At 69.5% G+C, this 230,686-nt stretch carries 172 protein-coding genes (1 of these 172 cut by a window edge); 103 read left to right on the top strand and 69 right to left on the bottom strand.

Translation table 11 applies throughout. From position 1 onward, the window contains the following. A protein-coding gene (locus LZ199_RS14925) for a hypothetical protein (RefSeq protein ID WP_253994352.1) crosses the window boundary here: on the bottom strand, positions 1-1,179 show its beginning. It extends 2,304 nt beyond the left edge of the window; 1,179 of the gene's 3,483 nt are visible here — the first part of the coding sequence; it begins with the start codon at positions 1,177-1,179; its stop codon lies off the left edge, out of view. Between the two features lie 94 nt (positions 1,180-1,273). Between LZ199_RS14925 and LZ199_RS14920 the strand changes: the two genes are divergently transcribed. Then, entirely contained in the window at positions 1,274-2,590 is a 1,317-nt protein-coding gene (locus tag LZ199_RS14920) for a hypothetical protein (protein WP_253994351.1), read from the top strand. On the opposite strand, the gene LZ199_RS14915 is transcribed toward LZ199_RS14920, so the two are convergent. Next, positions 2,583-3,494 carry a DUF2520 domain-containing protein gene (locus tag LZ199_RS14915; protein WP_253994350.1) on the bottom strand — a complete coding sequence of 304 codons (912 nt, stop codon included), beginning with the start codon at positions 3,492-3,494 and terminating at the stop codon, positions 2,583-2,585. The two genes, LZ199_RS14920 and LZ199_RS14915, sit on opposite strands and share 8 nt — an antisense overlap. Before the next feature lie 113 nt (positions 3,495-3,607). After that, a complete protein-coding gene (locus LZ199_RS14910) occupies positions 3,608-6,166 on the bottom strand; it encodes an AAA family ATPase (protein ID WP_253994349.1) in 2,559 nt (852 codons plus the stop codon). Between the two features lie 231 nt (positions 6,167-6,397). Here LZ199_RS14910 and LZ199_RS14905 point away from each other — a divergent pair, with 231 nt between their 5' ends. The 8 genes from LZ199_RS14905 (at position 6,398) to LZ199_RS14870 (ending at position 15,646) form a co-directional block, all read left to right on the top strand. Then, the gene (locus LZ199_RS14905; RefSeq protein WP_253994348.1) at positions 6,398-7,102 is read left to right on the top strand and encodes a YIP1 family protein; all 705 of its coding nucleotides are present in this window, start codon (positions 6,398-6,400) and stop codon (positions 7,100-7,102) included. Continuing rightward, positions 7,099-8,445: a TolC family protein gene (locus tag LZ199_RS14900; RefSeq protein ID WP_253994347.1), complete on the top strand. Its 1,347-nt coding sequence runs from the start codon at positions 7,099-7,101 to the stop codon at positions 8,443-8,445. Before LZ199_RS14905 ends, LZ199_RS14900 begins: the two co-directional genes overlap by 4 nt. Then, on the top strand, positions 8,442-9,707 hold the full coding sequence (locus LZ199_RS14895; protein WP_253994346.1) for an efflux RND transporter periplasmic adaptor subunit: 1,266 nt from the start codon (positions 8,442-8,444) through the stop codon (positions 9,705-9,707). Before LZ199_RS14900 ends, LZ199_RS14895 begins: the two co-directional genes overlap by 4 nt. After that, positions 9,704-10,456 carry an ABC transporter ATP-binding protein gene (locus LZ199_RS14890; protein ID WP_253994345.1) on the top strand — a complete coding sequence of 251 codons (753 nt, stop codon included), beginning with the start codon at positions 9,704-9,706 and terminating at the stop codon, positions 10,454-10,456. Before LZ199_RS14895 ends, LZ199_RS14890 begins: the two co-directional genes overlap by 4 nt. Then, positions 10,453-11,691, top strand: a complete 1,239-nt coding sequence (locus tag LZ199_RS14885) for an ABC transporter permease (RefSeq protein ID WP_253994344.1) — start codon at positions 10,453-10,455, stop codon at positions 11,689-11,691. Before LZ199_RS14890 ends, LZ199_RS14885 begins: the two co-directional genes overlap by 4 nt. A gap of 4 nt (positions 11,692-11,695) precedes the next feature. Next, the gene (locus LZ199_RS14880) at positions 11,696-12,928 is read left to right on the top strand and encodes an ABC transporter permease (RefSeq protein WP_253994343.1); all 1,233 of its coding nucleotides are present in this window, start codon (positions 11,696-11,698) and stop codon (positions 12,926-12,928) included. Between the two features lie 55 nt (positions 12,929-12,983). Beyond that, positions 12,984-13,988: a cysteine synthase A gene (locus LZ199_RS14875; protein WP_253994342.1), complete on the top strand. Its 1,005-nt coding sequence runs from the start codon at positions 12,984-12,986 to the stop codon at positions 13,986-13,988. A gap of 236 nt (positions 13,989-14,224) precedes the next feature. Then, positions 14,225-15,646 (top strand): RICIN domain-containing protein, encoded by a 1,422-nt coding sequence (locus LZ199_RS14870; RefSeq protein ID WP_253994341.1) that lies wholly within the window; start codon positions 14,225-14,227, stop codon positions 15,644-15,646. 21 nt (positions 15,647-15,667) lie between these two features. Here the strand turns inward: LZ199_RS14870 and LZ199_RS14865 are convergent, their stop codons facing one another. Continuing rightward, positions 15,668-16,336 (bottom strand): hypothetical protein, encoded by a 669-nt coding sequence (locus LZ199_RS14865; protein WP_253994340.1) that lies wholly within the window; start codon positions 16,334-16,336, stop codon positions 15,668-15,670. Between the two features lie 214 nt (positions 16,337-16,550). On the opposite strand from LZ199_RS14865, the gene LZ199_RS14860 reads away from it, so the two are divergent. The 3 genes from LZ199_RS14860 (at position 16,551) to LZ199_RS14850 (ending at position 20,982) form a co-directional block, all read left to right on the top strand. Continuing rightward, positions 16,551-18,350 carry a choice-of-anchor X domain-containing protein gene (locus tag LZ199_RS14860; RefSeq protein WP_253994339.1) on the top strand — a complete coding sequence of 600 codons (1,800 nt, stop codon included), beginning with the start codon at positions 16,551-16,553 and terminating at the stop codon, positions 18,348-18,350. A 121-nt stretch (positions 18,351-18,471) separates the two neighbouring features. Next, positions 18,472-19,782 carry a hypothetical protein gene (locus LZ199_RS14855; protein WP_253994338.1) on the top strand — a complete coding sequence of 437 codons (1,311 nt, stop codon included), beginning with the start codon at positions 18,472-18,474 and terminating at the stop codon, positions 19,780-19,782. Positions 19,783-19,788: 6 nt separating this feature from the next. Beyond that, the gene (locus LZ199_RS14850) at positions 19,789-20,982 is read left to right on the top strand and encodes a hypothetical protein (RefSeq protein WP_253994337.1); all 1,194 of its coding nucleotides are present in this window, start codon (positions 19,789-19,791) and stop codon (positions 20,980-20,982) included. On the opposite strand, the gene LZ199_RS14845 is transcribed toward LZ199_RS14850, so the two are convergent. The 5 genes from LZ199_RS14845 to LZ199_RS14825 form a co-directional block, all read right to left on the bottom strand. Beyond that, positions 20,970-21,338, bottom strand: a complete 369-nt coding sequence (locus LZ199_RS14845; protein ID WP_253994336.1) for a GatB/YqeY domain-containing protein — start codon at positions 21,336-21,338, stop codon at positions 20,970-20,972. The genes LZ199_RS14850 and LZ199_RS14845 overlap by 13 nt on opposite strands. A 13-nt stretch (positions 21,339-21,351) precedes the next feature. After that, positions 21,352-22,989 (bottom strand): sensor histidine kinase, encoded by a 1,638-nt coding sequence (locus tag LZ199_RS14840; RefSeq protein WP_323389668.1) that lies wholly within the window; start codon positions 22,987-22,989, stop codon positions 21,352-21,354. Beyond that, positions 22,958-23,656, bottom strand: a complete 699-nt coding sequence (locus tag LZ199_RS14835) for a response regulator transcription factor (protein WP_253994334.1) — start codon at positions 23,654-23,656, stop codon at positions 22,958-22,960. Before LZ199_RS14835 ends, LZ199_RS14840 begins: the two co-directional genes overlap by 32 nt. A gap of 552 nt (positions 23,657-24,208) precedes the next feature. Beyond that, positions 24,209-24,628: a hypothetical protein gene (locus LZ199_RS14830; RefSeq protein WP_253994333.1), complete on the bottom strand. Its 420-nt coding sequence runs from the start codon at positions 24,626-24,628 to the stop codon at positions 24,209-24,211. A 229-nt stretch (positions 24,629-24,857) separates the two neighbouring features. Then, positions 24,858-25,379 (bottom strand): hypothetical protein, encoded by a 522-nt coding sequence (locus LZ199_RS14825; protein WP_253994332.1) that lies wholly within the window; start codon positions 25,377-25,379, stop codon positions 24,858-24,860. Between the two features lie 334 nt (positions 25,380-25,713). On the opposite strand from LZ199_RS14825, the gene LZ199_RS14820 reads away from it, so the two are divergent. Further along, positions 25,714-26,724, top strand: a complete 1,011-nt coding sequence (locus tag LZ199_RS14820; RefSeq protein WP_253994331.1) for a PKD domain-containing protein — start codon at positions 25,714-25,716, stop codon at positions 26,722-26,724. 272 nt (positions 26,725-26,996) lie between these two features. On the opposite strand, the gene LZ199_RS14815 is transcribed toward LZ199_RS14820, so the two are convergent. Then, on the bottom strand, positions 26,997-27,668 hold the full coding sequence (locus LZ199_RS14815) for a hypothetical protein (RefSeq protein ID WP_253994330.1): 672 nt from the start codon (positions 27,666-27,668) through the stop codon (positions 26,997-26,999). Positions 27,669-27,872: 204 nt separating this feature from the next. Here LZ199_RS14815 and LZ199_RS14810 point away from each other — a divergent pair, with 204 nt between their 5' ends. Further along, entirely contained in the window at positions 27,873-28,721 is an 849-nt protein-coding gene (locus tag LZ199_RS14810; RefSeq protein WP_253994329.1) for a hypothetical protein, read from the top strand. A 202-nt stretch (positions 28,722-28,923) separates the two neighbouring features. Further along, the gene (locus LZ199_RS14805; RefSeq protein ID WP_253994328.1) at positions 28,924-29,316 is read left to right on the top strand and encodes a DUF4288 domain-containing protein; all 393 of its coding nucleotides are present in this window, start codon (positions 28,924-28,926) and stop codon (positions 29,314-29,316) included. A gap of 14 nt (positions 29,317-29,330) precedes the next feature. On the opposite strand, the gene LZ199_RS14800 is transcribed toward LZ199_RS14805, so the two are convergent. From LZ199_RS14800 to LZ199_RS14790, 3 genes are all read right to left on the bottom strand, one after another. Next, complete coding sequence (locus LZ199_RS14800) at positions 29,331-30,155, bottom strand: hypothetical protein (protein WP_253994327.1); 825 nt, start codon at positions 30,153-30,155, stop codon at positions 29,331-29,333. A gap of 78 nt (positions 30,156-30,233) precedes the next feature. After that, positions 30,234-31,820 carry a Dyp-type peroxidase gene (locus LZ199_RS14795; RefSeq protein WP_253994326.1) on the bottom strand — a complete coding sequence of 529 codons (1,587 nt, stop codon included), beginning with the start codon at positions 31,818-31,820 and terminating at the stop codon, positions 30,234-30,236. Next, entirely contained in the window at positions 31,762-33,345 is a 1,584-nt protein-coding gene (locus tag LZ199_RS14790) for a hypothetical protein (RefSeq protein ID WP_253994325.1), read from the bottom strand. Before LZ199_RS14790 ends, LZ199_RS14795 begins: the two co-directional genes overlap by 59 nt. Before the next feature lie 212 nt (positions 33,346-33,557). Here LZ199_RS14790 and LZ199_RS14785 point away from each other — a divergent pair, with 212 nt between their 5' ends. Further along, a complete protein-coding gene (locus LZ199_RS14785; RefSeq protein WP_253994324.1) occupies positions 33,558-37,604 on the top strand; it encodes a protein kinase domain-containing protein in 4,047 nt (1,348 codons plus the stop codon). Between the two features lie 67 nt (positions 37,605-37,671). Continuing rightward, positions 37,672-38,343, top strand: a complete 672-nt coding sequence (locus LZ199_RS14780) for an RNA polymerase sigma factor (RefSeq protein WP_253994323.1) — start codon at positions 37,672-37,674, stop codon at positions 38,341-38,343. 9 nt (positions 38,344-38,352) lie between these two features. On the opposite strand, the gene LZ199_RS14775 is transcribed toward LZ199_RS14780, so the two are convergent. Then, positions 38,353-39,168 carry a GNAT family N-acetyltransferase gene (locus LZ199_RS14775; RefSeq protein WP_253994322.1) on the bottom strand — a complete coding sequence of 272 codons (816 nt, stop codon included), beginning with the start codon at positions 39,166-39,168 and terminating at the stop codon, positions 38,353-38,355. Between the two features lie 89 nt (positions 39,169-39,257). After that, positions 39,258-41,078, bottom strand: coding sequence for a vWA domain-containing protein (locus LZ199_RS14770; RefSeq protein WP_253994321.1), 1,821 nt, complete (start codon positions 41,076-41,078; stop codon positions 39,258-39,260). Between the two features lie 255 nt (positions 41,079-41,333). Between LZ199_RS14770 and LZ199_RS14765 the strand changes: the two genes are divergently transcribed. The 4 genes from LZ199_RS14765 to udk are packed head-to-tail and all read left to right on the top strand — an operon-like array spanning position 41,334 to position 46,659. Further along, positions 41,334-43,391 (top strand): hypothetical protein, encoded by a 2,058-nt coding sequence (locus tag LZ199_RS14765; RefSeq protein ID WP_253994320.1) that lies wholly within the window; start codon positions 41,334-41,336, stop codon positions 43,389-43,391. A 7-nt stretch (positions 43,392-43,398) separates the two neighbouring features. Then, on the top strand, positions 43,399-44,289 hold the full coding sequence (locus tag LZ199_RS14760) for a phosphatase domain-containing protein (RefSeq protein ID WP_253994319.1): 891 nt from the start codon (positions 43,399-43,401) through the stop codon (positions 44,287-44,289). Positions 44,290-44,311: 22 nt separating this feature from the next. Then, a complete protein-coding gene (locus LZ199_RS14755; RefSeq protein ID WP_253994318.1) occupies positions 44,312-46,009 on the top strand; it encodes a DUF692 domain-containing protein in 1,698 nt (565 codons plus the stop codon). 11 nt (positions 46,010-46,020) lie between these two features. After that, complete coding sequence (gene udk / locus LZ199_RS14750; protein ID WP_141643739.1) at positions 46,021-46,659, top strand: uridine kinase; 639 nt, start codon at positions 46,021-46,023, stop codon at positions 46,657-46,659. A gap of 6 nt (positions 46,660-46,665) precedes the next feature. On the opposite strand, the gene LZ199_RS14745 is transcribed toward udk, so the two are convergent. Next, a complete protein-coding gene (locus tag LZ199_RS14745) occupies positions 46,666-47,700 on the bottom strand; it encodes an alpha/beta fold hydrolase (protein WP_253994317.1) in 1,035 nt (344 codons plus the stop codon). Positions 47,701-47,751: 51 nt separating this feature from the next. Here LZ199_RS14745 and LZ199_RS14740 point away from each other — a divergent pair, with 51 nt between their 5' ends. Beyond that, on the top strand, positions 47,752-48,666 hold the full coding sequence (locus LZ199_RS14740) for a hypothetical protein (protein ID WP_253994316.1): 915 nt from the start codon (positions 47,752-47,754) through the stop codon (positions 48,664-48,666). Positions 48,667-48,708: 42 nt separating this feature from the next. On the opposite strand, the gene LZ199_RS14735 is transcribed toward LZ199_RS14740, so the two are convergent. Further along, positions 48,709-50,907 carry an outer membrane protein assembly factor BamB family protein gene (locus LZ199_RS14735; RefSeq protein WP_253994315.1) on the bottom strand — a complete coding sequence of 733 codons (2,199 nt, stop codon included), beginning with the start codon at positions 50,905-50,907 and terminating at the stop codon, positions 48,709-48,711. 98 nt (positions 50,908-51,005) lie between these two features. Here LZ199_RS14735 and LZ199_RS14730 point away from each other — a divergent pair, with 98 nt between their 5' ends. The 6 genes from LZ199_RS14730 to LZ199_RS14705 all read left to right on the top strand — a co-directional run bounded on the left by LZ199_RS14730 (position 51,006) and on the right by LZ199_RS14705 (position 57,917). Beyond that, positions 51,006-53,225 (top strand): HTH domain-containing protein, encoded by a 2,220-nt coding sequence (locus LZ199_RS14730; protein WP_253994314.1) that lies wholly within the window; start codon positions 51,006-51,008, stop codon positions 53,223-53,225. Between the two features lie 67 nt (positions 53,226-53,292). Continuing rightward, the gene (locus LZ199_RS14725) at positions 53,293-54,207 is read left to right on the top strand and encodes a HEAT repeat domain-containing protein (RefSeq protein ID WP_253994313.1); all 915 of its coding nucleotides are present in this window, start codon (positions 53,293-53,295) and stop codon (positions 54,205-54,207) included. Then, positions 54,185-54,835 carry a hypothetical protein gene (locus tag LZ199_RS14720; protein WP_253994312.1) on the top strand — a complete coding sequence of 217 codons (651 nt, stop codon included), beginning with the start codon at positions 54,185-54,187 and terminating at the stop codon, positions 54,833-54,835. Before LZ199_RS14725 ends, LZ199_RS14720 begins: the two co-directional genes overlap by 23 nt. Before the next feature lie 98 nt (positions 54,836-54,933). After that, positions 54,934-55,953 (top strand): biotin--[acetyl-CoA-carboxylase] ligase, encoded by a 1,020-nt coding sequence (locus tag LZ199_RS14715; RefSeq protein ID WP_253994311.1) that lies wholly within the window; start codon positions 54,934-54,936, stop codon positions 55,951-55,953. 54 nt (positions 55,954-56,007) lie between these two features. Beyond that, positions 56,008-56,778: a type III pantothenate kinase gene (locus LZ199_RS14710; protein WP_253994561.1), complete on the top strand. Its 771-nt coding sequence runs from the start codon at positions 56,008-56,010 to the stop codon at positions 56,776-56,778. Next, positions 56,775-57,917: a hypothetical protein gene (locus tag LZ199_RS14705; RefSeq protein ID WP_253994310.1), complete on the top strand. Its 1,143-nt coding sequence runs from the start codon at positions 56,775-56,777 to the stop codon at positions 57,915-57,917. The genes LZ199_RS14710 and LZ199_RS14705 overlap by 4 nt, the downstream gene beginning before the upstream one ends. Before the next feature lie 94 nt (positions 57,918-58,011). On the opposite strand, the gene LZ199_RS14700 is transcribed toward LZ199_RS14705, so the two are convergent. The 4 genes from LZ199_RS14700 to ald all read right to left on the bottom strand — a co-directional run bounded on the left by LZ199_RS14700 (position 58,012) and on the right by ald (position 62,899). Beyond that, complete coding sequence (locus LZ199_RS14700; protein WP_253994309.1) at positions 58,012-59,778, bottom strand: response regulator; 1,767 nt, start codon at positions 59,776-59,778, stop codon at positions 58,012-58,014. Positions 59,779-59,983: 205 nt separating this feature from the next. Continuing rightward, positions 59,984-60,865, bottom strand: coding sequence for an anti-sigma factor family protein (locus tag LZ199_RS14695; protein WP_163864616.1), 882 nt, complete (start codon positions 60,863-60,865; stop codon positions 59,984-59,986). A gap of 23 nt (positions 60,866-60,888) precedes the next feature. After that, positions 60,889-61,530 carry a sigma-70 family RNA polymerase sigma factor gene (locus LZ199_RS14690; RefSeq protein ID WP_163864617.1) on the bottom strand — a complete coding sequence of 214 codons (642 nt, stop codon included), beginning with the start codon at positions 61,528-61,530 and terminating at the stop codon, positions 60,889-60,891. A gap of 244 nt (positions 61,531-61,774) precedes the next feature. Continuing rightward, positions 61,775-62,899: an alanine dehydrogenase gene (ald, locus tag LZ199_RS14685; protein ID WP_253994308.1), complete on the bottom strand. Its 1,125-nt coding sequence runs from the start codon at positions 62,897-62,899 to the stop codon at positions 61,775-61,777. Between the two features lie 201 nt (positions 62,900-63,100). On the opposite strand from ald, the gene LZ199_RS14680 reads away from it, so the two are divergent. After that, positions 63,101-64,402 carry a radical SAM protein gene (locus LZ199_RS14680; RefSeq protein ID WP_253994307.1) on the top strand — a complete coding sequence of 434 codons (1,302 nt, stop codon included), beginning with the start codon at positions 63,101-63,103 and terminating at the stop codon, positions 64,400-64,402. 51 nt (positions 64,403-64,453) lie between these two features. Here the strand turns inward: LZ199_RS14680 and LZ199_RS14675 are convergent, their stop codons facing one another. Further along, the gene (locus tag LZ199_RS14675; RefSeq protein ID WP_253994306.1) at positions 64,454-65,323 is read right to left on the bottom strand and encodes a response regulator; all 870 of its coding nucleotides are present in this window, start codon (positions 65,321-65,323) and stop codon (positions 64,454-64,456) included. A gap of 170 nt (positions 65,324-65,493) precedes the next feature. Here LZ199_RS14675 and LZ199_RS14670 point away from each other — a divergent pair, with 170 nt between their 5' ends. From LZ199_RS14670 to LZ199_RS14645, 6 genes are read left to right on the top strand one after another with little or no spacing between them, the layout of a single operon-like run. Further along, positions 65,494-65,976 (top strand): chemotaxis protein CheW, encoded by a 483-nt coding sequence (locus tag LZ199_RS14670; RefSeq protein WP_253994305.1) that lies wholly within the window; start codon positions 65,494-65,496, stop codon positions 65,974-65,976. Continuing rightward, a complete protein-coding gene (locus LZ199_RS14665; protein WP_253994304.1) occupies positions 65,973-66,359 on the top strand; it encodes a Frizzy aggregation protein FrzB in 387 nt (128 codons plus the stop codon). Before LZ199_RS14670 ends, LZ199_RS14665 begins: the two co-directional genes overlap by 4 nt. Before the next feature lie 5 nt (positions 66,360-66,364). Then, positions 66,365-67,612 carry a methyl-accepting chemotaxis protein gene (locus tag LZ199_RS14660; RefSeq protein ID WP_253994303.1) on the top strand — a complete coding sequence of 416 codons (1,248 nt, stop codon included), beginning with the start codon at positions 66,365-66,367 and terminating at the stop codon, positions 67,610-67,612. Positions 67,613-67,651: 39 nt separating this feature from the next. Continuing rightward, the gene (locus LZ199_RS14655; RefSeq protein ID WP_253994302.1) at positions 67,652-69,928 is read left to right on the top strand and encodes a hybrid sensor histidine kinase/response regulator; all 2,277 of its coding nucleotides are present in this window, start codon (positions 67,652-67,654) and stop codon (positions 69,926-69,928) included. 34 nt (positions 69,929-69,962) lie between these two features. Continuing rightward, positions 69,963-70,961: a chemotaxis protein CheB gene (locus LZ199_RS14650; protein ID WP_253994301.1), complete on the top strand. Its 999-nt coding sequence runs from the start codon at positions 69,963-69,965 to the stop codon at positions 70,959-70,961. Continuing rightward, on the top strand, positions 70,955-72,745 hold the full coding sequence (locus LZ199_RS14645; protein ID WP_253994300.1) for a CheR family methyltransferase: 1,791 nt from the start codon (positions 70,955-70,957) through the stop codon (positions 72,743-72,745). The genes LZ199_RS14650 and LZ199_RS14645 overlap by 7 nt, the downstream gene beginning before the upstream one ends. 12 nt (positions 72,746-72,757) lie before the next feature. Here LZ199_RS14645 and LZ199_RS14640 read toward each other — a convergent pair whose 3' ends face one another. Both LZ199_RS14640 and LZ199_RS14635 read right to left on the bottom strand, forming a co-directional pair. Further along, positions 72,758-73,078, bottom strand: coding sequence for a polyhydroxyalkanoic acid system family protein (locus tag LZ199_RS14640; RefSeq protein ID WP_163864626.1), 321 nt, complete (start codon positions 73,076-73,078; stop codon positions 72,758-72,760). Positions 73,079-73,182: 104 nt separating this feature from the next. After that, a complete protein-coding gene (locus LZ199_RS14635) occupies positions 73,183-74,649 on the bottom strand; it encodes a deoxyribodipyrimidine photo-lyase (protein WP_253994299.1) in 1,467 nt (488 codons plus the stop codon). Between the two features lie 192 nt (positions 74,650-74,841). Here LZ199_RS14635 and LZ199_RS14630 point away from each other — a divergent pair, with 192 nt between their 5' ends. From LZ199_RS14630 to LZ199_RS14620, 3 genes are all read left to right on the top strand, one after another. Then, complete coding sequence (locus LZ199_RS14630; protein WP_253994298.1) at positions 74,842-76,074, top strand: hypothetical protein; 1,233 nt, start codon at positions 74,842-74,844, stop codon at positions 76,072-76,074. A 67-nt stretch (positions 76,075-76,141) separates the two neighbouring features. After that, positions 76,142-77,287, top strand: a complete 1,146-nt coding sequence (locus LZ199_RS14625; RefSeq protein ID WP_253994297.1) for a DUF1015 family protein — start codon at positions 76,142-76,144, stop codon at positions 77,285-77,287. A gap of 6 nt (positions 77,288-77,293) precedes the next feature. Next, complete coding sequence (locus LZ199_RS14620; RefSeq protein ID WP_253994296.1) at positions 77,294-78,088, top strand: tRNA1(Val) (adenine(37)-N6)-methyltransferase; 795 nt, start codon at positions 77,294-77,296, stop codon at positions 78,086-78,088. 72 nt (positions 78,089-78,160) lie between these two features. On the opposite strand, the gene LZ199_RS14615 is transcribed toward LZ199_RS14620, so the two are convergent. The 4 genes from LZ199_RS14615 to LZ199_RS14600 form a co-directional block, all read right to left on the bottom strand. Next, the gene (locus tag LZ199_RS14615; RefSeq protein ID WP_253994295.1) at positions 78,161-81,418 is read right to left on the bottom strand and encodes a fused MFS/spermidine synthase; all 3,258 of its coding nucleotides are present in this window, start codon (positions 81,416-81,418) and stop codon (positions 78,161-78,163) included. A 174-nt stretch (positions 81,419-81,592) separates the two neighbouring features. Continuing rightward, on the bottom strand, positions 81,593-82,768 hold the full coding sequence (locus LZ199_RS14610) for a hypothetical protein (RefSeq protein ID WP_253994294.1): 1,176 nt from the start codon (positions 82,766-82,768) through the stop codon (positions 81,593-81,595). A 1-nt stretch (position 82,769) separates the two neighbouring features. Next, positions 82,770-83,606 (bottom strand): hypothetical protein, encoded by an 837-nt coding sequence (locus LZ199_RS14605; RefSeq protein WP_253994293.1) that lies wholly within the window; start codon positions 83,604-83,606, stop codon positions 82,770-82,772. Further along, positions 83,603-84,556: an ABC transporter ATP-binding protein gene (locus LZ199_RS14600; RefSeq protein ID WP_253994292.1), complete on the bottom strand. Its 954-nt coding sequence runs from the start codon at positions 84,554-84,556 to the stop codon at positions 83,603-83,605. Before LZ199_RS14600 ends, LZ199_RS14605 begins: the two co-directional genes overlap by 4 nt. A gap of 240 nt (positions 84,557-84,796) precedes the next feature. Here LZ199_RS14600 and LZ199_RS14595 point away from each other — a divergent pair, with 240 nt between their 5' ends. The 7 genes from LZ199_RS14595 (at position 84,797) to LZ199_RS14565 (ending at position 91,169) form a co-directional block, all read left to right on the top strand. Next, positions 84,797-85,006 (top strand): hypothetical protein, encoded by a 210-nt coding sequence (locus tag LZ199_RS14595; protein WP_163864757.1) that lies wholly within the window; start codon positions 84,797-84,799, stop codon positions 85,004-85,006. 64 nt (positions 85,007-85,070) lie between these two features. Beyond that, on the top strand, positions 85,071-86,039 hold the full coding sequence (gene hemB / locus LZ199_RS14590) for a porphobilinogen synthase (protein WP_253994291.1): 969 nt from the start codon (positions 85,071-85,073) through the stop codon (positions 86,037-86,039). Between the two features lie 192 nt (positions 86,040-86,231). Next, positions 86,232-86,609 carry a hypothetical protein gene (locus tag LZ199_RS14585; RefSeq protein ID WP_253994290.1) on the top strand — a complete coding sequence of 126 codons (378 nt, stop codon included), beginning with the start codon at positions 86,232-86,234 and terminating at the stop codon, positions 86,607-86,609. A 23-nt stretch (positions 86,610-86,632) separates the two neighbouring features. After that, positions 86,633-87,244, top strand: coding sequence for an RDD family protein (locus tag LZ199_RS14580; protein WP_256569128.1), 612 nt, complete (start codon positions 86,633-86,635; stop codon positions 87,242-87,244). Next, positions 87,229-89,478 carry a D-alanine--D-alanine ligase family protein gene (locus tag LZ199_RS14575; RefSeq protein WP_253994288.1) on the top strand — a complete coding sequence of 750 codons (2,250 nt, stop codon included), beginning with the start codon at positions 87,229-87,231 and terminating at the stop codon, positions 89,476-89,478. Before LZ199_RS14580 ends, LZ199_RS14575 begins: the two co-directional genes overlap by 16 nt. 151 nt (positions 89,479-89,629) lie before the next feature. Further along, positions 89,630-91,009 (top strand): DmpA family aminopeptidase, encoded by a 1,380-nt coding sequence (locus LZ199_RS14570; protein WP_253994287.1) that lies wholly within the window; start codon positions 89,630-89,632, stop codon positions 91,007-91,009. Between the two features lie 43 nt (positions 91,010-91,052). After that, positions 91,053-91,169 carry an aminopeptidase gene (locus LZ199_RS14565; protein WP_141649535.1) on the top strand — a complete coding sequence of 39 codons (117 nt, stop codon included), beginning with the start codon at positions 91,053-91,055 and terminating at the stop codon, positions 91,167-91,169. 30 nt (positions 91,170-91,199) lie between these two features. On the opposite strand, the gene LZ199_RS14560 is transcribed toward LZ199_RS14565, so the two are convergent. Further along, positions 91,200-91,673: a hypothetical protein gene (locus tag LZ199_RS14560; protein WP_253994286.1), complete on the bottom strand. Its 474-nt coding sequence runs from the start codon at positions 91,671-91,673 to the stop codon at positions 91,200-91,202. A gap of 117 nt (positions 91,674-91,790) precedes the next feature. Between LZ199_RS14560 and LZ199_RS14555 the strand changes: the two genes are divergently transcribed. Beyond that, a complete protein-coding gene (locus LZ199_RS14555) occupies positions 91,791-92,942 on the top strand; it encodes an AI-2E family transporter (protein WP_253994285.1) in 1,152 nt (383 codons plus the stop codon). 59 nt (positions 92,943-93,001) lie between these two features. After that, on the top strand, positions 93,002-94,798 hold the full coding sequence (locus tag LZ199_RS14550; protein ID WP_253994572.1) for a hypothetical protein: 1,797 nt from the start codon (positions 93,002-93,004) through the stop codon (positions 94,796-94,798). On the opposite strand, the gene LZ199_RS14545 is transcribed toward LZ199_RS14550, so the two are convergent. The 7 genes from LZ199_RS14545 to LZ199_RS14515 all read right to left on the bottom strand — a co-directional run bounded on the left by LZ199_RS14545 (position 94,782) and on the right by LZ199_RS14515 (position 100,544). Beyond that, complete coding sequence (locus LZ199_RS14545; protein ID WP_253994284.1) at positions 94,782-95,609, bottom strand: nucleotidyl transferase AbiEii/AbiGii toxin family protein; 828 nt, start codon at positions 95,607-95,609, stop codon at positions 94,782-94,784. The genes LZ199_RS14550 and LZ199_RS14545 overlap by 17 nt on opposite strands. Before the next feature lie 85 nt (positions 95,610-95,694). After that, positions 95,695-96,891 carry a non-canonical purine NTP pyrophosphatase gene (locus LZ199_RS14540; protein ID WP_253994283.1) on the bottom strand — a complete coding sequence of 399 codons (1,197 nt, stop codon included), beginning with the start codon at positions 96,889-96,891 and terminating at the stop codon, positions 95,695-95,697. After that, positions 96,888-97,649 carry an RNA ligase family protein gene (locus tag LZ199_RS14535; RefSeq protein WP_253994282.1) on the bottom strand — a complete coding sequence of 254 codons (762 nt, stop codon included), beginning with the start codon at positions 97,647-97,649 and terminating at the stop codon, positions 96,888-96,890. The genes LZ199_RS14540 and LZ199_RS14535 overlap by 4 nt, the downstream gene beginning before the upstream one ends. A 61-nt stretch (positions 97,650-97,710) precedes the next feature. After that, positions 97,711-98,040, bottom strand: coding sequence for a Carotenogenesis protein CarS (locus LZ199_RS14530; protein ID WP_253994281.1), 330 nt, complete (start codon positions 98,038-98,040; stop codon positions 97,711-97,713). Then, positions 98,037-98,702, bottom strand: a complete 666-nt coding sequence (locus LZ199_RS14525; protein ID WP_253994280.1) for a DUF1109 domain-containing protein — start codon at positions 98,700-98,702, stop codon at positions 98,037-98,039. The genes LZ199_RS14530 and LZ199_RS14525 overlap by 4 nt, the downstream gene beginning before the upstream one ends. Next, on the bottom strand, positions 98,702-99,244 hold the full coding sequence (locus tag LZ199_RS14520) for an RNA polymerase sigma factor (protein WP_253994560.1): 543 nt from the start codon (positions 99,242-99,244) through the stop codon (positions 98,702-98,704). The genes LZ199_RS14525 and LZ199_RS14520 overlap by 1 nt, the downstream gene beginning before the upstream one ends. Positions 99,245-99,347: 103 nt before the next feature. Beyond that, on the bottom strand, positions 99,348-100,544 hold the full coding sequence (locus tag LZ199_RS14515) for a metallophosphoesterase (protein ID WP_253994279.1): 1,197 nt from the start codon (positions 100,542-100,544) through the stop codon (positions 99,348-99,350). Between the two features lie 165 nt (positions 100,545-100,709). On the opposite strand from LZ199_RS14515, the gene LZ199_RS14510 reads away from it, so the two are divergent. The 7 genes from LZ199_RS14510 (at position 100,710) to LZ199_RS14480 (ending at position 109,013) form a co-directional block, all read left to right on the top strand. Next, positions 100,710-101,207 (top strand): FKBP-type peptidyl-prolyl cis-trans isomerase, encoded by a 498-nt coding sequence (locus LZ199_RS14510; protein WP_253994278.1) that lies wholly within the window; start codon positions 100,710-100,712, stop codon positions 101,205-101,207. Positions 101,208-101,345: 138 nt separating this feature from the next. Then, the gene (locus tag LZ199_RS14505; RefSeq protein ID WP_253994277.1) at positions 101,346-102,542 is read left to right on the top strand and encodes a cyclic nucleotide-binding domain-containing protein; all 1,197 of its coding nucleotides are present in this window, start codon (positions 101,346-101,348) and stop codon (positions 102,540-102,542) included. 102 nt (positions 102,543-102,644) lie between these two features. Continuing rightward, positions 102,645-103,124: a hypothetical protein gene (locus LZ199_RS14500; RefSeq protein ID WP_253994276.1), complete on the top strand. Its 480-nt coding sequence runs from the start codon at positions 102,645-102,647 to the stop codon at positions 103,122-103,124. Positions 103,125-103,126: 2 nt separating this feature from the next. After that, entirely contained in the window at positions 103,127-103,900 is a 774-nt protein-coding gene (locus tag LZ199_RS14495) for a hypothetical protein (protein WP_253994275.1), read from the top strand. Beyond that, on the top strand, positions 103,897-104,652 hold the full coding sequence (locus tag LZ199_RS14490; protein WP_253994274.1) for a hypothetical protein: 756 nt from the start codon (positions 103,897-103,899) through the stop codon (positions 104,650-104,652). Before LZ199_RS14495 ends, LZ199_RS14490 begins: the two co-directional genes overlap by 4 nt. A 458-nt stretch (positions 104,653-105,110) precedes the next feature. After that, positions 105,111-107,216 (top strand): elongation factor G, encoded by a 2,106-nt coding sequence (gene fusA / locus LZ199_RS14485; protein ID WP_253994273.1) that lies wholly within the window; start codon positions 105,111-105,113, stop codon positions 107,214-107,216. Between the two features lie 300 nt (positions 107,217-107,516). Beyond that, positions 107,517-109,013: a DEAD/DEAH box helicase gene (locus tag LZ199_RS14480; protein ID WP_253994272.1), complete on the top strand. Its 1,497-nt coding sequence runs from the start codon at positions 107,517-107,519 to the stop codon at positions 109,011-109,013. A gap of 87 nt (positions 109,014-109,100) precedes the next feature. On the opposite strand, the gene LZ199_RS14475 is transcribed toward LZ199_RS14480, so the two are convergent. Both LZ199_RS14475 and LZ199_RS14470 read right to left on the bottom strand, forming a co-directional pair. After that, on the bottom strand, positions 109,101-109,640 hold the full coding sequence (locus LZ199_RS14475) for a pyridoxamine 5'-phosphate oxidase family protein (RefSeq protein WP_253994271.1): 540 nt from the start codon (positions 109,638-109,640) through the stop codon (positions 109,101-109,103). Beyond that, complete coding sequence (locus LZ199_RS14470; RefSeq protein WP_253994270.1) at positions 109,637-110,059, bottom strand: PaaI family thioesterase; 423 nt, start codon at positions 110,057-110,059, stop codon at positions 109,637-109,639. The genes LZ199_RS14475 and LZ199_RS14470 overlap by 4 nt, the downstream gene beginning before the upstream one ends. Before the next feature lie 61 nt (positions 110,060-110,120). Between LZ199_RS14470 and LZ199_RS14465 the strand changes: the two genes are divergently transcribed. The 3 genes from LZ199_RS14465 (at position 110,121) to LZ199_RS14455 (ending at position 112,795) form a co-directional block, all read left to right on the top strand. Then, entirely contained in the window at positions 110,121-110,714 is a 594-nt protein-coding gene (locus LZ199_RS14465) for a TetR/AcrR family transcriptional regulator (protein WP_253994269.1), read from the top strand. A 229-nt stretch (positions 110,715-110,943) separates the two neighbouring features. Beyond that, a complete protein-coding gene (locus tag LZ199_RS14460; protein ID WP_253994268.1) occupies positions 110,944-111,780 on the top strand; it encodes a hypothetical protein in 837 nt (278 codons plus the stop codon). Between the two features lie 520 nt (positions 111,781-112,300). Beyond that, entirely contained in the window at positions 112,301-112,795 is a 495-nt protein-coding gene (locus tag LZ199_RS14455) for a hypothetical protein (protein ID WP_253994267.1), read from the top strand. Between the two features lie 47 nt (positions 112,796-112,842). On the opposite strand, the gene LZ199_RS14450 is transcribed toward LZ199_RS14455, so the two are convergent. The 4 genes from LZ199_RS14450 to LZ199_RS14435 form a co-directional block, all read right to left on the bottom strand. Then, complete coding sequence (locus LZ199_RS14450) at positions 112,843-116,310, bottom strand: methylmalonyl-CoA mutase family protein (protein ID WP_253994266.1); 3,468 nt, start codon at positions 116,308-116,310, stop codon at positions 112,843-112,845. Between the two features lie 75 nt (positions 116,311-116,385). Beyond that, complete coding sequence (gene meaB, locus LZ199_RS14445; RefSeq protein WP_253994265.1) at positions 116,386-117,369, bottom strand: methylmalonyl Co-A mutase-associated GTPase MeaB; 984 nt, start codon at positions 117,367-117,369, stop codon at positions 116,386-116,388. Beyond that, positions 117,366-119,555: a methylmalonyl-CoA mutase gene (gene scpA, locus LZ199_RS14440; RefSeq protein WP_253994264.1), complete on the bottom strand. Its 2,190-nt coding sequence runs from the start codon at positions 119,553-119,555 to the stop codon at positions 117,366-117,368. The genes meaB and scpA overlap by 4 nt, the downstream gene beginning before the upstream one ends. Further along, entirely contained in the window at positions 119,555-121,444 is a 1,890-nt protein-coding gene (locus LZ199_RS14435) for a methylmalonyl-CoA mutase subunit beta (RefSeq protein ID WP_253994263.1), read from the bottom strand. The genes scpA and LZ199_RS14435 overlap by 1 nt, the downstream gene beginning before the upstream one ends. Before the next feature lie 179 nt (positions 121,445-121,623). Between LZ199_RS14435 and LZ199_RS14430 the strand changes: the two genes are divergently transcribed. The 4 genes from LZ199_RS14430 (at position 121,624) to LZ199_RS14415 (ending at position 123,965) form a co-directional block, all read left to right on the top strand. Next, positions 121,624-122,496 carry an AraC family transcriptional regulator gene (locus LZ199_RS14430; protein WP_253994262.1) on the top strand — a complete coding sequence of 291 codons (873 nt, stop codon included), beginning with the start codon at positions 121,624-121,626 and terminating at the stop codon, positions 122,494-122,496. A gap of 75 nt (positions 122,497-122,571) precedes the next feature. Then, positions 122,572-122,901 carry an ankyrin repeat domain-containing protein gene (locus LZ199_RS14425; RefSeq protein WP_253994261.1) on the top strand — a complete coding sequence of 110 codons (330 nt, stop codon included), beginning with the start codon at positions 122,572-122,574 and terminating at the stop codon, positions 122,899-122,901. Beyond that, positions 122,898-123,320: a hypothetical protein gene (locus LZ199_RS14420; RefSeq protein ID WP_253994260.1), complete on the top strand. Its 423-nt coding sequence runs from the start codon at positions 122,898-122,900 to the stop codon at positions 123,318-123,320. Before LZ199_RS14425 ends, LZ199_RS14420 begins: the two co-directional genes overlap by 4 nt. Positions 123,321-123,434: 114 nt before the next feature. Beyond that, entirely contained in the window at positions 123,435-123,965 is a 531-nt protein-coding gene (locus tag LZ199_RS14415) for a DUF2378 family protein (protein ID WP_253994259.1), read from the top strand. Between the two features lie 21 nt (positions 123,966-123,986). Here LZ199_RS14415 and LZ199_RS14410 read toward each other — a convergent pair whose 3' ends face one another. Continuing rightward, complete coding sequence (locus LZ199_RS14410; protein ID WP_253994258.1) at positions 123,987-127,592, bottom strand: ABC transporter permease/M1 family aminopeptidase; 3,606 nt, start codon at positions 127,590-127,592, stop codon at positions 123,987-123,989. 13 nt (positions 127,593-127,605) lie between these two features. Continuing rightward, positions 127,606-128,487, bottom strand: a complete 882-nt coding sequence (locus LZ199_RS14405; protein ID WP_253994257.1) for an ABC transporter ATP-binding protein — start codon at positions 128,485-128,487, stop codon at positions 127,606-127,608. Positions 128,488-128,601: 114 nt separating this feature from the next. Here LZ199_RS14405 and LZ199_RS14400 point away from each other — a divergent pair, with 114 nt between their 5' ends. Beyond that, entirely contained in the window at positions 128,602-129,768 is a 1,167-nt protein-coding gene (locus LZ199_RS14400; protein WP_253994256.1) for a cellulase family glycosylhydrolase, read from the top strand. A gap of 66 nt (positions 129,769-129,834) precedes the next feature. Here LZ199_RS14400 and LZ199_RS14395 read toward each other — a convergent pair whose 3' ends face one another. From LZ199_RS14395 to LZ199_RS14380, 4 genes are all read right to left on the bottom strand, one after another. Beyond that, entirely contained in the window at positions 129,835-130,392 is a 558-nt protein-coding gene (locus LZ199_RS14395) for a peptidoglycan-binding domain-containing protein (RefSeq protein ID WP_253994255.1), read from the bottom strand. 134 nt (positions 130,393-130,526) lie between these two features. Next, on the bottom strand, positions 130,527-131,288 hold the full coding sequence (locus tag LZ199_RS14390; protein ID WP_253994254.1) for a response regulator: 762 nt from the start codon (positions 131,286-131,288) through the stop codon (positions 130,527-130,529). Then, positions 131,285-132,571, bottom strand: a complete 1,287-nt coding sequence (locus LZ199_RS14385; protein WP_253994253.1) for a sensor histidine kinase — start codon at positions 132,569-132,571, stop codon at positions 131,285-131,287. Before LZ199_RS14385 ends, LZ199_RS14390 begins: the two co-directional genes overlap by 4 nt. 97 nt (positions 132,572-132,668) lie before the next feature. Then, positions 132,669-133,217 (bottom strand): hypothetical protein, encoded by a 549-nt coding sequence (locus LZ199_RS14380; protein WP_253994252.1) that lies wholly within the window; start codon positions 133,215-133,217, stop codon positions 132,669-132,671. 99 nt (positions 133,218-133,316) lie between these two features. Here LZ199_RS14380 and LZ199_RS14375 point away from each other — a divergent pair, with 99 nt between their 5' ends. The 7 genes from LZ199_RS14375 to larE all read left to right on the top strand — a co-directional run bounded on the left by LZ199_RS14375 (position 133,317) and on the right by larE (position 137,710). Then, on the top strand, positions 133,317-134,084 hold the full coding sequence (locus LZ199_RS14375) for a HesA/MoeB/ThiF family protein (RefSeq protein WP_253994251.1): 768 nt from the start codon (positions 133,317-133,319) through the stop codon (positions 134,082-134,084). Positions 134,085-134,130: 46 nt separating this feature from the next. Then, positions 134,131-134,370: a sulfurtransferase TusA family protein gene (locus tag LZ199_RS14370; protein WP_253994250.1), complete on the top strand. Its 240-nt coding sequence runs from the start codon at positions 134,131-134,133 to the stop codon at positions 134,368-134,370. A gap of 3 nt (positions 134,371-134,373) precedes the next feature. Then, a complete protein-coding gene (locus tag LZ199_RS14365) occupies positions 134,374-134,646 on the top strand; it encodes a MoaD/ThiS family protein (protein WP_253994249.1) in 273 nt (90 codons plus the stop codon). Between the two features lie 6 nt (positions 134,647-134,652). Continuing rightward, entirely contained in the window at positions 134,653-135,294 is a 642-nt protein-coding gene (locus LZ199_RS14360) for a ThiF family adenylyltransferase (protein ID WP_253994248.1), read from the top strand. After that, the gene (locus LZ199_RS14355; protein ID WP_323389646.1) at positions 135,252-135,719 is read left to right on the top strand and encodes a M67 family metallopeptidase; all 468 of its coding nucleotides are present in this window, start codon (positions 135,252-135,254) and stop codon (positions 135,717-135,719) included. The genes LZ199_RS14360 and LZ199_RS14355 overlap by 43 nt, the downstream gene beginning before the upstream one ends. Positions 135,720-135,912: 193 nt before the next feature. Further along, positions 135,913-136,713, top strand: a complete 801-nt coding sequence (cysC, locus tag LZ199_RS14350) for an adenylyl-sulfate kinase (RefSeq protein ID WP_253994247.1) — start codon at positions 135,913-135,915, stop codon at positions 136,711-136,713. 103 nt (positions 136,714-136,816) lie between these two features. Continuing rightward, positions 136,817-137,710: an ATP-dependent sacrificial sulfur transferase LarE gene (gene larE, locus LZ199_RS14345; RefSeq protein ID WP_253994246.1), complete on the top strand. Its 894-nt coding sequence runs from the start codon at positions 136,817-136,819 to the stop codon at positions 137,708-137,710. Here the strand turns inward: larE and LZ199_RS14340 are convergent. After that, positions 137,707-138,663 (bottom strand): hypothetical protein, encoded by a 957-nt coding sequence (locus LZ199_RS14340; protein ID WP_253994245.1) that lies wholly within the window; start codon positions 138,661-138,663, stop codon positions 137,707-137,709. The two genes, larE and LZ199_RS14340, sit on opposite strands and share 4 nt — an antisense overlap. Positions 138,664-138,665: 2 nt before the next feature. Further along, positions 138,666-139,172: a hypothetical protein gene (locus LZ199_RS14335; protein WP_253994244.1), complete on the bottom strand. Its 507-nt coding sequence runs from the start codon at positions 139,170-139,172 to the stop codon at positions 138,666-138,668. Between the two features lie 187 nt (positions 139,173-139,359). On the opposite strand from LZ199_RS14335, the gene LZ199_RS14330 reads away from it, so the two are divergent. Continuing rightward, complete coding sequence (locus LZ199_RS14330) at positions 139,360-139,869, top strand: hypothetical protein (protein ID WP_323389642.1); 510 nt, start codon at positions 139,360-139,362, stop codon at positions 139,867-139,869. 59 nt (positions 139,870-139,928) lie between these two features. Continuing rightward, the gene (locus tag LZ199_RS14325; RefSeq protein WP_141644788.1) at positions 139,929-140,093 is read left to right on the top strand and encodes a ribbon-helix-helix domain-containing protein; all 165 of its coding nucleotides are present in this window, start codon (positions 139,929-139,931) and stop codon (positions 140,091-140,093) included. A gap of 27 nt (positions 140,094-140,120) precedes the next feature. Here LZ199_RS14325 and LZ199_RS14320 read toward each other — a convergent pair whose 3' ends face one another. Next, positions 140,121-140,975: a tRNA pseudouridine synthase A gene (locus LZ199_RS14320; RefSeq protein WP_253994243.1), complete on the bottom strand. Its 855-nt coding sequence runs from the start codon at positions 140,973-140,975 to the stop codon at positions 140,121-140,123. A 44-nt stretch (positions 140,976-141,019) separates the two neighbouring features. Here LZ199_RS14320 and LZ199_RS14315 point away from each other — a divergent pair, with 44 nt between their 5' ends. From LZ199_RS14315 to clpX, 3 genes are all read left to right on the top strand, one after another. Further along, a complete protein-coding gene (locus LZ199_RS14315) occupies positions 141,020-141,943 on the top strand; it encodes an AgmX/PglI C-terminal domain-containing protein (RefSeq protein ID WP_253994242.1) in 924 nt (307 codons plus the stop codon). A 27-nt stretch (positions 141,944-141,970) separates the two neighbouring features. After that, complete coding sequence (locus LZ199_RS14310; RefSeq protein WP_253994241.1) at positions 141,971-142,627, top strand: hypothetical protein; 657 nt, start codon at positions 141,971-141,973, stop codon at positions 142,625-142,627. Positions 142,628-142,850: 223 nt separating this feature from the next. Further along, on the top strand, positions 142,851-144,128 hold the full coding sequence (gene clpX, locus LZ199_RS14305; RefSeq protein WP_163864690.1) for an ATP-dependent Clp protease ATP-binding subunit ClpX: 1,278 nt from the start codon (positions 142,851-142,853) through the stop codon (positions 144,126-144,128). A 75-nt stretch (positions 144,129-144,203) separates the two neighbouring features. Here the strand turns inward: clpX and LZ199_RS14300 are convergent, their stop codons facing one another. Continuing rightward, positions 144,204-149,531: a trifunctional serine/threonine-protein kinase/ATP-binding protein/sensor histidine kinase gene (locus tag LZ199_RS14300; RefSeq protein ID WP_253994240.1), complete on the bottom strand. Its 5,328-nt coding sequence runs from the start codon at positions 149,529-149,531 to the stop codon at positions 144,204-144,206. Between the two features lie 172 nt (positions 149,532-149,703). On the opposite strand from LZ199_RS14300, the gene crtI reads away from it, so the two are divergent. Further along, a complete protein-coding gene (crtI, locus tag LZ199_RS14295; RefSeq protein ID WP_253994557.1) occupies positions 149,704-151,218 on the top strand; it encodes a phytoene desaturase family protein in 1,515 nt (504 codons plus the stop codon). Between the two features lie 82 nt (positions 151,219-151,300). Then, positions 151,301-152,110: a hypothetical protein gene (locus LZ199_RS14290; RefSeq protein WP_253994239.1), complete on the top strand. Its 810-nt coding sequence runs from the start codon at positions 151,301-151,303 to the stop codon at positions 152,108-152,110. Between the two features lie 49 nt (positions 152,111-152,159). Here the strand turns inward: LZ199_RS14290 and LZ199_RS14285 are convergent, their stop codons facing one another. Continuing rightward, complete coding sequence (locus LZ199_RS14285; protein WP_253994238.1) at positions 152,160-152,489, bottom strand: hypothetical protein; 330 nt, start codon at positions 152,487-152,489, stop codon at positions 152,160-152,162. Positions 152,490-152,621: 132 nt separating this feature from the next. Here LZ199_RS14285 and LZ199_RS14280 point away from each other — a divergent pair, with 132 nt between their 5' ends. Continuing rightward, a complete protein-coding gene (locus LZ199_RS14280) occupies positions 152,622-153,668 on the top strand; it encodes a HEAT repeat domain-containing protein (RefSeq protein WP_253994237.1) in 1,047 nt (348 codons plus the stop codon). 3 nt (positions 153,669-153,671) lie between these two features. Here the strand turns inward: LZ199_RS14280 and LZ199_RS14275 are convergent, their stop codons facing one another. Continuing rightward, complete coding sequence (locus tag LZ199_RS14275) at positions 153,672-155,921, bottom strand: carotenoid oxygenase family protein (RefSeq protein ID WP_253994236.1); 2,250 nt, start codon at positions 155,919-155,921, stop codon at positions 153,672-153,674. Positions 155,922-156,115: 194 nt separating this feature from the next. Here LZ199_RS14275 and LZ199_RS14270 point away from each other — a divergent pair, with 194 nt between their 5' ends. Then, positions 156,116-158,119: a protein kinase domain-containing protein gene (locus LZ199_RS14270; RefSeq protein WP_253994235.1), complete on the top strand. Its 2,004-nt coding sequence runs from the start codon at positions 156,116-156,118 to the stop codon at positions 158,117-158,119. Between the two features lie 21 nt (positions 158,120-158,140). Here LZ199_RS14270 and LZ199_RS14265 read toward each other — a convergent pair whose 3' ends face one another. Beyond that, the gene (locus tag LZ199_RS14265) at positions 158,141-159,661 is read right to left on the bottom strand and encodes an Hsp70 family protein (protein WP_253994234.1); all 1,521 of its coding nucleotides are present in this window, start codon (positions 159,659-159,661) and stop codon (positions 158,141-158,143) included. Positions 159,662-159,998: 337 nt separating this feature from the next. Here LZ199_RS14265 and LZ199_RS14260 point away from each other — a divergent pair, with 337 nt between their 5' ends. From LZ199_RS14260 to LZ199_RS14235, 6 genes are all read left to right on the top strand, one after another. Next, complete coding sequence (locus tag LZ199_RS14260) at positions 159,999-162,245, top strand: PrkA family serine protein kinase (RefSeq protein WP_253994233.1); 2,247 nt, start codon at positions 159,999-160,001, stop codon at positions 162,243-162,245. A gap of 125 nt (positions 162,246-162,370) precedes the next feature. Further along, on the top strand, positions 162,371-163,243 hold the full coding sequence (locus LZ199_RS14255) for a S1 family peptidase (protein WP_253994232.1): 873 nt from the start codon (positions 162,371-162,373) through the stop codon (positions 163,241-163,243). A 63-nt stretch (positions 163,244-163,306) separates the two neighbouring features. Continuing rightward, positions 163,307-163,759 (top strand): deoxycytidylate deaminase, encoded by a 453-nt coding sequence (locus tag LZ199_RS14250; RefSeq protein WP_163864698.1) that lies wholly within the window; start codon positions 163,307-163,309, stop codon positions 163,757-163,759. Between the two features lie 262 nt (positions 163,760-164,021). Continuing rightward, a complete protein-coding gene (locus LZ199_RS14245) occupies positions 164,022-164,642 on the top strand; it encodes a sensor histidine kinase (RefSeq protein ID WP_253994231.1) in 621 nt (206 codons plus the stop codon). A gap of 78 nt (positions 164,643-164,720) precedes the next feature. Continuing rightward, the gene (gene nla6 / locus LZ199_RS14240) at positions 164,721-166,166 is read left to right on the top strand and encodes an enhancer binding protein Nla6 (protein ID WP_253994230.1); all 1,446 of its coding nucleotides are present in this window, start codon (positions 164,721-164,723) and stop codon (positions 166,164-166,166) included. Positions 166,167-166,455: 289 nt separating this feature from the next. Beyond that, complete coding sequence (locus LZ199_RS14235; protein WP_253994229.1) at positions 166,456-168,423, top strand: ArsA family ATPase; 1,968 nt, start codon at positions 166,456-166,458, stop codon at positions 168,421-168,423. A gap of 200 nt (positions 168,424-168,623) precedes the next feature. Here LZ199_RS14235 and LZ199_RS14230 read toward each other — a convergent pair whose 3' ends face one another. Further along, positions 168,624-169,319, bottom strand: coding sequence for a tetratricopeptide repeat protein (locus LZ199_RS14230; protein WP_253994228.1), 696 nt, complete (start codon positions 169,317-169,319; stop codon positions 168,624-168,626). Positions 169,320-169,421: 102 nt separating this feature from the next. On the opposite strand from LZ199_RS14230, the gene LZ199_RS14225 reads away from it, so the two are divergent. From LZ199_RS14225 to cmk, 3 genes are read left to right on the top strand one after another with little or no spacing between them, the layout of a single operon-like run. Beyond that, complete coding sequence (locus LZ199_RS14225; RefSeq protein ID WP_253994227.1) at positions 169,422-170,390, top strand: acetyl-CoA carboxylase carboxyltransferase subunit alpha; 969 nt, start codon at positions 169,422-169,424, stop codon at positions 170,388-170,390. Between the two features lie 26 nt (positions 170,391-170,416). Next, positions 170,417-171,508 (top strand): histidinol-phosphate transaminase, encoded by a 1,092-nt coding sequence (hisC, locus tag LZ199_RS14220; protein ID WP_253994226.1) that lies wholly within the window; start codon positions 170,417-170,419, stop codon positions 171,506-171,508. After that, a complete protein-coding gene (gene cmk, locus LZ199_RS14215) occupies positions 171,505-172,197 on the top strand; it encodes a (d)CMP kinase (RefSeq protein WP_253994225.1) in 693 nt (230 codons plus the stop codon). The genes hisC and cmk overlap by 4 nt, the downstream gene beginning before the upstream one ends. 182 nt (positions 172,198-172,379) lie before the next feature. On the opposite strand, the gene LZ199_RS14210 is transcribed toward cmk, so the two are convergent. Next, positions 172,380-174,518, bottom strand: a complete 2,139-nt coding sequence (locus LZ199_RS14210; RefSeq protein WP_253994224.1) for a lytic transglycosylase domain-containing protein — start codon at positions 174,516-174,518, stop codon at positions 172,380-172,382. A 355-nt stretch (positions 174,519-174,873) separates the two neighbouring features. On the opposite strand from LZ199_RS14210, the gene LZ199_RS14205 reads away from it, so the two are divergent. Next, positions 174,874-175,107, top strand: a complete 234-nt coding sequence (locus tag LZ199_RS14205) for a hypothetical protein (protein WP_141648765.1) — start codon at positions 174,874-174,876, stop codon at positions 175,105-175,107. Positions 175,108-175,182: 75 nt separating this feature from the next. Here LZ199_RS14205 and LZ199_RS14200 read toward each other — a convergent pair whose 3' ends face one another. Next, entirely contained in the window at positions 175,183-176,790 is a 1,608-nt protein-coding gene (locus tag LZ199_RS14200; protein ID WP_253994223.1) for a CAP domain-containing protein, read from the bottom strand. Continuing rightward, positions 176,787-177,086, bottom strand: coding sequence for a DciA family protein (locus LZ199_RS14195; RefSeq protein ID WP_253994222.1), 300 nt, complete (start codon positions 177,084-177,086; stop codon positions 176,787-176,789). The genes LZ199_RS14200 and LZ199_RS14195 overlap by 4 nt, the downstream gene beginning before the upstream one ends. A 183-nt stretch (positions 177,087-177,269) precedes the next feature. Between LZ199_RS14195 and LZ199_RS46465 the strand changes: the two genes are divergently transcribed. Together LZ199_RS46465 and LZ199_RS14185 are read left to right on the top strand one after the other, a co-directional pair. Further along, entirely contained in the window at positions 177,270-179,873 is a 2,604-nt protein-coding gene (locus LZ199_RS46465) for a carboxypeptidase regulatory-like domain-containing protein (RefSeq protein WP_267145147.1), read from the top strand. 131 nt (positions 179,874-180,004) lie between these two features. Next, positions 180,005-180,880, top strand: coding sequence for a diguanylate cyclase (locus LZ199_RS14185; RefSeq protein ID WP_253994221.1), 876 nt, complete (start codon positions 180,005-180,007; stop codon positions 180,878-180,880). Between the two features lie 21 nt (positions 180,881-180,901). Here LZ199_RS14185 and LZ199_RS14180 read toward each other — a convergent pair whose 3' ends face one another. Both LZ199_RS14180 and LZ199_RS14175 read right to left on the bottom strand, forming a co-directional pair. After that, entirely contained in the window at positions 180,902-183,076 is a 2,175-nt protein-coding gene (locus tag LZ199_RS14180) for a 1-acyl-sn-glycerol-3-phosphate acyltransferase (RefSeq protein ID WP_253994220.1), read from the bottom strand. Positions 183,077-183,078: 2 nt separating this feature from the next. Further along, positions 183,079-184,044, bottom strand: a complete 966-nt coding sequence (locus LZ199_RS14175; protein ID WP_253994219.1) for an SDR family oxidoreductase — start codon at positions 184,042-184,044, stop codon at positions 183,079-183,081. Positions 184,045-184,146: 102 nt separating this feature from the next. Here LZ199_RS14175 and mutL point away from each other — a divergent pair, with 102 nt between their 5' ends. From mutL to LZ199_RS14150, 5 genes are all read left to right on the top strand, one after another. Continuing rightward, on the top strand, positions 184,147-186,006 hold the full coding sequence (mutL, locus tag LZ199_RS14170) for a DNA mismatch repair endonuclease MutL (RefSeq protein ID WP_253994218.1): 1,860 nt from the start codon (positions 184,147-184,149) through the stop codon (positions 186,004-186,006). Between the two features lie 136 nt (positions 186,007-186,142). Next, complete coding sequence (locus LZ199_RS14165; protein WP_176437590.1) at positions 186,143-186,298, top strand: hypothetical protein; 156 nt, start codon at positions 186,143-186,145, stop codon at positions 186,296-186,298. Positions 186,299-186,323: 25 nt separating this feature from the next. Then, positions 186,324-187,043 (top strand): outer membrane beta-barrel protein, encoded by a 720-nt coding sequence (locus tag LZ199_RS14160; protein ID WP_253994217.1) that lies wholly within the window; start codon positions 186,324-186,326, stop codon positions 187,041-187,043. Positions 187,044-187,161: 118 nt separating this feature from the next. Beyond that, positions 187,162-188,175: a tetratricopeptide repeat protein gene (locus LZ199_RS14155; protein WP_253994216.1), complete on the top strand. Its 1,014-nt coding sequence runs from the start codon at positions 187,162-187,164 to the stop codon at positions 188,173-188,175. Between the two features lie 90 nt (positions 188,176-188,265). Beyond that, positions 188,266-188,784: a hypothetical protein gene (locus LZ199_RS14150; protein ID WP_253994215.1), complete on the top strand. Its 519-nt coding sequence runs from the start codon at positions 188,266-188,268 to the stop codon at positions 188,782-188,784. A 1-nt stretch (position 188,785) separates the two neighbouring features. On the opposite strand, the gene LZ199_RS14145 is transcribed toward LZ199_RS14150, so the two are convergent. From LZ199_RS14145 to LZ199_RS14115, 7 genes are all read right to left on the bottom strand, one after another. Continuing rightward, entirely contained in the window at positions 188,786-190,414 is a 1,629-nt protein-coding gene (locus LZ199_RS14145; protein WP_253994214.1) for a carboxypeptidase-like regulatory domain-containing protein, read from the bottom strand. Beyond that, positions 190,411-190,998, bottom strand: coding sequence for a hypothetical protein (locus LZ199_RS14140; protein ID WP_253994213.1), 588 nt, complete (start codon positions 190,996-190,998; stop codon positions 190,411-190,413). Before LZ199_RS14140 ends, LZ199_RS14145 begins: the two co-directional genes overlap by 4 nt. Positions 190,999-191,020: 22 nt before the next feature. Continuing rightward, complete coding sequence (locus LZ199_RS14135) at positions 191,021-192,913, bottom strand: sigma 54-interacting transcriptional regulator (protein ID WP_253994212.1); 1,893 nt, start codon at positions 192,911-192,913, stop codon at positions 191,021-191,023. A gap of 28 nt (positions 192,914-192,941) precedes the next feature. Continuing rightward, entirely contained in the window at positions 192,942-193,961 is a 1,020-nt protein-coding gene (locus LZ199_RS14130; protein ID WP_253994211.1) for a hypothetical protein, read from the bottom strand. Next, on the bottom strand, positions 193,958-196,051 hold the full coding sequence (locus tag LZ199_RS14125) for a serine/threonine-protein kinase (RefSeq protein WP_253994210.1): 2,094 nt from the start codon (positions 196,049-196,051) through the stop codon (positions 193,958-193,960). The genes LZ199_RS14130 and LZ199_RS14125 overlap by 4 nt, the downstream gene beginning before the upstream one ends. A gap of 30 nt (positions 196,052-196,081) precedes the next feature. Next, a complete protein-coding gene (locus tag LZ199_RS14120; RefSeq protein ID WP_253994209.1) occupies positions 196,082-197,179 on the bottom strand; it encodes a 6-phosphofructokinase in 1,098 nt (365 codons plus the stop codon). Positions 197,180-197,320: 141 nt separating this feature from the next. Further along, a complete protein-coding gene (locus tag LZ199_RS14115) occupies positions 197,321-197,803 on the bottom strand; it encodes a hypothetical protein (RefSeq protein ID WP_253994208.1) in 483 nt (160 codons plus the stop codon). A 149-nt stretch (positions 197,804-197,952) separates the two neighbouring features. Here LZ199_RS14115 and LZ199_RS14110 point away from each other — a divergent pair, with 149 nt between their 5' ends. The 5 genes from LZ199_RS14110 to LZ199_RS14090 all read left to right on the top strand — a co-directional run bounded on the left by LZ199_RS14110 (position 197,953) and on the right by LZ199_RS14090 (position 203,357). Next, a complete protein-coding gene (locus LZ199_RS14110; RefSeq protein WP_256569105.1) occupies positions 197,953-198,636 on the top strand; it encodes a hypothetical protein in 684 nt (227 codons plus the stop codon). Between the two features lie 230 nt (positions 198,637-198,866). Beyond that, positions 198,867-200,207 (top strand): S1C family serine protease, encoded by a 1,341-nt coding sequence (locus tag LZ199_RS14105; protein ID WP_253994207.1) that lies wholly within the window; start codon positions 198,867-198,869, stop codon positions 200,205-200,207. Beyond that, the gene (locus LZ199_RS14100) at positions 200,195-201,160 is read left to right on the top strand and encodes an FHA domain-containing protein (protein WP_253994206.1); all 966 of its coding nucleotides are present in this window, start codon (positions 200,195-200,197) and stop codon (positions 201,158-201,160) included. The genes LZ199_RS14105 and LZ199_RS14100 overlap by 13 nt, the downstream gene beginning before the upstream one ends. Before the next feature lie 102 nt (positions 201,161-201,262). Further along, the gene (locus tag LZ199_RS14095; RefSeq protein WP_253994205.1) at positions 201,263-202,417 is read left to right on the top strand and encodes a DUF4130 domain-containing protein; all 1,155 of its coding nucleotides are present in this window, start codon (positions 201,263-201,265) and stop codon (positions 202,415-202,417) included. 124 nt (positions 202,418-202,541) lie between these two features. Then, positions 202,542-203,357, top strand: coding sequence for a hypothetical protein (locus tag LZ199_RS14090; RefSeq protein ID WP_253994204.1), 816 nt, complete (start codon positions 202,542-202,544; stop codon positions 203,355-203,357). 25 nt (positions 203,358-203,382) lie between these two features. Here LZ199_RS14090 and LZ199_RS14085 read toward each other — a convergent pair whose 3' ends face one another. After that, positions 203,383-204,363, bottom strand: a complete 981-nt coding sequence (locus LZ199_RS14085) for an aldo/keto reductase (RefSeq protein ID WP_253994203.1) — start codon at positions 204,361-204,363, stop codon at positions 203,383-203,385. A gap of 345 nt (positions 204,364-204,708) precedes the next feature. Here LZ199_RS14085 and LZ199_RS14080 point away from each other — a divergent pair, with 345 nt between their 5' ends. The 3 genes from LZ199_RS14080 to LZ199_RS14070 all read left to right on the top strand — a co-directional run. Then, positions 204,709-209,967 carry a non-ribosomal peptide synthetase gene (locus tag LZ199_RS14080; protein WP_253994202.1) on the top strand — a complete coding sequence of 1,753 codons (5,259 nt, stop codon included), beginning with the start codon at positions 204,709-204,711 and terminating at the stop codon, positions 209,965-209,967. Positions 209,968-209,971: 4 nt separating this feature from the next. Beyond that, on the top strand, positions 209,972-221,386 hold the full coding sequence (locus LZ199_RS14075; RefSeq protein WP_253994201.1) for a type I polyketide synthase: 11,415 nt from the start codon (positions 209,972-209,974) through the stop codon (positions 221,384-221,386). Beyond that, positions 221,383-230,686: non-ribosomal peptide synthetase (locus tag LZ199_RS14070; RefSeq protein WP_253994200.1), on the top strand; the 9,304-nt coding region annotated here is incomplete at its 3' end. The genes LZ199_RS14075 and LZ199_RS14070, both read left to right, overlap by 4 nt.

The raw sequence follows: 230,686 nt of genomic DNA, 5'->3' as shown, positions 1-230,686 counted from the left end.
CGCCATCACCAGGTAGAGCCACGCACCGTCCGAGCTGAAGGACATGCCGCTGACCAGCGTCGACGACCCCAGCACCCAGCGGCGGAAGGGCAGCAGCTCCACCAGGGGCCGCTCGAACCGCACGCGCCCGTCCGGCTCCCGCACCGTCAGCCGCGAGTACTGCTCCCGCCCCACGCTGACCAAGGCCGTCACGCCGCTCGACGGATGCGAGGCGAGCCGCGAGAAGTATCCCGCTTCGGGAAGCCAGACGCGCTGCGACTCCGGCCGCTCCCGCACGATGAGCTGCTCGTGCAGGTCCTTGCTGAACTCGGCGAACAGCGAGCCGATGTCTTTTCCATAGACGCTCTTGAAGCGCAGCGTCACCGCGATGGGCGGGATGACGGTGGTGCCCTGCTTGTCCACCAACTGCCACAGCTTCGCCTCGCCATACTTCGTGGCCAGGTACTCCACGAAGTGCATGCCCGTGAGGTAGTTGCCTCCAAACGGATCCAACGCCCGGTTCTCAGGAGACAGGTATCCCGGGTCCAGCTTCCCGTTCTTCGCCTGCACCACCGAATCGAACCAGCCCCGCCACACCGGACTGTGCGGCCGCCCGGTGTCCTTGCCGAAGCGGCCCTCGTAGTACGTGGCCAGTCCTTCCAGGAACCAGGACTCGGTGAAGGTGTTGGGCTGGAACAGGCCCCCCGTGAAGGTGTTGAGGAAGCCCCAGAGGCCGTTGGTCTGCTGGAGCTGGACGTAGTGCACGGCCTCGTGGCAGGCGACGTCGCCGATGTCCACTTCGCCCAACCCGAAGAAGTGGAACAGCTCCAGCGTCACGTGCGCCGGCACCACCATCTGCTGAGGAATGCTCGCGTAGTCCGGCACGACGTACGCGTTGTTGAAGTCCGCGCTCGTCATGTAGACGAGGAGCCTGTCCCGGGGCTCCTTCCGCCACGTCTGGGCGCGCAGTTGCGCCACGCAGCCCTCCAGCCGCGCCGCCATGCGCAGCGCGGGGCCTCGGAGCTGCTCCGGGTAGTAGAGCTCCAGGGACTCCGTCGTCAGCTTGCGCATCGGGTCGCGCGCGAACGACGTCTGGATGTCTTGGGGAAAACGAGGTGTGACGAAAGCACACCCCCAGCTTGTCAGCAGGAAACAGACGGCCACGGCATGCCAGCGCAAGCGCCAGCGGGAAGCAGGCATGCGGGCCATCCTACTGGCCACAAATCGTAGCCACGAACGCGTTTTTCACGGTAAGGGGAGGCCCACCGCTTCCCTTTCGATTTCGGATTCCTTCATGTCCCAACCGGAACCCCAGGCGCATCCTGTCCCCCAGCACGTCCACCAGGCGCAGCTTCAGGTCGCCGCGGCCCTCGAAAAGGCCGAGGGCAAGCCGCTTGACCTGGTCAAGGCCCCCTGGGCGGACGTGGAGAAGGCCGTCGCGAAGGTGCTCGGCGGCCCCTTCCAGGTGAACAAGCCCGAGCACCAGACCATCGCCCTGGGTCTGGCCGGCGCGTTCGCCATGCGCCTCATCCTGGAGCACAACGCGTTCTGGTTCCCCAACCGCGACTCCCCGGAGGGCGCCACCCTGGGCTTCCCGGAGGCCATCATCATGCTGTCGCCCTTCGGCGCGGCGATGGACGCACTGGGTCAAAACAAGCTGGCCCGGCTGGATGACCTGGCGTCGGACATCCGCCGCTCGCTGGGGCAGGCCCGCTTCGGCACCAACCCGGCCCAGGCCCTGGGCGGTCAGGCGCCGAAGCTGACGCCGGTGGACTACCAGCGCCTGTTCGACCCGGGCTTCCTCCAGTTCGTCGTCGTGGACCCGAAGAAGGCGACCACCACGCTGGAGACCAAGCCGGACGTGCTGGCGCGCGACGTGCGCAACGCGCTGGGTCGCGCGCAGGACCTCCCGGCCGAGGCGCGGCAGCAGTTCGAGGGGCAGATCGTCCAGTCCCTCCAGCGCCTGGACCCGAGCAAGACGCTCATCGAGCAGGCCGAGCGCGCCCCGCGACTGGCCGAGCTGATGGTCCACCTGTTCGCCACGGTGAACGGCACGGGCTCCGCGCCCGAGGACTTCTGGCACGACATCGTGCTGCCGCTGCTCTTCATCGGCGCGCCGACCTCCTTCCCGCCGCTGGATGAGGAGGAGATCGAGCTGTACCGCCAGGGCGCTGACGCGCTGCCGCTCTTCGTGGACGTGGTGCCGCACGCGCACCCGGCTCCGGACGAGGGCCTGCTGGGCGCGTTCGAGATGAGCGACATCGGCCTGCTGCACCCGGGCTTCGCTCGGGTGGGCGCGCTGCGGCTCATCCGCATCGACCCCACGCGCATCAAGCCGCTGCTGACCAGCTTCGACGCGGCCAAGCTCGGGGGCACCATCAAGGCGTTCGGCGAGGCGGTGGCGAAGGCCGCCGAGAAGCCGGTCAACGAGACGGCGCAGGGCAAGGAGATGCTCCAGGCCTCGCTCACGCTGCTGTCGGACCTGCAGCGCGGCGTGGCGTCGGGCCAGGGCGAGCTGTGCCTGCGTCGGCTCACGGAGGCGGAGGCCGCTTCGGAGCGCGCGCTCGGCTCGGTGCGCAAGGGCCTTCAGGGTTCGTTGATCATCACCTGAGTCGCAGCTCCAGCGCGGCGCGCGACTCGGGGCGCAGACGCTCCGAGGCCAGCTTCAAGGCGCGCCGCGACAGCAGTCGGTAGATGGGGGCGACGTCGTCGGGGAGGGCCGCGAGGTGAGCGGCCACCACGCCCGCGTCGCCTCGGACGATGGGTCCGGTGAGGCCTCCCGCGAGGCCCCGGGCTTCCATGCCGCGCAGGGCGGAGCGCATCAGCGGCAGCAGGGCCGGCAGGGCGTCCTTCGGGTCGATGCCCGCGGCACCGAGCGCAGCGACGGCGGCATCCGCGAGGGCCACCATGAGGCCCGCGCTCATCACCGCACCCGCGTGATAGGCGGCGCGGTGGCCCTCGGGCACTTCCAGCGTGTCCAGTCCCACGTCGACGGCCATGTGCCGGAGCACGTCGCGCAGAGCGCGCGAGCGGGTGCTGATGGCGGCGGTGTGGCCCGCGAGCGAGTCCCGGGCGGAGGACACCGCGCAGAGTGGGTGGAAGGAACCCAGCGCGCGGCCTCGCGGCGGTCCCAGGGCGTCGAGGGACAATGCGCCTGCGGTGTGCACGAAGGCGACGGAGCGGGGCAGGGTGGGGGCGAGCTCCTCCGCGACGCGTGAGACTTCGGCGTCGGGGACGCAGAGGAGCACGAGGCGCGCGCGCCGCAGGTCCTCGGGCGTCGCGGCCTTCAGGCCGAGGGCTTCGGCGCGAAGGCGTCCCTCTTCTCCGCGTGAATGCATGCGGACGGGCCAGCCGGTTGCGGTGAGTGCCAGGCCCAATGCGCCGCCGAGCCTTCCCGCTCCGATGATGACCACCGGTGGGCGGGTCGTGTGCGGCGAGGCTCTTCCGGCTCGAGCGGAAGCGGGTTTCCCATCTCCCTTTGCAGCACGGTTGCGTGAGGAACTCGTGCCCTGCATGGCAGCGGGTTTCCCAGCTCCCTTTGCAGCACGGTTGCGCGGGGAACTCGTGCCCTTCGCGGGAGCGGGCTTCCCCGCCCCGTTGCCACTCCGCGTCCGTGGGACGTGGGGACTCATCGCACCCGCTGGAACGCGAGCTGACCGGCGAGCAACGCGACGCGCACCTTGTCGCCCGCGCCGAACTCACCGGAGAGGATGCGCTCCGCGAGCGGCCCTTCCACCAGCCGCTGCACCATCTGCCGCATCGGACGCGCGCCAAGCTGCGGGTCGAAGCCGCCCGACTTCAGCAGGTGGCCCACCACGTCCTGGCCCGCGGAGTACTCGATGCCGCGCTCGGTGGAGAGCCGCTTGCTGCTCTCCTCCAGCAACAGCGTGGCGATGCGGGCGACCTCCTCCTCCTCCAGCGGACGGAAGGGGAGTCGCTCGTCGATGCGATTCCACAGCTCCGGGGGCAGGGCCTTGCGTGCCGCCGACGCCGCCAGCTCCAGCGCGTTCGTCGTCGCCGAGCCCTCCGAGCCGAAGCCCAGCGGACGACCCGTGCGGGAGAACGCCTCCGCGCCCAGGTTGGTCGTCATCACGATGACCGTGTTGGAGAAGTCGATGTGCCGACCCTTGCCGTCCGTCAGCCGCCCCTCCTCCAGCACCTGGAGCAGCAGCATCTGCACCTCGCGGTGCGCCTTCTCGATTTCATCCAGCACCACGATGGACGAGGGCCGCCGCCGCACTGGCTCGGTGAGCTGGCCACCCTCGCCGAAGCCCACGTAACCCGCCGGTGAGCCGATGAGGCGCGACACCCCATGCGCCTCCGACATCTCGCTCATGTCCAGCCGCACCAACGCATCGCGGTTGCCGAACAGCACCTCCGCGAGTCCGCGCGCCATCTCCGTCTTGCCCACGCCCGTGGGGCCCAGGAAGAGGAAGCTGCCCATGGGCCGCCGCGACGCGAAGCCCGCGTAGTTGCGACGGATGACCCGGGCGATGCGCGCAATCGCCTCTTCGTGCCCGATGACCCGCTCGCTCAGGTCCTGCTCCAACCGCAGCAGGCGCGCCGAGTCGTTCATCAACAGCCGCTCCTCCGGCACGCCCGCGAGCTTCGCCACCACCCGCGCCACGTCCGAAACCTCCACCACGTCCCGCCCCTCGCGGTGGCACCGGCTGCCCGCCAGGTCCACCACCGAGATGGCCTTGTCCGGCATGAACCGGTCCGTCACGTAGCGACTGGCCAGCGATGCCGCGGCCTCCAGCGCCTCCGGGCGATAGCGCAGCGCGTGGTGCTCTTCGTACCGACCGATGATGCCGCGCAGAATCTCCACCGTCTCCGGCACCGACGGCTCGTGCACCACCACCGGCGTGAAGCGCCGCTCCAGCGCCGGGTCCGCGCTGATGAACTTGCGGTACTCGTCGTGCGTCGTCGCGCCGATGCAGGGGAACTCACCGCGCGCCATCGCCGTCTTCAGCTCGTTCGCCGCGTCCTGCGGCCCGTCGCCCGTGGAGCCCGCGCCCACCAGGGTGTGAATCTCGTCGATGAAGACCATGATGCGGCCTTCCGCGCGGCGGACCTCTTCCTTCAACGTGTTGAGCTTCTCGGAGAAGGAGCCTCGCAGCTGCGTGCCCGCGACCAGCGAGGCCATGTCCAGCTCCACCAACACCTTCTCCGCCAGGCTCCCGCGCAGGCTCAACAGCCGCTGCGCCACGCCTTCGACGACCGCCGTCTTGCCCACGCCCGCCTCACCCAGGAGGCACGGGTTGTTGGTGCGGCGCTTGCCGAGGACGTCGATGACCTCTTCGATTTCCCGCGCGCGGCCGACCACGGGGTCCAACCGACCCTCGCGGGCCAGCTGACTCAGGTTGCGGCCCAGCGACGTCAACATCGGAAACGCCTTGGGGTCCAACGCCAGCGACGCACCTCGGGCCACCGGCGCGGGTGCGGGCGTCGGAGCGGGGCGCGCTACGGGCGCCGGAGGAGGAGGCGTCGGCGCGGGAGGCTGCGCCGCGCGGGCTACGGGAGCGGGCGCGGGCGGTGGCGGAGCGGCCTTGGGCGGGGGCGCTTGCTGGACCTCGTCGTCGTCCACGTCGATGAGGTCCCTCGGAGAGAGGGCGGGGGTGGTGACGCGCGGCGGCGGAGGCGGCAGCGGGGGCGGCGTCGGGAGCGTGCGCGGCAGGCTCACCGCCACGGCCGAGGCGGGCAGGGGAGACGGAGGCGCCCCGAGCGGTCGGGCAGGGACGGCGGGACGCGCGCCGAGCACATGCGTGCGGCCAGGCTGGAGCTTGCGCGGCATCCGCCCACTGACGAAGTAGGAGACCGCCGTGGTCCGCAGGGTCGCCAGATCCAGCCCGGTCTGCGTGAGCAGCTCCTGGGCGACGCAGCGCACCCGCGTCACCGCGATGAGCAGGTGGAGGCAGTCCGCCTCCTGGGAGCCACAGCTGGTGGCGATCTCCCGGGCCTTCTCCCTCAGCTCGCGGACGTGGCCGTCCGCTTCCGCCGGCGCGGCGGTGAGCAGGTGGAGGAGGGCATCCTCGTCCACGCCCCGCTCCTTCAGCAGGAGCTGCGCCCGGTTCTCCACCGTGAAGAGCGCCAACAGCACGTGGGCCGAAGTAATCTTCTGGGCCACGCTCCGGGCGATGTCGTTCGCTTCTTGGAGGACCTGGGCGAGATCCGTGCTTTCGACCATTCGAGCTCCGGCAAGCGTGCAGCCGAGCGGAATACACCCTCTCGATCCCGACGGCAAAATTTCCGCAACAGGTTGCTACAGGTCTGCGGAATCCTTGGGGTAGAAAGCCGCGCCACCTTCCATGAGGATGGAATTAGGTTGGTCGGCTGCCCGTTCACCGCCGCAAAATTACGACTGGCCGAGCAATTGCCTTAGGGGGGCGCCGTACATCCCTCCGAGACCACTCACTCTATGACCTCTCTCGTCCAACCCGTGCGCGTCTTCATCGACCCTGTCGAGGGAACGCCCGCCGCCGTCGAAGCCCGCCGATGGGTCTGGCCCCTGCTCATCCTCGCCCTTTGTGTGTCCGCCTCCGGGACGCTGTTTTCCCTTCGGTGGGACGCGACCCCGGATGTCATCCGTGAGCTGCAGGCGTCCGGGGAGATGGCGACCATCTCCGAGGCCGACCTGAGCGACAAGATCCAGACGACGACCCGCAAGGCGCTCGTCGGCGGCATCGCCAAGGGCGTCTTCGTGATGCCCATGGTCGCGCTGCTGCTGGCCGCCATCCTCTGGGTGGTGTCCTGGCTGTTCGACCGGCCCGCTCACTTCGAGCAGCTCATGTCCGTGGCGGCCCTGGCGCTGCTGCCCATCGCGCTGTACCACGCCGTCCTCGCCATCTGCATCGCCGCGCAGCACAGCATCTCCGTCGCGCGCGTCGCGCAGCTGGTGCCGGCGCACCTGGGCGTCGTCCTCGGGGGCCTCAGCCCGAAGATGGCGCGGGTGGCGTCCACCGTGGACTTCTTCAACCTCTGGAGCACGGGCCTGTTGGGCCTGGGCTTCGCCGCCGCCACGGGCATGTCGCGCAACCGCGCGCTGCTCTTGGCCCTGGCGCTCTACGTCATGTTCGCGGGTGTGATGATGGTCGGTCTTCCCGGTGCGGGAGGTGCGCAATGAACGCGCTCATCGTCGCCGCGCTGCTCACCGCCGCGCCTTCCCCCGCGCCCACGCGCCTCACGCTGGAAGAGGTCCGCACCCAGGGCCGGCAGAGCACCACCGCGCTCCAGGCCGCGCTCGACCTGGCGGTCGCCCAGGAGGACGTCTACGTCACGCGCTCGGCGCTCCTGCCCCAGCTGTCTGTCAACGCGTCGGTCGGCAAGAACTGGTTCGGTCGCCGCAAGTCCTTCAACCTGGTGCCGGACGTCAACAACCCGGGCGAGTTCGTGCAGATCCCCGTCGAGTCGAAGCCCACCAGCACGGGCGACTACGACCTGGGCTTCATCCTCAATCAGGTCATCTACGACCGGGCGCGCTGGAAGCAGCTGGAGCAGAGCGGCGTGCTGCGCGACGCGCAGAAGAGCCAGGCGCAGGAGGAGACGGACACCTCCGAGCTGGAGGCCATCCGGCGCTTCTTCACGCTCTTCCGCTCCCAGGCCACCCGTCAGGTGCTGGAGGCCACCGTCAAGCGCAGCGAGGAGCAGCTGGATCGCGCGCGCTCCCTGTTCCAGGCCGGACGCGTGGGCAAGGTCGAGGAGATCTCCGCGCTGGTGAACCTGGGCAATGACCGCATCAGCTTCGTGCAGTCCTACACGCAGCTGGTGACGGACCAGACGCAGCTCGCGGTGTGGCTCACCCGTCCGGGCACCGAGCCCCTGGAGGCGGTGGACCCGGGCGTGCTCAACGAGGAGCCCGCCCCCGCGCCCACCATCGAGCAGGCCATTGACTCCGCCCGCGAGAAGCGCCCGGTGCTCAAGGCGCTCCAGCTCCAGGTGCGCGCGGCGGAGCTGCAGCGCTCCATCGCCCGCGCGGACTACCTGCCGGTGCTGTCGGCCCGCGGCCTCTACACCCGCCAGGGTCCGGACGCCGAGCAGGTCTTCACCGAGCCGCGCCTGCAGAACAACTTCCTGGGCAGCATCAACCTCGATTGGAACGTCTTCAACGGCTTCATCACGCCCGCCCAGACGCGGCGCGCGGAGGCCACCATCCGCAAGGCCCAGCTCACGCTGGCGCAGTCGGCGCGGGAGATTGAAGGCGAGGTGCGCGCCGCGCACCAGTCGCTGGAGGCGCAGATTGTCGCCGCCCGCCTGTCCGCCGAGAACAAGGAGGCCGCCATCCAGGGCCTCCGGCTGGCGGAGGAGCGCTTCAAGGCCGGTGCGGGCTCCACGCTGGAAGTGCGAGATGCCCAGCTCAGCCTCACGCAGGCGGAGCTCAGCTTGTTGGAAAACAGGATTGATGTCGAAATCGCCCGCTTCAGTTTGTTGCGGGCCATGGGCGCCCTGAGCCCGGGAGAGACGAAATGAAGTGGTGGAAGGGTGCGATTGCCGGTGCGCTGTTCCTCGGTGCCGCGGCCATCACGGCTGGGGGGCTGAAGGAGCGTCCGCCACCGTCCCAGGAAGTGCAGATCGCCAAGGCCCGCAAGGGCACCATCACCCGCACCATCACCGGCGCGGGAAAGGTGCAGGCGGCGACCACGGTGAAGATCTCCTCCAGCCTCTCCGGAGACCTGGTGGAGCTGCTGGTCAAGGACGGCGAGCCGGTGAAGAAGGGCCAGGTGCTCGGGCGCATCGACAAGCGCATCTACGAGGCCGCGATGAAGCAGGCCATGGCGTCGCAGAACGCCGCCCGCGCCGATGCCCAGGTGGCGGAGGTGGAGGTCGGCCGCACCACGTCGGAGCTGGCGCGGGTGGAGGGCCTGGTGACCAAGGGCCTGGCGTCCGGCGCGGAGCTGGACCTGGCCAAGGCGAGCAAGAACACGGCGGAGGCGCGGCTGGCGTCGTCGCGACAGCAGCTGGCGCGCAACGTCGCCATCGTCGAGCAGGCGCAGGCGGACCTGTCGAGGACGACGCTGTCGTCGCCCATCGACGGCAACGTCATCGAGCTGTCGCGCGAGGTGGGTGAGCGCGTGCGTGGCTCGGAGCTGGCCGAGGACGTGGTGATGACCATCGCCGCGCTGAGCGCCATGGAGGTGAAGTTCGAGGTGGGCGAGCACGAGGTGGTGCACCTGAAGCCGGGCCAGCCCGCGGACGTGACGCTGGACGCGCTGGAGGGGCAGACGTTCCAGGGCTCGGTGGTGGAGATCGCCCAGAAGGCGCTCATCAAGAACCCGGGCACGGAGGCGGAGGTGACGAGCTTCCCCGTCACGGTGGCGCTGGACATGCGTCCGCCGGGCGTGCTGCCGGGCATGAGCGCGGAGGCTCGCATCTCCGCGGAGACGCACGATGACGTCATCCTGGTCCCCATCCAGGCGGTGACGGTGCGCGCGGAGCGCTCGCTGCCGGACTACAAGGAGTCGGTGGAGGGCGGCGGGCTGAAGGCGAAGCGCACCGAGACGCTGGCCAAGGTGGTGTTCGTGGTGGACGCGGCGAACAAGGCGCAGGTGCGGCGGGTGCAGACGGGCATCGCCTCCGACACGGAGCTGGAGATCCTCTCCGGGCTGAGCGACGGGGACCGCGTGGTGGAAGGTCCCTACCGCACGCTGTCGAAGGAGCTGAACCACGGAGACAATGTCCAGGGGCCCGACCAGGGCGAGGCTCCTGGCGCGAAGGGCGGTCAGAAGTCGTGAGTGACGGCAGCGGCGCCGGCAACGGCCGGCTCATCCAGGTGGACGACATCACCCGCGTCTTCCATGTCGGTGGCGAGGAGGTGCGTGCCCTGCGCGGCGTCACCTTCGGCATCAGCAGGGGCGAGTGGGTGGCCATCATCGGCCAGTCCGGCTCCGGCAAGAGCACGATGATGAACGTGCTGGGCTGCCTGGATACGCCCACCAGCGGCCGCTACATGCTCAACGGCAAGGACGTGTCGCGCATGAGCGACGACGAGCTGGCCGTCATCCGCAACGTGGAGATCGGCTTCATCTTCCAGACGTTCCAGCTCCTGCCCAAGGAGACGGCGCTGGCGAACGTGGAGCTGCCCCTGGTGTACCGGGGCATGGCGGCGAAGGAGCGGAAGGAGCGGGCGAAGGCGGCGCTGGACAAGGTGCAGCTCACGCACCGCATGCACCACCGGCCCAACGAGCTGTCGGGTGGTCAGCGTCAGCGCGTGGCGATTGCCCGCGCGCTGGTGTCGGAGCCCTCCATGCTCCTGGCGGACGAGCCCACGGGAAACCTGGACTCGGCCACGGGCGAGGAGATCGTCCGGCTGTTCGAGCAGCTCCACAAGGCGGGCCACACGCTGGTGCTCGTCACGCACGAGCCCAAGCTGGCGGCGCGCTGCCCCCGGGCCATCCGCCTGAGCGACGGTTCGATTGTCGCCGACGGCTCCGGGCGTGAAGTGGCCATGGCCGTCGCGGGCCCGATGGTGGCGGGCGTATGAAGAGCGTGACGAGCCTGCGGGTGGACGTCCTGGAGGGGGCGCGCATCGCCCTGTTCTCCCTGCGCGCCAACCGCCTGCGCACGGTGCTGACGACGCTGGGCATCGGCATCGGCGTGGCCACGCTGCTGGCCATCGTCGGCATCATCCAGGGGCTCAACACGTCCTTCCACAAGCAGCTCGCGAGCTTCGGCGCCAACACGCTCTACGTCTCCAAGTTCCCGTGGATGATCAAGGGAGACTGGTGGAAGTACCGCAACCGGAAGAACTTCACCCTGGACCAGCTCCCCCGGCTGCGCGCCATGGCGCCGTTCATCACCGCGCTGTCCCCGTCCGTCTCCCGCATGTCGGACGTGTCGTACGGCGGCGAGCAGATGTCGTCGGTGCGCATCCAGGGCGTCAACCACGAGTACCTGAGCATCGCGGGCTTCGACATCACCGGAGGCCGCTTCATCACGGAGGCGGATGAAGAGGTGACGCGTCCGGTGGCCGTGCTGGGCGCGGACGTGGCGGAGCGGCTGTTCCCCGGCATCAGCCCGGTGGGGCGGACCATCCGCGTGGACAACCGCTCCTTCCAGGTGGTGGGCACGCTCAGCCGGAAGGGGAAGGTGGTCAACGAGAGCATGGACCTGCTCGTGCTCATCCCCTTCAAGACGTTCTACAGCAACTTCGGCAAGGGCCGTCCGTTCGAGATCGCCATGGCGGTGGCGGACGCGTCCCAGGTGCGCATGGCGGAGGACCAGCTCATCGGCATCCTCCGGCGCCTGCGCGCCACGGAGCCGGGCCAGCCCGACGACTTCAACATCAACAAGCCGGAGGCCATGGCGCAGACCTACGCGCAGCTCACCGGCGCGCTGTACGGCGTGGCCGTGGGCGTGGGGCTCATCACCCTGCTCGTGGGCGGCATCGGCATCATGAACATCATGCTGGTGTCCGTGCGGGAGCGGACGCGGGAGATTGGCGTGCGGCGCGCGCTGGGGGCGCGCAAGCGCACCATCGTCGTCCAGTTCCTCATGGAGGCGGCCAGCGTGTCCGCCGTGGGAGGCCTGCTGGGAACGACGGTGGGGTTGGGCACCGCCAAGGTGGTGTCGCTGATTACGCCGCTGGCGGCGGACGTGCAGACGACCACGGTGCTGGGCGGGGTGTTCTTCGCGGCGCTGGTGGGCCTGCTGTTCGGCATCTGGCCGGCGGCGCGCGCGGCGAACCTGGACCCCGTGGAAGCCCTCCGGTACGAGTGAGTCGATGAGAGCCTTCCTGGACAATCTGCGGCTGGCCCTGGGGACGTTCCTGGGCAACCCGCTGCGCTCCCTGCTGACGCTGCTGGGCATCGTCATCGGCGTGGCCACGGTCATCACGATGATGGGGCTCATCGAGGGCCTGCGCACCAAGGTGAACAAGGACCTGGGCCGGCTGGGGGCGCACACCTTCCAGCTCACCAAGTGGCCCTCGGGTGGCTTCGGCCGCTTCAACTGGGCGAAGTTCGCCAAGCGCCCGGACATCGACATGGAGGACGTGCACGCCATCGAGATGTTCTGTCCGTCGGTGGGCATGGTGGCGCCGTCGGATGACGCGGGCGGGCAGAAGATCTCCACGGCCAGCGCGGAGACGCGGCCGTCGGTGCGCATCATCGGCGCGACCACGGCGTATCCGCTGACGAGCGGTGTCTCCGTGCAGTCCGGCCGCTTCTTCAACGACGTGGAGGCGCTGGACGGCCGCGGCGTGGTGCTCCTGGGCGTGGACGTGGCGGACTCGCTCTTTCCCGGCATCGACCCGGTGGGCTTCGAGGTGCGCCTCCAGAACCGGCCGTTCCGGGTGATTGGCGTGCTCCAGCGGCGCGGCAGCTTCCTGGGCATGGTGAGCATGGACAACCAGGCCATCATCCCTCTGCGGATGTACCAGCAGCTCTATGGCAAGGAGTGGTCGCTGGGCGTCGACATCCAGGCGAAGGACCCCGGGCTGTTCCGCAAGGCGCAGGACGAGGTGTCGACGCTGATGCGGCGGCGGCACAGGTTGGACCCGGACCAGCCCAACGACTTCGAGATCCACACCAACGAGTCGGTGACGGCGTCCTTCAACCAGCTCTCCCAGGTCATCACCATCGCCGGCATCGGCGTGTGCCTGCTGTCGCTGGTGGTGGGCGGCATCGGCATCCTGAACATCATGCTGGTGTCGGTGATGGAGCGGACGCGGGAGATTGGCGTGCGCAAGGCGCTGGGTGCCAAGCGGCGGCGCATCCTCGGGCAGTTCGCGACGGAGGCCGTGCTGCTGGCGCTCTTCGGCGGCGGCCTGGGTGTGGGGCTGGGCTTCGGGCTCGTCTTCCTGGGGGACTGGATGGTGGGCTTCCCCATGTCCGTGCCGCCCTGGGCGGTGGGTCTGGCCCTGTCGATGAGCTGCGGGGTGGGGCTGCTGTTCGGCATCTACCCGGCCGCCCGCGCCGCGAAGCTGGACCCCGTCGAGGCGATGCGCAACGAGTAGCGGTTCGGCCCCGTCGTCGGTTGCCTCCCTCCCTGGACTCCATTAGGGGAGGGGGATGGCGCCACGCATCGGTTCGCTCTGGGACTCGGTGGGAAACACTCCGTTGCTTCGCATCGGCTCGCTCAGCCGCCTCACCGGCTGCGAGATTCTGGGCAAGGCGGAGTTCATGAACCCTGGCGGCAGCATCAAGGACCGCGCCGCCAAGGGGATGATTCGCCGCGCGGAGGAGCAGGGCCTCCTGAAGCCGGGCGGCACCATCGTCGAGGGCACCGCGGGCAACACGGGCATCGGCCTGGGGCTGTTGGGCCGCGAGCGCGGTTACCGTGTCGTGGTGACGATGCCGGACAACCAGGCGCGCGAGAAGTATGAGCTCTTGGAGGCCATGGGCGTGGAGGTCCGCAAGGTGCCGGCGGTGCCCTTCGCCAACCCCGGCCACTTCTTCCACCAGGCCCGCGTCCTGTCCGAGCAGCACGGCTGGTTCTGGGCCAACCAGTTCGAGAACACGGCCAACGGCGACTTCCACTACGAGACGACGGGGCCCGAAATCTGGGAGCAGTGCGAGGGCCGCGTGGACGTCGTCGTCGTCTCCGTGGGCAGCGGCGGGACGATGTCCGGCGTCAGCCGCTTCCTCAAGGAGAAGAACCCCGCGGTGCGCGTGGTGCTCGTGGACCCGCCGGGCTCCGGCCTCTACAGCTACGTGCTCGAGGGGAAGCTGGAGTCGACGGGCACCTCCATCACCGAGGGCATCGGCATCATGCGGCTCACCGCCAACTTCCAGGCCTCGCGCGTGGACGAGGCGATGCGCCTGGGCGACGGAGAGATGCTGGACACGCTCTACCACCTGGCCCGCGAGGACGCGCTCGTGGTGGGCACGTCCGCGGCCTTCAACGTGCGCGCCGCGTACGAGGTCGCCCGTCAGCACGCGGGCTCGGGCCTGCGCATCGTCACCCTGCTGTGTGATCACGGCAGCCGCTACGCCTCCAAGGTCTTCAACGCGGAGTTCCTCGCCTCGAAGCAGCTCCAAGTGAGTCCGCTGCCCGGCGTCCCCGCCGCGCGCTGAGTCTTCTCGCACGACGCGGCGCCTGTCCTCGCGCCGCGTCGTGCCGTCTTGCAGTCCGCGCCGAAAATACGGACGGCGGCGCAAGCGCGTGCAGGGGGCTCCCAACTGTCCGACAGGACTGGATAGAGTTCCTTCGATTTCTGGAAAAACTGTTGTTGCGGGTTTAGGGCGACGCTACAGGTGCGCGACCCATCCGCCTCCGTTTTGGGGGCGGGGGCTCACCTCATGGAGTCCGCATGTCGCGCATGGTGTTGCCGTTGAGAGCCCTGGTGTTGGAGGCCGCGCTGGCGGCCCTGGTCCTGGCCTGTTCCGGGGCGCCGGACGTGGAGACAACCGCCGACGAACCGCTGGCGCGGCAGGAGGGAGCGGCGCTGGCGACGCGCGTGGTCGGCTACTTCCCGACGTGGGCGGGTGACGTCAACGCCATCCCCTACGACAGGCTCACGCACATCAACTACGCCTTCGTGGTGCCCACCGCGCAGGGTGGGTTGACGGGCCCCAGCGGGACGGACGCGCGGCTGCGCTCACTCGTCACCGCCGCGCATGCGCGAGGCGTGAAGGTGCTCATCGCCGTGGGCGGGTGGAACGACGGCAACGACAGCGGCTTCGAGTCGCTCGCGGCGAACGCGGGCACGCGCACGGCCTTCGTGAACAACCTGGTCAACTACGTCAACGCGGCGGGGCTGGACGGCGTGGACATCGACTGGGAGTACCCGGACCCGGGCGCCTCCGCGCAGAACTTCGCGGCGCTCATCCGCGAGCTGGGCGCGGCGATGCGCTCGCGCGGCAAGCTGCTCACCGCCGCGGTGGTGGCCAACGGCTACTACGGCGAGGGCGTCCCCACCTCGACGTTCGCCGACTTCGACTTCCTCAACATCATGGCGTACGACGGCGGGCAGCCGCATTCGACGTATGACTACGCCGTCCAGTCGCTCAACTACTGGAAGGGGCGGGGCCTGCCGGCGTCGAAGGCCGTCCTGGGCGTGCCGTTCTACGGGCGCTCGCCGTCGTCGTACGTGGGCTACGCGGACCTGGTCGCGCGCGACTCGCAGGCGCCGTACAAGGACAACGTCGGTGACGTCTATTACAACGGCATCGCCACCATCCAGGCCAAGACGCGGCTGGGGCTCCAGCAGGGCGGCGGGGTGATGATCTGGGAGCTGACCCAGGACACGCGCAATGACACGTCGCTGCTGCTCGCCATCTTCAACGCGGCGCAGGGCGGGAGTGGCGCCACCCGCTACCGCATCATCAACAAGAGCTCCGGCCGCTGCCTGGATATCAACGGGCCCAGCACCGCGGACGGCGCCACCATCCACCAGTGGGCGTGCCACACCGGCGCAAGCCAGCAGTGGGTGCTGGAGCCCACCGACAGCGGCTACGTGCGAATCGTTTCGCAGTACAGCGGCAAGGTGCTGGACGTGCGCGACGTCAGCACCGCGGACGGGGCGGGGCTGCAGCAGTGGTCCTGGTCCAACGGCGGCAACCAGCAGTTCCGCACCGTGGCGACGACCGGCGGGTTCCACCGCATCGAGGCGCGGCACAGCGGCAAGGTGCTGGACGTGACGAGCTGCGGGACGAGCGGCAACGGCACCGTCATCCAGCAGTGGACCTGGTCCAACAACGACTGCCAGCAGTTCCGGCTGGAGGCCCAGTAGCGAGCCGCCTCTTGTGTCGCCTCAGTGAGGGGCGGAGAAGCGTCCGGGCTCCAGCGTCATGGCGCTCGGGCGCGTCTTGCGGAAGAGGTAGTAGTCGGCGGGGCGCTCCCAGTGGGATGCGCCCGCGGTGTCGCGCGCGGCGGGGCCCCGGGGCGGAATCTTCGGGACCAGGTACGAGGAGAGCTCCTGGTCGCTGAAGGTGAACGTCCCCCGCTGCTCCTTCACCACGGCGATGAGCTCCAGGTTCTCCTCGGCGGCCGCCTCCGCCGCGTCGCCATGGTGGTCGTTCGTCACCAGCAGGCCTCCGACCTTCAGGTACTTCCCACACGCGCGGGAGATGCCTCCGGCATACAGCGCCAGCAGCAGGTCGAAGCTCTCCTCCAGCGCGGGGATGGGCTGCAGGTAGTCCTGGGCGACGAAGCGCACGGAGGCCTGCTGCTCATATTGCTGACGGGAGCCGATCTTCCTCAGCACGCCGTCCTTGTTGGCGAAGAAGCCCTGCGCCAGGTCGTTCCGGTCCACGTAGACGACGTTCTGGAAGAAGAACGACGGGGTGATGTGCACGAAGCACCCCGGATACAGCACCGTGTCCACCGCCACGAACCGCTCGCGGAGCAGCTCGAAGAGGCCCGCGCGCTCGAGCTGATGATCAACCACGAAGCCCTGGTAGATCTCCTCGACTCTCTCCATTTCCTGGATTTGAGCCGGTTTCCTGCCTGCCGTACAACTTTGGGCCCCTCTCGCCCGCGGAGAGGCGCTGTAGCGCGGAAAGTCACAGCGCCGCTGCGGCTGTTGCCCGGGGGGACACATCCTCGCGGTGTGTGGGTGGGTTCTCCCTGAGTCCTTTCGTGGCCTGGGGGGTGCACCTGGGGCCTCGCTGTCGAATCCCCTGGAGGCAACATCCATGACGAAGTGGTCCTCGAAAAGGGCCCTGGGCCTGAAGTGGGCTGGGTCCGGTGTGCTCGTACTCTCGCTGTGTCTGACGGGCTGTGGTGGTGGTGAGGCGCTGGAGGCTCCGGCGCCCGTGGAGGCCCAGCCCCAGGCGGCGGCGACCGAGCCGAACCCCGCGAGCCAGCCCTCGCCCGTCATCCAGTCGATGGACGTGGTGGCGCAGGACGACGTGCTGGGTTCCCGGACGCGAAGCCTGGTGCGGGTGCGGCTCGCCCAGAATCAGCAGGGCCTGTTCACCCAGGTCCCCGTGGTGTCCGACACGGGCAAGCCGGTGGTGCTCAGGGACCAGGGCACGGACGGTGACGAGCAGGCGGGTGACGGCGTGTTCTCCGGCTTCGCCGAGGTCGACCTCGACACGCTCCGCGAGACGCAGAACCGAATCACCGCGGCGCAGAACCAGCAGCCCAACGAGCCGCTGACGTTCGCCGTCTTCAACAACCGCGAGCTGGTGGAGGAGCGCCCGGTGGTGGCGCTGTCGTCGTCCGTCTTCCGGCCGCGCGTCCCCATCCCCGTGACGCCCGTGGGCCTGCTCAGCGACGTGAAGCCGGCCAACTCGCTCATCATCACCCATCCGCGCGTCATCAACGACCCGACGCGCACGTATGACCCGTGCTCGAACTCCGGCAACCCGAACGGGGTGTGGACGTTCAACCACCTGATGACGCAGATGGCGAGCACGTTCGTGACGCCGTCGGCCCTCACCGAGCAGTGGCTGCTGAAGTGGAACGCGAACCAGACGCTCAACGGGTGGACCGTCCCGGCGCGCACGCAGGTGGTGCCGCGCATCCTGAACCCGTGGCCGAAGGTCGCCGGCACGCTCGACATGACGAAGTCGGCGTTCAAGCTGGTGGCCATCTTCAACCGGTTGGACCTGGGCAAGGGCGAAGGCCCGGTGGGCTACGGCGGCTCCAGCGGTGGCGGCGAGCTGCGCTTCGTCTTCGCCGCGGTGGACAAGAGCGCCGGCTGCGTCGTCCGGCCGCTGCTGGTCATCTTCGAGTACGGCGTGCCCATCAACGGCTGCCTCAACGTGAAGAGCTGGGCGCAGCAGTGGATGCAGTTGTCGAACCCGCTGATGACGCTGGGCAGCCCCGCCTACAACGCGGCGCTGGAGGCCCTCACGCAGCAGGTCGTCGTCGCGGGCGCGGCGCCCACCAAGCCCAACGGCAACGCCATCAACCAGATTCGCACCAACGACTTCATGCTCGACAGGCCCTGGGAGCTGCGGGAGTTCCACCTCTTCGACACGGGCCCGACGCCGAACTTCCTGTCGGAGACCACGGTGGCATTGACGCCGGGAGACCTGCGCAACAACACCACGCTCTTGCGTGACTTCGTGAACACGAACCAGGCGGCCATCCTGGCCAACACCTACGGCGTTCCCGCCATCTTCGCGGGCGTGAACTTCCTGGGCGCCAACCCCCGCGTCCCGACGCCGGCCACCACGTTCTGGCGTGCCACCGGAATCGTGGACAACACCGCGCGGCACAAGTTCTCGCTCAACACCTGCAACGGCTGCCACGCGCGCGAGACGAACACGTTCTTCACGCACATCAACGAGGCGGGCTCGCTGTCGGGCTTCCTGTCCACGGGCATGGTGAACCCGCTCTTGCCCTTCAACGTGACGGACCCGGTGGACGGCACCACGGTGCGCTCGTTCTTCGAGATTCGGGACCGCGCGCAGCACCTGGACTCCACCGCGAACCAGTCCTGCCTCACCCGCGCGTTCGACAGGCGCATCCACGCGGTGCACTGACGTCGTGAAGCACGGGGCCGGGAGGACATGCCCCGGGCCTGCACGAATTCCGCACAAACATGCCTCATGAAGCGCACGGGCTGGCCATCCGGGTTGCACACCGGGGGGCCAGTCTGTGTCCATGAACCTTCCCGTTTCCGCGCCGCGTCCTCAGAGGACGTCCGATGGTCCCATCCGAGGGGCCTTCCGGTGGCTGGTCGCCCACCACGTCTTCGGCAGTCTCCTCATCGTCGTCTTCGCCACGGCGGTGATTGCCGGCCAGGTGGCGGACCGCACGGACTTCGCCACGTCGGAGCTGGCGGCCGGCGTGGAGGACCGGTGGGGCGCGCCCGTCGTCCAGCCCGCGCCTTCGCTGCGCTACGTGCACAGCGGCACCATCTTCACCGAGCTGAAGCCCCTGGCCTTCGACCGTCAGCACGTGGAGGTGCTGGCGAAGATGAACTACCGCAAGCGCGGCCTGCGCTACTTCTCCGGCTTCGACTTCAACCTGGGCGCCGAGTACGCGGTCGTCAATCGCGAGGGCCACGACATCGACGTGGCGTTCATCTTCCCCATGGAGATGAACAAGTCGCAGGTGCTGCTGTCGGAGCTCCAGTTCCTCGTCGACGGCAAGGAGTCCAGCCTGGACCTGGGCGAGTCCGGCAACCGGCTGGTGTGGACGGGCCGCATCGCGAAGGGCGCCACGGCCCGCTTCGTCATCCGCTACCGCGCGCGGGGGCTCGACTCCTTCGTCTACAAGCTGGACCCGAACCTCTCCGCGCGTGACGTCCGCCTGCACTTCGCCGTGGAGGGGGGCGACAACTTCGACTACCCGTCGGGAGTGCTGTCCGCCTCGTCCGTGCAGACGGGCAGCGACGCTGTCACCCTGGACTGGGCCTTCCAGTCCCTGGAGTCCGGCGTCAACCTGGGCGTCATCCTGCCCTCGGAGAAGACGTTCGACTCCATGGTGTCCCGCATGGCGGGGCGCGCGTGGGTGCCCTTCCTGGCGCTGGTGGCGCTGCTCGCGGCGCTGGGGCTGCGGCACAAGCGACAGCTGGCGCTGCATGAGTCGTATCTGCTGGCCGCCGTGTACGGCTTCTTCTTCGTGCTGCTGGCGTACCTGGCCGCCTTCATGAACTTCTACGTGGCCTATGTCCTCAGCGCGCTGGGGCTCGGCGCGGCCGTGGTGGCCTACGCGCGCTGGCTGTTCCCGAAGGAGCGCACGGTGGTGCTGGCGGGAGTCTGGGCCGCCACGCTGCTGGTGCCCACGGCCGCCGTCATCCTGGATGGCTACACGGGCCTCATCTACACGCTGGAGATCCTCGCCGGCCTGCTCGGGCTGATGGTCCTCTCCACCCGCACCGGTGTGCGGGCCTTCCTCTCGGACTTGTCGCAGAACGGCGGCGCTCCTCGCGCGGCCGTCGCCACCCCTGTCACCCCGGAAGCGAGCTGAGCCACCATGCGGACCCTTTCTCTCGTCGTCGGATTGCTGCTGCTCGCGCCGGAGGCCCTGGCCACGGGCGCCGCTCTGTCCACGCCTTCTCCCTCGGGCACCGCCACCGTGCCGTTGGACCAGCTCATTCCCCTGTACACGCAGCGCCAGGCGTATGTGCCTCCGCCTCCCACCGAGGCGCTGGTGAAGAGCCAGCTCAAGGGCCGACTGTCGACCGACGCCCTCCAGGTGGACGCCAGCTTCCAGGTGGAGGTGCTCGCGGACGGGCGTTGGACGCAGGTGCGACTGCTCCACCTCGACGCGGACACGTACCCCACCGCGCTGCCCACGCTGGAGGACGCCACGGTGGGCGTGGTGGATGGCTTCCTGTGCCTGCTCACGCGCAAGGCGGGGCGCCATGCCTTCGAAGTGGGGCTCACCGTGCGCGCCTCGGGCACGGGGCCTGAGCGCCGCGCGCAACTTCGCTTCGGGCCGGAGGCGTCTTCGGTGCCGCTCCAACTGGATGCCGACACCTCCATCTTCACGCTGATGGAGCCGCTGCCGACCTCGGGTGAGGGCTACGCCGTCTATCCCGTGCAGGGCGTGGTGCGGGTGGGGTGGCGTTCCGCCTCGTCGGTGTCGCAGTCGGCGAAGCCGCAGGTGCGCCCGCCGATGGAGCCGCGCATCGCCGAGGCCACCGCGACTTGGGTGTCCACCCTCGAGGGCCGTGCCTCGCTGCGCGTCAGCTACACGCTGAACCTGGACCGTGAGCAGCCGCTGGAGTTGACGGTGCCGGAAGGACACAAGCTGGAGCGCGTCACGCTCAACGCGGTGCCCGTTCCCGTGGAGGACGCGACGGAGGGTGTGCTGAAGCTGAAGGTCGCTCCGTCGCGACTGGGTGAGACGAGCGGCGCGCTGGAGGTGGTGCTCGCGCGGGAGCTGGGCGTCTTCCACCTGTCGGGTCGGCTGAAGCTGGCGCTGCCTCGTGTGTCGTGGCCGGTGGCCGAGCTGCGGGCCCGCGCGCACTTCCCCGCGGTGTTCAACTACCGCCGCGAGGGTGGAAGCCTGGAGCAGGTGGACGCGGCCGACGCCGTGGCCGCGACGGCGAGCGCGCCCCTGCCGGGCAAGGTGCTGCACTTCCGGCAGTACCTGGTGGCCGCGTCCTCGCCCACGCTGGAGCTGGGCTACTCGGTGGACATCTCCGACAGCTACTTCCGCTGAAGCTCCAGGAGCACGTCCAGTTGGGCCCTCAAGACGTGGGCCTCGTCGTTCTTCCCGAGGCTGACGTAGAGGGCCACCGCGTCCCGCCGTTCTTGCACTTCGCGTTCGATGATGGCGCTCACGGCTTCGGGCGTCAGGGCCAGGCGGGGCACTTCACCGCTCCCCAGGCCCTCGGCGCTTCCGGCGATGGTGCCCTCGACGGGCGGTGGCGCCGCGGTGCTCACGTCGGGAGCCTCCGCGTTGTCGAGGGCCGCCAGCACCTCACGCAGCACGGCCGCGGCGGGGGCACTTCGGGTGCGAAGCGCGTCCTTCAGCGCGGCGCGAAGCGTCGTCTTCCACTCCTGCATGGTTCTCATGGGGCTGCCTACCCTAGCGGCGCACCAACGGGGCCGCCACGGCGAAAGCCGCGCCCGGCTCCGGAGGCCGCGCCGGGAGCAGCTCCAGTCCCGCGCCGAACGTGCGCAGCATCGACTGGGAGATGGTGAGGCCCAGGCCCGTGCCGCCCCGCTCGCGGGCGGTGGTGAAGAAGGCGTCGAAGATGAGCGCCCGGTTCGCCTCGGAGATGCCTCGGCCGGTGTCGCGCACGATGACTCGCGCGGGCCCGGTGCCGCTCGTCTCCACGGACAGGGACACGCGCACGTCCTCGCCGCCGTGCTGCCTCGCGTTGGTGACGAGCTGCCAGAGCACGTCGTCCAGCACCTCGGCGGGCAGGGACACGGTGAGCCCCTCCGGCACGGGGCTCACGTCGACGCGCGCGAGTCCCTCCGAAGCGGCCCGGGTGGCGAGGGCCGTCAGCAGGGGCGCCAGCTCCACCTGCGCGGGCCGGGCCGTCATCGAGTCCGCGCGCGCCAGCTCCATCAGTCGCTGCACCAGCCGGGTGAGGCGCTTCGCGTCGGCGTCGATGTTGGAGAGGAAGCGCGCGCGCTGCTCCGGCGTCATCACCTCGGCGCTGTCGCGCAGCAGCTCCACCGCGCCCTGGATGGAGGCCAGCGGCGTCTTGAACTCGTGCGAGACGTTGGCGGCGAAGGAGCGGATGTACTGGTTCCTGTCGCGCAGCGCGGTGGCCATGCCGGCCAGGGACTCGGACAGCTCGGCCAGCTCCGCGACGACGGGGCGGGCCACGGGCTCGAAGCCCTCGGGGGCGCTCGCCGTGATTGCGCGCGTCTGCTTCACCAGCGCTCGCACGGGCCGGCCCAGCAGCGCGGCGGCGGCGAGCGACATCAACGCCACCGCGCCGAGCGACACCAGCCCGGTGGCCGACAGGTTCCACCGGTCCGCGTACATGGCCTTGGCGAACGTCATGGGCGTGCGCGCCAGCACCACCGCGCCCCAGACGCGCCCGCCCTGGATGACTGGAAGCGCCACGAACACGCGGATGCCGGTGTCGCGGCTGAGCGAGGCCAGCGGCGTGTCCTCCGGCTCGGCGTGGCGGCGGCGCAAGACGCTGGTGGGCATGCCGTGCAGAGCCTGTTGCACCTCGGTCCGGTCGGCCAGCGTGGCGCCCATCAGCTCCGCGCTGCTGCTGGACACCACCACGCCCCCGGCGTCGACGACGCGAATGCCGGCGAGCGTGGCCGCCCTCACGTTCTCCAGCAGCGGCCGAAGCCTCTGGCCCACGTCCTGCGCCAGGGGCTCCCCGGGCACGCGCGAGGGCGGGGGCCGGTCGTCCGGCGGCAGCGGCTCGTCCGAGGCGCGCAGAGAGGGGAGGATGGGCCGAAGCTGGTCGTCGCTCGGAATGGGGAAGGGCCACTTCGCGGTGCGAGGCTTGCCGTAGTCGAGGCCATTCACCCGCTCGGCGAGCATGGACCGGTAGACCTCCGCCACCACCGCGCCCTGGGTGAGCAGCTCCGTCTCCGTCTGGCGGATGAGCTGGTTGTCATAGACGCGCACGAAGGACAGCCCGCCCAGCGTGAGCACGAAGCCCGCCAGCCCCACGGCGACGAACACCATCCACAGCCGGGGCCTCGCCCGGGGCCTAGGGGATGGCGAGCCGATAGCCAAGGCCATGCACCGTCTCGATGACTTCTCCGCCGACCCCGGCGAACTTCTGCCGCACCCGACGCACGTGGCTGTCGATGGTCCGGTCACTCACCACGCCGTCGTCATAGACGCGCGTCATCACCTCGTCGCGGGTGAACACCTTGCCGGGCACGCGCAAGAGCGCGGCGAGCAGGTGGAACTCCGTCACGGTGAGCACCACCTCCTGCTCGCCCCACCAGGCGCGAAAGCGCTCCTCGTCCAGCTTCAACGGGCCCCGCGTGAGCGGCTTGGGCGAAGTCGAGGCGGGCGCGGCCTCCGTGGCGGGTCGGGCGCGGCGCAGCACCGCCTTCACGCGCGCCACCAGCTCGCGCGGGCTGAAGGGCTTGGTGAGGTAGTCGTCGCCGCCCAGCTCCAGGCCGAGGATGCGGTCCACCTCGTCGTCCCGCGAGGACAGGAAGACGATGGGCAGCTCATGCGCGCGGCGGACCTCCCGGCACACCGCCAGCCCGTCCATCTCCGGCATCATGATGTCCAGGACGATGAGCGCCGGAGGGGAGCGCCGCACCTGCTCCACCGCCGCCCGTCCGTCCGCGGCCTCCTCCACCCGGAAGCCGCCTTGCTCCAGCGCGAAGCGGACGATGTCCCGCAGGTGCGGATCATCATCGACGACCAGGACGGTGAGACGCTCGGCCACGGGACGCTCGGAAAAAGGAGAGGGCGAGACGCGGAGTGTAGCCTCGTCACCCCACTTCAGGGACTTGCCGTCGCAGTCGTATTTTTTATTGTCACCGGACGCAACTGGCGGAAGGGGAGGTCGATAACCCCGCATACCGTTTTCGGTTCCCCGCGCCCGCTGACTCGGCTGCTCGTCAATTCATCTACCGCTGGCGTGGGGACCCGTCTCTCTGACCGCTGAAGCGTGACGAAGGGACGAGCGACCTCGGGGGAGGGGCTCGTCCGGGTCGAGCCGGGGTGTCAGTCCGAGCCCCGGCTCACCCAGTCACTTGAGGCGAAGGGTACGGCGGGTACCCTTCGCGAGCCTTGATTCGACGCGTCCTCCGCCGCGGACGCCGGATGGCCGCCGCCGCCACGAGCGCGAGCACCACCGGAACGAACACCAACAACGCTTGAGCCGTCACCGTCTTCCTCCTCTCTGGACTATGGCGAGAGGGTCTGACGTGCCGTTCCAGGAAAACCTGAAAGAGCCTGGACTCCAGGGCCATGGGGAGAGGTGGGAGGGAGCGGCTCAGGAGCAGGGGATGTACGTGCTGTAGGCCGTGGTCACCGAGGCTCCCGTGGCGTCCGTCACCGTGGCCCTCGCCCTGAAGTTCCAGAGGAAGGTCCCCGTGCCGTCAGGCCCGGGACAATTGAAGTCCTGGCTGGCTCCGCCCGCGCCCACAGCCGTCGTGTAGGTCCGGTTGGTGGCGTAGACGTACTGCTGATAGGTCCAGGAGTAGGTGTACGGCGGGACGCCGCTCGAGACAGTCGCCGTGCAGGTGACGTCGCTGAACCCTTGGGTGCAGGCGACCGACGCCGACAGGGCCGCGCTGTGGGTTCCCAGTGTGTCCGGGGCCTCGGTGCCGGGGACTTCGTCGGCGGGGCCACCACAGGCCATCAAGGGCAACCCAGCTCCCATCACCGTCGCTGCCACGAGTTTCGTCGTCATGCGAGTCTCCTGGAACGTGATTCGGGTGAAGGACCGCGCTTCAACCCTATCACTGGCGCGAGCCCGTCAAGTCCAGGAGGCGGGGCGTGAGTCTTTGTTGGTTTTGATTGGAACGAACGTCACGCGAATGAGGTGCGACGGGTGGCCAGGGGTGACGTGGACGTGAAGCCGGGCACGGCCGCCCGCGGGAGCAGCCGTGCCTGGAGGTGCCTCGCCAGGGGCGGGCGGACTACCACTGCTCGACGGAGGTGATGCCCAGCGCGAACGGAGCGCCGATGAAGGAGCCGTCCGACGTGCAGGGGCGGCTGGTGATGTCGTTCAGGTTGGCCGAGTAGTAGCCGTAGGTGGAGCCGTTGCCCTTCTCGTAGAACGTGGTGCCGTTCGGGAGGACGACCTTCCAGACGTAGTCGAAGTGCTCGTACCACTTGGGCGTGGTGCGGGTGGAGATGATGCTCCGGACCGTCACCGTCCAGGTCCACGGGGAGGACGCGGGAACGGCCACCGTCTGCGTGTTGTCCCAGGTGATGGCGACGCCGTTGTCGAGCCCGCCCCAGCCGTGGATGAGAGACACGGACGTGCCCCAGGGCAGCGTGTAGTTCCGGTACGACATCCGGATCTCCGCCTCATAGGAGTGGGCGTAGACACACGCGTGCAGCACCGCGCGCCCGTCCGCCCACTGCTCGATGGCGACAGCGGACGTGGATGCGAAGAACAGGGCGAGGGCGAGGACTTTTCGGAGGGCCGAGGTCATGGAGAGAGACTCCCAGGTGGATGGTTCGGCGGATGTCTCTAGCACGAGGGTGGGTATCGGCGCACTCTCTGTGCGTCTGCCCACTCCGTGTTTCCAGGGGCGGTGAGGGGCTCGTGAAACATCATCGCGTGACAAAACGAGATGGGGGCATCTGGAATGACCCGCCCGCCGTCTCGGGAGACTCGCTCTCGCGAGTCACGTCAGGAACCCGCGTCCCGTGCTCGGGTGTCGAACCTGCCTCAGTTGGATGTGTGGAATGTCTTGTATTTGATGTGAGCCGAAGTCCTCGCGCCACATCAGCGAATCTCCGCTAGCGCGCGAGAGGGGAACATCCATGCACGGTTTGGGTCGTCTTTCCGTCGTCGGGTTGTTGCTGGCGGTCGTCGCCGGCTGTGGTGAGGGATTGCCCTCGGGCTCGGGTGCGGTACAGATGGTCATCGCGGACCAGGAGTTCGCGGCGAGCGAGTCCAGCGTCACGCGCATCCAGGTCGTGGTCTCCGGCCTGGGCCTCACCGACATCGAACAGGATCTGGTGAAGACGGGCAGCACCTGGGGCGGCACCATCGCTGGCATCCCCGCTGGGACGAACCGGGTCATCGTGGTCTCCGCCTATGCGTCGAACAACTCGCTCCTGTTCCGGGGCGAGGCGACCGAGGTCACCATCGTCGAAGGGGAGACGGCGCTCGTGGCCGTGACGCTCCATGACGTGACGCTGCCGCAGTACACGAACAACGACGCGCCCATCATCGACTCGGTGACGCTGTCGGCCACGACGGTGGAGGCCGGTGGACAGCTCACGCTGGGCGCCACGGCGCATGACCCGGTGCCGAACGACCTGGTGTCGTACTCGTGGAGCGCTTCCGCGGGAACGCTGAGCAGCACGACCATCGCCAACCCCACGTGGACAGCGCCGTCGTCCGCGCAGACCGTCACGCTCACGTTGACGGTGCGGGATCAGCGCAACGGCACCAGCCGGGCGCGCGTGACGGTGGAAGTGACGGAGGCGCTGGAGGTGGGCGGCAGTGCCACGATTTCCGTGAGCTTCAACGCGCCGCCGCTCATCCTCCTGGTGACGGCGAGCGAGGGCCGGGTGGTGCTGGGCCAGAGCACGGCGGTGAGCGCCAATGTGCATGACCCGGACCTTGGGACGGTGTTCTATCAGTGGACGTCGTCCTGCGCGGGGACGTTCTCCTCGCCCACGAGCCAGACGTCGAACTTCACGCCGTCCGCGGTTCCCGCGGGCGCCTGCAACAACTGCAGCATCACGATGACGGCGCGCGACCCCAAGGGTGGGACCCGCTCCGGATCGTATTTCCTGTGCGTGGTTTCGACTCCCGCGCCGTAGTGGAGCAAGGGTAGGGATGGCTCAAAGCCAGTCGGCAGGCCCGCATGTGTATCTTCATGCGGGCCTTATCGTTTCTTCCAATCAGCGGGAATTGCCGCTGTGAATCGCTCCGCGCCGAGGTTCTGGCGGGAAACATCGATCCACTGGCTGCACCCGTCCTGCCGCTGTTGTGCATCCTTGCCCTGGGCAATGCTTGCTCAATTTCCCAGGGCACCGGCAAGCCAGGGCCCGTTCTAGACTTCGAGGACGGGCGCCCGTGATCATTCGGGGGGCTATTGGAGGTCGACCGGGGGGGCTCCCTGGGTGAGCCTCTTGGCAACCGCCGCCGCGCTGTCTCGCATGTACTTGAGCCGATCATCGAACGCTCCGTCGCCGCCGCTGCCCGCGCGCTCGGTGTGGAGCAGCTCTCCGCTCTCGTTGATGTAGTGCACGTAGAACAGGGCGGTGCCGTCGGCGATGAAGCGGTCGGTGTCCACGCTCGCGAACGGGGTCCCGTCCTCGGTCCGGAGTTCCCGTTGAATGGGGGAGCGGTAGAGGGTCGCGACCGGGATGATGATTCCCTTGGCGCCCGCTTCCTTCACGTACCGGGCGAGATCCTGCTTCATCCTCGGCGGGACGTTGAACTTGTCGGTGGCGATGTTCGGAAGGGCCTCACACCACTCGCTGTCCCCCTTCAGTTTCTTGACCTTCGCGTTGGCGACGTCCTGGCCGTACGCACTCCAGAGTGCCGGTGCGACGTAGTCCTCGATGTTGCGGATGACCTTGTCGTTGTTGTCCGCCGGCTCGGCACACGCGAGCAGCGGCGTGAGCGCGTAGGGCTTGTCCAGGCCGCTCCACTTCCCTCCGCTGAAGTAGGTGGGGTTGGAGGTCGCGAGGCCGGGGACACAGCCGGAGAGCGTGACGAGCAACAGCGTGGAGAGGAGGGGAGCACGGTGAGCGGGCATGGAGAGTCCTCGAGCGGGGAGATGGGGCTCACGGACATGCGTGAGCGGTTGGTACGTCCCGTACCTCTCCAACGTTCCGCGCTTCGTTCTGTCGCAGAGAGCAGCATCGCGGCCGTGTTATGTGACGTCCGCGCCCCGGACATTCGTCGCGGCGGGCCGTGAAGGAGCACTGCGTTGGCGAGCCTTGGTGTCTCGAAGGAAAACTTGATCTCTCGCGGCGCCGCGCGGTTCAAGGACCTTGTCTATCTGGCGCTGCAGGACAAGAAGCTGCACAAGAAGTCTGCCGCTCACACGCGACTGGGGAGCATCGACGAAGGCGAACTCGCCAACGTCAAGGACCTGAGCTGGACCGAGGCGGGCATGTGCGTCGTGAAGCGGCCGAGCGAAAGACTGGTGGTGGTCTCCGGCGATGGAAAGGTCTTCACCTATGTCGGCGGCAAGGAGACCACCGAGCAGATCCCCAAGCCCTGGGAGCTTCGTGGGTGCGTGAGCATCGCGGGCCATGCCCATGCCTTCGGAATGAACCGAGAGGTCTTCCGGCGCGATGGGGAGGGGCGATGGCGGGACATGCATGGCCCCAAGGCCCAGGGCGAGGAGGTCGTGGGGTTCGAGGCGCTCGACGGCTTCGATGAGCACGACTTCTACGCGGCGGGCTGGGAGGGAGAGCTCTGGCACTGCGACAGGGGTGCCTGGTCGCGGTGTCCGAGCCCGTCCCGCGTCATCCTGTCCGCCCTCTGCTGCGCTGGCGACGGGCAGGTGTATGCCGGCGGTCAGTCGGGGACGCTGCTGCGGGGGCGTGGGACGCGATGGGAGGCCCTGAAGACGGGGCTGACTGAAGACGTCTGGGACCTTCGCTGGTTCATGGGCCGCCTCTACGTGGCGACCCTGACCTCTCTGTACACGCTTGCCGGAGACTCACTTGCCCCCGTCGAGCTCGGTCGCGATGCTCCGAAGACCTTCTACAAGCTCACCGATGCGGAGGGCGTGCTCTGGTCCATAGGACAGAAGAATGTGCTCTCCTTCGACGGTGCCAGATGGCATCGCTGGGAATGAGCTTCGCGGGAAGGTCGATTCGCGGGGGCCCCGCTACCGGATGACTGTCGCCATCCCGCCCATGGAACTGAAGATGCCAAGGCTGTCTTGAATGAGGCAGCGCAGGGGGAGGGCCTCGTTTCCTTCGCGGCCTCCGAGGCATTGAAGCGCTGGGAGGAAGGCACCTGGGCCTTGGATCCAGAGTAGGCAGAGGGGACTGTCCATGAAGCGCCAGAAGAGGCTGTGGTACGCGGCGAGCGTCGTCATGTACATCCAGTTGAAGAAGGGGCGGCAGAGGAGCTTTCCCGTTCACGAGAACGTCTTCCTCATCGCCGCCCGGAGCTTCGACGAAGCCCGGATGCGCGCCGAGGAACTCGGCCGGGCCGAGGAATCGCACAAGGGACTCACGTTGAATGGGCGGCCCGCGGTGATGCTCTTCGGCGGGGTCAGGAAAGTGGTGTCCTGTACCGCAGACCCGGCTGTTCCTGGTCCCTCGGAGGTGACAAAGCTGTACGACGGGGTGGAGGCAACCTACTCAACCTTCCTCGTCAAGAGCCGGAAGGAACTCACGGCCCTCATCGAGGGAAGGCCAGCCGCACTCATCTACGAGGAGTGAGACTGGCGTTGGCTCTACCGAATCACCGTCGTGATCCGCTCGGACCCCGTGCGTGACACGCGCCGCGTCTCGCGCCCGTTGAAGTCCACGGACTCGCCTTCACCCACCAGCGCCCGGATGGTGATGCGCGACAGGCACTGACTGTCATCCACGGCGTGCGTCACCACATAGCGCGGCACCGTGGACGCGGCCTCACCGAGCCGCAGCCGCATCTCTCGGATGGCCTCGATGTAGCCCACCAGCGGCTCCATGCGCGCCAGCGCCCGGCGCAGCACCTTGTCGGAGCGCTTGCTCATCACGCGATCCCAGACCAGGTAGCCCGCGCCCAGGGTGGCGGAGCTGGTGAAGAAGATGACGAAGTTCAGCACTCCCCCCAGGTAGCGGTTGCGCGTGAAGCCCTGCTCGCCCGTCGCCTCCGTGAGGATGTCCTTCAGCGTCTCCGCCGCCGCCTGGTTCGCCATCGCCGTCCACTCCCGGGCGTCCTTCGGATTGCCCAGCAGCAACCGGCACACTCCCAGATGCAAGGAGATCAACGAGACGCGCGCGGTGTCCCGCTCGACGGCCAGCGCCTCCGTGAAGCAGTAGCTCGCGGACTTGAGCAACTCCAGGTGATCTTCCCGCGTGCACTCGGGCCGCGTCGCTTCCTCCAGGTGGAGCCGGCCTTGATGAAAGGCCCCCTCCCTCAAGAGATGTGGTTCCCGATGCAGATGGCCCAGGAGGACCAACTGCTCTCCCTCCGTCCCCAGCAGCGCCTCCAACAGCACCGCCGAACCCTCCTCCAGGAACTTGCCCCCGACCTGCCGGGGCGTCGCCTGGATGAGGTCATTCCACGTCGCCATTTGCAGACTCCCGTGTACCGCGGCGCCTCATGGATCCGTCGAACCCCCGAGGAACAAGTCTGCCACAGCCACGCGGTTTCACGAGCGAGCGACGTCGCTTCCGTCATCCTCCACGCGCTCTTTCATGCCCAGGAACGAGAGCGCTTTCAGGCTCGGCAGAAAAAAGTACCCGCCTCCCCGCGTCGTCACGAATTTCCGCAGGGATGTCGCGCATTGCCGGACTGGTTCCGCGGGGATGATCAGGCGTCCCCCACCGTCTCCCGCCAGTGGGTCCTCGGCGCCCTCAATGCCTCCGAGCTGCTCGAAGTGCACCCAGCTTCTCTGGACAAGTTCGAACTGACGGCCCACGTGCGCGTTGAGCGCGATGAAGAGGAGCCCCTTGCCCTCCGCGTCCTCGTAGTTGAAGCCGCGCCGCAGGAGTCGATGCCGCCGTGTGACATCCGTGGACACGCGAGGCGAGGGCGGCAGCGCATCCCGAGGGTTGCACCGCCGCGTGTGCGCGGTGATGGGGCAGCCATGGCCGTGCGGGTCATCTCGCGCATAGCGGAAGTCGTTGTCGGGATGCGATGGACCTGTCCCGCTCGCGCGCGCGGGCGTGCCGTCCTTCTGGAACAGGAAGGGAAGGAGTCTGCGCAGCAAGCGGTGTCGTCGCGGCGTCGCGAGCGGTGTGCCGTCGCGCTGTCGTCCCACCAGCTTCGCGGCCACCCACTCACGTCGCTCTTCGGGAGTGCCCTCGGGTGCGAGCCCGGCCTGTTCGTCCAGGAAGCCCTCGAAGGCCGCCACGTCCTGCTCCAGCTTGCGCAGGACGAGGAACGTCCCGTTGTGTCCCAGGTCTCTTCTGCCCGGCAGTCCCGGAACGGGTGGCAGTGCGCTCGCTCCCGGCAGGTGCTCCGGAACGTGGGGCGACAGGGGCAACTCGCCGTACTCGTTGGCGTAGCCCAGCAGGAACTCTCCGCGCTTCACGGGCCTGTCGTAGTCCCGTGGATGTGTCGACGGGTCATCGAGCCCCTCCATGCGAGGCTGCGACACGCCATCCAGGAAGCCGAAGTGGTCGCGGAAGTAGCCCGGCGGATCTCCCTCGCGAGCACGTCGCTGGCCGCGCTGGATGAAGACCTCACGCAGCCCGTTCCGGTGCGCTCGCGCCAGGTGCTCGCGGAGCAGGGGCTCCATGTGCGCGGTGTCCGTCGCATACAGCAGCAGCAGGACTTGCAGCGTGTCCTCGTGCCGCGTCCCACCGAGCTTCCAGTGGTCCGGGTCATTCTCGTCCACGTCGCGCAGGTGCTCGCGGGCCCTCAGGGCCATGCCCTCGCGCAGCTCGCGGGGAAAGGTGGCGCGCACGTCCTCCGGCATCCCGAGTGCCATCAGCCCGGCATGGGACAGCGCCAGGTTGACGCGCGTCTGGCTGCGCGCGGAGTCCTGGAGGCGGAGCTGGAACTCAGCCCGGTCGGCGGGGGTGAGTGTCCCGTCGCTCGTCAGCTCGCGCAGCCACTGTCGGCATCCTTCCGCGTCGTCGATGCGCAAGAAGAGCAGAGTGAGCTCGCCCATGTGTCGGTAGCCGTGCAGCAGCAGGCCCTGGACATCGCGGAGGTCCACCTCCGTCGCAGGCTCAGGCGGGGGCGGGCTCCGCGTGGGCGAAGTCGGGAGTCTCGGCTCGGACGTGCGCATGGTGCTTCCTCCGGGGCCCTCGCCATCCCTGTCGGAGCGGGGCGAGCAACGCGGACAATGAGTGGACGACGAGGGCGAGAGGGCGCAGCAGCGGACGACCAGGGTCGCACGCCCCTCGCGACAGGAACGCGGCCAGGGCCTTTCGTGCTCCCCGGTCCTTCAGGAGCTGGTCCATGCGCTCGCGCGTGAGCAGCTCGCGCAGCCGGAGCGCGTTGTGCAACAGGAGGACGGAGTGCCGCTGGCGGGGGGTGCCGTCGAGCGCCGCGCTGTACCAGACGCGCGTAGGGACCTCGTGCGCGCGCAGCCAGTGCTTGAAGGGCTCTACCGGGAGGCGCTTCTTGGGCATCGTCGGGTCGATGCCTCGCGTCTTCGTGGGGAAGCCCTCGGTCCGGCTCCAGATGAGCTCCAGGAAGCCCCGCACGTCCGCGTGGTCGACGAACGCGTCGATGTACGACTCCCAGGTGTCGTCGTAGTTGCTGAAGAAGATGAGGTGGTGCGGTCCCCGTCCGTCCTCGTCGCTGTACACCAGCCACCGCGCGCAGTGGATGGTCTGCACGTGATTGAGGCCCACCACGTAGCGCTTCAAGCGCAGATTCACGCTGCGCAGCGCGAGCTTCGCCAGCGCCAGCGCGCCCGGGTCATCGACGATGCGCGCGACGTGCACCATGGGGTTCTGCACCATGGCGTCGCTCACTTGCGGAATGGCGGGCATGTCGCCCATGCCGTGCGCGGGCCACGACGTCGGACGCGCGTCGGGGTGTTTCCTCGCGTGCAGCCACATCCGTGCCTTGAGCAGGTAGATGCCGGGAAGCGCCCAGACATGGCGATAGACGGCATACGACAGAGTGGACAGCGCCGCCGAGTCACGCGCGGTCGCCAGTCGCTCCTTCCAGCCCGCATCATCCAGGCCCGGCGCGGCGGCTCGCGCGACATCACGCAGCTCGTGATGGAGGTCCGGCATGTCGCGGGGACGTCCCTTCCACGGTGTCTGCGCGAGCAGCGGGGCGCGCGTGTCCAGGTGCTCGTTCACCGCGCGCAGGGCGTTCACGGAGGCGCGCAGGTCCTCGGGCGCCTGGAAGCGGTAGGCGAAGTCCACGTGCCGGGTGACGGCGGTGGCGCGGTGGCGGACGAGGTAGTCCTCCACGGCCTCGGGTTCGGCCAGGCCCGCTTCGGGATATCCCGCGCAGTTCCGATAGAGGGCATCGAACAGATGGGCGGCCTTGGCTCCGCGTTGATGCAGCGTGCCCCACCAGTGCACCAGGGCGCGGAGCACCTCGCGGTCCAGCGCCTTCGCCTTCGTGCTCCGGGTGTCGACGACGGCATCCGCGCCGAAGATGAGTCGCGGGTCCCTGGTGGGCGCCGTCGTGGGGCTCAGGTCGATGACGGTCCATCGCGCGAAGTGCAGTCCTGGCACTCCCGCGAAGAGCTCTCGCCTCGCTTTGGCGACCGAGCTCAGCAAGTCATCCAGTGCCTCGCGCTTGCCTGGAAGGACACGCGTGATGACGGTCGATGTGCCATGGCGCATTCACACCTCCCTCGTTGGGCGCGCGGCTCCCGATGAGGTGGCGCCGGGCCGGGTGGGTGAGAACCAGAGTGGGGCCAGGGGCTTCGCCCGCTCGTCCCACCCGGTGGTTCGTGGACAGGCGGGAGTCGTAGGGGCCTGGGACTTGGGGACGGCCGTTCCTAAGGTGAACCCAGGGGGGAGAACGGACGCGGGGACATCCAGGGGACTCGGTGATGCCTGAGAGCGGCCAGGACGAGGAGCGACGCGACGGTTCCATGCTGGAGCGCGAGCTGGGCGCCGTCGAGGACGACGATTTCGACGACGCCTTCCTCCGCGAGGTGGCTCAGGCTTCGGTGCCTCCTCGCCTGCCTGTGCCCGGGATGCGCGTGGGCGACCGGGACGGGAAGCGCTACGAGGTGCTGGAGGAGCTCGGCGGAGGGGCCATGGGGCAGGTCTTCCGTGCCCTCGACACGGAACTTCAGCGGCCCGTCGCGCTGAAGTTCCTCGTCCCTCATGAGTCGATTGCCGAGGCACCGATGATCTCCCTGCTGCGGCAGGAGGGGCGGGCCATCGCGCAACTGGACCACGAGCACATCGTCCGCATCTTCAACGTGGACCTCTGGAGCAGCGAGCCGAGGGAGCCGCCAGTTCCCTTCCTCGTCATGGAGTGCCTGGAGGGCGAGTCCCTGTCGTCCCTGCTGCGACGAGGGCGGCCGGGGCACCGACGGGCGATGGAGATACTCGACGCGGTGGCCTCGGGGCTGGCGCACGCGCACGAGCGGCACATCGTCCACCGCGACCTCAAGCCCAGCAACGTGTTCATCACGCGCTCGGGTGTCGTGAAGATTCTCGACTTCGGGTTGTCCTGGCTGGTGGCCGCGAGCACCGCACCCGACGTGCTGCTCTCCACCGCGGGAACGCCGCCGTACATGGCGCCCGAGCAGTGGCGGGGTGAGGCGCAGGATGCCCGGACCGACCTCTGGGCGGCCGGCGTGCTGCTGTACGAGATGCTCGCGGGAGAGCCTCCCGTCCTGGGCACGCCGGAGGCGATTCGCGAGCGCGTGACGTCTCCAGGGCCCATGCCCTCGGTCCGCGCGCGCGCGCCCGAGGTGCCCGAGCCGGTGGACGGACTGCTGGCCGAGCTGCTGGCGAAGACACCGGAGACAAGGCTGCGCTCCGCGATGGAGCTGCGTGAGCGGCTGCGCGAGGTGGAAGAGGGGCTGGCTCCACGCCACGCGCCGAGGCGGGGCAGGCCTCCTCAGCGAAGGCAGGTGACGCTGGTCGCCTGTCGGCTGGCGGACCTGGCCGGACTCGCCGGGCGCCTGGACGCAGAGGACCTGGGCGAGCTGGAGGCCGCGTTCCATCGGAGCTGCTCGGACGTGCTGAGACAGCACGGGGGCACGGTCGTCCTGTCCGTCGGCGAAGAGGTGCTCGGTTGCTTCGGTCACCCGGTGGCGAGAGAGGACGACTCCGAGCGGGCCCTGCGCGCCGCGCTGCGACTGGCCACCACCGTGGCACCGACGCTCCATGAGTCGCTCGCATCGCTTCCGGAGCGGAAGCTGACGGTGACGGTGGGCGTGCACACGGACACGGTGGTGTTGGATGACGCCTCCATCCAGGGTGAGGCGCCGCGCGTGGCCGCCTGGCTGGCGCGACAGGCCACGCCGGGCACGGTGTGGCTCAGTGACTCGACGGATGTGCTGACGCGCGGGGCCTTCGTGACACAGGCCCTGCCACCGCTGCGCTTCACGGGCCTGTCGGGCGTGCGAGACGTGACTCCCTACCGCCTGGTGCAGCCACGGCGCGTCACCAGTCGCTTCGACCGGGGGCTCGTGTCGCGCAACCTCACGCCCCTCGTGGGGCGGCGCGCGGAGCTCCGGTTCCTCCTGGAGCAATGGGAGGAGGCGCGCGCGGGGCGGGGGACGTGTGTGCTCGTCACGGGCGAGGCAGGCATCGGCAAGTCCCGGCTGGTTCGCGAGGTGCGCGAGCGCGTGCCTCCCTTCATGGCTCACCTGCTCCGAGGACAGTGCTGGCCTCAGTCGACCACCAGCTCCTTCGCGCCCGCCATCGACCTGCTGCGCCGCATGTTCCAGCTCGACGTCGAGGGCACGCCCAAGGAGCACCGCGCGCGCCTGGAAGCGGCCCTGGGCATGCTCGGACTCGGGGAGACGCGCACGCGGTTGCTGTCGGGCCTGGTGGGGCTCTCCGGCGAGGAGGGCGCGCCACACCTGCGCTACGCCCCCGAGCGACTCATGCAGGAGACGCTGGATGCCCTGGTGCATGTGCTGAAGCGCTTGTCCGAGCAACGCCCCGTGTTGCTGGAGGTCGAGGACCTGCACTGGGCGGACCCGTCCTCGCTGCAGCTGCTGGGCTTCCTCCTGGACCGCTTGCCGAAGCTGCGCGTCTGCCTGTTGCTCACGTCGCGCGGCGCGTTGCCTCCACCCTGGGCCGACGATGCGCGCGTGCAGCGGCTCGGCCTGGAGCGGCTGGCGCCTCCCGTGGCGGGAGAGCTGGTGCGCAAGGCGGCGGGCAACAGGCCGCTCTCGTCGGAGCTGGTCTCCCGGCTGGTGCGCCGCGCGGACGGCATCCCGCTCTTCGCCGAGGAGCTGACGCGGCGGGTGGTGGAGGAGCCTCGAGGGGGCGAGTCCCCGTCGGTGGAGGTGCCTGTGTCGCTGCGCGAGCTGCTCCTCACGCGGCTGGACAGACTGCCTGGCCCGCAGAAGGAGCTGGCGCAGCTCTGCGCGGTGGTGGGACGCAGCTTCTCCCATGCGCTGCTCGCGGCGCTGTCGGGACGGACGGAGACCTCGCTGCGCGCGGACCTCTCCGGCCTGGTGGACGAGGGCCTGTTGCAGCCGGCCGAGACAGTGGAGCCCAGCTACGGGTTCCGGCATGCGCTCATTCAAGACGCCGCGGCGGACTCGCTGCCGCGCAAGTCACGGCGGCAGTACCACCGTCGCGTCGCCCGCGTGCTGGCGGAGCAGTTTCCTGAAATGGCCGAAGCGCAGCCGGAGCTGCTGGCGTGGCACTACACCGAGTCGGGGCAGGCGGAGGCGGCCATCCGGTGGTGGGCGCGAGCGGGGGAGATGGCGAGCCGGCGCATGGCCAACGTGGAGGCCATCAGCCACTTGCGACAGGCCCTGTCGTTGCTGCGCGCGCAGCCGCCCTCCCGCGCGCTCGATGGCGAGGAGCTGAAGCTGCTCCTCGGCCTGGCGCTGCCACTGGTCCAGGTGCAGGGGTACTCCGCGCCGGAGGTCGAGTCCGTCCATGCACGTGTCCGCTTCCTGATGCGAGAGCTGGAGGACGACCTGCCCCGACTGGAGCCGCCGCACTGGGTGGCCTTCGCGCATGCCTTCGCGCGAGCGCACTGGGATGAGGCCCACGAGGTGGCGGAGCGACTGGTGAGACTGGGGCGCCGGAATGGCCAGCGGGAGCTGTTGGCCCTGGGCTACCGGATGCGGGCCACGGACTTCTTCACGTGGGGCCGGCTGGCCTCCGCGCTGGAGAACGTGGAGCTGGCCCTGACGTACTCGGACTTCGAGCTGGAGCAACACCAGGTCCTCGCCGTCAAGCACTGGGTGAATCCTCGCGTGGCGGCGCTGGCGTACGCGGCGGTGTTGCACGCGGTGATGGATGCGCCCGAGGCCTCTCGCGACCACGCACGACAGGCGCTGCGGCTGGCGATGGACATCGGCCATGCGAACACCTCCGCCTTCGCGCTGCTGTACGCGGCCCTGTCCGCCCAGCTTCGTCGCGAGCCTCGCGAGGCGCTGGAGCTGTGTGACAGGAACATCGCGCTCTCCCGCGAGCACCACTTCCGGCTGTGGCTGGGCTGGTCCACGCTCATCCGCGCCTGGGCGCAGGCGCTGTCGGGCAGCCCGAGGGAGGGGCTCGCGTTGATGCAAGCGGCGCTCGTGCACTGGCGACGCTCCGGCTTCAAGGCGGGGTTGCCGCACAACCTGGGGATGCTGGCTGAAATCCACCTGCTGCTCGGTCAGCCGGGCGAGGCACTCTCCGCGCTGCGCGAGGCCCTGGGAGAGGCCGGGACGACGGGCGAGCGCTCCTACGAGGTGATGCTGCGAGGCCTGGAGGCGGAGGCTTTGTCCATGCTGGGGCGCGAGGACGAGTCCCTCTCCGCGCGGATCCTCGCCCTGCGCGTCGCGGAGACCCAGGGTGCGCTGGGCTACGGTCGGCTGGTGCGGGAGCGGAGGCTGGGGCATCCGCTGGTCGAGCTTCCTCTCGTGCAGGACCTTCAAGCAGAGGAGCCCGCGCCTGGACCGTGATGCGAGGGACATCACAGCGCGGAGTGGGTGACTCCTCCAGGCAGGTCCAATGCAGGAGCGTGATGTGATGGTGTCGATGAACGTCGAGCCAGGGGGAGTCTCGGAGGCGGAGGCCCCGGTGCCTCGCGAGCAGGCGGAGCAGGTGCTGCACGCGCTCTGCACGCGTGGCGAGTATGGGGCGGCGGTGGAGCTGGCCATGCGCACCTACGGGCCGGAGCTGCGGAGGTTGATGGCCTCCGTGCTCCATCACCCGGAGCTGGCGAAGGATGCGTTCGGCCTGTTCAGCGAGAACCTGGTCAAGGGGCTTCCGGGCTTCCGGTGGGAGAGCTCCTTCCGGACGTGGGCGTACCGGCTCGCGCGCAACGCCTGCTACCACCAGCTCCACTCGCCAGCCCTGCGAGAACAACCGGTGAGCGAACCCGCGGCGAACGAGCCGCAGCGGCACCGCACGGATACACACCCCTGGCAGCGCACCGCCGTGAAGGAGCGCTTCCGCGCGCTGCGCGAGCAACTGGAGCCTCAAGAGCGGATGCTGTTGATGCTGCGCGTGGACCAGCGTCAGCCGTGGACGGAGATTGCCCGCGTCATGGTGGAGTCCGACGAGCCGCTGACGCGCGAGGCGCTGAACCGACGGGCCGCGGCGCTGCGCCAGCAGTTCCAGCGCGTGAAGGCGCGGCTGCGGGCGCTCGCCATCGAACAGGGCGTCATCTCCGCGGAGAGCGTGGAGTCGGCGGAGTGACGCGCGGGCTCAGGTCGTCCCGGGGGCTGGCGCCTTGTAGACGCGGAAGCGCGCCACGGAGCGGTAGCCCATGCGGGTGTAGAGGGGCTCGCCGGCCTCGGAGGCGTGGAGCACGGTGCGCTGGATGCCCCAAGCGTCCCGGGCCTCCTGGAGCGCGCGCCGCATGATGAACTCCGCCGCGCCGACCCGGCGGTGCTCGGGCGAAGTGGCCACGAGCGAGATGTACGCGACTCCCTCCACGCGGGTGACGACGGTGCTGCTGGCGGGCGCATCACCCCGGCAGGCGACGAAGCCCCGAGTGTCGGCGTCGTAGAGGCTCTCCACGTCGAACGCCTCGCGGCCCGTCTCGCGGGACACGTCGTAGGACCGGGCGTTGATGTCGGCCACGGCCTGCCGGCCCCAGGTGTCCTGGACGGGACGGACCTCCAGGGAGGGCAGGGGGCGCACGGGCTCCGTGAGCGGGTCGCACACCATGCCGGAGAGGACGGCGAGCGGCTTGAGCTTGTACCAGGCGAGGATGGACTCGGCGCGCTCACGCACCTGGGGCGCGAGCCATTCGTCTGAGATGACGAAGGTCCACGCATGCTTGCCCGTGGCGAAGTAGCGCGCGGCGGAGGCGACGGAGGTCGCCAGGGCCTGCTCGGTGTCAGCAGGGGCGCGCAGGAAGGCCGCGTTCATCAGGGCCCACGAGACGTGGCTCGCGGCGATGTAGATTTCGGGGCGCTCGACGACTTCTCCCGAGCGTGCCCCCAACGCCATCCTCCGCCACGCGCCGCGAAATTGCGCATGGGACTCGTCGATCTCTGCCTGCGTCGCGGAGTGCATGGAGGGGCTCCAGGGAAGGGGTGGACCGCCGAGTGTACCCCACGGGCCCCGCATGGAAACGCGGGGCCCCTGAATCCATCCATTTCTGTTCAGCGCGCCGCCACCCCGCGCATCAGCGGCCGGGCCTTCTCCAGCAGCGCGAGGAACTCCTCACGCTCCGCGTTGCCCGCCGGAGTCGCCGCGCGCGCGATTTCTCGCACGGTCTCCAGGCTCCAGTGCTCCGCGTGGGGACTCGCGCGGAGCAGCTCCGCCGCGCCCATCACCGCCGTCGCGAAGCGCAGGTCCACGCTGGCCGCCTTGAACGTGCCCGCGAGCGCGCTGGCCACGAAGGGATAGGCCCGCTCGGAGGCATTCACGCCGCGCGGCTTCTTCGCGCGCACGTGCACCGTGGCCAGTCCCGCGCCCGCGCCGGGTTTGAGCTCCAGCTCGTACAGCGCGGTGACGGTGTGGCCGGAGCCCAGCTCACCCGCATCGACCTTGTCGTCGCGGAAGTCGCGGTCCGCGATGTTGCGGTTCTCGTAGCCGACCAGGCGATAGCGCGCGACCTGCTCGGGGTCGAAGTCCACCTGGAGCTTCACGTCCTGCGCGATGACCTCCAGCGTGCCGCCGAGCTGCTCCTGGAAGATGCGGCGCGCGGCCATCAGCGAGTCCACGTAGAAGTAGTTGCCGTTCCCCTTGTTCGCGAGCTGCTCCATCGTGGTGTCCTTGTAGTTCCCCATGCCGAAGCCCACGGTGGTCAGGGTGATGCCTTCCTTCACGTGGCCCTGGATGGTCTTCAGGATGTCCTCGTGTGACGTCTTGCCCACGTTGGCGTCGCCGTCGGAGAGGACGATGACGCGCGAGTAGGACGCCCCATCCAGCGTCTTCATCGCCTCCTGGTAGGCCAGCTCGATTCCCGAGCCCATCGCGGTGGAGCCTCCGGCGGTGAGGTCCTCAATCGCCGCATGGATGAGGGCCTTGCGCTCCAGGCCCGTGGGGGCGAGCACCCGCCGCACGTTGCCCGCGTAGGTGACGAGCGCCACCGTGTCGCCGTCGCGCAGGTTGTCCACCAGCATGCGCAGTGCACGCTGGGCGAGCGGCAGCCGGTCCGGGGAACCCATGGACCCGGAGACGTCCACGAGGAAGGTGAGGTGCGCGGGCTTGCGCTCGGAGATGCTCAGGCGCTTGCCATGGACGCCCACGCGCAAGAGGTGTCGATTCGGAGTGAAGGGAGAGGGGGCCGCGTCCATGTGCACGGCGAAGGGGCCGTCGCTCGGCGTCGGGTCCGGGTACGTGTAGCGGAAGTAGTTGAGCAACTCCTCCACGCGCACGGCGTCGTGCGGTGGCAGCGCGCCCTCCATCAGGTGGCGCCGCGTCATCGTGTACGAGGCCGTGTCCACGTCCACCGCGAAGGTGGAGAGCCGGTCTTCCGCCGCCGTCACGAAGGGATTCACGTCGGCCTTGCGCGAGGGCTCCGCGTCCGAAGTGGAAGGCTTGTCCTCGAGCGAGGTGTCCTTCTTTCCCGTGAGGCGCGCGACGTTCGGATGCACGCGGACAGAGCCCGTGTATCCCGAAGGGGCCTGGGCCGAGCCGATTCCGGAGCCGTAGTTCATGCTGCTTCCACCGCGGCCCTTCGTGCCGATGGATCCAATGCCAGGGCCAGGGCCCAGCCTGCCTCCAATGCCACCGCCGCCCGCGCCGGTGCCGAACATCCCAAGGCCGACCTGTGCCTTGGTCTCCTTCGCGGAGGGGGCAGGGGCCGGGGTCTTGGGTGCGGCGGCCGCTGGTGCTGGCACCGTCTTCGAGGGCTCGGACTTCATGGCGGGCTGTGCGCTGGCTTCGAGCGCGTGGGTTCCCGCCGTGTCGCCCTGTGCCTTCGCCATCGCGGGGGTGCTGTTGGCGTCCTCGCTCGAACGGCACGCGAACATCATGCTTCCCACCGCGAGTGCACACACGACACCCGTGACGGCCCTGGGGTTCCGCCTCATCTGCTGCCTCCGTGCCTTGGAATCGCCGCCTGCTTCGGACAGCAGGCAGGCGCGAAAGGTTCCGCGCGTTCCTTTCAGACGCAGCCGCGTCACGTTGGGACGCCAGCGCCGTGGTCGTCGGCGACCCTTGCCCGCATGGCGCGTTCCGCGCGCCGGTACGCTCCTTGCTCATGGCGGCGCCCCAGGGGTGACGACACCATGTTGATCTTCTTGCGAACCAACGCCCAGGCCGACGCGGTCATCACGACGGCCAATCCGACCGTCGTCCTCGCGGACTACGCGGCGACCTATCCCAGGGTGGCCAACGGCGCCCGAGTCGTCGTCCCCTGGTACTCCATCGACGCGGACCCCGTGGTGTTCGGAAGGCGCCTGCTCACCGTGGCGGCGGCGGACCCCGTGTGCCGCGCGCTCATCGCACGCGCCACCACGGTCTGGGGCCTGGACTTCTCCATCAACGCGGGAGCGTTCGTCACGGAGGAGGTCCAGAACAAATATCTGAAGCTGCTCAAGGTCTGGCTGAGCCCGCTGTCAGGCAACCTGGGCAGTCGCAACGCGCATCGCTCCACGGTGGATGAGCAGTACGCGCGGCTCTGGAGCCTGCATGGCCTCAATCAGGGCACGCTGCGCAACCTGGTGTTGCTGCCCTTCTTCAGCGAGCTGAACGTCGCCGGCCGGAGAGATCGCATCCAGATCTACCGCAATGTGACGGAAGCGGCCCGAGCGCTCGTGGGTGAGGTGACGACCTGGCCCTCGCGCACCATCGAGAAGATCACGGTGTTGTCGCTGTTGCGCAGCCCGGGGTTGGGCGCGCTCCAGCGGCGGATGCTCTCCATCGTGGCCACCGGCCTGGCCAACGGCGCCATCGCGGCCAACTACACCATGTGGGAGTACCTTCCGTACTACCTGCGGGGCGTCCCGTTGGAGCCCACGGACACGGGGACCGCGCAACCTCGCGTGCTCGGGGCACTCCACGATTGCTTGAATGACGCCCTCGACACCCGGGCGATCGCGGATCAGGGGTTGATTGGTGCGTTCCAGGCCCTGGCGGGCGGCGCGGAGTACCGCCGCTGGCGGATGCTGCCGCCGGTGGCGCGGTATCAGGTGTTGATCAGCGACCTGGCGCGCATCCTTCCAGGAGGCAAGCAGCACAGCCCCCACATCCGCGTGGAGTTCGACCCGCTCACGCTGGGTGGACTGCCCGGCAACATCGCTGGCTACGACGGGTGGCCGGTGTCGATGCGCGTCCATGCGGGCGCGACGCCCCACGACCCGGGACAGGCCTTCCCCTTCTCCACGGGGTGGACGCGCAACGAGTACTGCTCGAACGTCGTCTCGTCGAGGTTGATGCTCGCGCCGCTCTACGCGGGCACGTCCGGCCACAACCAGGGACGCATCAGGGCGTGGCTCTCATTCGTTCCGACCTTGCCCGCGCTCGCCAACATCCCGTTGGGGCTGGTCATCTCCGCCGGCTACTCCGTGCTCTGGCGGCTCTACTACGACAAGCGCGTGAGCGGCTTCCACACGCTGTTCGAGACGTTCCAGGGCTCGCATGCCGACGACACGGTCCGGGACTTGAGTGGCATCGCGCAAGTCGCCGGGGACGACGTGTGGAACGCCGCGCTGAACCGCTCACGCAACGGCAGGACGCAGGTGCGGTCGTTCTGGCGAGACTGCCTGGCGCTCTACGGGCGGCAAGGTCGCAATCTCGGCCGCGAGCTCAAGGTGCAGGCGGCCCAGGCGCGTCAACAGGTCCTCCAGGCCTGCCCGGGCGCGGTCATTCCCCGGTGGAGTACGACGGGCGACGTGGACCGCACGGGAACCGAGGTGGACGTCTGGGCCGGTGACAGGAACGAGGAGGTCCTTCGCGAGTACGCGGTGTGGCGGCGTCTGACGGAGGGCGAGGCCGTGCCCCGGCTCGTGGGCGGCTCGTCGATGAACGCCGTCGTGCTGCACCAGTCGCAGGCGCCCATCCTCCAGCCCGCTCAGCGGTTGACCCTCCAGGCGGATATCGCCGCCGCGATTGGCGCGCAGAACTACCTGGGTGACTCGCAGATGAAGAAGCTCTTCCACAAATGGCTGGTCACGAACGCCTCCGACAAGACGACCGACGAGGAGGAGAAGCGGAAGCGCGACGACGAGGTTCAGAGAATCCGCTCGTTGTTCGATCAGCTCGCCCAGGGGAATGCCGGGCCCACCCTGGCGATTGCCGGCCCGCAGCAGGCTCTTCCTCCCATCACGGACGAAGAGCACGTCTGATTGACCCATGCTCATCCCGTCCCTTGCTCCCGATGCGACGTCCGCTGTGCTCGTGCTCGACGACGGGGGTGAGGAGGCGCGTCTGTTGCGCACGACGACACGCCCGCCGGACCTGGTGGGGCTGGATGCACAAGGGCTCGCGGAGCTGCGGTGCTCGGGGAGCGCGCAGCTCTCCGTGGCGGGCTTTCGTGATCTGGTTCGGCGACTCGAGGGCGTGAGCGCTGAGTCGCTGTACGTGTTCGATTTGCGCCAGGAGTCGCATGGCTTCCTGAATGGCGCCGCGGTGAGCTGGTACGCCGAGTCCAACTGGGGCGCGGCGGGGCTGTCCGACGAGGAGGCCCTGGCGCTGGAGGCCGGACGGCTGCGGCTGCTCGCGCGCTCGCGGATGGTGAGGGTAGGGGATGCCGGCACGGTGAAGCGCCGTGAGCCCCTGGTCTCCACCGAGTGGGAGTGCCGCGACGTCCACGACGAGGCCCGCGCCTTCGAGCTTCCTCCGGAGCGCTACGTGCGGCTGCCCGTCACCGACCACACGCGGCCTCGCGATGAGACGGTGGAGCGCTTCATCCAGAAGGTGCGTTCGCTCGACGAGGGAGCGCACGTGCACCTGCACTGCCGGGGAGGCAAGGGGCGCACCGCCACGTTCATGTGCCTGCTGGACATGCTGCGCAATGCCGAGCGGCTCTCGCTGGACGCGCTGCTTACGCGTCAGGCGCGGCTCGGGGGGTACGACCTTCGCAAGGCGGCGGACCCCACCAGCCGCAAGGCGCCGTACATCGCGGAGCGCCGGGCCTTCATCGAGCAGTTCCACGCGTACGCGCGGGAGAACCCAGGCGGCGCGCCGCTCGGATGGTTGGCGTGGCTTGCTCGGCGGCCCATGAACCCCGAACACAAAGGCTGAGGGGTGGTCTAGGGTCCGCCGCATGACGCAGGCCGTTTCGGACGCATGGACGTTGCCCTGGCGGGGGCTGGGGCTGAGCAGCAACCTGAGCGCGGCGGACGTACCGCAGCCCTACCGGCTGCTGGATGCGTCACCGGGCCTCTTCGACTTCGTCGAGTACAGCGCGCCCTTGTCCCTGGACGAGGCGCGCACCCAGGCGTCGTTGTTCCCCGAGATGTGGAGCCGCCGCGCGGACGTGCCGGTGCTCTTCCATCCCGTGCACCTGAATCTCTGGGGGCCGGAGCTGGAGCCCGCCTCCGTGCTCAAGGAGTTGGACGCGCACGCGCGCGCCGTGGGCAGCCCGTGGGTGGGCAATGACGTGGGCTGGTGGCATGTGGGAGGCCAGCCGTTCCCGGGCTACCTCTACATCACGCCTCCGTTCAACGAGGCGGGGCTCGCGGACTGCGTGGCGCATGCGCTCCATGTCCAGTCGCACCTCTCCATGCCCCTGGTGCTGGAGAACCCCGCGGTGCTCGCGCGACGGGGTGAGTGGCACGTGCTCGACTTCCTCGCGAAGCTGCACGCGCGCACGGGCCTGCCGCTGCTGCTGGATTTGGGGCACCTCTTCAGTCACCAGCTCGCCTCCGGGCTGCCACTGGAGGCGGGGCTGGATGGCTTCCCGCTGGAGCAGGTCGTCGAAATCCACATCGCGGGCGGCGTGGTGACAAGGCGGGGCGCGCGCGGCTTCTACGTCGATGACCACACCCAACCGGTGCGCGAGGAGCTGTTCAAGCTGTTGGAGTCCTTGCTACCGCGTTGTCCCTCGCTGCGCGCCGTCACCTTCGAGGGGGATGGTCATCCTCCCGAGGTGGCCCAGGTGTCGCTGCGTCGGCTGCGGGCGATGATTCCTTCGGGGGAGCGTGCGCCGCTGCGCCTTCGCCCACCCGAGCCGCGCACGACCCCGCCGCTGATGGCGGAGAGCCGGCCGTGGGAGCTGTTCGAGGCGGGCCACGGCGGAGTCCCCACGGGTGTGACGGAGGACCCCGAGGGCACGCTCGCGGACCAGGACTTCCGGCTGGCCGTGGTGGCGGAGACGCTGGACAAGGACTGGCCGCTGTCCCGGCTGCTGCTGGCGGGTACGCGCGAGGACCTGGTGGCCTTCACCAGCTCACGCGAGTACCGGAACCTCTTCGGCGGGGGAGGGCGCTCGCTGGCGCAGACCTTCTCCGCCTGGGCGATGCGGCGGCTGCGCGAGCGGCCCGACGACGGGGCCTCCGCCGCGCTGAGCCTGGAGATGATGGCGCCCACCGCGTTCATGAAGGCGGTGCCCACCCCGGGCCCGGGGCAGGTGGGCCTGGTGGACGAGGTCCGACCCGGGAGCTTTCCGGCGGACCTGTCCGAACTGCTCTTCGCCTCTCGGGCCGTGCGCCGGCACCTCACCGCCCGTGCGTGGGCATGTGGGGAGCTGGAGCTGTCCGGACTGGAGGCGCTGGCGCAGGTGGCTCGGCGCCCGGGGGCGGCGGCCTGGACCTTCGCGGTGCGACGCAAGTCCCCGGGACATGAGCTGTTGAGCGTGTCGCGAGGCCTGGCGGAGCTGCTCCGGGAGCTGGCGTCCCGGCCTCGGGAGGCGGCGTTGGTGGCGCCGGCCCTGCTGGCGGAGGGGCTCCATCACCGGCTGATCCGCCTGGGTGACACCCCAGGAGTGGACCGAACCCTTGCGCCTGACCGTCCGGTAAGGTAGGTCGCGCCGCAATGACGTCGTCACCCCTCGTTATCGGCATCGCGGGTGGCACCGCGTCCGGCAAGACCACCGTCGCGCGAAAGGTCCGTGAGGCGCTTGCCGACTGTCGCGTGGCCTTCATCGATCAGGACTCGTACTACAGGGACTTGAAGGACCTCCCCATCGCGGACCGCCGCGAGGTGAACTTCGACCACCCGGACGCGTTCGACACGGACCTGCTGGTGAAGCACCTCCGGGAGCTGAAGGCCGGACGTCCCATCCAGAAGCCCGTCTATGACTTCGTCACCTCGTCGCGTCAGCCCCGCACCATGGGCGTGGACCCGGGGGACATCATCCTCATCGAGGGCATCCTCGTCCTGCACATGAAGGAAGTGCGCGACGAGATGGACGTGAAGATCTACGTCGACGCGGACGATGACCTGCGCATCCTCCGGCGCCTCACCCGCGACATCAAGGACCGGGGCCGCGACTTCGACCACGTCGTGAGCCAGTACCTGCGCCACGTGCGCCCCATGCACATGGGCTTCGTGGAGCCGTCCAAGCACTTCGCGGACATCATCATCCCGCACGGCGGCAACAACGAGATTGCCATCAGCATGCTGGTGGGTGCCCTGCGCGGGAAGCTCTCCGCGCCGCAGCCCCGCGAGTAGCCGTCTTCAGCCCACGCGCCGGAGGAAGTCTCCCAGCGGCGCGTGCAGTCGCTCCGGCTCCGTCAAGAGCGCCCCATGGTCTCCGGGGCCGGGCAGCTCCACCATCCGCGCGCTCACTCCCGCGGCGGACAGGAGATGATACGTGTCCCGCACCCGGTTCACCGGCGCCAGCACGTCCGAGCTTCCCGCCAGCAGCAGCACCCGCGCGCGAATCTGCGAGAAGCAGTCCGCCACGTCGCAGCCCGCATAGGCCGAGCACAGCGTCGCCCACGACGAGGCATCGAAGGTGTCGGCGAAGGACTCCGCCTCCGCGTCGAGCGCGGCCCGCGCCGCGTCGGCGTCAGCGAAGTGCCGGGAGAGGTACTCCCGTCCATACAGCAGCTTCTGGAAGTCCAGCCGCAGCCGTCGCATCGTCTTGCGAGGCCAGGCGTCCGGCTCGTACAGGCCCTCGCGGAAGTCCGGGTCCGCGCGGAGCAGCTGCCACGCCAGTCCCAGCTTCTCGCGCACGCCCTCCGGGAGCGCCCGAGCCGCGCCGATGGCGACCACCGAGTCCGACAGCTCAGGGAAGAGCGCGGCCAGTCGCAGCGCCACCTGTCCCCCAAGCCCCACGCCCACCAGGCCCCGGACGCGGTTCAGCCCGCGAGCCCGCAGCAGCGCGGACACGCCGCGTGCCATGTCGAGCACCGTGAGTGGTGGCAGGTTCAGCCCCAGGCGCTCGCCCGTCTCCACGTCCACCGTCGCCGGAGACGTGCTCCCGAAGGGGCTGCCCAGCAGGTTCGGGACGATGACGGGCATGATGTCCGGGTCCAACGGCTGCCCCGGGCCCACCAGCTCCCGCGCCCAGCCCGCGTGCTGGTACGCGGAGTCCTCCACGGGGCCCAGCGCCCGGTGCGAGTGAGAGACGTCGTGCAGCAGCACCACCGCTTTGCCGTCACACGGTTCCCCGTAGGCCTCCCAGGCCACCTGGGGGTTGCGCAACAGCTCTCCCTCCTCCAGAGGAAGCAGCGAGTTGAACAGGTGGGTGCCGGTGGCCTGGATCACGTTGGGGAATTTTCATATCACTGCCTGCTCCACCGCACAGGAGACTGCCGCTTGAAGCGCTATTTCGGAGTCATTGTCCTCGTCGCTGGTGTGCTGCTGGGCGCCATCATGAGCTACCGCAGTGCCACAGCCCGCACCAAGGAGGCGCAGCGCGAGGCGGACATCCAGCGCATCCACGCCGACTATCTGGAGCGCGTCTCCTGGATGCGAGTCAATCCTGACGACAACGCGTATCGGGAGGAGCTGAAGCCCTTCTTCAAGAGCTACTTCGAGCAGGTGGATGACCACCTGAAGGCGTTCAACGGAAACAAGAACTTCGACAACTACCTCCAGGAGCTGGAGAAGCGCGCCGAGTCTGGCAAGGACGAGCGCTCCGCGGACCGCAAGGCGTTCTACGACTACACGCGCAAGGTCTTCGACAGCCTGCGTGAGGGGCGCTACCGCCCGGTGTGGACGGCGACGGACAAGGGCATGCGCCTGGATGTCGTGTCGTCGGACGTCATCATGGTGATGGGCAAGCCGCAGGTGCGGTTGCAGCTCGCGCTGTGGGGCGCCCAGCGGTTGCTGAAGGACGAGGGCAAGGTGCGCAAGATGATCACCAGCGCGACCTTCGACACGGTGTGGAAGCTGACCGACGCGAAGGGGAAGCTGCTGGGCGAGATGCGCGGCGCGGACCCGTCGATGAAGATCGACCACCCGGAGCGCTTCATCGCGGAGTTCCCGCCGCAGATGGTGCTGGGCCACTACGACCTGGACCTGATGCCCAGTGAAGTCGCGAAGCTGGACATGACCATCAACATCTCCTCGCGCGCGGCCTCGGGCGGTGACGCCACGGCCACGTACGTGTGGAAGCTGGACGTGCCCTCCGAGTGGAAGCTGGGTGCGGGCGAGACGTGGGAAGGCGCCACGCAGGAAGAGCGCCCCGAGGACGAAATCGACCCGAGCAAGAAGGCCGCGGCGAACTAGCGGCCTTCGTGAGGAGGAGGGGGCGCGGAGGTCTTCGCGCCCTCACTCCACGACGGTGAAGTGGGAGCCCAGTCGGTACGCGGACAGCGTGCCGGTGTCGTCCAGGAAGTAGAGGTTGAGGCGCACGTCGGCCTGGAGCGCGACGAGCCCCAGCCCCGCGCGCACCTCCGCCAGCACCTGGCCCCCGCGAGGGTCCACCGCGCGCACCTTCTCGCCCGCCAGCAGCGTGACGCCGCGCGCGGTGCGTGCCGGCAGCGCGCCGATGAGCGGCTCTCCAGCGGCACCCACTCGCCAGTCCACCGTGCCGGACGAGGCCACCCGCGCCGCCGCGCCCGAGGCGCTCGTCACCACCACCGCGCGCGGCATGGGCGCCAGCGCATAGGGGCCCGGGCCCAGGTTCAGCGGCCGTTCCCACACCCGCTGCCCCTTCGCGTCCAGGCACAACAACATGCCCTCGCGCTCGCGCTCTCCAGCGATGAACACCCGAGAGCCCACCGGCAGCGGCGCCGAGGGGTGGGTGAGGTTGGGCTCGTGCGTCCACGCCGCCTCGCCCGTGTGCGCGTCCGCCAGGAGCAGGGCCCAGTGCGAGCCGCGCCCGAGGAGCGCCAGGAAGCGCCGTCCCCACGGCACGGGGGCGCCATGGAAGGGCATGGGCGCGCGCATTCGGTAGCGCACCTGTCCGTCTTCCAAATCCAACCCGTAGACGTAGCCGGAGTCCGTCGTCACCAGGGCCCGGTGTCCCTGCGTCGTCAGCCAGCTTCGCTGCGTGCGCGGAGGCGCGAGCCGCCACACCTCGCGGCCCGTGGCCTCCGCGAAGGCGACGACGGTGCGGTCCTCGGAGAGGGTGAGGAGCAGCCCGTCCTTGCGCAGGAGCAGCGGCCCCAGGGGAATGCCGTCGTGGTCATGCAGCCAGCGCGCGCCCGCGCCCCGGCCCGTGAAGCCGTACACGCGCGACAGGTCCGCCGCCACCGCGTGCCCGTCCGCGGACGCCGCCACGCCCAGCGCCGCCGCGCGCTTCCACAGCCTGGAGCCGTCCTTGCGAGAGAAGGCCACCGTCGCCTGGGGCGAGCAGCACACCGGGCCATGGCGCCCCAGCAGCAGCCGGGACTCCTCCGCGTCCTCCAGCCCGCGCTGCTCCCACAGCCGGTCGAACCGCAGCCGCCGCAGCCGCCCGGGCACCTTGAGGGGCTTCGACACCCCGAGGGGCGTCCGCGTGCGCTTCTCCCGCGCCGCGCCGGTCTGCTCCGGGGGCGCCACCGCGCCGCGCAAGTGGGACAGGCCCTCGCGGCACCGGTCCGCCAGCTCCACCAGATAGGGGTTGCTCACCTGCGCGCGGTCTTCCTCCGCGAAGGTGGCGGCGAGCGCCTCGCCCAGGTGGAAGAGGGCCGTGGCCAACGTGGTGCCCGTCAAGGAGAAGGGCGTGCCCGTGCGCCCCGTCCGGGCCTTGCCCGTCTTGAGGTCCAGCAGCAGGGGAGTCCGGGCGCCCGCGGGCTCCAGCTCGAAGCGCGCCTCGCCCAACTCGACGGCCCGCGTCAGCTCCACCGCCTGCCGCGACAGCTCCAGCACGGTGAGGAAGGGCGGGGCCTGCACCTTCCATGCATCGGGACGGCCAGGCAGCGCCAGCCACACCTCGCCCGCGCCCAGCAGGGGGGCCAGGGTCCCGGACGCGCCGCGCTTCGCGCCTTCACGACCCGCTCGGGCACCGGAGTCCTTCAGCTCGAAGCCGAAGCCGGGGGTATCAGGCGGCTCCACCCGCTTCACGGACGGGCGGGCGGGCTCTTCATCCGGGGGCCTCGCCGGGCGACCGAGCTGTTTCAGGGGCTCCGCCAGGGCCTGGGCCAGGGGGCCGGAGACGGATTTGGGCGCCACGCGGGAGACGTCCGACAGGAAGCGGGTGCCGGTGCCCCGGACGGCCTCGGTCAGCTCTTCCGCGTCCACCCTCACAGGGGGCCGCATCAACCGGGCGGGTCGGGCGAGGCTCGCCACCAGCAGCTCCACCTGGGGGCCCACCCTGCGGAGCACCAGCTCCAGGTGGGCCTCCGCCAGGGAAACCTGGGCCATCCCACGCCCCCCCGTGTGCAAGGAGGCCACGGCGCGCACCAAAGCGGGAACGACTTCTGCTAAGGACTCCTCCACCGCGCCGGACAGCAGGTCCACTCCATCCAGTTCCAGTGCGATGGAATCCAGCGGGGAGGCCGAGGGTTCGCGTTTCCAACGCTGTCCGATGCGTATGCGGGTCATCTTCGGTTCGTTGACAAGCCAGTTTACCGATGGCTAGCATCCGCCGCCCATACGGACCTACATTTTTGTAACCGTTCGGAATTCTTGGGGAATACTCGATGACATTTTACGAGGCCGCGCTCCGTATCCTGGAGAGCGAAGGTCGTCCCCTCCACTTCCTTGAAATCACCGAGAAGTCCATCCAACAAAGCCTGCTCTCCCACGTCGGCAAGACGCCTGAGGTGACGATGCTCTCGCGTCTCGCCGCCATGGCGCGTCGCACGAGGGACCGCAAGGTGATTGTGACCGCGAAGGACACCTTCGCGCTGGTGGATTGGTCGATTCCCGAGGATGTGGAGGCCCTGGCGCAGACTGGCGTAATCGAGCCGAATCCGGAAGAGGACCTGCCACCGCTGCGTCCCGCGGAGCGGCATCCGGAGCCGCGTACGGACAATGTGCGTGCGGCGGGCAGAGGCAGCGAGCGCAAGCGTCGGAGGGATGAGGACGAGGAGCGGGGTGGAAAGCGCAAGCGCTTCCCGCCGCTGCCCGAGGTGGTGTTCGAAATCCTCAGCGACGCCGAAGCCGGGCTGCGCACGGAGGTCATCATCGAGCGCGCTCGGAGCAAGGAGCTGTGCGCCGAGGACCTCACGGTGGAGGCGGTGCTCACGGCGCTGTTGGAGGACAACCAGCGTCGCATCGACGCGGGTCGCCGTCCGCAGTACGCGTTCAACAAGGACTCCGGAGAGGTGACGCTGGAGCGCGCGGGTTCGCCGAGCGAGGCTCCGTCGCTGGAGCTGCAGGCCGCGTTCGCGCAGGCGCTGGGCATTCCGCTGGAGGCCGGGCGGCCGGTGCTGGCCCGGACGGCGGCCACGGCGGTGGCGGGCGAGCCGGTGGTGGACGCCGCGCTGCTGGCCACGCTGCGCACGTCGCTCAAGGACGCGCGCCGGGCCGTGGCGCGCGGGCTGCGCAAGCGCCTGGGCGAAGCGGACGTGGGCACGTTCGAGAAGTCCGTCGTCAAGATGATGCACGGGCTGGGCTTCCGCGAGCTGAAGGTGGCCAAGCGCTCCAAGGAAGGCCCCCTGCTCACCGCGCGCAAGCGCGAGGGCAGCGTGGAGCTGCGCTACGCGGTGCGCATGCTGAAGGGCGCGCCGGCCATCGACCGCAAGTCGGTGCAGGAGCTGCGCAGGGACTTGAGCCACTACTCGGCGCAGGTGGGCCTGCTGGTGAGCGCGGGTGATGTGCGCGGAGACGCGCGCACCGAGGCGCAGGCCAGCGGCTCGCTGGTGATGCTGTGGTGCGGCGACGCCCTGGGAGAGAAGTTCCTGGAGGCCGAGACGGCCGTCACCGTCACCCGGGTGGAGCTGTACGAGGTGGACGAGCGCTTCTTCGAAGCCGCGAAGCTGGACGCCGAGGAGGCCCAGAAGCGCCGCGAGGAGCGTCAGCGCGAGAAGCAGAAGGGCGAGGACGAGTCTCCGGAGGTCGCCGCCGCCGCCGCTTCGTCGGAGCGGCCTGAGCGTCCGGAGCGTCCGCCCCGGGAGAAGCGTCGCCGGGAGAGGGACCGCGACAAGCGCGAGGCCCGCTCGGGTGACGAGGTCGAGGTGTCCTCCGAGGGCGCCGAGGCGCGCGCGGGTGGTGAGTCCGCCTCCGAGGCTCGTGAGAGCTTCCCCGCCGCACCCGTGTCCCCGCCGCAGTCCTCGGGCTCCGAGGACGACGAGGGCGAGGACGGGGACGACGACGAGGATGATGACCTCGAGGCCGCCAGCGCCTTCGTGGGAGCCCGTCCGGAGGGCGGAGCCGCCGAGGGTGGCGATGCCGCGCAGGGTGACCGCAAGCGTCGCCGCCGTCGTCGTCGCGGTCGCCGCGGGCGTGGCAACCGGGCCACCGAGGGGGGCGCCGCTGCTCCAGGTGAGGCGGGTGCCGCGCCTTCGGGCGAGGGTGCCGCCGCGGCTCCGGGTGAGGCCGGTGCCCTGCCTTCGGGCGAGGGTGCCACCGCGACTCCGTCCGAAGCGGGCGCCGCGCCTTCGAGCGAGGGTGCCACGCCTTCAGGCGAGGCTGGTGCCACATCCCAGGGTGAGGCCAGCGCCGCTCCTTCGGGAGATGCGGATGGCGCTCCGGTCAGTACCTCCGAGAGCGGGGCTCCCGCCCTTCCTCCGGAGGTCGCCGAGTCCACGGATGAGAGGCGCGCCGCGCCTGTCGCCGAGGCCGCGCCCACCGAGTCGCACCAGGACATCGCTCCGCCTCCGCCGGCCACCGAGTCGACGCAGGCAGGTGAGGCGCACGAGGTGCGAGAGGCCGCGCCTCCGTCGACTCGCAGCCCGTCCGAAGGGGGAGAGGGCTGACACGGTTCGTCGCGGAGGGTGGGATTGGCCGGCACGGGCTGTCTCCGGGTGTTAGCCTGGGGGAGCGATGAAGCCGGCCCTGATTCTCGCCCTCTGCGTCGTCCTCGTTGGCGCCTGCCGGTCGCAGGCGCCACGCTACCCGGTGGCGCCAGTGGACGTGTCCGGCGCCACGGTGCGGGACAACGCCCTGCTGGGCCTGGCGCCGGAGAGCGTCGCCACGCTGTTCACGCAGGCGTTGAAGTCCTCCCGTCGCTTCGAGCTGAAGGCCGAGGATGCTCCGCGCGAGGTGCGTCCCTGGCGGCTGACGCTGGACGTCCCCTTCACGCGCGAGGTGCTGAAGGACGGAGACCCGCGCAGCTTCGCCGAGGTGGGCGCCAACCTCGTGCTGGAGCGCTTCGGCGGTGAGCTGCCCCAGCACTACGAAGTCGTCGGCCTGGGCGAGGCGCCGGTGCTGGAGGACACTCCCGCCGGGCGACAGGCCGCCATGCGCACCGCGCTGGAGGCCGTGCTGCGGCAGGTGACGGACTCGGCGGCGCTGCAGCTCGGCGCGCTGGAGCGCACCGACGAGGTCCTGGTGCAGGAGCTTCGCGCCGACGACACGCGCATCCGCGAGTTCGCCCTGCGCACGCTGGCCGAACGCCAGCACCCCGCGGCGGCCCCGCTGCTCATCGAGCGGTTGAAGGAGTCCTCCGACGGGGACGTCCTGCGCAAGACGATTGGCGCGCTGGTGGAGATGAAGGCGCGCGTCGCGGTGCCCGCGCTGATTGACCTGGCGCGCGGGCGCGACAACGGCTTCGTGCAGGAGCTGGTCTTCGCCGTGGGGGAGATTGGTGGCCCCGAGGCGGAGGCCTATCTGTATACGGTGGCTCAGGGGCATGACGCGCCCGCCGTGCAGGCCGCGGCGCAGCAGGCCCTGGAGACGCTCTACGCATCACGCAAGCACATCACCGCGGAGGCGCGTGGCCGGGACCACGCGGACTGACATCGAGATGACGCGTTCGTTCGCAGTGGGTGGCGCCGTCCTTCTGGGCGCCCTGGTGCTGGGCAGTGGCTGCGCGAAGCGCGTGGAGGCGGAGCCGGAGAAGCAGGCCGCGTCCGGCAGCGTCTCGGACTACTACCCGCTCGCGGTGGGCAACCGGTGGACGTATCGGGTCAACGGCCGCGCCGACAAGCTTGTCACCGTCGAAATCCTCAAGCAGGAGGAGGGCTACTTCCATGACAACCAGGGCGGCCAGCTCTCCGTGGACGCCTACGGCCTGAGAGACCCCAAGCGCTACCTGCTGCGCGGCCCCCTGGAAACGGGCCACTCGTGGACCAACGTGGTGTCCGTGTCCTCCACGGAGCGCTACCAGATTGTCCAGGCGGGGGCCTCGTGTGACACGCCCGCGGGCAGCTTCCCGTCCTGTGTGCAGGTGGAGGGCCGCAACCGGGTGGATGCCCAGGCCACGCTCATCAACACCATGACGTTCGCCCCGGGGGTGGGGATGGTGCTGCTGGAGACGGCGCTGGAGACGGCCAACCAGCGCATCCCCCAGACGCGCCTGGAGCTGACGAAGTACGAACTGGAGGGCAGCCGTCCCCCCGGCCCGAGCACCCCTCCCGCCGGCTGACCGCCGGGTCGGTGAACAGGGAAGGGAAGGCATTCGGGTGGGCGAGTTGAAAGCCCGTTTGCCGCTTCGTACCCTTGCGCCTCGTGCGAGGTGCCGCCGTGCCCATTGAAACGACTGACCAGACGCAAGAGGAACTCATCCTGGGGTTCCTCTCCGAGAGTGGTGACGACTACACCTCCGGCGAGGCCCTGTCCGGCAAGCTGGGCCTTTCCCGCACGGCCGTCTGGAAGCGCGTGGAGGCGCTGCGGACCAAGGGCTACCGCATCGAGGCCATCCCCGCCCGGGGCTACCGGCTGGTGGAGGTGCCGGACCGGCTCACCTCACTGGAGGTGGCTCCGCTGCTAGACACTCATGACCTGGGGCGCACCCTTCACCACCACGCGGTGCTGGGCTCCACCAACGAGGTGGCCTTCCGGCTGGCGCAGGACGGCGCCGAGCACGGCGAAATCGTGGTCGCCGAGCAGCAGACCTCCGGCAAGGGCCGCCGGGGACGGGTGTGGGTGTCTCCGCCGGGGCTCAACCTGTACTTCTCCGCCATCCTCCGCCCGGAGCTGCCGCCCCAGCGCGCCCCGGAGCTGACGCTGGTGGCCGCCGTGGCGCTGGCGGAGACGCTGCGCGAGTTCGGCACCGACGCCGCCATCAAATGGCCCAACGACGTCCAGATTGAGGGGCGCAAGGTGGCGGGCATCCTCACCGAGCTGTCGGCCGAGCCCGAGCGCGTCCACTTCGTCATCGTCGGGGTGGGGGTCAATCTCAACTGCCAGGCGGAGCACTTCCCGGAGGAGCTGCGGGAGGTGGCCACCTCGGTGTCGCTGGCCCGGGGCGAGCGCGTGCACCGCGCCCAGTTCGCCGCCCAGCTCTGGACCCGGCTGGAGGAGTGGCTGGATTTGTACCTGGAGACGGGCTTCGACGCGGTGCGCACCCGCTGGAAGGAGCTGTCCTCCACCCTGGGGCAGGACGTGCTGGTTCGTACGGACCGCAACGAGCTGCGGGGGCTGGCGGTGGACATCGACCCTTCGGGGGCGCTGCTGGTGCGCACGGAGTCCGGGCAGGTGGAGCGCGTGCTGGCGGGAGACGTGGAGCAGCTGCGGCCCAGGCAGGCGCCGCGCACGCGGTAGGCGAAGGGCAAGTCGGCCCGCGACGAGGCACCTTCGGGGTAGAGTGCGGGTGTGATGCTCCTGGCCATCGACGTTGGTAACACCAACACCGTCCTCGGCGTGTTCGACGGCCGCAAGCTGCTCGACCACTGGCGGGTGGAGACCAGCACGCGGCGCACCTCGGACGAGTACGGCATCCTGGTGCGCCAGCTCTTCTCCCACAGCGGCATCGACGCGGCGAAGGTCGGCGCGGTGGCCGTGTCCAGCGTGGTGCCGCCGCTCCAGTTCAGCATGGAGAAGATGAGCGAGCGCTACTTCCGGCTGCGCCCCATGTTCGTCGGCCCGGGCGTGAAGACGGGCATGCCCATCCTCTACGACAACCCGCGAGAGGTGGGCGCGGACCGCATCGTCAACGCGGTGGCCGCGTACGAGAAGCACCGCTCCGCCATCATCGTCGTGGACTTCGGCACCGCCACCACGTTCGACGCGGTGTCCGCCCGGGGCGAGTACCTGGGCGGCTGCATCTGCCCCGGCATCAACATCTCCATGGAGGCCCTGTTCCAGAACGCCTCCAAGCTGCCGCGCGTGGAGTTCGCCCGGCCGCCGCACGTCATCGGCCGCAACACGGTGCACTCCATGCAGTCGGGCCTCGTGTACGGCTACGTGGGGCTGGTGGACGGCATCTGCGCGCGCATGCAGGTGGACCTGGGCCAGCCCGCGAAAGTCGTGGCCACCGGAGGCCTGGCCTCGCTGGTGGCCAGTGAATCCAAGGCCATCCACGAAGTGGACGAGCTCCTCACGCTCGAGGGCCTGCGCATCATCTACGGAAGGAACCACGCGACATGACCACCGCCGCCCCCAACACCATTCCGGCGCCGCCCCCGGGCTGCCCCTTCAACGCGGAGTTCCTGCCGCCCAACCTGCGCAAGCACGTGGACCCGGCCGCGCCGGTGCCGCTGCGGATGATGGCGGCCAAGTCGCTGGTGCCGCTCAGCCCGTCGGACATGCTGGGCGCGCTGTACATGCTGACGTTCGACCCGGACGCGGCCGTGCGCGAGACGGCGGCGAAGACGTCCGCGGGCCTGCCGGACCGGATTCTCGGCTCCGCGCTGCGGGACGAGGACGTGCAGCCCCAGGTGCTGGGCTTCTTCCTGGGCATCCTGAAGGAGAAGGACGCCTACGCGGAGATGCTCATCCTCAACTCCAACACGCCCGACGATGCCGTCGCGGCGGTGGCGCGTGACTGCAGTGCGAAGCTGGCGGAGACCATCGGCCAGAACCAGCTGCGTCTGTTGCGTCACGAGGACATCCTTCGCAACCTCTGCTCCAACGCGCAGGCGCAGGTGTCGCTCATCGACAGCGTCTGTGACTTCGCGGTGCGCAGCGGCCTGGTGCTGGCGGACGTGCCGCAGATGAAGGCCGCGCGCGTGCGCCTGTTCGGCCCGGAGGCCGCCGAGGCCCCGCCGGACCCGGGCCCCACCGCGGATCAGGTCCTCCAGGAGATGGGCGGCGCGGTGGCGGATGAGAACGCCGCGCCGCTGGAGGAGGGCAAGCGGCTGACGCTGGCGCAGCGGCTGATGAAGATGTCCATCGCGGAGAAGATCAAGCTGGCGACGCTGGGCAACAAGGAGGCCCGCACGGCGCTCATCCGCGAGACGAACAAGCTGGTGGCCGTGGCCGTCATCCGCAGCCCGCGAATCACCGACGGCGAGGTGCTGTCCTTCGCGGCCAACCGCGCGATGATGGATGACGTCCTGCGCGTCATCTACAGCAACCGCGAGTGGACGAAGAACATCAAGGTGAAGCTGGCCCTGGTGAAGAACCCCAAGATTCCGCTCACCGTCACCATGAAGTTCCTCAACTCGCTGCGCGACAACGACATCAAGGACCTCAGTCGCGACAAGAACGTGCCCGCGGCCGTGCAGGGGTTCGCCAAGAAGATGTTGGAGAAGAAGAGCACGCCCAAGAAGACCGACGACAAGTAGGCGCGGGGTGGGGGAGCCTTCCTGAGCGGGAGGCTCGACCCCGGTGTCACTCCGCCCCGGGCACCAGGTGCTCCCGGGGCGTGCTGAAGGTGCTTCAGGCCGCGGCTTCGTCCGCGTCGGCCACGGCGGAGGCGGGCTCCTCCAGGAGCTGCTGGGCGATGACGAGCGCCTTCTTCGTCTTCTCGCGCAGCTTCTCGTCGTTCTTGATGCGCGCGTAGAGCTTCGTCACGCGCTCCTCGTTGCGCACCGCGGTGGCCTCGAGCTCGGAGATGCGCTTGCGCAGCTCGTCCGCCTCCTCCGCCGCGCGGGTGCCCTGCTCGGACAGCTCCGACTGGGTCTGCTCCAACTGGCCGCGCAGCTCCTCGGCCTCGCGCTGCGCCGTGTCCACCTGGGCGCGCAGGCCCTCGGCCTCCTCGTGCGCGGCCTGCACGTCCGCCTCCAGCTGCCCGGTGCGGTTGCGCAGCTCCTCCAGCTCGGCGTTGAGCCCGGCGACCTGCGCCGTCTGCTGATCCAACTCCTCCTGGAGGGTGGAGAGCCTGGCGGTGGCGCCGCGCGCCTCTTCCTTCGAGGTGGCGAGCTGCTGGTCCACGCGCTTGCGCTCCGAGGCGAGCGTGTCCGCGCGCGTGGTGAGCGTCTTGATTTGCGCGTCGCGCCGGGCCATCTCCGACTCGGCGGTGCTGGACTTCTGCTCCAGCTCCAGGTGCTGGTCCTTCAGCTCGACAATCTCCTGGTCCTTCTGGTTCAGCTCCGTCTTCAGGCGCAGGATTTCCTTGTCGCGCTTGTTGACGGCGTCGCGCAGCGCGAAGGTGTCCTTGTCGTTCTTCCCGACGGACGCGCGCGCGGTCTCCAGCTCGGTGGCCTTGCCCTCCAGCTCCGACTCCAGCTCGCGGACCCGGTCCTCGGCCTGGGCGGCCACGCCACGCGAGTCCTCGAGCGACGCCTGCAGCTCGGCGACCTTGGCGCGCAGGTTGCGCAGCTCGGAGGCGTCAGCGGCGGACGTGACGGGCGCGGCCGGGGTGGCGGCTACGGGCGCGGCGGTGGGACGCGAAGGCGCGGGCGGCGGCGTGCGCGCGGGCGGCGGGGTGGTGGGCTTCGCCGGCTCGATGACCCTCAGCGGCGGCGGAGGCGTGGCGGCGGGCACGGGCATGAAGCCCACCACCGTCTTCTCCGAGTCATCCAGCGCGTCCAGGGCGTCATCCGCGTCCGAGCCGAGCGCGTCCAGGCTGGAGAAGTCCTCCTCCACGCCCTCCACGACGGCGTCGGGCGGCGCCTCGACGGGCTCCTCGTCCACGAGCGCGACGGGCTCCTCCGGCTCGGGCGAGGACATGTCGTTGAAGGCCGCGTCCAAATCCAGCTCTTCTCCGGCGACCGCGGGCTCCTCGCCCGTGTCCACGGAGATCTCCTCGCCGAAGTCCGCCGTCATCGGCTCATCGCCGAGCGCGTCCAGGGTGAGGCTCTCGTCGACGAGGTCCTCGGAGACGGGCTGCTCCGGGAAGCCAATCAGCGCGCCCACGCGCTCCGTCAGGAGCTGGCCGTCCACCGGCATGGCCACGTATTCGTCCGCGTGCGCCTTCAGCTTGCGGTGCTGCGCGAAACCATCCGGGTTGCCGACGATGACGATGGGGACGTTCTTGAGGTCATCGTCCTTCTTCAGCTTGCCGCAGATGAGGTAGCCGTTCTGTCCCGCGGACAGCTCCACCGCCAGCACGACGAGGTCGGGGCGATCCCTGCGAATCTGCTCCACGCTGCCCTTGCCGTCGGCGGTGTCGTCCACCGTGAAGCCGCGTCCTTCCAGGACGGGCCGCAGCGTGGCGGCGAGGGCGGTGTCGCTCTTTTCGACGATCAGGATTTTCTTGGACATGTAGGAACGGCCCGACCTGGGTGCGGCGCGCGCGGGCGCCACGAGTGACGGTGGCACGCGAGGAAAGAAGTGCCATCGAGGCTATCGGCCATGTCAGGGACCGTCAAATGTTCGGGCCGCACGAAAATCCGCCCGCCAAGCAGCCGGGCAGCCGCGATCAGCGCGCTACATGAAGGGCCCTGCGAGCATGCAAGGCACGACGTGTTCAGGGATACGAAGCGGGCTCGGCGGAGACGGCGGGGCGCGAGCGCTGCGGCCTCGGGAGTGTTTGATACGAGTAATTCCCGTCAGCCGACTCCAGCGTGCGCGGAGTGCTCGCCACGGTGGTGCCGTGCTCACGCTCATCCAGCATGCGGAGGATGTCGCGCTCGTCCATGTCGGTGACCATTTCGTAGACGACCTCGTGGTCCCGCCAGGTGACGATGTTGAAGCCCTGCGCGGAGTCCACTTCCACCGCGGGCAGCGCCTGGGGCCTGGCGCCGTCCTCATCGGGGAGGACGAAGACGCCGAGCCGGCGCGTGGGCTCACCCTCGTCGGGGAGCGTCTCGTAGCTGATGTACGCGACCTCACGCCCGTTGAGGATGGAGATGCGGCCACCCAGGGGCTTGGCCTTGGGCAGCTGGGGCAGGGCGACGCGCGCGTCCACCTTGCCCTTGAACCAAGTCTCCAGCTGCTCCGGCGCGGACGAGGCGATTTCGAAGGGGAGCCCGCGCGAGTGGCGCTTGATGATCTCCTCCCGCGCCCGCCGCTGCCGCTCTCCGGCTTGATACGTGTACCAGCCCCCCGTCACCGTCACCACGACGAGGGCGACGGCGCCGGCGCGCAGCCACACGCCATACTGCGCGCGGCGGTGCTCCTGATGGAGGCCTCGGGTGATTCCCGCGCGCAGGGAGTCCGGCGCGCGCATCTGCCTCACGGAGTCACGTGCGGCCCTGCGAAGGGCCAACTGCATGTTCCGCTCGTCCTCCACGCGCCCCTGACAAGCGGCGCACGTGGCGAGGTGGGATTCGAGGTCGACCCGCTCCTCCGGCTGAAATTCGCCGTCGAGATACGGGTACAAAAGCCGTTCGAGTTCCTGGCAGGTCATGGGCGCGCGGTAGGAACCTGTTTCTACCCCGTCTTCTTCCTTTGACGATACTCTTCGAGATTCGCCGGAGTATCGGCCCCGTCACCCTCGTGACGGAAGACCCCCTGGCCCACCGCGTATTCGCGCAGCGTCTTCTGCAAGAGTTTGCGCCCGCGGAACAGGCGGCTCATCACCGTGCCCACGGGGCACTCGAGAATCTCGGCGATCTCCTTGTAGGAGAACTCCTGCAGGTCCGCGAGGATGACCACCAGTCGGAAGTCGATGGGCAGCGAGTCGATGGCGCGCAGCACGTCATCCGACAGGAGCCTGTCGAAGAAGTACTGCTCCGGGTTGGCCGCGAAGTCCGTCGCGTCCCGGCTGACGAAGCGCTCGTGGACCGCCTCGCGCTCCACGCCCTCCACCACCGTGCGCTCCTTCACCTTCCGCCGGTAGCGGTTGATGAACGTGTTCGTGAGGATCTTGAAGAGCCAGGCCTTGATGTTGGTGCCCCGCTCGAACTTGTCGAAGAACCGGTAGGCCCTCATGCAGGTGTCCTGCACCAGGTCCTCCGCGTCTCTCTCGTTCTTCGTCAGGCGCAGGGCCGCCGAGTACAGCGGGTCCAGGTGGGCCAGCGCCAGTTCCTCGAATTCCTGCTTCGTCCGGTTGGGTTGTCTGAAATCCAACATGTCCCGCCTTCCAAAGGCCCGAAACAATTGGGGAATGAGTTGTCGCCTGCCCATCAATGTATGCACGGGAACAGAAGTAGCAACAACGGCTTCCCAGTCACACCCGCCCGTCCGGTCGCTTCGGGTACGGCAGACTCGCGACGGGAGACTTTATTCCCCACTTTCAATAACGAAGGGGAGACGGGATGTCGCCATCCGCGTCTCCCCTCCGGGTGGGGCCTCGGCTGTCAGGCCGCTCTACAGGCTACTTGCCGCTGAGCGCGTCCAGGATGGGGCGGTAGTCGTACCCCAGGTCCTTGGCGACGGCCTCGTAGGTGACGTGGCCGTTGTAGGTGTTCATCGCACGGGCCAGGGCGCGGTCGGACTTCACGGCCTCCACCAGGCCCATGTCGGCGATCTTCCGCGAGTAGGGGCGGGTGGTGTTGGTGAGCGCGTACGTGGACGTCTGGGGCACGGCGCCGGGCATGTTGGCGACGCAGTAGTGGACGACGCCGTGCACGACGAACGTGGGGTTGTCGTGGGTGGTGGGCTTGCACGTTTCGATGCAGCCGCCCTGGTCCACCGCGACGTCGACGACGACGGAGCCCGGGGTCATCTCCGCGATGAGGGCCTCGGAGACGAGCTTGGGGGCCTTGCCGCCGGGGATGAGCACGCCGCCGACGACGAGGTCCGCCTCGCGCACGGACGTGGCGATGGACTCCGTGTCGGAGGCCAGCACGCTGACGCGGCCGAGGAACACGTCGTCCAGGTAGGTGAGGCGCTCCAGGTTGACGTCGAGGATGGTGACCTCGGCGCCCATGCCCACCGCCACCTTGGCGGCGCAGAGGCCGACGACGCCACCGCCGATGATGACGACGCGGCCGCGGCGCACGCCGGGCACGCCGCCCAGGAGGATGCCCTTGCCGCCGTGGGCCTTCTCCAGCGAGGCCGCGCCCACCTGGATGGCCATCTTCCCGGCCACTTCGCTCATGGGCTTGAGCAGGGGCAGGCTGCCGTCATCCAACTGCAGCGTCTCGTAGGCGACGGCCGCCGCCTTCTTCTTCACCAGCGTCTTCGTCAGCTCCGGGTCCACGCCGGCCAGATGGAAGTAGGTGTAGATGATCTGCCCGGGCTGGATGCGCTCGTACTCCGGCGCGATGGGCTCCTTCACCTTGACGATCATCTCCGCGCGCTTCCACACCTCGTCCGCGCTGGCGACGAGCTGCGCGCCGACGCGCTGGTACTCCGAGTCGGGGATGCCTGAGCCGACGCCGGCGTTCGTTTCGACCAACACCGTGTGGCCCGCGCTCGTGAGCGCGCGCACGCCCGCAGGCACCATGCCGACGCGGTACTCACGGGTTTTGATCTCCTTGGGAACTCCGACGATCACGACTGCCTCCGAAAGGGACTGAAAAAAGCGCGCGGACCGTAACGAGGCCCCCCGAGGGAATCAAGGCGGCACCCGAAGCAGGACACATGTCTCCGGTGAGCCCTTGTTACCCCTGGGGAATGACGCGAGGCGTTGAATGCAGCGCGTCTCATCGCGCTTCGACGTCGAAAGAGAAGGGGGGCCAGTGGTAGTTAGCGTCCTATGACGTCCGCGCCCAAGCTGCTGTTCGCCGACCCCAAGGGGAAGGTGATGGAGCATCCCTACCTGCTGGCCACGCTGCGCAGCGGCGAGGAGCTCGTGCCTCCGCAGGACAAGCCCATCCCCCTGCCGTCCGCCGGGCGCCTGGTCCACCTGCCGGGCAGGCTGCCGGTGGGGCAGGACCCCAGGACGGGGGAGCTGGAGCTGGTGCGGGAGATGAACATCGGCGGCAAGACGTTCACCCCCAACGCGGTGGGCGCGCTCTTGCCACCGGGCTACACGCGCACGTTCCTGCCGGGCGAGGTGAAGGGCAACGGGCCGGTGCTGCCGCAGTGGGCCTATACGGCGGCGGCGTGGGGCAAGGACGGGCCGGTGGCGTGGGCCATCCACACCGACCGCCGCTCGCATTGGGACCCGGAGCGCTACTCCACGCCGGACATGAAGTCGCTGGTGGACAAGCACCTGGCGCGCTTCCCGGACAACCGCGTGCTCAAGCAGCTCAAGACGTGCGCGATGCTGTACCGGTGCTTCACGTCGCAGAACACCTTCTATGTCCGCGACGAGGCGGCCATCCCCGCGTCCGTCATGTGCAACGCGCGCTGCGTGGGCTGCATCTCCGACCAGCCGGCGGGTGGGCCTCCCGCGTCACACGAGCGGATGGATGACGGGCCCACCGCCGAGGAGATGGGCGCCATTGGCCTGTTCCACCTGGAGAACGCGCAGGGCCGCACCATGGTGAGCTTTGGCCAGGGCTGCGAGGGCGAGCCGCTCACGCGCTGGAAGCAGATCGCCGAATCCATCCGCTACATGCGCGCGCGCACGGACAAGGGCTCCATCAACATCAACACCAACGCGAGCCTCACGCGCGGCTTGGAGGCGCTGCTCGACGCGGGCCTGGACGCCGTGCGCGTGTCGCTCAACGCCGCGTCGAAGGGGCTCTACGAGGCGTACTACAAGCCGGTGAAGTACGGCTGGGAGGACGTGGAGGCGTCGATTGCGCTCGCGCGCGAGCGGGGCGCGTACCTGGCGCTCAACCTGCTCCTGTTCCCCGGCGTCACGGACCGCGAGGGCGAGGTCCGTGCCCTGGAGCGGCTGGTGAAGAAGTACAAGGTGGATCAGGTCCAGACGCGCTCGCTGGCCATCGACCCGCTCCAGTACCTGGAGGCGGCGCGGGACGTGGGCGCGGGCGGAGAGCCGGTGGGCATCCGCGAGCTGCTCCAGCGCATGAAGGCGGCGCGGCCGGGGCTCATCATCGGCAACTTCGCGCGCGGGCTGGAGGAGCGGGAGAACGCCGCGGGGAAGTGAACTTCGGGGCCCGTCGAAGCAGGGCGGGCCACCTGAAGTTGCTCGCCGGGCCTACTCGCCGCCCGGCGGCATCAGCTCCTTGGCGACCAGGTTCCCCATGACGGCGTCCTTGGGGATGTAGCCGTCGGCGCCGGCCTCGCGGCAGATGCGCTGGAGCTCCTCGACGTTCTCGCCGGAGCACAAGAGCACCTTGATGCCCTTGAAGAGGCTGTTGCTCTTGATGAAGCGGCAGAACTGCTCGCCGTTCACATTGGGCATCCGCACGTCGAGCAGCACGAGGTCCGGACGCGTCTGCTTCTTGAGGATGATCTTCGTGGCCTTGTCGGCGGTGTCCGCGACGTGGACCTCGAAGCCCTTGCCCACCAGGTCCGCCTCGATGATGCGGGCGGTCATCTCGCTGTCGTCGACAATGAGGATGCGCGGCTTGCGGCCACCGGTGGTGGGCGCGGCCTTGAGCCCCGTCGAGGCGACAGGGGCGGGCGCCGGGGCGGCCTGGGGTGATTCCGACGCCGGGGCGGACGACGGGGGAGGGGGGACGGCGGCGGGGACCCCGAGGGCCGGAGCCCCGATGAGTCCCATCACTCCGCCCAGCACGGCCTCCAGGCCACCGCTCTTGAGGATGTAGCCGTCCGCGCCGGACGCCTTCGTCTTGCCGGCCAGCTCCGCTTCCGAGATATCGGAGTAGAGGACCAGCTTCGCTGTGACTTTCTTCTGGATCCGCAGGTATTCGACGACATCGTCGCCGAACATCTCCGGCATGTTCACGTCCATGAGGATGAGCGCGAACGGCCCCTCGGAGAGCTTCTTCTCGAGGCTCGCCAGGTCCTGGGCCCCGCTCGCCTGGTAGCCAGCGGCGGTGAGGGCCCGAACGGTGAGCTCCACCAGCACCGGGCTGTCATCAATGACCAGTACGCGCGACATCGTCCTCCTCAAAGGATTCAGGGTGCAACCCTACACCTTTGGTTCAGCGCGGACCATCGAAACGGCGAGCGGGCGGCCTCCATGCGACCTCCTCTTGACCGGTTTTCGTCCCCTCCGGATACTCGGCCGTCTTGACCACGACCACGACTCCCCTCCAGCGAGCACTCCGGATGGCTCCGGACCGTGCCGTGGCCGCCCAGGCCCGGCCGGAGCAGGAGTTCTTCTGCTTCCGGGTGGGAGAGCTGCGCTTCGGGGTGCCCAGCGAGAACGTCCTCGAGGTGTTCCGCGCCGGGCTGCTCACCCCCCTGCCCAGGACTCCTTCCTTCATCATGGGCGTCACCGGCCATCGCGGTGAGGTCCTCCCCGTCGTCGACCTGCTTCGCTTCCTCTCCAAGGGAGAGGCGCGCATCGGTCCCCGCACGCGCCTGTTCATCGGCGTCACGGGCAGCATCGTCGCCGGCGTCGTCGCCGACACGGTGCTGGGCCTGCGCCGCATCCCCGTCTCCGAAATCCTCCCGCCGCCGCTCGGGGGAGACGCCGCCGCCGAGCACCTGCTGGGCGTGGTGCATGGCACCTCCACCCAGGACGGCATCAACCTCCTCAACTTCCACAAGCTGCTGCAGACGGCCCGGCAGCGGGCGGTGGCTCGATGAACGACGAGTCGCTCGTGGAGGAGAAGGTCGAAGAGGTGGACATCCTCTTCTTCGAGATCGGCAGCAAGACCTTCGGCGCGGACGCGTCGCAGGTGCTGCGCATCGACCGCTCGTTGCCGGAGGACATCACCCTGCCGGAGCTGGGGCTGCTGCAGCGAGGCCACCGGGCGATCGTCTTCGACACTCCGGAAGGAGAAGGCCACCTGAAGGTGGACATCGTCCGGGGCGTGCGCCCCATCCCCGTGACGCAGCTTCGCCGCATGCCCCCCGCCGCGGGCGCGGCCTCTTATGCCGTCGGTGTGTGCCTGGAAGAAGCCCGCACCGTTTTGCTGATTGACCTGGTGGAGACCGCCAGGACCCAAGATTCTCAAGGAAGGCACTGACCGCAATGTCCCTGGACACCCCCAACGAGAAGCCCACGTCCAAGGCCCGCTCCGCGCGCAAGGCTCCCGCCAACAAGGCGAGTGCCGCCGCGCCGCCGGCGCCCCTCAAGGCCTTCACCGACACGCTGTTGACGGTGCTGGCCGGCAACCTCCAGGCCCGCGTCCCCAAGGAGCTGGTCGGCGCCGGCGGCGAGGAGATGGCCCACCTGCTCAACCAGGTGCTGGACAACTTCGCCAGCTCCGAGCACCGCAAGCACGTGGCGGCGCAGGAGATCGACCAGGCGCTCGACGCGCTCATCAGCCTGGTGCGCGAAGGCGACCTGTCCCGGTGGAACACCACCACCGAGGACCCCCAGCTCGGGCCCCTGCTGGAGGGCTTCGGCAAGGTCATTGAAACGCTGCGTACGTTCGTGCGGGAGATCAACGAGGCGGCGCTGCGGCTGTCCTCGTCCGCCAACCAGGTGCTGGCGGCGTCCACCCAGCACGAGACGTCCTCCACGGAGCAGGCGGCGGCCATCCACGAGACGACCGCCACCATGGAGGAGTTGAAGCACGCCTCCGCTCAAATCGCGGAGAACGCCGGCAGCGTGGCGCGCGTGGCGGAAGAGACGCTCGGCGCGGCGCGCGCGGGCCGTGGCGCCATTGGCGAGTTCATCCAGGCCATGCAGCAGATCCGCAGCGACGGCGTCGCCGTGGCGGACTCCATCGCGAAGCTGTCCAAGCGCGTGGAGCGCATCGGCACCGTCGTCGAGGTCATCGATGAGATCGCCGACCGCTCCGACCTGCTCGCGCTGAACGCGGCGCTGGAAGGCAGCCGCGCGGGTGAGGCGGGCAAGGGCTTCTCCATCGTCGCGGCGGAGATGCGCCGGCTGGCGGAGAACGTCCTGGACTCCACCAAGGAGATCAAGAACCTCATCACGGAGATTCGCGAGGCCACCGCGGCCGCCGCGGGCGCCGCCGAGGCGTCCAAGTCCGCCACCGAGTCCGGTGAGAAGCTGGGCGCCGTCGCGGCCCAGGCCGTGGAAGGCATCCTCGCCGGCGTGCAGGAGACGAGCGACGCGGCCCGCGTCATCAACCTCGCCACCCAGCAGCAGCGCACGGCCACCGAGCAGGTGGTGGCGTCCATGGCGGAGATTGAAGATGTGACGCGTCAGACGACCCAGGCGTCGAAGCAGGCGACGGGGGCGGCGGCGGAGCTCACGCAGCTGGCCGCACGGCTGGCGGAGCTCATCAAACGCTTCAAGGCCGACTAGCTCTTTTGGGAAGGGGAGGGTGCGCAGCGCTCACCGCCCATGGATACCGAGGCACTCAAGAAATCCCTCCTGAAGAAGTTCCAGGAGGTCACCGCCGACCGCCTCCAGAAGATCCAACTGGGTGTGTTGGACCTGGAGAAGGAGACCGCGGATCAGGCCGCGGACGACGTCGCGCGCGAGCTGCACACGATGAAGGGAGAGGCCCGCATGCTGGGCCTCGCCGCCATCGGTCAGCTCGCCCACGCGGCGGAGGACGTCCTGCGCGCCGAGCGCGAGGGACGCACGGCCACGGAGATCGCCACGGACGTCATGCTCCGTGCCTGCGACGTCCTGTCCGACCTCATCGAGGACCTGTCCGGTGCGAACACCGGCACGTCCGCGAGCGAGGACATCGTGCGCGCGATGGCGGAGGTCTCCGGCCAGGCCGCGCCCGTCATTCATGGCTCGAAGCCCAAGCCGCCTCCGCCGGTGGCGGCGCCCGTCGTCACGGCGCCGCCCCCCGTGGCAGCCGCCCCCGTGGCGGCTCCCAGGCCGGCGCCCGCGGAGGCTCCGGCCTCGGCGCACGCTCCGGCCCGAGGTGGGGAGGAGGAGGCTCCGAGCGCGGCGAAGTCGGCCATCGCCGACCGCACGATTCGCGTGAACGTGGAGGTGCTGGACTCGCTGGGCCTGCTCGCGGGTGACCTCTTGGTGGAGAGCGCCCGGGGTCGGCTGCGCAGCTCGGAGACGGAGGCGCTGTTCGAGCGCTTCAGCCGCCTGGGAGACCGCTTCCTGCGGCTGGCCGAGCAGGTGGAGATCCCCAACGAGGTGCGCACGGTGTTGGACCGCGTGGAGAGCGACCTCCACATGCTGCGCGACGACGCGTTCCGCTTCGTGCGGCGCAACGACGACGGCATCAACATCCTGCACGGCAACCTGGCGAAGATGGCGGACCACGTGGCGGAGGCCCGCCTGGTGCCGCTGTCCACGGTGTTCGACGCCTTCCCGCGCGCGGTGCGGGACATGGCGCGCACGCAGAACAAGGAAGTGGACCTGGTCATCGAGAACGCCGACATCGGCGTGGACCGGTCCATGCTGGCCGACGTGCGCGACGCGCTGGTGCACCTGTTGCGCAACGCGGTGGACCACGGCCTGGAGTCGCCTGACACGCGCCAGCAGCTCGGCAAGCCGCTCACCGGCCGCGTCCGCATCCGCGTCCGCGTGGACGGCGACATGCTCCACATCGAGGTGGAGGACGACGGGCGCGGCATCGACCCCGAGCGTCTGCGCCAGGTGGCCGTCAACAAGCGCCTCATCAACGCGGTGCAGGCCGCCGCCCTGTCCGAGCGCGAGGCCATCGAGCTCATCTTCCGTCCCGGCTTCTCCACCCGCGAGCAGGTCAGCGAGCTGTCCGGCCGCGGCGTGGGCATGGACGTGGTGAAGCGCAAGGTGGAGACGCTCGGCGGCTCCGTGGGCGTCAACAGCCGCATCGGCCGTGGCACCACCATCACCCTGCGGCTGCCGCAGTCGCTCGCGTTGATGAAGGTGCTGCTGGTGCGCCTGGGCGATGACGTCTACGGCATGCCCGCCGCCGACGTCGAGGCGGTGATGCGCGTCAAGCCGGATGACCGGCTGGAAATCTTCGGCACCCTCGCCGTGCGGCACCGGGGCAAGCCCACCGCGCTCGTGGCGCTGGGGCCGCTCTTGGGCCTCAACGGTGGCAACCGCTTCGACCGCCCGCCGGCCGTCGTCGTCCGTCACGGCGAGGACCACGCGGCCCTCGTGGTGGACGGCTTCGTGGACGAGCGCGAGGTCGCCGTGAAGCCCTGCGGCGGCGAGTTCCTCAAGGGCGCGCCCTTCATCGCCGGCACCGCCGCGCTGGAGGACGGCCGCATCGCCGTGCTGCTGCACGTCCCCGACATCATGACGGAGGTGCGTCGCATGGCGCGGCCCGTCACCCAGGCGCCGGCGGCCAAGCGGCTCCGGGTGCTGCTTGTGGACGACTCCCCCATTGCCCGTGCGACGGAGGGCGCGCTCGTCAAGGCGCTGGGCCACATGGTGGAGGAGGCCCAGGACGGCGAGGAGGCCTACGTCAAGGTGCAGAACAACACCTACGACCTCATCCTCACCGACGTGCAGATGCCGAAGATGGACGGCTTCTCGCTCGCGCGGCGGCTGAAGTCGACGCCCGCGGTGGCGCGCATCCCCGTCATCATCCTGTCGTCGCTCGCCTCTCCCGAGGACAAGCGGCGCGGCCTGGACGCGGGCGCGGATGCCTATCTCGTCAAGGGAGAGCTGGGCGTGGAAGTGCTCGCGCAGGCAATCGACAGGCTGACCTGAGGAGCCACGTTTGGGCGGCACGGCTGCGGCGGGGATGGCATTCAGGGTGCTCATGGTGGGCAAGGGGCTGCGCGCGCTCGCGGCCCGGGGCCTGTTCGACGGCGAGTCGCTCGTCCCGGTGGGGCCCGCCGAAGTCGACTTCCCCGGCGCGCTCGTCGCCGTGCAGCGTCACTTCCCGGACGTGGTGCTGGTGGACCTGACGGGCATCGAATCCCTGGAGGCCATCGACGACGTCATGGTGGGCCGGCCCGTGCCCGTGCTGGCGCTGCACCCCGGCGCCCTGTCCGGCCAGGACGCGTTCCAGGCCATGGCCCTGGGCGCCCTGGACGTGGTGGAGCGCCCGGCCGTCCCCGGCGCGGACTTCTGGGCCCACATCGCGCGCAAGCTGGTGCTGCTGGCCCAGGTGAAGGCCGTGCGCCAGACGCGCTCCGTCACCCGGGCCCCCAAGGAGGAACTGCCCCCGCCGCCCTTTCCCCTGGTGGCCATCGCCGCGTCCCTGGGCGGCCCGAAGGCCGTTGCACAGGTACTGCGGAAGATTCCACGAGACTTTCCCGCGCCCATCGCCTACTGCCAGCACATCAGCGAGGGTTTCACGGAGGGCCTCGCGCACTGGCTGACGATGGAGACGGCGCTGGGAGTGACGGAGGCGGAGCACGGCATGGTGATGGTGCCCGGGACGGTCTACATCGCACCGTCGGGCAGCCACCTCTTGGTGCGACCGGAGGGCAGGCTGGAGCTGGACTCGGGACCGGCTCTCCGAGGATTCCGGCCTTCGTGTGACATGCTGCTCACTTCGGCGGCGGAGACCTTCGGCTCGAGCTGCGTTGGGGTCATCCTGACGGGGATGGGGCGGGACGGTGCGCGGGGGATGAAGGAGATCCGGGAGCGGGGAGGGCGGACCATCGCTCAGGATGAAGGGACGTCCGCGGTATGGGGCATGCCTCGCGAGGCGGTGCTGCTCGGGGCGGCGCAGGAAGTGCTGCCGCTGGAGCGCATTGGCCCCACGTTGGTGCAGTGGGTGGAAGCGTGCTGAATGTGAGCAACAAAGTGCTTCAGCAGCTGGCGGCGCTCCTCCTGGAGCGCGCGGGGCTGAAGATCACCCCGGATGGGTTCCACAGCTTGCGGCTGGCCTTGTCCACCCGCATGCCCGCGCTGGGCGTGGAGGAGCCGGAGCGCTACCTCCAGCGACTGGCGGGGCCCGGTGGTGAGGAGGAGCTGCGCTCCCTCCTGCCGCTGGTGACGGTGGGGCACACGGAGTTCTTCCGCGACGGCAAGCAGTTCCGCGCGCTGGAGAAGAGCGTGCTGCCGGACCTGCTGGCGCGCGCGCGGCGGGAGATGCGCCGCGTGTCCGTCTGGTCCGCCGGCTGCGCCACGGGCGAGGAGCCCTACAGCGTGGCCATGGTGCTGGCGGAGCTGGGCGCGCTGTCCTCCGAGGTGGACCTGTGGGCCACGGACCTGAACCTGGCCGCGGTGGAGGCTGCCCGGCAGGGCCGCTTCTCCCTGCGCCGGAGCATCAGCATCCAGCAGGAGCGGCTGTCCCGGTTCTTCCGTCCCGTCGAGGACGGCTTCGAGGCGCTGCCCGCGCTGCGTGAGTACATCCGCTTCGACGGGCAGAACCTGGCCGTGCCCGTCTTCGACAAGGTGGCCCTGAACTCGCTGGACCTCATCCTCTGTCGCAACGTCATCATCTACTTCGACCTGCCCACCATCCGCGGGTTGATGGACCGCTTCCTCAGCGCGCTGCGGCCCGGAGGACTGCTCTTCCTCGGGTACTCGGAGAGCCTCTTCAAGGTCTATGACCGCTTCGAGATGATCGAAGTCGACGGCGCCTTCGTGTACCGGCGCCCTCCGAGCGACAAGGGTTACCGTCCGCCGCCCCTGCGCATCCATCCGTACCCCGGCACCGCCGAGCAGGCCCAGCGCGCCCCGGAGCCGGAGCCGTTCTCTCCCGCCGTGTACGCGCGGCCCCCCATCGAAGGGGCCTTCGGCGCCCGTCCTCGCGGGGCCTCGTCGGACGCGTCCTCCGCCCGGGGACCCGGTTCGCTCACCGGCTCCTTCCCCGCCGTGGGGCCGCTGCCCGCCGCCTCGCCCGTGCCCGGAGCGGCCCCGGCGTCGACGTCCTCGACGACGACGCGGGTCAATGACCTGGGCCGCCCGCGCATCACCATGGAGCTGCCCGCCGTGGGCACCCCCGACGCCTCGCGCATGCGGCCCACCGTGGAGATTCCGGCGGTGTCCGCGCCCGCGCGCACCGTCACCGGAGAGCTGGCGGTGCCCTCCGCGTGGCCCAAGCTGCTGCCGCCCGCGGAGCGGCTGGCCATGGCCGTGCGGAAGATGACGCAGGGGGATTTCCCGGGCGCCATCTCCGGCGTGCAGCGCCTGCTGGTGGACGAGCCCAGTGACTTGGACGCGCTGTTGACGCTGGGCAACCTCTTCTCGCTCACCGGGCGCATCCCCGAGGCGCGCGAGGCCTTCGCCCAGGCCATCCAGCGCGAGCCGCTGTGCGTGGAGGCCCGCATTTTCGGAGGCGTGGCGGCGCTGCAGGCCGGAGAGCTGAAGGAGGCGCGCTCCGAACTGGGCAAGGCGCTGTTCCTGGAGCCCACGCTGGCCATCGGCCACTACCTGCTGGCGCAGGTGCAGGAGCGCAGCCACGACTCGGAGGCCGCGCGTCGCAGCTACCGCAACGCGATTGCCCAGCTGCGCTTCCCGCAGCGCACGCTGGCGGGGCACTACCCGGAGATGCCGGACTCGGCGGAGGCCATCTCCCGCGCGGCGCGCTACGCCCTCGCCGCGCTGGAAGAACAGCCTCCGCACTGAAGGCCGGCGCCCTCAGTCCAGGGTGCTCTTCACCTGGTCCAGCGACTTGCTCGGGTCCAGCACGGACCCGAACTTCTTCTGGAGATAGGACTTGGCCTGACCGCGCAGCAGCATGCCGGGGTCCGTGCCCTCGCCCTCGACGGCCTTGTCGGTGATTTTGAAGGACGCGTCCAACTGGATGCCCATCACCTTGCCGACAATCTTGGCGCCCTCGCCCTGCCAGTCCGCCTTCACTCCGTACTTGCCTCCCCAGTACTGAAGAAGCTGCTCCACGCGCTTCTTCACCTCGTCCTTCGGAAGGGAGTGGGGAATATCGAACTTCATCATGCCCATGGCACGGCTCCTGGCGTCGGTGTCCCACCCTTGCGTTTAGTGGCGGTGGGACGAGAAGGGAATTGCCGTGTCACTTTTGGAGGCGCGGATGTCAACAGCCTTGCTCACGGGGCGGGCACTCGCCGGGAGCGCTTGAGCTTCACCGGCGGGTCTCCGGGCTGCCCCCAGCGCTCCATGTACGGCGCCAGGTCGTACTTCTCCGCGGTGCGCGGCGAGCTCATGGGCCGCACCTTCCCCAGCACCTTGCGCTCCTGGAAGGGCCTGTCGTGCAGCCCCAGGACCCACATGAAGTTGGCCACGCTCGCCGGGTCTCTGCCGTCCACCGCGTACTTGTCGTTGAGGTGGGCGATGCGCTGCAGGCCCTCGTCCGGCGTGCGGCTCCACTCCAGGATTTTCTTGCCCCACAGCATGCGCAGGTAGTTGTGGATGCGGCCCCGCTCCACCAGCTCGCGCTGGGCCGCGTTCCACAGGCCGTCCCCGGTGCGCGCGTGCTCCAGTTGCTCCATCGAGTACAGGTGCTCGCGCGGGTCCTTCTGGTGCGTGGACAGCGTCTCGCGCGCCCAGCCGGGCAGCGACTCCACGGAGAGCTGCTTCGCCTCCGGGGTGTGGAAGCAGAAGTTGAAGCCCAGCTCGCGCCGCACCAGCAGCTCCTCCAGGAAGCCGCGCACGTTCGGGTCATCGGTGCCGCGCGCGCGGATGGCGGCGCGGGCCGCCTCGCCCGGGAAGAGGTTGCCCCAGTGGAAGAAGGGAGACAGGCCCGACTGGTGCGAGCGGCCCGGGTCATTGCGCCCGTCGTCGTAGCCCTCCAGCTTCTCGTGCAGGAAGGCGTCGAGCGCCTTGAGGCCCGCCTTGCGCCCGCCGCGCTCCGCCAGCGGCGTCACCGCGTGGTCGATGTGGAAGCTCGCCAGGGACTGCCGGGCCTCGCGCGGGTCGGCCACGTCGAAGTCCGGCGTCAGCTCGCGCCCGGCCGCCGCGGCCTTGACGGGACGCGAGCGCAGGGTGCGTCCCAGGTACTCCGGCCACAGCTTCTGCAGCTTCGGACGCAGGGTGTACGCGCCCGCTTGAAGCGTGGGGATGCGCTGCATGGGCACCACGCAGGATGAATCCACCGCGAACAGCGGCACGTGGAGCGCCTTGGCCGCGCCGCGCAGGTGTCCGGGGATGATGTACGTGGGGAAGTAGTCCGCCACCACGGCGGCGGCGCGCTTGCCCAGCTCCGCCAGGCGCGGGTGGTGCTCACGCGCGTGGCGTGGCAGCTCCACCCAGTACGGCAGCCCGCGCGACGCGAAGGCGGACGTCATGTCCGCCATGCCCTCCATCGCCCACGCGTGGAGCCGGTCCGAGGCATGGGGATAGTCCGGCCGCAGCGCGTGATACACGACGACGGGCAGGTTCAGGTGGTTGCCCAGGGCGATGGCCGTGTCGAGCGCGTGGTTCTCTTCCGCGCGATGGTTCACCATGCACCAGTACAGGACGAAGTCGCGACCGGAGTCAGGGAGGGGGACGTCCTTGATGACCACGAGGCGCGCGGAGTCGACGTCGAGCTCGGACCACGAAAACCCGTTGGGCATGATGCGCACCGATGCCTGAGCGCGTTCCGCGTCGCGAAAGAATTGAAGCAGGCGCGCAAGGAGTGCCGTGCGCGTGACGCTTCGCCCACTCCGGGCGCCTCCGTCGTGGCGAGTGGGCCCGGGTGCATGCAAAAACCACCACGGCGGCGCGGGTTGTGGTCTTGTGGCGCACGGACCCAAGGAGTTGCTTGCGTGTCACCTCTGAGAAACTGGATCTGCCTCCCCGCCGTCCTCGCGCTCGTGCTCGCTTCTCCCGGAGCCGCGCGCGCCCAGACGGGCTCCTCGTATCCGTACACGGAGCCGTCCCAGGCGCAGCCCTCGTACCCCTCACAGGAGGCCGCGCCTTCGCAGCCGACGTCTCCCGCGTATCAGGAGCAGCAGCCCGGCGACTCCCAAGCACAGCCGGGCTACGAACAGCCCGGCTCCGCGCAGCCACAGCAGCAGGCCGCGCCGCCCGTGGATGGCGAGGTCCCCACCCGGGACGCGCCGCTGGCCCAGGAGCCGGACACGTCGCGCACCTCGCCCCTGGCGCCGGTGACGCAGGACGGCCTGCGTCCCACCCTGTCCCCGGCGTCGACGCCCGTGCAGGCCGACTACGTGGACAGCGGCGCCGTGCTGGACGGCCGCCAGCGCCTGGGGCCCTTCCTGTCCGGGCCGGGCAGCTTCAAGTTCATCGCCCACCACACCACGCTCGGCGCGCTGGGTGGCTTCTTCACGCAGGCGTTCGCCAATGACTTCAGCTTCGACCAGAGCTCGCGCGAGGCGATGCTGGCCGGCACGCTGATTGGCGCGGGCCTGGGCTTCGGTGCCTCGGCGTGGTGGCAATTCAACAATTGGGTGGACCGGCCGATGTCGACCTTCGGCATGGGCAACTCCGTGGTGGGCGGCATGTTCATGGCCGGCTTCATGGACCTCTTCACCCAGGACGCGGGCGTGCTGACCTGGTCCGCGTTCCTCGGGGCGGAGCTGGGCGCGTGGCTCACCGCGGGGCTCGGGGGCGGACAGCTGCCGCTGAACGACGGCCTGCTGATGGCCTCCGGCGCGGGCTGGGGCGCGGCCTATGCGGCGCTGCTGATGGCCGTCATCCACTTCTCCGGCACGGACATCTCCTCGAAGACGTGGCGGGACGCGCTGCTCCTGGCTCCCGGCATTGGCGCGGGTGCGCTGGCGCTGGCCACCATGCGGTATGACCCGACGCCCTCGCAGATTCTCCGGGCGGACTTCTTCGGCGCGGGCGTGGGCGCGGCGGTGCTGCTCATCTCCGGCCTGGTGCTGGGCGGGTTCGACCAGTCCACGCCCTACGTGCTGTCCTTCCTCGGCTCGGCGGGCGCCATCACCACCGTGAGCCTGCTGTGGGAGGAGAGCGTGGACCGCTCGTCCCTGAAGCACGCGAAGGACCGGCCTTACCGCAACGTCTGGTGGTAGACGGGCCCCCAGGCGGGCAAGCACGTGCCGTGGCAACGGGGGAGGGCAGACACCACCTTCCGTCGACATGGCGCGCGTCCATCCCTTCACGGCCCTGCTGACCCCGCTGGCTCGGACCCTCGAGCCCAGCGGCTACGTGCCGCGCAGCAACGCGGTGCCCCAGCCTTCCCACGTCCGGCCCCTCCTGGAGGCCGCCAACCCGTCCGCGGAGCTGCGGCGGCAGCGCGACTCCGGCGTCCTGCTGAGGGATGCGCGGCCCGCGCTGTACCTGGTGGAGGTGCACAGCCAGGCGGGCAAGCTGGGCGGCCCCCCGGTGCGCTACCTCCTGTGTGCGCTGCGTCAGGACGCGGGCACTCCGCTGGAGCATGACCCGTATCGCCCCCGCTCCTGGGAGGCCGAGCCCGCCGTCACCCTCACCGCGGATGACCATGGCGTGTTCCGAGGGCTGCTCGCCGAGGCGGCCGAGCGCTCCAGCCTGGTGTGGGAAGGCGACTACGACGGCCGCACGATTGCGCTGCGGCGCATCGAGCCGTCCCCCGTGTCCAAGCGCATCCAGGCCGTGCTGGACGAGGCGCCCATGCGCCCGCTCACCGCGCTGGCCGAGAGCGGGCCGACGCTGGCCGCCGTGGTGCCCCTGTCGGACCCGGGCCTGGAGCTGCTGCCCATCCACCGCGCGCTCAAGGGCGTGGCGACCTTCAAGGAAGAGACGTTCCTCACGCTGGTGACGGCCTACGCGCGCGTGTACGAGCTGGACGAGCCGCTCGACACGCCTCGTGGGCTCGTGGCCGCGCGCGAGCGCCTGGCGACGCTGATTTCAGGCCACCACGCCGTGCTGCTGGTGCTGCCCGGGGGACGGGGGCGCATCCTCCGGTTCCGTCAGGGGTTGGACCTGGCCCACCTGAAGGGCGCGCCGCGCAACCCGACGCTGCGCAGCCTGGACCTGGCGCTGCTCAACGCGTTGGTGCTGAGGACGGTGCTGGGCATCCAGGACCCCGAGGCGGCGGGGCATCCCCACGTCTTCCCGGTGCAGGGGCTGGAGTCGCTGGTGAAGGGCGTGGAGGCGGGGACGTTCCAGGTGGGCTTCGCGCTCAATCCGCCCCCTGTCTGGGAGGTCCGCGCGGTGATGGAGGCGCAGGCCACGTTGCCCTCGGGGACGCTGCGGGTGGACCCGCTGCCGCCCGCCGGCCTCCTGTTCCTCGACACCGACGCGTAGCCGCGCGTGAGGGTGCTGACGCCAGGCTCGTCGGAGGCGCTTCGGGGCTCTCCGCTGGAGCTCCAGGCGGGCCCCGGCGAGACGCTCGACGCCATCTGCGGAGGCGCGGTGCGGGTGCTCCAGCGTCGGCTGGGATATCGCTTCACGTTGGACCCGCTGCTCCTGGCGCACTTCGCGGCGGGGGAGGGCGGCGCGGCGAGAGGCCGGCTGATGGACCTGGGCACGGGCTGCGGCATCATCCCGCTGGTGCTCGCGTGCAGGCTGGGACGCACGGACATCACCGCGCTGGAGCTTCAGCCCGGCCTGTTCTCCCTCGCGCGGCGCAACGTGTTCCTCAACCGCTGCGAGCGGGAGGTGACACTGGTGCAGGGCGACTTGCGCCGGGCTCACGAGCAGTTCCCCGCGGGCAGCTACGCGCAGGTGCTGTGCAATCCGCCGTACCGGGCTCGCGCCACGGGGCGGAGCAGCCTGTCCATGGAGAAGGCGCTCGCCCGGCATGAGCTGGCGTGTGAGCTGAAGGATGTGTCGAGGGCCGCCGCGCACCTGCTGGAGCCTCGGGGAAGGCTGTGCATGGTGTATCCGGCGTCGCGCTTCAGTGAGCTGGTGCTGGCATTGAAAGCCCGGGGCCTGGAGCCGCGCACGGTGCGGTGGATTCATCCGCGCGCGGACCGTCCCGCGAAGCTGGTGCTGCTGCATGCGGTGAAGGGGGGCCGCACCGACCTGGTGGTGCTGCCGCCCCTGGTCGTCCATGCCGATGACGCGCACGCCTTCACGGCGGAGGTGCGGTCGATGGTGGTGTGAGGAGCGCCGCGCCGACAGCGCGCCCAGGAGGACCTCCCTGGACGCGTGCGCGGCGCGGAGTGCCTCAGGACCTCACGGCGCGGACTCGCCCGCCTGGGGCGGAGCGGGCGTCGTGGACGGAGCGGGCTCCGAGGGAGGCGCCTCCGTCCCCGGAATCTGGAGGGTCTGGACCATGAACACCGTGGGGGCCTGGGAGAGCAGCCGCTCCAGGTCCGCCGCGGCCACGGCCGCCATCGGGTGCCCGTGGTGCTCGTAGCAGCGGCGACGGTCATCCAGTTGCTTGCTGTCCCAGACCGACAGCGGCTCGACGGGCGCGAGCACCTCCACGCACAGCCCCATCCAGTCCACCACCTGGGCCATTTCGATACGCGTCTCCTCGCGTGCCACCGTCAGGGACTCCGCCGCGAAGGGCTTGGCGAGCACGTCGATGAGCCGCTTGCCCAGCTTCTTGTCGGCGCGGGCGATGTGGATGAGCTCGGGGAGGATGGAGGAGGTGACTTCCCGTGCCGGCCACGGGTTCTCCCGCAGGGCGATGAACGCGCGCTCGAACAGGGTGGTGGCTTCTTCCAGCCGCTTCTGGCGCAGGTGCAGCAGGCCCTCCAGCATGTCCGCTTCCACGGGCATCGTCGCGCGCATGGGCACGGTGTACTTCAAGGTCTCTTCCTCACCCGCGTTCGCGAACACCCGGGCCACCGCCAGCAACTCGCGAGGGCCCTTGGGCTCGAAGCGCTCGTGCAGCCAGCGCGCGCGGGCGACGGGCGCCTGGTTCCGGTTGTACGCCTCGATGAAGGGGGCGTACTTCCTCACGGCGGGACTGGCGGCCTCCGCGCGGGAGAGGGGCGTGCTGTTCCAGAGGCGGTGCTGCGCCACGCGGTCCCAGTCCACCTCGCCCGCGACTTGCGGCCGGCCCGTGCCCAGGTTGTGCGTCGTCGTCCAGAGGGAGCTCATGGAGAAGCCCGCGTCGCGCCCCAGGCTGCGCGCGAAGGCGAACTCCATGAAGGACACGTCGTCCGTGTTGATGAGGGACTGGCTCTCCTCCGCCACGCGCGTGGTGAAGGCCGGGCTGGCCACGAAGCGCGCGAGCACGCCTTCGACCTCGTCCGTGCGCCAGGTGGCGCGCAGCGCGGTGCGGTAGGGCTCCTCGGCGATGCGGGCGCGCAGCCGCGCGATGTCGTGCACCATCGGCTTGCGAGTCGCCACGAGCAGCAGGTCGCCGGAGTGCACCTGCCACGTCTCCACGGACTCGAACTCCGAGGACAGCGTCGCGTAGGCGCTCTGCACCGTGAGCGAGTCCACCTCGTAGGCCTGCAGCCACTGCACGAAGATGCCGCCTTCGGCCAGGCGCTCCTTCACGGCCTGGTAGAAGTCGCGGGTGAAGAGGCTGGAGATGCCCGCGCGGTACGGGTTGGAGGGCTCCGAGAAGATGATGTCGTAGCGCTGCCGCGTGGTGAGCAGCACCTCGCGCGCGTCGCCGATGAAGTGGTGGACCTTCGGGTTGTCCATCACGTTCGCGTTGACCGCGTGGCAGCGACGGGCGACCTCGAGGATGGCCGGTTCAATCTCCACCGCGTCCACCCGCTCCATGTGGGGGATGGCGCCCAGCCAGCCCGCGGTGCTGCCCGTGCCCAGGCCGATGACGAGCGAGTTCTTCGCGTCCGCGTGCAGCAGCGCGCCGAGCAGGCCGCTCATCACCTGGGTGGGCGCGTCGCCGATGGTGTTGCCGTCCGTCTTGCCGTTGACGACGAAGGAGAGGCCGTTGGTGGAGCTGAGCGCGACGCTGCTCTCCACGCCGTCCTTCTCCCAGACGATGCCGCGAGCCTTGGCGCGCATCCACGCGTCGATGTGATTGATGGTCGGGTTGTTCAAACCCGCGCGGCCCGCGCCGACGCTGCCATGCCGCCACGCCGCGGAAGGACCCTGCGCGGACAACATCACCAGTGCGAGCGCGGCCACGGAGACGGGCAGCCACATGGCCACCCGGAGTCGCTCGACCCGGAAGGAGAGCGCGACGGAGGCGAGGCCCAGCACCGCGAGGATTCCCGCGACGAGCTGCCACGTCACCGGCGCCGTCAGGAGGGGAATCACGCCGAAGCCGCCCGCCAGCGAGCCCACGATGGAGCCCACCGTGTTCCACGCGTAGACCTGGCCCACCTGCTTGCCGACGTCGTGGCTGCCCTTGCCCACGAGCGCCAGGAGCAGCGGGAACTGGATGCCGGAGATGAACGCGGCGGGCAGGATGACCACCGCGGCCACCAGCGCCCAGCCCATCATCATCCCCGCGAAGCCGATGCCGCCCAGCGGGCGCAGCAGCGCGGCGACGACGGCCAGTCTGTCTCCCAGCGCGAAGGGCAGGGCGATGAACAGCGCCTCCGCCGCGCAGGTGAGGGCGAACCCGGCCAGCGTCGCGGGGCGGTGCCGGAAGACGATGGAGTAGGCCGCGCCGCCCAGGCCGATGCCCAACAGCGCCATGGCGAGGATGAGGCCGAAGGTGAACGTCGTCCCGCCGAGAATCGGGCCGAGCATCCGGTACCAGACCAGCTCCATCAGCAGGAAGGCGAAGCCCACCAGCATCGCGGCCACGAGCGCGAACTTGGGCGAGTGGCGCGCGGCGGAGAGGGGAACCGAGAGCGGCGCGGCGGGGCTGGCGGCCACGGGGGCGGCGACCTCGGCGGGCTGGGTCTCCGGCTTGGGCGGCGTCGCGCCCTCGGGCTCCATGGACCGGCTCACGCTGCGCGCGGTGATGGCGACGGCGGCGTTGAGGAGGCAGGCGATCCACAGGGTGGTGCGGTTGCCGTAGACCTCCAGCAGGAAGAAGGTGGAGAGCGTGGCGCCCGTGACGGCGCCGAGCGTGTTCACTCCATAGAGGACGGCGAGGTGGCGGCGGGCCGGGTCGTCATCCGACTGCACCGCGCGCGCGGCGGCCGGGAGGGTGCCGCCCATCAGCACCGTGGGCACCGACAGCACGAGCACGGAGAGGATCATCCGGGCCACCGTGCCACCGGCGATGCCGAGGACGGGGGTGCCACCGACGCCGATGTACACGGCGCGCGCCAGCTCGACGAGGAAGGGGCTCAGGGCCGCGGTGGCGGCGATGAGCAGCTCCAGGTTGGCGTAGAAGTTCAGGGGACGCGGCTGGCGGTCCGCGCGAGCGCCGAGGAGGACACCCCCCAGGCCCAGGCCCGCCATGAAGATGGCCAGGACGGCCGCCGACGCCGCCGTGCTGGCACCGAAGATGAGACGAAACTCCCGCAGCCACACCGTCTGGTAGACAAGGGCACACAGCCCCGAGCCGAACAGCAGCGGGGCCACCCTCGACACACGCGAAATCATCAAGCCGTTCTCTCGTCGGACTGGGCTGCCTCGAGAAGTGGGGCAGGCCGGGCGCGGCGAAGTCTCGCAGAGATCGCCGCGCCTTGGCCACCGAACGTGCCCCCTCGTTCGCTCGGGGGGCATCCGCTCGGAGGCTCCGGGGCCGAGGAGGGCTCGCCGTGGGCCGGCGCCCGTCTACCGCACGGGCACCGGGGCCTGCTCGACCCCCGCTTCCTGGGGCGCTTCCTTGGCGTCGAGGGCGTTCTCGGCGTCTTGTCGATTCTCGCGGCAGATGGCCAGGCGCTCCCGGATGACCTCCAGGGGAACGGCCATCTCCAGCGTGAAGGAGTCACCGTCGGGCTTCACCTTGGCGAAGTCGAGCAACTGGGCCAGGTCCTTGTCCTCGCCGGCCTGGGCCTTGATGCGCGCGAGCGACAGCGCGGCGCCCAGGGACTTGCCCAGGTCCGTCACGTCGTCCGCGCTGGGGCCGCGCACCTCCGCCACCAGCGCCACGTCGGAGCTTGCGTCCAGGTGCAGCTCCACGTTCTTCGCCACGTCGCGCAGTCGCTGGGCCAGCGCGGCCTGCTCCGGCGGAATCAGCCGGGAGAGCATCTCCACCGAGAGCACGCCGTACATCTCTCCATACGTGCTGCTCTCGGAGATGGCCGGGGGCTCGTCCGGCCCGCGTCCCTCCACGCGGTCGATGGCGGCCTTCACCTCGTCCGGCGACTTGCCCACCACGAGCAGCTGGTTGTTCCATGTCGCGATCGCCGAGGTGTCCCGCCGCTTCACGGTGGTGCCATCCGGGCGCGTGACGCTGTTCTCGCCCGCTTCGTACACCCGCGCGCCCTCGCCGTAGTCCGCGGACACGCGCTCGCCCAAAAGCTCCTTGAACCGCGCGTTCTCGAAGTTGCCCGACAGCATCATCCCTTCGTCCGTGATGACCAGCCGGTCCAGGTCCTGGAGCGGGTCCACGCCGCTCTTCTCGCGGAACTCCTTGAGCTGCTTGCCGCCGTCCCGCATCAGGCAGTCCATCAGCAGCCCGCCGATGGGCGAGTGCCTCAGCGCGTTCGCCTCGATGATGACCGCCGTCTTGCCCTCACCGCGAGGCAGCGCGGCGAGGAGCGGGTCTCTGGGACGCGGGCGCTCGGCCACCGTGCCGGAGTCCGCGGACACGGGCGTGGGGAGCACCTGCGTCCTGCGGCGCTCCGCGCGCTCGCGGTCCGGCTGGCGCATCCGCCGGGGGAACTCCACTTCGAGCGGTGGAGGCGCGGGCTCTTCTCCCTGGCCCGCGAACATCAGCACGGCCGCCGCGACGAACAGCAGCGCCGCCATCACCAACCACACCCGCCGCTTCTGGCGCTTCTCCATGTCAGTAATCCTTTCCCTCGAACCGCCAGAACCCCACCACGAGCGCCGCCAGCCCGAACACGAACACCCCCACGAGCAGCGTCCCCAGCGAGCGCACCTCCAGGGGCAGCGACGCGGCCATGTCTCCCGCGGCCTCCGCCAGCGCGGACAGGCGCGGCAGCACCAGCGTCACCGCCTGGAACAGGCTCCGGCTCAAGCCCTCCTCGAAGGCCTTCGCGATGTCCTGCCGGTGTCCGGCGATGATGCCGCCCACGAGCACCGCGAAGCCCGCCGCCGCGCACAAGGCCGCGCTGCGCACCAGCGTCGCCATGGTCAGCATCACCGCATACACCGCGGCGAACCCCACGCACGCCATCAGCCCCGCCACCAGCGGCCCCACCGTCCAGTACCCCGTCTTCACGCCGAAGATGAGCACCAGCCCCGTGGTGCCATACAGCGTCCCGCCCAGGGCCAGCGTCATCACCCCGAGGAACGTCCCCGCCAGCAGGTGCCAGCGTTGAATCGGCAGCGCGAGCAGGTGCTCGATTCGCCCCGGCGACATCAACGACGGCGCGAAGTCCGAGCACGCGACGATTCCAAACAGGATGCCACCGTAGAACACGATGAACGCCGACGCCTGGTACACGGGCCGCAGCGCCACGTCGACGGATTGGATGGTCGCGCGGACCTCCTGGCCGAACAGGCGCGAGGCCGCGAGCGCGCCGTCGATGACGTCGATGCGCATTCCCAGCGCCACCACCGCCAGCACCAGGGTGAGGCCGACCATGAAGGCCATGATGAACTTGCGCGACGCCGCTTCCCGCAGCACGTACCCCGCGATACCGAGCACCGGACTCACGCCGCCACCTCCGCCGCTCGCATCGCCTGCGCGCTCACCGTCCCCAGCAACACCGCCTCCAAATCCATTCCGTCGCGCCGCAGCTCCACCAGCAACGCCCCCGCCGCCCGCGCCCGGTCCAACGCCGCGTTGAGCACCGTCGCGTCCGGTGCCTCGACGTGGAACACGCCGTCCGCACGGGCCGGCACGAAGCCCGCGCTCCCCAGCGCCTCCACGCTCACCCCGGGCGCGAAGCGCGCCACCCACCGCGACTCGCCGCGCACCAGGTCCTCCAGCTTCCCCTCGCGCACCACCCGCCCGTCCGCGAGGATGGCCACCCTGTCACACACCCGCTCCGTCTCCGCCAGCAGGTGCGAGTTCAGGAAGAGCGTGGTGCCTCGCTGGACCTCCTCCTGGAGGATGCGCCGGACCTCCATGCGGCCCATCGGGTCGATTCCGTCCGTGGGCTCGTCCAACACCAACAGGTCCGGCTTCCCGATGAGCGCCGCCGCCAGGCCCAGCCGCTGCCGCATTCCCTTGGAGTACCCACCAATCTTCCGGCCCACGGCGTCCGCGAGGCCCACGCGCTCCAGCAGGCTCAAGTGTCCGGCGGCGTCCGGCGGCAGGCCCTTGAGTCGGCCCACCGTGGCGAGGAACGCGGTGGGCGTCCACGAGCCCGGCAGGTGCAGGCGCTCGGGCAGGTATCCGATGCGCGCGCGGATGCGGGGGTCCTCGGGAGAGCCCCCCAGCACGCGCACGGTGCCCTCCGTCGGCTGGACGATGCCGAGGATGCTCTTGATGAAGGTGGTTTTACCGGCGCCGTTGGGGCCGATGAGCCCGAAGGCGCTTCCTCGGGGAACCGACAGGTCCATGCCCCGGAGGGCGATGTTCCCCGTCTTCCGGAAGGCGCGGTTGTACGTCTTGCGCAGGTTCGTCACTTCGATGGCGGGTGTGCTGGCTGTCACGGTCACCACTGTAGACGAGCGGGTTGGACAGCGATTGCTTCCGCGCGGACGGTCGGAAGGGGCGGCCGAGCGGGCGCACGCCGCGGGTGTTCCGCGACGGTGTTTTCGCGGCCCTGGGAAATGGGTTTCGCACGCCTGCTGTCCCTGCCGCGCCGCGACACCTCGTCGTTTCGCCCCCTTGCGGTGGGGGCTTGGGTGGTCCGTCGCATGCAGTCCCCCGCCGCACACCCCAAGGCAGGAGGAATGATGACGTACGGAGATCGCGTCGAGCAGCAGCGTGAGGAAGCCCGGAGGGAGCTGGCGGCCGCCGAGCAGGGCCTGGCCGCGGGCACCGAAGCGGCGCGGGTGCGCTACGCGCGGGCTCTGCACGAGGCGGACATCGCGGAGGTGCGGGCCCAGCGCCACGCCCGGGAGCGGCTGCGCCATCAGCACAGCTGGCGGCTCGCCGCAGGGTGAGCGGCCGGGCGACCCCACGGAAACGATGAAGGCCGGGCGTCGTCGGTTTATATCGGCGTCCACCATGGCCCATCCCGTCCATCGCCCCCGCCGCCTGCGCCGTTCGCCCGTCCTGCGTGAGATGGTCCGCGAGACGCGCCTGGACCCGGGGGACTTCATCTACCCCCTCTTCGTCGTGGAAGGCCGGGACGTGCGCCGTCCCATCGCCTCCATGCCGGGCATCTTCAACCTGTCGCTGGAGCACGCCGTCGCCGAGGCGCGCCTGGCGAAGTCGCTGGGCGTGCCCTCCGTCATCCTCTTCGGCATCCCCGACCACAAGGACGCCCAGGGCTCCCAGGCCTACGCGCGCGACGGAATCGTCCAGCGCGCCATCCGTGAAATCAAGGCCGCCGAGCCCGACCTCCAGGTCATCGCCGACGTGTGCCTGTGCGAGTTCACCGACCACGGCCACTGCGGCGTGCTGGAGGGCGGCCACGTCGTCAACGACGCCACGCTGCCGCTGCTCGCGCAGATGGCCGTCACCTGCGCCCAGGCCGGCGCTGACATCATCGCGCCCTCGGACATGATGGACGGCCGCGTGGGCGCCATCCGCCGCGCGCTGGACGAGGTGCGCCTGACGGACATCCCCATCCTCTCCTACGCGGCCAAGTACGCCTCCGGCTACTACGGCCCCTTCCGCGAGGCCGCCCAGAGCGCGCCCAAGGCCGGCGACCGCAAGGGCTACCAGATGGACCCGGGCAACGTGCGCGAGGCCCTGCGCGAAGTCGCCCTGGACGTGGAGGAGGGCGCCGACATGCTCATGGTCAAGCCCGCGCTGGCCTACCTGGACGTCATCCGCGCCGTGCGCGAGCGGTTCGATTTGCCGCTGGCCGCCTACAACGTCTCCGGCGAGTACGCGATGCTCAAGGCCGCCGGGCAGAACGGCTGGATTGACTACGAGCGCGTCATGCTGGAGACGCTCACCGGCATCAAACGTGCCGGCGCGGACCTCATCATCACCTACCACGCGCTGGAAGCCGCGAAGCTCCTGTAGGCAACATCCGCCAGCCCCGCGTGCGGGTTGCCGCTTGATCCGCCGCGGGTGTTGCGCCCAAATAGCCCGCGCACGATGCCCACCAAGAAGCGTCCCAGACGCAAGTCGGAGAAGCCCCCGCCCCAACGCCGGCGCGGCAAGGCTCAGCGCCCCGGCACCGGGCGCTCCCCCGTGGTTCGTACCTCCGTATCCTTGCAGTACAAAGTGGTGGAGCTGTCCACGGTGGACGAGGGAGCGCTGGAGCGCACCCTGAACGAGTGGACGGCGAAGGGCTGGAACCTGGACGGCGTGCAGTTCGCGATGCGCGAGTCCTCCAAGCGGCCCGCCATGGCGTTCCTCTTCTTCACGCGTGAAGGTGTGGCCGTCGAGCCGGACGTGGACGCGGCGCGCTCGAAGCTCCTGCGCCTGTCCGAGTCGGGACCGACGGCGGCGGGGAATGACTGGGCGCCCGGCTCGGGTTCCCAGGCACCGTTCCATCCGTTGAGCGCGCATGAGCGGCTGGCGCGGCTGGCGGGACTGGACGAGCCGGAACCCCACGAGGAGGGTCTCACCTTGGAGCCCGAGGAGTGAGCGCGCAACGCGAGCGGCTCTTCATGACCTCCAGCCGGGGTGGGCGCGCGCTGAGGCTGGTGGTGGAGGACTCCGCCCCGGGCTCTCCGTACCCCAAGGCGTCGCTGTGGCTGCGGCTGGGCGCGCGCGTGGTGGACGTGGGCGTGGCGTGGGGCCTGTACGTGGTGTGTGGCGCCGCGGGCGCCGTCGTCGCGCTGCTGTTCCTCTTGCTCGCCGACGGGATGATTCAGGGCCAGAGCGTGGGCAAGCGCATCTTCGGCGTGAAGGTGATGCACCTGCCCACGCGCTCGGCGGCGCGGCACCGCGACAGCACGCTTCGCAACGCGCCGCTGGCGCTCATCGTCCTCCTGGGAATGATGCCGGAGCCGTTGGGTCCGGTGGCGGCGGCGGCGGGGCTCGTGGCGATTGGCGGCATCGAGGCGTGGCGCGTGGTGAGGGATCCGCTCGGCTGGCGGCTCGGTGACACCTGGGCGCAGACGCAAGTGGTGGATGGGAAGGTTGTGGCGGGCGCAACCGTTGCAGCCCGCGACCCCGTGGCGCATCAGCGTGCACCGGGGAGACTCATGTCCGCGGCGAAGGTGCGCCGCGGTCGCTCGCTGAAGAAGAGAAGGGGGCTCCCGTGCGCATCGCGCTGACCCACAACCTGCGGCTGTCTGATTCGGAAGAAGAAGCGGAGTTCGATACCCAGGAGACGGTCAACGCGCTGGCCTCGGCAATCGAGCGGCTGGGGCATCGACTGGAGCGCTTCGAGGTGAGCGGCCCGGCCTCTCGCACCGTGGCGCGGCTGGAGGCCTACAGCCCCGACCTCATCTTCAACACCGCGGAAGGGCGCCGGGGCCGCTTCCGCGAGGCGTTCTATCCCGCGCTCTTCGACGAGCTGGGCTTCCCGTACACGGGCTCGGACGCGTACGCGCTGGCGGTGACGCTGGACAAGCAGCTCACCAAGCTCGTCCTGGCCAAGCAGGGCATCCGCACTCCGGGCTGGCAGTACGTGGAGAAGCTCAGCGAGCTGACGGCGGAGAACCTGCGCTTCCCCGTCATCGTGAAGCCCAACTTCGAGGGCTCCTCCAAGGGCATCACCCAGGACTCCATCGCGGAGACGCTGGACGAGGTGCGCGCCAAGGTGGCCATCGCGCTGGAGAAGTACCCCGCGGGCGTGCTGGTGGAGGAGTACATCTCCGGCCGCGACTTGACGGTGCCCTTCCTGGCGGCGTTGGACAACGACTACGACGGCGTGCTCACGCCGGTGGAGTACGTGGTGGACCCGGCCGTGACGGCGGGCCGCCGGTACGCCATCTACGACTACGAGCTGAAGACGAAGAAGGAGAGCGCCGTCAGCGTGCGCGCCCCCGCCCAGATTCCGCTGCGCACCGCGGAGGACGTCCGGAAGATGGCGCAGAAGATCTACCAGGCGCTCGACTGCCGCGACCTGGGCCGCATCGACTTCCGGCTCAGCGACGCGGGCGTGCCGTACTTCCTGGAGATCAACGCGCTGCCCAGCCTGGAGCCGGGCGCGGGCATCTACGCGTCGGCGGAGCTGGACGGCCTGCACCTGGACGGGGTCATCAACTCCATCATCCAGAGCGCGGCCAAGCGCTACAAAATCAAGGACTCCGCGCGGCGGCAGGGCAAGCCCGCTCGCAAGACGGGGCCCCTGCGCGTGGGCTTCACCTACAACGTCAAGCGCGTGAAGCCCATGGCCAACGCGGAGGCGGTGGAGGACAGCGAGGCGGAGTACGACTCGCCCAACACGCTGCAGGCCATCCGCGAGGCGATTGCGTCCTGGGGCCACGAGGTCATCGACCTGGAGGCCACCGCGGAGCTGCCCACGGTGCTGTCCAGCACGCCGCTCGACATCGTCTTCAACATCGCCGAGGGCTTCAAGGGCCGCAACCGCGAGAGCCAGGTGCCCGCGATGCTGGAGCTCCTGGACATCCCGTACACGGGAAGCGACCCCGCCACGCTCTCCATTGCCTTGGACAAGGCGCTGGCGAAGAAGATTGTCCGCCAGGCCGGCATCCTCACGCCCAACTTCCAGCTGATGGCCACGGGCAAGGAGCGGCTCAACAAGGAGTTCACCACCTTCCCGCTCATCGTGAAGCCGGTGGCGGAGGGCAGCTCCAAGGGTGTCGTCACCAAGAGCGTCTGCCACAGCGAGGCGGAGCTGCGCGAAGTGGTGCGCGAAATCGCCAGCAAGTACCAGCAGCCCGCGCTCATCGAGGAGTACATCGGCGGGCGTGAGTTCACCGTGGGCCTGCTCGGCGAGCGCCGTCCGCGCGTGCTGCCGCCCATGGAGATCGTCTTCCTGGACAAGGGCGAGAAGAACCCCGTCTACAGCTTCCAGCACAAGCTCGATTGGACGGACCGCATCCGCTACGACGCGCCCGCCAAGCTGGAGCCCGCGCTGCTGGAGAAGCTGCGCACGGCGGCGCGAAGCTCGTTCATGGCGCTGGGGTGCCGCGACGTCGCGCGCATCGACTTCCGCATGGACGACAAGGGGCGCATCTACTTCATCGAGTGCAACCCGCTGCCGGGCCTCACGCCGGGCTGGAGCGATTTGGTGCTCATCGCCCAGGGCGCGGGCATGGACTACCGCGCGCTCATCGGCGAAATCATGGCCCCCGCCATCCGCCGCTACAAGGAGCGCGAGGCGCGCCGCGCCGCCACCGAGCACGCCTCCACCGTGTCTCACCACCACCACAAGGGCCCCTCGCTCGACGAGGCCGGCGCGCTCGTCCCGGCGACCGTCACGCCCGCTCCCGCCACCACGGCGGCGCCTGGTGGCAACGGTGGCAACGGCAACGGCACGGGTGGCAACGACGCGTCGGCGCACGGTGACGTGCCCCCGCGCATCGAAGCCAAGGCCTGACGACAAGCCCCGACGCTCGGGGCCTTGCTCCTTCACACGCGGCCCGCTCCCGTTCTCACGTGGAGCGAGGCCGCGTTCTCATTCGCGAGCCTGAAGATATTACGCGTTCGGAGTGGTTGACGGTGGGTGATGGTCCGCTAGTGTGCCCGGCATGGTGCACATCCCCGAGTACAAGGGACCGCGGGTTCGCGCTCGCGAGCTGGGTCTTCCGCTGGGCCGCTTCAAGCCCGGGAAATACAACGCCATCACCGACGTGGAGGGCGTGCTCGTAGGCCACTGCACGCTCATCCAGGGCGACGGCCCGCTGAGACCGGGCCACGGCCCGGTGCGCACGGGCGTGACGGCCATCATGCCCAACAAGGGCAACATCTTCATGGAGCGGATGACGGGCGGAGGCTTCGTGCTCAACGGCGCGGGCGAGGTCTCCGGCATGACGCAGCTCATGGAGTGGGGCCTCATCGAGACGCCCATTCTTCTCACCAACACCATGGCGGTGGGCGCGGTGTCGGACGGCGTGGCGCGCCACCTCGTCGAGCGCTACCCGGGCATCGGCGACGAGCATGACGTCATCATCCCTGTCGTCGGCGAGTGCGACGACTCCTGGCTCAACGACATCTCCGGCCGGCACGTGCGCGAGGAGCACGTCTTCGAGGCCATCCGCAACGCCGCCTCCGGCCCGGTGGCCGAGGGCAACGTGGGCGGCGGCACCGGCATGGTGACGTGCGACTTCAAGGGCGGCATTGGCACGTCCTCGCGCAAGCTGCCGGAAGTCCTGGGCGGCTACACGCTGGGCGTGCTGGTGATGTCCAACTTCGGGAAGATGCACAACCTTCGCGTGGGCGGCCTGCCCGTGGGCGAGGTGCTGGCGGAGAAGTTCAAGGGCGCGCCCACCCGGGGCAAGACGTACGGCTCCATCATCGCGGTGGTGGCCACGGACGCGCCGCTGCTCAGTCATCAAATCAACCGCCTGTGCAAGCGGGTGGGGCTGGGCATTGGCCGGGTGGGCAGCTACGCGGCGCACGGCTCGGGGGAGATTGTCGTCGGCTTCTCCACCGCGAACATCATCCCGCGGCGCACGCAGAAGATGGTCTACAAGCTCAAGCTCCTGTTGGATCAGCGGTTGGATCCGCTCTACGAGGCGGTGATGGAGGCCACCGAGGAGGCCATCCTCAACGCCATCTGCATGGCCACGTCCATGACAGGGGCCAACGGGAACCACTGCCCGGCGCTCCCCCTGGACGAGGTCCGCCGCTTCGTGGACGCCTGCAAGCCCATCTTCGCCTCGGTGAAGAAGCGGCCCCAGCAGAGCAGCGCCCCCGCCTCCCGGGAGCGGCCCACCGACGAGGACCGGGAGGGGGAGGTGACGGTGTCCACCGCCAGACCCACCCAGGTCCGGGGGGCGGAGGGGATTCCCTTCCCGACGCGGCCCGCCCCGGACGTGGAACCCGGGGGGGGGCCTGGGGCCGAGCAGGCCCCTTCAGGCCCTTCTGAGGGTTCCTCTTCCGGCAGCCCCTCGGGTTCTGATAGTTAAGCGCCTCTTTTCACGTCTCCATACCGGAGCACAGGAGTCAACGATGGCCCGCAGCAAGAGCAAGCACCGCCGCGTGCAGATGAAGATCAAGCAGGCCTGGAAGAAGCGGGCCAAGAAGAACAAGGCCGAAGCGAAGGCCGCCGAGAGCAAGAAGAAGTAGTCCCGTCGCCTCCGTTGGCGGCCCGTGGCGCTATTCCCGGGTCGCCGAAAACGGAGTGATGAGGCTGCACCGCTGGGGCGCCGTTCCGCTCGGGCGAGAGTAGTTGCCGGTATACGTCCCATCGAGTCGCGCCGTGCCGCCGTCCCCCTCGAAGGACGTGTAGCGACCGGCGAGGCTCAGGGTGTCCATCCTCCCGCCATCCATGGCTCCGCCCAGTGAGCCGGCGAGGGTGAACGAGCCCTCCGCGGACACGTTCCCCAGCAGCCCCACGCCCTCCAGATTGCCGATGAGGCGGTCTCCGGAGCGGGTGATGTCCAGCGGCCTGCCCCGGGGCAGCTCCACGCCCAGCAGGATGCAGTCGGCCGGGACGCCGCCGTCGCCGAAGTTCATCCGGTAGCGGCCTTCCAGGGGCGGACAATCGGTGCAGGGCGAGGCGCCATCTCCACAGCCCGGGGCGCCCAGTCCCAGGGCGAGGGCCAGCGCGGCGACGCCGGTGAGAGTCAAACGTCCAGTATTCAGAGCGGGTGTTTTCATGTGGGGGGTGTCGGACTTCCCGGCGGGAAGCGCGATTCCTAGGTTGGGGGTGGGCAGTGGGCTCGTCGGGCGGGGTGGGGTGGGGCGGTGGCTGATTCGCGGCGGTGGTCGAACTACGTGTTCGCGGCGCTGTTTGCGCTCGCGCTGATTCTTTTCTCCAGGATTCTGTTGCCGTTCTTGATGCCCGTGTTGTTGGGCGGCTTCCTGGTGGTCCTGTTCATGCCGGTCCAGGACTACCTGTGCCAGAAGCTGCGGGGCCGCAAGCCCCTCTGCGCCGGGTTGTCCACCCTCACGGTGTTCTTCCTCATCCTCGCGCCGCTGGCGCTGGTGGGGTGGATGGTGGCGCGCGAGGTGTTCCAGTTCGTGGGGCAGGCGCAGGACCTGCTGGAGCGGGTGGACCTGCGTCACCAGTTCGCGTCCAGTCTGCCCCGGGGCCTGAGCCGCTACATCCGCCTGGACTTGGAGAGCGCGGAGACGGAGCGCTCGCTGATGGCGGCGGTGACGGGCGGCGCGGCGCTGCTGAAGGACCTGGTGGGCGCGGGCACGGAGCTGGTCATCAACATGTTCCTGATGACGGTGGCCATGTACTACTTCTTCCTGGATGGTCGCCGGCTGGTGGCGGAAGTCACGCGGTTGATTCCGTTGGATCGCCGCTACTTCGAGGCCTTCTCGCGCGAGTTCACCGACGTCGCCTACGCGATTGTCTACGGCAACACCATCACCGCCATCGTCCAGGGCGCGGTGGGCTTCGTGGGCCTGCTCATCGCCGGGGTGCCGCACGCCGGGGTATGGGGCGCGGCCATGGTGTTGGTGGCGCTGGTGCCGGTGGGCGGTACGGCGCTGGTGTGGGGTCCCATCGGCGCGGTGCTCATCGCGGTGGGCCAGGTGAGCGAGGGCGTCTTCCTGCTGGCCTGGGGAGCGTTCCTCGTGGGGAGCATCGACAACGTCATCCGTCCCCGGCTGTGTGGCTCGCGCATGGCCCTGCACCCGCTGCTCGTCTTCCTGTCGATGTTCGGCGGGCTGGCGGTGTTCGGGATGATGGGCCTCTTGGTGGGGCCGCTCATCGCCTCCATCTTCATGGCGATGGTGCGCATCTACCGGCGAGACTTCCTGGGCATCGGCCGCGCGCAGTACGTCGCGGAGGTGGACCGCTCGGAGGAGGAGCGTGGGATGGACTCGGAGTCGTCCCCCGTGCCTGGCCAGACGGTGGTGGGGGCTCCGGCGCACCTCAACGCCTGACCGGACAGCCGGGCAAGCCTGGACTTCGCATGCGGGGTGGGTGAACCTTCCACTCCTGAATGATGAACACCCAACACGCGATGGTTCGCTGGGGCCTGGTGCTCTTCGTGGCGGTGGCGCTGGCCTCTCCGGATGCGCTGGCGCAGGTCGTCAAGAGGAAGCGCGCGGCCCCGGCCCAGGTGGTGGCGCCCAAGGCGAAGCCCAAGGCCAAGGCCGTCAAGACTCGGAAGGCGGCCGCGCCCAAGGGGGCGACTTCCCCCAAGGGGGCAACTCCCAAGGAGGAGCCCAAGCGCCTCGTCGTGCTGACGCTGGAGGGTGATCGCGGCGGGAAGGTGCGCGGACAGCTCGAGTCCGCCTTGCGCCGTTCGAAGCAGGTGAAGGTCCAATCGCTCAAGCAGTACGCGACGCTGGCGAAGAAGGACGGGCTGAAGGGCGCCGCCCTCTTCACGGACCAGGGTCTGGCCGCCGTGGCGCCGAGGATGAAGCTGGACGCGGCCGTCACCGGCACGGTGGGTCCGTCGGGCCTGACGGTGCGCGTGCTGGACGCGAGCGGCGCCGTGCTGGGTGAGCAGGACGTGAAGCTGACGAAGGGCAAGCTGTCCTCGGCCGATGCGAAGGGCGCGGTGCTCGCCGTCGTCGAGTCGCTGTCGGCTCCGACGCGCGCCTTCGAGCCTCCCGCGGGCGTCACGCCCACCGAGCCGATGAAGCCCGCGGAGCCGGTGGCACCTCCGCCCGTCGTCGCCGAGGCCCCGCCGCCGAAGCCGCCCGCGAAGGTCGAGGAAGCTCCGATGGAGGCCCCCAGGCCGGTGGAGCCCGCGCCCGTGGCGGAGCGGCCCATCGAGTCGCCGAAGCCGCTTCCCCCCGCGAAGGTGCCCGAGACGAAGACGCCGGAGGCCCTGGCCATCGCCCCGCAGCCGACGGACGGGCCGCCTCCCATGGAGGAGGACCCCGAGTCCCACACCTCCACGGATCCGTTCCTGGAGGTGGCGCTGGATACGGGCTCGGGTGGCACCGTGGGCAAGGAGCCCGTGCGTCCGCCGCTGGCCCGGCTCACGTTGGGCGGCACGACGACGTGGCGCAAGTACTGCGCGCGCCCGGGCGTGAAGTCGTGTGACGAGTTTGATCGCAAGAGCGAGGACGAGCAGCTCGGAGATCGCTCAGACTACGAGTCATCGGTGCCGTACCTGGGCATCTCCGCGGAGCTGGAGCTGCTGCCGCTGGCGCGACACACCTCTCCGCTGCGAGGCCTGGGTGCGGTGCTGGGCTATCGGCGCGGGTATGCGTCCACGAACGTGACGCTGTTCAACGACGCGGGGCAGTCCGTCACGCGCGAAGTCGTGGCCACCGACTCGGTGCTCACCGCGCAGGCGATGTACCGCTACTACTTCGGCCTGGGCTCGGCACATGAGCAGCTCGGCTACGCGGGCGCGCGCGCGGGCCTGCTGACGCGCTCCTTCGACGTGGACGAGTCCGCCGCCAGCCCGCTCTCCGGCACGCACCGCCTGTACCCCGCCGTGGGCCTGGAGGTGTCGGTGCCGCTGATTCGTCAGGTGCGCCTGGAGGCCGCGGGACAGCTCTTCATCAGCCCGAAGCCGGGGCAGGGCTTCGACGACGAGGGCGGCGCGTTGGATTTGGAAGTGAGTGACTACGGTACCTCGGTGTCGACGTTCGGCTGGGAGGCGGAGCTGGGCGTGGCCGGCGAGCTGTGGGGCCCGTTCGGCTACCAGGTGCGCTTCAAGGTGTCGCGCTACAAGGACACCTTCAGCGGCCTCGGCACGCGGACGGGCTGGGACAACGGAGGCGTGGCCGAGGACACGTACTCCAGCATCCACTGGGGCCTCACCGCGTCGTACTGACGCGGCGGGCTTCAAGGCGCGAGGGCGGAAGTTCTCGCGCCGCTTCCCAGATGGGACGCAGCGCCTGGGCGACGGCCGTCACCACGTCGGCGAGCTGCTCGGGGCGCCCCTCCGGCTCACTGGCCCGGTAGCGTGCCCACTTCTCCAGGCTCCACGGGCTGCGGCCGAACTCGCCACCGATGAGCCGCTCCATCACCTCCAGCGAGTCTCCGCGCGCGGCGAAGGCGAGCCGCAGCGCGTGAGGCAGCAGCTCCGCCTCCAGCGGCGCGTACCGCGTGAGGAGGTACGTGTCGAAGAGGTCCTTCGGGCGGAACCGGCCCTTGCCGCGCTCGAAGAGGCCGTGCACCTTCCACGCGAGCAGCGTCTCCGGACGACAGGCGAGGACGCGCGCGGGCGCGGCGTCGGAGGACTCGTAGTCAATCCACGAGGGCGGAGGGTCCATCGGGTCGCCGAAGCCCAGGTCGATGCGCAGCTCGAAGGCCGACTCCACCCCGGGCAGCCGCGTCTCCACGTGGATGCGCACGCCGGGAAACTCCGTCTCCTCCCAGATGACCTCGGAGCGCAGGGCGCCGAAGGTGAAGCCATCTCCCGCGTCGTCGCGCAGCAGTCGCTCCATCCGGTCGACGCTCGCGTGCTTGTCGAAGGGGAAGCTCGCGAGGAAGTCCAGGTCCTCGACGGGACGAGGCACCGGGCCGCTCCACCGGCGCATCATCAGCCCGCCCCGGAGGATGAGCGTGGAGACCTCTGGTGAGCGCGCGAGGCGGCGCAGGACGGCGACGCTCGCGCGCAGGGGCAGCGAGTGCGCACTCACGGCGAGGTCTCCAGCGAGCCCCGGTCCAGCCCGAGGTTGGAGCACAGGACGGCGATGCCCGCGCGCAGGGAGAGTGAATGCGCGCTCACGGCGAGGCCTCCAGCCAGCCCCTGTCCAGCCCGAGGTTGGAGTCGTAGACGGTGAACTCCCGCAGTCGCTGCGTCAGCGTCAGGCCCAGCCCGGACAGGTCCTCCAGCAGCGCGTTGAAGCGCGCATCCGCGTTCGCCTTGCCCAGGTGATAGACGCGCAGCGTGACGAAGCGCTCGCTGGCGCCGTCCTCGCGAATCTTCCGCGCGTTGCGAGACAGGTGGGCGCCATGCCGCGTGCAGCGGGCTTGTAGGGCATCCAGGCCCTCGCCGCTGGTGGGAATCAATGCCTTCACATGGAACTCGAAGTAGTTGGCGGGCTGGGCGCACGCTGTCTCGTCGTCCTCGGGCATGTCGCGGTTCTTCCCGAGCGCCTCCAGCTTCATGCGCGTCACGTCGAAGCCCTGGCTCGCGAGCGCGCGCGCCATGCCCCTCACTTCCTCCAGGGCCTGTCGGAGCGTGCCGTGGTGGTAGGAGGCCGTCATGGGCTGGAAGGGCTCGGCACCCCGGCCCAGCTCGATGAAGATGCACTTCGCCGAGGCCGCGTCGCAGAACGCGCGGAAGCGCTGGAGGTCCTCCTCGGTGCGGGCGGAGACGGTGAGGTGGGCCTCGTAGGCGCCACCGGGAGACGCGACGCGCAGTCGGTCCGCCAGCTCCAGGTAGGGACGGTGCCGCATGTTGAGGAAGAACTTGTTGCGGGCCATCTCCCCAAGCGTGCGCTGGTAGCCGTCCGGTAGCCACGCGCCGTCCCAGCCATAGCCACCGTCGCCCCGGGGCTCGGTGAGCAGCATGCCTTCGATGGAGTCCTCGAAGAGGGCGACGCGGTCCGGGTGCCCATCCTCGGAGAAGGCCACGGCCACGCGGGTGCGGCCCCGACGGCCGCCGTTCTTCGCGAGGAAGGCGCGCTCACCGAGCCCCAGCAGCTCCTTCTTGAAGCGGGCACCGGTGAAGGCCTCGCCGTCGTCCAGCTCCAGCGCGGTGGTCTCCACGAAGCACGGCACGCCAAGCTGCGCGTGGGCGGCCAGCACCTTGCGCTTCGCGATGGTGGCGAGGTCCAGCGGCGCGGAAGTCCCATCCTCCGCCGCGGTGAGCCCAGGCAGGGCCCGCTTCTGCCAGATGATGTCGAGGCCCGCGAGCAGCCGGGAGACCTCGTCGGCCTTGTGTTGGTTGCCGGTAACGAAGATGGCCCGAGTCACGGGAGCACGTCCTTGGGTGGGCGCGCCGAGGGGCGCCAGTTCCAGATGGCGGGCCGCCCCGTATTCTCTGGCAGGAGGCTCCCGTCCACCTTGTCGCGACGGACATACTTGGTCAGCAGCTCCACCCTGACACCCTCGCCGTCCTGGCGCTCGAGTCGCCACACCGCCCCTTCGACGGAGTCCAGCGCGTGGTGGAACCCGCCTGCTGGCAGGCGTGCCATGGCGGTGTCGATGTCCAGCGCTCCGCCCTTGTGGATGACGCCCGGGGTGATGAACCCGCCTGCCTGGACGCGGGAGGTGAGCTGGGCCCAGGGCAGGCGCGTGCCCTGGTGCATCAGGTCGAAGGCGACGAAGGGCTCATGGGTCAGCGCATAGCGGGTGCCGTGCGCGAGCGCGAGCCACTCTCCCACCAGCCACTCGCCAGGTTGGAGCACGGCAAGGAAGCGCTCCGTGTGGGTGGCGACCCAGGCGGACCAGAGCTGGCGGGCTTCATTGGGAGAGTGGGCGGCGAGCCGGCCCTCGCGGCCCAGGGCGACGATATCGTCTCCCAGCCGAGCGGCGGCGACACAGGAGCCGTCCAGCTTCTCCAGGACGACGACGTGGTCTTTCTCGTCGCGAAGACGCTCGGTGCAGATGCGCGCCAGCGCCAACGACAGGTGCTTGTCCGCGGGCCCCGTGCGGGAGCCGGGCAGGTGCGGAATCGAACCGTAGGCCTTGCGACCCAGGGGGCGCGGAGTGTCGTCCAGGGAGGTCACCACCGCTGGACTATGCCCGCTGCTTCAGACGAATGCTGGCGCGTCGCCGCGAGTACGACGGGTGCTACTGCACGCGGTGCAGGCGGGGCTCGGCGTGCTCCCGGTCCTCACCGCGCTGGCGGGGGACGCGCTGCCTCACCCAGGGGGCCTCCAGCTCGTCCGGGAAGAAGAGGTCTTCACCCAGCCCCTCCACTCGGACCTGGATGAGCGGATCCGCGGGGTACTGGCGGCTGGGGTCGTCGTAGACGAGCGCCACGACGGTGCCGGTGCGACCGAGGAACCCCGGGCTGATGGTGCCGTCCGAGGAAGTGCTGACGACCGTGACGTGCTCTCCGATTCGCACCGGTGCTCCGTCCACGTCCGTGCTCACGATGAGAGAGGGGTCCAGGGTCATGGGGCGTAGGAGCGGGGCTTGAGGGAGCGAGACATGACGAGGGCCACCCCACAGATGAGCGCCCACGCGAACAGGTGGTAGGTGGCCACGTGACGCCAGTCCTGTTCGCACGCCAGCTCACCGACGAAGGCTCCCGTCGTGCCGACGGACAACCCGGCGCACAGGGCGCGCAGGGGTTGGAAGGCCGCGCCGCGCAGCATCCACAGCGCCACCACGAGCGGCGCCGCGCCCACGGCCAGGTGGCTCACCGTGCACACCCAGGCAGGCAGGGACGGCGTCGTGCTGGGCGAGCCCCGCGCGAGCACCAACGTCGCCGCGCAGGCCATGGCCAACCCCACGCCGGCTCGACGCAGACCCCGTCCACGCGGGGACAGCGCGCCCCAGGCACAGACGGCGCTGGTCAGGAGCAACAGCAGCAGCAGGGGAACGCGCGCCAGCAGGGCCGGGGGGGTGAGCGCGCCAATGGCCAACATGACGCAGGCCACCAGCACGGCGAGCCCACCGGAGGACGCCATCATCCAGACGGCCTGCGTGCGCCAGGGCCGCACCGGCTCGCGCAGGGCCAGCTCTCCGCGTGCGCTCGCGAGGGCGCGTTCGAGCGCGCTGCTCCGCGCGGGGGGCGCTTCCTTGAGAAGGGCGTCGATGTCGATGGGCGGCTTCATCACGCCTCTCCCAGCCCGCTGAGCAGCTCACGGAGCTTCTCGTAGCCACGGTGTGCCCGCAGTCGCGCGGCGCCCGCGCTGATGCCCCGGAGCGAGGCAATCTCCTCGAACGACCAGCCTTCCACCTTGCTGAGCACCACCGCCTCGCGATGGTCCGGCGGAAGACTCTGCAGCGCGTCCAGGAGGTGGCGGCGGAGGGCGGGGTCCCCGGAGGGTGGGGGCACGGATGTGGGGGCGCCTGTGCCCTCGCCCGAGGAGTAGGACTCCACATGCTGACGATGACGCAGCGAATCGCGCGCGGCGTTGGCGGCGATGGTCATCAGCCAGGGGACGAAGCGGGTGCCGGGCTCATAGCGACCCCGGGCGCGGATGACGGACAGGAAGGTGGTCTGCAAGAGGTCCTCGGCGAGCGAGCCGTCGCGAACCATGCGCGTCAGAAAGCCCTGCACGCGGCCGGAGTGGCGCGCGAAGAGGGCCTCGAAGGCGTCTGGTGCTCCATCGCAGAACCGTTCCATGAGCTCTTCGTCCGAGGGACTCCCCATCACCCGGCTCATGGACGGCCCGCCCTGAAATATGTTTCCAGCCTGGAACCCGCGTGCTCCACGCCACCCAACCCGTCGTAATCACGGACGATGCCGGGCGTGCTCACCCGGGCTGAAGCACCAGCCGCGCGATTTCCGGCGGCGCGGCCACGCGCATCGGCGGCCCGACGAAACCACATCCCCGGCTGACGTAGATCTGCGAGTCGCCCGTGCGGCTGAGTCCCGCGTTGCGTTGTCCCCAGATGGCGTCGGCCATGAGGTTGCCAGGGAACATCTGCCCCCCGTGGGTATGGCCGGAGACCTGGAGGCCCACCCCGCGCCGGGCGACCTCGTCGAAGTTGGACGGCTGGTGTGCCAGGAGGACGGAGGCCCGGTCCGGATTCACGCCTCGCAGCGCCGCGTCCAGGTCGTACCCGGGCTCGCCCATCCGGGCCGCGCTCCAGTCGTCGACTCCGGCCAGGGTGAAGGACGCACCCGTCTCGCCGATGTCCACGGCGCGGTTGCGCAGCACGGTGATGCCCAGTCGCTCCAGGTAGGCCACCCATGACGATGCGCCAGAATAGTAGTCATGGTTGCCGGTGACGAAGAACACGCCGTGCCGGGCGCGCAGCGCGCCGAAGCCCGCGACGTAGGCACCCAGACGCTCCACGCTCCCATCCACCAGGTCCCCGGTGATGGCGATGACGTCCGGCTTCAGGGCGTTGGTGCGCGCCACCAGCTCGTCCACGAAGTGTCGCTGGAGCACGTCTCCGATGTGGATGTCGGTGAGCTGCACCAGGGAGAACCCATCCAGGGCCCGCGGCAGCCGGGGCAGGCGCACCGGGATGTCGCGCACGTCGGGAGGGTGGAATGCGCGCCACGCGCCAAAGGTGCTCACTCCAGCACCCGCGAGCCCCGCGCCCACGGCCAGTCCTCCGGTGAGGATGGCCCGGCGCTCGGGGGAGGGCGGTTGTGAGCGAAGCTCGGGAGCGAGTGCGGTGCGTCGCGCGCGCCACCGTGAGACGGCGCGCTGGCCGAGCTCCACGGCGAGCGTGAAGAGGAGCAGGTACAGCACCAGCCCCATCCACACGAGCAGGCCGATTCCGATGATGCGCCCGAACTCGGAGGGGAACAGGCCGCCGAGGAGCCTGAAGCCGACGGCCCCCAGGAAGCCGACGCCGAACAGGACCTGGGCGCCGAGCCGCAGCCCGCGTCGCGCCGTCTGGTCGCGCACCAGCCGGCGGTAGAGGTAGACGTGCGCGGTCGCCATCACCGCGAGGACCGGGACGAGGAACAAGAGGAGGCTGAGCCAGCGTGGCATCGTGCTCCTGCATAGCGGAAGCGTGCCGGGGGCGCCCGTGCAATTCGCTCCGGGGGCCCTGTCGGCAGGCAGGCGGTCACGCTTCTGCTTTCGTGAGGAGGCGCTCCGGGGCAGGCTGGGGGTCCGTTCAGCGCCGGACTCCGGCACACTCCTTCCGAGGCCCCCATGTTTCGCTCCCTGCTGCTCTGCGCCGCCCTGATGCTCCCCCTCGCGGGCTGCGACAGCGATGAAGTGGACACGCCGACGCCGGACACGGGCAACCCGGACAATGGCGACCCCACCAAGGTGACGTACGCGGAGAGCCTGAACGTGGACCTGGCGGCGATGACGCTCAGCTCCAGCGGCCTCTACACCCAGGACCTGGGAGCGCCGGGCGAGGGTGACGTGGCCACCTCGGGCAAGCGCGTCTACGTGCACTACACGGGCTGGCTGCCGGACGGGAAGAAGTTCGACTCGTCCGCGGGCAAGTCCCCCATCGACTTCACCCTGGGCCAGGGGGCCGTCATCAAGGGGTGGGACCAGGGCATCGCCGGCATGCGCGTGGGAGGCAAGCGCCGCCTCGTCATCCCGTCCTCGCTCGGGTACGGGTCGCAGGGCAGCTCGGGCGCCATTCCGCCGTACTCGGTGCTCGTCTTCGACACGGAGCTCATCCTCGTCCGCTGACGAGAGGCTCCTCGCCGGCCTGGATTCTTCGGGAGCCGGCGAGGGGTGATATAGGCGGCGCACGTCTGCCGGGACGTCGGGGCCCTCGGGTAGGGTTGCCGATGTGGGGGTCTCATCTCCCGGCCAGGGGGACGCGCAATGTCAGGGTCCGAGGCGGAAGTGCCCGAGTCGAACGGGGAACGAGCCAGTGCGGAAGGCACGCTCCAGGCGCTGCAATCCCTGATGGGGCTGGAGTCGGCCGCGACGGCGGCCAGGCTCTACGAGGAGCTGGGCTCCGCGCAGCGCGAGCGGCTGCTGCGCGACGCGGCGGCGACGCCTCCGGAGGTGCGCAAGCAGCTGGCGGAGGTGCTGCGGTGGGCGCGGGACTTCTCCGGCGCCGCGCGGCTCCTGGTGGGCTGCGGCGAGGACTCGCGGATGGCGGCGCTCTACGTCCAGGGCGGCCAGTACGTGGACGCGGCGGAGGCCTGGCTGCGCGCGGGTGAAGCGGACCGTGCCGCCGCCGCCTTCGAGCGTGGTGGCGCGCTGGAGCGGGCGCTGGATGTCTACCGGGGCCTGGGCGCGCGAGAGCCGGTGGCGCAGTGCCTGGTCCGCCTGGGCCGTCCCTTCGAGGCGGCGCTCATCTACCGCGAGCTGGGTCAGCCCCACGCGGAGGTGGAGGCGCTGGGCAGCGTGCCGGCGGGCGATGGACGGCACGTGGAGTCGGTGCTGCGCATGTGCATGTTGCTGGACGCGGAGGGCTTCACGCGCAGGGCGCTGGCGCTGCTCGCGGACACGATGCGGGGCTCGGAGGTCGCTCGGGGCGACCCCGCGCTGGCCGCGGAGAAGGCGCGCCTCTTGCGCCGCATGGGCATGGACGCGGAGGCGGAGGCCGTCATCGCGCGGCTGCCTTCCCAGCGCGCGTCGCCCGAGGCGAACGGCTACGGGTATCTCAAGGCGATTCCCATCTTCGGCGAGCTGTCGCTGGACGACATGAAGGACCTGTATCGCGTGGCGCGACAGGTGCTCATCCCCGCGGGCGCGGTGGTGCTGGAGAAGGGCGCCGCGGGCGTGGGCCTCTTCGTGTTGCTGGAGGGCACCGTGGATGTCTTCAGCGGCACGGAGGACGACGCGCGCCGGCTCAACACGCTCGGGCCCGGGGCCTATCTGGGAGAAATCTCGCTGGTCCAGGACGCGCCCGTGTCCGCCCGCGTCAAAGCGCGCACCGCCGTCCGCGCGCTGCGCATCACCCGCGCGGGCTTCCAGCACTACCTGGACACGCATGAGGCCGCCGCGCTGCGCATCTACCGGCTCTTCACCCAGAACCTCGCCGCACGCGTTCGGGCTCTCAGCGCCTGAGAGAAACACCTCCGCCGGTAGGGTTGAGCTGGGACAATCTTGCGTCAGGAGCAGGACACTTCGAAACTCGCGGATGTCGTTATCTCCAAGGAGAAGCTCCGCATGTCTTCGAAGCTCGTGTTCGCCGTCGTGACCCTGCTGTCGATGTCCGCTTTCGCCGAAGAGGACCTGAAGCCCGCGCAGGAGGAGGCCAAGGCTTCCTTCGAGGAGGCGACCGCCGAGGCGCTGAAGGCCGCCAACGAAAAGTGCGGCACGAAGCTCGCCGTGAAGACGGACTTCCAGAACTTCAAGCCGGAGGACTGGTCGGGCACGAGCTTCAGCTCGTACTGTGAAGCGGCGATCAACGGGGTGACGAGCCTGTGTGAGCGCCCGGCGTACAAGAAGTCGATCGCGAAGAAGGTCACCAGCTTGTCGTGCCTGTTCAGTGGCGTGAAGCCCGCGGACAAGAAGGACACCAGCGTCAACGGGGCGACGCAGGCGAACATCTCGCTCGACAAGGGCACCCTCACGTACCGCATGGGGAAGGACCACACGAACATCGAGGACAACACCAAGGCCGTGCTCGAGAAGGCGCTGAACTGACCATGGCGCGGAGGCTGGCGGTGATGTTCGCGCTGCTCGTGGCCCAGGCGGCCGTGGAGGCGGAGTCCCTGGAGGCCCTGTCGCTCAAGGTCTACCGGGGCAAGGACGGACAGACGTTGGAGGTCGTCATGCTGGCTCCTCGCGAGTCGGCGGCGGCGGTGCTCCAGCTTCGCGGTGCCGACTCCGAACATGATGGCCTCGCGGTGCGCTGCAAGGCGCGGAGCACCCGGGCCGGTGTCGACTACGTGGCCCGTCATCGCGGTGCGGACTGGGTGTTGGCGTCCGAGCGTGAGAGCGGTGTCTTCGAGGTCTATGTGCCGGGCAAGCCCGCCTTCCGCGTGCGGTTCAATCAAGAGGCGACGGATGCCGCGTCCGCCTCCGAGGTCCTCACCGCGCACACCCTGCAACGTGAGTCCGGGAGGGTCGCCGCCTTCGAGAAGAAGGCGTGGCCCCATTTGGAGAAGAAGTACACCGCGCGCGCCGCCGAGTCCCTGACGGCGCTGCGTGGTGCTTGTGGCACGTCGGCGAGCTTCAGCTTCGACTGGAAGACCTTCGATGACACGGTGATGGCCGACGTGGATGTCTGGGCCGCCTGCGCACCGCTGCTCACCCAGGCGCGGACCCGCTGTGCCGCGCTGAAGGACGTCACTGTGCTGTCGTGTCGCTTCGGGCCGGCGCTCGCGCTGGAGCGCAGCGGCTCCACGCTCATCTTCACCACGGTCCGCGAGGGCGCGGCCACCGGGGCGGCGTTTCTCGGCGGGAGGCTTGGACGATGAAGCGACACGCGGTGGTGATGGCTTGTCTGATGTCCACGGTGGCGGTGGCGAAGCCTCCGGCGACGCTCGCGGACCTCCAGGCGTTGTCCTCCCAGCAGGCCTGGGCGGAGCTGCTGGAGCGCGCGGAGGAGGTTCCCCCCGCGACGCGCACGGAGGCCTGGCGAGGCCTGGTCACCGAGGCCGCGACGGCGGAGGTCGAGGCCGTCACGCCCACGGACAAGGAGCCGTTCGCAGCGGCGCGGAAGGCGCACACCCTGGGCCAGCGGTATGCCTTCCTCACCAAGGCCCCGGCCTATACCGCCGTGCGTGACGCGAGCGCGGTGAAGGGGCTGGAGCGCTGCCTCGCGAAGGAGGGGCGCGACTGTGTCGAGACGTATCAACAGCTCGCGGTGGGCACCGGGCCGGAGTCCGCGCTGAAGGCCGCCCGGCTCGTGAGGCAGGGCCGCTTCGCGTATGTGGCGATGCCGCTCTTCGCCCTGGCGGTGGGGGAGCGCAAGGACTCCGAAGCCTGCAAGGACGAGGCGCTCGGGGAGACGGTGCTCGCGGCGCTGGACCTGCCCAAGGACGACGCTCGCGCGGCGGAGGCGAGGAAGGTGGCCTTCGAGCGGTGCTGGGCGGCGCTGGGCGCGAAGCTCAAGGCGGCCACGGTGGGCGCCTCCTCCTCCTTCCTGGCGAACACCTGCCAGCCCATGCGCACCCGCAAGGCGCTCACGGAGCTGCAGGACGACCTGTGCAAGGACGCGGAACTCTGAGCCGGACCGGGCCGATGCGCATCGCTCACCCGCGTTGCGCACGCGGTTGCGCCGAGCATCCAGGGGCGTGAGTTGACAATGGCTGTCGTCTGTCTTAACTCATACGCATCATGAGGCCCGTCTCCTTCACTGCCCTGCTGATTGCGCGCTTCCCCGCGCCGGCGGCGGACGTGTGCCTTTCCCCCCGTCACGAGGTTCTGCTCGACATTTGAGCAGGCGGGCCGGAGTCCTTCCGGTGCGCGGGTCGCTGGTTCCCGCGTGTCGTGAAGCCCGGTTCCGCCATGGCTCCGTCTGAGCCGTCGTGTGTCCTCACGCGTCCCTGAGCGGGCCCTTCGAGCCCCTCCGGCAAGTCGCGCGTGCGTGCGCCTGACGACTCCACGCCCGTCGTGTCTCCAACCGGCTCCTCAATCATTTTCCAACCCGCGGGCCTCGCTGCCCGACGGGAACAGGAGTCCTTTATGTCCCGCAGCACTCGCATCGAGCGGTATCGCAACATCGGCATCATGGCGCACATCGACGCGGGCAAGACGACGCTCACCGAGCGCGTCCTGTTCTTCACCGGTCGCATCCACTCCACGGGCGAAGTCCATGACGGCTCCACGGAGATGGACTGGCTGCCGCAGGAGAAGCAGCGCGGCATCACCATCACCTCCGCGGCCACCACCGCGTTCTGGTCTCCTCGTCACGGGCCCTCCACGGGCACGCCCCATCGCATCAACATCCTGGACACGCCGGGACACGTGGACTTCACCATCGAGGTGGAGCGCTCCCTGCGCGTGCTGGACGGCGCGGTGGCCGTGTTCGACGGAAGCCAGGGCGTGGAGCCCCAGTCGGAGGCGGTGTGGCGTCAGGCGGACCGCTACGGCGTCCCGCGCATCGCCTTCATCAACAAGATGGACAAGGTGGGCGCGGACTTCGCCATGAGCCTGGAGTCCATCCGTGAGCGCCTGGGCGCTCGCGCCGTGGCGGTGCAGTGGCCGCTCGGCAGTGAGTCGGAGTTCCAGGGCCTCGTGGACCTGGTGCGCATGAAGACGCTCCGCTTCGACGGCGAGGGCGGCGAGTACCACGAGGAGCAGTCCGTGCCGGAGGAGGTCCGGAAGCAGGTGGAGACGCTGCGCCTGCGGCTCATTGAAGCGGCGGCGGACGTGGACGACGGCGTCATGGAGAAGTTCGTGGACGGGCGGCTGGAAGACATCACGGAAGCGGACCTGGTGCGGGCGGTGCGCGCGGGGACGTTGTCGCGCACGCTGGTGCCGGTGCTCGCCGGCTCGGCGTTCAAGAAGAAGGGAGTGCAGATGCTGCTGGACGCCGTCGTCGACTACCTGCCCGCGCCCTCGGACCTTCCGGCGGTGGAGGGACTGGTGCCGGGCACGGAGCAACGTGCCTCGCGTGAACCGGCGGACGACAGTCCTCCGGCCGCGCTGGTGTTCAAGATGATGAGTGACAAGAACGTGGGCAACATCGTCTTCCTGCGTGTCTATTCGGGCACGCTGCGCGCGGGCACCGTCCTGCTCAATCCCGCCACGGGCAAGCGGGAGCGCGTGGGTCGGCTGATGTTCATGCATGCCAATCGCAGGGAGGAGGTCTCGGAAGTCCATGCGGGAGATATCGCGGCGGCGCTCGGCCTGAAGAACGTGCGCACGGGAGACACGCTGAGCGACCCCGAGGCACCGGTGGTGCTGGAGTCGCTCGGCTTCCCGGAGCCCGTGGTGCACCTCGCCGTGGAGGCGAAGTCGCCCGCGGAGCTGCCGAAGCTGGAAGAGGGCCTGCATCGACTGGCGGCGGAGGACCCGTCGCTGCGCGTGGGCGTGGACCCGGAGAGCGGCCAGGTGCTGCTGTCCGGAATGGGTGAGCTTCACCTGGAGGTGGTCGTGGACCGACTGAGGACGGAGTACGGCGTGGAGGCTCGCGTGGGACAGCCCAAGGTGGCCTACCGCGACACGCTCAAGCGCGCCGTGCGTCAGGAGTACCGGCACGTCCGTCAGACGGGCGGGCCCGGACAGTATGCGCGCGTGGTGCTGGACGTGGCTCCGGCGGCGCGAGGCGCGGGGCTCGTCTTCGTGGACGACACGAAGGGCGGCAGCATTCCGAGGGAGCTGGTGCCCGCCATCCAGAAGGGTGTCGCGGGGGCCATGGAGCGCGGCGTGCGGGACGGCGTGGCGCTCGTCGACGTGGAGGTCCGACTGGTGGATGGAGACACGCACGTGCGCGACTCCACCCCGCAGGCGTTCGCCATGGCGGGCTCCCTGGCGCTCCAGGAGGCGGTGCGGCGGGTGGGCGTGCAGGTGCTGGAGCCGGTGATGGACGTGGAGGTCACCACGCCCGAGGAGTACGTGGGCGAGGTGTTGGGAGACCTGGCCTCGCGGCGAGGTCGGGTGCTGGGGATGGAGACGCGGGGCAATGCCCGCGTGGTGTCCGCGCGGGTGCCCATGGCCAGCCTCTTCGGCTACGTGACGGGCTTGCGGGGCAGGACGCAGGGCCGGGCCCAGGCGAGCATGCGACTGGGGACGTATGAGCCCCTGCCAGACGTGCTCCAGGCGTCACTGTCCGAAGCGCGGGCGTGACGGAGGGTGAAGAGGGCCCCGAGGTGGATGACTCGGGGCCCTCTTTTTTCGCCCGCCATTCCACAAACCGGCTGTCAAGGGCTCGATTTCACGGGACATCCGACCCGGGAGAGGGCAGGGTCCGCGGCCGAATGCGTGGAATGGGAGGGAGGACCCCCCTGTTCTCCGACATTCTCAAGCGGGTCGGCCGGCCGGGCCGGACCGCGCACCGCCAGGTGCCCTCGATATTGAACTCGATTGGGCTCGCTGCGCGGGCTTCCTTGCCTTGCGAGGAAGCAGACTCACTTCGACTAGGAATCCATGACTTTCGACGAACTGCAGCTTCACGACACCCTCCTGCGCGCGGTCAAGGCGGAGGGGTACACCACTCCTACGCCCATCCAGATGAAGGCGATTCCTCACGCCCTGGCTGGGAAGGACGTGCTCGGCGTGGCCCAGACGGGCACGGGAAAGACGGCGGCCTTCGCGCTGCCGATTCTCCAGCGTCTGTCCGCCAAGGCGCCGACCGGGGGCGCGCGTCCCGTGCGTTGCCTGGTGCTCACTCCCACGCGAGAGCTCGCGGGGCAGGTGAGCGAGAGCTTCGCGACGTACGGCAAGAACCTTCCGCTGCGCCACGCGGTGATTTTCGGCGGCGTGGGCCAGGGCGCGCAGGTGCAGGCGCTCAAGAGTGGCGTGGATGTGCTGGTGGCGACGCCTGGCCGCCTGCTCGACCTGATGGACCAGGGCTACGTGTCGCTGCGCTCGCTCGAGGTGTTCGTGCTCGACGAGGCGGACCGCATGCTCGACATGGGCTTCATCCATGACGTGCGCAAGGTCATCAAGGCGCTGCCCTCGAAGCGGCAGACGCTCTTCTTCAGCGCGACGATGCCGCCGGAGATTGTCGACCTGTCTCGCAACATCCTCACGGACCCCATCCGCGTGGAGGTGACGCCGGTCTCCAGCACGGCGGAGACTGTCGCTCAGCAGGTGTACTTCGTGGAGCGCGAGCAGAAGCGCGGCTTGCTCACGCACCTCTTGAAGGACGGCAAGATTGAGCGGGCGCTGGTCTTCACGCGCACCAAGCATGGCGCCAACCGGGTGGCCAAGCAGCTCGAGGGCTCCGGAGTCACGGCCGCCGCGATTCACGGCAACAAGAGCCAGAACGCGCGCGAGCGTGCGCTGGACGACTTCCGCAACGGCTCGCTCCGGGTACTGGTGGCCACGGACATCGCGGCGCGCGGCATCGACATCGACGGGCTGAGCTTCGTCGTCAACTACGACCTGCCCAACGTGCCGGAGCAGTACGTGCACCGCATCGGCCGCACGGGCCGCGCGGGCGCCACGGGCACCGCGGTGTCCTTCTGCGACGGTGAGGAGCGCGCGTACCTTCGCGACATCGAGCGGACCATCCGCCGCAGCGTGCCGGTGGTGGAGGAGCATCCGTACCGCTCGGGCCTCGCGGCGCCGCGTCCTGGGGCCTCGGCCTCGGTGGACGAGCCTGTCGCGCGCAGCTCGAACGGCGGTGGGCAGTCGCGGGGCGGGCAGGGCGGTGGTGGCGGTGGCCGTGGCAATCAGCCCGGCAACTCGTCGCGTCGTCGCCGGGGTGGTGGCGGAGGCCAGGGACGTGCCGAAGGGGGCCGTTCCGCGCGGGGTGGTGGCGGCTCCGCGGGTTCGGGTCGTGGCGGTGGACAGCAGTCGCGCGGTGGCAATGCTCCATCTCGTGGGGGCAGCGCTCCGTCGCGCTCTTCGGGTCCGGCGCCGGCTCCCGCGAAGGTCGCCGAGCCGCCCGCGCGTCGTCAGACGTCGAAGTGGCTGTGAGCTGAAAGTCCCCTTGAGGGCCCGTGATGCGCGCTCGACGTGCTCACGGGGCCCCGAAGGTGATTGTTGGCGGTGACGGGTGGGCCGTTACCACAGGCCCGCCGTCATGGCCCCGAGGTGGACGGACTCGATTCGTTCGACCTCGAAATCCCGCACATGGTCGAGCTGGCTCCAGAGTCGCGCGTGGCCCTTGAGCCACCGGAGCCGCCGCACACGTCGCGCGAAGCGCTGTTGCTCCTCGGGTGTGGCGCGTCGGGGTGGGCCGAGCACGTGCCCCACGAGTCTCAGTGCGGGTGGGCGAGCAAAGCGCCCCGCGAAGAGTGAGCGGAGCCAGAACAGCTTGCCGCTGTCCACGGCGAGGATGCTCACCCGGGAGTCCTTCGTGAGGTTCGTCGGGAGCTGTCGCGCGAAGACCTCGAAGAAGATGCCCCGTCCGGGTTCACCCAGTAGCACCGAGCCGATGGGCGTCACGTGCGGTGCTCCGCGCGCATCGACGCTGGCGATGGCGAAGTGCAGGGAGCTGGCGAAGGCCCTGGAGAACAACTGACGAACCTGGCGCCACTGCTCGTGCAGCGCTGGGGTTGTGCTCGGTGGGCCTTTGGGCGCGGGCTGCGTGGCGGAGTTCATGACTCCTCGCGAGGTGCCATGGCCGCGATGGTGCCCTGGGCCACGGCGACCAGCGTCTCTCCCTTCTCGGTGACGACGAAGACGTCGCAGTGGCAGACGGACTGCCTGCGTCCGGCGTGCAGCGCGCGAGCCCTGGCGATGAGCATGGAGCCCTGGGCGGGGCGCACGTAGTTGATCTTGAACTCCGACGTGACGACGGGCGCAGCCATCGCCGAGCCTCCCGCGAAGGTGAGCGCGTTGTCGGCCATGTAGCTGAGCACGCCCCCGTGCACGAAGCCGTGCTGCTGGCCCAGTTCCGCGCGCAGCGGAAGTTCCAGAACGGCCTCGCCCTTCGTCAGATGCACCAGCCGGGTCCCCATCAGCGTGCTGAACGCCTGCTGCTTGAGCACCTGCTGACCCATCTCCATCAGTGACTCCACGGCGACCTCCTCGCTGTTTGGAATATCGTTCTAGAATGATGTTCTAAAGTAAGGTGGAGGGATGCGCAACCCGGGTCACCGGCGAGAAGAGGTCCTCAAGGCGGCGCTGGAGTGCTTCCTGGAGCGGGGCGTCGAGGGGACGACCCTGGCGGCCATCCGCGAGCGCTCGGGGGCCAGCACGGGGAGCATCTACCACCTGTTCGAGAGCAAGGACGCGATTGCCGCGGCGCTCTACCTGGAGGTCCTGGGCGAGTACCAGTCAGGAGTGGTGGAGGTGCTCAAGTCACAGCCAGGAGCCCGTGAGGGCGTCGAGGCGCTCGTGCGGCATCACCTGGAGTGGACGCTGGCGCGGCCGGATGCGACGCGCTTCCTCATGGGCGCGCGAGGCGTCGAAGCGGTCGTCGCGGCCGAGGCGAGCATCCGCGAGCAGAACAAGGGTTTCTTCCGGCAGCTGAAGGAGTGGTGGCAGGCGCGCGTCCGGGACGGCGCATTCGAGGAGATGCCCTTCGAGCTCTTCCTCGCCATCCTTCGCGGGCCGGCACAAGAACTGGTGCGCGACTGGCTCGCGGGACGGACGAAGACGGACTTGCGTGCGGCCATTCCGGTGCTTGCGCGCGCCGCGTGGCAGTCCGTGGAGAAGCGGTCACGATCGTGAAGTCGCCTGGACGATGAGCGTCGGCAGTGATGCCTGTCACAGGAGGTGCAGACGCTCGTGAGTTTGCACTCGCTGGCGTTCGGCGTTCCCTTCGTTGATCGGGCTGGATGTATGCGTTTAATTGGCTGGGTGGGAAATGACAGGGGTCGGGTTTACCCGGAGGTGCGGGTATGGACATGATTTGGCGTGGGCGTGATACTCATGCGTCAGCGCATGTCATGGGGGTGTGATGCACTATCGAGCCAAAGTCCTGCTGAGCCTGGGTGTCTCGGTTGCGTGTGTTGGCTGCTCTTGGTTCCAGAGCATTCATGGGCCATTCCCGAACTTTGTTCCAGTGATTGATTCTCCGACTCCAGATGAGCGACAGCTGGCAGCGCGTTACTTTGCGCTCTATCCGGATGGCGTTGATGCGGACGGTGGGGATGTGCTCCTGGATGCGGGAACTGTCGTTGTCGTGGGGGGCTTGGATGGCGGTGTTGATGGTGGGGTTGTCTATGACTCCAAGCGGATTCGGTACCCGATGCGCGATGGCTGGGCGTACTGTCGAAACATCGAACAGCATGCCGCGCGTACATCGAATGCGTGGGCTGCTGAGGGGATTGTCTTTCTGGGGGCAGGGTTGGCTGGTTCGGTGGCGGGAACCAAGATGATGACGGAGGGCAAGGCTACATTCGAAGATTTCGCGACACTGGGAGGTAGCCTCGTTGCCCTGGGTATCGGGATTTTCGGTCTGGAGAGAAGCTCTTCCGCCGCCAAGGCCTCGTCTACCGCTTCGCTGGGTATGGCCAGTCAGTCTTCTGATGCGGCCTTTGCAATCTGCATGGCGGCACGAAGTCAATGGATTTCAGATCGGCAGGAGGCAAACACCCAGGCTCGATTGATGATGATCAAGTATGCCGAAGGGGCGTTCAAGTCATCTGCCGCGACAGACGCCGGACCGGGTGATGCTGGAGCGGATGATGCAGGATCTGGCACAGGTGATTCCGCTGACGCAGCAGCGGGCGATGCGGGTACGGGCAATTCTGGAAGGGCTGACGCAGGAGTTGCTGACGCGGGCACGCGGTAGGTGGGATCCTTCGATGCGGGAGCGAGCAGTGCTCGGTGAGTGGGCTTACGTGAGACCTGCTTCAAGACTCGATGGATCGAGGAGGAATTCTGGTGACACATCCGACGACATCGGAATGTCGGGCCCAGTTGCTGAGTCTGCCCAGCGCGTTGCCGATGAGGACCCGGTCCGGCGTGGCTTCCTTTACGAGGTGGAGAAGGGCGCCGCCCTTTTTCATCGTCTCCCCTGGTTCGTTTGACTGGGCGGCGACGAGGCGCCGGTGGGCTGACACTGCGGGCGTGTCCGTGCGACGTTAGTGAAGCCGATGGCTCCTGGTGCATTGACCGAGACCGCTGTTACTACGCTCGTTGACCGCGTACTTCGCCCAGAGCGCTCCCAGTTGGCTGAGGCGAGCAGGCTCGTGCGAGGACTGGCGGATGTGCATGCCGCGTGGAGCGCACTCGTCGCATGCGGACTGGCCCAGCCAATGGGAAAGGACCGGGTCTTCAAGGTTCAAGGGGGAGAGGCCTTCGAGCACCCCATGACGGTGGACGAGTGCCTCGCCCTAGCGGGAGACCCCATTGGGATTGCCCAGGCGGAAGTTCATGCGGCGGAAGTGGCTCGACGGCTGGCGCCCTGGGGTGCTCCGATTCCGATGAGGATCGCCTGGCGAGTCATTGACCCTTCGCGAATCGGCCCCGCGAAGGACCCCGCGCGCAGCTTGATTCAGCGCACGCTGTTCGCGGATGCCGTGGCCTCGGCGGAGTACAATCGCGCTTTCACCCAGTCCCGCACGGCGTTCAAATCGAGGTTCAATGTCCGCGCGGAGGCTCGTGTCGACTTCGCCTTGGATGCCGCCTGGCGTGCCGTGGGCGGAAGGCTCGCTCTTCCTGATGGCCTCGTCCCGGGGCCTCTGCCGAATCCGTTCGAGCCGCTCCTGGCCATTTGGACCTTGGGCTACGCGCTCTATGCAATCCGACGCCAGGGACTCACATTGCTCGCGCCTGCCATCGAAGGGGAGCTTCGCCGCGAATGAGTCCGTCCGCAGTGCAGGGGCCCCGATTCGCGCGGGGCCCCTGAGCACTACATGTTGCGCCGGTACTGCCCGCCCACCTCGTACAGCGCGCGGGAGAGCTGGCCGAGCGTGCAGACCTTACAGGCGTCCATCAGCGCGGCGAAGATGTTGCCGTTGTCGAGCGCCGCGCGCTTCACCGCCTCCAGCGCCTCCGGAGCCGTGGCCGCGTTGCGCTTCCAGAAGGCGTCCCTCGCGGTGATGGAGTAGTCCTTCTCCTCCTTCGTCGCGCGAATCACCTCCGGCGGCGTCACCGTCGGAGAGCCCTTCGGGTCCAGGAACGTGTTCACCCCGATGATGGGCAGCGTCCCGTCGTGCTTCTGCATCTCGTAGTACAGCGACTCCTCTTGAATCTTGGACCGCTGGTACATGCGCTCCATCGCGCCCAGCACGCCGCCGCGCTCGGAGATGGCGCGGAACTCCGTGAGCACCGCCGCCTCCACCAGGTCCGTCAGCTCATCGATGATGAACGCGCCCTGGTTGGGGTTCTCATTCTTGGAGAGCCCGAACTCCTTGTTGATGATGAGCTGGATGGCGAGCGCGCGCCGCACGCTCTCCTCCGTGGGCGTGGTGATGGCCTCGTCGTACGCGTTGGTGTGCAACGAATTGCAGTTGTCGTTGAGCGCCAGCAAGGCCTGGAGCGTGGTCCGGATGTCATTGAAGGCGATCTCCTGCGCGTGCAGGGAACGGCCCGACGTCTGGATGTGGTACTTCAGCTTCTGCGAGCGGTCATTGCCGCCGTACTTGTCGCGGATGGCCTTCGCCCAGATGCGGCGCGCCACGCGGCCCAGCACCGCGTACTCCGGGTCCATTCCGTTCGAGAAGAAGAACGAGAGGTTGGGCGCGAAGTCGTCGATGTGCATCCCGCGCGACAGGTAGTACTCGACGAAGGTGAAGCCGTTGGCCAGCGTGAAGGCCAGCTGGGAGATGGGGTTCGCCCCGGCCTCCGCGATGTGGTAGCCGGAGATGGACACCGAGTAGAAGTTCCTCACCTTCTTGTCGGTGAAGTACTGCTGGATGTCGCCCATCACCCGCAGCGCGAACTCCGTGGAGAAGATGCAGGTGTTCTGCGCCTGGTCCTCCTTGAGGATGTCCGCCTGCACCGTGCCGCGCACCTGCTGAAGCGTCGCCGCGCGAATCTTCTCGTAGACGTCGCGGGGCAGCACCTCGTCGCCCGACACGCCGAGCAGCAGCAGGCCCAGCCCGTCATTCCCCTGAGGCAGGTCGCCCTGGTACCGGGGCCGGGGCACGCCACGCTCCCGGTAGAGCGCGTCGATCTTCTGCTCGACTTCGTCGACCTTGTTGTTGGCGCGAATCCACTTCTCGCACTGCTGGTCCACCGCCGCGTTCAGGAAGAACCCGAGCAGCATCGGCGCGGGGCCGTTGATGGTCATCGACACCGACGTCGCCGGGTCCGCCAGGTCGAAGCCCGAGTAGAGCTTCTTCGCGTCGTCCACGTTGGCGATGGACACGCCGGAGTTGCCCACCTTGCCGTAGATGTCCGGCCGGTGGTCCGGGTCCTCGCCGTACAGCGTGACGGAGTCGAACGCCGTGGACAGTCGCTTCGCGGGCAGTCCACGCGACACGTAGTGGAAGCGCTTGTTGGTGCGCTCCGGGCCGCCTTCACCCGCGAACATGCGCGCCGGGTCCTCACCCTCGCGCTTGAGCGGGAAGACGCCCGCGGTGAACGGGTATGCGCCCGGCGCGTTCTCCCTCAGCAGCCAGATGAGGATGTCGCCCCAGTCCTCGTAGCGGGGCAGGGCGATCTTCGGGATGCGCAGGTGTGACAGCGACTCGGTGAACAGGTCCAGCTCGATGACCTTGTCGCGCACCTGGTACTGGTACTTGGACGCCGCGTAGCGCCGCTTCGTCGCGGGCCACTCACTCAGGAGCCGGCGGCAGTCCGGATCCAGCCGGGACTCCAGGTCCTTGTACAGCTCCACCAGCTCGCTCAGGTACGCGGGCTCGCCCTCGACGCGCTCGGTGACGTGCACCACGTCGGAGGTGTCCTTCGGCTCGACGATTTCGAGGCGCTTCTTGCCGACGTTCTGTCGCAGCGCCTCGATGGTGCCGTGGAGCTGATACATCCGCCGCGCCACCGCCGCCTGCGAGCGCGCGAACTTGTCGTACGCCTCGCACGTCTCGACAATCTCCGCGAGGTAGCGGGTGCGCTCGGGCGGGATGATCCACTTCTTCTCGCTCATGCCCGGCGTCGCTTCCTGGTGCGACTGGAGCGGAGCGCCCGTCTTGCGGACCACCGTGTCGACGATGGCCCGGTAGAGCTGGTTCATCCCTGGGTCATTGAACTGCGAGGCGATGGTGCCGTACACGGGCACCGAGTCATCCGCCGTGGTGAACGCGTTGTGGTTGCGCTTCCACTGCTTGCGCACGTCGCGCAGCGCATCCAGCGAGCCGCGCTTGTCGAACTTGTTGATGGCGATGACGTCCGCGAAGTCGAGCATGTCGATCTTCTCGAGCTGCGTCGCCGCACCGTACTCGGCCGTCATCACGTACAGCGACACGTCCGAGTGCTCGATGATCTCCGTGTCGGACTGACCGATGCCGGAGGTCTCCACCACGATGAGGTCGAAGCCCGCGGCCTTGCACACCTCGATGGAGTCGCCCACGTGCTTGGACAGCGCGAGGTTGCTCTGCCGCGTCGCCATGGAGCGCATGTACACGCGCGGGTTGTCGATGGCGTTCATCCGGATGCGGTCGCCCAGCAGCGCGCCGCCCGACTTGCGCTTCGACGGGTCCACGGACAGCACCGCCAGCGTCTTGTCCGGGAAGTCGGTGAGGAAGCGGCGCACCAACTCGTCCACGAGGCTGGACTTGCCCGCGCCACCGGTGCCGGTGATGCCCAGCACGGGCACGCGCGGCTGCTTCGCGCTCAGCTTCGTCATCGCGTCGCGCAGCGCATCACCCGCGCTCGCGAAGTTCTCCGCGATGGTGATGAGCGAGGCGATCTTCATCGAGTCGCGCACCGGCATGGCGGCGACGGCCGGCCCGTAATCCGCGGGGCGCTTCTCGAAGTCACACTCCTGGATGAGGTGGTCGATCATCCCCTGCAGGCCCATGGAGCGGCCGTCGTCCGGGGAGTAGATGCGCGTCACGCCATAGGCATGCAGTTCATCGATTTCGGAGGGGAGGATGGTGCCGCCACCGCCGCCGAAGACCTTGATGTTCGCCCCGCGCTGCTTCAGCAGGTCGATCATGTACTTGAAGAACTCGACATGGCCTCCCTGGTAGGAGGTGATGGCGATGCCCTGGACGTCCTCCTGGATGGCGCAGTCGACAATCTCGGAGACCGAGCGGTTGTGTCCCAGGTGGATGATTTCGGCGCCCGAGGCCTGCATCAGCCGGCGCATGACATTGATGGCCGCGTCATGCCCGTCGAACAGGGAGGCGGCCGTCACGATTCGCACATGGAATCGCGGCTTGTAGGGCCCGGGAACCGGGGTCAACTGAACGTTTCTCACGCCGCGTACAGTAGGAGCGCGGTGGGTGTCGGGCAAGCGATTGAAGCGGGGCCCGCCGAGGCTCGACGCGGACTGTCAAGCCCTCGATTCTGGGAGGAATGCCCCCAGGACGCGCAGTGCGGCGGAGGTCGCCGTGGCGCGGCCCTCGCGCACGTCGTTCTCCAGCTGCGGCACCAGGGCGGCCACCATGGGGTTCGCATGCAGGGCCGCCCGCAGGCCGTCCTGCACCATGGACCACATCCAGCCCACCTGCTGCGCGTGCCGGCGCTGCTCCATTGCTCCCGATGCCACGCGTCTGGCCACCTGGGCCTCCAGCGAGGTCCACAGCGCATCGATGCCCGTGCCCTCCATCGCGCTGCACGTCGTCACCACGGGCTCGTTGCCCGGGCGCATCAGGTGCAGCGCGGCGCGGTACTCGGCGCGGGCGCGCTCGGCCCGGGGCTTGTTGTCCCCGTCCGCCTTGTTGATGGCGAGCATGTCCGCCACCTCCAGGATGCCGCGCTTGATGCCCTGGAGCTCATCGCCCGCGCCCGCGAGCATCAGCACCAGGTAGAAGTCCACCATGTCGGCGACCACCGTCTCCGACTGGCCCACGCCCACCGTCTCCACCAGCACCACGTCGAAGCCCGCGGCCTCGCACAGGAGCAGCGTCTCGCGCGTCTTGCGGGCCACGCCGCCCAGCGTGCCGCTGGAAGGACTGGGACGGATATAGGCGGCCGTCTCGCGCGACAGGCGGGCCATGCGCGTCTTGTCGCCGAGGATGCTGCCTCCGGAGATGGTGCTCGACGGGTCGATGGCGAGCACCGCGACCCGGTGCCCCGCGCCCACCAGGTGCATGCCCAGCGCGTCGATGAACGTGCTCTTGCCCACGCCGGGTACGCCGCTGATGCCCACGCGTCGGCTGCCCCCCGTGTGAGGGAGCAGACGCGTGAGCACTTCCTGGGCGAGCGACTGGTGGCGCGGATGCCCGCTCTCCACCAGGGTGATGGCGCGAGCCAGCACGGCCCGGTCGCCCGAGCGGACGCCTTCCACATAGGCCTCCGCCGTCAGCAGCTTCACGCCTCCTCCTGCGCCGCCGAGAGCTTCTCCAGCAGCTCCACCGCGGCCTTCGAGATGACGGTGCCCGGGCCGAAGATGGCGGCGGCGCCCGCGGCCCGCAGCTCGTCGTAGTCCTGCGCCGGGATGACGCCACCGACGACGACCATGATGTCCTCGCGGCCCAGGTCGGCCAGGGCGCGCTTGAGCTGCGGCACCAGCGTGAGGTGGCCGGCGGCCAGGGAGCTGGCGCCCACCACGTGCACGTCATTCTCCACGGCCTGGCGCGCGGACTCCTCCGGCGTCTGGAACAGCGGGCCGATGTCCACGTCGAAGCCCAGGTCCGCGAAGGCCGTGGCGATGACCTTCTGTCCCCGGTCATGCCCGTCCTGCCCCATCTTCGCGATGAGGATGCGCGGCCGACGGCCGAACCGCGCGAGGAACGCGTCCGCCGCGGCGCGCGCCTGGAGGATGCCCTGGGAGTCCTTGCCTGCCTCGCTCGAATACACGCCGGACACGCTTCGCACCGTGGCCTCGTAGCGCCCGAAGACCTTCTCGAGCGAGTCGCTGATTTCCCCCACCGTGGCCTTCGCCCGCGCCGCGTCGATGGCCAGCGCCAGCAGATTCCCCTCGTTGCGCCGGCCCGCCTCCGTCAGCGCGTCCAGCCGCCGCCGCACTTCCTCCGCGTTGCGCTCCGCGCGCAGTTCCTTGAGCCGGGCAATCTGCGCCTCGCGCACCGCGGAGTTGTCCACCTTGAGGATCTCGATGTTGTCCGGACGCTCGGGCGGGTACTTGTTCACGCCGATGATGGCCTGACGGCCGGAGTCGATGCGCGCCTGCGTGCGGGCCGCGGCCTCCTCGATGCGCAGCTTGGGCAGGCCTGCTTCAATCGCCTTCGTCATGCCACCCAGCGCCTCGACCTCCTGGATGTGGCCCCAGGCCTTCTGCGCCAGCTCGTGGGTGAGCCGCTCCACGTAGTAGCTGCCGCCCCACGGGTCGATGACGCGCGTCGTCCCGCTCTCCAACTGGAGATAGAGCTGGGTGTTGCGAGCGATGCGCGCGCTGAAGTCGGTGGGAAGAGCAATCGCCTCGTCGAGCGAGTTGGTGTGCAGGCTCTGCGTGTGGCCCTGGGTGGCGGCCATGGCCTCCACGCACGTGCGCACCACGTTGTTGTAGACGTCCTGCGCGGTGAGGCTCCAGCCGGAGGTCTGCGAGTGGGTGCGCAGCGCCAGGCTCTTGTCGCTCTTGGGGCTGAAGCCCTTGATGAGCTTGGCCCAGATCATCCGGGCCGCGCGCATCTTCGCCACCTCCATGAAGAAGTTCATGCCGATGGCCCAGAAGAACGACAGCCGGGGCGCGAAGGCATCCACTCCCAGGCCCGCCGCCAGACCCGCGCGCACGTACTCCACGCCGTCCGCGAGCGTGTAGCCCAGCTCCAGGTCCTGCGTCGCTCCCGCCTCCTGCATGTGGTAGCCGCTGATGCTGATGCTGTTGAAGCGCGGCATCTTCTCGGCGGTGAAGCGGAAGATGTCGCCGATGATGCGCATCGACGGGCCCGGCGGGTAGATGTACGTGTTGCGGACCATGAACTCCTTGAGGATGTCGTTCTGGATGGTCCCGCTGAGTTGCTCGGGCTTGACGCCCTGCTCCTCGGCCGCGACGACGTAGAGCGCGAGGATGGGCAGCACCGCGCCGTTCATCGTCATCGACACGCTCATCTGGTCGAGCGGGATGCGGTCGAACAGGATGCGCATGTCCTTGATGGAGTCGATGGCCACGCCCGCCATGCCCACGTCGCCCGCGACGCGCGGATGGTCGCTGTCGTAGCCCCGGTGCGTCGCGAGGTCGAAAGCAATCGACAGACCCTTCTGACCGGCCGCGAGGTTGCGTCGGTAGAAGGCGTTGGACGCCTCGGCCGTGGAGAAGCCCGCGTACTGGCGCACCGTCCACGGCTGCTGCACGTACATGGTGGAGTAGGGACCGCGCACGAAGGGCGGCAGGCCCGGCAGTGAGCCCAGGTGCTCGACGTCCGCCAGGTCCTCGCGCGTGTACACGGGCTTGACGGGGATGCCCTCGGGCGTGTCCCAGCGTTCGGCATCGCGCCGGCTGGTGTCCGCCTGGCTGCCCTGCGCGTCGAGCGCGGGAGCAGGAGGCTGCGTCTCGGGAGCGTCGAAGTCGATGCCGGAGAAGTTCGGGACGTGGGTGCGCATCAGGCCACTCCGAGCTGCGCGTGCAGCGAGGACAGGAGCGAGAACAGGTCCGCTCCCGCGTAGATGAAGAGGTCCACACCAGCCGCGCGGAACGCGGCCTCGTTGTCACCAGGACGACCCGCCACGGCGACCACTCGCGCGCCCTTGGCCTTGAGCTGGCGGGTCAGCGCGGGCACCCACTCCGGATACATCGCGTCGGGTCCGGAGATGACCGCGAGGGATGTGCCGGACTCGACGAAGGCGGCCACGGCGGCGGCCGGGTCGGCGAAGCCGTGCTTCTCTCTCGACTCGATGCCTCCCGCGGCCAGCGCGTTGACCACCCACATGGACCGCGTCGTGTGCTCCGCCACCGCGCCCAGGCTCGCGAGGAACGCGGCGGGGCGCTGGCCCTTCGCCGCGAGCGTGCGATCACTCGCGTCGCGCAGCAGCTCGAAGGGCTCCGAGAGGCGAGAGGGCTTGAGGCCCACGCTCTTGCTCGCCTCCGCGCTCGCCTGGGTGCCAGGGGCCTTGCGGGCCTCGCGCTTCACGGGCGTCTCCCCCAGGAAGGGGAACTCACTCACGCCGACGATGGGCTGCTTGCGCGTGCGCACGGCCTTGTCCCGCGCCGCGCGCGTCTCCGTGAGCACGCGGGCGATATCGCCTTGAGCAAGCGCCTTCTCCATGCCGCCCAGTCCCTCGATTCGCTGCAGCTCCGTCCAGGCCGCGCGCGCGATTTCGGTGGTGAGCTGCTCCAGGTAGTAGCTGCCGCCCGCGGGGTCCGCGACGCGGTTGAGGCTGGACTCGTCGCGCAGGATGAGCTGCGTGTTGCGCGCCAGCCTGCGCGCGCCCTCGTCGGGAGGACCCAGGGGCTCGTCGAAGGGCGACGTGCTGATGCTGTCCGCGCCCGCGACGACGGCGGCGAAGGACTCGGCCGTGCCGCGCAGGATGTTCACCCAGGGGTCGCGCTGCGTCTTCGTGGCGCTCGCGGTGCGCGCGTGCAGCCGCATGGCCTGCGCCTCGGGGGAACCGCCTGACGCGGCGACGACCTTGGCCCAGAGCAGCCGCGCGGCGCGCAGCTTTGCAATCTCCGGGAAGAACTGTCCGCCGACGGACAGCGCGAACTGCACCGAGCGCGCCGCGACGTCCGGAGACACGCCCGCGCGCTCCATCCCGCGCAGGTACTCGACGCCCGTGGCGATGGCCCATGCCAGCTCATGCACCGACGTGGCGCCCGCGTCCGAGTACGCCCGCGTCGAGACGAGCAGCGCGCGCAGCTCCGGTGCGCTCTCGCGCAGCGACGTGACGAGCGGCGCGGCCTCGGTGAACGTCCCGTCGACGCCACCCGGCAGCGCGCCGGTGCGAGCGAGGATGCCCAGCGGGTCGATGCCCAGCGAGCCGCTCAGCGCCTGGTGCGAAACACCGGCCTTCGTGGCGACGCCCAGCAGCAGGGACGCCATGGAGACGGGCGCCGACTCGGACTCCATGTGTACGGGAGTGCGGGCCAGGAGCACGGAGGACAAGAGCCGCTCCATCGTGGCCTCGTCCTTCACGGGGATGCCGCGAGTGGGGCCCAGGCAGAGCCAGACCGCCAGCGTGCCGCGCTCCAGGTCATTGCGGATGGCCTCGGCGGCGATGGCGATGTCGGGCTCGGCGTACTCCTGGCACACCAGCCATCCACCCTCGGTGTGGCCCAGGGCCTGCGTGCCTCGCACGTACGGCGCGACGCCCGGGGGCGGCGGCGGCGCGGCATCCTGGGAAGCGTAGAGGGGCTGAAGCGTCAGTCCGCCATCCAGCGGTGACTGGAGCGACGTGAAGGGCTTTCCCTTCAGGTCCTTGTCCACCAACCGGCGCCACTCTTCGAGCGAGCGAGCCGGGAACTCGGTGGCGATGTGAAGAGGCACTTGCGACATGCTGTGTCCTCGCAGGGGAGTGGCACCGTGGGACGGGCCGTTCCCGTCCCATAGGCGCAAAAACGGGCCGCGGCAATGGCGAGGTGAGCCCGGGTCTTGTTGGCGGGCACCTGAAGTCCCTTATTGGCACCGGAGGCCATGCTAAGGCGTCAACAAGGCGTGTCTTCGGAGGGTGCCGCATGACCACGCAAAGCCCCCATGCTCGAGTGGTCCGGCAGGCCTCCGAGCAGGGCGGTTGGGAGCTGGTGGACGGCACGCCCGACGCCCGACTGCGCGAGCACGTCCACAACTACTGCGGCTATCGCGAGTCCACCCCTGGCCCGGTGCGTCGTCGCGAGCTCCCCGCGCCGCAAGTCGTGCTCATCATCGACTTCGGACCTCCGCTGCGCATCGTCGACCCTCGAACAGGGCGGCCCCTCGGGCGACATCCGGTTGGCTTCGTCGCGGGACTGGATGACACGTACTCCGTCACCGAGACGTCGGGTTCGATGAACGGCATGCAGGTGAACTTCACGCCCGTGGGGGCGCGCCTGTTCTTCGGAATGCCGCTGCATCACCTCGCGCGGCAGGTCGTCGGACTGGAGTCGGTGCTCGGCGCGGAGGCGCCGTTGTTGACGGAGCGACTGGTGGAGGCTCCGTCCTGGGAGGCCCGCTTCGCGCTGGTGGATCAGCTCCTCCTCTCGCGCATCCTCGCGGCGCGCGAGGTGTCGCCCGTCATCACCTGGACGTGGCAGCGGCTGCGCGCCAGTGGCGGTCAGGTGGAGATTGGCGAGCTGGCCCGGGAGCTGGGCTTCAGTCAGAAGCACGTCATCGCGCGCTGCGGTCAGGAGCTGGGCCTGACGCCCAAGCTGCTCGCGCGGCTCATCCGCTTCGACCGCGTCATCCAGGTGCTGAAGTCGGGCGCGGCGGAGAGCTGGGCCCGCCTCGCGTTGGAGCAGGGCTACTTCGACCAGGCCCACCTCATCCGCGACTTCCGGCAATTCACCGGAGGCCCTCCTGGCGAGTTCCTCCGTCGGCAACTGCCCTCGCTGGGTGGAACGCGCGCGGACTGAGGCGCGAGCCGTGTCCGGGGTTGCATTCGCGCTCGGGTCACGCGATGGATTCGCGAAGCTTCGAGGCCACGCACCATGACGGAACAGCAGTACGCGCTGACCAAACTCATCAGGCAAGTCCAGAGCCATAAACACCTCGAGGACCATGTCCAGGTCTACGAAGCGGACAGCTTCGATGAGCGCTTGGGCAAGGAGCGCGCGGAGAACGAGGTGACGCTCGGGAAGATTCGCCAGATGCTCGCCGCGGGCGTGAGCCTGGACTTCGTCGACCAGAACCACCACACGCCGGTGCTGCTCGCCGTCACCCAGAACAACGTAGAACTCCTCCAGCTCCTGCGAGAGTATGGCGCCGACCTCCTCGCGCCATACCACTACGACACGCCGCTGCACCGCAGGCCGCGATGAACCCGGACCTCGTCTTCGCGGGCATCGGGCTCATCCAGGCGGCCGTCGCGGAAGCCCCCAAGGACAAGAAGGTGAAGAAGGTCTCCAAGGCGAGCTACGTCCACCACGGCAACCTGGAGGTCGAAGGCAAGCTGCCGGTGAACTCGCTGATGGTGACGGGAAACCTGACGGTGAGGGGCCCCGTCGAGAACCTCCAGGGCCGCTCGCTCTTCGTCGGCGGTGACTTCACCTGCGAGTCACTCAAGTCCCAGGGCCCGGTCATCATCGGCGGCAACCTGGAGGCCATGCACGTCCAGGTGCAGGCCAACGATTACGCACTGGAGGTCCGAGGGACGTTGCGCGCCGCGAAGCTCGTGGTGGAGGACAAGCACGTCGTCACCGCGGGGGGCTTCGAGGTCCAGGAGCGCGTGGACTCGTAGTGCGGCTGCGGGGGGCCTCGCTGTCATCGGACGCGGGTAGGGCGGAGCTCCAACCCCTTCTTGGATCACCGCGTCATGACCGGATGACGCAGCTCCCCTAGGGTGTCGTCCCACATGCCGACCGAGGTCAAAGTCCAGTCCACGTTGTTCGAGTCGCTGGTCCGCTGCGCGAATCCCGATGCGGCCATGCGCGCCGAGTTCCTCGCCGCCGGCTACGACGTGGACAAGCCTCGGGCCAGCTACCCCAGCTCCGTGTTCATCGCCTGCCAGGGGGTGGTGTTGCGCACGACGTACGGGGGACTCCCGCTGCAGCAGGCGCAGCGGACGTTGGGACGGGACTTGCTCCGCCAGTACTTCGAAACGCTGGTGGGCCGCGTGGTGGGCATGGCCCTCAAGGTGGCCGGCCCGGAGCGGGCGATGAGGCGCGTGGCGCTCAGCTTCAGCTCCGTGTTCGAGCCGGTGGACATCCAGACCCAGCTGCTGGCGCCCCAGGACTATCGGGTGAAATTCCGCGGGTACCCGTTCCCCGCGGAGGCCGCCGCCGGCACGTGCGAGGGCGCCCTGAAGCAGGCGGGCGCCCTGAGCGTCACGGTGAATGTCGAGCGGTATGAGAACGAGGGCTTCGACCTGCGCATCCGCTGGTGAAGCCCTCGTCAGACGGGTTGCTCAGGGCTGGGTGGGGCTCCCCATCGCGACCGCCGCGCCCACCTTGGGCTCCGTCACGTTGTCCTGTGACTGGCGGTCGATGAGCTTGTTGAGGGGATCCACGCCGACCTCCGCCGGCTGCACCGGCACGGTGAAGGTGAGCTCCGATTCCCCCTTGCCCACCTTGCGCTTCTCCAGGAACAGCGCCTCGCCGTTGCTGTCGAGCGCGCCCACGTCCATCCAGTCGGAGAACTCCAGCTCCGTCTGGTTGCCCTTGTCGTCGCTGCGGAACTTCTTCGCGATGACCTTGAGCGTGACGTCCCACGTCCCCTGGGCGTTCTGCCGCATCGTCGCGGACACCGCGCGGTTGTCGTAGAGGGTGATGGTCTCGAAGAGGTCTTCCAGGAGGTACTGATACTCCGGCGGCGTCTCCTCGCGCAGGAAGCCCACCAGCTCCGTGGAGCCCGTGTACGGTGGTCCCTGGAAGCGGACCTTCTCCACGTAGCGCTTCATGGCGCGGTTGACGCGCTCCTCGCCGATGAAGTCCTGCAGCGCGTACATGGCGAGGCTGCCCTTCTGGTAGTGGATGTACAGCTGGTTCTCCACCCGGGACAGCGGCAGCTCCTTCTTCCGCTCCAGCGCGCGGCCCATCAGGTAGCCGTCCAGCTCGAACTTGAGGAAGCGCTTCATCTTCGTCGCGCCGAAGCGGTGCTTCATCACCATCAGCGCGGTGTACTGGGACATCGTCTCCGACGTCATCGTGCTGCCCTGCGCGCGCGCGCCCACCACCTGATGGGCCCACCATTGGTGGGCAATCTCGTGCGCGGTGACGTAGTACGGATAGTCCACGTCATCGGGGCTGCCGTCGCGCACGCGGGCGATGAAGCCAATCGATTCCGAGTACGGAATCGTGTTGGGGAAGGACTGCGCGAAGGCCCCGTAGCGGGGGAACTCCAGGATGCGAGCCTGCCGGTGCTGGTACGGCCCGAAGTTCTCCGTGCAGTACTCCAGCGCGTCCTTCATCCCCCGCATCATCCGGTCCAGGTTATAGACGTGCTTGGGGTGGTGGTAGATCTCCAGCGCCACGTTCTTCCACGTGTCCCGCGCCACCGCGTAGCGCGCGGACAGCACCGAGTAGAACTTGAGGATGGGCTGGTCCATCTTGTAGCGGAAGAAGCGACGACCTCCCTCGGTCCACTCCTTCTCCAGGTAGCCGGGAGCGATGGCGAGCTGATCCGGCGAGGTGCTCACCGTCGCCTGGAAGCTGACGAAGTCCGCGTCCGGGGTGATGTAGTTGTTCGCCTTGGCCTTCGGGTCATCCCGGTCCGGCAGGCGCTCCTTCGTCGCGAGCCCGTACTCCTTGCGGTCACCGTCCTCCACCAGCTCCGCGTCTTCCTGGTAGCCAAGGGTGGGGAGGTTGTCGCTGTTGAAGAACGTGCCGTTCTCGACGATGTCCGTGCGTGTCGCGCCATGCTTCATGCCGCTCGGCGCGAACTCCAGGTCGAAGACGAGGTCCGCCTCGTTGCCGGGCGTCAGCGGCGTGGGCAGCTCGAAGACGAAGAGGCCGAGCGGCTCGTCGTGGCTCGCGGGCCGGTCGACGCCCGCCAGGGACAGCTTGCGCACGCGTGCGTCACGGGGCAGCGACAGGAGCACCTTGGAGATGGGCTGCTCCGTCTTGTTGCGCACGCGATAGGTGCCCAGCGCCTCCATGCGTCGCTCTTCCGGGTGGATGTGGAAGGTGACGTCCACCGCGGTGACGCGCGGGTGGGGCAGGGCGGCGAAGGACTTGTACTCCTTCTCGTAGCGGGCCGTCGCGCGCTCGCTGTCCTTCGCGGTGACGTAGGGGTTGAGGAAGCGCGTGTTGTAGGTGATGAACGCGCCGGTCCCCACGAACACGAGCACGGCGACAGTGGCCGTCACCGTCCATGCCCGGGTGCGGCGGGCCCGCGCCTCGGCGAGCCGCTCCTTCCAGGCCGTCCCGCGTCCCCGGACGACGAGCAGCGCGCCCGCGGCCACCATGAGCGTGGCCAGGCCGTACCAGTACAGGCGGTGCCACGCGACGGCGGCCAGGAAGTGGCCATAGCCGTTCAGGTCCGAGTAGGGCGCGGACGGCTCCGCGCCATAGCGCACCAGCGGCTCCTCGATGCCGAAGAGCCCCAGCGCGGCCTGCGAGGCGAAGTAGAGCACCATCACCAGGTACGCCACGTACTTCTGGTGGATGAGCACCTGCGCGAAGAAGGCCAGCACGCACAGGAGGATGTTGTGCGTGAAGTCGAGCAGCAGGATGTCCGTGAAGTACAGCCACCACTCGATGTCGAAGAAGCCCCGGCTCACCTGGGAGATGACCGTCGCGAGCGCGACGACGGCCTTGAGTGACAGCACCACCAGCAGCAGCGCCCCGAACTTCGAGGAGTAGCCGACCCACGTCGGGGCCCGCGTCGCGTCGACGATGTCGCCCAGGCCGGCGTCCCGCTCCTTCCACACCAGCTCCCCCGCGTAGAACGTCAGGGTGATGAGCACGAAGGGGTGGAAGGCGGACGTGGTCGTCTCCAGCGCCTGCCACGTCACGGGCAGGGTGGCGGTGCCGAAGAGCTGCTTGGAGATGAGCGAGGCGATGGTCACGAAGGCCAGGCCCGCGACGACGAAGGACCAGTACACCGGAGAGCGCAGCACGTCGCGGAACGCCAGCCACGCGGAGGACAGCGCGGTGCGCACCCAGCTTCCAAACGTGGGCTCGGCCCGCGTGGTGGGGATGGCCACGGCCACGGACGGGGCCTCTTCACGCGCCGCGGGGCGAGCGCCGCTGTGCTCCTCCACGGTGGTCCGGAAGCGCGCCACGGTGACGCCCAGCAGCGCCGCGCCCACGGCGCTCCACAAGAGCCGGTTGATGAGCAGCCAGCCGGAAAACGGAATCAAGTCCTGGTTGCGCTCCGCGGGCGTCCAGTACCGCGTCACGGTCTCGATGGTGGTGAACCCGAACGGGTCCAGAATCGAGCCGAGCTCCTGGTTGGCCACGTCCGACATGGCGGAGCTGATGACCAGGTAGCCCAACACCAGCACCACCATGCCCACGTACACCGGGGCCATGCGGCGCGTGAGCGCGGCCAGCGAGAAGAACACCGTCCCCGCGAAGAACAGCGTGGGCCACACGCCCACCAGGTACGGCCACACGTACGCCATCGTCTGGTGTGGCACGAGCTGCGTCTTGTCGACCAGCCACACGACGCCCGCGCCCACGAGCAGGCCCGGAACGATGGCCAGCATCAGCGTGGCGCTGAAGAGGTACGCGCCCAGGAAGCGGCCGAGCAGGTACGGCGCCTTCTTCACGTTCTTCGTGAAGATGAGCATCCACGTCCCGTGGCCGAAGTCCTGGTGCGCGGCCTGGCCGAAGATGGCCGCGACCATGAAGAGGCCGAAGAGGGCGATGGTGGTGGTGTAGCCCAGGAGGTTGTGCGGGCTGTTGGCCAGGACCCGCTCGGAGCCGGAGCTGGCGGAGACGCTGCGGAAGACTCCGCCGCTGGCCATCATCAACAGGCCGCCGGCGCCCGCCAGCACGGCGGCGTAGACCCAGGTCGAGATCATCTTGACCCGGCGCCGCAATTCGAAAGTCACGAGAGCGCTGAACATGGGGTGTCCTCGCTCACGCCTTCTTCGACGCGCGTGACAGCGCGTGGAAGTAGACGTCCTCCAGGTCGGGAGTCGCCGGCTCGAAGCCGGCCGGTGCGCTCTCCGCGTGGACGTGCACCAGCCGCTGGCCCGCCACACGCCGGACGGCGATGACCTCCAGCTCCTTGGCCAGCGCGTCCAGCTCCTCCTGCTTCGTGACGAAGCGCTTCCACACGCGCCCCTGCAGCGCGTCCACCAGCCGGAGCGGGTGGCCGCTCGTGACGACGTTGCCCTGGGCGAGGATGGCCATGTTCTGGCAGAGGTCCGCCACGTCCGAGACGATGTGCGTGGACAGGAGCACCACGACGTCCGCGCTGATTTCGGCCAGCAGGTTGTGGAAGCGGAAGCGCTCGGCCGGGTCCAGGCCCGCGGTGGGCTCGTCGACGATGAGCAGCTTGGGGTCTCCCAGCAGCGCCTGGGCGATGCCGAAGCGCTGCTTCATGCCGCCGGAGAAGCCGCCGAGGCGCCTGTCGCGGTGCTCCCAGAGGTTCGTCTTGGTGAGCAGCGCCTTCACCGCGTCATGGCGCGGGCCGCGCTGCGACAGGCCCTTGAGCTGCGCCAGGTGGTCCAGCATGTCCCAGGCCGTCACCTTGGGGTACACGCCGAAGTCCTGGGGCAGGAAGCCCAGCACGTCGCGCAGCTTGTCCTTGTCGCGGCGCACGTCGATGCCGTCGAACGTCATCGTCCCGCCGTCCACGTCCTGCAGCGTGGCGATGCTGCGCATGAGCGTCGACTTTCCGGCACCGTTGGGGCCGAGCAGTCCGAACATGCCGCGCGGAATGGTGAGGGTGACGTCGTGCAACGCCCGCGTTCCATTGGGATACGTCTTGGACACGCCTTCGAGTCGGAGCTCCATGTCGGGCATCAACCTAGCCCATCCGTTACCATGCGCTCCATGTTCTCGCCGCGCTGGAGTCCCTGTCTCGCGCCCGTCCTCCTGGTGTGCGCGTGTGGTGAGGGAGAGCCCGTCATGTTGGAAGCCACGGCGGCCGACTGTGGGAGCGCCGAGCCCCTTCGCCTGGAGCGTCTGCCGGTGGGAAGCATGGTGCTCAACTCCTATTTCCTGCAGGAGGAAGCCGCGCGCGACGTGCGCCGCGGGCTGCATGAGTCGCCCGTCGTCGAGGAGGTGCTGGCCAAGGCGGCGGCGCTCGGCGCGGTGGCGCTGCGGACCAACGGCCACAACGAAGCACCGGAGAAGGTGGGCGACAGCACCATCCAGGTGGGGCCGCTTCAGTACGACGAGGTCGCCTTTCGAGGGCTGGACCGGGTGCTCGCCCGCGCGCGCGTGCATGGCGTCAGGCTGGTGCTCACGCTCGGCAACTACTGGGATGCCTACGGTGGTACGCGCCAGTACGTGACGTGGGCGGGGCTGCCTTCTCCCATCCAGGGCGACCCGCGCTTCTTCACCGACCCCGGCGTCGTGGCGCTCTACAAGGAGCACATCGCGCGGATGCTGGAGCGGGTGAACACGGAGGATGGCATCCGCTATGGCGACCATCCCGCGGTGCTCGCGTGGGAGCTGCTCAATGAGCCGCGCGGCCGGGGCCTGGACGCGGAGGGCGCGCGCATGCGGGCGTGGGTGGATGAGGTGGCGCGCGAGGTGAAGTCCCGCGCGCCGGGCCACCAGGTGGGCACGGGAGAGGAGGGCTTCGAGCCGTCGTCGGAGGGTTACGACGGCGCCTTCTGGGCTCGCGCGGGCACGACGCTGCTGCGCACGCCCGGCTCCAGCTTCACGCGCAACACCGCGTCGCCGTACATCGACTTCGCGTCGGTGCACTTCTATCCGGAGTCGTGGGGCCTGGACGACGCGGACATGGCCGAGGCGGGCGCGCGGTGGATTCGCGAGCACGCGGCCATCGCCCGGGGGCTGGGCAAGCCGCTGTTCGTGGGCGAGCTGGGCCTGCGCAACGAAGGGGCCCTGGATTTGTCTCAGCGCCGCGCGCTGTATCGCGGCTGGCTGGAGTGCATGCGCAAGTCAGGCGTGGGCGCCGGCGCGCTGTGGATGTTCGCCAACGACGCCCGGCCCGACGCGTGGGACGAACACACGTTCTACTTCCGCGACGGCACGCGGCCGGAGGACCCGGCCAACCGCTACGCGGACCTGGTTGTCGAGGCCGCAGGCGCGGCGAAGCCCTGATGCACGAAGGCCCGGTCGGGAGTCGTCCTCCCACCGGGCCTGAAGTGTCCTGCGTGGGGCCGGGACTCAGTACGCGACGTGCACGTGGTCGCCGTGGCCACCGATGGCGCCGATGGGCGTGCCGTTCTTGATGCCGCCCTTCGGGTCATAGAAGAGCTCGGTGGGCTTCGTGCCCGCCAGGCGCGTGTAGTACTCGGCCATCTTCGCCGGGCTGCCCGCCACGTCGATGGCGCGGCCCTTGTAGTGGTACGAGCCCGGCGTGTGCTTGCCGCCCGTCGTCGAGGTGATGGTGAGCCCCATCTGCCGGGCCAGGTTCGACGCGAAGTCGAGCTTCTGGCGGTTGGTGCCGTTCACCGGGAAGCTGCCGGGGACGCCGCCGGGGCCCTTCGCGCCATCCGGCTTGCCGTCCCACATGTCCTGGTTGCGCGACTTGAAGAGCGAGCGGCCCGTGTTGTTGCCCACGATTCCGTCCGCCTCCAGCCCGTGCTTGCGCTGGTACGCCGCCACCGCCGCCTTCGTCTTCGCACCGAAGATTCCGTCCGCCGTGCCGGGGTTGTAACCGGCCTTGGCCAGGGTCTTCTGCAGCCGCGTCACATCCGAACCGCGCGTACCGACCTGGAGCATGGAGGGCCTCTTTCTCTCGCCGAAGGCGGAAGGCTTCGTACAAGAGGGTTATCGGCGCCCATGTCCGCGAGTTGCGGCTTTGGTGGGATAAAGCGGGGAATGTCGGGTTTTGGAGCTTGCTTGAAAAACTCGCGTCACACCGAAATGAGGCCCTTGCGGATGCCCTCGGTGACGGCCTCGACGCGGTTGGTCACCTCCAGCTTCCGGTAGATGTGCTCCAGGTGGGTGCGGATGGTGGCCTTGCTGAGGGTGAGGAGCCGGGCGGCCTCGCTGTTGGAGACGCCCTTGGCGATGAGCTGGAGGATTTCGCGCTCGCGGTCCGACAGCGGCTTGAGAGGGGGCTCCTCGGGAGAGGGGTTCATCGCGGGCGCGGGCGCGGGCGGGGGGGAGGCGGGCTCGGAAGGGACGGGGGCGGCGTCCGGGTCGACGCGGAAGTGACGCAAGAGCCTGCGCGCGAGGTTGGGCTGGATGACGGTGCCGCCGGCGCGGACTTCCTTGATGGCCTCGATGATCTTGTCGACCGGCGAGCCCTTGAGCATGTAACCGGATGCCCCGGCCTTCACGGCCTCGAGGACTTTGTCCTCCTCGTCGAAGATGGTGAAGATGAGGATCTCCATCTTCGGGTAGACGGCCTTGATTTCGCGCGTCACGTCGATGCCGCTCATGCGCGGCAGGCCCAGGTCCAACAGGAGGACGTCGGGCATGAGGCGCGGGACTTCCTCCAGCGCGGCCTCGCCGGACAGCGCGGTGCCGACGATGTCGATCTCCGGGTGACCCTCGAAGAGGCGGAGCTGGTTCTTGAGGATCTTTGTCTGGTCTTCCACGACGAAGACGCGGATGGGCGGCTGCGCGGGGGTGGAAGGAGGCTGCGGGGCATCCACGGGGGCTCCGGTCATGTCGGGGGGCAGGGGAGGGAGAAGGCCACCTGGGCGCCCGAGCCCGGTGACGAATCCACGATGAGCTGACCGCCGAGCTTCATGGCGCGCTCGCGCATGTTCAGCAGGCCGTAGTGTCCGCGCGGCGTGCGCTGAGGGTCGAAGCCCTTGCCGTTGTCGTGGACGATGAGGTGCACGCGGTCCTCCGCGTAGTCGAGCTTCACCTGCACGAGCTTCGCCTCGGCGTGCTTTACCGCGTTGGAGAGGCACTCCTGGAGGATTCGGAACAGGGCGAGCTGCGCGTCGGGGGACAGCTTGCGCTGCAGGCCCGTGCGCTCGAACTGGATGGACATGCCCGTGCGCTCCTGGAACGTCTTGGCGTAGTCCTCCAGGCCCTGCGACAGCTCGAAGTCCTCGTGCATCATCCGCAGGCTGCGGCGCAGCTCCTCGATGGACTCCTCGGCGGTGGTCTTCAGCTCGCGAATCTCCTCGCGCAGGCCGTCCTCGCGCGCGAGGTTCAGGATGTACTCCGCCTGGATGATCATCGACGAGAGCGAAGCGCCCAGGCCGTCGTGAATCTCGCGCGCCAGCCGGTTGCGCTCCTCCACCACGGCCAGCTCCTTGAGGTCGCCCTGGAGGGCGACGACTTCGCGGTGCGCGGCGGCCTCGCGCTCGTTCAGGTACACGAGCACGTAGACGATGATGAAGTTGAGCGCCAGGTACCAGAGCAGCGTGAGCAACTCCACCGCCGTCACGGAGCGGTTGAGCAGCAGGTCCAGGCGCGTCGTTATCGGCAGCGCCAGCAGCGGCGGCAGGATGGCGAGCGGCTTGGGGTAGAGGATGGAGAAGAGGGTGGTGAAGAGCAGCTGCGTGGCGAGCAGCGGGCTCTGCAGACCGCCGCCCACCGCGGGCTTGGCGATGAGGACCACGAGGATGAGGAGGTCCAGGCACAGCGTGGTGTACGTCACCCACCGGCCGGCCTTGGGGTGGTCGATGACGAGCAGGTTCGCGACGCTGTAGAGCAGCATCGTGAAGTAGCCCAGGAAGGAGAAGGCTCCGGTGAGACCGAAGTAGCCGCTCCAGGTGGGCACCGCCAGGATGAGCAGTCCCAGCGTGAGGAACATCATTCGCGCGTAGAAGAGGGCGCGGGCCCGGGCGACGAACCGGTCCTGTTCCCAGGACGCGGTGGCCTGCTCCGTGGAGACGCTGTCCGTCAGCTTGCGGCGCAGGAGGACCTCGCGCACTCGCGCGCGGAGGTCATTGGCCGCCGGGGTCTCCTCGCCGAGGGCGAGATTCGAATTCATTGGGGGGCAGCTTACGGGAGCCGCCGGGTGTGCGGGAATCCCTGGGGTGCTTCGCCCACCTCCCCGGCGGGCGGGGAGGCATGCGGGACCACCGCGTCTACTTCGAGGCCGAGCCCTTCATGCAGACCTTGCGGGCCTCCGGCTTCTGGCTGAACACGTAGGCCATGCGGTCCGTGGACTCGCCGGTGCGCTCGTCGAAGAGGGGCGTGCCGCCCGCATACATGGTGCCCTCGGCGTTGCCGAAGGAGTCCAGGCCGTGCTTCTTGAGCCAGCGGTCCACGCAGGACTCGAGCGCGGCCCGGTGCGCCTCCGGGGTGTTGGTCTCCTTGAGGTTGCCCTGGGAGGACTTGGTGGCGTCGGAGGTGCCGGAGTCCTTGAGGCTGCCCTGGGTGGGAGTGGACGCGTCGGGCGTGTCCGACGCGAGCGTGCCGGAGTCGACGCCGGCCTTCTGGGTCTCCACGGGGGCGCCTTCCTGGAGCGCCTGTCCGCTGTCGGAGGGGAACTGAGCTGCTTCGGGCGGGCTCTGGGGGACGGTGGTGGGAGCCGACGCGTCCGCGGGGCCCTGGGCCTCGCCGGTGTTCTTGTGGCACCCGTGGACGAGCAGCAGGGTGGTGGAAAAGACGAGCACGCCGGTCAGGTTTCTCATATGTCCTGGCTGTGGAAAGGGCGCCTGCGCCCGACTGTTGTCAGGTGCGACGCAGGGTCCCGCACGTTATTCGGATCCGCCCTCGCGGAGCAGCAACCGATGCACGGACCAGAAGAGCACCACCATCCCCGGATTCCTCACGCCTCCCGCATCGAGCGCTCGCGGGTGCTCGTCGTGGGAGCAGGCGGGCTCGGCTGTCCGGCCTCGTTGGCGTTGGCACAGGCGGGTGTCGGCCACCTGACGCTGGCGGATCCGGACCGCGTGGACGTGACGAACCTGCCCCGGCAGCTCTGGCACCGCGCCGAGGACGTGGGGCGCAACAAGGCCGAGTCCGCGGCCGCGGGCCTCCTGCGGGCCTTCCCGGCGTTGACGACGGACGTGCTCGCGGAGCGCGTGGACGCCGACAACGTGGAGGGCCTGTTCCGCGCGCACGACGCCGTCATCGATGCCACGGATGGCGTGGCGACGAAGTTCTTCCTCTCGGATGTGGCGGTGCTCACGGGCGTGCCGCTCGTCTACGGCGGCGTGCTGCGGATGCAGGGGCAGGCGATGCGTGTGGAGCCCCAGGGCCCCTGTCTGCGCTGTCTCTACGAGTCGCCGCCTCCTCCGGACTCGGTGCCCACGTGCGCACAGGCGGGCGTGCTCGGCTCGTTGGCGGGGCTGGTGGGCTCGGTGCAGGCGTTGCTGGTGCTGGAGCTGCTCGCGGGCGCCGCGCGCCGGGTGCCGGGCGAGGCGACGCTGCACGTGCTGGATGGGAACACGCTGCTAGGACGGCGCACGCGTGTCGAGCGAGCGGAGGATTGTCCGGGCTGTCGCATCACCGCCGTTCCGACGTTTCCCGAGGAGGGCGCGGCATGCGCGCGCTGAGGCTCGTCGCGGTGCTCGCAGGCATGGCGAGCGCGGAGACACGGCCATGAGCGAGGTGACAGCGACGTTGGATATCACCCGCGAGGTCTGCCCGATGACCTACGTGCGCACCAAGCTGCGGCTGGAGGTGCTGGAGTCAGGGGCGCTGCTGGAAGTGCTGCTCCGGGGCACCGAGCCGCTGAAGAACGTTCCCCGCAGCGCGCGCGAGGAGGGGCACGAAGTCGTCTCCCTCGAGCCGCGCGAGGATGGAACGCACCGACTGGTACTCCGCAAGCAGGGAAGGTGAGTGATGGCGACGATTCGGATTCCCTCGACGATGCGGACCCTGACGCGCAACCAGGCGGAGGTCAGTGCCTCCGGCGCCACCGTGCGCGAGGTGCTGACGGACCTCGACGCCCGCTACCCCGGCATCGGCGCGCGACTGCTGGACGACCGCGGCGCCGTCCGGCGCTACGTCAACGTCTTCCTCAACGAGGAGGACATCCGCGCCTTGCGGGAGCTGGACACGCCGGTGAAGGACGCGGATCGCCTCACCCTCATCCCCGCGATGGCGGGAGGGTGACGCCGCATGGCCCTGCGTGAAGATCAAATCCTCCGCTACTCCCGGCAGATCCTCCTGCGCGAGGTGGGCGGTCGCGGCCAGGAGTCGCTCCTGTCCGGAGCCGCGCGCGTGGACGCCACCGGCGCTTCGGGGATGACGGCGGCGGCGTACCTGGCGGGAGGCGGAACACCCGTGGCCGGCGTGGGCGCGCTCACCCTGGGCCCCTGGGCCCCTGGCTTCCTCATGGCGGCCACCGACGTCGGCCAGCCCATGGCGGCGACGCTGGCCCGAGAGGTGTCCGCGCTCAACCCGGACGCGGCGAACCCGGAGCGGAGTGGGGGACTGCTGGCGGAGCTGCCCACGGCCTGGAGCGGAGAGGCCCCCTGGGTGGCGCTCTGCGGCGATGGCGCCCGCGCTGGCGTGGTGTTTCGGGGCGCGGAGGGGTGCGTCTGGTGCTTCGGCGAGACGGTGCGGCACCTGGGCCCGCCGCCAGACGGAGCCCTGGGCGTGGCGCTCGGAACGGTGGGCGCCATGGTGTTCCAGCGGCTCCGCCTGGGCCTGGGGCCGACGCTCGGAGGTCGCTGGCTGGTGCCTCCGGGCGGCCTGGAGGAGATGGACGTGCGCCGATGCTCACGATGTGCCGCGCGAGCCGAGCCTCCCGCGCCGTGAACCCCTGGGCTGATCCACGCTGGCCGGAAGCGGTTCGCCGGGAAGTCGTCCAGCACCTGGAGTCCTGCTACCCGCTGGAAGGCTGCGGAGTGATCCTCCACGCCCCAGACATGGGCTCCTGGCGGGTGTGCCCCCTCCGCAACGTGTCGCCGCGCCCCGCGCTCGCCTATGCCTTCGCTCCGGAGGACTGGCTGGCGGTGTGCCTCCAGGCGGATTCACGGGGCGAGCAGGTGAAGGGGGTGTTCCACTCCCATGTAGACGGACCTCCCACTTTTTCGGCGGAAGATCGCTCCCTGGCGGCCCCGGCCGGGCATCCGCTGCTACCGGGAGTTTCCTATCTCATCGCATCCGTACATCGGGGCTGTGTGTCCTGGGTGTCCGAGTATGGGTGGGCCGATGGAGATTTTCAGACGCAACGGGTCTGAAAAGACCATTGCAAGAACGAAAAAGCCCAGTAGGCCCAAGCACTTGACTGCCTGTCACCCCTACCTGCGGAAAGGTGCGCCTGAATTGTCAAGTGCGTGGGTTTTCGTCTATAACGTCGTCCATCTTCTGGATCTGCGGCGTCCACCGCGGCGTGCAAGAAGCGCTCCGGACGCATGGGAGTTGAAAACCCTTATGGCCTCCAACACTGGATTCACCCTCTGGCTGACCGGCATGTCCGGTACCGGTAAGAGCACCACTGCCGCCTACATCGCGGCGCGGCTCCGACAGGTCGGCCGCAATGTGGAGATCCTCGACGAGGGTGAGCTCGCCGACGAACTGTGGGCGGGGTTGGGTGATTCGAAGGATGAGCGCAACACGATCGCCGGTCGGCTCGGCTTCGTGGCGAACGTCCTGACGCGCAATGGTGTCGCCGCCCTGGTGCCCTGCGTGAGCCCCTACAAGGGGAAGCGCGAGGAGAACCGCCGCGCCATCGGCCGCTACGTGGAGGTCTACGTCGACTGCCCCACGGAGAAGCTCATCGAGCGCGACAGCACGGGCCGCTACAAGAAGGCGCTCAACGGGGAGATCCCCAACTTCATCGGCATCACCGAGCCGTACGAGCCGCCCAACTCTCCGGAGGTCACCATCCACTCCGACGTGGAGTCGGTGGAGGACGGCGCCGCGAAGATCTTCCAGTCGCTCCTGGACCTCGGCTACATGACCACCGAGGAGCTGAAGATCATCACTGGCAAGAAGATGAAGGCCAACCCGCTGCCGGCCAAGGGTGAGCGGGCCGAGAAGGCGGAGAAGCCCGAGAAGGGCAACGGCGCCAAGGCCCGTCGGGCGGAGGAGCCGAAGGTGGCCGCCAAGGTGAAGCCGGCCAAGGCCGACAAGGCGGACAAGGGCGCGAAGTCGCGTCCCGCCACGCGCGCCGCCCGGGTCGCCAAGCCGGCTCCCGCGGGGAAGAAGTCCTCGAAGAGCAAGGCCCGCTGAGCAGGGGGCCGGACACGGCCCTTGTTCCACCTCACGTCAAAGGGCTCCAGGTTGCCGCGCGATGCGCGTGCAATCCGGGGCCCTTCCGTTTTAGGAGTGCCCCATGCTGAGCCCCGAGCGAATCCAGGCCCTGTGTGAGTCGTCGCGTCCCAAGCTGGAGGCCATGCGCGCCGCGCTGCGGGCCCATGGCAGTGCGCTGGTGGCGTTCTCCGGCGGCGTGGACTCGACGTTCGTCCTGAAGGTGGCGGTGGAGGAGCTGGGGGAGCGGGCCCTGGCGCTCACGGCGCTGTCGGCTTCGGTGGCCCCGGAGGAGGCGCAGGAGGCCCGGGAGCTGGCGGAGAAGATGGGGGCCCGGCACGTCGTCCTGGGCAGCAACGAGCTGGCCAACCCGCAGTACGCGGCCAATCCCACCAACCGCTGCTACTTCTGCAAGACGGAGCTGTACGACATCTGCGAGGCGAAGCGGATGGAGCTGGGCCTGGCGGTGGTGGTGGACGGCTTCAACGCGGACGACTTCAAGGACCACCGGCCGGGGCACAAGGCGGCGCGTGAGCACGCGGTGCGCTCTCCCCTGGCGGATGCCGGGCTGACGAAGGAGGAGATTCGCGCCTGGAGCCAGTCGCTGGGGCTGCCCACGTGGGACAAGCCGCAGATGGCGTGCCTGGCGTCGCGGATTCCGTACGGCACGGCGGTGACGCGGGACAGGCTGCTGCAGATCGCCGCGGCCGAGTCGGAGCTGCGCAAGCTGGGCTTCCGGCAGTTCCGCGTGCGCTACCACGGCGAGGTGGCGCGGCTGGAGGTGGCCGCCGAGGAGTACGAGCGGTTCCTCGTCGCGGACGTGCGCCAGCGGATCAACACGGCGTTCCTCGCGCTGGGGTTCAAGTTCGTGTCGTTGGATCTGGAGCCGTTCCGCTCCGGCCGCCTGAACGAGGCTGCTGGCGTGACGAAGCCCGTGACCCCAGAGTCCAGGGGCTTCGCGCTGCCCGTCGTGAGCTAGGGCTTCGGGATGAAGCCGGTGCCGACCATCCGGCCCTCGACCTTGCTGTTGTAGGAGGTCGGGGTCCAACCGAGGGCTCCGAGCTCGACGGTCGTATCGAACTGGAACGCTTGAGGGGTGGGGTACCCCTGGCTGTCCACTGAGCCAGTGAAGGCTGGGCTGACGGGGCCTGCCCTGAAGCCGAAGCTTGAATTGGCGATGAGTCCTGCGAGGGACACCGAATGGCTGTCGGGCTGTGCGGACAGCCTGAATGTCATGGTGTGCCCTGAGAGCCCGCCGCCTACGTTGTAGTGCAGGGGTTCGAGATAGTCCCCCCCGAACTGAGCCGTCAGGGGACCCGTGGTGACTTCGAGGTTGAGAGTCCCATCTGGCCCAGGTGCAAGCCGAGTCAGCGTCACGGATTCGAAGCCGAAGGCGAAGGGCCTGCTCTGGCCTTCCATATAGGTGCAGGAGCAGGGCCGGCCACCGACGTGCACTTTGGTGAACTCCATCTGTCCGATGAGCCACCCACCCTTGTCCACGCTGAAGCCAACCTCCGCGGTGCCAGGTTCCAATACCCTGAAGAGAAATTGCACCGTGGTCGACCGATTCTCGATGACCGCGACACGCACGGATTTGGGAGAGGTCAGCGTCGACCGGACGCGCTTCCCAGGTGCGTTGGGCGTCAACTCCTCGAGGTGGTAGTCGCCCTTGATTTCGACGTTGTACATGGCCATCGGAAGTTGGATGGAGAGCGTGTCCTCGCCGGTGTCAGTGAGGGACCGGTTCTCCGTCCCGGTGATTTCGAAGGTGGCCCCTACCAGCCGGTAGGTCTTCCCCTCCGGGCTGGTCGTCACCAGCGGGAACTGGACAGCGCCTTTTCCCGGCTCGTACTCACTGGGAGGCTCGGAGGGACTCCCGCACGCGATGACGAGCAGTGCGAGCGCGAGTGTGCCAAGGCTTGAGGTCTTCATGGTCAGGCGCTCCGTGCGGCGGTGTTGCTCTGGGAAACTGACTCCGACTGGACTCCGGGGCTGGAAGACGGCGACGGGCCCATGAAGTCCGTGTCCGTGAAGCCCTCGGTGGGTATCTTGAACAGGAAGCGCACCGTGACCGACTTGCCATCTGAAACCGTGAAGCCCAGGGGGTTGGGGGAGATGAGCGTCGCGGCAATCGCCTGACCGGGGGCGTCGACGCGCTCGATGTGCCACTCGCCCTGGAGTTGGATGGTGTACCCACCCCCTGGAAGCTGCACGGCCACCGTGTCTGCGGACGTGTCGGTGATGGTGTGGTTCATCGGTCCGATGATGTTGAACGTCGCGCCCACCAAGCGGAACGTCTGCCCATCCGCCCCCGTGGAGAGCAACGGCACCTGGATGACGCCCTCGAAGTCGGAACCGCCCGTCAATCCCGGGTCGGACGTCCCGCCGCAGGCCGCGACGAGCAGGGCGAGCAGCAATGCGCGCAGGCTTGAATTCTTCATGGACATGGTCTCCAGCAGGGTGTTGACCGTAGGAGTACGGATGGGCCCGGGCAAACGGGTGGGGTGTCGCGTGTCGAATCCGCGTGAGCCTCGGGGCTGGTAGAACCCCTATCGCAAAATGGCTCGCGACCGCACAGTGACGTGGAGAGGGCTCTCGGGACTGACGTGCGCCTGGGGGAGCACCGCCGTGCTGATCACCATGCTCCTTCCGAGCACCTCACCGGCCGCCGAGTACGTCGACTCTCCGTACCAGGACCGGCGCGCCTTCTCGCTGATCCTCGGACCGGGGGCCTCGTACACGGAGCTGATCAACGACGGGGACGGGGAGGCGGTGCAGGGGCTGGATGCACTGCTCGACGTGGGGGCCTCCCTCACGGTGGGCCACGACGGGGACGAGGTCTTCGTGGTGATCCGCGGCAGCCTCCGGGAGCCGGATCTCTCCCTGGTGGGGGGCTTCCGCAGCTTCTTCGGGGACGAGTCGTGGCAGTCCTTCGTGGATCTCGGCGCCGTCGTGCGGCCGTTTTCTGGGCCGTGGGTGGGGCCTCGCGTAGCTTTCGGCCTGCGACACACCTTCTCGGAGCGGTTCGCGGTGTACGGGGGACTCGGGCTCACGCTCGGGTTCGGATCCGGCCTCCGCGCCGATGCCGAGGGCTTCACCGGGCTGCAGTGGATCTTCCCGGTAGGCGGATCCGAGTGAAAATCTTGCGATCAAAAAGGGCTGTGAGATGGTGTGCGCATCTGTAGGAGGTTGCGCACTTGGACATGAATCCCCGTCTCACTTCGGTGGTTTTCCGGCTCAATCGCGAGAAGCTCGACGCTCTGAAGGAGCTGTCGCGGACCACCCGTATCCGTCAGAGCGAGTACCTCCGGGAGGCCATCTCGGATCTGCTGGCGAAGTACGAAGAGCGTCTCGTCGACTGAAGCAGTGAAGCGTTGATCCGCCGCGCGTCACCCGGGCAGGAAGGGTGGCTCCAGCGGCAGCCCTGGAGGGTGGAGACGCTCCGGGGCGGTGAAGGGATCCACTCCCGGAGGGTAGCGGACCTCCCAGAGCATCAGGCCGTGAGCGGGCGCCTTGAAGCCCTCCATGGCCGCCCCTGTCTCCAGCGCCGCGAGCCAGGCCTCTTCTGGCAGCAGCCCCGCCGCCACCTTCAGCGCGCCACCCACCACGTAGCGCACCTGGTAGCGGGCAAAGCCGTCCCCAACGAGCCTCGCTTCATAGAGCCCACCGCCTCGCTCGTGCAGGGTGGCGGACTCCAGCGTGCGCGGCTTGCGGGGGCTGGACTTCTCATGGAACGCGATGAAGTCCCGCGTGCCCGCGGCCATGGCGAGCAGCTCCGCCACACGCTCGGGTTTCACCGTCGCGCCTTGCCCGTGGAGCCCCACCTCGCCCGCCACGTCGAGCGAGTAGGGCGCCCACTCCGGCTCCGGCGCGCCGCCGCCCAGCCGCATCCGATATCGGTACCCCTTGCCGCTCGCGCTCCACTGGGCATGGAAGGAGCCGGGGCGGCGCACCAGGCACAGGCCGAGCCCTGGCGACAAGTGCGCGGGCAACCGCTGCGCGAGCGACTCCGGAGAATCTCCCGCCTCCAGCCGGACGCTCACCACCTGCATGCGGGCATGGACTCCCCGGTCCGTCCGCCCCGAGGGCATCACCGTCGCGGGCACCCCCACCGAGCGCAGCGCCCCCTCCAGGGCCTCCTGGACGGTGGGGCCCTCCGGCTGGCGCTGGAAGCCGCGGAAGTTTCCGCCGCGGTACCAGATCCACAGTGCGACGGGAATCCGCTTGGAGGTCGAAGAAAGCACGGCGTTGCGAGGGCGCGGGGTAACACGGGATAATCGCGCGCGAAATGGCGGCTGGACAAGAACTCGCGGCGGACGTGGATGGGCAGTGGCTCTTCCGACATGGAGACCTGGTCCTCGGACCGGTGAGCGGCTCCCAGATTGTCGAGAAGCTCAAGACGGGTGAACTCACGCCCGATTCCCCCCTGGCCCTGGCCGGCGAGCGGGACTTCCACCCCATGAAGGAGGTGGAGCCCTTCAAGGTGCATGTCGCGCTCTCCGAGGCGCGGGTGCGCGTGGACGCGGCCGTCCAGGTGGAGCGGGAGAAGAACCACAAGCGCGTCATGGTGCTCGGCGGCGTCGCGGGCGCGCTGGCCCTGGTGCTCGGAACCGCGGGCCTGTTCCTGGCGCGCAACGCCGCGGTGCACGGCTGGTTCGGCGAGGACGAATTCGAGGGCATCGAGATGGAGGCCCCCGTCATCCGCGTGGCGCAGGCGCGTCAGGACGACGAGGAACTCTTCGAGTACCCCACGCAGGGCACCGCCCGGCCGAACAGGCCCGCCGACACCGGCACGACGAAGCCGGCCACGGGGACGAGCAAGCCCACGGCCGTGGCCTCCGCCTCCCGTACGGAGGACCGAAAGCCGCCGCGTCCCTCGGGGAGCGTGAATACGGACGCCGAGGGCATGGAGGTCGCCCAGCAGTTCGACCAGAGCGCCATCAACCGCATCGTCGCGGGCAACAAGTCCACGCTCTTCAAGTGCTTCAAGGAGGAGGCCGAGCGCAGCCCCGGGCTGGCCGCGAAAATCCCCCTGGAGTTCGTCATCGGCAACGACGGCAAGGTCAACAAGCTGTGGGTGGACAACCCCCAGTTCAAGAAAGGTCCACTCTACGACTGCCTCTTCGTGGAGCTGCAGAAGTGGCCGTTCCGGGCGTACGACGGAGAGCGGGCGACGGTGGGGCTCTCATTCAATATCGGCAGGAAGGGCTAGGGCCACTTTCTTGCCCACCTCCCGGGCATGCCCCATACCGGGGCCATGTCCGCCGCATCCGTTGCAGAGACCGAAATCGCGAAGAAAGCGCTGAGCGTTCCGCCGGGGACCTTCCGTCACACCGTGCTGATGGCCGCCAAGCGCTTCAAGTCCACCTGGGCCGAGCTGGGGAAGTTGCTCGTGACGGTCCGGGACGAGGCGAAGTTCGAGGAGTGGGGCCACCCCACCTTCGAGGCCTACTGCCTCAAGGAACTGCACATCAAGAAGCAGACGGCCCTCAAGCTGACCCGCTCCTTCAGCTTCCTGGCCAAGCATGAGCCCGAGGAGGAGCTGCGGGCGCAGGAGTTCCCCGAAAAGGCCCCTGCCTTCGAAGTGATTGAAGTGCTGGCCGACGCCGAGGAACGGGGCCAGTTGTCTCCCACTGAATACAAATCCCTACGTGACAGCATCTGGAGCCCGGAGAAGTCGCCGACGGAGCTGAAGAAGGAGTTCACCGAGCGCTTCCCCCGTCCTCCGCCCGAGCCGCCGCCCGAGAGCCTCCAGGTGAGGAAGCTGGCGTCGATGGCCCGGAAGCTCGCGAGCGAGCTGGCGGGGTGCCGCAAGATTCCGAATGCTGTCGCCGAGCGGGCAGCCGCCCTGGCGGATGACGTCGAAGAGCTCGCCTCGGGCGTGACGGACGCCTGACCCACTGTTACTGAACGCTCACCCGTCGCGGACGCTGTACGCTCCGTAACGGGCCCGCACCGTTGGGCTTCCTGCCCAGGGGGGAGGGCCCTATAGTGGTTGTGGGCCCCATGTAGGTGGGGCCTGGCGGCTGTTCGAGACGTGGGCAGGCCGTTTGGGTAGGGGAGCGGTGGACGGCGAAGTGGCTCCGGGGGATCCGGGGTCGGCGAACTCGGAGGCGGCAGTGAAGAAGGAGCACCACGTCAACCTGTCCTGCTCGTTCTGCGGAAAATCGCAGCGCGAGGTCCGCAAGCTGATTGCGGGACCTACGGTCTACATCTGCGATGAGTGCATCAAGCTCTGCAACGACATCATCGCGGATGAGAACGAGCGTGAAGAAGGCAAGCCTCAGGTCAGTCTGCCAACGCCCTCTGAAATCAAGGCGTTCCTCGATGAGTACGTCATCGGGCAGGACCAGGCCAAAAAGGTACTCGCTGTAGCGGTGTACAACCACTACAAGCGCATCTACCAGAAGAAGCCAGCGGCCAGGCCGCGCCCGGGCGTGAAGGGTCCGTCGGGCGAGGAGGTGGAGCTGAGCAAGAGCAACATCCTGCTCATCGGCCCCACGGGCAGCGGCAAGACGCTGCTGGCCCAGTCGCTGGCACGCTTCCTCAACGTCCCGTTCACCATCGCGGATGCCACCAGCCTCACCGAGGCGGGCTACGTCGGTGAGGACGTGGAGAACATCATCCAGAACCTGCTCCACAACGCCGACTACGACGTGGAGAAGGCGGCTCGCGGCATCGTCTACATCGACGAAATCGACAAGATCGCGCGCAAGGGCGACATGCCCAGCGCGACCCGCGACGTGGGCGGTGAAGGCGTGCAGCAGGCGCTCTTGAAGATCATCGAGGGCACGCGCGCCAACGTCACCCCGAGGGGTGGCAAGAAGTACAACCAGCAGGAGTACGTGCAGGTCGACACGACGAACATCCTGTTCATCTGCGGCGGCGCGTTCCACGGCATCGACGGCGTCATCAAGCGCCGCGTGGGCGAGAAGGGCCTGGGCTTCGGGGCGCGAATCTCCCACCGCGAGGACCGCAGCGTGGGCGAGCTGCTGGCGCTGACGGAGCCGGAAGATTTGATGAAGTTCGGGATGATTCCCGAGTTCATCGGTCGTCTGCCGATGATCGCCACGCTGAATGATTTGAAGGAAGAGGACCTGGTCACCATCCTCGCCCAGCCGAAGAACGCGCTGGTGAAGCAATACCAGAAGCTCTTCGAGATGGAGAAGGTGAAGCTGACCTTCACGAAGGAGGCGCTGCGCGCCATCGCTCGCGAGGCGATGCGCCGTCACTCCGGAGCGCGTGGCCTGCGCGCCATCCTCGAGGACGCGATGCTGGAGATCATGTACGACGTGCCGTTCCGAGAGGGCGTCAAGGAGTGCAAGATCACCGAGACGGTCATCACCCGTCACGAGGCACCCCAGCTCGTCATGGAGAAGGAGAAGAAGACGGCCTAGCCGTCCTCGCTTCTTCGTCCGTGGTTCAAGGCCCCTCCTTCCCGTGTGGAACGAGGGGCCTTCTCATGTCCGGCGTCAGTCGACGGTGGCGGCACTGCTCGAAAGAGACGCGGGGATGGAGACGATGAACTCGGTGGACTCGCCCAGGACGCTCTCCACCCGAATCTCGCCCTGGTGCTCCTGGACGATGTCATGGCAGAGCGACAGGCCCAGGCCCGTGCCGGAGCCGGCGGGCTTGGTGGTGAAGAACGGGTCGAACAGCTTCTCGCGAATCTCCAGCGGAATGCCCGGCCCGTTGTCGCGCACGCGCAGCTCCACGCGGTCACCCTGGCGGCGGGTGGAGACCCGCACGCGTGGGACGAAGCCCGCGTCGGCCTTCTGCTGCTTCTGCACCGTGGCGTAGAAGGCGTTGTCGAGGATGTTGATGAGCAGGCGGCTGATGTCGCCGGCCACCACCTCCACGTTGCCCACGGAGGCGTCCAGCTCCGTGTCCGTCTCGACCGTGGCGGCGCCCTGCCGGGCTCGCAGCCCCTGCACGGCCAGGTTGACGCTGTCGCGAATCAACATGTTCAGGTCCGCGCGGCTGCGCGAACCCTCCGAGCGCCGCGAGTGCCGCAGCATCGTCTTGATGATGTTGGACGCGCGCCGCCCATGGGACTGGATGCGCTTGGAGTTCTGCTTCAGGTCCTCCAGCGTCTCCAGCACGTCCTCCGCCATGGCGGCGTCGAACTTGTCAGCCATTCCGCGCAGCGTGGAGTCCAGCTCGTCCGCCAGCTTCGCGGACAGCTCCGAGAAGTTGTTCACGAAGTTGAGCGGGTTCTGCAGCTCGTGGGCGATGCCCGCGGTGAGTGAGCCCAGGGAGGCCAGCTTCTCCTGGGCCACCAGTTGCCGCTGCATCTCCTGGATGCGGCTGAGCGTGCCCGCCAGCTCCACGTTCTTGCTCTGCAGTTCCGCGGTGCGCTCCTCCACGCGCCGCTCCAGCGTGTGGCTGTACTCCTCCAGGCTCGCGTACAGGCCGGCGTTCTCCAGGGAGATGGCGGCCTGGAAGGACAACAGACGCAAGACCTCCAGTCGCTCGGGCGTGAAGGCGCCTCGCGTCGCGTCGTTCTCCAGGTACAGCACGCCGGTGAGCGAGCCCTGCTTCAGCAGCGGGCTGCACAGCACGGACTTCGGCCTCGCCTCGCGGACGTAGGGGTCCTCGGAGAAGGGCTCCTCCGCCGTGGCGTCATCCAGGAGCACCGTCTCGCCCGTGCGGACGACGTAGTGGACGATGGAGGCCGGCAGCGCCGTGGAGGACTCCACTGACACGGCCTGGCCTTGCAGCACCCGGGCTCCGTCCACGGAGCCCTCCGCTTCGATGAAGAGGCCCTCGGGCTTCTTGAGGATGAGGAAGCCGCGCCGCGCGCCCGCGTTCTCGATGAGCAGCGTCATCAACTTGCGCAACAGCTTGTCCAGGACGATTTCGCCGGACAGCGCGCGTGCCGTCTTGAGCACGGACTCCAAGTCCAGCGCGGCCAGCGGAGTGCCCCCGGACTCCTCGGTCCTCACCGGCTCCGGCGCGGCGGAGGTCAACAGGCGCGGATGCTCACGCTCCAGTCGCGAGACGAGCGCCCGCGCGCCCCAGCGCAGATACGCGCTCCGGGCCTCTTCCAGATACGAGCGGGCCACCCGCTCGCGGCCCGTGGACAGGTGGAAGTGAGCGGCCCGCTCGCAGGCCACGCCCTCATCGAGCGACAGCCCGTGCTCGCGCGCCAGCCGGATGGCCCGGTCATATCCATCCGCGGCAATCTCCGCGCGTCCGTCCACGCGTGCGCGCTCCGCGTCCAGCAGCTCCGCGCGCGCGCCGTAGTTCATCGGGGCGATGCGGGCCCAGCCGCGCATCTGCTTGCGCAAAGCCTCGATGGAGCGCGACGAGCGGATTCGCTCCACCGGCCCTCGCGAGGGATGCAGTTGGAGGAGCGCCAGGCCCTGGAAGAACTTGTACCAGGGCAGGTACATCTGCCCGGCGATCAACTCCACGCGGGCGTCCACCGCGGCGGCGCTCTCCAGCGCACCGCGCGCATCACCCCACAGCCAGCGCCGCATGGTGCGCATGACGTCGCAGGTGGCGATGCCATTGGCGTACCCGAGCTGGTGATACGGCGCGACGATGTCCCGCTCACGCGCTTCCACGTCCCCCGTGAAGGCGCCCGTGAGCACGTCGAGCGTGTGCCTCGTGTACTGGAGGAAGGGCACGTTCTGGTGCCGGTGCGACGCGAGCGCATCCATGAAGCGGTCGACGCGTGGACCGTGCTCCGCCAGTCCGTCCCGCGCGATGAGCGACACGGCGCAGCCCGCGCTCGCGTTGTACGCGAAGTACTCGATGTCTCCCGTCTCCTGGCCCTTGCCCGCGCCCGCGAAGAAGTCGTCGATGCACGGCGACAACGGCTCCTTCCAGTGACGGATGAAGAGGTTGAAGACGAAGTGGACCATCGACCGCAGGCTCTCCGCGCCGAAGCGGTCCAACGTCTTCAGCGCCAACCGCCCATAGCGATACCCCTCTTCGGGGTTGCCCAGGTGGACGCTGAGCATCAGGCCGTAGCCCACGTAGCCGAAGGCCGCGGTGCCCGTGGCGCCGTGACGGATGGAGATCTGCAGGTTGCGCAGCACGACGAGCGGGAACAGCAGCGGCCGGGCCATGAACGCGGCCGTGGCCAGCTTCATCATCACCCGGAGCGTGGCGAGCAGCAGCGGGTCCGTCAGCTCCGGCAGCGACTCCAAATCCTCGGGCTTGCGCAGGCCCAGGTACATCTTCGTCTTCGCCACGGCGGCCAGGACGTGCGCCTGCTTGGGCTTCGCGGGGAGGTGCTGCCCCAGCGTCCCCAGGACTTTCAGCCCCAGGTCCACCGCGCGCTCGTGCTCGCCCCGGTGCGAGTGACACTGCAGCCGCACCAGATGAACGCGGACCTGCTCGAGTCGGTCCGCCGCGTGGGCCAGCGCCGTGCTGGCCAGTCGCTCCATCTGCTCGAAGTCCGCCGCGAGGTACGCCGCCTCGGCCGCCTCGACGTGCAAATCGAACGCGAGCGAGCGGTCCCACTTCCAGCCCTCGTCCCCGAGGAGCTGTCGTCCCGTCGTCAGCAGCCGCAGCGCCGCGGCCCAAGCACCGCGTGACTTGGCGCCACGTCCCGCGCGCAGGTCCAGCTCCGCCACGCGGTGGCGCTCCTCCGCGTCCTTCAGGACGGGCAGGGCGAGGTGGAAGTGGGTGACGATGTCCGCGAGCTGCTCGTCCAGCATCTCGGGCGGCGTGTGCCGCAGCAGCAGGCGGCCGATGCGCGCGTGGACCTCCGGATGCTCACTGACGGGCGTCAGCTCCAGCGCGGCCTGCTGGACGCGGTCATGCGCGAACTGGAAGCTGTCGCCGCTCTCGGTGTCCGCGAGCCGCTCACCCACCGGTGCCACCAGGCCCGCCTGGAGCACTTCGTCCAGGGCCTCCTCCGCCTGCTCGGGCGAGCGCTCCAGCACCACCGCGAGGTTGCGCAGCGTGAAGGTGTGGCCGAGGGCCGCCGCGATGGGCAGCAGGGCCTGGGCGCCAGGGCTCAGTTCGCGAATCCGCGCGGTGAGCAGCGCCACCACGCCGTCGCTGAAGTCCTGACCGCGCAGCGCTCCGCCATCCCAGCGGAACCCGCCGCCCTCCGCGTCGAAGCGCACCAGTCCGCGCTCATAGAAGGCGCGCAGGAGCTGCACGGCGAAGAACGGATTGCCCTCCGTCAACGAGAGTACCACCGCGTCGAGCTGCGTGTCCGGCTGGCCCGCCGCCGCGGGGAAGACGTCGGCCACGAGCTGGGTGATCTGCTCGGGGGACAGTGGCTCCAGGTCGATGCGCTGCACCGGCGTGCCCGCGTCGTGCAGGGCCTGCTTGAGTGCCACCACGGGGTGCTCGGGGCCCAGCTCCTCTGAACGGCAGGCGCCGACAACGAGCAGGTGACTGAGTCCCCGGTCCGACAAGAGCAGGCGCAGCAACTGGAGGCTGGCGCTGTCGGCCCACTGGAGGTCATCCAGCACGATGACGAGCGGGTGCTCCTCCGTCGCGAGCACCCCCACCAGCTTGCGCAGCACGAGCTGGAAGCGAAGCTCGGATTCAGCGGGGCCCAGCTCGGCGACGGGAGGTTGCTCGCCCAGCACCAGCGCCATGCGCGGTACCGCGTCCACAATCAGCCGCCCCATGCCGCCCAGGGCCTCCAGCAGGCGCGCGCGCCAGTCTTCCAGTCGCTCCTCGCCGAGCAGGCTCCGCGCCACCTCGCGAAAGGCTTCGAAGATGCCGCTGTAGGGCGTGTCGCGGAGGAGCTGGTCGTACTTGCCCCGCACGAACAGGCCGTGCTTCGCGGACACGGGACGCTTGAGCGTGCCGGTGAGCGCGGACTTGCCCATGCCGGCCGCACCGGTGAGCAGCACGAAGCCGGAGCGACCGGACGCGGCGCGCTCGAAGGCGGCCCTCAGCTCGGCTTGCTGCGGCTCGCGGCCATAGAGCTTCTCGGGCGCGGCGAAGCGCTCGGGCACGTCCTTCGTGCCCAGCTCGAAGTCGGGCACCGAGCCCGTCGACTCCTCCATCGCATCGAGGCAGCGCTGAAGGTCGGCCACCAGACCGTACGCGCTCTGGTAGCGGTCCTCGGGAGACTTCGCGAGCAGCTTGAGGACGAGGGCGGAGAGGGGACGCGGGAGCTCCGGGGCGAGGTCATGCGGAGCGGGCGGCGGCAACGCCACGTGCGCGTGGATGAGCCCCAGCGCATCGGTGTCCGCGAAGGGCCGACGGCCCGTGAACAGCTCGAACAGCATGACGCCCAGCGAGTAGAAGTCGCTGCGCGAGTCGACGCTGCGGTGGGTGCGTCCAGTGCCCTCGGGCGACAGGTATTCGAGCGTGCCCTCCAGGCGCTCGGGAGCGACTGGCGCGACCTCGGCGCGAGCGCGGCGCGTGGCCAGGGTGAGCCCGGTCAGCTTCACGGAGTTGCCATCCGCGCTGAGCAGCACGGAGGCGGGCTGCAAATCCCTGTGCAGGATGCCAGCGGCGTGGAGCTGGCCCACCGCGCGGGCGATGGCGACGGCGAGCCGGCAACCGGCGCGGGCCTCCATGCGGCCCGAGGCGAGCCGCTGCGCGAGGGTCGTCTCTCCGAAACCCTCGAGCACCATCACCGACATGCCGGGGCGCGACTCCTCCAGGGACAAGGGGTGGAGGACGCCGTCGAGGCGCAGGGCGTGGGTGAGCTCGAATTCGTGGCGGAGGCGGTTCGTGAGGGAAGGGGGCCGAGTGGGCTCCGCGACCTTCAAGGTGACATGGGCCCCGTCCTCGGCGCGGGTGGCGCGGAGGAGCTGGAAGGAGCCGGAGGCGGAGAGCGCTCTGTCGCTACGGTAGCCAGGAACCTCAATCATTGCTCAACCCGTGCGCGCAGGGGCGCGGCACCCCCCCGTGGAGGCCTTGGACGCGGGAGGCTAGCTGTGCCCCCCCACGCTCGCAACAGCGCCCGGTCGCTTCGCCCGGCTGGGTTGCCTGCTCGCTGGAGTGGAGCGCGCGGCCCGGGTGTGCCATGGAACCTCCACGGTGATGCGACCTTCGGCCAGGGTGGAACCCGACGCGCGGCGAGACGGCAGGCGCGTCCTCGTCATTGGAAGTGGTTTTGGCGGGTTGGCGGCGGCGGTTCGACTGGCCGCGAGAGGCTGGCGCGTCACCGTCCTGGAGCGCAGGGACGGCCCTGGAGGTCGGGCCCATGCGTTTCAGCAAGACGGATTCACCTTCGACGCCGGGCCCACGGTCATCACCTGTCCGCACCTGCTCGAGGAGCTGTGGGCCCTGGCTGGACGGAAGCTGGCCGACCATGTGGAGCTCAGGCCGGTGACGCCGCTGTACCGGATGCGCTTTCCGGATGGCTTCACGTTCGACTACCACACGGACAAGGAAGCGATGTTGGAGGCCGTGCGGCGCCTCTCGCCTGGAGACGAAGCGGGCTACCTGTCGCTCAGTGCCCGCGTCGAGCGCATGTACGAAGCGGGCATCGGTCCGCTGATGAGTGCGCCGGTGCCGCACGTGCTGAGCCTCGCGCCCTTCACGCCGGCGCTGGTTCGCGATGAGGCGTTCCGGAGCATGTACGGCCTGGTGTCGCGTCACGTGAAGGACGAGCGGCTCCGGCAGGCGTTGAGCTTCCATCCGCTGCTCATCGGCGGCAGTCCCTTCACGCCCGCGAGCGCGGTGTACACGTCCATCCAGTTCGTGGAGCGGCGCTGGGGTGCGTTCTTTCCGGTGGGAGGAACGGGCGCGCTGGTGCGGGGACTGGTGTCCTTGCTGGAGTCGCTGGGCGGCGAGGTCCGCTACGGCAGCGAGGTGTCGGAAATCACGGTGGAGGGGCGCAAGGCGACGGGCGTGCGGCTCGGGGATGGTGCGTGGCTTCCCGCCGAGGCCGTGGTGTCCAACGCGGACGCGGCCTGGACGTACCGGTATCTGCTGCCCAGGCATGTGCGCAGTCACTGGACGGACACGCGCATCCAGCAGGCGCGGTACTCGATGAGCGTGTTCCTCTGGTACTTCGGAACGCGGCGTCGGTATCCGGAGGTGGCGCACCACACGCTGCTGTTCGGTCGCGACTTCAAGGGCATGTTCTCCGGACTGGCCGGGCCGGGGCTGCCTTCCGAGGACCCGCTGCTGTATCTGCACCGGCCCACGGCGACGGACGCGGGACTGGCTCCACCGGACCACGATGCGTTCTACGTGCTGGCGCCGGTGCCGCACCTGGGAGACGGGGCCAGTTGGAAGACTCGGGCGGAAGTGTTCCGTCGCAAGCTGGAGGCCCGGCTGTCGCGCACGGTGTTGCCCGGATTGGCGCAGGAGTTGGTGACGTCGCGAGTCTTCACGCCGGAGGACTTCCGGGATGACTTGCGCTCCTTCCTGGGCGCCGCGTTCAGCTTCGCGCCCACGCTGATGCAGACCACGTTCCTCCGGGCCCAGGCCAAGAGCGAGGACGTGGACCGGCTCTACCTCGTGGGGGCGGGGACGCATCCAGGGGCCGGGCTGCCCGCCGTGTTGTGCTCCGCGAAGATTGTCGACACCGTCATGGCCGGGGCCTGAGCGCGCGGAGGCGGGGCGCTCACGAAGGGATTGAGGGCAGGGGAGCACGTACCCGAGAATCAGGCCACGGAGGAGCGCGTGCATGGCGGCGGTCGACGAGCTGGCCCACTGTCACATCATCCTGAAGGCGGCGCTCCAGGCCGCGAGCCCGGAAGACCGGCCCACGGGTCCGTGGGCGTTGGGCGGGCCGCGTCCCGTGTGTCCGGCGGCGGGGCAGGTGGAGCTGGGGTTGTGGTTCTCCTCGCTCGTCGCGCCGCACCTCTCGGACCGGTTCGAGGAGGCCGTCGCGCGACGCGTGCTGGACCATGTGCGTGAGTTCCTCGCGAAGCCTTCGCGCCTCACGCAACAGGAGTCCCTCTCGCTCGGGCATCAGAAGCAACTGACCAGCCACGCGGGCCGCGCCTACCACCGGCTCATCGCGGACTCCCGCTCCGAACCCAAGGAGACGGATGCGCTCGCGGTGGCCCGGCGCACGGCGGGCGCGGCGGCGGCGCTCTGTCGCGGCAAGGACACGTATGTCCACCTCACCGCGGCGGTGGCTCGGGTGGTGAAGTACCTGAGCGAGCCGGAGACGCGCGGTGACTTGCGCGTGCACGACTTCCTCGTGGAGCTGGACGCGCGCATCCTCCGGCTGGAGTGTCAGGCCGCGATTGCTCCCTTGCTCACGGCGGGCACGCCCTCGCCGGACCTCGACACGGTGCTGTGGCGTGTCGATGGTGGCAAGGGCCAGGCGCGGCACTTCATCGCGCGGCTTCGGGGTGGAACCTTGGGGCTGGTGACGAAGCTGGGCGCGCGCTGGGCCTGGGTGGAGGGAGGCCGTGATGAAGTCCTCGCCTCCGTGCCCGACGCGCTCTTCGAGAACGCGACCCGCACCGTCATGGCGAGTGAGTGAAGCGCGAGCGCCGCACGGAATGGACTCGCGTGGCGCTCGGGTGAGGCACTCAGTCTTCCTGGGGGTCCTGACAGTAGTTGTAGTTCAGGTAGATGTCGCACAGCGGTTTCAACTGGCTGTTGTGCTTGATCCCTGTAATGCAGTTCGTGCTCGCGGACGTGTACAGGACGTACTGACACGAGTTGAGATACATGACGTCGAGGCAGCGACCCGTCTGGTACCCCGCGTGATCCGTCTGGCATCGCGCGTTGTAGATGGGCTGCTCCACCGACCCCTGGAACTCCTCTTCGGGAGTCGCTTCAGGGTCTTCGATTCCGCATCCCATCAACCCGACCACCACCAAGAGCCCATACGTCAACCGCGAAAGCATGCAGCGCATGGTGTTGCCTCCGTGTCTGGGTCAGCGCGCGGAGACTAGTGGGAGCGCTCCCGCCAGGACAAGTCAGCGGCAAGGCTTCGCGCCCAGGGGCACCGAAGTGATAGGATTTGGCCGGCCACTCCCATGGGAGATATGGAATTGGGCTCCACCCTGTTCACGGCAGTGGGCACCTTCGTCCGGAAGAACCTCACCTGGGGCGCGCAAAGACGCTCATTCAGGACTCAAGAACTCATCGAGAAGCTCAAGGAGGGAAAGGACAGAGAAGGCAGCTTGCGCGACCTCGCGAAGCTCGGTGTGCATGCGCGCCCCGCAGGGGTCGTCGTCGTCGAGTCATTGGCCAGCGACGACTGGGAGGTAAGAGTCGCCGCGACCCTGACGCTCGGCTTCATCCAATACGCCGAGGCCACCGACGTCCTCATCTCGCAGCTCGCGGAGGTCTCCGACTGGCGGCGCGTCAGAGCCTCGGCCCGCGCTCTTGGGCGGCTCCATGCCGAGCGGGCCCTCAGGCCGCTTGAGCGCCTCGCGGTGGGGCATTGGTATCCGCCAGTGCGAGAGGCGGCCTCTCAGGCCATCCGGGTCATCCGCGGCGAGGCGTCGTATCCCGAGGAGCCATCTACCTCCGAGTTCTTCTGGCATGTGCATAGGGGCGAACGCCTGAAGGTCCCCTCCAGGCCGTTTCTCGACCTGGGCCCGGACGAGCTTCCCGCGATCTCGCTCGCGCAGCGGATCTATGCCGCCAAGGTGCTCGACACGAACGAACATCCTTGGCGGATGAAGCTGGTCAGCCAGAAGCCCCGCTGCGGCCTGCGGGTCTCAGATGGATACCTGCTGGGTGATGAGCGAGGAGAGTGGGGTGGAGAACTGGTTCACCAGCGGGACGACGCCACGGAAACGCATGTCTTCCACCGCAATGTGTGGGGCATCCATCGCCTGGGGCCACACATCATCGTCGTGACGGGACTGGCCCATCTTGGCGGCAACGAAGGGCGCTTGTACCGGGTGTTTCCCCAGGGAGAGACTTTCGGCGCGGAGTTCTGGCGCGAGCTTCCCGGTGCGCCCGAGTGTTCCGGATGGCTCTCCGATGGCCGCCTCTACATCGAGTGCCTCGGGGGAGCGGTCCTCGTCTCCCCCGAGGGAGACTTCGAGCTGGCGGAGCCCGACACGTTCCAGGCCGGGTGACACTCAGTCCCTCTTGCCACCCTTGCCCGGAGGCGACCGCGGGCGCTGGAGCGGGAAGTTCGGGTACACCTCTTCCTCGAACACCTTGCGCAGCTTCGGGAAGTTGAGCGCCCACCTCACTCCCAGCCTCCACGGCGCGAAGAGCACGCTCGGGACGCGGGGGAACAGGCCCGGCAGCCAGTCCGCGTACGCCTTCTTCATCGCGTCCACGTTGTAGTCCTCGCGAACGTCCACGCAGTACTGCGGGCCTCCATTCTCCGGCACGTGGCCGTCGAGAATCTCTCCCAGCCCGGGCGGAAGGAACGTGGTGTGCAACGTCATGCCCACGTCGAAGTTCTTGCTGCCCAGTCGGCAGATGGGCCCCTTGCTCATGTTCTCCGAGTCGAAGATCCACACCTCGTCACCGGTGGAGTTCTCGGGGAGGTCCGGCGTCGGGTCGGAGACCACCAGCGCCACGACGTAGCCCTTCCAGTACGGCACCTTCGGCAGCTTGATGCTGGGCACGAACTGCGGCGCGAAGCCGAACCAGCCCGTGGGCAACACGTAGCCGTCGAAGCGGCCCGACTTGACGTAGAACTTGAAGAAGCTCGCGGCCCGGCCTTCCTGGATGGGCAGGCCGCTCTTGTCTCCGACGATGGGCTTGTAGAGCTGGTAGACGTACTCGGGGACCATGTCCGCCGCGAACCCATCCGAGTTGAAGTAGATGGCCAGTTCGTCATCCGGGATGACCCAGTTCGGCTCCGCCCCGTCGTTGTCGTCGGGTGTGGGTGAGCGCCACTTCTGGCGCAGATAGAGCCGCAGGTTCGTCTCGAGCTCGCCGTTGACGAGGCCCGCGTTGGAGAAGACGGTGAGGCCCCAGGTGAAGTTGTCGTGCGAGTGCAGGCGCGACTCGATGCGCCGGTTGCGCATGTCGATGCGGTGCACCCCCAGCGAGCTGCGCGTCACCGGCACCGCCGTGGGCATGCCCTCCTGGTAGGCCTGCGCGCGGCGGCCATTGATGAGCAGGTCCCCCTCCTTGATGGTGTGGGACAGGTCCTCGGACGGCGAGTGTCCCGCGACCAGGGTGATGACGTCGTCCGGGTTCTCGTAGCGCGCCGCGAAGTGCAGGCCGCCCCCGCCGGACTGGAAGCGATGCGCCGGAATCCGGGGCGGGTCGTCCCGCGACAGCGTTCCGGGGGAGGGCCGCAGGTCCGAGCGCTTCACCACCCAGAACACCGCCTGCGGGTACGCGCGCTCGGAGGTGAATCTATCCACCAGTCGCTGCACGCGCGTCATCCCCGGCAGCGCCGCCTGCACCGCGATGGTCCAGAAGTTGATGGGGAAGTTGCTGTCGAGCAGCACGACGTAGTCGCGCGTGACGGCGATCTGATGGAGCGACTGCGCCACCACCGGGTTGCCCGTCGCCGCGTCCATCAGCGCCCAGTGGTGCAGCCGGTTCTCCCACGTGTCCCAGCTCGACAGGTGCGTCCAGCCTTCACCGAGCGGCCACTTGGGGGCGTGGTTGGTGAAGAAGAGGCGAGGCTTCTGCTGTGACTCGGTCTCCCGGGGAGAGATGGGCTCGGCCACTTCGGGCGCGAACGCGGGGTGCGCGGTGCTCTGGAGCAGCGGGAAGGCCCAGGGCGTGGGGATGGCGGGCTTCCACTCGCGCAGATAGCCGAGCGGCGTGTACGCCTTGAGCGTCATCGGGTGGATGGCCCACGGGCGCCCCGCGTCCGTGGTCACCAGCAACATGTTCTCACCCTCCACGAGGAACGGCGCCGTGTTGGGGGCCTCCTGCGCGCCCAGCGCGATGCTCACGTCGGAGAGCGTCGTCTCACGGAACTCGTTGAGGTAGCGGGTGATGGGGCCCCGAGAAGTCGCTCCCGCGTTCACCGGTTCCCGCGCGTAGAACGACGGCGTCTCCATGATGGCGGAGCTGAAGGTCGCCTCGGCGCCGTCGAAGTCGAGCCGCAGCACCAGCCCATCCGAGGCCAGCGCGGGCGAGCCCGCATGGACGCTGGGGCCCGCGACGAAGACATGTCCATGCAGATCCGGCGGCAGCTTGCCGGAGAGCACCGTCAGCGGCTCCTTTGAATACGGCGTCCGATCGGACGTCATCGCGTTGCGCGGCATGCCCGGGCGCACGCCCGGATGCACGACGAGGCCGGGGTAGGTGGTTCCGTCCGGCAGGTGCGGCGGCGCGGGAGCGGGCTCGTCGTCGCGGGCGGCGGCGTGGGGAAGGGGAGAAAGAGGGGGCTTGATCGCTTCGTGCATGGACGCCTCCACGGGTAGGGAGGTGCAAATCGTGTCGGGGGAACGGGGCCGGCACGCTAACACGCGCGGCCTCTCCACCTCGCATGAGCTGGCCCGTCCGCTTGGGTAGGGAGGGGCCGCGACGGGGTACCGGGTGTGGACCCCATGTGCCATCATCGCGCCGCTCGGGGCCACCAAACATGAACCAACAAGACATGTCTCAGCCACGAATCATCGGCGGGCGATACGTCCTGGAGCGGGTGCTCGGGGGCGGTGGAATGGGCACCGTCTGGGTGGCGAGAGATCCCAAGCTCCAGCGACTGGTCGCCCTCAAGCTCATGGCCAGCCACTGCGCGCCCACCCCGCACGCGCTCCGCCAGTTCGAGTGGGAAGCCCAGGCCATCGCCCGCTTCCAGAGCCCCCACGTCATCCAGGTCCACGACTGCGACCTCTCCGGCGAGGCGCCCTACATCGTCATGGAGCTGCTGGAGGGTGAAGACCTGGAAGCGCTGCTCAACCGGCGAGGAAGACTGTCGCTCGCCATGGTGGAGCGCCTGCTCACCCAGGCCGCGCGCGCGCTCACCGCCGCGCACGCCGCGGGCGTCATCCATCGCGACCTCAAGCCCGCGAACCTCTTCCTGTCCCGCAGCACCGCTGGCGAGGTGGTGAAGGTGCTCGACTTCGGGCTCGCGCTGCTGACGCAAGGCGGCGCGGCCCAGCCGCACCCGGACGAGGAGATGGCGGGCACGCCGCGCTACATGAGCCCCGAGCAGCTGCGGGGCCTGTCGCCCCGGTTGGACCACCGCTGTGACTTGTGGGCCCTGGCCGTGGTGGCCTACCGCGCGCTCACCGGCCAGCATCCGTTCCCGCTGGAGTCGCTGCGTCAGCTCCGGCTGGGCAACGTGCCTCCGGCCCCCGTGCCGCCGTCCACGCTGGTGCCCGGGCTGGGCACGGAGGTGGACGCGTTCTTCGCGCGGGCGCTCGACGTGGAGCCCTCGCGGCGCTTCCAGTCCGCGCACGAGCTGTCCTCGGACTTCATCGCGCGGATGGAGGCCGGGCGTCCGTCACGGCCGGCGAAAATCCTCGTCGTGGACGACGAGCCGGATGTCGCGGTGCTGATGGAGCAGAGCTTCCGCAAGCAGATCCGCCGCTCGGTGTACCAGTTCCTCTTCGCCTCGGACGGCGAGGAGGCGCTGGAGGAGCTGCGCCAGAATCCCGACACCGAGGTGGTGCTCTGCGACATCAACATGCCGCGCATGGACGGGCTCACCTTCCTGTCCCGCGTCGGTGAGGTGAGCTCGCTCACCCGCGTGGTCATCGTCTCGGCGTATGGCGACATGAGCAACCTGCGCACGGCGATGAACCGGGGCGCCTTCGACTTCATCACCAAGCCCATCGACTTCCCGGACATGGAGGCGACGCTCGTCAAGACGCTCAAGCACGTGCGCGAGCTGCGCCGCACGGTGCGCTACACGGAGGAGAACGGCCTGTTGCGCATGTTCGTCCCCGGCGGCGTGCTGGAGCGCATTCCCCCCATGCTGCAGGGCACCGAGGACATGGCGGGCGAGTGGGTGGAGGGCACCGTCGTCTTCATCGACGTGGACGGCTTCACGCCCGTGCTCAGCCAGCAGGCGCCTCCGGAGTCGCTGCGGCGCCTCAACGCCAACTTCGAGGCCATTGTCCCGGAGATCCTCGCGCGCGGCGGCACGGTTGACAAGTTCGTCGGGGACGCGGTGATGGCCGTGTTCCGGGGCCCCGGGCACGTGGACCAGGCGATGGAGGCGTGCCTGTCCATCCGCCGCCAGCTGGAGCTCCTGGCCACGCGCGGCGGCGTCCATGCGCCCTATGCGCACGGCGTCTGCATAGGCCTGGACTCGGGAGACCTGGTGGCCGGGAGCATCGGCGCCAAGGCGTCGGGGCGGCTCGACTACACGGTGCTGGGCGAGGTGGTGAACACGGCCGCGAAGCTCGCGGGCCTGGCGCGGCGAGGGCAGGTGCTCCTCAGCGACAGGACGCGTGCGCGGGCCAAGGAGCCCTTCGTCTACGCGCCGCTGGGAGAGCAGCTGCTGCACGGCGCCACGACGTCGCTCACCGTCTACGAGCTGCTGCGCGGCGAGGCGCCCCGGGACGTGACGCCCGAGGACTCCACGCCGTTCATCGTGTCGGAGAAGCGCGAGGACACCCGCGAGGCGAGGCTGGCGGCGCTGCCGTCCCGGTAGGAGCGGGGACGGCGGGGCGCTTCAGCTCTGCGTCACCCGCACGGTGGTGTTCATCTCCCGGCCGGTGGCCGGGTCCCTGGCGCGCATGGTGAGGATGCCTTCGATGTTCACATCGAAGGTGATCTCCACCTGCACCCCGCCGGCGCGGGCCTGCTGGATGCCGGAGAAGGTGAACTCGCCGAGCATGTCGTTGCGCACCACCACGTCGTGGTCGCCCTGGAAGATTCGCATGGCCAGCTCGGTCTGGTTGTCCATGCTGGTGGTGGCGATCAGCTGCTTGGCGTTGGGGATGGGCGCGTTGCGCGGGAAGACGACGTGGAAGGCGCCGCCGGCCTTCTCCAGGCCAATGGCCATGGGAATCACGTCCAGCAGCTGGATGCGCAGGTTGGTGTCGTCCTGGAGCGAGTGCGCGTAGAGCGCCGCGCCAATGGCCACCGCTTCGTCCGGGTGCACGCCCTTGCTGGGCGGCTTGCCGAAGAACTTCGTCAGCCGGTCCTGGACGACGGGCATGCGCGTCTGTCCGCCCACCAACATGACTTCGTCGATGTCCCGGGTCGACAGCCCCGAGTCCACCAGCACGCGCGCCACCATCTGCAGCGTGCGGTCCACGAGGTGGTTGGTGAGCTGCTCCAACATCTTCCGGGTGAACTTCATCTCGATGTTCAGGGGCTGGCCCTGGGAAGTCATCGTGATGAAGGGGATGTTGAAGGGCACCTCGTCGCGCGCGGACAAATCAATCTTGGTGCGCTCGGCCAGGTCCTTGATGCGCTGCATCGCCACCGGGTCCGTCGCCAGGTCGATGCCCGTCTTGGCCGCGAAGTCCTTGAGGACGTGGTGGATGATGGCGTTGTCGAAGTCGATGCCGCCCAGGAAGACGTCGCCGCCGGTGGCCTTCACCTCGAAGACGCGGTCCCGAATCTCGATGATGGAGACGTCGAAGGTGCCGCCGCCCAAGTCGTAGATGACGACCTTCTGCTTCAGGCCCTTGCCCACGCCGTACGCGAGCGCCGCCGCCGTGGGCTCGTTGATGATGCGCACGACGTCCAGGTCGATGAGCTTGCCGGCGTCCTTCACCGACTGACGCTGCCGGTCGTTGAAGTACGCGGGGACCGTCACCACCGCCCGTTTGATCGGCGTCTTCAGGTAGTTGGAGGCGACCTCTCGAATCTTCCCGAGAATCTTCGCGCTGACTTCCTGGAGGGTGAACTCCTTCTTGCCCACGTCCAACGTGACTTCGTTCTTCTTGCCGGGGCGCAGGTTGTACGCCACGACCTTCTTCATCGTCTCCACGACGTCGCTGCCGAACGTGCGCCCCACCAGACGCTTGGCACCGTAGACGGTGTTGCGCGGGTTGAGCTGCCACTGGCGCTTGGCCTCGTAGCCGATGAGCTCGTTCCCCTTGTCGTCAATCGCGAAGATGGAGGGGATGGTGTACTCACCGCCCTTGTAGGGGATGAGCTTCACGTTCCCGCTGTCCTCGACGATCGCCGCGCACGAGTTCGTCGTGCCGAGGTCGATGCCGATGATGGGCTCCTTGTGCATCGTGTTTGGACTCCGGGTGGGCACCGAAGAGAAGGGTTGGACCGTATCTCACCCCCGGGCCTCACGCGAGTATGCTTACACCCGGCGGGCCCGCCGCCTCCGGGCTGGCTCCTGGCAAAACCCTGGAACCCCGCACGATGTCGAGCGAAAAGTCCAACCCGGCCACTCTCTCCCCTGGTGAGCGGGCAGTGGCGCGAGCGCGTGGGCTGGATGACATGACGTCAAAGGGCCCTGGACTTCCAGCAGGCCGGGCGGAAATGTCTTGGGAGGGCCACCGGCGGCAGCGGCGCACCGGGGGCGTTACGAGCGAGAACTGACCCGTACGAGGAGAGCCACCGTGGACGCGAAGGGTTATCTGCAGGAAGTGGGCACGCAGGTGAACGCCGACTTCGTCAAGAACCGTTCGATCCTGTCCTTCGAGGAGTACCTGTCGCTCTTCATCAACGATCCGCGCGCCCAGGCGCGGAACGCGGCGCAGTACCTCCGGGACGTGATGGACCATTTCGGCACGGAGACGGTGCCGCACCCGACGGGGACGATTCGCCGCTTCAAGGTCTTCGACGCGGAGGGCAGTGACAGGGATGGCCGGGTGGCGGGGCAGGAGGAGGTGCAGAACGCCATCTACCGGGTGCTCGGCAACTTCGTGCGCGCCGGCCGCATCAACAAGCTCATCTTCCTGCATGGCCCCAACGGCAGCGCCAAGTCCACGCTCGTCAACGCGCTCAAGTCCGGCATGGAGACGTACTCCTGGCTGCCGCAGGGCGCGCTGTACCGCATCGCCTGGGTGTTCCCCTCGGAGAAGCTCATCAAGGGCTCCATCGGCTTCGGCGAGCGCACGGACAGCAACGGGGAGCTGACGACCTTCGCGCACCTGGACGCGGAGTCCATCGACCTGCGGATGCCGTGTGAGTTGAGAGACCATCCGATGTTCGCCATGCCTCCGGGCGAGCGCCGCAAGGTGCTGGAGGCGGCCCTGAAGAAGAAGGGGCTGGGGAACGGGGACGGGGAGTCGGGGGACTTCATCCTGTCCGACTACGTGCGGGACGGGGAGCTGTGCTCCAAGTGCCGCCGCATCTACACGGCGCTGCTCAACTCCTACAACGGTGACTGGCTGAAGGTGATGCGCCACGTCCAGGTGGAGCGCTTCTACGTGTCGCGCCGCTACCAGGTGGCCACGGTGACGGTGGAGCCGCAGATGAGCGTGGACGCCGTCGTCCAGCAGATCACCGCGGACCGCACCCAGCTCAACGTGCCCGCGCCGCTGCACAGCACCGTCCTCTTCGAGCCCCACGGACCGCTCGTGCACGCCAACCGCGGCCTCATCGAGTACTCGGACCTGCTCAAGCGCCCGCTGGAGGCGTTCAAGTACCTGCTGGGCTTCAGCGAGACGAGCGAGGTGCCGCTGGAGCCGTTCGTCCTCCAGTTGGACGAAGTGCTCATCGCGTCGTCCAACGAGAAGCACCTGGGCGCCTTCAAGGAGCTGCCGGACTTCGCGTCGTTCAAGGGGCGCATCGAGCTGGTGCGCGTGCCCTACCTGCGCCGCTACCGCACCGAGCAGCAGATCTACGACACGCAGGTGTCCGCGACGACGGTGGGCAAGCACGTGGCGCCGCACGCGACGGCGCTGGCCGCGATGTGGGCGGTGCTCACGCGCCTGAAGAAGCCCATTCCGGAGCGCTACCCCAGCGACGTGAAGGAGCTCATCGACCACGTCACGCCGGTGGAGAAGCTGCACCTGTACGAGGAGGGCGCGCCGCCGGACCGGCTCAGCCTGGCCAACACCAAGGAGCTGCGCAAGCTGCGCGAGGAGCTCTTCACGGAGTCGGACTCGTACCCCAACTACGAGGGGCGCATGGGCGCGAGCGCGCGCGAAATCAAGACGGCGCTGTTCAACGCCGCGCAGAACCCCGACTACAAGTGCCTCAACGGCCTGGCGGTGCTCGAGGAGCTGGAGTCCATCTGCAAGGACAAGAGCGTCTACGAGTTCCTGCTCCAGGAGGTGGTGGATGGGTACCACGACCATGAGGAGTTCGTGCGCGTCGTCGAGGCGGAGTACCTGGACCGCGTGGACACCGAGGTGCGTGAGTCCATGGGCCTGGTCTCCGAGGGCCAGTACCGCGAGCTGGTGGAGCGCTACATCCAGGGCGTCAGCCACTGGGTGCGCGGCGAGAAGATGCGCAACCGAATCACGGGCGAGATGGAGAAGCCCGACGAGCAGCGCATGCAGGAGGTGGAGGCCATTGTCATGCCGCGAGGCGAAGAGGTCTCCGAGTTCCGCCGCGGGCTCATCTCCTCCATCGGCGCGCACCGGCTGGACAACCCGGACCTGGCCATGGACTACCCGCGCATCTTCCCGGACATGTTCAAGCGCCTGAGAGACCACTACTTCGAGGAGCGCAAGCGGGTGCTGCGCAAGAACAAGGAGAACGTCCTCAAGTACCTCTCCGAGGACCGCAACCAGCTGTCGACGCGCGAGCAGACGCAGGTGCAGAGCACGCTGAAGACGATGGCGGAGCGCTACGGCTACTGCGAGTACTGCGCGAAGGACGCCATCCTGTTCTTGATGAAGAAGCGCTACGCGTGATGCGCGAGCGAGCAGGCGACCGGCCCCTGTAGGGCGTCTGCTTTCCAATGGGGACAGGGCGTGGGGAAGATGGACGTCGCAAGCGAGTTCGCAGTCTCAGCGCCGTCCTTCATCCCGGAGAGTCGATGACCCGCTTCCTCCTGGGCGCCCCCGTCGCCCTGCTCGCCCTCGCATCGTGTGCCGGTGCGTCGCCGCCTCCCGCCAGCGCTTCCGCGCCACAGGCGCCCCTGGAGGTGGTGCGGGTGTCCACGCCGGAGCCCGCGAGGCCGACGCGCAAGGAGATGGTGCGCCGCATCCTCCCGCACAACGTGCGCCTGCAAATCACGGAGGCGGACAAGGTGCGGCGCACGGCCTCCGGCGTGGTGGTGGGCTCCGAGCGGAGTGAAGACGGCGTGGTGGCCTGGGTCGTCACCAATGCGCACGCGGTGGTGATGGACGACTTGAAGTCCCCGACGCTCAACGTGCTGGTGGACCGCCGCGCGGATGTGGAGACGCACGTGGGCCAGGTGGTGGCCACCGGCCAGGTGCCGGACCTGGACCTGGCGCTCGTGAAGGTGCCGGGGCTGTCGCTGCCCGCGGTGGAGCTGGCGGACGAGGCGGAGCTGGAGCTGGGAGAGGACGTCGTCGTGGCGGCGTCGCCCTATGGCCGCGCGCTGTCCTTGTCTGGCGGCATGCTGTCCCAGGTGGAGTGGGACAGGGAGTCCCGGCGTCCGAGGATGGTGAAGACGGACGCGCCCATTGGTTATGGCGCGTCAGGCGGCGGCATCTTCAGCCTGGAGACAGGGCGACTGTTGGCCATCGTGGAGGGCTACCGCACCGCGCAGGTGGACTTCGCGGTGCGTGAGGAGAGCTACAGCTTCGACGTGCCCATGCCCGGTGAGACGTTCGCCGCGCCCAGCACCAAGGTGCGACAGTTCCTGCAAGCCAAGGGCTTCGGGCGCTTGCTGGAGCGCAGCCTGCCCGGCGAGGGAGGCGTCGCTCACGCCGCGGGGCGCTGAGCCGCCTTTTTGTCGACAGCTGTCCTGTGCGCGCTACATCTGCTCGGGCCAGGAGGCGAGCGGATGTCGGGACGTGTTTCGTGGGACCAGTACTTCATGGATATCGCCAAGCAGGTGGCGACGCGGGCCACGTGTGATCGCAAGCACGTGGGCGCCGTCATCGTCCGTGGAAGAACCATCCTGTCCACCGGCTACAACGGCTCCATCCGAGGCCTGGCGCACTGCGATGACGTGGGCCACATGATGGAGAACGGACACTGCGTGGCGACGGTGCACGCGGAGGCGAACGCCATCATCCAGTCCGCCACCAACGGCGTGGCGATTGACGGGGCGACCATCTACACGACGGCGAGCCCCTGCTGGCCCTGCTTCAAGCTGATCGCCAACGCGGGCCTCGTGCGCATCGTCTTCGGCGAGTTCTATCGGGATCCTCGCATCTTCGAGGTCGCCTCCCAGCTCAAGCTGGAGCTGGTGGGCCTGGGTGAGGGCGCGCGTCCTCCCGCGACCTCGACCTGAACGGGCTGCCGGCGAGCACCTCGGAAAACGTCACCTGCGCAACACTCAGGAGTCATCGCAAGTCGTTGACTCCACTCGGGAATTTGCCAAGTCCGGCAAGAATTACCGACCCAGGGTTGACGTTGTGGAACAGGCTCCCTAACTCTTGCCCGGCGGTGGGGTGGCGGCGGGAGAGGGAGACGAAAAACCCGAGGAGTTTCCGTTGGTTAGCTCGACGGCTGTGTCCAGTAGCGTGGTGCGTGTCCAGGAAGCGACGGATCCCGTGGTGGGCGCTGCCCGCTATGGCGCCGTGCAGACGCTGATGGACAGCCTGCTGCACGACGTCCGCAACCCCCTCAATGCGATGGCCATCCACCTGGAGGTGCTGTCGGAGAAGTTGAAGGCGGAGACCGGCCAGGTGCCGCCGTCGCAGGAGAAGAACCTCAAGGCGCTGCGCGACCAGATTCAGCGCGTGGACGGAATCTTGAGGCAGTTCTCCGACTTCATCGTTACTCGGGGTGGTACGGCGGGCGAGGTGGACTTGTCCGACGCGACGACGCGAGCGCTGGGCGTGGTGGCCCACGAAGGACGCAAGCGGCGGGCCACGGTGCAGGTGGCGGTGGAGGCGGGCGTGCTGGTGCGCCTGGCGGACACCTCGGAGCTGGGCTTCTTCGTCATCCAGGCGTTGCTGCGGGGTTTCCGGCGGGCTGAAGGCGGGGGCTCGGTGCGCGTGACGGTGCGCGCGGAGGGCTCCGTGGCGGTGCTGGAGGTGGAGGACACCGGGGGCGACAGCTCGCCCGCGCATGAGGATGCGGTGGCGGCCCTGGGGCTGCGCTGCTCGCAGTTGGGCGTGGACCTTCACGTCCGTGGTGGTTCCTGCCGACTCATCTTTCCTCGCGCTTGAGGGCTGTACCGGGCGCCAGGCTTCTCCTTCAAAGTCATCCCCCATTCGCGTCACGACGCAGCACCGGAGGTCTTCATCTTGGGTAGCGCACGAATCCTGGCCGTGGACGACGAACGCGACACGTGCGAGGCGCTGGCGGAGATGCTCAGCACCTGGGGCCACAAGGTCGAGACGGCTTTCGACGGGCACGACGCTCTGCGCAAGGCTGGCGAGTTCCGACCGGACGTCGTCCTGTCCGACCTCGCGATGCCGGAGACCGACGGCCTGTGGCTGTTGCGCAACCTGAAGGAGGAGCTGCCGGACTGTCCGGTGGTGTTCCTCACGGGCCGCGGCACCATCGACGCGGCGGTGGAGGCCATCCGCGAGGGCGCGTATGACTTCATCGTCAAGCCGCTCGACACCGCGCGCCTGAAGGTCTGCATCGACCGCGCGCTGGAGAAGAAGGAGACCTTGCGCGAGGTGCAGACGCTGCGCCGTCGCCTCAAGCAGCTGGGCTCCTCCGACCTCATCGCCCAGTCGGCGGGCATGCGCAAGGTCATCGAGCTGGTGGAGAAGGTGGCCCCGTCCAAGGCCAGCGTGTCCATCAGCGGCGAGTCCGGCACGGGCAAGGAAGTGGTGGCCCGCGCCGTCCACAACCTGTCCCTGCGCCGCGACAAGCCCTTCATCGCCATCAACTGCGCGTCCATCCCCGCCACGCTGATCGAATCGGAGATCTTCGGCCACGAGCGCGGCGCCTTCACCGGCGCGGATCAGCGCCGTCCGGGCGTGTTCGAGCTGGCCCACGGCGGCACGCTGTTCCTGGACGAACTGGGAGAGATTCCCATCGACCTGCAGGCCAAGCTGCTCCGCGTGCTGGAGGAGAGCCGTCTGCGCCGGCTGGGTGGCAAGGTGGAGCTCGAGGTGGACGTGCGCGTGCTGTGCGCCACCAACCGCGACCTGAAGCAGGAGATCAAGAACGGGCGGTTCCGCGAGGACCTCTACTTCCGCCTCAACGTGTTCCAGATCCACCTGCCGCCCCTGCGCGAGCGGCGCGAGGACGTGCCCATCCTGGTCCAGCATTTCGTGGACAAGTTCCGCGGGGACTCGGCCAAGCGCGTGTCCGGGGTGCACCCGGAGGCCATGGAGGTGCTCAAGAACTACGAGTGGCCGGGCAACATCCGCGAGCTGCGCAACGCGGTGGAGCGCGCGGTGATCCTCTGCGACGGGGAGCTCATCACCCGCGAGCACCTGCCGCCGGACATGGCGGGCAAGGGCCCGGAGCGACACACGTTCCGTCTGCCTTTTGGCCTGAGCCTGGACGCGGTGGAGCGCGAGTACATCCTGGGAAGCCTCCAGCGCAATGGCAACAACAAGGCGCGCACGGCGGAGGTGCTCGGGGTGAGCGAGAAGACGCTCTACAACAAGCTCAATCGCTATGCGGCGGAGGCGCGCACCCAGCAAGGCGGGCCCTCGCGCGACAGCGGGCCCATGGGCGGACAGGGAAGCGATGGCCCCCTGAGCGCCCACAACCTGGTCGCCCGCTGACCTGACGGGTAGGAAATCCCCTCCGGATTCCGCGCTGTTGGAGCGGCTCGGAGGGGGCGTCAAGAAGGCCTTGGCAGGAGGTGCCGAGAGGGGCCGACCCTCCGCGAAACCCCGCGTCAATTCTTGACTTTTGACCTCTGGACAAGGGATTCTGTGGTCGACTCCCACCCACAGGGATGGCCCGGCCGTACAGGTCGACGCACCGGGCAAACTCCGACGCCTTCTTCACGGCAAATCAGGAGTGTGCATCAGAGTGCCACCGGGGGGGCACAAGGAAGGCCACAACGCAATGAGCGACGCGCGAGTTCTTCACTTCTTCGGCGGCAAGGGCGGTGTCGGGAAGACCACGCTCGCGGCGGCGTACGCGTTGCGGTTGTCGGAGGAGGTCCCGAAGGAACGGGTGCTGCTCGTTTCGCTGGATCCGGTGCGCTCCCTGTCGGATCTGCTGAAGAAGAAGCTCTCCGCGAAGCCCTCGAAGCTGGTGGCGGGCAAGGGCGAGGGTGGCGTCTGGGCCCTGGAGCTGGAGCCGGCCGCGCTGCTCAAGCCGTTCCTGGCGGACTACCTGCCCGCGCTGAAGAAGGCCGCTGGCAAGGGCACCCACTTCTCCGAGGAGGAGCTGGGCTCGCTGTATCAGCAGGCCGTCCCCGGGCTGGAGGAGCTGGTGGGGCTCTTCCACGTGGTGTCGCTGCTGGAGGGTGAGGACTTCGACCGGGTGGTCGTGGACTGCTCGCCCACGAGCCACACGCTGCGCCTGTTCGATCTGCCGGTGGGGCTGCGCAAGTTCCTGGGCCTGGTGAAGGCGGGCGGCGACAAGCCGGCGGCGTCCACGGGCAAGGGCAAGAAGGCCGAAGCCGCCGCGGCGGAGCCGACCTACCTGGAAGCGCTGGGGCAGAAGGCGGAGAAGCTGCTGGGGCTGCTGAAGGACCCCGCGCGCACCGCGTTCCACCTGGTGGCGCTGGCGGAGCCGGTCCCCGAGGCGCAGACGCGCATGCTCTTCACCCAGCTGCGTGAGCGCGGGCTGCCGGTGACGGAGATCGTCGTCAACCAGGTGGAGGACCACGAGGGTTGCCCCGCGTGTCAGGGCCGCCGGGGTCTTCAGGCGCCGCACGTGCGCAAGTTCCAGGCGCTGGACAAGGCCGTGCCGGTCCACCTGCTGGGTCGTCGTGAAGTGGCGCCGCGCGGGCTGGATGGCGTGGGCCTGCTCGCCAAGGCGTGGGCGGGTGGCAAGGAGACGAAGGCGCTGGAGTTCGCCGCCGCGGAGGGCCCTCCGGCCCTGGTGCGCGCGCCGTCCATGCCGCCCATCGCCGCGCCGCCGCTGCCGCCCACCCGGCTCATCTTCTTCGTGGGGCAGGGCGGGGTGGGCAAGAGCTCCTGCGCCGCCGCCGCCGCCGTGACGCTGACGGAGAAGGAGGGGCCGGTGCTCCTCATCTCCACGGATCCGGCGCACTCGCTGTCGGACGTGCTCCAGAGCCGGCTGACGGACACCGAGACGCAGGTGAAGGGCACCAAGGGCCTGTACGCGCGCGAGCTGGACATGGCGGGTTGGTTCAACGCCCTGCGCAAGCGGCTCAAGGAGAAGGCGGAGAAGGCCTTCGAGGGCGCGCCCAAGGCGGGCAGCGAAGTGCCCGCGGATCTCCTCTACCTGCGAAATCTCCTGGAGTGCGCGCCCCCGGGCATCGACGAGCTGGCGGCGATGAGCGTGCTCACCGACGCGCTGGTGCAGGAGCGCTTCAAGCGCATCGTCGTGGACTCGTCGCCGGTGGTGAACTCCGTGCGCGTCGTCGAGCTGGCGGAGACGGCGAAGACGTGGCTGGGCGCGCTGCACACCGTGCTCAACAAGCACCGGGCCAAGGGCCTGGGCGAGCTGGCGGACGACATCGCGGGGATGATCAAGCACGCGAAGCGCTTCGAGGAGGCGCTGGCGTCTCCCACCGAGGCGCGCTTCGTCGTCGTCACGCGCGGCGAGGAGCTGGCCGCGTCCCGCACCGAGCGCGTGGTGGAGTACCTGAAGGAGCGCAAGCTCCCGGTGGAGCGCATCCTCGTCAACCGCGTGGGTCCCAAGTCCACCTGCGAGAAGTGCGAGAACCGCCGCAAGCTGGAGCTCAACGCGGCGAAGGCCATCGAGAAGAAGCTGGGTCTGCCCGTCACCATGGCGCCGGCCCTCGGCCGTCACCCGGCCGGGCTCCGCGAGCTGAAGGCGTTCCGGACGGCGTGGTACGCGCTGTCTCCGCCCGCCGCGAAGATCAAGGCTGCCTGAAAGAGCGAGGTGGGGGCCCCGCCATGATGCTGGTGGCCTCCCACCTGTAGACGCCCGCCGAGGCCCGCTCCCGTCCGCCCCCGCTGGCACCTTGGCCCTCTCACCCGAGCGGGCCAAGCACTCATCTCCAGGCGTCCGTGTAGGCGTGCGAGGCCCGTCATTCCGAGTGGTGGCTGGTCAGCACTCGGGCGCGGTACGGCTCACGCGTCGCACTCCGAGGGCGCGTCGGTGAACGTTCCGAGCTTGGGGAAGGTGAGCGCTCCGGCCTCCGTGAGCGTTCCCGTGACAGGGGCCTCTCCCTTGAGGCGCAGCTCCACCTGGCGGCCCTTCACCGAGTACGTGCCTCCCAGCTCGATTCGCTGGGCCTGGCCGCTTGCGTCCACGGTGCGCGTGCGGAGGACGACTTTTCCTCGGGGGCGGAAGCTCAGCGCCTGGGTGCTCCCGTAGACGCCGACGCCCGGGCCGTACCAGGACACGGCGCGCAGCAGGAAGGGCACGTCCGCCTCGCGCTCCGGGATGCGCCCCTGCAGCCGTTGCCAGCCCAGCGTGTCGCGGATGCCGTCGAAGTCCGTGTCCTGGCGGGCGCGGGCCAGCCGGCGCGCGTCCAGCCGCACCGCCTGGGAGAGGTGCTCGACGATGACGTCCCGGTGGGCGCCGTACTCGCACACCTGGCCCTTCTTGCGCAGGACGCCCAGCGTGGCGGCGGCGTTGTAGCGGGGCAGGGCGTACGCCGGGTCCTCCTTGGCGGACGCCTGGAACTTCTCCAGCGCCTCCGGGTAGCGGCCGGCCTGGTACAGGCGGAAGCCCTCCGTGTTGAGGGCCTTGGCCGAGGGGGGCGCCGGTGGGGCCGGAGGGGTGGTCAGCGCCAGGACGAGCAGCGGCAGGGCAAGAAACATGGCGCTCCGAATGGGACAGAAGGTGTCCGGCAGCGTGACACGGTGCGGTGCGTAACCGCTTGCGCGTTGAAAGGTGCCTTACCCTGGTGCTAGTTCCGCGCCATGGCAACCGGCATCAGTTACGCGCTCGACTTCGAGCGCCCGCTCATCGAGCTGGAGAAGAAGATCGATGAGCTCAAGGCGTTGTCCACGGGTGGCTCCGCGGACTTCACCTCGGAGATTTCCAAGCTCGAGAAGAAGGCGAAGAAGCTCCAGACGGAGATCTTCAGTGACTTGACGCGGTGGCAGGTGGTGCAGATGTCCCGCCACCCCGCGCGCCCCTACTTCCTGGACTACATCCGCCTGTTGTTCACCGACTTCGTGGAGCTGTGCGGAGACCGGCACTTCGGCGAGGACCCGTCGATTGTCGGAGGCTTCGCCCGCTTCGACGGCAAGCCGGTGATGGTGATGGGGCACCAGAAGGGCCGCAACACCAAGGAGAACATGGCGCGCAACTTCGGCATGCCGCGCCCGGAGGGCTACCGCAAGGCCCGCCGGCTCATGGAGCTGGCGGAGCGCTTCGAGAAGCCCATCCTCACCTTCGTGGACACGCCGGGCGCCTACCCGGGCATCGGCGCGGAGGAGCGAGGACAGGCGGAGGCCATCGCCGTCAACCTGGAGGTGATGAGCGGGCTGCGCGTGCCCATCATCTCCACGGTGGTGGGTGAGGGCGGCTCGGGCGGCGCGCTCGCCATTGGCGTGGGCAACCGTGTGCTGATGCTCCAGAACAGCGTCTATTCCGTCATCTCCCCGGAGGGCTGCGCCTCCATCCTCTTCCGTGACGCCACCAAGGCGGACAAGGCGGCGGATGCGATGAAGCTCACCGCGCCCGATTTGCTCCAGATGAAGATTGTCGACGAGGTGGTGCCCGAGCCCGCCGGTGGCGCGCATCGAGACCCCGCGAAGGCGGCCGAGGCGCTGGGCAAGGTGCTGCGCAAGCACCTGGGCCAGCTCGCCGAGCTGTCGCCCGACGGCCTGGTCAAGGACCGCTACGCGAAGTTCCGCGCGCTCGGCGTGTTCTCCGGTCGCTGAGGCACGACTCCAAGGCCTCCACCACCATGCGACCACTCGTTCCTTCCCATGTCGAGACGCTCAAGCCGTACGTGCCGGGCAAGCCCATCGAGGAGACCGAGCGCGAGTTCGGCCTGACGGGCGTCATCAAGCTCGCCTCCAACGAGAACCCGCTGGGGCCCTCCCCGCGCGCGCTGGAGGCCATGCGGCTGGCGGCAACCCAGGTGCATCTGTATCCGGATGCCACTTCCTTCCACCTGGTGCGCCGGCTGGCCGCGTCCCTGGGTGTGCAGCCGCAGGAGGTGGTGCTGGGCAGCGGCTCCAACGAGCTGATTGAGCTGCTCATCCGCACCTTCACCACGCCGGAGGACGAAATCCTCCTGTGCAAGAACTCCTTCTCCGCGTACCGCATCTCCGCGCAGGCCCACGGGCGGCCCTTCGTCGAGGTGCCCATGCGCGAGGGCTTCCAGTATGACCTGGAGGCCATGGCCCGCGCGGTGACGCCGCGCACGCGGCTCATCTTCCTGGCCAATCCGGACAACCCCACGGGGACCGCGTTCGGCCGGAAGGAGCTGGAGACGTTCCTGGCGGCGGTGCCTCCGGAGGTGCTGATTGCCTACGACGAAGCCTATTTCGAGTTCGTCGATTGGCCTGACTACGTCAGCGGCGTGGAGCTGTTCCGGCGCCATCCGAATGTCGTGGCGCTGCGCACCTTCAGCAAGATTCACGGGCTGGCGGGCATCCGCCTGGGCTACGGGGTCATGGACGCGAAGCTCGCCATGTACCTGCAGCGCACGCGCATGCCGTTCAACCTGACGGTGGTGGCGCAGGCGGCGGGCCTGGCGGCGCTGGAGGACACCGAGCACGTGAAGCGCACGCGGGAGAACAACCGCGCGGGCCTGCGCTACTTCGAGGCGGAGCTGCCGAAGCTGGGCATCTCCCTCACGAAGAGCCACGCGAACTTCGTGTTCGCGGACTTCCGCCGCTCCTCCACCGAGCTGTACGAGTTGCTGCTGCGCAAGGGCGTCATCGTCCGGCCCTTCGCGGGCGGGGGCTTCCCCACCTGCCTGCGCATCTCCGTGGGGACGGCGTCGGAGAACGAGCGGTGCGTGAATGCACTGAGAGAGGTGCTCGCGTGAGCGCACGTTGCTTCATCGTCGCCATCGACGGGCCCGCCGGTGCTGGCAAGTCCACGGTGTCCAAGCTGCTGGCGCGCCGGCTGGGCTTCGCCCTCGTCGATACGGGCGCCATCTACCGCTGCGTGGCGCTGATGGCGACGCACGAGCGCATCCCCTACGACGACGACGCGCGCCTGGGTGAGCTTCTGGAGCGCGTGCGCATCCACTTCCAGGTGGTGGGTGAGGAGAACCGCGTCTTCCTCGGCGGCAAGGACGTGTCGGGGGACATCCGCTCGCCTGAAATCTCCATGGCCGCGTCGCAGGTGTCCGGGCGTCCCGTGGTGCGCGCGGGCCTGCTCCAGCTCCAGCGGCGCCTGGCGCTGGAGTCGACCAAGGGCTCCATCCTGGAAGGTCGCGACATCGGCACGGTGGTGTTCCCGGACGCGGACGCGAAGTTCTTCCTGGAGGCCAACCCCGAGGTGCGCGCCCGGCGCCGCTTCGAGGAGCTGTTCCAGAAGGGCGTGGAGAGCAGCCTCGACGACGTGCTCGCGGACCAGACGAAGCGCGACAAGGATGACTCCGCGCGCGCGGTGGCTCCGCTGAAGGCCGCGGAGGACGCCATCCGCGTGGACTCCAGCAGCCTGCCGCTGTCGGAGGTGGTGCACTCCATGGAGGCGGAGATTCTCCGCCGCATGGCGGCGCGCGGGTAGGGCGCGCAGGCGCTTCACCCGCGTCGGGCGTGCTCAGACGGTGACGCCCTCCTTCGCATGGCAGTGCGCGGGTAGGGCGCTCAGGCGCTCCACCCGCGTCGGGCGTGCTCAGACGGTGACGCCCTCCCTCTCATGGTTGCGCGCGGGTAGGGCGCTCGGCGCTCCACCCGCGTCGGGCCTGCTCAGAAGGTGACGCCCTCTTTCAAGGGGGCGGGCACCACCAGCGACAGGCGGGGCTGCGCGCCCTGGGCGTCGTAGAAGGCGTGGTAGAGGAACAGGTCCGCCACCACCTGCTTGACGTAGCCGCGCGTCTCCCGGAAGGGGATGGACTCCACGAAGAGGTCCAGCGGCAGGTCTCCTCGCTCCTGGGCCCACTTCGCCGCGGCGCTCGGCCCCGCGTTGTACGCGGCGGCGGCGAGCACTGGATGCGAGAAGCGCTCCATCAACCGCGACAGGTACCAGGCGCCGTAGCGGATGTTCCGGTCCGGCGAGAAGAGGTCCGCGGGCGCGGGGTCCGGCTCCGCGAGCTTCCGTGCAATCTCCGTGGCCGTCTTGGGGATGATCTGCATCAGCCCCCGCGCGTCCGCCGCGCTCATGACCTCCGGCTTGAAGGCGCTCTCCCTCCGCATGATGGCCCACACGAGGAACGGGTCCACCTTGTGCGCCGTCGCCGCCTGCTCCACCGCGTTCGAGAAGGCCCGAGGGTAGAACGCCGCGAGCGCATCCGGCTCGCGTGCGCCGAAGGCCCGGCCCCACAGGTGGCGCGCGGCCACCGTGTGCGCATGGCCGAACTCGCCCAGGCCCATCAGCGCGTGCGCGAAGGGCAATGCCTGGTCCGCCGAGCGCAGACGCGCGACGTGGGATTCCACCTCTTCCGCCGCGTCGCGGAACAGCCCCGCGCGCGTCAGCTCCACCGCCAGCGCCAGCTCGGGCGGGCGCGGCAGCTCCAGCGACAAGGGGGGACGCGGGAAGCTGGCCGGGGCGACGCGTCCCAGCTCCTTGAGTCGCTCCGAAGCCAGCAGCGCGTAGAACGACGCCGGCGCCACGGTGATGAGGCGCTCGTACTCCGGGCTGACCTCCGCCGCGCCCGCGCCGCCCAGCTCGCGGCTGCGCGCCATCCAGTAGCGCGCCTGCGGGGCGAGGCTGCTCTTCGGGAAGGTGGATACCAGCGACTCCAGCGACGCGCGGGCCTGCGCGTAGTCCGCCAGTCGCAGGTACGCGAGCGAGCGGAACCACAGGCCCTCGTCCCGCCGCCGCGAGCGCGCATAACGCTCCCCATGCGCGGTGAAGGCCTTCGCTGCCTCGGCGAAGCGGCCCCCCTGCAGGTCGAGCCAGCCCGCGAAGAAGGCGCCTTCCTCACCCGCCGACTGCGACGCGTACTTCTTGTCCAACGCCGCCATCAACGTCCGGGCCTTCTCGTTGTCGTCCGCGCGCAGGGCCCGCCGCGCCACGAGCAGCTCCGCGTCGGCCGCGACACTCGCGGGCCCCTTCTGGGCGAGGACGAGCGCCTGGTTCGCCTCCTCCGCGCGGCCCAGCGCGAACAGCGCCTTGGCTCGCAGCAGGGACACCTTCGCCGCCTGGTCCTTCGAGAGCTTCTCGCCGTCGAGCGTCGCCAGCTCCTCCAGGGCCCGTTGCGACGCGCCGCCGCTCAGGAAGCCCTCGGTGCGCTGCGTGCGCTCCGCGAAGCCCAGGCGCACCGCGGGGCGGCGGACCTCGGTGAGCCACTTCACCGCCTCGTCGCCGTACGGGTGCGTGGGAAAGCGCAGCGCCACCGTCATGAGGTCCGCCTGCTGCCCGGCGCGATTGCCCGACTCGCCCCGCGCCTGGGCCCGCTGGAAGAGCAGCTCCGGGATGGGCGTGGCCTTCACCGCCGCCTCCAGCACGCCCGCCGCCTGCTTCGCCTTGCCCGCCTTCAGGAGCGACTCACCCAGGCGAGCCCGGGCCCTCGTGACGAGGTCCAGGGGGGCTCCAGGGGCCTCCAGCACGCGCGTGAAGTCCAGGGCGGCCCCAGCGGCGTCCCCGGCGTAGAAGCGCGCCTGACCCAGGTAGAAGGCGCGGTAGGGCTCCAGCAGGGCGGGAGCAGGGCCGGCCGCCAGCATGTCGCGCGCCTCGGCCGCCCTCCCGTCGGACAGGGCCAGCGTGCCCGCCAGCAGGCCGAGCCTCCCCGCATCCGGACACTTTGTTTGCACACACGTGGCCCACTCGCGCTCGGCCAGCGAGGTCGCCTCGGTCTGATGAAGTCGCACGGCCTCCAGGGTTGTCGGGGATTGTCCCAGGGACACCCCCAGCGCCCACCCCGTGACTGTCACCAGCCAGCTCATGTGTTCTTCCTTTCACCACGCGGCTTTGCGGCCTGCCAACGAGACGGCTGCCGCAATCATTCCCCTCTCACGCCAGGGGGGTGGTTTGACAGCGGGGCCGACAAGTCCTAAATCCGCGCGCCATCGGGCCAGTCCAAAAAACTGTTCTTGACCCGTTGCATTCGCTGAAAGCGTTCAGGCGATTACGTGGTCTTGGGTCATTGAAGTCGGCCCATTGCGTCACCCGGGGTGCATCACTACTTTGCGCGGCCGTTGCACGCTACCCCGGTCCGTCGTCGTCCAGGCGGGACCTGTCGTCCGGTAACACTGCTCGTTCACAGCGCTCGGGGGGGAAACAGCACAGAGGGAGGGCTCCATGAAGCCGTGTCCAGCCGATCTGCCGCAAACCATCAATCCCGAGGCCGGGCCGAAGCGTGCCGGCGTCGAGACGCATCGCAATCTGAATTGCCACCAATATGACAACTGCCTGGACGAAGCCGTCCGGCGTGGGTGGCAGTCCTTCACGTGCATGAAGTGCCCGATGTATCAGCACGCCGCGCCGCCGCAGATGGGCCTCGAGGCTTACGCCACCCAGCGCCGTCCCGTCTGATTCACAGCCGCTTCACCGTGTGAGGGGAGGCCCCGTAATAGAGAGGGGCGCCCCACACGGGCAGCACCCGCCGCCTCACTGGACGGCGGCGTAGATGACGGCGACCCAGTACTGCTTCGCGCCAAATCGCTTCGAATCCCCCCGCACCACGCCCACGCCCACCCGGTTGTTGGTGGCCTCGGTGACGCTGCGGGACTCGGGGAGCGAGGCCGGGTCCCCCACCACGAAGAAATCCACCGAGGCCGTCCCCGCGTCCGGGAGCACCTGGAACACGCGCTCGTGCAGGGGCGCCTCGCCGGGCTGGGCCGCGGGCTGGTCCAGCTCCAGCGCATGCTTCGCGTGCGCCAGCGCCAGGGACTCCAGCACCTGACTGCGGGCCAGGGGCGGCAGCTTCTTCGCGGAGCGCCACCGGGCCAGGGCGTCATAGGCCTCCTGCTGGGGATTCTCCGGGTCCGCCGAGGCGGGCGACGCGGCGGTGAAGACCTCCGTCACGGTGGCCTCCGAGCGGCCGCCCGCCACCTTGCGCAGGACAACCCCCACGCCCATGAAGCGGAACCCCGGGTCCAGCAGGTTGCGACGGTGGCCCGGGCTGTGCTCGATGCCGAAGTGCGCGGCGAGCGGCCCCGCGGCCTGCCCCAGGTTCTCCCCGGCGCGGCCGTAGCGCGAGCCCGGCGGCAGGCGACGGGTGAGCGTGCTCCCGTCCGGCGCGATGTGCGCGAAGAAGCCCTCCGTCGTCATGCGGGTGCTGTAGCCCTGGGCCACGCGCTCCAGCACCGGGTCCGGCATCAGCTCCACCAGCCCGTGCGCCCGGCGCAGGGCGTTGATGCGCTCGTGCAGGGCGGTGCGCGACTCCTCCACCGTGGTGGGCTCCACGTTGTTCTCTCGCTCGCCGCGTCGGCGCACGTCGCCAATCTGCGTGAGGAAGAGGGAGGTGACTTCCGGCCCCGCGTCGCCCCGGGCGACCACCTCCACCGTGTAGGTGCCGGGCTTGAGGAAGTCCAGGCGCGTGCAGAAGTCGGAGCCCCCCGTCCCGCGCCGGGTGAGGGGAACGATGCTCACCTCGCCGTCCGGCCGCGTGACGTAGATCTCCGGCGCCTGGAGCGGGGGCGTCAGCCTTCCGCAGAGCGTCTGCACCGCGCGCTCGCCGGGCATGACGCGGGGAAACGGCTTCAGCTCCGCCTTGCGGTCCGTGAGCAGCGTCACCAGCGCGGCGCGCTTGTCCACCAGGGCCACGCCCACGCCGAAGTGGGAGGCCCGCTCCGTGTTGAGGTCGGTCCGGGCCTTGAGCGACTCCAGCGCATGCGCGTGGGCCCACGCGCGGATGACGAGCGCTCGGGGGGCGGGATCCGCCGCGCCCGCGTCGCTGATGACCTCCGTGAGCGTGAAGAGGTCCGGCGCTCCGGTGAAGGCGCCACTGAGCGCGTCGACGGCCAGCCTTCGCGCGGCCACGCTCAGCGCGGGGTCCTCCGCAGGCGCGCGACGTCCCACGCGCTCGAACTCCCGCACGACATGTTGGGCGGCCTGCCGCTCCATCGACTCGGAGGGCGTCAGCGGGGCCTTGCGCTCCGGGGGCTGGGTTCTTAGCTCCACCGCCGAGCGGGCGGGCGCGGCGGGAGGGCCAGCGGGGGACGGGGGCCTGGGCGCGGCGGCCAGCAGCGCCGCCAGCGCGAGGACGAACTTCATCGGTTGTCCCAGCGGAAGGAGAGCGCCTTCACCGTGCCCGAGCCCAGTCGCTCATTGAGCTGCGCGCACAGGGACGTGGCCTCGACCTCCAGGGTGCGGGCCCACTCGGCGCTGGTGACGGCGATGAGGAGGGTGCCGCCCTCCAGCGCGCGGGGGGAGCTGTGGCGGGCGATGTGTGCTCCCACCACCGCGGCCCACACGGGGGCCAGGGCATGCCCCCGGCCCGACTCCCCCGCGAGGCGAGCCAGGACGCGGGGTAGCAGACTCTCCAGGGACTTGGGCTCGCCACGGGCCATCGCGCGCGATGATGATTCGTGAGAACCTGAAAGCCAACCTCCTGTTGCGTGACGAGGGCGAAGAGCGGGCGGCCGGGTCCGACGGTGTCCAGCGAGAGGGCTTCAGGGCCCTTGCGCGCCGTCGCGCGACGCGCGTCGTACCTGTATGGTCTTGGGCGTTCCGCCCCCCGGGAGCCGCACCGTATGAGCCCCTCGCTTCGTCCCCACCTGCTGACAGCCCTCGTGTGTGCCCTGGGGGTGCTGGCCGGCTGCGGGATGAGCTCCGACACGCCCTTCGGAATCCCAGGCGACAACAAGCCGCTGCCAGGCCCCTGTGCGGTGGACCAGGACTGTCCCGACCCGGCGCTCTTCTTCTGCAACACCGCGCTGTCCCGCTGTGAGCCCGCCTGTCGGAGTCGCTCCGACTGTGAGGAGGACCGGCGCCAGCAATACGCGCTGGCGATGTGCGACAACCCGATGGGCTGCCAGTGCGACATGAACCGGTGCGTGGTGGGGCTGTGCGCCACGGACGTGGAATGTGGCGGGGCCCAGGTCTGCCGCGATGGGGCGTGTGTCGCTCCCCCGGCCAAGGAGGTCGCCGCGTCGTGCCAGGTGACTCCGGAGGTCATCGTGGGCAGCCCGGGGCTGTCCGTCGTCTTCGGCGTGTGGGTGAAGGACGCCGCGGGGAAGCCGGTGGTGCCTCGCGAGGGCGCGACGTGGTCCGCCCTGTCGCCGATGGTGACGGGCGGCGGCAGCGGAACCCGTGCGGCCTTCACGCTGAGGGAGTCTGGCGCCGAGCGCGACGGGGTGGAGGCGCGGGTCGGCGCCGTCGTCTGCCGCGCCCGCGTCGCGGTGCTGAGTCCGGACGTGCCCGAGGGTGGGGTGAGGGTGCTGGTGGTGGACGAGCTGACGGGGCGCCCGGTTCCGCTGACCACCGTCGCCGTGGCGGACGTGGGAGGAAAGCCCCAGGGCTCCGCGCTGACGGGGCCCGATGGCGCCGTGTGGGTACCCGCCTCGGGCACCGTGGCGCTGTCCGCCTTCCACCCGGACTTCGGCTACCTCACGCTGGCCCGGCATGACGTGGAGGAGCACCGCGACGTCCGGATGACGCTGCGGCGCAACCCGGTGGACTTCTCCGGAGGCGTGCGGGTCGACTTCGCCGAGGCGCCGCGCACGGGCAACGTCGTGACGCCCACGCTGCGGCTGGGAATGACGGGCATGTCGGTGCCGGGGCTCTTCTCCGAGCTGTCGTCGGGCACGTTGCTGGGCTTCGAGCGGGAGGTGGAGGTGAGCGCGGGCGGCACCCGGCGCCTGCCGCTGCCATCGGGCACCTCGCTCTGGTTGGAGGGCGGCGCTCCGGCTCCGGCCTTCGCGCCCGGTACGGCGGGCGTCTGTGACTCCTCCCTGTCCGGGGTGCTGGAGCCGGAGCTGGCCATCCTGTCGGGCACGTGCGGCACCCGCTCGGCCTGGGCGTTGACGGGCAGCGTGCCGGTGGCGGAGCTGCCCCTCAATGCGCTGGAGCCCGGCGCGGATCCGCTGCTGACGCTGGGGCGCCTGTTGCCGCTGTCCCCGCGCTTCTATTCGTCCGTGGCGCGAGATGCCGCCTTCCACCTGGTCCCCACGCCGGGGCTCGACACGGGGACTCCGAGGCCGGACACCGTGACGTATTCCGAGCGCGTGTCCCTGGACTTCGAGGGCGTGCGACTGGCGTTCCCCTTCGCCGTGCGCGTCCCGGAGCTTCCCCGCTATCGGGGCGCGTACCTGGACCGGGCCTATGTGTTGAGCACCGTGGTGGCGCCGGGACGAGGGCTCGTGCCGCTGGGCCTGGGCGCCGCAGCCAACGTCGCGCCCGCGGATCCGAACACGGATGCGGACGGTCGGCTGAGCCGCTCCGGAGTCATCGCCCTGCGCATGGCACCCGCGCACCATGGCCTGGAGGGACAGCCCTACCGGCTCCTGGTGGGGGCCATGTCCCGCGCGGCCCGCGATGACGCCGCCGCGGGCACGGCGTCCAGCTTCGTGGTGGCGGACCTGCCGGGCCTGAGCTTCGACCCCTTGGGGGAGCGCCCCGTGGATCCTGGCGTGGACTTCCTCCCCATCCCCGAGGACGCCCGCTACAACTTCGATGACCGCGAGTCCCAGGGCCTGCGAGGCCGGGAGCTGCGCGCCGACGTCGAGGAGCCCGCCACGCTCGTCCGTGTCGTCTTCACCGACCGCCTCGGGCGCCGATGGACGGTGCTGGCGTCTCCCGAGGACGTGGAGGACGGCATCCGCGTCCCGTGGGTTCCCGTGGGCCTGGAGGACCGGACCTACTTCGGCGACCACCTGGGCTCGCGCGCGCTCCTGCGCGTGGAGGTGCTCCAGGTGACGGGCAGGGATGCGCGAGATGTCCTGGGGCCCTCGCGACTGGCGGCGGCGGACGGCCCGGGGTTGGACCACGTGGGAGACCTGACGCGCGCGGCGTCGTCGCTGGACGTGGGGCGCCCGGAAGTCATGTGGCTCTATCCGGAGCTGGAGGGACAGCGCCTCAGCCGGGGCAGCGCCGTGCGAGTGCGCGTCACGGGCTTCCGCCCTGGCGTGGGCGCGGAGGCCGATGGCCGCGTCCGGGTCCTGATACGGGGGGGCGCCAAGGGGTGTGAAGAGGTCCTGGTGAGCGACTCCGCCGCGTCCGCGACGGGCGAGGTGCAGCTCCAGCTCCCCGCGAGCTGCTCCGGCACGGGGGTGGTGCTGATCGCCGCGCTGGAGGACGCCGACGGCGCGCTGCTGCGGCCCCCCGTCTCCGTCACGCGGGCCGTGGACATCCCTTAGCGGGGGATGGAGGACGACGTCGCTGGTTGGGCGTCGAAGGGCGAAGATTCCCTACCTGGAGTCTCGTCCTGTGATTCGCTTTCTGGATTTGCAGGGTGGTAGCGTCTCGTGGGTCGGTCGCTGGAGGAGCGGTGCAGAAGGAAACGGTCGTCACGGTCATCTCGAAGATCTCCGACCGGCCGGTCAACCTCGACGCGGCGCTGGTGGTGATCTACGGATTGGACCTGGGTCGGAAGTTCGATTTGACGGGCGAGGAGACGCTGATTGGTCGCTCGTCGAAGTGTGACATCCAGATTGACCAGGAGTCGGTGAGCCGGAACCACGCGGCCATCGCCAACACCCGCGAGGGCGTGAGGATTCGCGACGCGGGCTCCACCAACGGCACGTTCATCAACGACGAGCTGGTGGAGGGCGAGCGCGAGCTGCGCAACGGCGACCTGGTGAAGATTGGCCGCACCATCTTCAAGTACATCGCGGGCGGCAACATCGAGGCCGCGTACCACGATGAAATCTACAGGCTGACCACGATGGACGGCCTGACGCAGATCTACAACCGCCGCTACTTCGACGAGCAGCTGGACAGGGAGATCTCCCGCAGCCGTCGCTACGAGCGCGTGCTGTCGCTGGTGCTGGTGGACATCGACCACTTCAAGAAGGTGAACGACAAGTTCGGGCACCTGGCGGGAGACTCGGTGCTCAAGCAGCTGGCGTCCACGGTGCGCACGCGCATCCGGCGTGAGGACGTCTTCGCGCGCTATGGCGGCGAGGAGTTCGCCATCCTGCTGCCCGAGGTGGCCCTGGTCGGCGCGCGACAGCTCTCCGAGAAGGTGCGGCGCCTGGTGGAGAAGCAGCGCTTCGAGTTTGATCGCCAGCCCATCCCCGTCACCATCTCCCTGGGCGTGGCCGTGTTGGACCCGCACCACCGCGAGCCCGGAGACCTGGTGCGCGCGGCGGACGAGAAGCTCTTCGAAGCGAAGTCGGGCGGGCGCAACCGCGTCGTCGCCTGACGCGGCGGCCCCGGGTTCGGCTCAGCCGGCGAAGACGGAGCGGCGCTCGCGAAGCAGCGTGTGGATCATCCCCTGGATGGCCTCGCGCGTGCGCTCGGTGAGGCGACCCACTTCGCCCAGGTCCTCCGCGGCTTCGGGAGGCAGGCCGTCCATGGCGATGGGCTCGCCGAAGCGGATGCTCCACTTCGCGGGAAGGGGGCCCAGCGGCGTGAGCGGCAAGTAGGGCAGCCCGAGGAAGCCCGCGGGGATGCGTCCGAGCAGGGGAGAGGTCTCCTCCGCGCCGACGATGGCCACCGGGACGATGGGCGCTCCGGTGCGAAGGGCGAGCTTCACGAAGCCGCCGCGTCCGAAGCGCTTGAGCCGGTAGCGCTCCGCGAAGGGCTTGCCGAGGCCCTGGTAGCCCTCCGGGAAGACCACCAGCGGGCGCTGCTCGTCGAGCAACCGGAGCGCGTTCTCCGGGCACGCTCGCACGGCTCCCAGCCGGTTGAAGAGGGTGCCCAGCACGGGGGCGTGGAAGATCTGATCCTCCACCAGCCAGCGCGACTCACGCAGGTCGGGGCGCTCGCGGGCCAGGGTGAGCGACATCACCAGCCCGTCATAGGGAAGGGCGCCCGAGTGATTCGCCACGAGGATGACCGCGCCCCTGGGGATGTGGTCCGTGCCCTGGGCGGCGACGCGCCAGTACTGGCCATAGAGGAACTCCAGCACGGGCTCCAGGCGCTGCACGAGCGACGGGTCCTTGCCGTACTCGTCCAGGTGGGAGCCACCGCCCGTACCCAGTCCGGCGCGCACGGCGTCCAGCATGCCGTTCATCGCGCCCCATGCGCGGCCCAGGCCCTCGCTGGCCAGTGCCTGTCCGGCGATCTCCCGGGCCAGGGACAGCATGCCGGTGGCGCGCTGCGCGAGCGGGCGAGGGGCGTCTGGATCCGACGATGCGTCGCGCGCCGCATGGTCCTCACCGGAGGTGGGCACCAGGGACAGGGGGCCTCGGCGGCTGGGAGGGACCTCGTCGCGCGTCGCGTCTGGCATTTTCGCCTCCGGCTCCGAGGCGGAGCGGGTTGTCGAGAGGGGCAGGGCGGACCGCTCCCATGCGTCATCGGGTTCGTCCGGCGTCTCGTCGAGGTCGGACAGCTCCAGCACGGCGCCCGCGAGGTCCTCGTGGGGCGCGTCGAGGTTGGAGCGCTCCTGGGTGTCGTCCTCGTCCAGGCTGTTGTTGGCGGCGCGCTCCTCGAGTGCGTCCCTGGCGTGAGGCGCGCTGTCGCGGCGATTCATCACTTCCACGACGGCCAGCTCGGCGGCACTCTCGGCGACCTGCTCGGCCACTGTGGCGGCGAGTTCACGCTCGCGCTCCGGGCGGCGGGTGGAGGGGCTGTGGTCCAGGACCTCTTCCACCGCGGCCTCGGCCAGCTCGGTGGCCAGCTCCGTCGCGAGGAGCCTGTCCACGGGCTCGTCCGCTCCGTCGCGGCGGTCCATCGCGACGTCCACGGCGTGCTTCGCGGTGACCTCGGCCACCTCCGCGGCGAGGGCTTCCGCCAGCGCGTGGTCCACTTCTCTCTGCTCGGGCGTCCGCTCCGTGCGCGGGTCCGCCACGGGTGGAGTTCGCGAGGGTGGGGGCTCGCGCGGAGTCACGGGCGCGGCGGGCTCGCGCAGGGGCTCGACTTCGGCCGAGACCGGCGCGGACGCCTTGGTTGCGGATGCATTCGCTCCGCGCTTCGTGCCGGACTGTTCCTTCGCCGCGGTGGGCACGCGCAGGAGTTCAGCCTCGGTCTTGTCCGGCGCGGAGGCCTTGGCCGTGGACGTACTCGCGCCACCCTTCGCAGCGGACTGTCCCTGGGCTTCCTGCGGACGGGCCGGAGCTTTCCCTGCGTGGGCACCCTGTCCGTGCTTTGCCTTGCCCTGCTTCACGGGGGCGCTGGCCTTCGCACTCGCGGCGCCACGCGCGGACGGCGCGCCCTTCGACTTCGCGGGTGCGGGCTTCCCACGGGTGGGCTTCTTCGCCTGGCCCTTGTCCGAGGTGCCGTTGCCACCGCTGGCATGCGCCGCGCGGGTGGACGGGGTCTTCTTCTTGTCGTCAGAGGTCCCGCGCTCGGAGGGCGAGCGGTCCTGCTTCGCCTGGGTGCCGGGCTTCGCTTTCGCGCCATCGCGGGAGGCGGCTCCGCGCTGGAAGGGATCGTTCCCGAGGACACCCTTGGCCATCTCTAGCTCCTCTTGAGCGCCGCTGCGGCGTCCCTGACGTGGTGGAAGGGGATGAAGCCGAGGGCGGACTCGGCGAGTTCGCCGTCCGCCACCCACGAGTAATGGATGTAGTCGAGAAGGGCTACGGGCAACGTATCCGCTCCCACCACATCCAGCGTGTGGAGTGCGCCACGGAACAAAGGCCCTGGGAGGGGGAGCGGACGAGCTCCCGCTTGTCGAATGAGTCCGGACAGCGGCAGCACACCCCGGCCCACGATGTTGAACTCCCCAGACGCCTCCGCCCGCAGCGCCAGATGCAACGCGCGCCCCGCGTCCTCCTCGTGAAGCCCCTGCCACAACGGGTCGAATCCCAGCAGCGTGGGGACCACGGAGGTGCGCGTCAGCAGCCGCGAAACGGGACTCTCGAAGGTCGGCCCCAGCACCGGCGCGAAGCGCAGCACCAGCACGCGCATGTCCGGGTGCCGCTCGCGGAAGGCTCGCACCTGTCCTTCCACCTCCACCTTGTCGGTGACGAAGCGGCTGAGCGGACAGCCCTGCAGCGGCGAGTCCTCGCGCAGCAGCGCCGGATTGTTCCCGCGTGCGCCGTAGACGGCGGTCATCGACGGCACCACCAGCCTGGGCAGCTTCGCCCGGCCCGCCGCCGTCAGCACGTTCATGGTGCCGATGACCTCCAGCTCGTGCGCCAGGGATCCGTTGCGGATGGGTCCGAAGAGGAACGCCAGGTGGTAGAGCGCGTCCACGGGGCGCTCGGCCAGTGCGTCGGTGAGCTCGCTCTCGGCGTCGTGCCGGGTGAGGTCCACCTGATGGAACTCCACCTTCGCACCCTCTGGACGCGCCACGTCCAGCACGAGGATGCTCTCCACGTCGGGATCCCGCTCGAGCCGGGGCAGCAACAGCTTCCCGTACTCGCCGCTGGCTCCGGTCACCGCGACGCGCAACCGCCCCTTGCCTGGTCGTGACACGTCCATACGCAAGGTCTCCTGTTAGCCCAGCCGCCTGGGAATGTCAGCCTGCACCCGTCTTGGTTTGCTGGACAACGTCCTCTGCGTGGCGGAGGGTGGACGATTGCCATGGCTCGCATCGCACGTCTCTCTGACGTCCTCATCAACAAGATCGCCGCCGGTGAGGTGGTGGAGCGCCCCGCGTCCGTCGTGAAGGAGCTGGTCGAGAACTCGCTGGATGCGGGCTCGAGCACCATCCGTGTCGACCTGGCCGGTGGGGGCGTGGACCGCATCATCGTGTCCGACGATGGACACGGCATGGGCCGCCACGACGCCACCCTGTGTCTGGAGCGTCACGCCACCAGCAAGCTGCGGGAGCTCGACGACCTCTTCCACATCGACTCCATGGGCTTCCGGGGTGAGGCCGTGCCCGCCATCGCCTCCGTCTCCCGCTTCTCCCTGCACACCGCGGAGGTGGGCGCGGACGTGGGCACCCGGGTGTCGCTGGAGGGTGGGGTGGATCCGCTCATCGAGGACGCCCCGCCGCGCACCGGCACCGTCATCACCGTGGAGGACCTCTTCTTCAACGTGCCCGCGCGCCGCAAGTTCCTGCGCCGGGGCGACACCGAGCTGAAGCACGCCGAAGAGGCCGTCGTCCGCCTGGCCCTCGCCAATCCGGAGGTGGGCTTCTTCGCCACCCATGAGGGCAACGAGCTGTTCTCCAGCGCCGCCTGTCCGGAGGACCCGCGCGAGCGAATCGCCGCCGCGCTGGGCCCCGCGGCCCACCCGCACCTGTTCCCCGTCGAGGAGCGCCGGCTGGGCGTCAGCGTCACCGGCTACGCGGCCTCGCCCGAGTTCACCTTCCCCAACGCGCGTGGGCTCTACACCTTCGTCAACCGCCGCTACGTGCGAGACAGGGGCCTCATCGGCACCATCCAGCGCGCGTACCAGGACTTCCTCGCCGCGGGCCGGCAGCCCGTCGTCGTGCTGCACATCGACGTGGACCCCATCGCGGTGGACGTCAACGTGCACCCGCAGAAGCTGGAGGTCCGCTTCTCCGACGCCCGGGGCGTGCAGGAGGCCATCAGCGCCGCGCTCAACCGGATGCTGCGTGCCGCCCCGTGGCTGGGCGCGGGCGCGGACCCGAATGGCCCGGGCGGAAACCAGCCGAGAGATGCCGCGCACTACGCGCTCGCCGTGGAGCGCTTCCTCACCCGGGCCCAGGAGGCCTCCTGGGGCGCGCCGCTGCCCACCACGATGGACGCCGCCGGCAGCCCCCCGTCTTCAGCCCTGTCCGGCGCACCCGGACCCATTGTGGGGATTCCCTCGCCGCTGCCCTTCGGCGCGGTGGGGCGCCCGCCCGCGTTCGGAGAGGCGCAGCCCCAGCTCAACGAGGCCCCTCCGCCGGGCTACTTCGCCGCGCTGCGCCCCATGGGCCTGCTCGGCGGACGCTTCCACTTGTGCGAAGGACCCGGGGGCACGCTGGTGGTGTTGGACCCGCACGCGGCGCTGGAGCGCACCCGGCTGACGTCATATCTGCGCGCGCTGGACGACGCGAAGGGGCCTCCCGCGCCCTCGCTCTTCGGCACCACGCTGGAGTTCCCGGTGCAGGTGGCCAAGGCGCTCGTGGAAGGGCGCGAGGCCCTGGCGCGGCTGGGCGTGGACGTGGAGCCCTTCGGCGGCACGACGGTGGCGCTGAAGACGGTGCCACCGGGGCTGGAGGGCGCGGAGGCACGCTCGCTGCTGGAGGCGCTCGCGCGGGCGTTGCCGCCCAAGGGCGCTGCGCTGGATTCCGTCACGCTCGCGGAGGCCGTGCGGGTGATGGCGTGCCATGCCGCGCGGAAGGCGGGCGCCGTGCCGCTCACGGACGCGCAGCTGCGCGCGCTGTTGGGCGAGCTGGACCGGGCCGACTTCCACCCGCCCTGCATCCACGGCACGGTGGTGGTGCTGGAGATGCCCTTGCTGGAGCTGGAGCGCCGCGCCCGCTGAAGGGGAATCTCCCAGTCCCTCCGCGCCTTTGGGCGACTGGAAAATTGACCCGTGGGAGGCCGCTGCTACGGTGGGCCACACGCCTGTAGCACACGCGGCGGACCGGGCATGGACGGCCGGAAACGGGAGCGACCCCATGCGCGGAGTCATCACCCTGCGGGACGTGGTGTGCAACCTGGGCGTAGTGCTCCGTGAGTTCGGCGCGCTGTGTGTCGTCCGCTGCCTGGTCGCCTCGCTGCGCCGCCAGCGGACGACGTTCCTCGAAATCGCCGTGCGCCCCAAGCGCCCCTGACCTTCGCCCCCGAGTCCCCGCTTCGATGCTCCGTCGACTCCCGCCGCTGCTCGCCCTGTTGTTCGCCGCCCCCGCCTTCGCCCAGGAAGAAGACGACGACGTCCCCTCCTCGCTGGACGGAGTGGGCCGCATCACCGTGCAGGCCGGCTGGCGCGTGACCTCCAACGAGACCTTCTACGAGGGCTGGTACGCCAGGGAGGCCAACTCGGGCCTTTCGCGCGCGAAGAGGACGGCGGGCGGTCCGTTCGGCGTCGCCACCTTCGCGTACTCGCTGTCGGACCTGCTGGAGCTGGGCATCGACCTGTTCGCCACCGGCTCGCGTCTGTATGTCACCGACCCCGGCGCGGAGGGAGTGGGGCCCTTCGAGCGGCGCATCGACACCCTGGCCTACGGCGCGATGCTGGGCCTGCGCTTCCAGACGGTGCTCCCCGAAGTCGGCCCGTACGGGCTCGTTCCCTTCCTGGGCCTGTCCACCGGGCCCACGCTCATCAGCTCGAAGCGCCAGGATGAGGAGGTGCGGGAGAAGACGACGCAGGCCTGGGCGGGGGTCCTGGGCACGACGTGGCGCTTGTCTCCTCGCTGGGGCCTCACCGCCGAATACCGGTTCATGTTCCTGCGCGGACCGGTGGGCCCCGAGTCGGCGAAGCTCGGCTCGTTCAACATGGGCGGGAACTGGCTGTCGCTAGGCGTGACGTACACTTTTCCGCCCGAACCATCCCGCGGACTGCCGGGCTCGGGCTTGTAACCTCGCAGAGCGAGCAGGCGTGGACATTGGAAGGTTGTTTGCTCCCGGAAATGTGACAGAGCCTCCGTGTTGTTCCGGTGCGGAAATTGTCGCCGTATGACCGGGAGAACTCCTTACGATGCGCGAATCGGCCGAGATCGTTACCGGGCCCAGGAAGATGTCCATGCCAGAGCAGGCGAAGACCGAGATTGATAAGGAATTGGCGGACCTCCGCCGCGAAGTCGTCGAGGCCCGCAACCTCGTCATCAAGAGTGACAACCTGCTGAAGAACCTCCACGCGGAGGTGAAGGCGGTAGGCAAGCGTCACGAGGACTTCCAGAAGCGGCAGTGGATTTCGTCCGCGGCGGCCTACGTGCTGTTCGCGGTCATCGCGGTGGGCGCGGCGGTGATGATCACCAGCGCGCGCAGCTCCAGTGCCACCGGTGAGCGGGAGCGGCTGGAGAAGATGGTCGCGGACCTGACGGGCCAGCTGGAGAAGCAGCGCTCGGACACCTCCGCGCATCAGACGGCGCAGCGTGGTGCCTCCGAGGTCTACAAGATGATGACCTCGCTGCCCGGTGACGAGCGGCTCAAGGGCATCGACGCGCTGATGAAGCTGGACACCTCGCGCCTGAGCACCCTGGAGCGCCAGGCCCTGAATGACCGGGCCACGTCCCTGCGCCGCGAGACGGGCGACGCCGCCTTCGAGCGCGGCAAGATTGCCTTCCGCAAGAACGAGATGGACCAGGTCGTCTCGGAGATGGAGCGCTTCCTGGCCATGAACCCGCCGCAGGAGCAGTCGCTGGACGCGTCCTTCTTCCTGGGCACCGCGTACAACCAGCTGCGCAAGCACGACAAGGCCGTGCCGCTGCTGGCGCGCTTCGTGGAGGGAGACCGCAGCTCCAAGACGCGTGACTACGCCATGCTGCTGCTGGCCCAGTCGTACCAGGAGGTCGGCCAGATGGAGAAGGCGCTGGAGACCGCGCGTGACGCGGCCGGGGCCTACCTCAACAGCCAGTACCAGCCCCAGTTCCGCAGCCGCATCGCCATGGTGAAGCGCGCCATGAGCGGCAACACGGAGGCCGCTGGCCCCGCGCCCGCCGCCCCCGCCCAGGCCGCCCCCGCCCAGGTGGCGAGCCCCGCGGGCCAGTAGTCGTTTGCCGTACCCCCGCCCGCCTGTCCGGGTGGGGCTTCACACGGAAGCGTTGCCACGCGGGGTCCACAGTCATAAGACCTGGACCCCGTGTCCGCTCCCGACCCCCGGAAAGATCCCCGCTTCCGCCGCTATCGTGCCGCCGCGTATGGGATCTACATCGCGCTCACCACGCTCTTCTCGCTGTGGATCATCGTGAACGTGAGCCGCTCGGTGGCGGCCATGACTCCGGAGGCGCTGCCCCCCGCGGCGAGAATCCTCAGCTTCCAGGAGTGCCTTGCTGGAGCCCAGTCCCTCTGGGGTGAGCTGGAGGCGGGGCGCGAGAAGCTGGTGCGCGTGTCGCCCGCGCGGGACACGGACCAGGAATGGATGCGCTTCCGCACGTCCTGGCTGACGCGGCTGCGTGAGCGCGAGTCCGAGTGCGACCTCAAGGCCCGCGAGCGTGCCCCGCTGCGCACCGTGTACCGCCGCCTGGAGGTGGTGCTGGACCTCTACACCACGCACGCGGTGCAGTACGCGGACGAGGTGGGTGGCACGGTGGACTCGTTCCACGCCGCCTTCCAGGCCGCCAGCGCCAGTCCCGCGGCGAAGGCTTCCCAGCAGCCGTGAGTCAGCGCACCGGCAGCAGCGCGGTGTAGCGGCCCAGCGTGTCCGTCACTGACTGGGCCAGCAGCACGGAGGAGGGACGCCCCTCTACGTTCACCACCCGATAGAAGCGGATGGACGCGAAGGGCAGGCCCGGAGGCACGCCCGGCTCCCGCGTGGACGACAGCACCCGTCCGCGCAGGGTGCGGCCGCGCTGGAGGGCGAAGGCCGTCACGGGCTGTTCGGCCCCGTCGTCGGTGGGAAGCACGGACACGAAGCGGCTGACGCGGGGCAGGTTCTCTCCCGGAACCACGTCCAGGCGGTACAGCGCGGGGTCCAACCGCAGCACGTATTCGCCGTTGGCGTCCGTGAGCGTCTCCGACGCCAGGTCGGGCGGCAGCAGCCGGCCGGGGACGACGTCCACGGGCTCCACCACCAGTCGCACGCCCGGCGCGGGGGAGCTGTTGTCCGGCTGGAGCAGCCTTCCGCGCACCACGCGCCGGTTGACGCACACCACGTCCGGCAGCACGGTGTCCTCGCGCGGCACCACGGCCGAGGACAGGGTGAGCCCCGACGCGGAAGCCGCCGGAGGCACCACCACCAGCTCCAGCGGGGCCTCCGTGGCGCTGGGCAGGGAGCGCAGCTCGAAGCGGCCTTCGGCGTCCGTCGTCGCCACCGCGCTCTGGAAGCTGCCGCCTCCGCCCACGCGTCCCTGGAGCGACACGGTGGCGGCCACCACGGGCCGGCCGTCCAGGGCGACGACGCGCCCCGACACCCGCACCGGCGCGCCGAAGTCACCCAGCTCCAGCGGGCCGGGCAGCGGGACGCCCGGACTCACCGGGAAGGTCTGCTGCGGCAGGAGCGCGGCCGCGTCCCGGGCCGTCACGCGCAAGAGCACCGTGGAGGCGCTCGCGGCCTCGGGAGGCAGGGCCAGCGTGAAGGCGCCCGTGCTGGGAGAGACGGCCACGCGCTGTGACAGCGGCCGCAGCTCGGTGTCCAGCGCCTCCACCGCCAGGTCCGCGCCGGGTGGCGCGCCTCCGGAGCGCGTCACCGTCCCCTGCACGGGCAGCACGCTGGCGGCGGAGGGAAGCAGCCACTCCAGGGACAGGGCCTCGCCCGGGAACACCGTGCCTGGTGTCGTGAGGGGGGGCACCAGCGGATCCGCGGGCAGCACCGTCACTGCGTACTGGCCGCTGGCCACCGGCAGCGTCCACTGCCCGTTGTCCGGCACCAGCGTCGCTTCATGGTAGCGGGCCACGCCGGGGATGAGGGCGCTGGAGCCGATGGCGCGCACGACGAGGGGCTCGGAGTAGGGGCGGGACGCGGTGCTCGACGACGCGGGCGGCGCCGTGGAGCGCAGCGTCGTCCCCCGCAGCGAGGCGATGTCGAACAGCTGGAGGTTCTGCTCGGCGCGCAGCTTGCCCACCGGGAAGTCCTGGGCGTACTGGCCGAGCGCGGGGTTGGGCGTCACCTCCACGACGATGTCCTGGCCCGGGTCTCCACAGCCGTCGACGAAGCACACCTCGTTGGCGGCGCAGTCGGCGTCCGAGCGGCAGACGAGCAGCGAGTCCCCGGGCTCCTCCTCCAGCAGCGCGCAGCCGGTGGCGCAAGAGAGCGCCAGCGCGACGAGCAGCCGCGCGTGGCGGCCCGTCATCGGCAGTCTCCCTGCACCGTGGTCACCACCCAGGAGTAGCTGATGACGAACCCCGGGTCGATGATGGAGCCGCCGTCGGGCAGGTTCACCACCTGCGACTCCGGCTGGCGGTCCGTCAGCTCCGCGTCGCTCACCAGCGCCTCCACCAGGTGCTGCCCCGGCGTGCTCAGCACCGAGTTCGCCGAGGCCAGGTTGATGCGCAGCGTGCCCCGGTCTGGACGGCGGGCCTCGCCGTTGTTGGTGAGGGCAATCTCCCGGTAGGGGCCGCGCGGGTCCTGCGGGCTGTAGTCGATGAACCAGTGCACCTTGATGCGGTCATCCACGTCCGGGTCCTCGACGGCGACCTCGAACGTCAGCTCGCACCGGCTCGCGCCGAAGTCCTGGATGATGCGCTCCTGGGGGAGCACCAGCGACTCGATGATGCGCGGCGAGCGGTTCATGAAGCGCGGGGGCTCGTCGAGCAGGGTGTCATCCTGGGGCAACAGACAGCCGACGAGCAGGCCCAGGCCCACGGCCAGGACACACGTCGCCCAGCCCTGGCCGGAGCGCGTGTCCCTGACGTGTCGCCGCGTCGTCGTGTCCATCACCAGTGCGTCAGGGGCCGCGTCAGAGCAGCTCGTCGCCCTCCTCGGGGGGCAGGGGCCGGCCGGTCTTCTCCGCTTCCAGCTTCTCCAGGTGGCGGAAGATGGTGCGAGGGTCCACGCCCAGGTCCTTGGCCGTCTTCGTCCGGTTGCCGTTGTTTCGCGCGAGTACTTCGTTGATGTAACGCTTCTGGAATTCTTCCTTGGCCTGGAGCAGCGGCATGATGGGCTCCAGGTTCTCCGGCTTGAGGTCCAGGTCGTCCGGGCCCAGGAGCGGCTTGTCCGACAGCACGACGGCCTTCTTGATGCGGTTCTCCAGCTCGCGGATGTTGCCGGGCCAGCCGTACTTCTTCATGGAGACGGCGGCGGACGGGGTGAAGCCCTTGGCGCGGGAGCCGAACTCGCGCGAGTACTTGTGGAGGAAGAACTTGCCCAGCACGACGACGTCCTCGCCGCGCTCGCGCAGGGGCGGCAGCTTCAGGGTGACGACGTTGAGCCGGTAGTACAGGTCCTCGCGGAAGGTGTTCCGCTTCACCTCGTCCTCGAGCACCTTGTTGGTGGCGGCCACGACGCGGATGTCCACCGGCTCGCCCCGGTTGTCGCCGACCTTGTAGACGATCTTCTCCTGGAGCGCGCGCAGGAGCTTCACCTGGAGCTGCAGGGGCATCTCCCCAATCTCGTCCAGGAAGAGCGTGCCGCCGATGGCCGCCTGGAACTTGCCCGCCTTGGTGGCCACCGCGCCGGTGAAGGCGCCCTTCACGTGGCCGAACAGCTCGCTCTCCAGCAGGTTCTCCGGGATGGCGCCGCAGTTGATGGTGATGAAGGGGCCCTTCACCCGGGGCGAGCGGCGGTGGAGCTCCCGGGCGATGAGCTCCTTGCCGGTGCCCGTCTCGCCCGTAATCAACACGGAGATGTCCGTGGGGGCGATCTTGTCGATGCGCTTGTACACGTCGCGCATGCCCTGACATGCCCCGACGATGTCGCCGTAGCGCTGGTCCTCCAGCTTGCGGCGCAGCTCCGTGACGTCGAGCTTGAGGTCGTTGACCAGCATCGCGTTCTGCAGGACGAGTGACGCCTGCGCCGCGAAGATGGTGAGCATGTCCGCGCTCTTGGGTTCGAACCGGTTCACCAGCCGGTCATTGCCCACGTAGATGACGCCGAACAGGTCTCCCTTGTGCATCAGCGGCACGCACATGACGGAGTGCACGCGCAGATTGACGACGGACTCGCTGGCCTTGAACTCGGGCGCGTCCACGGCGTCCGCGACGATGAGCGGCTTCTGGTCCTTGACCACCTTGGCGATGATGGAGTCGGACAGCTTCTCCACCGCGTCCTCGATGTTCTCCCGGGCCACGTTGCGCGCCACCTTCACGCGTGGGTCGCCACTCTCCATCAGGATGAGGAAGCCCTTGTCGGCGCGCGTCACCTCGATGGCCTCGTCCATCAGGCTCTCGAGGATGCGGTCCACGTCGTAGAGGCCCAGCAGCCGCTCGCTGAACGCGGTGAGCCGCCGCAGCATGGCCAGCTCGCGGCCGGGCACGCCGGGCAGCTCCGTGGTGTGCGAGTCCGCGGTCTCCGGACTGGCCACCGCGTCGCGGTGCGGCGTGAGGGCGGACGGCGCAGGGGCGCGCGGGGCGTCCTCGCGGGCGAAGGTCAGCTCGGTGCCGCCCACGCGCACCACGTCCCCGGTGGCGAGCGCGTGTGAGTCGCGCTTCTTGCCGTTGACGTGGAACGTGGCGCCCAGGCTGCCGACCTCGTAGCGCGTGCCGTCGAACGTGACGTGCAGGGCGCTGTCGGGCACGGCGGAGTCCTCGAGCGGGATGTCGTTGTCCGGACCCCGACCGATGCTGGTGATGCGCTTGTGCAGGGCGACCGCGCGGACCTTGCCATCAGGACTGCGGACGGTGAGGCTGGCCATAGGGCTTCACGTACCTGGAGAAAAAGGCTCAGAAGGAGAGGGTGAGACCGGCGCCGAGTCCGCCGGAGGTGGGGTACAGCCCCAACCGCGCGGTGGGTCGGGGTGCGGCTGCGCGGGGCTGGAGCTGGAGCTGCGACTCCGAGCGGGGCGCATCGGAGGAGGGCGTGTCTCGCGTCTCCACCGAGGTGCGTACCACCTGATCCTCGTGGTGGTACAGCGCGTCCACCACGCCCAGCGCATAGATGGTGTAGAAGCCGGCGGCCGAGGCCAGCTTGAGCAGCTGCCACGTGTCCCGCTGGCGCTCGCGGTTGGTGGGGATGTAGCGGATGGTGATGGAGGCCTTGCCGTCCTCGTCGAGCACGTTGTCCAGCTCGATGGGGCGCTCCTCGAAGAGGGATTCGTAGGCGAAGTAGGAGATGATGCTCGTCACCGCGAGCACGCCCTCGGTGGCCGCGAAGACGATGCCCAGGCTGTTGCGGCCCTGCTGGAACTGGCCCGCGCCGAAGGGGACGAAGTTGACCAGGAAGTTGCGCTTCTCCACGGTGCGCACCGTGACTTGACCGGCCAGCTCCTCGGCGCGGCGACGCAGGACTTCGGCCTCCAGGCGTTCGCGCTCGCGGCGCTCTGTCTCGGCCTTCTCGCGCTCCTGGCGCAGCCGGCGCTCCTGGCGGAGGAACTCCAGCTCGTTGGTCATGTCGTCCTTGATGCTCTCCATGAAAGCCACGGCCGGAGGCGGGACGACGAAGGGGTCCAGGCTGAAGTCCGGGTCCAACCGGAGCAGGGCGCGCAGGTGGCGCGAGGCCTCCTCGGAGCGCCCCAGGTTGAAGGCGGCGAGCCCGGCCAGCTTGTGCAGCTCCACCAGCTCGTCCTCGTTGAGCCCGCCCCGGTCCACCCGGGTGCCCGCGCGGTCCAGGACCTCCGCGTACTTGCCGTACTCGAAGCTGGCGCGCAGGGCGGCGACCTCCGGGTCTCCGCTCTCCTGAGCGAGCGAGGCGGCCGGGGTCCACAAGACGAGCCAGAGCGAGATGAGCGCGAACCCTCGAGTCATTCGGGAAGCAGGCTCCCGTGCAGACGTTGGGGCTCGCCGGGCCGCAGCTGTACCACTTGTCGCTCCGTCTTGAAGCCGGGGTGGGAGATCTCCACCGTGACGGTGTGCTTGAAGCCCGCGGGCCCTCGCGGTCCGCGAATCTCGAGCGGATTGAGGAGGGTGTCGCGCGCGGTGCGCACCTGGTCTCCCACGCGCACGGTGGCCTCGCCGGGCTCGAACTCGACGGACAGCGGCACCGACCTGGGCTGGGCGCGCAGGTGGAACTGCTTCTCTCCGTCGGGCTGGACGTCGATGGTCTCCACCACGTCCTCGCAGAAGGCGCAGGAGATGGTGATGTCGTGACTGCCCGGGCTCAGCTCCACGTCGTGCACCGCGCGGGCCTCGGCGCTGGGCGGGCCGTCGTCCACGCGGATGATGCCGAAGGGGCGCACGAGGATGGACACGATGAACTTCTTCGACGCGGACTTCCGGCCGGCGACGCGGTCCTCTCCGGGTCCTCCCGTGAGGGAGTGGGCGTCATCCACGGCGCCCCCCGCCGGACGCGCCGTGCTCGCGCGGGACAGGCTTCCACCCGGACCGGGGGACTGCGTGTCGGGGCGACCGGTGACGGCGCCGAGGGCCTCGCGTGAGGTCACCGCGCTTCCCGTGCGAGCGTCGGTCGGCGGAGTGGGACGGCTGTTCGGCGGGAGGGCTACGGAGCCCACGCCAACGGGCTTGCGCGAGTCCGTGCCCGCGTTCTTCACGCCAGGGCCCGGGTCCTCGCCCGCCGTGCTTCCGGAGCCGATGTTTCCAGCGCGGCCCGTCTCTCCGGTGCCTCGGTTGGTGCCCTCGCCGCCGCGTCCGGTGGCGTCATCCGGCGCCTGGGGGCCGCTGGTGTTCACGCCCTCGCCGTCCGTGGGGCGCTCGGAAGTCTCGGGGCCAACGGGGGCCGCGTCGGCGCGTGCGTGGTACGCCTTGTAGCCCCCGATGCTCACGGCCGTGGCGGTGAGCAGTCCCACCGCCAACCGGATGCCGCGCCGCCGCCAGGTCTTCACGCGCTGGGCGCGCTGGATGCTCTTGAGCAGCCCGAGCGCGCGAGCGTTCTGCGCGTCCAGCGCCAGCACCTGGTTGAGACAGCCGAGCGCGCGCGGCGTGCGCTTCTCCGCGAGCAGCCGCTCCCCGCGCTCCAGCAGCCCGGCGACGATGCGCTGTCGCGACAGCTTCCGGTACGACGGCCGGTCGGCGAAGAACGACACCAGCTCCTCGCCCACGCGCGAGAAGCCCAGGCCCGCCAGGTAATCCGCCAGCGCGTCTCGTAGCTTGCCGGCGTCCGGGTAGCGCTGCTGAGGGTCTCTCTGGAGGCAGCGCGCGCAGATGTCCGCCAGCTCGTCAGACAGCGCGGGGACTCGGCGGCGCGGGTCCTCGTAGTCACCGTCGAGGATGCGCTTGAGCGTGGCCGTGGTGTTGGGCGCGGAGAAGGGCAGCCGGCCCGTCATGGCCGCGTAGAACATGATGCCCACGCTGAAGACGTCGGCCTCGGGGCCGGCCTCCAGGCCCTCGATGATCTCCGGGGACATGTGCGCGGGCGAGCCCACCAGCGTGCCCGTCACCGTCATCCGCTCCTCGATATCGAGCAGCCGGGCGATGCCGAAGTCCATGAGCTTGAGGAGGCCGTCCTCGCGCACCATGACATTCTCGGGCTTGAGGTCGCGGTGGATGACGCCGGCCTCGTGGGCGTGTGCGAGGGCCGCGGCCAGCTCGTGGATGACCATCGCCGCCAGCTCCGGCGGATCCAACGGGCCTTCGTCCAGGACCGTCTTCAGCGTCTGGCCCCGGATGTACTCGGTGACGATGAACGCGTCCTGCGCGTCCGCGGCGGAGAAGTCGAACACCTCCAGGATGTTGGGGTGGTGGAGCTTCGCCACGGCGCGGGCCTCGCGGGCCAGCCGCCTTCGCGACTCGTCCTTGCCGGCCAGATGCGGGTGTAGCACCTTCACCGCGACTTCACGGTCCAGGGCGGTGTCGAGCCCTTTGTACACGACGCTCATGCCCCCCGAGCCGAGTTGCTCGAGGATGCGATAACGACCGATATGGCGGCCGACGAGCGTCATGACGTGCGGCGGTACGTGCCTCCCCCTCCCTCAGTCCCCGAAGCTGATGCCCATGCTCTTGGCGAAGCGCACCAGCTCGCCGGATGGGTCCACCCGGCGCTCCTTGCGCGACTCGCTCAGCGGTACCGCGACAAGCTGTCCGGCGCGCAGGGCCACCATGTGGTCCCACTGTCCGTCACGCACCAGGTCCAGCACCCCACAACCATACCGCGTGGCCAGCACGCGGTCCGCCGCGCTCGGACTGCCTCCTCGCTGGAGATGGCCCAGCACATTCACGCGAATCTCCGCCTCGATGTGCTGCGCCAGCAGATCCGCGCACACCTTGCCGGAGCCGCCCAGCCTCACCACGCCTCTCCCGGGCATGTCCTCGGCCTTGTCCAGCACGGCCAGCGTGCCGCCCACGGGGAAGGCGCCCTCGGAGATGGCGATGATGGAGAAGCTGCGGCGGCGGGTGGCGCGGCGGCGGAGCTTCTCGACGATGGCCTCTACCCGGTACGGAATCTCCGGCAGCAGGATGACGTCCGCCCCGCCCGCGAGGCCGCTCTCCAGCGTCAGGAAGCCCGCATGGCGGCCCATGATCTCCACCAGCATGACGCGGTCATGCGCCTCGGCGGTGGAGTGCAGCCGGTCCAACGCCTCCGTGACGATGAGGCGCGCGGTGTCGAAGCCGAACGTCTGATCCGTCCCGCTCAAGTCGTTGTCGATGGTCTTCGGACAGCCGACCACCTTGAGTCCCTTCTCGCTCAGCCGGTGGCCAATCGACAGCGTGCCGTCGCCGCCCACCGCGACGACCCCGTCGAGCTTCAGCGCCTCGCAGCGGCGCAGCACCGCGTCCGACACGTCGCGCTCCACCCACCGCTCGCCCTCACGGAAGGCGTAGAGGAACGGGTTGGCGCGGTTGGACGTGCCGAGGATGGTGCCGCCCTTGGGGAGGATGCCTCGGGTGTCCTCCTCGGTGAGGGGACGCGTGAGGTCTGGCTCCACCAGCCCCATGTAGCCGTTCTCGATGCCCACGAACTCATGGCCGAACTCGTGCGTGCCCCGCTTGACGAGGCCACGGATGAGCGCGTTGAGCCCGGGGCAGTCTCCGCCACCGGTGAGGACTCCGAGTCTCAGGGAACGGGCCATAGAGGTCGGACGCGGGTGTCAGAGGGGGGGAGGCCCACCATGACAGCGACGTCGGACCTGATGATAGGAGGCCCCGGAGTCGGGGTGCAACGCGCGAATCAAATCAGAGGTCGGATTTCCGAGTGGAAACGCGAGCTTCCATCAGTCCCGCTTGAGGCGGCGACGCGAGGCGACCCGGTCCAGGAGCGCCTGGAGGCGGGGTTGCGGGGACTTGGGGAGCGCCTTGTCTGTCGGGGACTGTAGGGGCATCTCCCTCGCCATGTGGAAGATCTCCAGCAGTCGCTCCTTGAAGAGCTCGTTGTCCGGGCGCTCCTGGAGGGCGCGGCGGTAGGCGGCGGCGGCTCCCACGTAGTCCCCGAGGGCGAACAGGCGCTCACCCTCCTGGGCGGGTGAGGAGGGACCGAGCGGAACGTCCGGCTCCTCGGGCGGTCGGATGGCTTCCAACGTCTGGAGTTCCAGGGGGAGGAGGGACTCGCGCACGTTGGCGAGCTTGTCGGCGAGCGAGGCGTCTTCCGGGAAGGCGTGGGTGAGCGTCTCGTAGAGGTCGACCGCCTCGACGAGCTCGCCACGGCGCAGGGCTCGGTCGGCGCGTGTCTCCATCTCCACCCGGGCTGCAGGAGTCATCTGGGCGCGAGGTTACCCGCGCCGCTGGGGGATGTCACAACGAAGGCATGCGAGCGGTGACTTCGTCGCGCCCGGGCGCACGGGGTATCCGTGGGTTCGTCGTTTCTCGGGACCCATGGCCTGGCCTGCGGATGTGACGCGGGGGGCCTATGCTCGCTCGCGTGAATCTCGTGGGGATGGCTGGAGGCTGGTTGCTGTTGTCGGGCGCGCTCGGCTCCGAGCTGCGTCGGGACGGCTACGTGTTGAGGCCTCCCGAGAGCTTCCACATGGTGCGGTGGGAGCCGTACGCGGGCTCGGTGGCGGGGGCGGTGTCGCTGGATGCGGAGGCGACGCGGAGCCTGTCCGCGGCGCTGGCGGATGGAGAAGGGCCGGAGGCGGCGACGATGCTCGTCTCCGTGGTGGAGCGCAGTTTCTCCGCGAGCCCTTCGGAGCGGGATGACTTCGCGTCGGCGGTGATGCAGCACTTCCAGCGGGAGCTGGGCGTGACGCTGGCTCCGGAGCGCGTGGACCGGGTGGGGGGAGTCGTTCCCCGCGTGGAGGTGCTGGGCACGCTGAGGGATTCGGGACAGGTGCGCACGGTGCTGGTGGCGGGGCTCGCGTCCGAGGGCCGGCACGCGGTGGTGGTGGTGAGCGCGCCCGCGGTGCGCTGGGAGTCGCTGGCTCCGGGCGTGCGCGCGTCGCTGGACACGTTCCGGCTGGAAGCCACGACGGCCCCGGGCGTGGTGCCGCGCAGGGTGCTGGGCGCGCTCGCGGGAGCCCTGGCGGGTGCGCTGGTGGCGTCGTACGCGGCCTGGCGCCGGATGCGAGCGGGCCGGGGCGCCTCCGAGGCGTGAGGCGGCGCACCTCCGAGGCATGAGGCGGCCCACCTCCGAGGCATGAGGCGGCCCACCTCCGAGGCGTGAGTCGGCCCACCTTCGCGCGGCACCTCTTCAGCGGGGCGGAACCCGGACGCTGGCGGGCATGCCGCCGACAGGGCAGGTGGGGCAGCGAGCGCACGCGGGCCCCATGCCTGACGCGACGCTGTGCCCACGCGCGCGGCGCTGGGATAGCGTGCGCGCCATCCATGTTCGTCCTCTTCCTCGTCGCCGTGCTGGGGCAGGCGCCGTCGGTCGCTCCCTCGGAACCGGGTGTGCTGCCTCCCGCCCGAAGCGAACCCGACACCGCGCCCGCGCCCGCGCCCGAGTCTCCACCGGCCGTGCTGCCTCCGGCCACCCACGAGCTGTTCCAGCGCATCCAGAACCGCGTCGCCCAGGTGCGCATCATCGAGCGGCGCTCCGGCACGCGCTCGTCCATCGGCTCGGCCTTCTTCGTCTCGGCCACCGGGCACGCCATCACCAACTACCACGTGGTCTCCGACGTGGTGCTCCACCCGGAGGACTACACCGCGGAGCTCGTCCTGCGCACCGGCGGCGAGCCCGTGCCGGTGCGACTGGTGGACGTGGACGTCGTGCATGACCTGGCCGTCATCCAGATGGACGACGCGGTGAAGGAGTTCATCGCCCTGGAGGACCGCGAGCCGCCGCAGGGAGCGCGCCTGTACGCCATGGGCAATCCCCACGACCTGGGAACCACCATCGTCGAGGGCACCTACAACGGCTTCATCCAGGACTCGCTCTACGAGCGCATCCACTTCAGCGGCGCCATCAACCCCGGCATGAGCGGTGGGCCCACGCTCACGGGGCAGGGGCGCGTGGTGGGCGTCAACGTCGCCACCATGGGCAACCAGCTCGGCTTCCTCGTCCCGGTGAAGCACGCGAGCGCGCTCCTGACGCGGGCGATGGAGGCGAAGCAGGACGCCGCCGTCAGCCTCGTGGACCGCGTGCGCGCGCAGCTCCTGGAGAACCAGCAGCGCCTCACCGAGCAGCTGCTGGCGGCGCCGGTGCCGAAGCAGAAGCTGGGCGCCTACCAGGTCCCGGGCCGGTGGATTCCCTTCCTCAAGTGCTGGGGCGACACGCCGCATGATCCGGAGGCGCCCTACACGGTGACGAACTACCAGTGCTCCTCGGAGGAGGACATCTACCTGTCCTCGCATCACCGCACGGGCGTGGTGGCCTTCCTGCACCAGCAGGCCTCCAGCCAGAAGCTGGGCGCGCTGCGCTTCTCCTCGCTGTACAGCGCGCTGTACGCGCAGGACCCGGACACGGTGGAGGCCTCGCGCGAGGACGTCACCAACTTCCGCTGCGCCACGGAGTTCGTGGACGTGGAGGGCCTGCCCGTGCGCGCCGCGATGTGCCTGCGCGCCTACAAGCGCTTCCCGGGCCTCTATGACCTGGTGCTGCGCGCCGCCGCGCTCAACGCCAGCACCAGCGGCGTGGACACCAGCCTCACCCTGGGCGGCTTCACGGCGGACAACGCGCGCAAGCTGGCGCGCCGCTACCTGGAGGGGCTGTCATGGACGAAATGATCTTCCTGGAGGTGCTGGAAGGCGATTCCGTCCACGAGCGCCACCGCCTGGAGCGCTTCCCGGCGACGATTGGCCGGGCGTACTCGAACGACGTCATCCTCGACGACCCCAAGGTCTCCCCCGAGCACCTGCGAATCGAGCGGCGCGAGGACGGCGCGCTCGTGGTGCGCGACGTGGGCAGCCACAACGGCACCTGGCGCGTGGAGCCCTGGGCTCGGCTCGCCGAACTGGAGCTGGCGCCCGATACGCGCGTGGCCGTGGGGGACACGGTGCTGCGCTTCCGGCGCAGGGACCACGCGGTGCCCGGCACCGTCATCACCGCGGCCGTCGCCCCCAAGGAGCGCGTGTTCGAGCATGCCCGCGCCTTCCCGGTGGCGATGCTGGCGCTGCTCTTCGTCAGCTCGCTGGAGACGCACCTGGGCAACTACGGCCGCACGGACTGGGGCGAGCTGACCGTGGCGGTGGTGACGCCGCTCACCCTGACGCTGCTGTGGGCGGGCGGCTGGGCCGTCGCCAGTCGCATCTCCCGACGCAGGTTCCACTACCGCACGCACGCCACCATCGGCAGCCTGGTGCTGCTGGGCGCGGTGGCGCTGCCGCCGCTCATGTCGGCGCTGGGCTTCAGCCTGGGGTTGGGCTCGGGCCTGTCCTGGCTGTACCACGCGACGTTCCTCTTGCTCATGGGCTGGGGCCTGTTCTGGCACCTGCGCTACGTGGCGCGGTGGGAGCCCGGGCGACTGGTGCGGGTGCTCGCCGTGGTGACGCTGACCTTCGGCGCCCTGTCCCGCGCGAATGACCTGCTGGGCAACGAGCCCTTCAGCACCTCGCTGGACTTCCCGCGCACGCTGCTGCCGCCGGCGTTCCGCCTGGCCCGGGCCCAGCCCGTGGACTCCTTCTTCGAGGAGCTGGGAGGACTCCAGGAGCAGGTGGACGCGCTCGCGAAGGAGGAATAGCCCGCGAGGGCTCCGCGACGTCGCGGGTGGGATGGTGATGTCAGACCTGGAGGGTAGAACCCCTCCACGCGCGCGAGCACCCTCACAGGTGGCTCGCGGCGTGTGTCGCTGAGCGACCAGGAGGTCCAGGTGCGGGTGAGCGTGGCGCCGGAGCTGGCATCGTTTCGGGAAGTGTCGCGGGGGCTGTTGGCGCGGGGACTGCCTCCGGAGCGGGTGTCTTTCGAGGAAGCGCGGGGCCCGTGGGAGGGCCGGGTGGATGCGCTCCTGCGTGGCATGGCGCCTGGGGCGCTGCCGGTGGTGCCCCGGGACTTCCTGGGGCTCGCGGAGAAGGTGGTGTGTCACCGGGAGCCGGAGCGCTGGGCGCTTTTGTACCGCGTGCTCTGGCGGCTGACGCATGGAGAGCGGCGCCTGCTGGAGCGGGAGGTGGACCGGGACGTCCAGCGCCTGCGGCGGATGGAGCGCGCGGTGCGGCGGGACGTGCGGAGCCTCGTGATTCGCGTCCGCTTCCGGCCCGCGGTCTCCGACGGCGCGGAGCGGTATGTCGCCTGGTACCGGCCGGAGCACCTCGTCGTCCGGCTGGCGGCGCCCTTCCTCGTGGGGCGGTTCCCCACGCTGCGCTGGAGCCTCTTCACCCCGGACGCCAGCGCGCACTGGGACCTGGCGCGCCTGAGCTACGGCGCGGGACTGGCGTGGGAGGCGCCGCCACGCACCGGAGGCCCTACGCGGAGCCCGGGCGCGCCGCGCTTCCAGGCGCCTCCAGAGGAACGCCAGGCGGGCGCGCCGGTGATGATGGTGGGAGACGTGCCCGACACGCGAGAGGACGGGGACGTGCCGGGCTTCGCGGGGGCGGCGGGGCGGCTTCTGGAGGTGGTGCTCTCGCGTGCGGGGCTGAAGCCCAAGGACCTCCATGTCTCGCGGGGGCCCTGGTCCGGAGGGGACGCGGACGCTCCGGGCTGGCGGGAGGCGCAGGCGTTCCGCGAAGCGCTGGCGTTGGAGGTGGCCTCGGTGCGCCCGCTGCTGATGCTCGCGCTGGGCCCCGTCGCGGGGCAGGCCGTGCTGGGGCCGGGGTTCCGCCTCCACCTGAACCGGGGACAGTTCGTCCAGACGCCCTGGGCCCGCGGGGCCATGGCCACCTTCGCGCCCTCGGATGTCCTGCGCCGGACGGACCCTCGCGAGCGCGCGGAGCTGCGCATCCACTTCGAGGCGGACCTGCGCTCCGCGGCGCAGTGGCTCAGGTTGGCCGGGGCGCGCGGGTAACGCCCGGAGGCCCCGGACATATCGGCCCGTGGGGAGATGGTTGCTCCCTGGGCCGCGCTGTGCACCGGCTTGTCGCGACGGTGGTATTTTACGGGGAAGGCAAAGCCCACCAAGGGGACCACTGATGCGTCGCTCCACGCTGACCCTGTTGTTGCTCCTCTCCGCCGGGTGCGCGCGCTCCACCCTGGTGCGTCAGGGGCCTCCCGTCATCGTCGCCACGCCGGAGCTGGCGAAGCAGTCCGGCTTCGAGCCCTGGGCCATCTCCATGCCCTTCGGCCACGCGCAGGACGGCAGCGCGCTGGTGTTGAAGTTCCTGGAGCGCGCGGAGACGTCGGGGGCGCGCTACGTCAGCAACGTCCAGGTGGTGTTCATGGCGAACGACGCGGGCACGGAGCTGGAGTGCCGCACGCACCTGATGCCGGAGGGGAGCGTGCCTCCGTGGAAGGCCCTGGTCCGCACCGCCATGAAGGCGGGGGAGTACGCCCCGCTGCGGCTCGTCTTGCGCCCCGTGCCGGACATGATGACGGTGTGCCAGCAGGTCGTGGTGTCCCGAACGGTGGTGGAGGCCATCCGCGGAGGACTCCACGCCCCTCAGGGCGCCTTCGCGCTCAGCACCCAGACCTATACGACGTCGTCCCCTGAAACCCGCTGCGGGTCCATGCCGATGACGCGCATCCTCTCCCGCTATGCGTTCGAGGACGCCGTCAACTACGTGCCGCCGCGCATCGACCGGCTCGAGCAGGCCCGTCCGGAGCTGAAGCTCCAGGAGACCGAGGCCGAGTGCATGCCGAGAGACCCCCGCGCTCCGCGCACCAACCGCATCGAGGCGCTGGCCTATGGTGGCGCCGGTCCCCGGGCCGCCTTCCTGGAGCTGCCCATGCCCGCCCCGGCTCCGGCCCCGGTGGAGGCGCGCGAGCCCTCCAGCCAGGTGGACCTCTGAGGTCGACTCGGTTCCGCCGCGCGGCTCACATGCCGCGCAGCGCGTGGGGCAGGTAGGGCGCCTCCAGGGCCTGGAGCTCCTCGGGCTGGAGCTTGAGGTCCACCGCGCGCACGGCGTCCTCCAGGTGCTCCATCTTCGTGGCGCCGATGATGGGCGCCGTCACCACGGGCCGTGACAGCAGCCACGCCAGGGCCACCTGGGCGGCGGGCACGTTGCGCGCCTCGGCCACCCGCCTGGTGGCCTCCACCACGTCCCAGTCTCCTGGCTGGTCATACAGCACCGGCGCGTACGCATCCGTCTGCGCGCGCGGCGTCGCCTCCCGGTCTCCCAGCGACTTGCGCGTCCCTGACAGCAGCCCGCGCGCGAGCGGAGACCAGGGGATGACGCCAATGCCCTCCGCCTCGCACAGGGGCAGCATCTCCCGCTCCTCCTCGCGATAGACGAGGTTGTAGTGGTCCTGCATGGACACGAAGCGGGACCAGCCATTCAGGTCCGCCACGCCCAGCGCCCGCGCGAACTGCCACGCATACGTGGACGACGCGCCCAGGTAGCGCACCTTGCCCTGGCGGACGAGCTGCTCCAACGCGGACAGCGTCTCCTCCAGCGGCGTGTGCGGGTCCATCCGGTGAATCTGGTAGAGGTCGATGGTCTCCAGGCCCAGGCGCCTCAGGCTCGCCTCGCACGCCTGGATGATGTGCTTGCGGGACAGCCCTCGCATGTTGGGCCCGTCCCCCATGGGGAAGTACACCTTGGTGGCGACCACCACCTCTTCCATCCGCGCATAACGTCGCAGCGCGCGGCCCGTCACTTCTTCACTGACACCCAGCGAGTACATGTCCGCGGTGTCGAAGAAGTTGATGCCCATCTCCACCGCGCGGCGGAAGAACGGCTGCGAGGCTTCCTCATTGAGGACCCACGGGCGCCACGAAGGTGTGCCGTAGCTCATGCAGCCCAGGCACAGGCGTGAGACGCTCAGGCCGGTGCGGCCCAGTTGGGTGTACTTCATGGGAGAGGCTCCTCTCGTCGGGTGTCGCGCGGCACATCGCCACGACGGGACGTGAATATGCATCCGGCCAATACGGCTGTGCTGGGTCAATCTTGATGACGCGACTTTTCTGGATGCCCAGAATCCATTAAAAGTAGGGCGAATCCAGGGGGCGTCAGCTGATGCAGCAGGGACTTCGCCCCCGGGTTTACGGGACGCGTGTGTGCCGGGCTGAAACGGCTGCCGCCCCGCTGAAAAATCCCCCCCGGGACACTCGACATGCACCTGCCGACTCGCGCTGCCCCCGCCTCCGCATTCGTTCGTCCTGAAGGCGCCACCCTCGTCGACGTGTGCCGCTCACGGGCTGTGTCTCAGCCAACAGATTCCATCTTCACGTTCGTCGACGAAGAAGGGGAGCACACCGTCACCTATGCGGAGCTGGACGCCCAGGTGCGCGCGGTGGCGGCGCGGCTCCAGCAAGAGATGGCCCCGGGAGACCGGGCGTTGCTCATGTATTCACCGGGGCGTGAATACGTGGTGGGTTTCCTCGCGTGTCTGTATGCGGGCGTGGTGGCGGTGCCCGCGTATCCGCCGGATGTGCTGCGACTGGGGCGCACGCTGCCCCGGCTCCAGGCGCTGGTGGCGGACTGCGGCGCGCGCGTGGCGCTCACGACGTCCGGAATCTCGGAGCTGGTGGGGCCGCTCACCGAGGGACTGGAGGACCTGCGCGCGCTGCGCTGGTTGTCCACGGACACGGTGCCGCTGTCCGAGGCCGCGTCGTGGCGCGAGGCGGGCGTGCGCGACGACACGGTGGCGTTCCTCCAGTACACGTCGGGCTCCACCGGCTCGCCGCGCGGCGTGGTGCTGGCCCACCGGCAGTTGATGCACAACTGCGAGCTCATCTCCCGGAACTTCGACGCGAAGCCGAACCCCCGGTTCGTCTCGTGGCTGCCGCCGTACCATGACATGGGGCTCATCGGCGGCATCGTCCATCCGCTGTTCCGGGACATGCATGCGTCGCTGATGGCGCCGATGTTCTTCCTCCAGCGTCCTTTGCGGTGGCTGGACGTCATCTCGCGCCATGGCGGCACGGTGAGCGGAGGTCCCAACTTCGCGTTCGACCTGTGCGTGCGCAAGAGCACGCCAGAGGAGCGCGCCGCGCTGGACCTCAGTCGCTGGGAGGTGGCGTTCTGCGGCGCGGAGCCGGTGCGCGCGGAGACGATGGACCGCTTCGCCGAGGCCTTCGCGCCCGCGGGCTTCCGACGCCACGCGCTCTATCCCTGCTACGGGCTCGCGGAGGGGACGCTCATCGTCACGGGCCGCCAGCGCGTCGCGGCGCGGCCGGTGGAGCTGGTGGTGAAGCGCTTCTCGCGCGAGGGCCTGGAGCGGGGCGAGGCGCGAGCGCCTGGGAGTGCCGACGACGGAGCGGTGCTGGTGGGCAGTGGCGAGGTGCTGGGAGCGCAGGAGTTGCGCGTGGTGGACCCCCAGACGCGTGAGCCGAAGGCGCCAGGGCAGGTGGGCGAGCTGTGGGTGCGGGGGCCGAGCATCGCGGAGGGCTACTGGCAGCGTCCCGAGGAGACGGAGCGCGACTTTCAGGGCCGCCTCGCGGGGACGGGGGAGGGGCCCTTCTTGCGAACGGGAGACCTGGGCATCGTCGAGGACGGCGAGGTCTTCGTCACGGGCCGCTTGAAGGACGTGCTCATCCTGCGCGGGCGCAACCTCTATCCCCAGGACCTGGAGCTGACGGTGGAGCGCAGCCATCCGGCCCTGCGTCCGGGGTGTGGCGTCGCGTTCTCGGTGGAGGCGGAGGGCGAGGAGCGGCTCGTCATCGTCCAGGAGGTCTCCGGGAAGGCGGCGGAGGGAGGCGTCCTCGATGAGGCGCTCGCGCGCATCCGCGCCACGCTCGTCGAGGAGCACGGCGTGGCCGCGCACGCGGTGGTGCTCATCACGGCGGGGAGTCTGCCCAAGACGTCCAGCGGCAAGGTGCAGCGGCGCGTGACGAAGCAGGCGTTCGTCGCCGAGGACCTGGAGGTCGTGAGTGCGTGGAAGGAGAGCCGCGCGGACGTGCTCGCGAGGGACGAGGTGGCGACCGCGTCCGAGGCGCAGGCTTCCGGAGACGTGCTCTCGTGGCTCTCCAGCGAGGTGGCGCGGAGGCTCGGTGTCGCGGCGAGCACGCTGGATGCCGACGCGCCGCTCACCCAGTACGGGCTGGACTCGCTGCGTGGGCTGGATGTGATGCACGCGGTGCAGCAGACGTGGCGCGTGTCGCTGCCGCCCACATTGCTGCTCCAGGGGCCGAGTCTGCGCGACGTGGCCGCATGGGTGGAGCGCGTGCGTGGCGCGGGAGTGGAGCCCACGGAGGCCCTGGCCGACGCTCCGGCTGTCGGGGACGCGACGCCGCATCTCTCGGACGGACAGCGCGCGCTCTGGTTCCTCCAGCGACTGGCGCCTGGGAGCACCGCGTATCACATCGCGCGCGCGATGCGGCTGTCGCGGGACGTGGACCTGGACGTCCTCGCGCAGGCGTTCTCCGGACTCGTCACGCGCCATCCCGCGCTCGCGTGCGCGTTCCCCGAGGAGCGCGGTGAGCCGGTGCTCCGTCCCGCCGCCGCGCCCGTGCTGGAGCGCGAGTCCGCTCGGGAATGGACGGAGGCGGCCCTGCGCGAGCGACTGGACGCGGAGACGCACCGCCCCTTCGACCTGGAGCGCGGGCCGATGATGCGCATGCGGGTCTTCACCGACGTCGAGGGGGGCCCGGTGCTGCTGCTCGTCTTCCACCACCTCATCACCGACTTCTGGTCGCTGGAGGTGATGGCCGAGGAGCTGGGGCTCCTCTACACCGCCGGCCTCCAAGGTGTCCCCGCGGCGCTGCCGCCACCGCCGGCCCCTGTCGCCCCCATCCTCCGTGCACAGGAGGCACTCCATACGGGGGCGCGAGGCGATGGGCTTCAAGCGTGGTGGCGCGAGAAGCTGAGCGGCGAGCTGCCGGTGCTGGAGCTGCCCACCTCTGGCCCGCGGCCCCGGCTCCAGTCCTTCCGAGGCGCCGCCGTGCCCTTCCGGGTGGAGCCCGAGACGGCCACGCGCTTGCTGTCGCTGGCGAGCGCACGCGGCGCTACGCCGTTCATGGTGCTGCTGGCGGGCTACCTCGCCTTCCTGCGCCGCTACACCGGACACGAGGACCTGTTGGTGGGGACGCCGACTGCGGGCCGGGCTCGCGCGGACCTGGCGCGGCAGGTGGGCTACTTCGTCAACCCCGTGCCCCTTCGCGCCACCGTGACGAAGGGAATGTCGTTCTCCGCGCTGCTGGCCGAGGTGCGTGGCGTGGTGCTGGAGGCACTGGAGCACCAGGAGCTGCCCTTCGCTCGGCTCGTCGAGCGGCTCCAGCCTCGTCGAGATGCGTCGCGCGCCCCCGTGTTCCAGACGATGTTCGTGCTGCACTCGGGGCGTCCGGGGCGCGAAGCCCTCGCTCCCTTCGCGCTCGGAGGGGAGGGGACGCGGGTCCGACTGGGCGCGCTGGAGCTGGAGTCCTTCCCGCTTCAAAACCAGGCCGCGGCCTTCGACCTGACGTTGTCGATGGCGGAGTCGCGAGGAGGCTTCGCGGCGAGTCTGGAGTACTGCACGGACCTGTTCGACACGGACATCGCCCGGCGCATGGCCCGTCACCTGGCGGCCTTGCTGGACGCGGCATCGCGGACTCCCGATGTGCCCCTTTTGGACCTGCCCTTGCTCGACGAAGAAGAGCGGCGAGCGGCGCTGTCGGCGGGGCGCGGTCGCGCGACCTCCGAGGCCCTGGCGCTGACGGGGCTTCACGAGGCCTTCGAGTCCTGGGTGGCCAGGACGCCAGACGCAGAGGCGCTGGCGGCGGGCGCGTCGCGGTGGACGTACCGCGAGGTGAATGACTGGTCGAATCGGGTCGCGGCGAGACTGCGCCTTCAGGGTGTGGGCCCCGAGAGCCGGGTCGGCGTGCAGCTGGAGCGCGGAGGGCCCGAGGCGCTCATCGCCTTCCTGGCGGTGCTGAAGGCCGGTGGGACGGTGGTGCCGTTCGACCAGGGCTATCCGTCGGAGCGGGTCTCCTGGATGTTGAGTGATTCCGGCGCGCGCTGGCTGCTGGTCCAGGAGCGGCTCGCACGGCGGCTGACGCTGCCTCCGGAAGTGACGATGCTCCTCTGGGAGGAGCACGGTGCTCGCGACGCCCGAGACGGGGACTCGCCGGACGCGCCGCGCGCGCTGCCCTCATCGGACTGCACGGCGTACATCATCTACACCTCCGGCAGCACGGGCCGTCCGAAGGGAGTGATGGTGTCGCATCGCAGCGCCCTGCAGTTGGTCGCGACGATTCGACAGGGCTTCGCGTTGGGCCCCGGCGCGAGGGTGCTCCAGTTCGCCTCACCGGCCTTCGACGTCTCCGTCTGGGAATACATCCAGGGCCTGATGACGGGCGCGACGCTGGTCCTGCCTCCAGCGGGCGAGGTGCTGGCGGGTGAGGCGCTGCACCGCGTGCTGCGAGAGGAACGCATCCACCTGGTGACGCTCCCGCCCTCGGCCTGCACGTTGTTGCCGGACACGCCGCTTCCAGACCTGAAGACGCTCGTCTCCGCGGGTGAGCCCTGTCCGGAGGACCTGGTGTCCCGCTTCGCCCCTGGCAGGGTGATGCTGAACGCCTATGGCCCCACCGAAGTCACCGTCTGCTCGGCGTGGTCCACGTGTGTCGTGGGCACCGGGGCGCCGGACATCGGCCCGCCCTTGCCGCATGTCGAGGCCTACGTGCTCGACGAGTCCCTGCGGCCTGTTCCTCCTGGCGTAACGGGGGAGCTGTTCCTGGGAGGCCTGGCCGTCGCGCGCGGCTACGAAGGCCGCCCGGACCTGACCGCGGAGCGCTTCATCCCGGACCCGTATGGCTCCGTGCCAGGAGCGCGCCTGTATCGCACCGGAGACCTGGCGCGCTGGCGTCCGTCCGGCCACATCGACTTGCTGGGCCGGTTGGATGCACAGGTGAAGCTGCGCGGGTTCCGCATCGAGCCGGGCGAGGTGGAGGTGGCCCTGCGCGAACTGGCGGGGATGCGACAGGCCCACGTCCGGGTGTGGCGCCCGCAGGCGGGAGGAGAGCCTCGGCTGGTCGCGTACGTGGTGCCGCCCGAAGGCGGGATGCCGACTCCAGGCGAGGTGCGAGCGAGTCTCCGCGCGCGTCTGCCGGAGCACTTGATACCCGCGGACCTCGTCGCATTGGAGGCGCTGCCGTTGTTGTCCAGCGGCAAGGTGGACACGCGGGCCCTGCCGGCTCCGACGCGAGCGGATCCGTCCGAGGGCTCGCCGCGCACGCCCTTGGAGGAGACGCTGGTCCAGGCGTGGGCGGAGACGCTCGGGTATCCGACGGTGAGCGTGCATGCCCACTTCTTCGATGACCTGGGCGGCAGCTCGCTGTCGGCGGTGCGCGCGTGCGCCCGGCTGCGCGAGGTGCTTGGCCGGGATGTCCCCGTCACCCATTTCTTCGAGCACCCGACTGTCCACGCGCTGGCGCGGAGGCTGACCTCCGAGTCGGAGCCGGGGACGCAAAGTGTGAAGCACCAGGAGCGTGCGGAGGCCCGTCGTCAGGCCCTCCAGCGTCGCGGCGGAAGGAACAGCTGAGACCATGGCGGACCAGGATTTGACGAGCGGTAGCGGCAACGACATCGCCATCATCGGCATGGCCGGGCGGTTCCCCGGCGCGGCGACGGTGCGGGAACTCTGGCGCAATCTCCTCGGCGGCGTGGAGTCGGTCTCCCGCCTGCCACTGGAGTCGCTGGAGTCCTCGCCACTGGTGCCCGAAGCACTTCGCAAGCACCCGGACTTCGTGCCCGTGGCCGGAGTGCTGGAGGGGGCGGACACCTTCGACGCCGACTTCTTCGACGTGCCTCCGCGCGAGGCGTTGTGGATGGACCCGCAGCAGCGGGTGTTCCTGGAGTGCGCCTGGGCCGCGCTCGAGGACGCCGCCTATGACCCGACCCGCTACTCGGGGAAGATCTCCCTGTACGCGGGCGCGGCTCCGTCGCTGCACACGCTGGGCATGTTGGGGCAGGGGCAGTTGGACCCAGCCTCGCTGTACGAGGTGATGGGCACGTCCGGCGAGAACCTGGCCACCAAGGCCTCGTTCAAGCTGAAGCTGAGGGGCGAGAGCCTCGCCGTCTACACGGCATGTTCCACCGGCCTGGTCGCGGTCCACATGGCCTGTCAAAGCCTGCTGCTGCGCCAGTCCGACATCGCGCTGGCGGGCGCGGTGCGTGTCTCGCTGCCGCAGCGCACGGGCTACCTCTTCCAGGAGGGGATGATCCTCTCTCCGGATGGACACTGCCGTGCCTTCGACGCGCGCGCGGCCGGCACGGTGCCGGGCAATGGCGTCGCGGCGGTGGTGCTCAAGCCGCTGGCGGACGCGCTGCGGGACGGAGACCACGTCTACGCCGTCATCCGAGGCTCCGCGCTGAACAACGATGGTGGCCTGAAGGTGGGCTACACGGCGCCCAGCGTGGAGGGACAGGCGGATGTCGTCGGCGAGGCGCTCGCCTATGCGGGCCTGACGGCGGACGACATCGGCTACGTCGAGGCGCACGGCACTGGCACGGCGCTGGGAGACCCCATCGAAGTGGCGGCGCTGACGCGGGCCTTCCGGCGGGACACGGACCGCAAGGGCTACTGTGGGCTGGGCTCGGTGAAGACGAACCTGGGTCACCTCGACACCGCGGCCGGGCTCGTGGGGCTCATCAAGGCGGCGCTGGTGCTCTCCGAGGAGGTGATTCCTCCCACGCTCCACTTCACGTCACCCAACCCGGCCATCGACTTCGCGAGCAGTCCCTTCTCCGTCGTCGCGGAGAAGCGCGCCTGGCCTCGGGGAGAGGTGCCACGGCGCGCGGGCGTGAGCTCGTTCGGCATCGGTGGCACCAACGCCCATGCGGTGTTGGAGGAAGCGCCGCGCAATGACGCCTCGGGTTCGAGCGCACGGCCGGCTCAGCTCGTCACCTTGTCCGCGCGCTCGGCGCAGGCGCTCACCACGTCCGCACATGAATTGGCGGAGTGGCTGGAGTCGGCCTCGGAGGACGTGTCGCTCGCGGACGTGGCCTTCACGCGCAACGTGGGGCGAGGGGCCTTCGAGCATCGGCTCGCGGTGGTGGCCAGGGACCGGGCGGAGCTGCTCGCGCGACTGCGGACGCCGAGCAATGGACGCGTGCTGGAGGATGTGGCCGCCGCGCGAGAGCGGCGCGTGGCCTTCCTGTTTCCGGGCCAGGGCGCGCAGTCGCTGGGGATGGGGCGCGAGCTGTACGGCGCGGAGCTTGGCTTCCGGAAGGCCGTGGACACGTGTCTGCGTGAGCTGGGGCCCGCGCTGGAGAAGGTGCTGCGTGACGTGCTGCTGCCCGGACCGGGCGCGGAGAACGCGGCGCGCGAGGCGCTGGGTGACCCCCGTCACGCGCTGCCCGCGCTGTTCTGTGTGGAGTACGCGCTGGCGAAGCTCTGGGAGTCGTGGGGCATCCAGCCGGGAGCGCTGCTGGGACACAGCTTCGGTGAGTACACGGCGGCGTGTATCGCGGGCGTCCTGCCGTTGGAGGATGCGCTGACGTTGGTGGTGGCGCGCGGACGGCTGATGTCGCGGCTGCCCCCGGGAAGCATGACGGCGGTGGGCTGCGCGGAAGAGGGGGTGCGCCCGCTGCTGACCGGAGCGCTGGCCCTGGCGGCGGTGAACGGGCCCGAGCGGTGTGTGGTGTCGGGGCCCACGGCGGAAGTCGAAGCCCTGGAGCGGGAGCTGGTGGCCAGAGGCGTGGGCGTGCTGCGACTGCCCGCCGGACACGCCTTCCATTCGGAGGCCGTGGAGCCGCTGAAGGACGAGCTGTCGAGCGTGGTGGCGGGCCTGCGGCTCGCCGAGCCCCGGGTGCCGTACGTCTCCAGTGTCACGGGCACCTGGATTCGTCCGGAGGAGGCCACGGACCCTGCCTACTGGGCGCGGCAGATGCGGGCCCCGGTGCGCTTCGGGGATGGACTGGAGACACTGAAGGAGAGTGGCTTCACGCTCTTCCTGGAGGTGGGACCGGACCAGGCGCTGACGGCGCTGGCTCGGCTGGGACTGCGTGGACACGCGGGGCGCGCGGTGGCCTCACTGCCTCGGGCCGGCTCGAAGGTCAGTGAGCATGGCGTCCTCATGGAGGCGCTGGGCGCGCTCTGGGAGTCAGGGCTGGAGCCTGACTGGACGCGCGTCTACGCGACCGAGCGACGTCGCAGGGTGTCGCTGCCCACGTATCCGTTCCAGCGTCGGCGCTTCGCATTGGACTCGCCCGCGGTGCTCGTGACGACGCCTGTCTCCTCGGTGTCTCCCGGCGTGGCTTCCGCATCTGAGGCTGTCCTCGCGCAGCCACCCGTGGCCGTGGAAGTCCCCGCGAACAAGGCGGGGCCGCGAACGGAGGTGGAGCGAGGCGTGCTCGCCATCTGGCGCGAGCGACTGGGGCGTTCGGACTTCGGCATCCACGATGACTTCCTGGAGCTGGGTGGCAACTCGCTGATGGCGGCGCAGATGCTCACGCGCCTGCGCGAGGCCTTCCCGGTTCAGCTCCCGCTGAGCGACTTGTTCGAGGCGCCCACCGTGGCGGGCGTGTCGGCGCGAATCCAGGCGCGACTGGGCGCCGAGGGACTGGGGTCGAAGGAGGGGGCGCTGCCGCCCCTGGTGCGCATTGCTCGCGAGGGCGTGTTGCCCCTGTCGGTGGTGCAGGAGCGCGTCTGCGCGCTGGAGGATGCGCTCCCGGGCAACCCCGCGCTGAACATGTCGGTGGCCCTGCGGCTGTCGGGCCAGCTCGACGTCGCGGTGTTGCGGCGGAGCCTGGAGGAAGTGGTTCGGCGTCACGAGGCCCTGCGCACGACGTATCCCCACGTGGATGGGCACAGGGTGCAGCGCGTCTCCTCCGAGGTGCGAGTCCCCCTGGTCATCGACTCCCTCGCGGGGATGGCGGCGGAGGCGCGCGAGGTGGAGTGGCGCCAGCGGGTCTTCGCGGAGATGTCCCATCCGTTCGACCTCACGCACGGGCCGGTGGTGCGAGCCCGGCTGTTGAAGCTGGAGGAGCGGGAGCATCTGCTCGTCATCTCGGTCCACCATGTCGTCTGTGACACGTGGTCGCTGGTGGTGTTCAGCAGTGAGCTGGGGACGCTCTACGGCGCCTTCACGCGCGGCGAGGCTTCACCCCTGCCGGAGCTGGCGATTCAGTACATCGACTACGCGGCCTGGCAGCGGAAGGCCCTGGAGTCGGGGGCCTTCGCCGCGCAAGCGACGGCCTGGCGCGAGCGGTTGGCCGGTCTCCCCGGGCGGCTGGACCTGCCCGTGGACCTGCCTCCTGGCGAGGGGCCCGCGTTGAGCGGAGTCCGGCGCGCTGTCGGCTTCTCGGAGTCGCTGACGAGCGCGGTCCATGCCCTGGCGCGACGCGAGGGAATCACTCCCTTCATGGTGCTGCTCGCTTCCTGGCAGGCGCTGCTCGCGCGCTGGGCGGGACGCGACGACATCGTGGTGGGGACGCCCATTGGCAACAGGACCCGTCCGGAGCTGGAGCCGTTGATCGGCTACGTCGCGCACGCGGTGCCCCTGCGCACGGACCTGTCCGGAGACCCCACGTTCCGCGAGCTGCTCGGTCGCGTGCGGGATGTGACGCTGGACGCGTACTCGCAGCCGGACGTGCCCTACGAGCACCTCATCCGGGAGGTGGAGCCCACGCGCTCCCCGGGCCGCGAGCGCGTGTTCGATGCGCTCTTCGTGCTGCACCCCCGCTTCGATGCGACCCTGGAGGCGCCGGGGCTGCGGATGCAGTTGGTGGAAGTGGAGGAGGGCCCGCCTCGCTTCGGCGCGGTGCTGTCGCCCCTGTCCGTGTCGATGGGCGAGGACGCCGGGGGCTTCGCGGGCACGCTCGACTACGCGGTGGAGCGCTTCGCGCCGGAGACCATCGACCGACTGCTGTCGCACTGGACGTCGCTGCTCACGTCGGCCCTCGCGGACCCCGAGCAGCCGCTCTCCGGACTGCGTCTGGAGGCCGACGGGCCCAAGGCCCTCCTTTCTTCTTCCTCCGAGGCTTCGTCTTCACCGCCGCGCACGGTCTCCACGCTGCTGGAGCTTCGCGCTTCGCGGACGCCGGAGGCGGTGGCGCTGTCGATGGAGGGGCAGCAGGACGTCACGTGGCGGAGGCTGCGCGCGGAGGCGACTCGCTTCGCGTCCGAGCTGCGCACGAGGGGCGTGGGACCCGACGTGCTCGTCGCAGTGTGCCTGGAGCCATCCGTCGAACGCGTCATGGCGCTCTGGGCGGTCCTGGAGGCGGGTGGTGCCTACGTGTTGCTCTCCGTGCCCCAGCTCCGGGAGCTGGCCACCCTCGCACCCGAGGGAGGGGCACCGCCTTTGCTGCTGACGCACGCGCGCCTGCACACGAGCGTGCCGTTGGACCCGGCTCGCGTCATCCACGTTCCGGGGCTCTCGACGTGGGTGGATTCGGAAGGCGGACTCGTGGCGGGAGAATCCACCGCGCGACGTGGGACGGCGTTCTCGCCGGAGACGATGGTCTGTCTGGAGTCGCTGGCAGGACCCACGGGCACGCGACTGCGTGCCGTGCATACGGCGCGCACGGTGGACGCGCTGTTCCAGCGACTCGACGCGGCGGGCGAGGTGACGGCGGGGACGTGGCTCTCCGCGGAGGACGCGGGGGCGCAGGGCACGGGACTGGAGCTGCTGTGGGCGCTGACGCGGGGGCTTCGCGTGGTGCTGCCCTCGGAGCGTGCCCGGCTCGTGTTGACGACGTCGAGTGTCGCGGGGGGACGCCCCGGACCTGACTTCAGCCTGTCCTTCTTCGCCAACGACGAGGACTCCCTGGGCGGGAAGAAGTACCGCTTGCTGCTGGAGGCGGCGAAGTTCGCGGACTCGCGAGGCTTTTCCGCGGTGTGGACGCCGGAGCGGCACTTCCATGCGTTCGGCGGGCTGTATCCCCGGCCGGCGGTGGTCGGCGCGGGCGTGGCCACGGTGACGGAGCGGTTGGGGATTCGCGCGGGCAGCGTGGTGCTTCCGCTGCATGACCCCATCCTCGTCGCGGAGGAGTGGGCGGTGCTGGACAACCTGTCCGACGGCCGCGTGGGCGTGTCGTTCGCCTCCGGCTGGCATGCGAACGACTTCGTCTTCGCGCCGGACCGGTATGCGAAGCGCAAGGAGGTCATGTTCAAGGGCATCGAGGAGGTGCGCACGCTGTGGCGTGGCGGCTCGGTGCTCAGGCGCAACGGCGCGGGTGACGAGGTGGAGGTGTTCCTTCGGCCGCGTCCCGTGCAGAAGGAGCTCCCGTTCTGGCTCACGGCGGCGGGGAGCCCCGACACGTTCCGCATGGCGGGCGAGATGGGGGCGTATGTCCTCACGAACCTGATGGGGCAGAACCTGGACGACCTGTCGTCGAAGGTGGCGCTCTATCGCGAAGCCTGGCGGCAGCATGGCCACGCGGGACGTGGGCACGTGAGCCTCATGCTCCACGCGTTCATGGGCGAGGACGAGGCGGAGGTCCGCCGCCGCGTGCGCAAGCCCCTGCTCGAGTACTTCCGCAGCTCGGTGGACATCCTCCAGGCCTTCGTGGCCAGCCTGGGCCTCAAGGGGGACTTCCGCTCGCTGACGCCGGGGGACATGGACTCCCTGCTGGAACACGGGCTGACGCGCTACGTGGAGGACGGTGGTCTCTTCGGAACACCGGACACGTGTGGACCGGTGGTGGAGCGCGTGAAGCGCCTGGATGTGGATGAGGTGGCCTGCCTCGTGGACTTCGGCGTGGAGGTGGAGGCGACCCTCGACTCGCTCCAGCAACTGGACGTGTTGCGAGGACGCTTCGTGCCACCGTCGACGTCGCCTGTGCCCACCGTGACGCTCCACGAAGGGCCGAGCGCCGCCGAGGCGCTGCTGTCACTGGTGCGCCAGACGGGGGCCACGCATCTGCACCTCACCGCGACGCTGGCGCGAGCCTTGTCCTCGCTGCCCGAGGCTTCGGAGGCGTTGCGTCCGGTTCAGCACGTCCTGCTGGAAGAGGCGAAGCCGGAGGTCGCGGAGGCGCTGTCGCGGACGCTGTCGGCCGGGATATCGCGCCGCGAGCCGATGCTCGGGCTGGGCGCGTGGCTGCGGTCCGGCGCGGCTTCGCCTTCAGCGAAGGACGCCGTGTCTTGGGACGTGGTGGACGCACGAGGCCGCTCCGTGCCCGTGGGTGTCGTCGGGGAGCTGGTGGTGACGGGAGGCCAGGCGCCACGCAGGCTCTGGAATGCGCCACCTGCCGCCGCGCTCCGACTGCTTCCGGAGGGAGACGCAGGGCCTCGACTCGCGATGGGACGCAGGGCGCGCCGCCGCCTGGATGGCTCGCTCGAACTGCTGGCTCCGCTGCCCATGGCGACGCATCGTCCGACGCCGCCGCGTGCCGTGACTCAGTCGGGTGGGACAGCTCGGCGCGAGGGCCCACCGCCCATTCAACGGGTCTCCCGCGAGCGTCCGCTGCCGCTCTCCTTCGCGCAGCAGCGGCTCTGGTACATGGACCGGCTGGAGCCGGGGAATGTGGCCAACAACAACGCGGTGATGCTCTCGCTGAAGGGCACGCTCGACGTGGCCGCGCTGGAGCGCGCGCTCAACGAGGTGGTGCGACGTCACGAGGTCCTCCGGACCCGGTTCTCCATGTCCGAAACGGGCGGGGTGCAGCACATCGCGGAGTCGCTCCAGGTGCCGCTCCTCCTCTCCACGATGGACGAGGCCGGCACACCGGGCGTGGAGGGTTGGGCTCGCGAAGAGGCGCGCAAGCACTTCGACCTGGAGACGGGGCCGTTGCTGCGCACCTCGCTGCTGCGCGTGCGTGAGGACGAGCATGTGCTGTTGATCGCCATGCACCACATCGTGTCGGACGGTTGGTCCTCCGGTGTGATGTTCCACGAGCTGGCCAGCCTCTATGCCGCGTTCCTCGCGGGCCAGCCGTCTCCGCTTCCGCCCGTCACGGTGCAGTACGCGGACTACGCGGCCTGGCAGCTCGAATGGATGCGAGGCCCGGAGCTGGCCGCCGAGCAGGCCTGGTGGAGCGATGTGCTGGCGGAAGTCCCCGTGCTCCGGCTGCCCACGGACCGCCCCCGGCCTCCCGTGCAGACGTATCCGGGCGCGCGACTGCCCATCTCGGTCTCTCGCTCCGTCACCGACGCGCTGGTGTCACTGGGGCGGCGAGAGGGCTCCACGCCGTTCATGGTGCTGATGACCGCGTGGCAGATGCTGCTCCACGCCTATACAGGTCAGCGGGACTTCGCGGTGGGCACTCCCGTCGCGGGACGCAATCGGCCTGAAATCGAGCCGCTCATCGGCTGCTTCATCAACTCCATCGTGCTGCGCGCCGACCTGTCCGGCGACCCCACGTTCACGGAGCTGATGGGCCGCGTGCGCCGCGCCTCGCTGGGGGCCTTCGCGCATCAGGAGGTGCCGTTCGAGAAGCTGGTGGACGCGCTCCATGTGGCTCGCGACCTGAGTCACACGCCCATCTTCCAGACGATGCTGGTGCTGCACAACACCCCGCCCATCGAGCTGACGATGTCCGGTCTGCGCTTGAGCAGCCAGGGTGTCCACACGGGGGCCACGAAGCTGGACCTCATGCTGGAGCTGGTCGAGTCGAAGGAAGGCTTGTCCGGTGGCCTCGAATACAACACCGACCTCTTCGACGCGGACACCATCACCCGCCTCTCGGGATACCTGCTGCGACTGCTGGAACAACTGGCCGCGCATCCCGAGCGACGCCTGTCGGAGCTGTCCCTGCTGTCCGAAGCCGAGCGCCATCAGCTCCTGGTGGAGTGGGCTTCTCCTCCCGCGCCTGCGTCGTCGGCGGGCGAGACGGTGACCGCGTGCTTCGCGGCGCGCGCTGTCTCATCCCCCGAAGTCGTCGCGGTGGACGATGGCACGCGCCAGCTCACCTACCGCGAACTCGACGTGCTGTCCGCGCGACTCGCGGGGGCGCTGAAGGCCGTGGGAGCAGGCCCGGGGAGCATCGTCGCGCTCGCGCTCGCGCAGCCCGCCGAGGTGGTGGCGGGACTGCTCGGCATCCTGCGCTCGGGAGCGGCCGTGGTGGTGCTCGACCTGGAGCACCCCACCGAGCGACTGGCCGGAATCCTGGAGGACACGAAGGCGCTCGCTGTCGTGACGTCCGGCGCCTGGGCGGCACGGGTCCCCTCGCGTGAGGGCCTGAAGCGGGTGACGCTGGAGGCGCTCCCGGCGAGCGTGGAGGCGCCAGGCGCGGAGCCCGAGCCGCACCATGCCGCGTGCATCGTCTACACCTCCGGCTCCACTGGAAGACCCCGGGGCGTGGTGCTGGAACACCGTCAGCTCATCTCCGCGACGCGTGCGCGGCGAGCCGTCTATGGCGCTCCGGGAGTCGTGCTGTCCCTGGCGCCGTTCACCTTCGATGCCTCGCTGGCGGGGCTGCTCTGGTCACTCTTCGACGGGGGCACGCTGCGCTACCCGGACGTGGAGGACCGAGAGGACCCGAGGAAGCTGGCGGAGCTGGTGGCCAGGGCCCGGGTGACGCACCTCATCTCCGTGCCCGCGCTCTATGCCCAGGTGCTCGCGGCGGCGCCCGCGGGAGGACTGGTCGGCTTGCGCGCGGTGAGCGTGGGCGGAGAGGCCTGCACGCTGGAGCTGGCGCGCGCGCATCATGAGGCCCTGCCCGAGGTGCCGTTGTTCAACGAGTACGGCCCCACGGAGGCGACCATTTGGAGCACGGTGCACCGGGTCCGGAGGGACGAGCAGGACCATGTGCCCATCGGTCGGGCCGTGCCGGGTGCTCGGGTGTACCTGCTGGATGGCCGAGGCGGACTCGCGCTGCCTGGCGCGCCGGGTGAAATCCACGTGGGGGGGCCTGGCGTGGCGCGAGGGTACCTGGGCCAGCCCGCCCTCACCGCCGAGCGCTTCGTGGCGGACCCGTTCGACTCGCGACCGGGTGCTCGCATGTACCGGACAGGAGACGTGGCCCGCTGGCGCCGTGATGGGACGCTGGAGTTCCTGGGCCGCGCGGATGCGCAGGTCAAGGTGCGAGGCTTCCGCATCGAGCCGGGCGAAGTAGAGGCCGCGCTGCTCGCGAACCCAGAGGTACGGGAGGCGACGGTGGTGGCGAGGGCGGAGGGGAGCGGACCCAGGCGGCTCGTCGCGTACGTGGTGGCGCAGCGGCCAGGTGAAGTCGAGGCGCTGACCGCGGGGGCGCTGAAGTCATGGCTGCTCTCCCGGCTTCCGCCCTACATGGTGCCGTCCGCCTTCGTCACGCTGGACGCGCTGCCGCGCACGCGTCACGGCAAGGTGGACGCCCGCGCGCTGCCAGCACCGGAGGTCCAGTCGTCAAAGTCCTCGAGCGCGGAGGCGATGGCGCCTCGCACGCAAGTGGAGGAGCGGCTCGTGGAGCTGTGGCGCCAGGTGCTCAACGTGGAGCGCGTGGGCATCCACGACGACTTCTTCGAGCTGGGAGGCGACTCCATCCTCGGCTTGCAGATTGTCACCCGCGCACGAGCGGCCGGCATCGAGCTGTCTCCGAAGCAGCTCTTCCAGAACCCCACCGTGGCGAGACTCGCGACGGTGGCGGGGACACGGCTCACGGTGCAGGCCGAGCAGGGGCCCGTGGTGGGCCCGGTGGCGCTCACGCCCATCCAGCACTGGTTCTTCGAGCTGGGGCTGGAGGAGCCGCACCACTGGAACATGTCGCTGATGTTCGAGGCGCGGACGGGGCTCGACGCTTCGCTGCTGGAGCGCGCGCTGGCGCAAGTCGTGGAGCACCACGATGCCCTGAGGCTGCGCTTCGCCAGGAAGGAGGACGGCTGGCATCAGACGTCCGTGGCTCCGGGCGCGCCGGTGGAAGTGGCGCGCGTGGACCTGTCGACCATGTCACCGGAAGCGATGGGGCCCGCGCTGGAGCGGTGCGCCCTGGAGCTTCAGCAGTCGCTGAGCCTGGAGTCGTCGCTCGTCCGCGGCGCGCTGCTGGAACGAGGGCCTGGGCGGTCCACGCGGCTGATGCTGGCGGTCCACCACCTCGCGGTGGATGCCGTGTCCTGGCGAATCCTCCTGGAGGACCTGGCGACGGCGTACGCGAGCCTCGCTGAGGGAGGCGAGGTGCGGCTGCCCCCGAAGACGACCTCCTTCCAGGTGTGGGCACGGGGCCTGGAGGCGCTGGCCCGCTCGGAGAAGCTCGTCTCGGAGCGCGCGTGGTGGCTGGAGCGGCCCTGGGCCGAAGCCGCTCGACTGCCGAGGGACTTCCCGGAGGGACTCAACACCGAGGCCACCGCGAGCACGGTGAAGGTGTCGCTGGACGCCGAGCAGACGAAGGCGCTGATGCACGATGTGCCGAAGGCCTGGCACACGCAGGCGCAGGACCCCTTGCTCACCGCGCTGGCGCAGGCCCTGACGACCTGGACGGGACGGAGCGTGGCCCTGGTGGACGTAGAGGGCCACGGCCGTGAAGAGGTGCTGCCCGGCGCGGATGTCTCCCGCACGGTGGGGTGGTTCACGCGGGTCTTCCCGGCGCTGTTGGACCTGCGCGACGCAACCGGCCCTGGTGAGGCCCTGCGCGTCGTGAAGGAGTCGCTGCGCGCGGTGCCGTCGCAAGGCATGAGCTGGGGGCTGCTGCGCTACGTGGCGAAGGACGCTGGGTTGGCGGCGCTCCCCTCGGCGGAGATTGGCTTCAATCACCTGGGGCAGGTGGACGGCATCGTCGGGACGGGAGGTCCCTTCGCGCTGGCCCCGGAGAGTGACGGGCTGCGGCAGCGTGCGGCGAGTTCGCGGCGGCCGTACCTGCTGGATGTGACGAGCGTGGTGCGCGAGGGCCGGCTGGAGGTGACGTGGACCTTCAGCGAAGCGGTCCACCGGCGAGAGACGGTGGTGGCCGTGGCGGAGGACTTCGTGGCGCGACTGGTGGCGCTGGTGGCGGCCTCGCGTGCGCCCGACGCGGGGGGACATTCCCCGTCGGACTTCCCGCTCGCGAAGGTGAAGCAGTCGCAGCTCGACAAGCTGGCGGCGCGGTTCGGAAAGAAGACGCGATGAGCGACAACATCGAGGACCTGTACCCGCTGTCGCCCCTGCAGGGCGGCATGCTCTTCCACGCCATCTCCGAGCCCGGCCAGGGGCTCTACTTCAACCAGCTCGTCTGCGAGCTGCGCGGACGGCTGGACGTGGAAGTCTTCATCCAGGCCTGGCGGGGCGTGGTGGCGGCGCACCCCGCGCTGCGCACGGCGCTTGTCTGGGATGACGTGGATGAGCCGGTGCAGGTGGTGCTGCGCGAGGTGGAGCTGCCCGTGCGCGCCGAAGACTGGAGGGACTTGTCCGCTGACGCCTTCGAGTCCCGACTGACGACCTTCCTGGAGCAGGAGCGTCGCGAGGGGTTCGACCTGTCGCGCGCGCCGTTGATCCGCCTGACGCTGCTGCGAAGCGCGGAGGACGTGTACCGCTTCGTCTTCAGTCACTCGCACCTGGTGCTGGATGGCTGGTCCGTGCCGCTGGTGGTGCGCGACTTCTTCACGCTGTACGAAGGCTCGCTCGCGGGCCGTTCTCCCAGGCTCGTTTCTCCGCGTCCGTTCAGTGACTACCTGGGCTGGCTGGCCGAGCACGACCTGAAGGACTCGGAGGACTTCTGGCGCCGCGAGCTCGCGGGAGTGCACGAGCCCACGCCGACGGGCGAGGGGCCGGGAGAGGGCACGGGGCGAATCACGCGCACCCGCCACCTGTCGGAGTCCACCACCGCGGCGCTCAACACCTTCGCGCGTCGGCACGGCCTCACGCTGAGCACCCTGGTGCAGGGCGCGTGGGCGCTGGTGCTGGGGCAGCTCTCCGGCTCCGAGGACGTCGTCTTCGGCACGACGGTCTCTGGTCGTCCCCCGGACCTGGCGGGCGTGGAGGACATGGTCGGGTTGTTCATCAACACCCAGCCGGTGCGGGTGCGCTGGTCCCAGGACCTGGCGTGGTCCACGTGGCTGCGCCGCCTCCAGGACATGCAGGTGGAGGCGCGCCAGCACGAGCATGCGCCCCTGGTGAAGGTCCAGCGCTGGAGCGACGTCCCCGCGGGCACCGCGCTCTTCGACACGCTCGTCGTCTTCGAGAACTACCCGCTGGATGCGGCGCTCACCTCCGCTTCACGCGCGCTGGAGGTGCGCGACGTTCGGGCTCGGGAGGCGGACCACTTCGGCCTCACGGTGATTTCCACGCCGGGGGCGCGGCTCCCGTTGCTCCTGCGTTATGACCAGACGCGCTTCACGCAGGCGTTCGCGGATGCGCGACTGGAGCGGATGGCCCTCGTGCTGGAGGCCATCGCCGCGCGGCCCGACGGGCGACTGGGAGACCTGTCCCTGCTGTCTGAAGCCGAGCGTCACCAGCTCCTGGTGACCTGGAACGACACGCGCGCGGACTTCCCGGAGCACGCCACCGTGCATGGCCTCTTCGAGGAGGCGGTGGCGCGCACCCCGGAGGCGCTGGCCGTGTCGATGGGTGAAGCGCGCTTCAGCTTCCGCGAGCTGGACGCGCGGGCGAACCAGCTGACACACCACCTGAGGAGCCTGGGCGTCCGACGTGGCACGCTGGTGGGCCTGTGCTTCCGTCGCTCGCCGGACATGGTGGTGGCCCTGTGGGCCGTCCTGAAGGCCGGGGGCGCCTATGTGCCCATCGACCCCGCCTGGCCGTCGACCCGCGTGTCCTTCCTCCTGGAAGACACCGGTGTGCCCGTCGTCCTCACCGAGGATGCGCTCGTGGATGCGCTGCCGGTGACCTCCCAGTTCCTCCTCTGTCTGGACACGGAGTGGGCGCACACCGCGGGCCGCGAGCCCGTGACGCCGCCAGAGCCTCTGGCCGGAGCGGAAGACCTCGCGTATCTCATCTACACCTCCGGGAGCACGGGACGCCCCAAGGGTGTGATGGTCGAGCACCGGGGCGTGGTGAACTACCTGACCTGGGCGCTGCGGGCGTATGGGCTCGCGGAGGGCAGCGGTTCGCCGGTGCACTCGCCGCTGTCGTTTGATTTGACGGTGACGAGTCTGGTGGCGCCCCTGGTGGCGGGGCGGCCGGTGGTGCTGGTCCCGGAAGACGCGGGCATCGAGGGCCTGGGTGAGACCCTGCGCGCGGGCAGCCATTTCAGTCTGGTGAAGCTGACGCCCACGCACCTGCGCATGCTGGCCGCGCAGCTTCGTCCCGAGGAGGCCGCGGGCCGCGCGCGAGCCTTCGTGATTGGAGGCGAGGCGCTGACGGCCGAGGGCATCGCCTTCTGGCGAAAGCACGCGCCCGACACGCGCCTCATCAACGAGTACGGCCCCACGGAGACGGTGGTGGGGTGCTGCGTGTACACGGTGAGCGCGGCGGACCCGGTGAGTGGCCCGGTGGCCATCGGTCGGCCCATCGCGAACACGCGCCTGTATGTCCTGGATGCGAGCCTGCGCCCCGTGGCGGTGGGGACGGTGGGCGAGCTGTTCATCGGTGGCGCGGGCGTCGCGCGGGGCTACTGGCGGAGGCCGGAGCTGACGGCGGAGCGCTTCATCCCGGATGCCTTCGGCGCGGAGGCGGGGGCCCGGCTGTATCGCACGGGAGACCGGGTGCGCTGGCGCGCCGACGGACGGCTGGAGTACCTGGGCCGCGCGGACTTCCAGGTGAAGGTGCGCGGCTATCGCATCGAGCTGGGCGAGGTCGAGTCCGTCCTGCGAACGCATCCCTCGGTAGGAGATGCGGTGGCGGTGGTGCGTGAGGACGGGCCCTCGGGCGCGAGGCTCGTGGCCTACGTGGTGCCCTCCGGCGCCCAGCGTCCGGAGTCCGCCGCGCTGAGAGTGTTCCTGGAGGAGCGGCTGCCCGAGTACATGGTGCCCGCCGCCTTCGTCGTGCTGGATGCCTTCCCGCTGTCCGACAACGGCAAGGTGGAGCGCAGGGCCCTGCCGGCGCCGGAGCTGTCGGTGGTGGAGCGGACCGCCGAAGTCGCTCCGCGCGACGAGAAGGAGACCGCGCTCGCGACCATCTGGGCCCAGGTGCTGGGACGTCCCCAGGTGAGCGTGCACGATGACTTCTTCGAGCTGGGAGGCGACTCCATCCTCGGCATCCAGGTCATCTCGCGCGCCGCACAGGCGGGGCTGCACCTGAGCGCGAAGCAGCTCTTCGACCACCCGACGGTGGCGCGACTGGCGGCGGTGGTCTCCGAGGCGCCCCGGGAGGTCATCACCCAGGGGCCCGTGACAGGGCCGGTGGAGCTGACGCCCATCCAGCGCTGGTTCTTCGAGCGCGAGCTGTCAGGGGCGCACCACTTCAATCAAGCCCTGCGCTTCACGCTGCGCGAGCGGATGGTGGCCGAACATCTGGACCGCGCCCTCCAACTCGTGCGTGAGCACCACGATGCCCTGCGCCTGCGCTTCACGAGGGACGGCCAGGGCGGCTGGCATCAGGAAATGGCGGGCCTGGAAGGAGCCCTGCCATTGGAGACGGTGGACCTCTCGCGGTGGGCACCGGAGGCGAGGGCCGCCGAGGTGGAGGCGCACTCGGCGCGGGTCCAGGAGCGCTTGAGTCTCTCCACGGGAGACGTCGCGCGAGCGGTGCTCTTCGAGCTGGGACCGGAGGCGCCGCAGGAGTTGTTGCTCGTCATCCACCATCTGGCCGTGGATGCGGTGTCGTGGCGGGTGCTGCTGGAGGACCTGCTGTCGAGCTACCAGTGGCTTCGCGCGGACGAGCCGGTGCGACTGCCCGCCAAGACGCTGTCCTATCAGTCCTGGGCCTCGCGACTGGTGGAGCATGCGCGCACGCCGTCAGCGCGGGAGGAAGCGACGTTCTGGCTCGGGCTCCCCTGGACTCGAGTGGGCTCGCTGCCGCGCGAGGTGGACGGAGGCTCCGCCAACACGGAGGGCGCGGCGCGGCTGGTCGAGGTGTCGCTGGAGCCCGCGGAGACGCAGGTGTTGCTCCAGGACGTGGCGAAGGCGCTCCGCGCGAAGCCGGACGAGCTGTTGCTGGCCGCGCTCGCGCACGTGCTGCGCCAGTGGACGGGGACGTCGTGCGTGCGGGTGGAGATGGAAGGGCACGGGCGCGAGAACCTCTTCGGAGAGGTGGACCTCTCGCGCACGGTGGGGTGGTTCACCAGCATGTACCCGGTGCTGGTGGAGTCGATGGGCGAAGGGCCCGGCGCCTGGGTGCGCGCGGCGAAGGAGGCGATGCGGCGCACGCCGTCCAAGGGCGTGGGCTTCGGCGTGCTGCGCTACCTGTCGCCGGACCGCGAGCTGCGAGAGCGACTGCGCGCCCTGCCCGCGCCGGAGGTGGGGTTCAACTACCTGGGACAGTTCGACAACGTGCTGCCCGCCACGGCGCCGCTGCGCTTGTCGGAGGGCTCGGTGGGGCCCACGCGTGCACCGGAAGGCCTGCGCGCGCACCTGCTCGACGTGGACTGCGCCGTCAGTGGTGGACGGATGCGGCTGATGTTCACCCATGGCTCGGGGGTTCATCGGACAGGGACGGTGGAGAAGCTGGCCCACGCGCTGCGAGCGGCCCTGCGTGAGCTCATCGCGCATGGGACGTCCGAGGATCCACGTGGGCTGTCGCCGTCGGACTTTCCCCTGGCGAAGCTGGGGCAGGGCGCGCTGGAGGGACTCGCGGACCGGATGGCCGCGAAGGGTCGACGCCTGCGCGACGTGGAGGACCTGTATCCCCTGTCGCCGTTGCAGCAGGGCATCTTGTTCCATCATCTCCAGGACGAGGAGACCCAGCCCTACTTCAACCAGATCGCCTTCGAGCTGGATGGCGCGCTCGACGTGAAGGCGCTGACGGAGGCCTGGCGGCAGGCGACCCAGCGCTTCACCATCCTCCGCACGGCGTTCTTCTGGGAGGGGCTGGATGCGCCGCTGCAGGCGGTGATGCGCGACGTGGAGCCCACCGTCTCCGTGGAGGACTGGCGCGCGGTGCCACGGGAGGAGCTGGAGGCGCGGGTCTCCGCCTTCTTCGTGGCGGACCGACGACGAGGTCTGGAACTCTCTGTCGCGCCGCTGTTCCGGTTGACGCTGCTGCGCACGGGCGAGCGGGTGTGGCGCGTGGTGTTCAGCGTCACGCACCTGTTGTTGGATGGCTGGTCCACGCAGCTGGTGACGCGGGATGTGTTCACCCGCTACGAGGCGCTGCGTCGTGGAGTGACGCCGCCGCGAGGTGACGTCCGTCCCTACCGGGACTTCATCGCGTGGCTGGAGCAGCAGGAGCAGGGCCCCGCGAGGGACTTCTGGCGCAAGGCGCTCGCGGGCTTCTCGGAGCCCACGCGGTTGAACGTGGGCGGTGTGCCTCGGGGGCAGGGGGAGCGCGGGGACCAGGAGCTGCGGCTCGGAGCGGAGGAGACGTCGGCGCTCGTCGCCTTCGCCCGACAGCAGGGGCTCACGCCGGGCACGCTGCTCCAGGGGGCCTGGGCGGTGCTGTTGGGGCGCTACAGCGGCGGCGATGACGTGGTCTTCGGGCTGACGGTCTCCGGAAGGCCACCCGAGCTCTCCGGCATCGAGACCATGGTGGGCATGTTCATCAACGCCATCCCCGTGCGAGTGAAGCTGCCCGCCTCGCGGGCCGTGGGGCCGTGGCTGAAGGCGCTGCAGGCGTGGTTGCAGGAGGCGCGTCAGTACGAGTCCTCGCCGCTGGTGGAGGTGCGCCGCTGGAGCGAGGTGCCTTCGAGTGAGCCGCTGTTCGAGAGCCTCGTCATCTACGAGAACTATCCGATGGAGGCGGGGCTCTCCACGCCGTCGGATGAGCTGGTGGTCCGCAACCCCACCTCGATGGAGGTGGACCATCACCCGCTGACCTTGATGGCGCTGCCCGGACACGAGCTGTTGCTCCGGTTGACCTACGACGCCCGACGCTTCGACGCGACGGTGGTGCGACGCATGCTGGCGCACCTGCGTCAGGTGCTGCGCGAGCTGCGTGAGAAGGTGGAGCAGCCGTTGTCGGAGCTGACGTTGCTTGACGTGGAAGAGCGACGACAGGTGCTCGCCGGGTGGAATCCCCCGGCGCGCGCGGCTCACGTGCCCGTGGCGGTGTTCCGCCCGGTGGAGGCCCAGGCGGCCCGGGTGCCCGATGCCATCGCCGTCAGCGATGGGACGCGGACGCTGACCTATGCGGAGCTGGAGGCCCGGGCCAATCAGCTCGCGCGCCACCTGGAGTCGCTGGGAGTTTCCGTCGGGAGCAAGGTGGGCTTGTGTCTGGACAAGAGCCTGGACCTGGCTGTCGCCGTGCTGGGCACGCTCAAGGCGGGGGCCACGTATGTGCCGTTGGATCCGCGCTATCCGGCGGAGCGACTGGCGTTCATGCTGGAGGACTCGGGCGCCGCCGTGGTGCTGAGTCATTCGCGGCTGGGCGCGGTGTTGCCGGTGGACTCGTGTGCACGCCGCGTGTTCATGGACGTGGAGGCAGAGGCCCTGGCGCGTCAGCCGACCGTGGCGCTGGCTCGGGAGGTGCCGCCGGAGTCGGCGTGTTACCTCATCTACACCTCGGGCAGCACGGGGCGGCCCAAGGGCGTGGCGCTGTCGCACCGGGCGCTGTCACACCTCCTGGCGTGGCAGCTCGAGCGGTCCGTCAATCCGTCCGCGACGACGCTGCAGTTCGCGGCACTTAGCTTCGATGTGTCCTTCCAGGAGCTGTTCTCCACCTGGTGGGCTGGCGGCACGTTGGTGTTGCCCTCGGAGGACGTGCGTCAGGATTTGTCGGCGCTTCTGACGTTCCTGGACAGGCACGCGGTGGAGCGGCTCTTCCTGCCGTTCGTGGCGCTTCAGGCGCTGGCGGAAGTCGCGGTCCAGGGCGCGACGGTACCCAGGGCGCTGCGCGAAGTGGTGACCGCGGGTGAGCAGCTCCAGGTGACGCCCTCGCTGGTCGCGTTCTTCGAGCGGCTCCCCGGGTGCGTGCTGGAGAATCAATACGGACCCTCGGAGACGCATGTCGTCTCCGCGCACCGGCTGTCGGGAGCGCCGTCATCGTGGCCGCGGCTTCCGTCCATCGGCGCGCCGCTGCCGCACTGTCAGCTCTACGTGTTGGATGCGTGGGGGAAGCCTTGTCCCGTGGGGATTTCGGGAGAGCTGTTCATCGGTGGCGCGCACCTGGCGCACGGGTACGTGGGTCGGCCGGAGCTGACGGCGGAGAAGTTCGTTCCGCATCCGTTCAGCGAGGTGGCTGGAGCTCGGCTGTACCGCACGGGGGACCTGGCCCGGTGGACGGCGGAGGGTACGGTGGAGTTCGTGGGGCGCCTGGATGGTCAGGTGAAGCTGCGAGGCTTCCGCATCGAGCTGGGCGAAGTGGAAGCAGCGCTGCGTGCCGCGCCCGGTGTTCGCGATGCGGCCGTGGTGGTGCGTGAGGACGTTCCCGGGGACCGGAGGCTGGTGGGGTACGTCGTCCTCTCGGAGTCGGAGGGGGCGAAGCGGGAGGCCCTGCGCGCGCATCTCGCGGCGCGCTTGCCCGAGTACATGGTCCCGTCCGTGTTCGTGACACTGGACGCGCTGCCGCTGACACCGAGTGGCAAGGTGAACCGCAAGGCGCTGCCCATGGCGGAAGTGGGGCCCGAGGGAGTGGGTGCCTATGTGGCTCCGCGCACCGCGACGGAGGGCTTGCTGGCGGGGCTCTTCGCGGAGGTGCTCGGGCTCGAAAGGGTGGGGCTGCACGGCCACTTCTTCGAGCTGGGAGGCCATTCGCTGCTGGCCACGAGGGCCATCTCCCGGGTGCGGAGCGCGTTCGGAATCGAGCTGCCGCTGCGCGAGCTGTTCGAGGCGCCCACCGTGGCGGAGCTCGCGAGTCGGGTGGAGCGACTGAGTCGAGCGGGTGCTTTGCAGGTGGTGCCGCCGTTGGTTCCGAGGGAAGACAAGACTCGGCCGCCGAGGTTGTCCTTCGCGCAGCAGCGCCTGTGGTTCCTGGACCAGCTCGAACCGTTGAGCGCTTCGTACAACGTACCCGGCGCGGTGCGGATGACGGGGCCGCTGAACAGGGATGCGTTGGCCAGGACGTTCCAGGAACTCGTTCGACGTCACGAAGCGCTGCGCACCACGTTTCGAAGTGTGAACGGCGTCGCCGTGCAGTTCGTCTCGCCGGAGTCACCGGTGGTGTTGCACGACGTCGATCTGGAAGGGCTTCCCGAGGAGCGTCGCGAGGCCGAGGCGCGTCGTCATGTGGAACAGGCGGTGTTGCTTCCGTTCGACCTGACGGTGGGGCCGCTGCTGCGAGTGACGTTGGTGAGGCTGTCAGCGGAGTCGCACGTGTTGGTGGTGGTGCTGCACCACATCGTGTCGGACGGGTGGTCGACGGCGGTGTTGGTGAGGGAAGTGGCGGCGCTCTACGAGGCGTACGCGGAAGGCAAGCCGTCACCGCTAGGCGAGTTGCCAGTGCAGTACGCGGACTACGCGGAGTGGCAGCGAGGGTGGTTGCAGGGCGAGGTGCTGGAGCAGCAGGTGGAGTACTGGCGCAAGCAGTTGGAGGGAGCGCCGAGAGCGCTGGAGTTGGTGACGGACAAGCCAAGGCCGGCGGTGCAGAGCTTCCGGGGGGCCATGCTGGAGAGGCGGTGGCCGATGGAGCTGTGGAGGAAGGTGGAGGAGGCAAGCCGGAGGGAGGGAGCGACGCCCTTCATGGTGTTGCTGGCGGCGTACCAGGTGGTGCTGGCGAGGTACGCGGGGCAGGAAGAAGTGGTGGTGGGGTTTCCGATAGCGGGGCGTACGCACGCGGAGACGGAAGGGCTGATTGGGTACTTCGCGAATACGTTGGTGCTGAGGGGGCGAGTGCGTGAGGAGGAGAGCTTCCGGGAGCTGGTGGGGAGGGCGAGGGAGGTGACGTTGGGTGCGTACGCGCACCAGGACGTGCCGTTTGAGAAGTTGGTGGAGGAGTTGCTGCCGCAGAGGGACATGAGCCGCAGTCCACTCTTCCAGGTGTCGCTGACGCTGCAGAACACGCCTGGGGTGGAGGTGAAGCTGGGGAAGGGGTTGGTGCTGAAGGGGCTGGAGGCGGACACGAAGACGTCGAAGTTCGACTTCTCGTTGTTGGTGGGGGAGGACGCGGAGGGGGTGGGGGTGTCGCTGAACTACAACAGCGACTTGTACGAGGAGGGGACGGCGCAGCGGTTGGTGGAGCACGTGAGGGGGGTGTTGGAGGGGGCGGTGGAGGGGTTGGAGAAGAAGGTGTGGCAGGTGCCGCTGGCGGGTGAGGAGGAGCAGCGGCGACTGGTACGCGAGTGGAGTGGGCGAGAGAAGAGAGGCGCGCGCAGGGACGAGACGCTTGCGGCCCACTTCGAAGCCCAGGTGGAGAAGACGCCGGGCGCGGTGGCGGTGGAGTGCGGCGAGGAGTCGCTGACGTACGCGCAGCTCAACGAGCGGGCGAACCAACTGGCGCACCACC

This window comes from Myxococcus qinghaiensis (genome assembly GCF_024198215.1).
GTDB lineage: Bacteria > Myxococcota > Myxococcia > Myxococcales > Myxococcaceae > Myxococcus > Myxococcus qinghaiensis.
This window is presented reverse-complemented; position numbering and strand designations above follow the sequence as displayed.

Excerpts from the sequence above, each read along its gene's own strand:
- LZ199_RS14815 (WP_253994330.1), bottom strand. The coding sequence starts at position 27,668 with ATGCCCGCTCACCGTGCTCCCCTCCTCTCCACGCTGTTGCTCGTCACG.
- LZ199_RS14530 (WP_253994281.1), bottom strand. The coding sequence starts at position 98,040 with ATGACCCTGGACCCCTCTCTCATCGTGAGCACGGACGTGGACGGAGCA.
- LZ199_RS14650 (WP_253994301.1), top strand. The coding sequence starts at position 69,963 with ATGGCATTCAGGGTGCTCATGGTGGGCAAGGGGCTGCGCGCGCTCGCG.
- hisC (WP_253994226.1), top strand. The coding sequence starts at position 170,417 with ATGCGACCACTCGTTCCTTCCCATGTCGAGACGCTCAAGCCGTACGTG.
- cysC (WP_253994247.1), top strand. The coding sequence starts at position 135,913 with ATGGCCTCCAACACTGGATTCACCCTCTGGCTGACCGGCATGTCCGGT.
- LZ199_RS14290 (WP_253994239.1), top strand. The coding sequence starts at position 151,301 with ATGGCGGCGGTCGACGAGCTGGCCCACTGTCACATCATCCTGAAGGCG.
- LZ199_RS14230 (WP_253994228.1), bottom strand. The coding sequence starts at position 169,319 with ATGTTTCTTGCCCTGCCGCTGCTCGTCCTGGCGCTGACCACCCCTCCG.
- LZ199_RS14775 (WP_253994322.1), bottom strand. The coding sequence starts at position 39,168 with ATGCACTCCGCGACGCAGGCAGAGATCGACGAGTCCCATGCGCAATTT.
- LZ199_RS14090 (WP_253994204.1), top strand. The coding sequence starts at position 202,542 with ATGCGTCGCTCCACGCTGACCCTGTTGTTGCTCCTCTCCGCCGGGTGC.
- LZ199_RS14880 (WP_253994343.1), top strand. The coding sequence starts at position 11,696 with ATGAGAGCCTTCCTGGACAATCTGCGGCTGGCCCTGGGGACGTTCCTG.
- LZ199_RS14460 (WP_253994268.1), top strand. The coding sequence starts at position 110,944 with ATGCACTATCGAGCCAAAGTCCTGCTGAGCCTGGGTGTCTCGGTTGCG.
- LZ199_RS14235 (WP_253994229.1), top strand. The coding sequence starts at position 166,456 with ATGAGCGACGCGCGAGTTCTTCACTTCTTCGGCGGCAAGGGCGGTGTC.
- LZ199_RS14340 (WP_253994245.1), bottom strand. The coding sequence starts at position 138,663 with ATGAAGACCTCAAGCCTTGGCACACTCGCGCTCGCACTGCTCGTCATC.
- LZ199_RS14580 (WP_256569128.1), top strand. The coding sequence starts at position 86,633 with ATGACCTCCAGCCGGGGTGGGCGCGCGCTGAGGCTGGTGGTGGAGGAC.
- LZ199_RS14805 (WP_253994328.1), top strand. The coding sequence starts at position 28,924 with ATGAAGCGCCAGAAGAGGCTGTGGTACGCGGCGAGCGTCGTCATGTAC.
- LZ199_RS14375 (WP_253994251.1), top strand. The coding sequence starts at position 133,317 with ATGCACGGACCAGAAGAGCACCACCATCCCCGGATTCCTCACGCCTCC.
- LZ199_RS14790 (WP_253994325.1), bottom strand. The coding sequence starts at position 33,345 with ATGCGCCATGGCACATCGACCGTCATCACGCGTGTCCTTCCAGGCAAG.
- LZ199_RS14475 (WP_253994271.1), bottom strand. The coding sequence starts at position 109,640 with ATGAACTCCGCCACGCAGCCCGCGCCCAAAGGCCCACCGAGCACAACC.
- LZ199_RS14410 (WP_253994258.1), bottom strand. The coding sequence starts at position 127,592 with ATGTTCAGCGCTCTCGTGACTTTCGAATTGCGGCGCCGGGTCAAGATG.
- LZ199_RS14280 (WP_253994237.1), top strand. The coding sequence starts at position 152,622 with ATGGAATTGGGCTCCACCCTGTTCACGGCAGTGGGCACCTTCGTCCGG.
- LZ199_RS14210 (WP_253994224.1), bottom strand. The coding sequence starts at position 174,518 with ATGAGCTGGCTGGTGACAGTCACGGGGTGGGCGCTGGGGGTGTCCCTG.
- LZ199_RS14265 (WP_253994234.1), bottom strand. The coding sequence starts at position 159,661 with ATGCACAAGGAGCCCATCATCGGCATCGACCTCGGCACGACGAACTCG.
- LZ199_RS14490 (WP_253994274.1), top strand. The coding sequence starts at position 103,897 with ATGAAGCGACACGCGGTGGTGATGGCTTGTCTGATGTCCACGGTGGCG.
- LZ199_RS14735 (WP_253994315.1), bottom strand. The coding sequence starts at position 50,907 with ATGACCCGCATACGCATCGGACAGCGTTGGAAACGCGAACCCTCGGCC.
- LZ199_RS14780 (WP_253994323.1), top strand. The coding sequence starts at position 37,672 with ATGGTGTCGATGAACGTCGAGCCAGGGGGAGTCTCGGAGGCGGAGGCC.
- LZ199_RS14465 (WP_253994269.1), top strand. The coding sequence starts at position 110,121 with ATGCGCAACCCGGGTCACCGGCGAGAAGAGGTCCTCAAGGCGGCGCTG.
- LZ199_RS14850 (WP_253994337.1), top strand. The coding sequence starts at position 19,789 with ATGCGGACCCTTTCTCTCGTCGTCGGATTGCTGCTGCTCGCGCCGGAG.
- LZ199_RS14395 (WP_253994255.1), bottom strand. The coding sequence starts at position 130,392 with ATGCTCCAGGTCGGTACGCGCGGTTCGGATGTGACGCGGCTGCAGAAG.
- LZ199_RS14105 (WP_253994207.1), top strand. The coding sequence starts at position 198,867 with ATGTTCGTCCTCTTCCTCGTCGCCGTGCTGGGGCAGGCGCCGTCGGTC.
- LZ199_RS14505 (WP_253994277.1), top strand. The coding sequence starts at position 101,346 with ATGTCAGGGTCCGAGGCGGAAGTGCCCGAGTCGAACGGGGAACGAGCC.
- scpA (WP_253994264.1), bottom strand. The coding sequence starts at position 119,555 with ATGCGCACCCACGTCCCGAACTTCTCCGGCATCGACTTCGACGCTCCC.
- LZ199_RS14915 (WP_253994350.1), bottom strand. The coding sequence starts at position 3,494 with ATGCAGGGCACGAGTTCCTCACGCAACCGTGCTGCAAAGGGAGATGGG.
- udk (WP_141643739.1), top strand. The coding sequence starts at position 46,021 with ATGACGTCGTCACCCCTCGTTATCGGCATCGCGGGTGGCACCGCGTCC.
- LZ199_RS14425 (WP_253994261.1), top strand. The coding sequence starts at position 122,572 with ATGACGGAACAGCAGTACGCGCTGACCAAACTCATCAGGCAAGTCCAG.
- LZ199_RS14770 (WP_253994321.1), bottom strand. The coding sequence starts at position 41,078 with ATGATGTTCGCGTGCCGTTCGAGCGAGGACGCCAACAGCACCCCCGCG.
- LZ199_RS14670 (WP_253994305.1), top strand. The coding sequence starts at position 65,494 with ATGGCTCCGGACCGTGCCGTGGCCGCCCAGGCCCGGCCGGAGCAGGAG.
- fusA (WP_253994273.1), top strand. The coding sequence starts at position 105,111 with ATGTCCCGCAGCACTCGCATCGAGCGGTATCGCAACATCGGCATCATG.
- LZ199_RS14655 (WP_253994302.1), top strand. The coding sequence starts at position 67,652 with ATGGATACCGAGGCACTCAAGAAATCCCTCCTGAAGAAGTTCCAGGAG.
- LZ199_RS14165 (WP_176437590.1), top strand. The coding sequence starts at position 186,143 with ATGCGCGGAGTCATCACCCTGCGGGACGTGGTGTGCAACCTGGGCGTA.
- LZ199_RS14405 (WP_253994257.1), bottom strand. The coding sequence starts at position 128,487 with ATGGAGCTCCGACTCGAAGGCGTGTCCAAGACGTATCCCAATGGAACG.
- LZ199_RS14765 (WP_253994320.1), top strand. The coding sequence starts at position 41,334 with ATGTTGATCTTCTTGCGAACCAACGCCCAGGCCGACGCGGTCATCACG.
- LZ199_RS14205 (WP_141648765.1), top strand. The coding sequence starts at position 174,874 with ATGAAGCCGTGTCCAGCCGATCTGCCGCAAACCATCAATCCCGAGGCC.
- LZ199_RS14130 (WP_253994211.1), bottom strand. The coding sequence starts at position 193,961 with ATGACTCGAGGGTTCGCGCTCATCTCGCTCTGGCTCGTCTTGTGGACC.
- LZ199_RS14380 (WP_253994252.1), bottom strand. The coding sequence starts at position 133,217 with ATGAGAAACCTGACCGGCGTGCTCGTCTTTTCCACCACCCTGCTGCTC.
- LZ199_RS14255 (WP_253994232.1), top strand. The coding sequence starts at position 162,371 with ATGACCCGCTTCCTCCTGGGCGCCCCCGTCGCCCTGCTCGCCCTCGCA.
- LZ199_RS14785 (WP_253994324.1), top strand. The coding sequence starts at position 33,558 with ATGCCTGAGAGCGGCCAGGACGAGGAGCGACGCGACGGTTCCATGCTG.
- LZ199_RS14910 (WP_253994349.1), bottom strand. The coding sequence starts at position 6,166 with ATGGTCGAAAGCACGGATCTCGCCCAGGTCCTCCAAGAAGCGAACGAC.
- LZ199_RS14300 (WP_253994240.1), bottom strand. The coding sequence starts at position 149,531 with ATGATTGAGGTTCCTGGCTACCGTAGCGACAGAGCGCTCTCCGCCTCC.
- LZ199_RS14610 (WP_253994294.1), bottom strand. The coding sequence starts at position 82,768 with ATGGAGAAGCGCCAGAAGCGGCGGGTGTGGTTGGTGATGGCGGCGCTG.
- LZ199_RS14885 (WP_253994344.1), top strand. The coding sequence starts at position 10,453 with ATGAAGAGCGTGACGAGCCTGCGGGTGGACGTCCTGGAGGGGGCGCGC.
- LZ199_RS14100 (WP_253994206.1), top strand. The coding sequence starts at position 200,195 with ATGGACGAAATGATCTTCCTGGAGGTGCTGGAAGGCGATTCCGTCCAC.
- LZ199_RS14125 (WP_253994210.1), bottom strand. The coding sequence starts at position 196,051 with ATGACGCTCGTCGGCCGCCATATCGGTCGTTATCGCATCCTCGAGCAA.
- LZ199_RS14140 (WP_253994213.1), bottom strand. The coding sequence starts at position 190,998 with ATGGACACGACGACGCGGCGACACGTCAGGGACACGCGCTCCGGCCAG.
- LZ199_RS14510 (WP_253994278.1), top strand. The coding sequence starts at position 100,710 with ATGTTTCGCTCCCTGCTGCTCTGCGCCGCCCTGATGCTCCCCCTCGCG.
- LZ199_RS14495 (WP_253994275.1), top strand. The coding sequence starts at position 103,127 with ATGGCGCGGAGGCTGGCGGTGATGTTCGCGCTGCTCGTGGCCCAGGCG.
- LZ199_RS14175 (WP_253994219.1), bottom strand. The coding sequence starts at position 184,044 with ATGGACGTGTCACGACCAGGCAAGGGGCGGTTGCGCGTCGCGGTGACC.
- LZ199_RS14415 (WP_253994259.1), top strand. The coding sequence starts at position 123,435 with ATGCCGACCGAGGTCAAAGTCCAGTCCACGTTGTTCGAGTCGCTGGTC.
- LZ199_RS14875 (WP_253994342.1), top strand. The coding sequence starts at position 12,984 with ATGGCGCCACGCATCGGTTCGCTCTGGGACTCGGTGGGAAACACTCCG.
- LZ199_RS14310 (WP_253994241.1), top strand. The coding sequence starts at position 141,971 with ATGCCCCATACCGGGGCCATGTCCGCCGCATCCGTTGCAGAGACCGAA.
- LZ199_RS14680 (WP_253994307.1), top strand. The coding sequence starts at position 63,101 with ATGACGTCCGCGCCCAAGCTGCTGTTCGCCGACCCCAAGGGGAAGGTG.
- LZ199_RS14420 (WP_253994260.1), top strand. The coding sequence starts at position 122,898 with ATGAACCCGGACCTCGTCTTCGCGGGCATCGGGCTCATCCAGGCGGCC.
- crtI (WP_253994557.1), top strand. The coding sequence starts at position 149,704 with ATGCGACCTTCGGCCAGGGTGGAACCCGACGCGCGGCGAGACGGCAGG.
- LZ199_RS14830 (WP_253994333.1), bottom strand. The coding sequence starts at position 24,628 with ATGACGACGAAACTCGTGGCAGCGACGGTGATGGGAGCTGGGTTGCCC.
- LZ199_RS14370 (WP_253994250.1), top strand. The coding sequence starts at position 134,131 with ATGAGCGAGGTGACAGCGACGTTGGATATCACCCGCGAGGTCTGCCCG.
- LZ199_RS14455 (WP_253994267.1), top strand. The coding sequence starts at position 112,301 with ATGACGGTGGACGAGTGCCTCGCCCTAGCGGGAGACCCCATTGGGATT.
- LZ199_RS14625 (WP_253994297.1), top strand. The coding sequence starts at position 76,142 with ATGGCGCGCGTCCATCCCTTCACGGCCCTGCTGACCCCGCTGGCTCGG.
- LZ199_RS14660 (WP_253994303.1), top strand. The coding sequence starts at position 66,365 with ATGTCCCTGGACACCCCCAACGAGAAGCCCACGTCCAAGGCCCGCTCC.
- LZ199_RS14690 (WP_163864617.1), bottom strand. The coding sequence starts at position 61,530 with ATGTTGGATTTCAGACAACCCAACCGGACGAAGCAGGAATTCGAGGAA.
- LZ199_RS14355 (WP_323389646.1), top strand. The coding sequence starts at position 135,252 with ATGCTCACGATGTGCCGCGCGAGCCGAGCCTCCCGCGCCGTGAACCCC.
- LZ199_RS14195 (WP_253994222.1), bottom strand. The coding sequence starts at position 177,086 with ATGGCCCGTGGCGAGCCCAAGTCCCTGGAGAGTCTGCTACCCCGCGTC.
- LZ199_RS14525 (WP_253994280.1), bottom strand. The coding sequence starts at position 98,702 with ATGAAGCCGCCCATCGACATCGACGCCCTTCTCAAGGAAGCGCCCCCC.
- LZ199_RS14270 (WP_253994235.1), top strand. The coding sequence starts at position 156,116 with ATGTCTCAGCCACGAATCATCGGCGGGCGATACGTCCTGGAGCGGGTG.
- mutL (WP_253994218.1), top strand. The coding sequence starts at position 184,147 with ATGGCTCGCATCGCACGTCTCTCTGACGTCCTCATCAACAAGATCGCC.
- LZ199_RS14075 (WP_253994201.1), top strand. The coding sequence starts at position 209,972 with ATGGCGGACCAGGATTTGACGAGCGGTAGCGGCAACGACATCGCCATC.
- LZ199_RS14695 (WP_163864616.1), bottom strand. The coding sequence starts at position 60,865 with ATGACCTGCCAGGAACTCGAACGGCTTTTGTACCCGTATCTCGACGGC.
- LZ199_RS14705 (WP_253994310.1), top strand. The coding sequence starts at position 56,775 with ATGACCACCGCCGCCCCCAACACCATTCCGGCGCCGCCCCCGGGCTGC.
- LZ199_RS14335 (WP_253994244.1), bottom strand. The coding sequence starts at position 139,172 with ATGAAGAATTCAAGCCTGCGCGCATTGCTGCTCGCCCTGCTCGTCGCG.
- LZ199_RS14640 (WP_163864626.1), bottom strand. The coding sequence starts at position 73,078 with ATGGGCATGATGAAGTTCGATATTCCCCACTCCCTTCCGAAGGACGAG.
- larE (WP_253994246.1), top strand. The coding sequence starts at position 136,817 with ATGCTGAGCCCCGAGCGAATCCAGGCCCTGTGTGAGTCGTCGCGTCCC.
- LZ199_RS14665 (WP_253994304.1), top strand. The coding sequence starts at position 65,973 with ATGAACGACGAGTCGCTCGTGGAGGAGAAGGTCGAAGAGGTGGACATC.
- LZ199_RS14700 (WP_253994309.1), bottom strand. The coding sequence starts at position 59,778 with ATGTCCAAGAAAATCCTGATCGTCGAAAAGAGCGACACCGCCCTCGCC.
- LZ199_RS14385 (WP_253994253.1), bottom strand. The coding sequence starts at position 132,571 with ATGAATTCGAATCTCGCCCTCGGCGAGGAGACCCCGGCGGCCAATGAC.
- LZ199_RS14435 (WP_253994263.1), bottom strand. The coding sequence starts at position 121,444 with ATGTCGCAAGTGCCTCTTCACATCGCCACCGAGTTCCCGGCTCGCTCG.
- LZ199_RS14520 (WP_253994560.1), bottom strand. The coding sequence starts at position 99,244 with ATGGGGAGTCCCTCGGACGAAGAGCTCATGGAACGGTTCTGCGATGGA.
- LZ199_RS14360 (WP_253994248.1), top strand. The coding sequence starts at position 134,653 with ATGGCCCTGCGTGAAGATCAAATCCTCCGCTACTCCCGGCAGATCCTC.
- LZ199_RS14725 (WP_253994313.1), top strand. The coding sequence starts at position 53,293 with ATGAAGCCGGCCCTGATTCTCGCCCTCTGCGTCGTCCTCGTTGGCGCC.
- LZ199_RS14135 (WP_253994212.1), bottom strand. The coding sequence starts at position 192,913 with ATGGCCAGCCTCACCGTCCGCAGTCCTGATGGCAAGGTCCGCGCGGTC.
- LZ199_RS14365 (WP_253994249.1), top strand. The coding sequence starts at position 134,374 with ATGGCGACGATTCGGATTCCCTCGACGATGCGGACCCTGACGCGCAAC.
- LZ199_RS14250 (WP_163864698.1), top strand. The coding sequence starts at position 163,307 with ATGTCGGGACGTGTTTCGTGGGACCAGTACTTCATGGATATCGCCAAG.
- LZ199_RS14710 (WP_253994561.1), top strand. The coding sequence starts at position 56,008 with ATGCTCCTGGCCATCGACGTTGGTAACACCAACACCGTCCTCGGCGTG.
- LZ199_RS46465 (WP_267145147.1), top strand. The coding sequence starts at position 177,270 with ATGAGCCCCTCGCTTCGTCCCCACCTGCTGACAGCCCTCGTGTGTGCC.
- LZ199_RS14155 (WP_253994216.1), top strand. The coding sequence starts at position 187,162 with ATGCGCGAATCGGCCGAGATCGTTACCGGGCCCAGGAAGATGTCCATG.
- hemB (WP_253994291.1), top strand. The coding sequence starts at position 85,071 with ATGGCCCATCCCGTCCATCGCCCCCGCCGCCTGCGCCGTTCGCCCGTC.
- LZ199_RS14825 (WP_253994332.1), bottom strand. The coding sequence starts at position 25,379 with ATGACCTCGGCCCTCCGAAAAGTCCTCGCCCTCGCCCTGTTCTTCGCA.
- LZ199_RS14110 (WP_256569105.1), top strand. The coding sequence starts at position 197,953 with ATGCTCGCTCGCGTGAATCTCGTGGGGATGGCTGGAGGCTGGTTGCTG.
- LZ199_RS14085 (WP_253994203.1), bottom strand. The coding sequence starts at position 204,363 with ATGAAGTACACCCAACTGGGCCGCACCGGCCTGAGCGTCTCACGCCTG.
- LZ199_RS14795 (WP_253994326.1), bottom strand. The coding sequence starts at position 31,820 with ATGCGCACGTCCGAGCCGAGACTCCCGACTTCGCCCACGCGGAGCCCG.
- LZ199_RS14730 (WP_253994314.1), top strand. The coding sequence starts at position 51,006 with ATGACATTTTACGAGGCCGCGCTCCGTATCCTGGAGAGCGAAGGTCGT.
- LZ199_RS14145 (WP_253994214.1), bottom strand. The coding sequence starts at position 190,414 with ATGACGGGCCGCCACGCGCGGCTGCTCGTCGCGCTGGCGCTCTCTTGC.
- LZ199_RS14570 (WP_253994287.1), top strand. The coding sequence starts at position 89,630 with ATGGTGCACATCCCCGAGTACAAGGGACCGCGGGTTCGCGCTCGCGAG.
- LZ199_RS14755 (WP_253994318.1), top strand. The coding sequence starts at position 44,312 with ATGACGCAGGCCGTTTCGGACGCATGGACGTTGCCCTGGCGGGGGCTG.
- LZ199_RS14285 (WP_253994238.1), bottom strand. The coding sequence starts at position 152,489 with ATGCGCTGCATGCTTTCGCGGTTGACGTATGGGCTCTTGGTGGTGGTC.
- LZ199_RS14800 (WP_253994327.1), bottom strand. The coding sequence starts at position 30,155 with ATGGCGACGTGGAATGACCTCATCCAGGCGACGCCCCGGCAGGTCGGG.
- LZ199_RS14515 (WP_253994279.1), bottom strand. The coding sequence starts at position 100,544 with ATGCCACGCTGGCTCAGCCTCCTCTTGTTCCTCGTCCCGGTCCTCGCG.
- LZ199_RS14905 (WP_253994348.1), top strand. The coding sequence starts at position 6,398 with ATGACCTCTCTCGTCCAACCCGTGCGCGTCTTCATCGACCCTGTCGAG.
- LZ199_RS14845 (WP_253994336.1), bottom strand. The coding sequence starts at position 21,338 with ATGAGAACCATGCAGGAGTGGAAGACGACGCTTCGCGCCGCGCTGAAG.
- LZ199_RS14920 (WP_253994351.1), top strand. The coding sequence starts at position 1,274 with ATGTCCCAACCGGAACCCCAGGCGCATCCTGTCCCCCAGCACGTCCAC.
- LZ199_RS14200 (WP_253994223.1), bottom strand. The coding sequence starts at position 176,790 with ATGAAGTTCGTCCTCGCGCTGGCGGCGCTGCTGGCCGCCGCGCCCAGG.
- LZ199_RS14160 (WP_253994217.1), top strand. The coding sequence starts at position 186,324 with ATGCTCCGTCGACTCCCGCCGCTGCTCGCCCTGTTGTTCGCCGCCCCC.
- LZ199_RS14565 (WP_141649535.1), top strand. The coding sequence starts at position 91,053 with ATGGCCCGCAGCAAGAGCAAGCACCGCCGCGTGCAGATGAAGATCAAG.
- LZ199_RS14855 (WP_253994338.1), top strand. The coding sequence starts at position 18,472 with ATGAACCTTCCCGTTTCCGCGCCGCGTCCTCAGAGGACGTCCGATGGT.
- LZ199_RS14635 (WP_253994299.1), bottom strand. The coding sequence starts at position 74,649 with ATGCCCAACGGGTTTTCGTGGTCCGAGCTCGACGTCGACTCCGCGCGC.
- LZ199_RS14180 (WP_253994220.1), bottom strand. The coding sequence starts at position 183,076 with ATGGCCAAGGGTGTCCTCGGGAACGATCCCTTCCAGCGCGGAGCCGCC.
- LZ199_RS14225 (WP_253994227.1), top strand. The coding sequence starts at position 169,422 with ATGGCAACCGGCATCAGTTACGCGCTCGACTTCGAGCGCCCGCTCATC.
- LZ199_RS14760 (WP_253994319.1), top strand. The coding sequence starts at position 43,399 with ATGCTCATCCCGTCCCTTGCTCCCGATGCGACGTCCGCTGTGCTCGTG.
- LZ199_RS14315 (WP_253994242.1), top strand. The coding sequence starts at position 141,020 with ATGGCGGCTGGACAAGAACTCGCGGCGGACGTGGATGGGCAGTGGCTC.
- LZ199_RS14900 (WP_253994347.1), top strand. The coding sequence starts at position 7,099 with ATGAACGCGCTCATCGTCGCCGCGCTGCTCACCGCCGCGCCTTCCCCC.
- LZ199_RS14595 (WP_163864757.1), top strand. The coding sequence starts at position 84,797 with ATGACGTACGGAGATCGCGTCGAGCAGCAGCGTGAGGAAGCCCGGAGG.
- LZ199_RS14615 (WP_253994295.1), bottom strand. The coding sequence starts at position 81,418 with ATGATTTCGCGTGTGTCGAGGGTGGCCCCGCTGCTGTTCGGCTCGGGG.
- LZ199_RS14115 (WP_253994208.1), bottom strand. The coding sequence starts at position 197,803 with ATGACTCCTGCAGCCCGGGTGGAGATGGAGACACGCGCCGACCGAGCC.
- LZ199_RS14500 (WP_253994276.1), top strand. The coding sequence starts at position 102,645 with ATGTCTTCGAAGCTCGTGTTCGCCGTCGTGACCCTGCTGTCGATGTCC.
- LZ199_RS14550 (WP_253994572.1), top strand. The coding sequence starts at position 93,002 with ATGATGAACACCCAACACGCGATGGTTCGCTGGGGCCTGGTGCTCTTC.
- LZ199_RS14400 (WP_253994256.1), top strand. The coding sequence starts at position 128,602 with ATGTTGGAAGCCACGGCGGCCGACTGTGGGAGCGCCGAGCCCCTTCGC.
- LZ199_RS14895 (WP_253994346.1), top strand. The coding sequence starts at position 8,442 with ATGAAGTGGTGGAAGGGTGCGATTGCCGGTGCGCTGTTCCTCGGTGCC.
- LZ199_RS14870 (WP_253994341.1), top strand. The coding sequence starts at position 14,225 with ATGTCGCGCATGGTGTTGCCGTTGAGAGCCCTGGTGTTGGAGGCCGCG.
- LZ199_RS14430 (WP_253994262.1), top strand. The coding sequence starts at position 121,624 with ATGACCACGCAAAGCCCCCATGCTCGAGTGGTCCGGCAGGCCTCCGAG.
- LZ199_RS14860 (WP_253994339.1), top strand. The coding sequence starts at position 16,551 with ATGACGAAGTGGTCCTCGAAAAGGGCCCTGGGCCTGAAGTGGGCTGGG.
- LZ199_RS14675 (WP_253994306.1), bottom strand. The coding sequence starts at position 65,323 with ATGTCGCGCGTACTGGTCATTGATGACAGCCCGGTGCTGGTGGAGCTC.
- LZ199_RS14820 (WP_253994331.1), top strand. The coding sequence starts at position 25,714 with ATGCACGGTTTGGGTCGTCTTTCCGTCGTCGGGTTGTTGCTGGCGGTC.
- LZ199_RS14840 (WP_323389668.1), bottom strand. The coding sequence starts at position 22,989 with ATGGCCTTGGCTATCGGCTCGCCATCCCCTAGGCCCCGGGCGAGGCCC.
- LZ199_RS14865 (WP_253994340.1), bottom strand. The coding sequence starts at position 16,336 with ATGGAGAGAGTCGAGGAGATCTACCAGGGCTTCGTGGTTGATCATCAG.
- LZ199_RS14120 (WP_253994209.1), bottom strand. The coding sequence starts at position 197,179 with ATGGCCCGTTCCCTGAGACTCGGAGTCCTCACCGGTGGCGGAGACTGC.
- LZ199_RS14390 (WP_253994254.1), bottom strand. The coding sequence starts at position 131,288 with ATGACCGGAGCCCCCGTGGATGCCCCGCAGCCTCCTTCCACCCCCGCG.
- LZ199_RS14275 (WP_253994236.1), bottom strand. The coding sequence starts at position 155,921 with ATGCACGAAGCGATCAAGCCCCCTCTTTCTCCCCTTCCCCACGCCGCC.
- LZ199_RS14480 (WP_253994272.1), top strand. The coding sequence starts at position 107,517 with ATGACTTTCGACGAACTGCAGCTTCACGACACCCTCCTGCGCGCGGTC.